The organism is Pseudomonas sp. LH1G9, from assembly GCF_002949975.1.
GTDB classification, from domain to species: Bacteria; Pseudomonadota; Gammaproteobacteria; order Pseudomonadales; family Pseudomonadaceae; genus Aquipseudomonas; species Aquipseudomonas veronii.
Genome location: NZ_CP026880.1, coordinates 6342398 through 6548975, shown reverse-complemented (window position 1 = coordinate 6548975; position 206578 = coordinate 6342398). Strand labels below are relative to the sequence as shown.

187 protein-coding genes, 1 tRNA gene and 18 pseudogenes (1 of these 206 only partly in view) are annotated in these 206578 nt (G+C 60.7%); 80 read left to right on the top strand and 126 right to left on the bottom strand.

The annotated features are described in order from the left end of the window. Positions 1 to 311 precede the first annotated feature (311 nt). Positions 312 to 848 (bottom strand): annotated as a pseudogene (locus tag C5F70_RS30440) (YaeQ family protein). A gap of 251 nt (positions 849 to 1099) precedes the next feature. On the opposite strand from C5F70_RS30440, the pseudogene C5F70_RS31340 reads away from it, so the two are divergent. The 3 pseudogenes from C5F70_RS31340 to C5F70_RS30430 all read left to right on the top strand — a co-directional run bounded on the left by C5F70_RS31340 (position 1100) and on the right by C5F70_RS30430 (position 3066). Then, positions 1100 to 1395, top strand: a pseudogene (locus C5F70_RS31340) (CoA transferase). Between the two features lie 218 nt (positions 1396 to 1613). Next, a pseudogene (locus tag C5F70_RS31330) lies at positions 1614 to 2182 on the top strand (CoA transferase). A 16-nt stretch (positions 2183 to 2198) separates the two neighbouring features. Then, positions 2199 to 3066 (top strand): annotated as a pseudogene (locus C5F70_RS30430) (TIGR02285 family protein). 120 nt (positions 3067 to 3186) lie between these two features. Here C5F70_RS30430 and C5F70_RS30425 read toward each other — a convergent pair. After that, positions 3187 to 3520 (bottom strand): annotated as a pseudogene (locus C5F70_RS30425) (DUF3509 domain-containing protein). A 306-nt stretch (positions 3521 to 3826) separates the two neighbouring features. On the opposite strand from C5F70_RS30425, the gene C5F70_RS30420 reads away from it, so the two are divergent. After that, complete coding sequence (locus C5F70_RS30420; RefSeq protein ID WP_371920057.1) at positions 3827 to 4021, top strand: hypothetical protein; 195 nt, start codon at positions 3827 to 3829, stop codon at positions 4019 to 4021. A gap of 122 nt (positions 4022 to 4143) precedes the next feature. On the opposite strand, the pseudogene thrC reads toward C5F70_RS30420, so the two are convergent. From thrC to ffh, 10 genes and pseudogenes are all read right to left on the bottom strand, one after another. Next, a pseudogene (gene thrC, locus C5F70_RS30415) lies at positions 4144 to 5550 on the bottom strand (threonine synthase). Between the two features lie 11 nt (positions 5551 to 5561). Next, positions 5562 to 6918 (bottom strand): annotated as a pseudogene (locus C5F70_RS30410) (homoserine dehydrogenase). Between the two features lie 129 nt (positions 6919 to 7047). Further along, the gene (locus C5F70_RS30405; protein ID WP_003175893.1) at positions 7048 to 7779 is read right to left on the bottom strand and encodes a thioredoxin fold domain-containing protein; all 732 of its coding nucleotides are present in this window, start codon (positions 7777 to 7779) and stop codon (positions 7048 to 7050) included. Between the two features lie 154 nt (positions 7780 to 7933). Then, positions 7934 to 8829, bottom strand: a pseudogene (gene xerD / locus C5F70_RS30400) (site-specific tyrosine recombinase XerD). A gap of 219 nt (positions 8830 to 9048) precedes the next feature. Further along, positions 9049 to 9399: a 50S ribosomal protein L19 gene (gene rplS / locus C5F70_RS30395; protein ID WP_003175895.1), complete on the bottom strand. Its 351-nt coding sequence runs from the start codon at positions 9397 to 9399 to the stop codon at positions 9049 to 9051. A 45-nt stretch (positions 9400 to 9444) separates the two neighbouring features. Continuing rightward, positions 9445 to 9819, bottom strand: a pseudogene (locus C5F70_RS31685) (hypothetical protein). 82 nt (positions 9820 to 9901) lie between these two features. After that, the gene (locus C5F70_RS31680; RefSeq protein ID WP_371920056.1) at positions 9902 to 10189 is read right to left on the bottom strand and encodes a hypothetical protein; all 288 of its coding nucleotides are present in this window, start codon (positions 10187 to 10189) and stop codon (positions 9902 to 9904) included. Between the two features lie 28 nt (positions 10190 to 10217). After that, positions 10218 to 10726, bottom strand: a pseudogene (gene rimM / locus C5F70_RS30385) (ribosome maturation factor RimM). Next, a pseudogene (rpsP, locus tag C5F70_RS30380) lies at positions 10701 to 10981 on the bottom strand (30S ribosomal protein S16). Before rpsP ends, rimM begins: the two co-directional pseudogenes overlap by 26 nt. A gap of 250 nt (positions 10982 to 11231) precedes the next feature. After that, a pseudogene (ffh, locus tag C5F70_RS30375) lies at positions 11232 to 12605 on the bottom strand (signal recognition particle protein). Between the two features lie 218 nt (positions 12606 to 12823). Here ffh and C5F70_RS30370 point away from each other — a divergent pair. From C5F70_RS30370 to C5F70_RS30360, 3 genes and pseudogenes are all read left to right on the top strand, one after another. Further along, positions 12824 to 13636, top strand: a complete 813-nt coding sequence (locus tag C5F70_RS30370) for an inner membrane protein YpjD (protein WP_026139922.1) — start codon at positions 12824 to 12826, stop codon at positions 13634 to 13636. A 12-nt stretch (positions 13637 to 13648) separates the two neighbouring features. Beyond that, positions 13649 to 14887: a transporter associated domain-containing protein gene (locus C5F70_RS30365; protein ID WP_104902545.1), complete on the top strand. Its 1239-nt coding sequence runs from the start codon at positions 13649 to 13651 to the stop codon at positions 14885 to 14887. 299 nt (positions 14888 to 15186) lie between these two features. Then, positions 15187 to 16495: pseudogene (locus C5F70_RS30360) on the top strand (MFS transporter). 106 nt (positions 16496 to 16601) lie between these two features. On the opposite strand, the gene purT reads toward C5F70_RS30360, so the two are convergent. The 5 genes from purT to C5F70_RS30335 form a co-directional block, all read right to left on the bottom strand. Then, on the bottom strand, positions 16602 to 17783 hold the full coding sequence (gene purT / locus C5F70_RS30355) for a formate-dependent phosphoribosylglycinamide formyltransferase (protein ID WP_026139924.1): 1182 nt from the start codon (positions 17781 to 17783) through the stop codon (positions 16602 to 16604). Positions 17784 to 17852: 69 nt separating this feature from the next. Further along, positions 17853 to 18320, bottom strand: a complete 468-nt coding sequence (locus C5F70_RS30350) for a VUT family protein (protein WP_017846141.1) — start codon at positions 18318 to 18320, stop codon at positions 17853 to 17855. Positions 18321 to 18481: 161 nt separating this feature from the next. Further along, complete coding sequence (locus tag C5F70_RS30345) at positions 18482 to 18697, bottom strand: DUF1289 domain-containing protein (protein ID WP_046382197.1); 216 nt, start codon at positions 18695 to 18697, stop codon at positions 18482 to 18484. Then, complete coding sequence (locus C5F70_RS30340; protein ID WP_017846143.1) at positions 18694 to 19218, bottom strand: gamma carbonic anhydrase family protein; 525 nt, start codon at positions 19216 to 19218, stop codon at positions 18694 to 18696. Before C5F70_RS30340 ends, C5F70_RS30345 begins: the two co-directional genes overlap by 4 nt. Positions 19219 to 19253: 35 nt before the next feature. Next, positions 19254 to 19856: a CoA pyrophosphatase gene (locus tag C5F70_RS30335; RefSeq protein WP_017846144.1), complete on the bottom strand. Its 603-nt coding sequence runs from the start codon at positions 19854 to 19856 to the stop codon at positions 19254 to 19256. Positions 19857 to 20002: 146 nt separating this feature from the next. On the opposite strand from C5F70_RS30335, the gene C5F70_RS30330 reads away from it, so the two are divergent. The 7 genes from C5F70_RS30330 to nagE all read left to right on the top strand — a co-directional run bounded on the left by C5F70_RS30330 (position 20003) and on the right by nagE (position 28497). After that, entirely contained in the window at positions 20003 to 20551 is a 549-nt protein-coding gene (locus C5F70_RS30330; RefSeq protein WP_017846145.1) for an NUDIX hydrolase, read from the top strand. Between the two features lie 37 nt (positions 20552 to 20588). Continuing rightward, positions 20589 to 21092: a murein L,D-transpeptidase family protein gene (locus C5F70_RS30325; RefSeq protein WP_017846146.1), complete on the top strand. Its 504-nt coding sequence runs from the start codon at positions 20589 to 20591 to the stop codon at positions 21090 to 21092. 262 nt (positions 21093 to 21354) lie between these two features. After that, entirely contained in the window at positions 21355 to 22086 is a 732-nt protein-coding gene (locus C5F70_RS30320) for a GntR family transcriptional regulator (RefSeq protein ID WP_017846147.1), read from the top strand. 36 nt (positions 22087 to 22122) lie between these two features. Next, positions 22123 to 23229: an N-acetylglucosamine-6-phosphate deacetylase gene (nagA, locus tag C5F70_RS30315; RefSeq protein ID WP_104904516.1), complete on the top strand. Its 1107-nt coding sequence runs from the start codon at positions 22123 to 22125 to the stop codon at positions 23227 to 23229. Then, a complete protein-coding gene (locus C5F70_RS30310) occupies positions 23222 to 24232 on the top strand; it encodes an SIS domain-containing protein (protein ID WP_371920084.1) in 1011 nt (336 codons plus the stop codon). Before nagA ends, C5F70_RS30310 begins: the two co-directional genes overlap by 8 nt. Before the next feature lie 36 nt (positions 24233 to 24268). After that, on the top strand, positions 24269 to 26779 hold the full coding sequence (ptsP, locus tag C5F70_RS30305) for a phosphoenolpyruvate--protein phosphotransferase (protein ID WP_104904514.1): 2511 nt from the start codon (positions 24269 to 24271) through the stop codon (positions 26777 to 26779). Positions 26780 to 26805: 26 nt separating this feature from the next. Next, positions 26806 to 28497 (top strand): N-acetylglucosamine-specific PTS transporter subunit IIBC, encoded by a 1692-nt coding sequence (nagE, locus tag C5F70_RS30300; RefSeq protein WP_104904513.1) that lies wholly within the window; start codon positions 26806 to 26808, stop codon positions 28495 to 28497. 181 nt (positions 28498 to 28678) lie between these two features. On the opposite strand, the gene C5F70_RS30295 is transcribed toward nagE, so the two are convergent. Together C5F70_RS30295 and purL are read right to left on the bottom strand one after the other, a co-directional pair. Beyond that, entirely contained in the window at positions 28679 to 28990 is a 312-nt protein-coding gene (locus C5F70_RS30295; RefSeq protein ID WP_017846152.1) for an NIF3 1, read from the bottom strand. A 4-nt stretch (positions 28991 to 28994) separates the two neighbouring features. Next, entirely contained in the window at positions 28995 to 32891 is a 3897-nt protein-coding gene (gene purL, locus C5F70_RS30290) for a phosphoribosylformylglycinamidine synthase (RefSeq protein ID WP_104904512.1), read from the bottom strand. A gap of 286 nt (positions 32892 to 33177) precedes the next feature. On the opposite strand from purL, the gene mltF reads away from it, so the two are divergent. After that, positions 33178 to 34638, top strand: coding sequence for a membrane-bound lytic murein transglycosylase MltF (gene mltF / locus C5F70_RS30285; protein WP_104904511.1), 1461 nt, complete (start codon positions 33178 to 33180; stop codon positions 34636 to 34638). A gap of 127 nt (positions 34639 to 34765) precedes the next feature. Here mltF and C5F70_RS30280 read toward each other — a convergent pair whose 3' ends face one another. The 5 genes from C5F70_RS30280 to treP form a co-directional block, all read right to left on the bottom strand. Next, a complete protein-coding gene (locus C5F70_RS30280; protein WP_046382190.1) occupies positions 34766 to 35062 on the bottom strand; it encodes a PTS transporter subunit EIIB in 297 nt (98 codons plus the stop codon). A gap of 2 nt (positions 35063 to 35064) precedes the next feature. Continuing rightward, on the bottom strand, positions 35065 to 37596 hold the full coding sequence (gene ptsP, locus C5F70_RS30275; protein WP_104904510.1) for a phosphoenolpyruvate--protein phosphotransferase: 2532 nt from the start codon (positions 37594 to 37596) through the stop codon (positions 35065 to 35067). Between the two features lie 122 nt (positions 37597 to 37718). Then, positions 37719 to 38939: a carbohydrate porin gene (locus C5F70_RS30270; protein WP_046489808.1), complete on the bottom strand. Its 1221-nt coding sequence runs from the start codon at positions 38937 to 38939 to the stop codon at positions 37719 to 37721. Positions 38940 to 39050: 111 nt separating this feature from the next. Continuing rightward, entirely contained in the window at positions 39051 to 40697 is a 1647-nt protein-coding gene (treC, locus tag C5F70_RS30265; RefSeq protein WP_046489809.1) for an alpha,alpha-phosphotrehalase, read from the bottom strand. 118 nt (positions 40698 to 40815) lie between these two features. Continuing rightward, complete coding sequence (gene treP, locus C5F70_RS30260) at positions 40816 to 42258, bottom strand: PTS system trehalose-specific EIIBC component (RefSeq protein WP_017846159.1); 1443 nt, start codon at positions 42256 to 42258, stop codon at positions 40816 to 40818. Between the two features lie 238 nt (positions 42259 to 42496). Here treP and treR point away from each other — a divergent pair, with 238 nt between their 5' ends. Then, complete coding sequence (gene treR / locus C5F70_RS30255) at positions 42497 to 43201, top strand: trehalose operon repressor (RefSeq protein WP_017846160.1); 705 nt, start codon at positions 42497 to 42499, stop codon at positions 43199 to 43201. Between the two features lie 156 nt (positions 43202 to 43357). On the opposite strand, the gene guaA is transcribed toward treR, so the two are convergent. The 4 genes from guaA to C5F70_RS30230 form a co-directional block, all read right to left on the bottom strand. Then, entirely contained in the window at positions 43358 to 44935 is a 1578-nt protein-coding gene (gene guaA / locus C5F70_RS30250; protein ID WP_046382186.1) for a glutamine-hydrolyzing GMP synthase, read from the bottom strand. An 82-nt stretch (positions 44936 to 45017) separates the two neighbouring features. After that, on the bottom strand, positions 45018 to 46487 hold the full coding sequence (gene guaB, locus C5F70_RS30245) for an IMP dehydrogenase (RefSeq protein ID WP_017846162.1): 1470 nt from the start codon (positions 46485 to 46487) through the stop codon (positions 45018 to 45020). 240 nt (positions 46488 to 46727) lie between these two features. Next, positions 46728 to 47276, bottom strand: coding sequence for a hypothetical protein (locus C5F70_RS30235; RefSeq protein ID WP_017846163.1), 549 nt, complete (start codon positions 47274 to 47276; stop codon positions 46728 to 46730). 136 nt (positions 47277 to 47412) lie between these two features. After that, on the bottom strand, positions 47413 to 48180 hold the full coding sequence (locus C5F70_RS30230; protein WP_104904508.1) for a sulfite exporter TauE/SafE family protein: 768 nt from the start codon (positions 48178 to 48180) through the stop codon (positions 47413 to 47415). A gap of 99 nt (positions 48181 to 48279) precedes the next feature. Between C5F70_RS30230 and C5F70_RS30225 the strand changes: the two genes are divergently transcribed. From C5F70_RS30225 to leuA, 4 genes are all read left to right on the top strand, one after another. Next, positions 48280 to 49170, top strand: coding sequence for a LysR family transcriptional regulator (locus tag C5F70_RS30225; protein WP_104904507.1), 891 nt, complete (start codon positions 48280 to 48282; stop codon positions 49168 to 49170). 30 nt (positions 49171 to 49200) lie between these two features. Continuing rightward, positions 49201 to 50580, top strand: a complete 1380-nt coding sequence (xseA, locus tag C5F70_RS30220; protein ID WP_104904506.1) for an exodeoxyribonuclease VII large subunit — start codon at positions 49201 to 49203, stop codon at positions 50578 to 50580. A gap of 3 nt (positions 50581 to 50583) precedes the next feature. Further along, positions 50584 to 51405: a M23 family metallopeptidase gene (locus C5F70_RS30215; protein ID WP_017846167.1), complete on the top strand. Its 822-nt coding sequence runs from the start codon at positions 50584 to 50586 to the stop codon at positions 51403 to 51405. A 323-nt stretch (positions 51406 to 51728) separates the two neighbouring features. After that, positions 51729 to 53408, top strand: coding sequence for a 2-isopropylmalate synthase (leuA, locus tag C5F70_RS30205; RefSeq protein ID WP_017846168.1), 1680 nt, complete (start codon positions 51729 to 51731; stop codon positions 53406 to 53408). A 167-nt stretch (positions 53409 to 53575) separates the two neighbouring features. Here leuA and C5F70_RS30200 read toward each other — a convergent pair whose 3' ends face one another. From C5F70_RS30200 to trmJ, 21 genes are all read right to left on the bottom strand, one after another. Continuing rightward, on the bottom strand, positions 53576 to 54367 hold the full coding sequence (locus C5F70_RS30200) for an amidohydrolase (RefSeq protein WP_104904505.1): 792 nt from the start codon (positions 54365 to 54367) through the stop codon (positions 53576 to 53578). Beyond that, complete coding sequence (locus C5F70_RS30195) at positions 54355 to 55503, bottom strand: pyridoxal phosphate-dependent aminotransferase (protein WP_046382181.1); 1149 nt, start codon at positions 55501 to 55503, stop codon at positions 54355 to 54357. Before C5F70_RS30195 ends, C5F70_RS30200 begins: the two co-directional genes overlap by 13 nt. 114 nt (positions 55504 to 55617) lie before the next feature. After that, positions 55618 to 57087: a ribosome biogenesis GTPase Der gene (der, locus tag C5F70_RS30190; protein WP_017846171.1), complete on the bottom strand. Its 1470-nt coding sequence runs from the start codon at positions 57085 to 57087 to the stop codon at positions 55618 to 55620. A 259-nt stretch (positions 57088 to 57346) separates the two neighbouring features. After that, entirely contained in the window at positions 57347 to 58498 is a 1152-nt protein-coding gene (gene bamB, locus C5F70_RS30185; protein ID WP_104904504.1) for an outer membrane protein assembly factor BamB, read from the bottom strand. Continuing rightward, entirely contained in the window at positions 58491 to 59132 is a 642-nt protein-coding gene (locus C5F70_RS30180) for a YfgM family protein (RefSeq protein WP_046382180.1), read from the bottom strand. Before C5F70_RS30180 ends, bamB begins: the two co-directional genes overlap by 8 nt. Before the next feature lie 41 nt (positions 59133 to 59173). Then, positions 59174 to 60463, bottom strand: coding sequence for a histidine--tRNA ligase (hisS, locus tag C5F70_RS30175; RefSeq protein ID WP_017846174.1), 1290 nt, complete (start codon positions 60461 to 60463; stop codon positions 59174 to 59176). Between the two features lie 23 nt (positions 60464 to 60486). Then, entirely contained in the window at positions 60487 to 61596 is a 1110-nt protein-coding gene (gene ispG / locus C5F70_RS30170; RefSeq protein WP_017846175.1) for a flavodoxin-dependent (E)-4-hydroxy-3-methylbut-2-enyl-diphosphate synthase, read from the bottom strand. A 2-nt stretch (positions 61597 to 61598) separates the two neighbouring features. Beyond that, positions 61599 to 62624: a RodZ family helix-turn-helix domain-containing protein gene (locus tag C5F70_RS30165; RefSeq protein ID WP_104904503.1), complete on the bottom strand. Its 1026-nt coding sequence runs from the start codon at positions 62622 to 62624 to the stop codon at positions 61599 to 61601. Beyond that, positions 62624 to 63382 (bottom strand): type IV pilus biogenesis/stability protein PilW, encoded by a 759-nt coding sequence (pilW, locus tag C5F70_RS30160; RefSeq protein WP_046382178.1) that lies wholly within the window; start codon positions 63380 to 63382, stop codon positions 62624 to 62626. Before pilW ends, C5F70_RS30165 begins: the two co-directional genes overlap by 1 nt. Before the next feature lie 12 nt (positions 63383 to 63394). Beyond that, the gene (gene rlmN, locus C5F70_RS30155; RefSeq protein WP_017846178.1) at positions 63395 to 64543 is read right to left on the bottom strand and encodes a 23S rRNA (adenine(2503)-C(2))-methyltransferase RlmN; all 1149 of its coding nucleotides are present in this window, start codon (positions 64541 to 64543) and stop codon (positions 63395 to 63397) included. A gap of 28 nt (positions 64544 to 64571) precedes the next feature. Next, positions 64572 to 64997: a nucleoside-diphosphate kinase gene (ndk, locus tag C5F70_RS30150; protein WP_017846179.1), complete on the bottom strand. Its 426-nt coding sequence runs from the start codon at positions 64995 to 64997 to the stop codon at positions 64572 to 64574. Between the two features lie 91 nt (positions 64998 to 65088). Beyond that, positions 65089 to 65289, bottom strand: coding sequence for a Fe-S cluster assembly protein IscX (gene iscX, locus C5F70_RS30145; RefSeq protein WP_017846180.1), 201 nt, complete (start codon positions 65287 to 65289; stop codon positions 65089 to 65091). A 14-nt stretch (positions 65290 to 65303) separates the two neighbouring features. Then, positions 65304 to 65645 carry an ISC system 2Fe-2S type ferredoxin gene (gene fdx / locus C5F70_RS30140; RefSeq protein WP_104904502.1) on the bottom strand — a complete coding sequence of 114 codons (342 nt, stop codon included), beginning with the start codon at positions 65643 to 65645 and terminating at the stop codon, positions 65304 to 65306. 3 nt (positions 65646 to 65648) lie between these two features. Then, complete coding sequence (gene hscA / locus C5F70_RS30135) at positions 65649 to 67511, bottom strand: Fe-S protein assembly chaperone HscA (RefSeq protein WP_104904501.1); 1863 nt, start codon at positions 67509 to 67511, stop codon at positions 65649 to 65651. Between the two features lie 51 nt (positions 67512 to 67562). Beyond that, complete coding sequence (gene hscB / locus C5F70_RS30130; RefSeq protein WP_046382174.1) at positions 67563 to 68084, bottom strand: co-chaperone HscB; 522 nt, start codon at positions 68082 to 68084, stop codon at positions 67563 to 67565. Between the two features lie 8 nt (positions 68085 to 68092). Further along, the gene (gene iscA / locus C5F70_RS30125) at positions 68093 to 68416 is read right to left on the bottom strand and encodes an iron-sulfur cluster assembly protein IscA (RefSeq protein WP_010565230.1); all 324 of its coding nucleotides are present in this window, start codon (positions 68414 to 68416) and stop codon (positions 68093 to 68095) included. Between the two features lie 29 nt (positions 68417 to 68445). Beyond that, positions 68446 to 68832 carry a Fe-S cluster assembly scaffold IscU gene (gene iscU, locus C5F70_RS30120; protein ID WP_003443374.1) on the bottom strand — a complete coding sequence of 129 codons (387 nt, stop codon included), beginning with the start codon at positions 68830 to 68832 and terminating at the stop codon, positions 68446 to 68448. A 99-nt stretch (positions 68833 to 68931) separates the two neighbouring features. Next, positions 68932 to 70146 (bottom strand): IscS subfamily cysteine desulfurase, encoded by a 1215-nt coding sequence (locus tag C5F70_RS30115; protein ID WP_017846184.1) that lies wholly within the window; start codon positions 70144 to 70146, stop codon positions 68932 to 68934. 50 nt (positions 70147 to 70196) lie between these two features. Then, positions 70197 to 70688 (bottom strand): Fe-S cluster assembly transcriptional regulator IscR, encoded by a 492-nt coding sequence (gene iscR, locus C5F70_RS30110; protein WP_003194020.1) that lies wholly within the window; start codon positions 70686 to 70688, stop codon positions 70197 to 70199. Between the two features lie 303 nt (positions 70689 to 70991). Then, on the bottom strand, positions 70992 to 71774 hold the full coding sequence (gene cysE, locus C5F70_RS30105) for a serine O-acetyltransferase (protein ID WP_104904500.1): 783 nt from the start codon (positions 71772 to 71774) through the stop codon (positions 70992 to 70994). Positions 71775 to 71776: 2 nt separating this feature from the next. Beyond that, a complete protein-coding gene (trmJ, locus tag C5F70_RS30100; protein WP_104904499.1) occupies positions 71777 to 72547 on the bottom strand; it encodes a tRNA (cytosine(32)/uridine(32)-2'-O)-methyltransferase TrmJ in 771 nt (256 codons plus the stop codon). A 145-nt stretch (positions 72548 to 72692) separates the two neighbouring features. On the opposite strand from trmJ, the gene suhB reads away from it, so the two are divergent. Continuing rightward, on the top strand, positions 72693 to 73508 hold the full coding sequence (gene suhB, locus C5F70_RS30095) for an inositol-phosphate phosphatase (RefSeq protein WP_017846186.1): 816 nt from the start codon (positions 72693 to 72695) through the stop codon (positions 73506 to 73508). A 204-nt stretch (positions 73509 to 73712) separates the two neighbouring features. On the opposite strand, the gene C5F70_RS30090 is transcribed toward suhB, so the two are convergent. The 6 genes from C5F70_RS30090 to queA all read right to left on the bottom strand — a co-directional run bounded on the left by C5F70_RS30090 (position 73713) and on the right by queA (position 79787). Then, positions 73713 to 74255 carry a glycine zipper 2TM domain-containing protein gene (locus tag C5F70_RS30090; RefSeq protein ID WP_053257883.1) on the bottom strand — a complete coding sequence of 181 codons (543 nt, stop codon included), beginning with the start codon at positions 74253 to 74255 and terminating at the stop codon, positions 73713 to 73715. Between the two features lie 124 nt (positions 74256 to 74379). After that, a complete protein-coding gene (gene secF / locus C5F70_RS30085) occupies positions 74380 to 75294 on the bottom strand; it encodes a protein translocase subunit SecF (RefSeq protein WP_017846188.1) in 915 nt (304 codons plus the stop codon). Between the two features lie 9 nt (positions 75295 to 75303). Then, the gene (gene secD / locus C5F70_RS30080) at positions 75304 to 77172 is read right to left on the bottom strand and encodes a protein translocase subunit SecD (RefSeq protein ID WP_057004584.1); all 1869 of its coding nucleotides are present in this window, start codon (positions 77170 to 77172) and stop codon (positions 75304 to 75306) included. Positions 77173 to 77234: 62 nt separating this feature from the next. Beyond that, on the bottom strand, positions 77235 to 77573 hold the full coding sequence (gene yajC / locus C5F70_RS30075) for a preprotein translocase subunit YajC (protein WP_003175975.1): 339 nt from the start codon (positions 77571 to 77573) through the stop codon (positions 77235 to 77237). Positions 77574 to 77616: 43 nt separating this feature from the next. Continuing rightward, the gene (gene tgt, locus C5F70_RS30070; protein ID WP_010565220.1) at positions 77617 to 78732 is read right to left on the bottom strand and encodes a tRNA guanosine(34) transglycosylase Tgt; all 1116 of its coding nucleotides are present in this window, start codon (positions 78730 to 78732) and stop codon (positions 77617 to 77619) included. Between the two features lie 5 nt (positions 78733 to 78737). After that, complete coding sequence (gene queA / locus C5F70_RS30065; RefSeq protein ID WP_017846191.1) at positions 78738 to 79787, bottom strand: tRNA preQ1(34) S-adenosylmethionine ribosyltransferase-isomerase QueA; 1050 nt, start codon at positions 79785 to 79787, stop codon at positions 78738 to 78740. Between the two features lie 108 nt (positions 79788 to 79895). Here queA and C5F70_RS30060 point away from each other — a divergent pair. Then, positions 79896 to 79980: transfer RNA gene (locus C5F70_RS30060), tRNA-Leu, on the top strand. Positions 79981 to 80143: 163 nt separating this feature from the next. Here the strand turns inward: C5F70_RS30060 and C5F70_RS30055 are convergent. From C5F70_RS30055 to C5F70_RS30050, 3 genes are all read right to left on the bottom strand, one after another. Continuing rightward, positions 80144 to 80452, bottom strand: a complete 309-nt coding sequence (locus C5F70_RS30055) for a DUF3077 domain-containing protein (protein WP_102617299.1) — start codon at positions 80450 to 80452, stop codon at positions 80144 to 80146. An 858-nt stretch (positions 80453 to 81310) separates the two neighbouring features. Next, positions 81311 to 81598: a hypothetical protein gene (locus tag C5F70_RS30745; RefSeq protein ID WP_158683904.1), complete on the bottom strand. Its 288-nt coding sequence runs from the start codon at positions 81596 to 81598 to the stop codon at positions 81311 to 81313. 72 nt (positions 81599 to 81670) lie between these two features. Further along, positions 81671 to 82066: a hypothetical protein gene (locus tag C5F70_RS30050; protein ID WP_331481542.1), complete on the bottom strand. Its 396-nt coding sequence runs from the start codon at positions 82064 to 82066 to the stop codon at positions 81671 to 81673. Positions 82067 to 82616: 550 nt separating this feature from the next. Between C5F70_RS30050 and C5F70_RS30035 the strand changes: the two genes are divergently transcribed. Beyond that, positions 82617 to 83504: a serine hydrolase gene (locus C5F70_RS30035; RefSeq protein WP_104904496.1), complete on the top strand. Its 888-nt coding sequence runs from the start codon at positions 82617 to 82619 to the stop codon at positions 83502 to 83504. A gap of 144 nt (positions 83505 to 83648) precedes the next feature. Next, a complete protein-coding gene (locus C5F70_RS30030) occupies positions 83649 to 84095 on the top strand; it encodes a GNAT family N-acetyltransferase (RefSeq protein WP_104904495.1) in 447 nt (148 codons plus the stop codon). Between the two features lie 27 nt (positions 84096 to 84122). Here C5F70_RS30030 and C5F70_RS30025 read toward each other — a convergent pair whose 3' ends face one another. Then, a complete protein-coding gene (locus C5F70_RS30025) occupies positions 84123 to 84899 on the bottom strand; it encodes a nucleotidyltransferase domain-containing protein (protein ID WP_104904494.1) in 777 nt (258 codons plus the stop codon). 294 nt (positions 84900 to 85193) lie between these two features. Between C5F70_RS30025 and C5F70_RS30020 the strand changes: the two genes are divergently transcribed. From C5F70_RS30020 to C5F70_RS30015, 3 genes and pseudogenes are all read left to right on the top strand, one after another. Next, positions 85194 to 86027 carry a suppressor of fused domain protein gene (locus C5F70_RS30020; RefSeq protein WP_104904493.1) on the top strand — a complete coding sequence of 278 codons (834 nt, stop codon included), beginning with the start codon at positions 85194 to 85196 and terminating at the stop codon, positions 86025 to 86027. Positions 86028 to 86224: 197 nt separating this feature from the next. Beyond that, on the top strand, positions 86225 to 86638 hold the full coding sequence (locus C5F70_RS30740) for a hypothetical protein (RefSeq protein WP_158683902.1): 414 nt from the start codon (positions 86225 to 86227) through the stop codon (positions 86636 to 86638). Positions 86639 to 86760: 122 nt separating this feature from the next. Next, positions 86761 to 87888 (top strand): annotated as a pseudogene (locus C5F70_RS30015) (IS1182 family transposase); the annotation flags it as partial. Between the two features lie 414 nt (positions 87889 to 88302). Here the strand turns inward: C5F70_RS30015 and C5F70_RS30010 are convergent. Together C5F70_RS30010 and C5F70_RS30005 are read right to left on the bottom strand one after the other, a co-directional pair. After that, positions 88303 to 88839, bottom strand: coding sequence for a dihydrofolate reductase family protein (locus tag C5F70_RS30010; protein ID WP_104904492.1), 537 nt, complete (start codon positions 88837 to 88839; stop codon positions 88303 to 88305). A gap of 191 nt (positions 88840 to 89030) precedes the next feature. Continuing rightward, a complete protein-coding gene (locus tag C5F70_RS30005; protein WP_017846748.1) occupies positions 89031 to 89396 on the bottom strand; it encodes an SMI1/KNR4 family protein in 366 nt (121 codons plus the stop codon). Positions 89397 to 89776: 380 nt separating this feature from the next. Between C5F70_RS30005 and C5F70_RS30000 the strand changes: the two genes are divergently transcribed. Next, a complete protein-coding gene (locus C5F70_RS30000) occupies positions 89777 to 90139 on the top strand; it encodes a DUF167 family protein (RefSeq protein WP_197089044.1) in 363 nt (120 codons plus the stop codon). Between the two features lie 229 nt (positions 90140 to 90368). Here C5F70_RS30000 and C5F70_RS29995 read toward each other — a convergent pair whose 3' ends face one another. Continuing rightward, complete coding sequence (locus C5F70_RS29995) at positions 90369 to 91019, bottom strand: LysE/ArgO family amino acid transporter (RefSeq protein WP_017846746.1); 651 nt, start codon at positions 91017 to 91019, stop codon at positions 90369 to 90371. A 24-nt stretch (positions 91020 to 91043) separates the two neighbouring features. After that, positions 91044 to 91850: a 2OG-Fe(II) oxygenase gene (locus C5F70_RS29990; protein WP_104904491.1), complete on the bottom strand. Its 807-nt coding sequence runs from the start codon at positions 91848 to 91850 to the stop codon at positions 91044 to 91046. A 271-nt stretch (positions 91851 to 92121) separates the two neighbouring features. Between C5F70_RS29990 and C5F70_RS29985 the strand changes: the two genes are divergently transcribed. Both C5F70_RS29985 and C5F70_RS29980 read left to right on the top strand, forming a co-directional pair. After that, a complete protein-coding gene (locus C5F70_RS29985; protein WP_017846744.1) occupies positions 92122 to 92775 on the top strand; it encodes an NBR1-Ig-like domain-containing protein in 654 nt (217 codons plus the stop codon). A gap of 310 nt (positions 92776 to 93085) precedes the next feature. Next, complete coding sequence (locus C5F70_RS29980; RefSeq protein ID WP_104904490.1) at positions 93086 to 94291, top strand: ISL3 family transposase; 1206 nt, start codon at positions 93086 to 93088, stop codon at positions 94289 to 94291. 249 nt (positions 94292 to 94540) lie between these two features. Here C5F70_RS29980 and C5F70_RS29975 read toward each other — a convergent pair whose 3' ends face one another. Then, on the bottom strand, positions 94541 to 95428 hold the full coding sequence (locus tag C5F70_RS29975; protein WP_017846743.1) for a LysR substrate-binding domain-containing protein: 888 nt from the start codon (positions 95426 to 95428) through the stop codon (positions 94541 to 94543). Positions 95429 to 95554: 126 nt separating this feature from the next. On the opposite strand from C5F70_RS29975, the gene C5F70_RS29970 reads away from it, so the two are divergent. Together C5F70_RS29970 and C5F70_RS29965 are read left to right on the top strand one after the other, a co-directional pair. Continuing rightward, complete coding sequence (locus C5F70_RS29970; protein ID WP_026139993.1) at positions 95555 to 96064, top strand: hypothetical protein; 510 nt, start codon at positions 95555 to 95557, stop codon at positions 96062 to 96064. A gap of 368 nt (positions 96065 to 96432) precedes the next feature. After that, on the top strand, positions 96433 to 96762 hold the full coding sequence (locus C5F70_RS29965; RefSeq protein ID WP_017846741.1) for a hypothetical protein: 330 nt from the start codon (positions 96433 to 96435) through the stop codon (positions 96760 to 96762). Positions 96763 to 96806: 44 nt separating this feature from the next. Here C5F70_RS29965 and C5F70_RS29960 read toward each other — a convergent pair whose 3' ends face one another. Then, positions 96807 to 97442, bottom strand: coding sequence for a LysE family translocator (locus C5F70_RS29960; protein ID WP_046382117.1), 636 nt, complete (start codon positions 97440 to 97442; stop codon positions 96807 to 96809). Between the two features lie 166 nt (positions 97443 to 97608). On the opposite strand from C5F70_RS29960, the gene C5F70_RS29955 reads away from it, so the two are divergent. Beyond that, positions 97609 to 97980: a PH domain-containing protein gene (locus C5F70_RS29955; protein ID WP_017846739.1), complete on the top strand. Its 372-nt coding sequence runs from the start codon at positions 97609 to 97611 to the stop codon at positions 97978 to 97980. Between the two features lie 200 nt (positions 97981 to 98180). After that, positions 98181 to 98693 carry a type VI secretion system amidase effector protein Tae4 gene (locus tag C5F70_RS29950; protein ID WP_104904489.1) on the top strand — a complete coding sequence of 171 codons (513 nt, stop codon included), beginning with the start codon at positions 98181 to 98183 and terminating at the stop codon, positions 98691 to 98693. Positions 98694 to 99104: 411 nt separating this feature from the next. On the opposite strand, the gene C5F70_RS29940 is transcribed toward C5F70_RS29950, so the two are convergent. Next, entirely contained in the window at positions 99105 to 99482 is a 378-nt protein-coding gene (locus tag C5F70_RS29940) for a cytochrome c family protein (protein WP_104904488.1), read from the bottom strand. Positions 99483 to 99524: 42 nt separating this feature from the next. Continuing rightward, a pseudogene (locus tag C5F70_RS31675) lies at positions 99525 to 99964 on the bottom strand (demethoxyubiquinone hydroxylase family protein). A 79-nt stretch (positions 99965 to 100043) separates the two neighbouring features. On the opposite strand from C5F70_RS31675, the gene C5F70_RS29930 reads away from it, so the two are divergent. The 5 genes from C5F70_RS29930 to C5F70_RS29910 all read left to right on the top strand — a co-directional run bounded on the left by C5F70_RS29930 (position 100044) and on the right by C5F70_RS29910 (position 105371). Continuing rightward, positions 100044 to 100424, top strand: a complete 381-nt coding sequence (locus tag C5F70_RS29930) for a response regulator (protein WP_017846735.1) — start codon at positions 100044 to 100046, stop codon at positions 100422 to 100424. 203 nt (positions 100425 to 100627) lie between these two features. Beyond that, entirely contained in the window at positions 100628 to 100822 is a 195-nt protein-coding gene (locus C5F70_RS29925) for a hypothetical protein (protein ID WP_104904487.1), read from the top strand. Between the two features lie 123 nt (positions 100823 to 100945). Then, on the top strand, positions 100946 to 102841 hold the full coding sequence (locus C5F70_RS29920; protein WP_104904486.1) for an alkaline phosphatase D family protein: 1896 nt from the start codon (positions 100946 to 100948) through the stop codon (positions 102839 to 102841). Between the two features lie 134 nt (positions 102842 to 102975). Then, a complete protein-coding gene (locus C5F70_RS29915; RefSeq protein WP_104904485.1) occupies positions 102976 to 103977 on the top strand; it encodes a diguanylate cyclase domain-containing protein in 1002 nt (333 codons plus the stop codon). A gap of 143 nt (positions 103978 to 104120) precedes the next feature. Next, positions 104121 to 105371, top strand: coding sequence for an aspartate aminotransferase family protein (locus C5F70_RS29910; protein ID WP_104904484.1), 1251 nt, complete (start codon positions 104121 to 104123; stop codon positions 105369 to 105371). On the opposite strand, the gene C5F70_RS29905 is transcribed toward C5F70_RS29910, so the two are convergent. Continuing rightward, positions 105368 to 107392 (bottom strand): c-type cytochrome, encoded by a 2025-nt coding sequence (locus C5F70_RS29905; RefSeq protein WP_104904483.1) that lies wholly within the window; start codon positions 107390 to 107392, stop codon positions 105368 to 105370. The two genes, C5F70_RS29910 and C5F70_RS29905, sit on opposite strands and share 4 nt — an antisense overlap. Positions 107393 to 107621: 229 nt before the next feature. Here C5F70_RS29905 and C5F70_RS29900 point away from each other — a divergent pair, with 229 nt between their 5' ends. The 3 genes from C5F70_RS29900 (at position 107622) to C5F70_RS29890 (ending at position 108908) form a co-directional block, all read left to right on the top strand. Then, a complete protein-coding gene (locus C5F70_RS29900; protein WP_256588314.1) occupies positions 107622 to 107855 on the top strand; it encodes a type II toxin-antitoxin system Phd/YefM family antitoxin in 234 nt (77 codons plus the stop codon). Beyond that, positions 107822 to 107899, top strand: coding sequence for a type II toxin-antitoxin system YoeB family toxin (locus C5F70_RS31315; protein WP_256588433.1), 78 nt, complete (start codon positions 107822 to 107824; stop codon positions 107897 to 107899). The genes C5F70_RS29900 and C5F70_RS31315 overlap by 34 nt, the downstream gene beginning before the upstream one ends. 292 nt (positions 107900 to 108191) lie before the next feature. Next, the gene (locus C5F70_RS29890; RefSeq protein WP_017846728.1) at positions 108192 to 108908 is read left to right on the top strand and encodes a hypothetical protein; all 717 of its coding nucleotides are present in this window, start codon (positions 108192 to 108194) and stop codon (positions 108906 to 108908) included. 59 nt (positions 108909 to 108967) lie between these two features. On the opposite strand, the gene C5F70_RS29885 is transcribed toward C5F70_RS29890, so the two are convergent. The 6 genes from C5F70_RS29885 to cyoA form a co-directional block, all read right to left on the bottom strand. Beyond that, positions 108968 to 110062: a pyridoxal phosphate-dependent aminotransferase gene (locus C5F70_RS29885; protein ID WP_104904482.1), complete on the bottom strand. Its 1095-nt coding sequence runs from the start codon at positions 110060 to 110062 to the stop codon at positions 108968 to 108970. Between the two features lie 148 nt (positions 110063 to 110210). Continuing rightward, entirely contained in the window at positions 110211 to 111098 is an 888-nt protein-coding gene (cyoE, locus tag C5F70_RS29880) for a heme o synthase (RefSeq protein ID WP_017846726.1), read from the bottom strand. Between the two features lie 11 nt (positions 111099 to 111109). Then, on the bottom strand, positions 111110 to 111445 hold the full coding sequence (gene cyoD, locus C5F70_RS29875; RefSeq protein WP_017846725.1) for a cytochrome o ubiquinol oxidase subunit IV: 336 nt from the start codon (positions 111443 to 111445) through the stop codon (positions 111110 to 111112). Further along, complete coding sequence (locus C5F70_RS29870; protein WP_017846724.1) at positions 111445 to 112071, bottom strand: cytochrome o ubiquinol oxidase subunit III; 627 nt, start codon at positions 112069 to 112071, stop codon at positions 111445 to 111447. Before C5F70_RS29870 ends, cyoD begins: the two co-directional genes overlap by 1 nt. Before the next feature lie 3 nt (positions 112072 to 112074). Next, complete coding sequence (gene cyoB / locus C5F70_RS29865; protein ID WP_104904481.1) at positions 112075 to 114093, bottom strand: cytochrome o ubiquinol oxidase subunit I; 2019 nt, start codon at positions 114091 to 114093, stop codon at positions 112075 to 112077. Between the two features lie 3 nt (positions 114094 to 114096). Then, positions 114097 to 115038 carry a ubiquinol oxidase subunit II gene (gene cyoA / locus C5F70_RS29860; RefSeq protein WP_026139992.1) on the bottom strand — a complete coding sequence of 314 codons (942 nt, stop codon included), beginning with the start codon at positions 115036 to 115038 and terminating at the stop codon, positions 114097 to 114099. A 27-nt stretch (positions 115039 to 115065) separates the two neighbouring features. Between cyoA and C5F70_RS31670 the strand changes: the two are divergent. Continuing rightward, a pseudogene (locus C5F70_RS31670) lies at positions 115066 to 115355 on the top strand (hypothetical protein). Between the two features lie 473 nt (positions 115356 to 115828). Here the strand turns inward: C5F70_RS31670 and C5F70_RS29850 are convergent. Together C5F70_RS29850 and hmpA are read right to left on the bottom strand one after the other, a co-directional pair. Continuing rightward, positions 115829 to 116335, bottom strand: a complete 507-nt coding sequence (locus C5F70_RS29850) for a disulfide bond formation protein B (protein ID WP_017846721.1) — start codon at positions 116333 to 116335, stop codon at positions 115829 to 115831. Between the two features lie 673 nt (positions 116336 to 117008). Next, positions 117009 to 118190 (bottom strand): NO-inducible flavohemoprotein, encoded by a 1182-nt coding sequence (gene hmpA, locus C5F70_RS29840; RefSeq protein WP_017846720.1) that lies wholly within the window; start codon positions 118188 to 118190, stop codon positions 117009 to 117011. A 146-nt stretch (positions 118191 to 118336) separates the two neighbouring features. Between hmpA and norR the strand changes: the two genes are divergently transcribed. After that, on the top strand, positions 118337 to 119881 hold the full coding sequence (gene norR, locus C5F70_RS29835) for a nitric oxide reductase transcriptional regulator NorR (RefSeq protein ID WP_017846719.1): 1545 nt from the start codon (positions 118337 to 118339) through the stop codon (positions 119879 to 119881). A gap of 227 nt (positions 119882 to 120108) precedes the next feature. Here norR and C5F70_RS29830 read toward each other — a convergent pair whose 3' ends face one another. Continuing rightward, entirely contained in the window at positions 120109 to 121020 is a 912-nt protein-coding gene (locus C5F70_RS29830; protein WP_104904479.1) for a DMT family transporter, read from the bottom strand. 138 nt (positions 121021 to 121158) lie between these two features. On the opposite strand from C5F70_RS29830, the gene C5F70_RS29825 reads away from it, so the two are divergent. Continuing rightward, positions 121159 to 122034 (top strand): helix-turn-helix domain-containing protein, encoded by an 876-nt coding sequence (locus C5F70_RS29825; protein WP_017849547.1) that lies wholly within the window; start codon positions 121159 to 121161, stop codon positions 122032 to 122034. On the opposite strand, the gene C5F70_RS29820 is transcribed toward C5F70_RS29825, so the two are convergent. The 8 genes from C5F70_RS29820 to C5F70_RS29785 form a co-directional block, all read right to left on the bottom strand. Beyond that, a complete protein-coding gene (locus C5F70_RS29820) occupies positions 122031 to 124538 on the bottom strand; it encodes a LuxR C-terminal-related transcriptional regulator (protein WP_104904478.1) in 2508 nt (835 codons plus the stop codon). The two genes, C5F70_RS29825 and C5F70_RS29820, sit on opposite strands and share 4 nt — an antisense overlap. A gap of 246 nt (positions 124539 to 124784) precedes the next feature. Beyond that, entirely contained in the window at positions 124785 to 126143 is a 1359-nt protein-coding gene (locus tag C5F70_RS29815; RefSeq protein ID WP_104904477.1) for a DUF1329 domain-containing protein, read from the bottom strand. A gap of 26 nt (positions 126144 to 126169) precedes the next feature. Then, positions 126170 to 127960, bottom strand: a complete 1791-nt coding sequence (locus C5F70_RS29810; RefSeq protein WP_026140131.1) for a DUF1302 domain-containing protein — start codon at positions 127958 to 127960, stop codon at positions 126170 to 126172. A 482-nt stretch (positions 127961 to 128442) separates the two neighbouring features. Next, positions 128443 to 129354, bottom strand: a complete 912-nt coding sequence (locus tag C5F70_RS29805; RefSeq protein WP_017847774.1) for an SDR family oxidoreductase — start codon at positions 129352 to 129354, stop codon at positions 128443 to 128445. Positions 129355 to 129472: 118 nt separating this feature from the next. After that, positions 129473 to 130375, bottom strand: a complete 903-nt coding sequence (locus C5F70_RS29800; RefSeq protein ID WP_104904476.1) for an alpha/beta fold hydrolase — start codon at positions 130373 to 130375, stop codon at positions 129473 to 129475. Beyond that, positions 130375 to 131157, bottom strand: coding sequence for a class II aldolase/adducin family protein (locus tag C5F70_RS29795; protein WP_057005283.1), 783 nt, complete (start codon positions 131155 to 131157; stop codon positions 130375 to 130377). The genes C5F70_RS29800 and C5F70_RS29795 overlap by 1 nt, the downstream gene beginning before the upstream one ends. Before the next feature lie 149 nt (positions 131158 to 131306). Further along, complete coding sequence (locus tag C5F70_RS29790; RefSeq protein ID WP_017847771.1) at positions 131307 to 131993, bottom strand: LrgB family protein; 687 nt, start codon at positions 131991 to 131993, stop codon at positions 131307 to 131309. Continuing rightward, entirely contained in the window at positions 131983 to 132369 is a 387-nt protein-coding gene (locus C5F70_RS29785) for a CidA/LrgA family protein (protein ID WP_046385176.1), read from the bottom strand. Before C5F70_RS29785 ends, C5F70_RS29790 begins: the two co-directional genes overlap by 11 nt. 98 nt (positions 132370 to 132467) lie before the next feature. Between C5F70_RS29785 and C5F70_RS29780 the strand changes: the two genes are divergently transcribed. After that, entirely contained in the window at positions 132468 to 133364 is an 897-nt protein-coding gene (locus C5F70_RS29780) for a LysR family transcriptional regulator (RefSeq protein ID WP_017847769.1), read from the top strand. On the opposite strand, the gene C5F70_RS29775 is transcribed toward C5F70_RS29780, so the two are convergent. Then, the gene (locus C5F70_RS29775) at positions 133345 to 133800 is read right to left on the bottom strand and encodes a flavodoxin (RefSeq protein WP_017847768.1); all 456 of its coding nucleotides are present in this window, start codon (positions 133798 to 133800) and stop codon (positions 133345 to 133347) included. The two genes, C5F70_RS29780 and C5F70_RS29775, sit on opposite strands and share 20 nt — an antisense overlap. Before the next feature lie 129 nt (positions 133801 to 133929). Between C5F70_RS29775 and C5F70_RS29770 the strand changes: the two genes are divergently transcribed. Together C5F70_RS29770 and C5F70_RS29765 are read left to right on the top strand one after the other, a co-directional pair. Next, positions 133930 to 134397 (top strand): PAS domain S-box protein, encoded by a 468-nt coding sequence (locus tag C5F70_RS29770; RefSeq protein WP_017847767.1) that lies wholly within the window; start codon positions 133930 to 133932, stop codon positions 134395 to 134397. Positions 134398 to 134457: 60 nt separating this feature from the next. Then, positions 134458 to 135063 (top strand): hypothetical protein, encoded by a 606-nt coding sequence (locus tag C5F70_RS29765; RefSeq protein ID WP_046488172.1) that lies wholly within the window; start codon positions 134458 to 134460, stop codon positions 135061 to 135063. A 3-nt stretch (positions 135064 to 135066) separates the two neighbouring features. Here C5F70_RS29765 and C5F70_RS29760 read toward each other — a convergent pair whose 3' ends face one another. Beyond that, positions 135067 to 136026 carry a MerR family transcriptional regulator gene (locus tag C5F70_RS29760; RefSeq protein ID WP_017847765.1) on the bottom strand — a complete coding sequence of 320 codons (960 nt, stop codon included), beginning with the start codon at positions 136024 to 136026 and terminating at the stop codon, positions 135067 to 135069. Positions 136027 to 136242: 216 nt separating this feature from the next. Here C5F70_RS29760 and C5F70_RS29755 point away from each other — a divergent pair, with 216 nt between their 5' ends. From C5F70_RS29755 to C5F70_RS29730, 6 genes are read left to right on the top strand one after another with little or no spacing between them, the layout of a single operon-like run. After that, positions 136243 to 136803, top strand: a complete 561-nt coding sequence (locus C5F70_RS29755; RefSeq protein WP_017847764.1) for an antibiotic biosynthesis monooxygenase — start codon at positions 136243 to 136245, stop codon at positions 136801 to 136803. Between the two features lie 56 nt (positions 136804 to 136859). Beyond that, positions 136860 to 137570, top strand: coding sequence for a dihydromonapterin reductase (gene folM / locus C5F70_RS29750; RefSeq protein ID WP_017847763.1), 711 nt, complete (start codon positions 136860 to 136862; stop codon positions 137568 to 137570). A 20-nt stretch (positions 137571 to 137590) separates the two neighbouring features. After that, positions 137591 to 138151 (top strand): GTP cyclohydrolase I FolE, encoded by a 561-nt coding sequence (folE, locus tag C5F70_RS29745; protein ID WP_017847762.1) that lies wholly within the window; start codon positions 137591 to 137593, stop codon positions 138149 to 138151. 2 nt (positions 138152 to 138153) lie between these two features. Beyond that, entirely contained in the window at positions 138154 to 138525 is a 372-nt protein-coding gene (folX, locus tag C5F70_RS29740; RefSeq protein ID WP_026140129.1) for a dihydroneopterin triphosphate 2'-epimerase, read from the top strand. 22 nt (positions 138526 to 138547) lie between these two features. Then, positions 138548 to 138844 (top strand): DUF1244 domain-containing protein, encoded by a 297-nt coding sequence (locus C5F70_RS29735; protein ID WP_017847760.1) that lies wholly within the window; start codon positions 138548 to 138550, stop codon positions 138842 to 138844. After that, on the top strand, positions 138837 to 139175 hold the full coding sequence (locus C5F70_RS29730) for a HopJ type III effector protein (RefSeq protein ID WP_017847759.1): 339 nt from the start codon (positions 138837 to 138839) through the stop codon (positions 139173 to 139175). Before C5F70_RS29735 ends, C5F70_RS29730 begins: the two co-directional genes overlap by 8 nt. A gap of 207 nt (positions 139176 to 139382) precedes the next feature. On the opposite strand, the gene trxB is transcribed toward C5F70_RS29730, so the two are convergent. Next, on the bottom strand, positions 139383 to 140339 hold the full coding sequence (trxB, locus tag C5F70_RS29725; RefSeq protein ID WP_017847758.1) for a thioredoxin-disulfide reductase: 957 nt from the start codon (positions 140337 to 140339) through the stop codon (positions 139383 to 139385). A 292-nt stretch (positions 140340 to 140631) separates the two neighbouring features. On the opposite strand from trxB, the gene cysZ reads away from it, so the two are divergent. The 4 genes from cysZ to C5F70_RS29705 all read left to right on the top strand — a co-directional run bounded on the left by cysZ (position 140632) and on the right by C5F70_RS29705 (position 144453). Further along, complete coding sequence (gene cysZ, locus C5F70_RS29720; protein WP_104904475.1) at positions 140632 to 141387, top strand: sulfate transporter CysZ; 756 nt, start codon at positions 140632 to 140634, stop codon at positions 141385 to 141387. A gap of 680 nt (positions 141388 to 142067) precedes the next feature. After that, on the top strand, positions 142068 to 143246 hold the full coding sequence (locus C5F70_RS29715; protein WP_017847755.1) for a glycosyltransferase family 1 protein: 1179 nt from the start codon (positions 142068 to 142070) through the stop codon (positions 143244 to 143246). Between the two features lie 264 nt (positions 143247 to 143510). Next, complete coding sequence (locus tag C5F70_RS29710; protein WP_104904474.1) at positions 143511 to 144032, top strand: hypothetical protein; 522 nt, start codon at positions 143511 to 143513, stop codon at positions 144030 to 144032. A gap of 241 nt (positions 144033 to 144273) precedes the next feature. Continuing rightward, positions 144274 to 144453, top strand: coding sequence for a hypothetical protein (locus tag C5F70_RS29705; protein ID WP_104904473.1), 180 nt, complete (start codon positions 144274 to 144276; stop codon positions 144451 to 144453). A 49-nt stretch (positions 144454 to 144502) separates the two neighbouring features. Here the strand turns inward: C5F70_RS29705 and C5F70_RS29700 are convergent, their stop codons facing one another. From C5F70_RS29700 to rplU, 7 genes are all read right to left on the bottom strand, one after another. Further along, positions 144503 to 145606 (bottom strand): NADH:flavin oxidoreductase, encoded by a 1104-nt coding sequence (locus tag C5F70_RS29700; protein ID WP_017847753.1) that lies wholly within the window; start codon positions 145604 to 145606, stop codon positions 144503 to 144505. 219 nt (positions 145607 to 145825) lie between these two features. Beyond that, on the bottom strand, positions 145826 to 146308 hold the full coding sequence (locus tag C5F70_RS29695) for a glutathione peroxidase (protein ID WP_017847752.1): 483 nt from the start codon (positions 146306 to 146308) through the stop codon (positions 145826 to 145828). A 101-nt stretch (positions 146309 to 146409) separates the two neighbouring features. Further along, positions 146410 to 146874 (bottom strand): CreA family protein, encoded by a 465-nt coding sequence (locus C5F70_RS29690; RefSeq protein WP_017847751.1) that lies wholly within the window; start codon positions 146872 to 146874, stop codon positions 146410 to 146412. Between the two features lie 16 nt (positions 146875 to 146890). After that, positions 146891 to 148009 carry a glutamate 5-kinase gene (gene proB / locus C5F70_RS29685; RefSeq protein ID WP_017847750.1) on the bottom strand — a complete coding sequence of 373 codons (1119 nt, stop codon included), beginning with the start codon at positions 148007 to 148009 and terminating at the stop codon, positions 146891 to 146893. A gap of 139 nt (positions 148010 to 148148) precedes the next feature. Next, the gene (gene cgtA, locus C5F70_RS29680) at positions 148149 to 149372 is read right to left on the bottom strand and encodes an Obg family GTPase CgtA (RefSeq protein WP_017847749.1); all 1224 of its coding nucleotides are present in this window, start codon (positions 149370 to 149372) and stop codon (positions 148149 to 148151) included. Between the two features lie 193 nt (positions 149373 to 149565). Beyond that, positions 149566 to 149841 carry a 50S ribosomal protein L27 gene (rpmA, locus tag C5F70_RS29675; RefSeq protein WP_007901871.1) on the bottom strand — a complete coding sequence of 92 codons (276 nt, stop codon included), beginning with the start codon at positions 149839 to 149841 and terminating at the stop codon, positions 149566 to 149568. A 34-nt stretch (positions 149842 to 149875) separates the two neighbouring features. Beyond that, positions 149876 to 150190 carry a 50S ribosomal protein L21 gene (rplU, locus tag C5F70_RS29670; RefSeq protein ID WP_017847748.1) on the bottom strand — a complete coding sequence of 105 codons (315 nt, stop codon included), beginning with the start codon at positions 150188 to 150190 and terminating at the stop codon, positions 149876 to 149878. A 239-nt stretch (positions 150191 to 150429) separates the two neighbouring features. Here rplU and C5F70_RS29665 point away from each other — a divergent pair, with 239 nt between their 5' ends. From C5F70_RS29665 to C5F70_RS29655, 3 genes are all read left to right on the top strand, one after another. Continuing rightward, complete coding sequence (locus C5F70_RS29665; RefSeq protein ID WP_017847747.1) at positions 150430 to 151398, top strand: polyprenyl synthetase family protein; 969 nt, start codon at positions 150430 to 150432, stop codon at positions 151396 to 151398. Between the two features lie 196 nt (positions 151399 to 151594). Then, positions 151595 to 151936: a zinc ribbon domain-containing protein YjdM gene (locus C5F70_RS29660; RefSeq protein ID WP_017847746.1), complete on the top strand. Its 342-nt coding sequence runs from the start codon at positions 151595 to 151597 to the stop codon at positions 151934 to 151936. Positions 151937 to 152094: 158 nt separating this feature from the next. Then, entirely contained in the window at positions 152095 to 152352 is a 258-nt protein-coding gene (locus tag C5F70_RS29655; protein WP_003194088.1) for a hypothetical protein, read from the top strand. A gap of 135 nt (positions 152353 to 152487) precedes the next feature. On the opposite strand, the gene C5F70_RS29650 is transcribed toward C5F70_RS29655, so the two are convergent. Beyond that, positions 152488 to 153105 carry an FKBP-type peptidyl-prolyl cis-trans isomerase gene (locus C5F70_RS29650; protein ID WP_017847745.1) on the bottom strand — a complete coding sequence of 206 codons (618 nt, stop codon included), beginning with the start codon at positions 153103 to 153105 and terminating at the stop codon, positions 152488 to 152490. An 84-nt stretch (positions 153106 to 153189) separates the two neighbouring features. Here C5F70_RS29650 and C5F70_RS31665 point away from each other — a divergent pair. Together C5F70_RS31665 and C5F70_RS31660 are read left to right on the top strand one after the other, a co-directional pair. After that, positions 153190 to 154401 (top strand): annotated as a pseudogene (locus tag C5F70_RS31665) (methyl-accepting chemotaxis protein); the annotation flags it as partial. Between the two features lie 39 nt (positions 154402 to 154440). Next, positions 154441 to 155304: a methyl-accepting chemotaxis protein gene (locus C5F70_RS31660; RefSeq protein WP_371920083.1), complete on the top strand. Its 864-nt coding sequence runs from the start codon at positions 154441 to 154443 to the stop codon at positions 155302 to 155304. 640 nt (positions 155305 to 155944) lie between these two features. On the opposite strand, the gene C5F70_RS29640 is transcribed toward C5F70_RS31660, so the two are convergent. From C5F70_RS29640 to C5F70_RS29625, 4 genes are read right to left on the bottom strand one after another with little or no spacing between them, the layout of a single operon-like run. Further along, complete coding sequence (locus C5F70_RS29640; RefSeq protein ID WP_017847743.1) at positions 155945 to 156313, bottom strand: glyoxalase superfamily protein; 369 nt, start codon at positions 156311 to 156313, stop codon at positions 155945 to 155947. 29 nt (positions 156314 to 156342) lie between these two features. Then, entirely contained in the window at positions 156343 to 157806 is a 1464-nt protein-coding gene (locus C5F70_RS29635) for an amidohydrolase family protein (protein ID WP_104904471.1), read from the bottom strand. Between the two features lies 1 nt (position 157807). Further along, positions 157808 to 158668 carry a MurR/RpiR family transcriptional regulator gene (locus tag C5F70_RS29630; RefSeq protein ID WP_046488199.1) on the bottom strand — a complete coding sequence of 287 codons (861 nt, stop codon included), beginning with the start codon at positions 158666 to 158668 and terminating at the stop codon, positions 157808 to 157810. 12 nt (positions 158669 to 158680) lie between these two features. Further along, complete coding sequence (locus tag C5F70_RS29625; RefSeq protein WP_177410570.1) at positions 158681 to 160030, bottom strand: gluconate:H+ symporter; 1350 nt, start codon at positions 160028 to 160030, stop codon at positions 158681 to 158683. Between the two features lie 248 nt (positions 160031 to 160278). On the opposite strand from C5F70_RS29625, the gene C5F70_RS29620 reads away from it, so the two are divergent. Further along, the gene (locus C5F70_RS29620) at positions 160279 to 160659 is read left to right on the top strand and encodes a lysozyme inhibitor LprI family protein (RefSeq protein WP_017847739.1); all 381 of its coding nucleotides are present in this window, start codon (positions 160279 to 160281) and stop codon (positions 160657 to 160659) included. 132 nt (positions 160660 to 160791) lie between these two features. On the opposite strand, the gene C5F70_RS29615 is transcribed toward C5F70_RS29620, so the two are convergent. The 5 genes from C5F70_RS29615 to C5F70_RS29595 form a co-directional block, all read right to left on the bottom strand. Then, the gene (locus tag C5F70_RS29615) at positions 160792 to 162237 is read right to left on the bottom strand and encodes a SulP family inorganic anion transporter (RefSeq protein ID WP_046382084.1); all 1446 of its coding nucleotides are present in this window, start codon (positions 162235 to 162237) and stop codon (positions 160792 to 160794) included. A 215-nt stretch (positions 162238 to 162452) separates the two neighbouring features. Beyond that, positions 162453 to 163346: an NAD-dependent epimerase/dehydratase family protein gene (locus tag C5F70_RS29610; protein WP_104904470.1), complete on the bottom strand. Its 894-nt coding sequence runs from the start codon at positions 163344 to 163346 to the stop codon at positions 162453 to 162455. Positions 163347 to 163449: 103 nt separating this feature from the next. After that, positions 163450 to 164346, bottom strand: coding sequence for a LysR family transcriptional regulator (locus C5F70_RS29605; RefSeq protein ID WP_104904469.1), 897 nt, complete (start codon positions 164344 to 164346; stop codon positions 163450 to 163452). A gap of 30 nt (positions 164347 to 164376) precedes the next feature. Further along, a complete protein-coding gene (locus C5F70_RS29600; protein WP_017847735.1) occupies positions 164377 to 164967 on the bottom strand; it encodes an NAD(P)H-dependent oxidoreductase in 591 nt (196 codons plus the stop codon). 124 nt (positions 164968 to 165091) lie between these two features. Further along, positions 165092 to 165856 carry a sulfite exporter TauE/SafE family protein gene (locus C5F70_RS29595; RefSeq protein WP_104904468.1) on the bottom strand — a complete coding sequence of 255 codons (765 nt, stop codon included), beginning with the start codon at positions 165854 to 165856 and terminating at the stop codon, positions 165092 to 165094. Positions 165857 to 166040: 184 nt separating this feature from the next. Here C5F70_RS29595 and C5F70_RS29590 point away from each other — a divergent pair, with 184 nt between their 5' ends. Then, complete coding sequence (locus C5F70_RS29590) at positions 166041 to 166937, top strand: LysR substrate-binding domain-containing protein (RefSeq protein WP_046488209.1); 897 nt, start codon at positions 166041 to 166043, stop codon at positions 166935 to 166937. Here C5F70_RS29590 and C5F70_RS29585 read toward each other — a convergent pair. Both C5F70_RS29585 and kynU read right to left on the bottom strand, forming a co-directional pair. Continuing rightward, positions 166883 to 168289, bottom strand: a complete 1407-nt coding sequence (locus C5F70_RS29585) for an amino acid permease (RefSeq protein ID WP_017847732.1) — start codon at positions 168287 to 168289, stop codon at positions 166883 to 166885. The genes C5F70_RS29590 and C5F70_RS29585 overlap by 55 nt on opposite strands. A gap of 1538 nt (positions 168290 to 169827) precedes the next feature. Further along, positions 169828 to 171078 (bottom strand): kynureninase, encoded by a 1251-nt coding sequence (gene kynU / locus C5F70_RS29580; RefSeq protein WP_046488213.1) that lies wholly within the window; start codon positions 171076 to 171078, stop codon positions 169828 to 169830. A gap of 144 nt (positions 171079 to 171222) precedes the next feature. Here kynU and C5F70_RS29575 point away from each other — a divergent pair, with 144 nt between their 5' ends. Beyond that, positions 171223 to 171696: an Lrp/AsnC family transcriptional regulator gene (locus tag C5F70_RS29575; RefSeq protein WP_017849466.1), complete on the top strand. Its 474-nt coding sequence runs from the start codon at positions 171223 to 171225 to the stop codon at positions 171694 to 171696. 127 nt (positions 171697 to 171823) lie between these two features. On the opposite strand, the gene catA is transcribed toward C5F70_RS29575, so the two are convergent. From catA to C5F70_RS29560, 3 genes are read right to left on the bottom strand one after another with little or no spacing between them, the layout of a single operon-like run. Beyond that, entirely contained in the window at positions 171824 to 172753 is a 930-nt protein-coding gene (gene catA / locus C5F70_RS29570) for a catechol 1,2-dioxygenase (protein WP_104904467.1), read from the bottom strand. Between the two features lie 41 nt (positions 172754 to 172794). Continuing rightward, entirely contained in the window at positions 172795 to 173085 is a 291-nt protein-coding gene (gene catC, locus C5F70_RS29565) for a muconolactone Delta-isomerase (RefSeq protein ID WP_017849468.1), read from the bottom strand. 12 nt (positions 173086 to 173097) lie between these two features. Further along, on the bottom strand, positions 173098 to 174225 hold the full coding sequence (locus tag C5F70_RS29560) for a muconate cycloisomerase family protein (RefSeq protein ID WP_104904466.1): 1128 nt from the start codon (positions 174223 to 174225) through the stop codon (positions 173098 to 173100). A 114-nt stretch (positions 174226 to 174339) separates the two neighbouring features. On the opposite strand from C5F70_RS29560, the gene C5F70_RS29555 reads away from it, so the two are divergent. Beyond that, positions 174340 to 175215, top strand: a complete 876-nt coding sequence (locus tag C5F70_RS29555; RefSeq protein WP_046488219.1) for a LysR family transcriptional regulator — start codon at positions 174340 to 174342, stop codon at positions 175213 to 175215. 133 nt (positions 175216 to 175348) lie between these two features. Here the strand turns inward: C5F70_RS29555 and C5F70_RS29550 are convergent, their stop codons facing one another. Next, the gene (locus C5F70_RS29550; protein ID WP_104904465.1) at positions 175349 to 176341 is read right to left on the bottom strand and encodes a helix-turn-helix domain-containing protein; all 993 of its coding nucleotides are present in this window, start codon (positions 176339 to 176341) and stop codon (positions 175349 to 175351) included. A gap of 312 nt (positions 176342 to 176653) precedes the next feature. Between C5F70_RS29550 and antA the strand changes: the two genes are divergently transcribed. The 4 genes from antA to C5F70_RS29530 all read left to right on the top strand — a co-directional run bounded on the left by antA (position 176654) and on the right by C5F70_RS29530 (position 181169). Continuing rightward, the gene (antA, locus tag C5F70_RS29545; RefSeq protein ID WP_046488221.1) at positions 176654 to 178045 is read left to right on the top strand and encodes an anthranilate 1,2-dioxygenase large subunit; all 1392 of its coding nucleotides are present in this window, start codon (positions 176654 to 176656) and stop codon (positions 178043 to 178045) included. Then, positions 178045 to 178536 carry an anthranilate 1,2-dioxygenase small subunit gene (gene antB / locus C5F70_RS29540; protein ID WP_104904464.1) on the top strand — a complete coding sequence of 164 codons (492 nt, stop codon included), beginning with the start codon at positions 178045 to 178047 and terminating at the stop codon, positions 178534 to 178536. Before antA ends, antB begins: the two co-directional genes overlap by 1 nt. A 151-nt stretch (positions 178537 to 178687) precedes the next feature. Continuing rightward, positions 178688 to 179695: an anthranilate 1,2-dioxygenase electron transfer component AntC gene (antC, locus tag C5F70_RS29535; RefSeq protein ID WP_104904463.1), complete on the top strand. Its 1008-nt coding sequence runs from the start codon at positions 178688 to 178690 to the stop codon at positions 179693 to 179695. 73 nt (positions 179696 to 179768) lie between these two features. Then, positions 179769 to 181169: an amino acid permease gene (locus tag C5F70_RS29530; protein WP_046488225.1), complete on the top strand. Its 1401-nt coding sequence runs from the start codon at positions 179769 to 179771 to the stop codon at positions 181167 to 181169. A gap of 144 nt (positions 181170 to 181313) precedes the next feature. Here C5F70_RS29530 and kynA read toward each other — a convergent pair whose 3' ends face one another. After that, positions 181314 to 182171 (bottom strand): tryptophan 2,3-dioxygenase, encoded by an 858-nt coding sequence (gene kynA, locus C5F70_RS29525; protein WP_046488227.1) that lies wholly within the window; start codon positions 182169 to 182171, stop codon positions 181314 to 181316. Next, positions 182168 to 182818, bottom strand: coding sequence for an arylformamidase (kynB, locus tag C5F70_RS29520; protein ID WP_104904462.1), 651 nt, complete (start codon positions 182816 to 182818; stop codon positions 182168 to 182170). Before kynB ends, kynA begins: the two co-directional genes overlap by 4 nt. Before the next feature lie 384 nt (positions 182819 to 183202). On the opposite strand from kynB, the gene C5F70_RS29515 reads away from it, so the two are divergent. After that, on the top strand, positions 183203 to 183547 hold the full coding sequence (locus tag C5F70_RS29515; RefSeq protein WP_010566207.1) for a cupin domain-containing protein: 345 nt from the start codon (positions 183203 to 183205) through the stop codon (positions 183545 to 183547). Positions 183548 to 183597: 50 nt separating this feature from the next. Here C5F70_RS29515 and mmsB read toward each other — a convergent pair whose 3' ends face one another. Both mmsB and C5F70_RS29505 read right to left on the bottom strand, forming a co-directional pair. Next, complete coding sequence (mmsB, locus tag C5F70_RS29510; protein ID WP_104904461.1) at positions 183598 to 184485, bottom strand: 3-hydroxyisobutyrate dehydrogenase; 888 nt, start codon at positions 184483 to 184485, stop codon at positions 183598 to 183600. Positions 184486 to 184500: 15 nt separating this feature from the next. After that, positions 184501 to 186018: a CoA-acylating methylmalonate-semialdehyde dehydrogenase gene (locus tag C5F70_RS29505; protein WP_057005303.1), complete on the bottom strand. Its 1518-nt coding sequence runs from the start codon at positions 186016 to 186018 to the stop codon at positions 184501 to 184503. Positions 186019 to 186149: 131 nt separating this feature from the next. On the opposite strand from C5F70_RS29505, the gene C5F70_RS29500 reads away from it, so the two are divergent. Next, positions 186150 to 187097 carry a LysR family transcriptional regulator gene (locus C5F70_RS29500; protein ID WP_104904460.1) on the top strand — a complete coding sequence of 316 codons (948 nt, stop codon included), beginning with the start codon at positions 186150 to 186152 and terminating at the stop codon, positions 187095 to 187097. A gap of 221 nt (positions 187098 to 187318) precedes the next feature. Here the strand turns inward: C5F70_RS29500 and C5F70_RS29495 are convergent, their stop codons facing one another. Next, positions 187319 to 187852 (bottom strand): hypothetical protein, encoded by a 534-nt coding sequence (locus C5F70_RS29495; RefSeq protein ID WP_104904459.1) that lies wholly within the window; start codon positions 187850 to 187852, stop codon positions 187319 to 187321. A 75-nt stretch (positions 187853 to 187927) separates the two neighbouring features. After that, complete coding sequence (locus tag C5F70_RS31655; RefSeq protein ID WP_371920082.1) at positions 187928 to 188059, bottom strand: hypothetical protein; 132 nt, start codon at positions 188057 to 188059, stop codon at positions 187928 to 187930. Between the two features lie 73 nt (positions 188060 to 188132). Here C5F70_RS31655 and C5F70_RS29490 point away from each other — a divergent pair, with 73 nt between their 5' ends. The 5 genes from C5F70_RS29490 to C5F70_RS29470 all read left to right on the top strand — a co-directional run bounded on the left by C5F70_RS29490 (position 188133) and on the right by C5F70_RS29470 (position 192904). Then, positions 188133 to 188684, top strand: coding sequence for a hypothetical protein (locus tag C5F70_RS29490; RefSeq protein WP_104904458.1), 552 nt, complete (start codon positions 188133 to 188135; stop codon positions 188682 to 188684). 689 nt (positions 188685 to 189373) lie between these two features. Continuing rightward, positions 189374 to 190447, top strand: a complete 1074-nt coding sequence (locus C5F70_RS30730; RefSeq protein ID WP_158683899.1) for a hypothetical protein — start codon at positions 189374 to 189376, stop codon at positions 190445 to 190447. 271 nt (positions 190448 to 190718) lie between these two features. Continuing rightward, a complete protein-coding gene (gene tnpB / locus C5F70_RS29480; protein ID WP_046489445.1) occupies positions 190719 to 191078 on the top strand; it encodes an IS66 family insertion sequence element accessory protein TnpB in 360 nt (119 codons plus the stop codon). Positions 191079 to 191096: 18 nt separating this feature from the next. After that, complete coding sequence (locus C5F70_RS29475) at positions 191097 to 192599, top strand: IS66 family transposase (protein WP_102619022.1); 1503 nt, start codon at positions 191097 to 191099, stop codon at positions 192597 to 192599. Next, positions 192596 to 192904 (top strand): hypothetical protein, encoded by a 309-nt coding sequence (locus C5F70_RS29470; RefSeq protein WP_104903687.1) that lies wholly within the window; start codon positions 192596 to 192598, stop codon positions 192902 to 192904. Before C5F70_RS29475 ends, C5F70_RS29470 begins: the two co-directional genes overlap by 4 nt. Positions 192905 to 193040: 136 nt before the next feature. On the opposite strand, the gene C5F70_RS29465 is transcribed toward C5F70_RS29470, so the two are convergent. The 3 genes from C5F70_RS29465 to C5F70_RS29455 form a co-directional block, all read right to left on the bottom strand. After that, complete coding sequence (locus C5F70_RS29465) at positions 193041 to 193802, bottom strand: KilA-N domain-containing protein (RefSeq protein WP_104904456.1); 762 nt, start codon at positions 193800 to 193802, stop codon at positions 193041 to 193043. Between the two features lie 811 nt (positions 193803 to 194613). Continuing rightward, positions 194614 to 195036 carry a hypothetical protein gene (locus C5F70_RS29460; RefSeq protein WP_104904455.1) on the bottom strand — a complete coding sequence of 141 codons (423 nt, stop codon included), beginning with the start codon at positions 195034 to 195036 and terminating at the stop codon, positions 194614 to 194616. Positions 195037 to 195088: 52 nt separating this feature from the next. Next, entirely contained in the window at positions 195089 to 196612 is a 1524-nt protein-coding gene (locus C5F70_RS29455) for a tyrosine-type recombinase/integrase (RefSeq protein WP_256588313.1), read from the bottom strand. Between the two features lie 47 nt (positions 196613 to 196659). Here C5F70_RS29455 and C5F70_RS29450 point away from each other — a divergent pair. Further along, a pseudogene (locus C5F70_RS29450) lies at positions 196660 to 196794 on the top strand (LysR family transcriptional regulator); the annotation flags it as partial. Between the two features lie 314 nt (positions 196795 to 197108). Continuing rightward, positions 197109 to 197399, top strand: coding sequence for a DUF3077 domain-containing protein (locus C5F70_RS29445; RefSeq protein ID WP_104904454.1), 291 nt, complete (start codon positions 197109 to 197111; stop codon positions 197397 to 197399). A 143-nt stretch (positions 197400 to 197542) separates the two neighbouring features. On the opposite strand, the gene C5F70_RS29440 is transcribed toward C5F70_RS29445, so the two are convergent. The 6 genes from C5F70_RS29440 to recC all read right to left on the bottom strand — a co-directional run. Continuing rightward, positions 197543 to 198034: an OmpA family protein gene (locus C5F70_RS29440; protein ID WP_079444696.1), complete on the bottom strand. Its 492-nt coding sequence runs from the start codon at positions 198032 to 198034 to the stop codon at positions 197543 to 197545. 4 nt (positions 198035 to 198038) lie between these two features. Beyond that, complete coding sequence (locus C5F70_RS29435) at positions 198039 to 199301, bottom strand: diguanylate cyclase domain-containing protein (RefSeq protein WP_046382064.1); 1263 nt, start codon at positions 199299 to 199301, stop codon at positions 198039 to 198041. Further along, complete coding sequence (locus C5F70_RS29430) at positions 199298 to 199873, bottom strand: YfiR family protein (RefSeq protein WP_026140348.1); 576 nt, start codon at positions 199871 to 199873, stop codon at positions 199298 to 199300. The genes C5F70_RS29435 and C5F70_RS29430 overlap by 4 nt, the downstream gene beginning before the upstream one ends. A 143-nt stretch (positions 199874 to 200016) precedes the next feature. Next, positions 200017 to 202086, bottom strand: a complete 2070-nt coding sequence (gene recD, locus C5F70_RS29425; RefSeq protein ID WP_104904453.1) for an exodeoxyribonuclease V subunit alpha — start codon at positions 202084 to 202086, stop codon at positions 200017 to 200019. Continuing rightward, entirely contained in the window at positions 202083 to 205757 is a 3675-nt protein-coding gene (gene recB / locus C5F70_RS29420; RefSeq protein WP_104904452.1) for an exodeoxyribonuclease V subunit beta, read from the bottom strand. The genes recD and recB overlap by 4 nt, the downstream gene beginning before the upstream one ends. Next, a protein-coding gene (gene recC, locus C5F70_RS29415) for an exodeoxyribonuclease V subunit gamma (protein ID WP_104904451.1) crosses the window boundary here: on the bottom strand, positions 205754 to 206578 show its end. 2628 nt of this gene lie beyond the right edge of the window; the window shows 825 of its 3453 coding nt (coding positions 2629-3453); the start codon falls outside the window, past its right edge — the gene reads right to left on this strand; the stop codon is at positions 205754 to 205756. The genes recB and recC overlap by 4 nt, the downstream gene beginning before the upstream one ends.

Genomic DNA, 206578 nt, shown 5'->3' with positions numbered 1-206578 from the left:
CCCACCGTACTGGCAGTGGCGCCATCGGCGTCGAAGTCGCCGACGATCAGGATGCGCTGGCGTTGCTCCAAGGCCGTCACAGCAGGTCTACCGCGGTCGATGCCCTTGAGCTGCTGATAAGGGATCAACCGCGCCAGGCTCTTGTCCAGCTCAGCCTCCGAGCGCACCCGCGCGCGGCGTAGAGGCGGGTCAACAGCGGTGGCAAGTCACCGAGAACGGCAGGACAGCAGGCAAAGGGCGGGGATCGATACGCATGGGACGCTGGGGAATTCTCTGTAGGGAAATATTAGCGGCAAGCTACAAGCGCTAGCTCAACCGCGCTCGCCGATCAGCCATTGCAGTTGCACTTCATGCTGGCCACGATCATCGGTGACGAAGATCGTGCCTTCGCTGATCATCACGTCCACTTGATCACGCGGGGCATGTCCTTGGCCAGGGTCTCGAGGACTTCCTGCGGCACGGCGGCGATGTGGACGTTCTTCAGGGTTTTCGCCACCGGAATCACCTTGCCTTCCCATACGCGCAGGCTGCGTAAGCCAGCAGACTGGTACGCTCGGCGCGACGCGAGCACCAGGTCAGGCGGTCGGCATCGGGCTGGCCGACTTCGATCCAGTGCAAAACCCGATCATCCAGACTTTTTTCCCACAGGGCTGGCTCGTCTACATCTGACAGTCCACGGCCAAACGACAGCTGCTCGCTGTACCAAAGGGCGTAGGCCAGCAGACGCACGGTCATGCGCTCTTCGGTTTCCGAAGGGTGCGGGCAATGGTCTGTTTGACGCTCTCGTACACCGAGGTCGAGGTCGTGAGGTTGAGTTCGAACTTGTAGGTCGTGGACGGCTGGGCCATGAACGGGCTTCTAGAGACAGGGAAAGGCGGCAGTCTAACCGATGGTAGGGCTATTCAACGAATCCTGCGCTGCATCATCCTTATCCCTGCGCGACTCGCCTATGTTAAAAGGCATTACACCACTGTGCTGCGTATGAAAGGTTCCTCATGTCGTTTAACGCCAAACCGCTTGCCGGCCTGAAAGTCATCGAACTCGGCACCTGATCGCCGGCCCGTTCGCTTCACGCATCTGCGCCGAATTCGGCGCCGAAGTGATCAAGGAATCCCCGGACGGCGGCGACCCGCTGCGCAAATGGCGCAAGCTGTACGAAGGCACCTCGCTGTGGTGGTTCGTACAGGCACGCAACAAAAAATCACTGACGCTGAACTCAAGCACCCCGACGGCCTGGCCATCCTCAAGCAGTTGCTGACGGACGCCGACATCCTGATCGAAAACTTCCGCCCCGGCGTCCTGGAAAAGCTCGGCCTGAGCTGGGACACCCTGCACGCGCTGAACCCCAAGCTGGTGATGGTGCGCCTCTCGGGCTTTGGCCAGACCGGCCGATGAAAGACCAGCCGGGGTTTGGCGCGGTCGGCGAATCGATGGGCGGGCTGCGTTACATCACCGGCTTTGAAGACCGCCGCCGGTACGCACCGGGATTTCCATCGGCGACTCCATTGCCGCCCTGTGGGCGGTGATCGCGCGCTGATGGCGTTGCGTCACCGCGAGGTCACGGTGGGCTAGGTCAGGTGGTGGATGTGGCACTGTATGAGGCCATCTTCGCCATGATGGAAAGCATGATCCCGGAGTTCGATGTGTTCGGGTTCATCCGCGAACGCACCGGCAACATCATGCCCGGCATCACACCGTCCTCGATCCACACCAGCGCGGACGGCAAGCATGTGCAGATCGGCGCCAACGCGATGCGATCTTCAAGCGCTTCATGTCCGCCATCGGCCGTGAGGATCTGGCCAACGACCGCAATTGGCCAGCAATGACGGGCGTGACGAGCGCCGCGACGCTGTATGGCGTGATTGATCGCTGGGTCAATTCGCTGCCGCTGGAACAGGTGGTCGAGCAGCTCAACAAGGCCGAGGTGCCGGCCAGCCGCATCTATAGCGCCGAAGACATGCTCGGGGACCCGCAATTCCTGGCGCGGGAAATGTTCCTCAAGGCGCAACTGCCCGACGGCAAGGACTTCAAGATGCCAGGCATCGTGCCCAAGCTCTCCGACACCCCTGGCAGTTGCGAGTGGGTGGGGCCGCAACTGGGCGAACACAACAGCGTGGTACTCGGTGAGCTGGGCTATGACGCGGCGGCCATCATCCGCTTACGTGAGCAAGGGGCGATCTGATGGCGCGTTCAAGATAATGACTCGCCGCTGGCTATTGCACCTGTGCGCGCCCTTGCTGGCGCTATTGCCGCTACCGACCCAGGCGGCGCAGACCTTGATCTGGCTGGTTCGCGACCTGCCGCCGCTGACGATCTTCGAAGGCCCGCAAAAAGGCCAGGGCGCCATCGACGAATTGTTGCCGATGCTGATGGAGCACCTGCCGGAGTATCAGCACCAGATCCAGCACGTCAACCGTGCGCGGGGCATGCAGATGCTCCAGGCGCCCTCCCTCACCTGCGACCCTACCCTGCTGTGGACGCCGGAGCGGACCCAATGGATTGTGTATTCCGACCAGGCGTTTCCCGTGGTGAGCAATGGCGTGGTCGTCCGCCAGCAAAACCGTGAAGTCCTGGCGCCCTTTATCGTGCAAGGCAAGGTCGACCTGGACGCGATGCTACGGGACAAGAGCACACGCCTGGGCATCATCGCCGAGCGCAGCTACGGGCCATTCATCGACGTATATTGCAGCAAGGCGACACGCACAATCGGGTGATGCACTACGGCACCGACGCCTTGGGCAGCCTGCTGCAAATGCAGCGCCTGGGACGCCTGGAAGGCGTACTGGGTTACTGGACCGAAATTCGCTATCACGCATTGCGGCAAGGTATCGATCCCGAAGGGCTGGCGTTCTATCCGATTGCCGGCACCGCGCCTATCAGCACATCCATATCGGCTGTTCGGATACGCCCGAGGGGCGCGAGGTCATGGCGCGTATCAACCAGTTGCTGGGCGACCTGCCGCAGGCGCAGTTGCTGCGTTCCTACGCGTCATGGCTCGACCCGGCCCTGCGCGAGCAATACCTGCTGGACCATTCGCGATTCTATGAAGAAGTGCCCACCCCGTGATAAATCGCGGGCAAAAAGAAACCCCGAAGAGTGGGGAGACACTTCGGGGTTAAACGTGGCCTACAAAGACCAGTACAGCAAGTCACAAACACCGGAGCACAATGTCTGCTCTTGCTGTTACTAAATCTGACCGGCCACGCCGTAGGAAGTTTCCGCGGATAAACAATTCTTCATGCGAGGCGCTGCTGCGGTCTGGGCCGCATTGCGCAAGGCAGCGATGACCGAGGGCTCCAGGCGCCCTTCGCGATTTTCAGATCGCGCAGCAGCAAGCAATCCACGACATCCACCAGGACGCGCTTGTCGGTCAGTTGCGCTCGGTCGACTTCACGCTCGACCACGATGGCACCAGCAGGATTCTTTACGGTTACCAGGCACTCGCCCTGCACACCAGCGGTGGTCAGCGTAACCTGATAAGGCTCAGCGCTTCTTCGAGCAATAGGCTGATACTTTCCATTTCGATCACCACTCAATAGTTCGGGAACAATCGTTTCAATGGGGTTTCTCTCCTAAGTGACTGTTTGTAACGTAGGAAAGTTCGCTTTTTCGTGTTTATGGAGCCGTCAGGGAGTGACTTGATCCAGCATGCGCTTGCAACATGACAACGAAAAAACGGCCGCACATAACTGCTTACGCAATGGGCGGCCGTTTCAGGGTTCGCCCTGCAGCGCGGCGGAGGGTGAACCCTATATTCGGTAAGCGCTGATCACGCTGTCACGCAGCTAGAAGTGCATGTCAAAGGCCCTTATTGCTAAGGATGAACATGATGGTGGAACACAACGAACAACAAGCGTCGATGGAGAAGATGCATGCTGACGTATCTCGCATCTATGCCGAGATTTCACGCATGCATGCCGAGCGAGGCAAGCTCAACGCGGAGTCCTTGAAGATAACCTGTGAGACTTTCTGGTACCCGTGGGTATCGCCACGGGTTTCTACGCCGCTGTCGGCACCGTGATTGTCGTGGCAGAAACTACTCTCATAACGCTCAGCAACCCGGGCCTGCCTGAAACGAAAAACGCCGCTGACCCACGGAAGGGAAAGCGGCGTTTTTGTCTGCGCCAGGGCCGGCCGTTTGCCTTACAGCGGCTTACCGCGATTGCCATGCTGGCTGACAAACGCCTGCATCGCCTTCAGGTCATTCGGCAGCACGGTGCAACGCTCTTCACGCTCGAACAGGTCGGACAGATGCTCCGGCAACTCCAGCGCTTTGCCAACGCCGGCCTTCTCCACCGCTTCCGGGAATTTGACCGGGTGCGCGGTGCCGAGGATCACCATCGGGATATCCAGGCTGCGACGGCATTCGCGCGCAGCCCTCACGCCGATAGCGGTGTGCGGGTCGAGCAGTTCGCCGGTCTGGGCATAGACTTCTGCGATGGTTTCGCAGGTCTGTGCATCGTCCACGCCAGGGAGTCGAACAGCTTGCGGGTTTCGGTCCAGCGCTCTTCATCGACACTGAAACCGCCACCGCTTTGAAGGTGTCCATCAAGCCGGCAATCGCCGCACCGTTGCGGCCGTGCATGTCGAACAGCAGGCGTTCGAAGTTCGACGACACCATGATGTCCATCGACGGCGACAAGGTGGCGTGCAGGTTTCCTTGACGTACTGGTTGCCGCTCATGAAGCGGTGCAGGATGTCGTTGCGGTTGGTGGCGACGATCAACTGGTTGATCGGCAGGCCCATGTTGCGCGCCAGGTAGCCGGCGAAGATGTCGCCGAAGTTGCCGGTCGGCACCGAGAACGACACCGAACGCGCCGGCCCGCCCAGCTGCAGCGCGGCGTGGAAGTAGTAGACGATCTGGGCCATGATCCGCGCCCAGTTGATCGAGTTCACCGCAACCAGGCGCGTGCCCTTGAGGAAGCTCTGGTCAGCGAAGCTGTTCTTGACCATTTCCTGGCAGTCGTCGAAGTTGCCTTCGATGGCGATGTTGTGGATGTTCTCACCGAAGATGGTGGTCATCTGCCGACGCTGTACTTCCGACACGCGCTTGTGCGGGTGCAGGATGAAGATGTCGACGTTTTCGCAGTGCTTGCAGCCTTCGATGGCCGCCGAGCCGGTATCACCGGAAGTGGCGCCGATGATCACCACGCGCTCGCCGCGCTTCTCCAGCACGTAATCGAGCAGGCGCCCCAGCAGTTGCAGAGCGAAGTCCTTGAACGCCAGGGTCGGGCCATGGAACAGCTCCAAAACCCACTCATTGCCATTCAGCTGGCGCAGAGGCGCGATGGCGTTGTGGGAAAACACGCCGTAGGTCTCTTCCAGGATCTTTTTGAAATCCGCATCCGGAATGCTGCCGGTGACGAACGGGCGCATCACCCGGAACGCCAGTTCGTGATACGGCAGGCCGGCCCAGGAAGCGATTTCTTCCTGGGTGAAGCGTGGCAGGTTTTCCGGCACGTACAGGCCGCCGTCGGTGGCAAGGCCTGCCAACAGGACGTCTTCGAAATTCAGGGCCGGTGCCTGGCCGCGGGTGCTGATGTAACGCATGACTGGCTCCTCTAAAACATTCTCGAACAGGGGCCGCCGATCACACGGGGCCCCTGGAACAAATCGGTTAGTTCAGGTGTTCGACGAATCCGTACCACCGGCCCACTACGCCTTGCAAGGCTTCCAGGGCTTTGATGGCATCGTTGATGTGCTGCTCGAGCACGCGGTGAGTCAGCAGGATCATCGGCACCTGGCCGTTCTGCTCCTCGACTTCCTTCTGCATGATCGACTCGATGTTGATGCCACGTTCCGACAGGATGCTGGCAACCTGGGCCAGTACGCCCGGATGATCCTTGGCCTGGATGCGCAGGTAGTAGGCGCTTTCGCACGCCTCGATCGGCAGGATCGGGTGGGCCGACAGCGAATCCGGCTGGAAGGCCAGGTGCGGCACGCGGTTTTCCGGGTCGCTGGTCATGGCGCGAACCACGTCCACCAGGTCGGCGATCACCGACGAAGCGGTCGGCTCCATACCGGCGCCGGCACCGTAGAACAGGGTCGAACCGGCGGCGTCACCGTTGACCATCACGGCGTTCATCACGCCATTGACGTTGGCGATCAGGCGGTCGGCCGGGATCAGCGTTGGGTGTACGCGCAACTCGATACCGGCCGCGGTGCAGCGCGCCACGCCCAGGTGCTTGATGCGATAGCCCAGGGCTTCGGCGTAATTCACGTCGGCGGTGGTCAGCTGGGTGATGCCTTCGGTGTAGGCCTTGTCGAACTGCAGCGGGATGCCAAAGGCAATGGACGCAAGGATGGTCAGTTTGTGCGCCGCGTCGATGCCTTCAACGTCGAAGGTCGGGTCGGCTTCGGCGTAACCCAGGGCCTGGGCTTCGGCCAGCACGTCTTCGAAGGTGCGGCCTTCTCGCGCATTTCGGTGAGGATGAAGTTACCGGTGCCATTGATGATGCCGGCCACCCAGTTGATGCGGTTGGCGGACAGGCCTTCACGGATCGCCTTGATCACCGGGATACCACCGGCCACCGCGGCTTCGAACGCGACGATCACGCCCTTCTCACGCGCCTTGGCGAAGATCTCGTTGCCGTGGACGGCGATCAGCGCCTTGTTGGCGGTGACCACGTGCTTGCCGTTTTCGATCGCCTTGAGCACCAGCTCGCGGGCAATGGTATAGCCGCCCACCAGCTCGATGACGATATCGATTTCTGGGTTGGTCGCCACGGCGAAGACATCGTTGGTAATCGCAATACCGGTCGTTTCGAACTGAGGCTTTGGCGAACGCGTGGCAATTTGCGCCACTTCAATCCCGCGCCCTGCACGGCGGGAAATTTCTTCAGCATTACGCTGAAGTACGTTGAAGGTGCCGCCACCGACGGTCCCTAACCCACAGATGCCTACTTTGACCGGTTTCACTGAAGAACTCCCCATGAAACGGCCGACGCAAGGTCGGCCGTGGAAAACAGCCGCACAACCGCGGCTTTCAATTAATGGCCCATCGACTTATCGAAGGGCCATGATCGTCAAAGGTTCGACGATGCTGGTTTATTTGGCACTCAGCGCCAGTTTGGCAACTTGCGGTGCCGGCTGATAGCCCGGAATCACCTGGCCGTCAGCCAAAACGATGGCCGGTGTACCGTTCACACCAATGGACTGGCCCAGGGCGAACTGCTTGGAAACCGGATTGGCGCACTTGGCCGCTTTGATTTCCTTGCCGTCGACCATCTTGTCCATCGCCGCTTTCTTGTCGGCCGAGCACCAGACCGCCTGCAACTGCTCGTCGCCCGGCGAACCGAGGCCCTGGCGCGGGAACGCGACATAGCGCACTTCCACACCGAGCTTGTTCAGCGCCGGCACTTCGGCGTGCAGCTTGTGGCAGTACGGGCAGGTGGTGTCGGTGAACACGGTGATGTGCGTCTTGGTCTCGCCGATGGCCGGGTAGACCACGGTTTCTGCAACCGGAATGCCGTTGATCAGCTTGGACACGCCCAGGCGCTCGGCTTTCTCGGTCAGATTGACCGGCTTACCGTCCTTCAACTGGAACAGGTAGCCCTGGACAATGTACTGGCCGTCGGCACTGGCATACAACACGCGGCTGCCCTTGAGCTTGACTTCGTACAGGCCGGCCATCGGGCTGGCACTGATGCTTTCGATCGGTGTGTCGAGTTGCAGGTTGGCCAGGCTCTTGCGAATAGTCTGCTCGGCAGCGTCATCGGCGACGGCAAAGGTGGAAACCAACGCAATGGCTGCGGCGGCAATAATCTGGGTCAAGCGCATGGAACTCCTGAAGGCAGATGCAGGGACGGGTGTGTCGAACACCGATCTGGAAACACGGCACTGTAATCACAAGTCACGCCGTCCCCTTTGCTAACCGGCAAAGCCTACCACAGTTGGGCCGCAGGGCAGCCCGTGGCGGATAATTTGGCGGTTTTCAGCCTCGCGGATGGTGCTTGGCGTGCATATCCTGCAAGCGCGCCCGTGCCACATGGGTGTAGATCTGGGTTGTGGATAAGTCGCTGTGGCCAAGGAGCATTTGCACCACGCGCAAATCCGCGCCGTGGTTGAGCAAATGCGTGGCAAATGCATGGCGCAGGGTATGCGGCGACAGGCTCTTACCGATCCCCGCCACCTTGGCCTGGTGCTTGATGCGATGCCAGAAAGTCTGGCGGGTCATCTGCTCACCGCGCTGGCTGGGGAACAGCACATCGCTGGGGCGCCCACCGAGCAGTTCGCCGCGCGCATCGCGCATGTAGCGCTCGACCCACACAATCGCTTCTTCGCCCATCGGCACCAGCCGCTCCTTGCTGCCCTTGCCCATCACCCGCAGCACGCCCTGGCGCAGGTTGACTTGCTCGAGGGTCAGGCTGATCAGCTCGGTCACCCGCAGGCCGCAGGCGTACAGCACTTCGAGCATGGCACGTCGCGCTGGCCGATGGCTTCGCTCAAGTCCGGGGCGGCGAGCAAGGCGTCAACATCGGCTTCCGACAAGGACTTGGGCAATGGCCGACCCAATTGCGGCATGTCGACCTGTAACGTCGGGTCGAGGGCAATGAGCTTTTCCCGCAGCAGGTAGCGATAAAAGCCACGCACACCGGAAAGGAAGCGTGCCGTGGAGCGCGGCTTGTAGTTCTGCTCCAGGCGCCAGGCCAGGTGATCGAGGATCAACTCACGGCCAGCATTGATCAGCTCGAGGTTTTTTTCCTGCAGCCAGCCGTTGAACAGCGCCAGGTCGCTGCGGTAGGCCTGGCGGGTGTTGTCCGACAGGCCTTTTTCCAGCCAAAGGGCGTCGAGGAAGCGGTCAATCAGAGGATGGTCGATGGCGGGCATGGGGGCTCAGGCAGATGACGGTGGTGTCTGGTAGATCCTATCGCAAGCAAGTCGGCTCCCACATTGGATTTGTGTCGTGCATCGATTTTATGACCACTAATGATCAAGTGTGCAAGCTGGCCCGCCTGCGATAGCCGCGCCGACCCGGACCCGTCAATAAATCCCAGGCACAAAAAAGCAGCCCGCAGGCTGCTTTTTTTCTGCATCGGGAAGCTGGACTTAAGCCAGTTTTTCCTTGATGCGAGCTGCTTTACCGGACAGGTCACGCAGGTAGTACAGCTTGGCTTTACGCACGTCACCGCGACGCTTAACAGCCATGCTGTCGATTTGCGGGCTGTAGGTCTGGAAAGTACGCTCTACGCCAACACCGTTGGAGATTTTACGAACAGTGAAAGCACTGTTCACACCACGGTTACGCTTGGCGATTACCACGCCTTCGAACGCTTGCAGACGCGAACGGTCGCCTTCCTTCACTTTCACCTGAACGACAATGGTGTCGCCCGGGGCAAAGGTAGGGATCTCTTTGGTCATCTGCTCTGCTTCGAGTGCAAGGATGATTTTGTTAGTCATGCTGTGCTCCTAAGGTAAGTCAATGGACCTACCATCGATACGTTGTTAACTATCGTCCCGCGCGAGGATGTATTCCTCGAGCAGCTTCTTCTCTTCTCCAGAAAGCGAGCGGCTTTCCAGAAGATCGGCGCGTCGTTCATAGGTCCGACCAAGGGACTGCTGTAAACGCCAACGCCGGATGTGTGCGTGATTGCCACTTAGCAATACGTCGGGAACACGCTGATCCGCATACACCTCCGGTCGGGTGTAGTGCGGGCAATCCAGCAAACCATCCGGAAGGAATCTTCCTCCGCGAGTCCGCATGCCCTAAAGCTCCAGGCAGCAGTCGTGTAACCGCATCTATCAGGACCATCGCCGGCACTCACCGCCAGACAGGACATAGTCCCCAATCGACCACTCTTCATCGACATGAGCTTCAATGAAACGCTCGTCAATGCCTTCATAGCGACCGGCAATCAGGATCAGTGCTTCTCATTCGCCAGTTCGCGTACCGCCGCCTGTTTCAGCTGACGGCCTTGAGGGACAGGTAAATTACCTTCGCCTTCTCCCCGCGGCACCTTGCCTGAGCCAACGCGTCTTCCAGGGGCTTGATCTTCATCACCATGCCCGGGCCACCGCCAAATGGGCGATCGTCCACAGTGTGATGTCGATCCGTCGTGTAGTCTCGCGGGTTCCAACAGGTGAGCTGCAAGAGCCCCTGTTTCCACGCCCGACTGGTGATGCCGTACTCGCTGATGGCGGAGAACATCTCGGGAAACAAACTGATCACTTCAATGCGCAAATTAGCCACGCTTAGAAGTCCGCGTCCCATTCCACCTTCATCTCGCCCGCGGCCAGGTCGACGGCCAACACGCATTGCTCGTATAGGGCAACAGGCGTTCGCGATCATCCAGGCTGCCAGCGCAAGGCTTGACCACCATTACATCATTGGCGCCGGTTTCCAGAAGATGATCGATTTTCCCGAGCAATTGCCCGAGTTGATCAATAACCTTCAGACCTTCCAGCTGGTACCAGTAGTACTCGCCGTCGGTCAATTCAGGGAACAGGTTGCGCGGCACGCAGATCTCATAACCGGCCAGAAGACGAGCTTCTTCACGATCATCAAGACCCTTGAGCTTTGCGACCAGGAACTTATCGTTCCCGCGTCCACTGACCAGCTCGACCTGTTCACATTCCCCTCGCGCTTGAGCGTCCAGGTTTTGTACTGCAACAGGTTTTCAGTCGGATCAGTAAAGGAATACACCTTCACTTCGCCGCGAACGCCATGAACAGAGTAAATCTTGCCGATAACGATCAAATCATCAGCAACAGCTGGCGTCGCGTTCATATTGCTCAGGCTGCGGCTTAGCCGAGTCCTTCAACAACTTGGCAACACGCTCGGAAGGCTGTGCACCAACGCTCAGCCAGTAGGCTACGCGCTCTTGGTTCACGGACAGACGAACTTCTTGACCACGAGCAACAGGGTTGAAGAAACCAACCTGTTCCTTGTGCGAACCGTCACGCGGGTTGCGGCTGTCGGTTACGGTCAAGTGGTAAACGGGCGCTTTTTGGAGCCGCCAAGGGCAAGACGGATTGTTAGCATGTGAACATCGTTCCTGTAGTCGGTGCTGCAAATCTAAATGCACAGCGGGCATAGGTGCCCGAAAGGCCGCATATTCTAAGGAATATCCGGACTTTTGCAAATGTCTTTTCTGGCGCCTATCAGCGTGCCATTCAGATCTGCTATAGAGCCGTCGGTTAAAACGGCAAGTCAGCTCCCGCCAGACGGCGGGTTTGCTGGAGATCCCACATCCCTGTGGGGCGGAGCAGGAGCACGCTCCCGCTCGAATACTTTACATTTTCGGCATGCCGCCGCCGGGCAACATACCGCCCATGCCGCGCATCATCTTGGCCATTCCGCCCTTGGCGGAGAATTTCTTCATCATCTTCTGCATCTGCTTGTGCTGCTTGATCAAGCGACCGATGTCCTGCACCTGGGTGCCGGAACCCATGGCGATCCGACGCTTGCGCGAACCGCTGATCAGCTCAGGGTCGCGGCGCTCGGCCGGGGTCATGGAGTTGATGATGGCTTCCATCTGCTTGAACTGCTTCTCTGCCGCGCCCTGGGCATTGCCATTTGCGCCAGGTTCACACCGCCGATGTTCGGCAGCTTGTCCATCAGGCCGCCGAGGCCGCCCATGTCTTCATTTGTTGCAACTGATCGCGGAAGTCTTCGAGGTCGAAGCCCTTGCCCTTCTTCAGTTTCTTGGCCAGTTTATCGGCCTTGTCCTTGTCGAGCGTCGCTTCGGCCTGCTCGATCAGGCTGAGCACGTCGCCCATGCCGAGGATACGCGAAGCGATACGTTCAGGGTGGAACGGCTCGAGCGCGTCGCTCTTCTCGCCCATACCGATGAATTTGATCGCTTGCCGGTGATGGCGCGCACCGACAGCGCGGCACCGCCACGGGCGTCGCCGTCGACCTTGGTCAGGATCACGCCGGTCAGCGGCAGTGCGTCACCAAAGGCCTTGGCGGTGTTGGCCGCATCCTGGCCGGTCATGGCGTCGACCACGAACAGCGTCTCGACCGGGTTGATCGCGGCATGCAGCGCCTTGATCTCGCCCATCATCTCTTCGTCGATGTGCAGGCGACCGGCGGTATCGACGATGACCACGTCGATGAACTTCAGCCTGGCTTCTTTGATCGCCGCATTGGCGATGTCGACCGGCTTCTGGCTCAGGTCGGACGGGAAGAAGGTCACGCCCACTTCGCCCGCGAGCATTTCCAGCTGCTTGATGGCCGCCGGACGGTATACGTCGGCCGACACCACCATCACGGTTTTTTTCTTGCGCTCTTTAAGGAAGCGCGCCAGCTTGCCGGCGGTGGTGGTCTTACCCGCACCTTGCAGACCGGCCATCAGCACGACGGCCGGCGGCACGGCGCTGAGGTTCAGGTCTTCGTTGGCCGCGCCCATCAGGCTTTCGAGCTCGGCCTGGACGATCTTCACAAAAGCCTGGCCCGGCGTCAGGCTGCGGGACACTTCGGTGCCGACCGCGCGCTCCTTGACCGAGTTGACGAAGTCCTTGACCACAGGCAAGGCCACGTCGGCTTCCAGCAACGCCATGCGTACTTCACGCAGGGTGTCTTTGATATTGTCCTCGGTCAGCTTGGCCTTGCCGGTTACATGGCGCAGCGTCTGCGAGAGACGGTCAGTCAAGTTTTCAAACATGCGCGATCCTTTCAGGCCCTATGGTAGACCGAGGTAATGGCGGCCCAGGCTGTGATAAATCGCTATTAAAACAGCGCTCGGCGAGCCTGCGGCGTGGGCAGGTCGCGGATTATAGCGAAGACTGCGCCCATGCACACCCGCTGTCTGGCCCTGAAGTCTTTCGTGGAACGCAGGTGTATGCCAAACTCAGCGCCTTTCGGGCTTGCCTAACAGGATTTATGCTCCCTTTGTCACCCAGTTTGCTACCCAGTCTCGCCGCCGCCTTTTTATATGCCGCTGCGACCCTCTACCAGGGCACTCGCCTGGCGCAAGGCGCCAAGGCCGACACTCGCCTGCTGGCAGGCCTTGGCGTCCTCGCCCTGCTGGCCCATGCCGCGAGCCTGTTCACCCACTTGATGACGCCGGTCGGCCTGGGCCTGGATTTTTTCAGCGCCGCCAGCCTGATCGCCGCCGCGGTGATCGCCCTCACGCTGATCGCCTGCGCACGCATCCCGGTGGAAAACCTGCTGGTGCTGCTATTCCCCCTGGGCATGCTGACGGTGCTGCTGGCGCAATTCGCCCCCACCGGCACGGTGCAGGTGATCGACGAAGAGCCGGGCATCCTTGCGCATATCCTGCTGTCGATCCTGGCCTACGGCATGTTCACCATCGCGGTGTTCCAGGCGTTGCTCCTGCTCGTGCAGGACCATCAGCTCAAGCACAAGCATCCGTCGGGCCTGATCAAGAACTTCCCGCCGCTGCAAACCATGGAAAGCCTGCTGTTCAGCTTCCTGTGGGCCGGCTGGACGCTGCTGTCGCTGTCGCTGATCTCTGGCTGGCTGTTCGTCGAGAACCTGTTCGCCCAGCACCTGGTGCATAAAACCCTGCTGGCGTGCCTGGCGTGGGTGGTGTTCAGTGTGCTGTTGTGGGGCCGCAACCGCCTTGGCTGGCGCGGGCACAAGGCGATCCGCTGGACCCTGGCCGGTTTCTGCCTGCTGATGCTGGCCTATTTCGGCAGCAAGCTGGTTCGCGAATACATCCTGCATATCTGACGGGCAGCGATCATGGACAACTTGCCCTTAGGGCCGATGCTCGCGGTAATCGCCTTGCTGATTTTGTGGGCGGCGCTGTTTACCGCCATCGAAGCCGCACAACAACACCTGCTGGCCCTGCGCCCCGGTACCCGCCAGGGCGACAAAGCCGCTGCCCGCCTGCACTTCCCACGCCCCAGCATGATCCTCTGCAACACCCTGTGCCGTGCTGGCGTGGTAATCCTTTGCACCCTGCTGGCGATCTACGCCTGGGCGCAAAACGGCGCGTGGCTGGGCTGGCTGGTCTCCTGCTCGATCCTGCTGGTGCTGGCCGATTACCTGCCGCGCGCCCTGGCCACCCGCCATCCGCAAGCGGTGCTGGGCTTCGGCAATGCCCTGCTGGGCGTGCCGCTGAAAATTATCTACCCCCTCGCCTGGCTGCTCAATGGCATCAGCCTGCTGTTGCTGCGCCCCTTTGCCCGCCCGCCGGGCATGGTGAAAAAAAGCGACGACCCGCAGCCCGACCATGATGACGAACCCGAGCCAGAGGGAGATGAACGTCGCACGCCCGGCATGCCCGGCATCCACGCGCTGGACAACATCACCGTCAACGACATCCTGGTGCCGCGCAGTGAAGTGGACGGCATCAACCTGGACGACTCGCTCGACGCGATCCTCGAGCAACTGCGCAACTCCCAGCGCACCCGCCTGCCGGTGTTCCACAGCGACATCAACCAAGTCGAAGCCGTGCTCAACACCCGGCTGATCCAGCACCTGCTACCGGATGCCAGCCTGACCAAGGAGACCTTGCTCGAGGCCTGCTACGAACCCTACTTCGTCCCGGAAAGCACGCCCCTGCAACTGCAACTGCTGAACTTCCACAAGCAACAGCGGCGCCTGGGCATGGTGGTGGACGAGTATGGCGAAGTGCTGGGCATCGTCACCCTGGAAGATATTCTCGAAGAAATCGTCGGCGAATTCGAAAGCGAACAAAGTGCCGACAACCCGCATATCGAAGCGCAACCGGACGGCCGCTACATCGTCGACGGCACCGCCTCGATCCGCGAATTGAACAAGAGCCTGGCCTGGCACCTGCCCAGCGACGGGCCCAAGACCCTCAACGGCCTGGTGACCGAAGCGCTGGAAACCATTCCCGATTGCGCGGTGTGCCTGAAGATCGGCCGCTACCGCCTGGAAATCCTCGAGACCGAAGACAACCGCGTGAGCAAGGTGCTGATCTGGCACACCAGCCGCGTGCCGGTCGCCACGTAGCCTCGCTGACGGAACACACTTCGAATCGTCGCACCGCCCCTCCCACACTGATCCACTGTGTGCAGACGATCAGATTTTCCCCTTGTTGGATGCGCAAACCCCTTCCTATAATCGGGTCGGCTTACCCAAGCCGCGCCCGACCGCGTGCTATCCGCACGGACCGCGTCCAGGCACTGCCTTGCCCTGTACGACCGGTGTCCGCTCTCATCCCGAGCCGCTCCGCCCACAACCCTGATCCATGGGTGTTCGACCAATAATAATCCGCGTCCAAACGCGCACTGCCCCTCAGGGATACCGCCATGAGCACCACCTATAACGAGGCTGCGACCGCCGCCCCGACCAACTCGACCGCCCGCGTCGCCACTGCCAGCATCGTCGGCACGGCCATCGAGTTCTACGACTTCTATATCTATGCCACTGCGGCCGCGCTGGTGATCGGCCCGGTGTTCTTCCCACAGACCTCCGGCACGGCGCAGATGCTCGCGTCGTTCCTGACCTTCGGCATCGCGTTCATCGCCCGCCCGCTGGGTTCGGCGCTGTTCGGCCACTTTGGCGACCGTATCGGCCGCAAATCGACGCTGGTGGCTTCGCTGCTGCTGATGGGGGTGTGTACCACGCTGATCGGCTTGCTGCCGGGGTATGACAGCATCGGCGCCTGGGCACCGATTCTGTTGTGCGTGCTGCGTTTCGGCCAGGGCCTGGGACTGGGCGGGGAATGGGGCGGTGCGGCGCTGCTCGCCACCGAGAACGCGCCGAAGGGCAAACGCGCGTGGTTCGGCATGTTCCCGCAACTCGGTCCTTCGATTGGCTTCCTGGCGGCCAACGGCCTGTTCCTGATCCTGGCCATGAACCTCAACGACGAGCAGTTCCGCAGTTGGGGCTGGCGCATCCCGTTCATCCTCAGCGCGGCGCTGGTTATGGTCGGCCTGTATGCGCGGCTGAAGCTGCATGAAACCCCGGTATTCGCCAGTGCGGTAGCGAAGGAAGCGCCGGTAAAAGTGCCGTTGGTGGAACTGTTCAGCCAGCATTGGCTGCCGGTGCTGCTGGGTGCCGCGTCGATGGTGGTGTTATGCGCTGTTCTATATCACCACGGCGTTTTCCCTGAGCTACGGCGTTTCGACCCTGGGCTACAGCCGCGAGACATTCCTCGGCTTGCTGTGTTTTGCCGTGTTGTTCATGGGCCTGGCGACGCCGCTGGCAGCCTTGGCCAGCGATCGATTCGGGCGCAAGCCGGTGCTGATTGTCGGTGCGCTGCTGGCGATTCTGTCGGGCTTCACCATGGAGCCGTTGCTGACCCACGGTTCGACCTGGGCCGTGGCGCTGTTCCTGGCCCTGGAGCTGTTCCTGATGGGTGTGACCTTCGCCCCAATGGGCGCGTTGCTGCCGGAACTGTTCCCAACCCGCGTGCGTTATACCGGCGCTTCGGCGGCGTATAACCTGGGTGGGATCGTCGGCGCGTCGGCGGCACCGTTCTTCGCGACCAAGCTGGTGGCGATGGGCGGGCTGAGTTATGTCGGCGGGTATGTGTCGGCGGCAGCGTTGCTGAGTTTGATTGCGGTGCTGTGCCTGAAAGAGACGCGGGATAACGATTTGAACAAGGTTGCCTGATAGATCGCTATCGGGGGCAAGCCCCTCCCACATGTTGACCGCATTCCTACAGATTAAACGCGGTTAAGTGTGGGAGGGGGCTTGCCCCCGATAGGCACGACGCGGTTTAGAGCTCTACAACAACCGCCTGAGCCGCACGGGTCGCCTTGGCGCGAGCCGCTTCAATCGACTCATCCCGCGCCAACGCCACGCCCATGCGGCGCTGGCCGTTGACTTCCGGCTTACCGAACAGACGCAACGCCGTGTCCGGCTCGCTCAGGGCCGCGCCGAGGTTGGCGAAGGCGGTCTGGGTCGATTGCCCTTCCACCAGGATCACCGCCGATGCCGAAGGCCCGAACTGACGGATCAATGGGATCGGCAGGCCCAGGATGGCGCGCGCGTGCAGGGCGAACTGCGACAGGTCCTGGGAAATCAAGGTGACCAGGCCGGTGTCATGCGGGCGTGGCGACACTTCGCTGAACCACACCTGATCGCCCTTGATGAACAACTCCACGCCAAACAGGCCGCGGCCGCCCAGGGATTCCGTGACGGCCTTGGCCACCCGCTCGGATTCCGCCAGGGCAATCGGGCTCATGGCCTGAGGCTGCCAGGATTCCTGGTAATCGCCCTTCTCCTGACGGTGGCCGACCGGCGCACAGAAGGTCGTGCCGCCGATGTGGCGCACGGTCAGCAGGGTGATTTCGTAGTCGAAGTCGATAAAGCCTTCGATGATCACCCGGCCCTTGCCGGCACGCCCGCCTTCCTGAGCGTAATCCCAGGCTTTCTGCACGTCGTCGGCACTGCGCAGCAGGCTCTGGCCCTTGCCCGACGAACTCATCACCGGCTTGACCACACACGGGAAGCCCAGGTCTTGCACGGCCTTGCTGTAGTCTTCGAAGGTATCGGCGAAGTGGTACGGCGAGGTCGGCAGGTCCAGCTCTTCGGCGGCCAGGCGCCGGATGCCTTCGCGGTTCATGGTCAGCGACGCGGCGCGCGCGGTCGGGATCACGGTGAAGCCTTCGGCCTCCAGCTCCACCAGGGTGGCGGTGGCGATGGCTTCGATTTCCGGCACGATGAAGTGCGGTTTTTCCGCCTCGATCACCGCACGCAGGGCCGCGCCGTCGAGCATGTTGATCACATGGCTGCGATGAGCCACCTGCATCGCCGGCGCGTTGGCGTAGCGATCCACGGCAATCACTTCAACGCCCAGGCGTTGCAGTTCGATTACCACTTCCTTGCCCAGCTCACCGCAGCCACACAGCAAAACGCGGGTCGCGGTTGGCGACAATGGAGTTCCGATTCGGGTCATCTCAGGTCCTCAGGGGAGCGGATCATGGGGAGAAAGGCCGGCATTTTACATGAACTGCACAGATTGGCTTCAGTTGGCGACGGCACGTTTGCGGATACGCCAGGCCATGATCAGCCAGACCGCCGTGACCCCGGCGAATTTCGACGCCAGCGCGGTGCCCACCACGGCAGGCGTAAGCGCGCCGATCAAGCCGAAAAAGATAAAGGTATCGAGGGGAATGCTCAGCGCCGAACTTATCCACAGGCGATCGTGGAGCGGGCGCTTGGTGATGCTGAACACCAGCCAGTCAATGCACTCGGACACCGCAAACGCGGTGGCGCTGGCCAGCGCGATGGACGGGTCGGAGGTGATATACGACAGCGCCAGCGCCGCCAGCATGGCAAGGATCGCGCCGTGGCCGAAGCGGGTTTGCACCATGTCGCGCAGGATAAACACCAGGCCGCCCCAGGCGGACCAGATCACATCCAGGTGCGGCGCGGTGGAGAAGGCGAAGTTGATCAGCACGACGCTGCTGATGTAGGCGATCAGGAAGAGCATGGGGGGATGGACCTGTGGGTAATGCCGCACAGGGTACACAATTACAGGGATGTCGTCTGGGATGGCGCCATCGGGGGCGAGCCCCCTCCCACATTCGACCGCGTTTAATCTGTAGGAACGCGGTCGAATGTGGGAGGGGGCTTGCCCCCGATAGCGATGATTCAGCCAACGGATTTACCGGACGCCATAAACACCAACCCACCCGCCAGCGCCCGCTCATGACACAACCCCAGCACCACCCGACGCTCGGCGTTGTCCATGCGGCTCCAACGCGTGATTTCTTCCACGGTACGCTGGCAGCCGGTGCAAATGTCGTCGTCATCCAGCGCGCAAATGCTCACGCACGGCGAGGCGACGGGGCGCTCTGGCGGCTTCATTCTTCCTGCTCGACCAGATCCCGCGCATAACGCTGGGCGTTATGCACATAGTGCGCAGCGCTGGCCTCGAGCATCTTCTTCTGCGCGTCAGTCAATTCGCGCACGACTTTGCCCGGCGAGCCCATGACCAGCGAGCCATCGGGAATCTCCTTGCCTTCGCCGATCAGCGAATTGGCGCCGATGATGCAGTGCTTGCCGATCTTCGCGCCGTTGAGGATCACCGCGTTGATGCCGATCAGGCTGTAGTCGCCGACGGTGCAGCCATGCAGCATGGCGTTATGGCCGATGGTCACGCCGGTGCCCAGGGTCAGCGGGTAACCCATGTCGGTGTGCATCACGCTGCCGTCCTGCACATTGCTGTTCTTGCCGATCAGGATCAGTTCGTTGTCGCCACGCAACACCGCGTTGAACCAGACATTGGCGCCCTCCTCCAGCTTGACCTTGCCCACCAGCGTGGCATTCGGCGCCACCCAGCTGTGTGGGTGCGTCTCGACGCGGGCGTCGCCCAGGCGGTATTTCATGATATGTCCTCACGACTGGCCATTTAAACGATGGCTTATAGATGGATGAAGCTCTTGGGCGGCTGGTGCAGGCTGATGTTGGCATCGTCATAGAGCAAATTGATCAGCTCGACGATCATGATTGCCGTCAGCCCCCAGATCTTGTATTCGCCGAACCGATAGCTCGGCACGTACCAACTGCGGCCCTGGTAATCGATGCGGTGCGTATGTTCGCGCGGGTCCTGGCGGAAAAACTCCAGGGGCACGCTGAAGACGGCGGCGATTTCGGCGTCGTTGGCCAGGTAGTCGACGTAGTCCGGGATGACGCCAACGTAGGGCGTGACCCGAATGCCATGCAGGGAAATCAGCGGGCTCAACGGGCCGATCACCTCGACCAGGCCAGGCGGCAGGCCGATTTCTTCTTCGGCTTCGCGCAGGGCGGTGAAGATCAGGTCCGGGTCTTCGGGGTCGCGACGCCCGCCGGGAAAGGCCACTTCGCCACCATGGGTCGACAGGCCGCTGGCGCGCAGGGTCAGGATCAGCTCAGGTTCGTCACTGCGGGTAATCGGCACCAGCACGGCGGCCTCGGGGAAACGCCCGTCGGTCTCAAGCCGTTGCGGTGTGTGATTGCTTACCCGGCGAAGTAGCTCGTCCAGCATGAGTCATCTCGGTCTGTTGGCTACTTTGCATCATGCACCAAAGCGCGCGGGCGCCCAACCCCAAAACCGAAGGGCTGTCGCGAAACGACAACTTGCAGGGCCCTGCCGCCCACGCCAAGATAGGCAGACTTTCCAGGAACCCCAGCATGAATTTCTGCAGCCAGTGCGGTAAACCGGTCACCCAACGCATTCCCGAAGGCGACGCACGCCTGCGTTTTGTATGCGATCACTGTCATACCATTCACTACCAGAACCCCAATATCGTCGCCGGCACCGTGCCGGTGTGGGGCGATCAAGTGTTGTTGTGTCGCCGCGCCATCGAGCCACGCCTGGGTTACTGGACCCTGCCCGCCGGTTTCATGGAGAACGGCGAGACCGTGGAACAGGCCGCCATGCGCGAGACCATGGAAGAAGCCTGCGCCCATGTACGCAACCTGAGCCTCTACACCCTGATCGACGTGCCGCATATCAGCCAAGTGCATGTGTTCTACCGCGCCGAGCTGATTGACCTGAACTTCGCCGCTGGCCCCGAAAGCCTGGAAGTGCGACTGTTCGACGAAGCCGATATCCCTTGGTCCGAGCTGGCTTTCCGCACAGTCGGGCGTACCTTAGAATACTTCTTCGCCGACCGTCGCCTACGGTCGTTCCCGGTGCGCAACGAAGCTGTGCCGCCGCTGTCCCAGCCCGCCCAATAACAAACCGGCAGATCGTCGTCCAAGGGAAATCGTTTTAATGCGTTGGTTGCTTGCTTTGCTCTGCCTGTCGTTCGCCACGTTGTCCTCAGCCACCACCCTGGAAACCCTGGGCGGCAAAACGGTCGAGAAAATTCTGGTCCTCAAGTCCGCCCATCAGTTGCAACTGATCAACGACGGCAAACCCCTCAAGACCTACCGTATCTCCCTGGGCAAAAACCCCAAGGGCACCAAGCTGATCGAGGGCGACCGTCGCACGCCGGAAGGCTTGTATTGGATCGACTGGCGCAAAACCAGCGACCGCTACAACCTGTCCATGCACATCTCCTACCCCAATATCAGCGATTCGGCCCGTGCCCGCCGCCAAGGCGTGAACCCCGGCAGCATGATCATGATCCACGGCACGCCCGACACCGCGGAGTACCCGGAGCAGTGGTTTCACACCCTGGACTGGACCGACGGCTGCATCGGCATGCGTAACGTCGACATGCGCGAAGTCTGGAACCTGGTCAAGGACGGCACCCTGGTCGAGATCCGCCCGTAACCTTCGCCCCTCGGTCAATTAACTAAAAAAAGTTTCCTGCCCTCGACAGCGCCTGCCGGTGAATACCAATTCACCCCGCAGGCTGCGCAGCTCTGCGCGCCTTAAAGACCTCTCTAATACCACTTGATACCAGACACCACTAAGGCGCCCTTAAACCAGGAGCCAAAGCGTTTTGGCAGCATTGACATGGTATTTAAGTGGTATTAGTTTCCGGCCAATACCGGGCGACAACACACTAATAACCGCATCGGAAACCTGACAGATGAACCCCATCCTGACGCTGCGTCCCGACGACAAGCAATCCACGCCGCTGTACCTGCAACTGGCCCGCAACCTGGAAGCGGCGATCCACGCCGGCCAATGGAAATCTGAACAGGCCCTGCCGTCGGAACGCGCCCTCAGCGAGCAGTTGAGCATCTCGCGCGTTACCGCCCGCAAGGCGCTGGAAGTCTTGTTTGCCCAAGGCCTGATCCGTCGCAGCCAAGGCTCCGGCACCTTTATCACGCCACGCCTGGAACAACCGCTGTCGCGCCTGTCGGGCTTCAGCGAGATGCTGCGACTCAAGGGGTTTGTGCCCAGCTCCCAGTGGCTGGAACGCGACATCAGCGCGCCGACCCACGAAGAGCTGATCCGCCTGGGCCTGTCGCCGACCGACAAAGTGGCGCGGCTCAAGCGCCTGCGCAAGGCGGACGACACGGTGATGGCCATCGAAATGACCACCATGCCCGCCGCGGTGCTGCCGCACCCGCAAGCCATCGGCCAGTCCCTCTACGAGTACCTCGAAGGCATCGGCAAACCCATCGTGCGCGCCCTGCAGCATATCCAGGCGATCAACGCCTCGGACGAGTTCGCCGCGCTGGTCGGCATCGCCCCCGGCACCGCCATGCTGTTGATGACCCGTGTCGGCTACACCGCCGACAACACCCCGATCGAAATCACCGACACCTACTGCCGCAACGACTACTACGACTTTGTCGCCGAGCTGCGTCGATAGGCCTTTGCCGCGCACTGCGGCCTTAGAGAACTGCCCATGTCCGAAGACAATATCCTCACACCCCATGGCTGGATTCGCGGCCGCCTGGTGCATGAACACGGCAAGGTGATCGCCATTGAAGGCGCACCTTGCGACCCGGCCGACAACGACTTGCCCTACCTGCTGCCGGGTTTTATCGACCTGCACGTCCACGGCGGTGGCGGCAAAGACATCATGGAAGGTGCCGACGCCTTCGAAACCATCACCCGCACCCACGTGCGCTTTGGCACCACGTCGTTGCTGGCCACCACCATGACCGCGCCGGCGGATGAAATCTCCAGCGTGCTCGGCCAGCTCGGCAGCTTCTGCGCGCAGCGCCCGAGCGGCAGCGCCCGGGTCCTCGGCGTACACCTGGAAGGGCCCTACATCAATCCGGGCAAACTCGGCGCGCAACCCAACTTCGCCCACACCGCATTGATGGAAGAAGTGGAAGCCTACCTGCGCCTGGCGCCGATCCGGGTGATCACCATCGCTCCGGAAATCGCCGGGCATGACCGCCTGATCCGCGCCCTCAGTACACGCGGCGTGCGTATGCAGATCGGCCACACCCTGGGCAGCTATGAAGAAGGCGTCGCGGCCCTCGCCGCCGGCGCCACCAGCTTCACGCATTTGTATAACGCCATGAGCCCGCTGCATCACCGTGAGCCCGGCATCGTCGGCGCGGCGCTGGCCCACGCGCAGTACGCGGAATTGATCCCGGATTTGCTCCACGTACACCCCGGCGCCATGCGCGTGGCCCTGCGCGCGATCCCGTGCCTGTACTGCGTCACCGATTCCACCGCCGCCGCCGGCATGCCCGACGGCGAATACAAGCTGGGCAGCCACACCGTGACCAAATGCCTGGGCGGCGTGCGCCTGGCCGACGGCACCCTGGCTGGCAGCACCCTGACCATGGATCAGGCGCTGCGCAACCTGGTGAAGATCGGCCTGCCCATCAGCGAAGCCTCACAACGCCTGTCGCAATTTCCGGCGGACTACCTGGGCCTGGAACAACGCGGCCGCCTGCAACCCGGCAGCTTTGCCGACTGCGTGCGCCTGGACCGCTCCCTGCACCTCACCGACGTCATGGTCGAAGGAGAAACCATTGTCTTCAAAAATGCTTGAAGAGGCCCTCGCCTCCAGCGACGCGGTCGCGGCGCAGTTGCAACGCCTGGCCCCGCGCCTGCAAGACATCGCCGAGCGCCTGCGCCGTCAGCCGCCGCACGTGGCGATGACTGTCGCTCGTGGCAGTTCCGACCACGCCGCGAGCTACTTCGCCTACCTGGCCATGCAGCACGTGGGCGTTCCGGTGGCGTCGTTGCCGATGTCGGTGGTGACCCTGCTGCACGCGCCGTTGAAGGTCAGCGGCCAGGTCGCGTTCGGCTTCTCTCAGTCGGGCCAGAGCCCGGACTTGGTCGACAGCCTGCGCCTGCTGCGCCAACGCGGCGCCTTGAGCATCTCGCTGGTGAATGCCGAAGACTCGCCCCTGGAAGCCGCCTGCGAATTCCATGTGCCGCTGTGCGCCGGGCCGGAACTCAGCGTGGCCGCGACCAAGAGCTTTATCGCGACCCTCAGCGCCAGCGCGCTGTTGATCGGCCACTGGAACCAGGAAACCGACCTGCTGCACGCCTGCCGTGCGTTGCCCGATGGCCTGCGCGAGGCGGCCAAACAGGATTGGACAAACGCCATCGACGCCCTGCGCGACTGCCAGCAGTTGATGGTCATCGGCCGTGGCGCCGGTTTTGCCATCGCCCAGGAAGCCGCGCTCAAGCTCAAGGAAACCTCGGCGATCCAGGCCGAAGCCTTCAGCAGCGCCGAGGTGCGTCATGGGCCGATGGCCTTGATCGACGACAACTACCCGCTGCTGATATTCGCCCCACGCGGTGCCGAGCAAGCCGGCCTGTTGAGCCTGGCCGCCGATATGCGCCAACGCGGCGCCCGCGTGTTGCTGGCGGCGCCGGACGATATCGCCGAACGCGACCTGCCGCTGAGCCGCGCCGAACACCCGAGCCTGGACCCGATCCTGGCCATCCAGAGTTTCTATGTCATGGCCGCCGGCCTGGCGCTCGCCCGTGGCATGAACCCGGACCAGCCGCGCCACCTGAGCAAAGTGACCCGCACCCACTGAGTGGCGTGCCGCGATTTCCTGATGAGTACCGTGCCCATGTCCAACAACAATAATGCATTGACCCTCGGCGCCCCCCTCAGCGGGCCGGTGCTGGCCCTGGGCAACGTCCCCGACGAAGTATTCGCCAGCGGCGCCATGGGTGACGGCCTGGCCATCGATCCGCTGAACGATAGCCTGTACGCACCGTGCGACGGCGAGATCATCCATGTCGCGCGCACCGGGCATGCGCTGACGCTTCGCGCGCAGAACGGCGCCGAGCTGTTGATGCATGTGGGCATCGACACCGTGGAGTTGAACGGCGAAGGGTTCGCCCTGCTGGTGAAGAACGGTGCGCAGGTGAGCAAGGGCCAGGTGCTGATACAGTTCGATCTGGACCGGATTGCGCGCCAGTGCAAAAGCCTGGTCAGCCTGATCATTCTCACCAACAGCGAGCGCTTCGAACTGACACCGCTGCCGCTGCGCTCAGTCAAACACGGTGAACCGCTGGCGCGCGTGGCGCTGCGTTCCGGCGCCGCGCTGCAAACCGCTGTGGATAACTCCGTCGCGCAAGCCAGCGCCAACGTGCGGATCACCCATCGCGGCGGCTTGCATGCGCGTCCGGCGGCATTGATCCGCAAGACCGCACAAGCGTTCAGCAGCCAGACGCAGTTGCACTTCGCCGGCAAGTCGGCCGCGTGCGACAGCTTGATCGGCCTGATGGGGCTGGGCATCGGTGAGGGCGATGAGGTGTGCGTCACCTGTCGCGGCAAGGACTGCGCTGCGGCATTGCAGGCGCTGGTCGCCGCGCTGTCTGTCGCCATCGGCGAAGAACCTCACACGCCGATGGCGGCCGCTCCACGCCGCGCGAATACCGAGGTCGGTGTGTTGCAAGGTGTCTGTGCGGCACCGGGCCTGGTGTGCGGGCCGCTGTTCCGCCTGAGCACGATCGAGTTGCCGGCCGATACCGGCAACCACTGCGCCGACGAACAGTTGCAACGGCTGGACGCGGCCCTTGAGCAAGTGCGCGGCGAAATCCGCACCACCCTGGACCTCGCCCGCCAACGCCGAAATGCCGAAGAAGAAGACATCTTCGCCGCCCACCTCGCCTTGCTGGAAGACCCCGCCCTGCTGGACACCGCCACCCGCGCCATCGAGCACGGCAGCGCCGCGCCCCACGCCTGGCGCGATGCGATCCAGGCGCAATGCGCGGTGTTGCTGGGCCTGGGCAAGCCGTTGCTGGCCGAGCGTTCCAACGACCTGCGCGACCTGCAACAACGGGTGCTGCGCGTGCTGCTCGGCGAAGCGTGGCACGTCGAGTTGCCTGCCGGGGCGATTGTCAGCGCCCACGAGCTGACGCCGTCGGACCTGCTGCAACTGAGCGCGCAACACGCCGCCGGCCTTTGCATGGCCGAGGGCGGCGCCACCTCCCATGTCGCGATCCTGGCCCGCGGGAAAGGCTTGCCGTGCGTGGTGGCATTGGGCGCCGAAGTGCTCGATGTGCCCCAAGGCCAACGCGTGGTGCTCGACGCGGCCAATGGTCGCCTGGAGCTGACACCCAGCGCGGCGCGCCACGCCGAAGTCGAGCGGATTCGCGAAACACAGAACCTGCGTCGCCAGGAACAACAGACCCAGGCCCGACTGCCAGCGAACACCCGCGATGGCATGACCATCGAAGTCGCCGCCAATGTCGCCTCCAGCGCCGAGGCCCAGCTGGCGTTTGAAAACGGCGCCGACGGCATCGGCCTGCTGCGCACCGAGTTCCTCTTCGTCGACCGCCGCACCGCGCCGGATGAACAGGAACAACGCCAGGCCTATCAAGCCGTGCTGGATGCGATGGGCGACAAGTCGGTGATCATCCGCACCATCGACGTGGGCGGCGACAAACAGCTCGACTACCTGCCGCTGCCGGTCGAGGCCAACCCGGTGCTGGGCCTGCGCGGCATTCGCCTGGCCCAGGTGCGCCCCGACGTGCTCGACCAGCAACTGCGCGCACTGCTGCAAGTCAGCCCGCTGGCGCGCTGCCGCATCCTGCTGCCGATGGTCAGCGAAGTCGACGAACTGCTGCAGATCCGCCAACGCCTGGATGAACTGTGCGTCGAGCTGCAACTGACCCAACGCCCGGAACTGGGGGTGATGATCGAAGTGCCCGCCGCCGCGCTGATGGCCGAACAACTGGCCAGGCATGCGGACTTCCTGTCCATCGGCACTAATGACCTGTCCCAGTACACCCTGGCCATGGACCGCGACCACGCCGGCCTCGCCGCGCGGGTCGATGCGCTGCACCCGGCGCTGCTGCGGCTGATCGCCCAGACCTGCGCGGGCGCGGCCAAACACGGGCGTTGGGTCGGCGTGTGCGGCGCCTTGGCATCCGACCCGCTGGCGACGCCGGTGTTGGTCGGGCTGGGGGTCAGCGAGCTGTCGGTCAGCCCGCCGCAGATCGGCGAAATCAAGGACCGCGTCCGCCACCTGGACGCGGCGCAATGCCGGCAACTGAGCCTGGGCCTGCTCGACCTGAGCAGCGCCAAGGCGGTACGCCAAGCCTGTCAACACCACTGGCCGCTGAGCTGACAACAACAAGAAAAGGGAGACACGCCATGTACCAACACCTTATCGAAGGCCTGCAACGCCTGGGCCGTGCGCTGATGCTGCCGATCGCGATCCTGCCGATCGCCGGCCTGCTGCTGCGCCTGGGCGACACCGACCTGCTCAACATCGCGGTGATGCACGACGCCGGGCAGGCGATCTTCGCCAACCTTGCGCTGATCTTCGCCATCGGCATCGCCGTGGGCTTTGCCCGCGACAATAACGGCACGGCCGGTTTGGCCGGGGCCATCGGTTACCTGGTGATGATCTCGACGCTCAAGGTGATGGACTCGACCATCAACATGGGCATGCTCGCCGGGATCGCCAGCGGCCTGATGGCGGGCGGGCTGTATAACCGCTTCAAGGACATCAAGCTGCCGGAGTACCTGGCGTTCTTCGGCGGGCGGCGATTCGTGCCGATTGTCACCGGGTTCAGCGCGGTCGGCCTGGGCGTGATCTTTGGCCTGATCTGGCCGCCGATCCAGCACGGCATCAACAGCTTCGGCGTGTTGCTGATGGAAAGCGGCAGCCTGGGGGCCTTCGTGTTTGGCGTGTTCAACCGCCTACTGATCGTCACCGGCCTGCACCATATCCTCAACAACATGGCGTGGTTCGTGTTCGGCAGCTTTACCGACCCGGTGACCGGCGCGGTGGTGACCGGCGACCTGACCCGCTACTTCGCCGGTGACCCGAAAGGTGGCCAGTTCATGACCGGCATGTTCCCGGTGATGCTGTTCGGCCTGCCCGCCGCATGCCTGGCGATGTACCGCAACGCCCTGCCGGAACGACGCAAAGTGATGGGCGGGATTTTCCTGTCGATGGCGCTGACCTCGTTCCTGACCGGCGTGACCGAACCGATCGAATTCGCCTTCATGTTCCTCGCGCCGTTCCTGTACCTGCTGCATGCGCTGCTGACCGGGCTGTCGATGGCGGTCACCAACCTGCTGGATATCCACCTCGGGTTTACTTTCTCCGGCGGCTTTATCGACATGGTGCTGGGCTGGGGCAAGTCCACCAACGGTTGGCTGGTCGTACCGGTCGGCCTGGCTTATGCGGCGATTTACTACAGCGTGTTCAGCTACTGCATCCGCCGCTTCAACCTGAAGACACCGGGCCGCGAAGATATCCCGGTGGCGCAGGCCGAAGCGATGAGCGATAACCAGCGCGCCACGGCTTACATCCACGCGCTGGGAGGTGCGGACAACCTGCTCAGCGTCGGGGCTTGCACCACGCGCCTGCGCCTGGACATGGTCGACCGCAACAAAGCGGTGGATGCACAGTTGAAAGCCCTCGGCGCGATGGCCGTGGTGCGGCCGGGCAACGGCGGCAGTTTGCAGGTGGTGGTCGGGCCGATGGCCGACAGCATTGCCGATGAGATTCGCCTGGCGATGCCAGCGTTTGTGGCGGGCGCGCCGGTGGATAAACCGGTCGCGGTCAATGTGCAGGAAGCCGAGCAATGGTTGAGTGCATTGGGCGGCCGGGGGAATGTGCGCCAGCTGGAAGCGGTGGCGATGACCCGGTTGCGGGTGGAGCTGGGGGATGATTCGGTGGTGTCCGAGGCTCAACTGACGGCACTTGGTTGCCAAGGCGTCAGCCAACTTGATAGCGGTGTTTGGCACCTGCTGATTGGTGACAAGGCCTCGGGCTTGAGTGAGGTATTGGAGCGACTGGTCAGCGTCCATGAGGTCGGCGCCAGGGTTTAAGAGAGGTAGTGGTTGTTCTGGCCTCATCGCGGGCAAGCCCCCTCCCACATTTGACCGAGTTCCAACGCTGGAATGCGGGTAAATGTGGGAGGGGGCTTGCCCGCGATGAGGCCCTTACAGCCAACAAAAAACCCACTGACCAAACTGGCCCAGCGGGTTTCTCGTTCACGCAATCAACGAATCAGAAATCCGCCAACCGCCACACCTCATACGCCGGTGTCTCATAGGGATGGCTCAGCTTCAACGCAGCCACAACAGCCACGATCAGCTCATCCGCCACCACCAGCTCAACCTTCCACTCTTCAACCACTTCAACCTGGCCGACTTGCCCGAGAAACGGCTGGCTGCCGTCCAACGCGCGGAATTGGCCCTGGCCCAGCACTTGCCAGGCGCAGCTGTCGTAGTCGCCGATGCGCCCGCCGCCGGCTGCGAAGACGGCGGCTTTCACCGCCTCCACATGGCTGCCGGGCACGAAGAAGCTGAGCTTGTACACCGCCTTAGTTCACCCACGCGCGCGCGTTGCGGAACATCCGCATCCACGCGCCGTCTTCGTTCCACTCTTCCGGGCGCCACGAGTTCTGCACGGCGCGGAATACACGCTCCGGGTGCGGCATCATGATGGTGACGCGACCGTCGCGGCTGGTGAGGCCGGTGATCCCGCGCGGCGAGCCGTTCGGGTTGGCCGGGTAGCTTTCGGTGACCTTGCCGTGGTTGTCGACGAAACGCATGGCGACGCAACCGGATACATCAGCTTCGAGCAAGGCTTCTTCGCTGGCGAACTCGGCATGGCCTTCACCGTGGGCGATGGCGATGGGCATACGCGAACCGGCCATGCCTTGCAGGAAGATCGAGTTGGACTCCTGCACCTGCACCATGGCGACACGGGCTTCGAACTGCTCGGAACGGTTACGCACGAAGTGCGGCCAGAACTCGCTGCCCGGGATCAGTTCGTGGAGGTTGGACATCATCTGGCAACCGTTGCACACACCCAGGGTGAAGCTGTCGTTGCGCTCGAAGAAGCCCTGGAACGCGTCGCGGGCACGGCTGTTGAACAGGGCCGACTTGGCCCAGCCTTCACCGGCACCCAGCACGTCGCCGTAGGAGAAACCGCCGCAGGCCACCAGGCCTTTGAACTCATTGAGGTCGACGCGACCGGCGAGGATGTCGCTCATGTGTACGTCGATCGCATTGAAGCCGGCGCGGTCGAACGCGGCCGCCATTTCCACCTGACCGTTGACGCCCTGCTCGCGCAGTACGGCAACCTGTGGGCGAATGCCTTTCTTGATGTACGGCGCGGCGATGTCCTGGTTGACGTCGAAGCTGAGCTTGGTGCTCAGACCCGGGTTGTCTTCTTCCAGGATCACGTCGAATTCCTGCTCGGCGCAGTCGGCGTTATCGCGCAGGCGCTGGATCTGGTAGCTGGTCTCGGCCCACTGGCGCTGCAGCAGACGGCGCTGGCCTTCGAACACGGTGTCGCCGTTGAAGACGATGTCGATCTGACCGTTGTTGATCGGCTGGCCGATCACGGCCACGCAATCGCCCAGGCCGGCGGCGCTGAACTGTGCCAATACGTTTGGCGTCGCGTCCTGGCGCACCTGGATCACCGCACCCAGCTCTTCGTTGAACAGGATGCCGTTGAGTTCAGAGGCGTCCTCGGCAACGCTGTCGAGCACCAGGTTCAAGCCGCAGTGACCGGCGAAGGCCATCTCGACCACGCTGGTCAACAGACCACCGTCGGAACGGTCGTGGTAGGCCAGCAGGTGGCCGTCGGCGTTGAGGCCCTGGATCACGGCGAAGAAGGCTTTCAGGTCTTCGGCGTCATCGACGTCCGGCGCGTGTTTGCCGAGCTTGCCATGGGTTTGCGCGAGGATCGAAGCGCCCATGCGGTTCTGGCCACGGCCCAGGTCGATCAGGATCAGATCGGTGGTGCCCTTGTCCATGCGCAGTTGCGGGGTCAGGGTCTGGCGGATGTCGGTGACCGGCGCGAAACCGGTGACGATCAACGACAGCGGCGAGGTGACGCTCTTGTCCACGCCTTCGTCGTTCCAGCGGGTGGCCATGGACATGGAGTCCTTGCCCACCGGAATGGTGATCCCCAGTTCCGGGCACAGCTCCATGCCGACAGCCTTGACGGTGTCGTACAGGCGCGCGTCTTCGCCGGGGTGGCCGGCAGCAGACATCCAGTTGGCCGACAACTTGATGTCGGACAGCTTGCCGATACGGGACGCGGCGATGTTGGTGAGGGTTTCACCAATGGCCATGCGGCCCGACGCCGGAGCGTCCAACAGGGCCAGCGGCGTGCGTTCGCCCATGGCCATGGCTTCACCGGTGTAGACGTCGAAGCTGGTGGCGGTGACGGCAACGTCGGCCACCGGCACTTGCCATGGGCCGACCATTTGGTCACGGGCCACCAGGCCGGTGATGGTGCGGTCGCCGATGGTGATCAGGAAACTTTTGCTCGCGACCGCCGGGTGGTGCAGCACGCGTTCGATGCTGTCGGCCAATTCCAGTGTGCTTGGGTCGAAGTCATCGCCCAGCTCGGTTTCACGTACCGCCGAGCGGTGCATGCGCGGGGCTTTGCCCAGCAGCACTTCGAGCGGCATGTCCACCGGGCTGTTGCCGAAGTGGCTGTCGGTGACCGTCAGTTGCGGCTCGGCAGTGGCTTCGCCGACCACGGCAAACGGGCAACGCTCGCGTTCGCAGATGGCCTGGAAGCGCGCGAAGTCTTCAGGGCCGACGGCCAGGACGTAGCGTTCCTGGGACTCGTTGCTCCAGATTTCGTGCGGGGCCATGCCCGGCTCGTCGTTTGGAATGTTGCGCAGTTCGAAACGGCCGCCACGCTCGCCATCGTTGACCAGTTCCGGGAAGGCGTTGGACAAACCGCCAGCGCCGACGTCGTGGATGAAGCTGATCGGGTTCTTGTCACCCAACTGCCAGCAACGGTCGATGACTTCCTGGCAGCGGCGCTCCATCTCTGGGTTTTCGCGCTGTACCGAAGCGAAGTCCAGGTCCGCCGAGCTGGTGCCGGTGGCCATGGAGGAAGCCGCGCCGCCGCCCAGGCCGATCAGCATCGCCGGGCCGCCGAGCACGATCAGCTTGGAGCCGACCAGGATCTCGCCTTTCTTGACGTGTTCTTCACGGATGTTGCCCATGCCGCCGGCCAACATGATCGGCTTGTGGTAACCGCGCACTTCGTCGCCACGCGGGGTGGTGATGGACTGTTCGAAGGTACGGAAATAACCGGTCAGCGCCGGACGGCCGAATTCGTTGTTGAACGCGGCGCCGCCCAGCGGGCCTTCGATCATGATGTCCAGCGCGGTGACGATGCGCTCCGGCTTGCCGTAGGGCACTTCCCACGGCTGTTCGAAGCCCGGGATCTGCAGGTTGGACACAGTGAAACCGGTCAGCCCGGCCTTGGGCTTGGCGCCACGGCCGGTGGCACCTTCGTCGCGGATCTCGCCGCCGGAACCGGTGGCTGCGCCCGGGAACGGGGCAATCGCGGTCGGGTGGTTGTGGGTCTCGACTTTCATCAGGATGTGTACCGGTTCCTGCACCGCGCCGTACTGGCGGGTTTCAGGGTCCGGGAAGAAACGGCCGGCGACGCTGCCGACGATGACCGAAGCGTTGTCCTTATAAGCCGACAGAACGCCTTCGCTGTGCATCACGTAGGTGTTCTTGATCATGCCGAACAGGCTTTTTTCCTGGCTTTCGCCGTCGATGTCCCAACTGGCGTTGAAGATCTTGTGACGGCAGTGCTCGGAGTTGGCCTGGGCGAACATCATCAGTTCGATGTCGTGCGGGTTGCGCTTCAAGCCGTTGAAGGCGTTGACCAGATAATCGATCTCGTCTTCGGCCAGGGCCAGGCCCAGCTCGGTGTTGGCCTTCGCGAGGGCGGCGCGGCCACCGCCGAGCACGTCAATCGCGGTCAGCGGCTTGGGCTCGGCGTGGCTGAACAGAGCACCGGCCTGTTCCAGCTGGCTGACGATGATCTGGGTCATGCGGTCGTGCAGGCTGCCGGCGATCAGCTCGGCTTCGGCCTCGCTGAACTGGCCCGCGACATAGAAGGCAATACCGCGTTCCAGGCGCTGGATTTTTTCCAGGCCGCAGTTGCGGGCGATATCGCTGGCCTTGCTCGACCAGGGCGAGATGGTGCCGAACCGCGGCAGAACCAGGAACAAGCGGCCGGTCGGCTCTTGAACGGGAACGCTTGGGCCGTACTTCAGAAGGCGTGCCAGCACTTGCTGTTCGTCGGCGGTCAAGACGCCGGTCACGTCGGCGAAATGAGCAAATTCAGCATACAGGCCTGTAACAGCTGGAACCTTCTGGCTCAGTTGCTCAAGGAGTTTGCTGTGGCGAAAGGCAGAAAGGGCAGGAGCGCCGCGCAGGATCAACATCTTCGGGACAGCCTCGGGAAGGGGTGTGCTTTGAGGCCGTGCATTCTAACGTAAACCGTCGTCAACGGCACCCGAAACACTAACGCTGGCCGCTGCCGAACGTCAGTTGGCTGGGTTTGTAAGGTGTCGGGGCGTTATCCGGGGCGGCGGGCACAGTTATTTTAACCGTCACAATCGCTCGCCAAGCCACGTTTCTGCGGGCTGCAGCACAGTTTCAAGGCGGCTAGCAGACAAGTCCCCCGCTGTCGAGATATGGCGCCGTGGGCCGTTTGCGTATACTGCGCAGATGTTCTCCCCAACTGCTTTGCGCCCGCGATGCGCCAAATGGCTCATCGCCACCGGACTCTTCCTGATGCTCAGCGCCTGTGTTGATAAGCCCAGCACGCTCGAGCGAATCAAGGAGGATGGCGTATTGCGGGTGATTACCCGGAACAGCCCGGCCACGTATTTCCAGGACCGCAACGGTGAAACCGGTTTCGAATACGAACTGGTCAAGCGCTTTGCCGACGACCTGGGGGTGAAGCTGGAAATCGAGACCGCCGACAACCTCGACGACCTGTTCGGCCAGTTGGGCAAACCCAACGGCCCGGTCCTCGCCGCCGCCGGCTTGGTCAGCAGCGAGCGACGCAAGCAGCAGGTACGCTTTTCCCACCCGTACCTGGAAGTCACCCCGCAGATCATCTACCGCAATGGCCAGTCGCGCCCCACCAACGCGGCAGACCTGGCGGGCAAGAAGATCATGGTGCTCAAGGGCAGTACCCACGCCGAACAACTGGCCGAGCTTAAAAAGCAGAACCCTGCGATCGAATACGAAGAATCCGACGCCGTTGAAGTGGTCGACCTGCTGCGCATGGTCGACGAGGGCCAGATCGACCTGACCCTGGTGGACTCCAACGAAGTGGCGATGAACCAGGTGTACTTTCCCAACGTGCGCGTGGCGTTCGACCTCGGCGATGCCAGCAACCAAAGCTGGGCCGTGGCCGCCGGCGAAGACAACAGCCTGCTCAACGAGGTCAACAGCTACCTGGACAAGGTCGGCAAGAACGGCACCTTGCAGCGCCTGAAAGATCGCTATTACGGGCACGTCGATGTGCTCGGCTACATGGGCGCCTACACCTTCGCCCAGCACTTGCAGCAGCGCCTGCCCAAGTACGAGAAACACTTCAAGACCTTCGCCAAGGAAGAAAAGGTCGACTGGCGCCTGTTGGCCGCCATCGGCTATCAGGAATCACTCTGGCAACCGGCGGTCACCTCCAAGACCGGCGTGCGCGGCCTGATGATGCTGACCCAGAACACCGCCCAGGCGATGGGCGTGTCCAACCGCCTGGACGCCAAGCAAAGCATCATGGGCGGCGCCAAGTACCTGGCCAAGATCAAGGACGAGCTGGACGAAGATATCGCCGAGCCGGACCGCACCTGGTTTGCCCTGGCCGCCTACAACGTGGGCACCGGGCATCTGGACGACGCGCGCAAGCTGGCGCAGAAGGACGGCCTGAACCCGAACAAGTGGCTGGACGTGAAGAAAATGCTGCCGCGCCTGTCGCAGAAGCAGTGGTACAGCAAGACCCGCTACGGCTATGCACGGGGCGGCGAGCCGGTGCATTTCGTGGCGAACATCCGGCGCTACTACGACATCCTCACCTGGGTGACCCAGCCACAGCTGGAAGGCAACCAGGTAGTCGAAGGCAACCTGCATGTGCCAGGGGTCAACAAGACCAAGCCGCCGGAAGAGAACCCGCAGCTGTAAACCCGAAGCCCCCAAACACCACCGCCCAATGTGGGAGGGGGCTTGCCCCCGATAGCGGTGTGACAGTCAGCTTGTTTATAACTGATCCACCGCCATCGGGGGCAAGCCCCCTCCCACATTTGAATCGCTACTGGCCTTGAAGACCAGTGATCAGATGCACGATCCCACCCGCCAGCACCATCACTCCCGACACTCCCGCTGCCTTTAACGCCGCCGCATCCACCCGCGCCGCATCCCGCAGTTGCACACGCACCCGCGTCAGCGCCACGCGTTGTTGCGACTGGAGGTTATCCGCGCCACCGAGGGCATTCAGCACATCGGCGGACAACAGGTTCTCCGCCGCCGGCACAGGCGCCGCGACGGTCTCGGCGATCAAGTCCGGGGTCAGGGCTTTCCAGAATGCCCGCTGCAATTTCTCGAACATGCTCAGTGCTCCACGACAGGTGAGGTTTCAACGGTGGCCGCGTGGTACAGGCGCAAGGCCTCACGCACCTGCGCGGCTTCTTCAAGGCCGAGCACCTGATGGGCGATGATCTGGCAGTCCGCCAGGTCCAGCTCGCGCACGGTGGCCTTGATGGTCGGGATCAGCGGTACGCTGACCGACAGCTCGTCCACCCCCAGCCCGATCAACACCGGCACCGCCAACGCTTCAGACGCCAGCGCCCCGCACACGCCAACCCACTTGCCGTGGGCATGGGCGGCCTTGACGGTGGTGGCGATCAGACGCAGCACCGCCGGGTGAAAGCTGTCGGCCTGGCTGGCCAGGCGCGGGTGATCGCGGTCCATCGCCAGGGTGTATTGGGTCAGGTCGTTGGTGCCGATGGAGAAAAAGTCCACATGGGGCGCGAACACGTCCGCCATCAAGGCCGCGGACGGCACTTCGATCATGATGCCCAGCTTCGGCAGCTCGGTGAGCCCCAGTGCCAACGCTTCCTCTTCAAGCATCGTGCGCGCCAGGCGCAGCTCCGAGAGCAGGCTGACCATCGGCAGCATGATGTGCAGCCGCGTCAACCCGGCACTCGCGAGGATCGCGCGGAACTGTTCGCGCAACAACTCGGGGCGCTCCAGGCACAAACGAATACCGCGCAAGCCCAGGAACGGGTTGGTCTCGGCATCCATCGGCACATAGGCCAACGGCTTATCGCCGCCGACATCCAACGTGCGTACCACCAGGTTGCGCTCCGGGCCCAGGGCGCGGGCGATGGCGTTGTAGGTGCCGGCTTGCTCCTCGGGGCTCGGTGCGCGATGGCGGTCCAGGTACAGAAACTCTGATCGCAGCAGCCCCACGCCTTCGCCGCCCAGGCTCAGGGATTGCTCGACCTCCTGAAGCGACGCGACGTTGGCCGTGACTTCGACGTGATGACCATCGCGGGTGATGGCCGCCAGGCGTGCCTGCGCGACGTCGCGTTGGCGCCGCACTATTTGCTCCCGGTGGGTGGCCTGCAATTGCTCGATCTCGGCCAGGTCCGGGTCCAGGTGCAACTCGCCCTTGTCGGCGTCCAGCAACACTTGCCGACCGTCAGCCAACGCCAGCACCTGCGGCGGCGCCCCGCAAATCGCCGGCAGCCCCAGCGCCTGGGCGAGGATCGCGACGTGGCTGGTCGCCCCGCCGCCGACGGTGACGAACCCGAGCACCTTGTGCGTGTCGAGGCTGGCGGTCTGCGACGGCGTCAGTTGCTCGGCGATCAGGATCGCGCGCTCAGGCAGTTCCCAGGCGCGGTCGTGAATGCCGAGGATCAGTTTCAGCACGCGCTGGCCGACGTCGGCCAGGTCCGCCGCACGTTCGGCGAGCAGGGCATTGCCCAGGCCCTGGAACAGTTGGGCGGTGGCGAGCGTGGCGCTGTTCCAGGCAAAGGCGGCGCTTTTGCCGACGGCCAGCAGGTCGTGGGCTTGCTCCAGCAGGGTCGGGTCTTCGAGCAGTTCCTGATGGGCGCGGAAGATCTGCGCCTGGGCACTGCCGACCGCCTTGGCCTGCAAGCTCTGCAAGGCCTCGGTAGCGGCGTGCAGGCCACGGTCCAACGCCGCGCGTTCGAGTGCTTCGCCGCCGCCCGTTTCGGGAATGCTCAGCGCCGGCTCTGCCACCTGGACCACCTGGCCAAACGCCGAGCCCGTCGACGCACACACGCCCCGCAGCACGTTCGCGGACGCCAGCGACACACGCGGTTCGACGTCCTCGACCGGCGCCGCGACGCTCTCGCCGCACCCCTCGGCCAACAGCGCCACCAACGCCTTGATCGCCGCGGCGGCATCCTCTCCCGCCGCGCTCACCTGCAAGGTGTCGCCCTGCACGGTTTGCAGTGCCATGATCGCCACCAGCGACTTGGCGTTGGCGCTCTGGGTTTGCTTGTGCAGGTAAATACTGGCGTCGAACCCCTTCGCCGCCTGGGCAAACACCGCCGCCGGGCGCGCGTGCAAACCGTTGGCATTGGGCAACGTCAACGGTTTGGAGAACAGTGCGTCGCCCTCCTCTTCGTCCTCGGTTTCAGCCGTCTCGCCTGGCGACAGGCGCACCAGCGGCTGGCCCAGCGTGACCGGGCCGCTGTCCGACGCCAGCAGCGCAAACGGCTCGCCGCTGACCACCAGCATCAAGGTCAACAGGCTCCGGGCATTGAGCGCTACGTAGTCGGCGTCGAACTCGATCAACGGCTGCCCGGCCTCCACCCGCTGGCCTTCCCCGACCAAACGGCTGAACCCCTTGCCCGCCAGGTTCACGGTGTCCAGGCCGATATGCAGCAGCACCTGGACGCCATTGTCAGCCGTGATGCTCACCGCATGGCCAGTGTCCTGGATATTGCTGATCACCCCGGCCAACGGTGCGCAGAGGGTCTGCGAGGTCGGGTCGATGCACAGGCCGTCGCCGATCAGGCGGCTGGAGAACACCGGGTCGGGGACCTTGTCCAGTGCCAGCAGCACGCCCGACAAGGGCGCAAGCAATTCCAGGGGTTGAGTTGCGGTCATGACTTCACCTGCTGTTTTGTTCTGTAAAAATCATTGGGTGGATACACATCCCGAGGTGACAAAGATCAAATGTGGGAAGGGCTTGCCCCCTCCCACATTTAAGCCTGTCCAGATCCGAAGATTCACTTCCACCAGTACTCGACTTGCACACCGACGTTCGAGCCATGCCGCGCGGTGCCGTAGGCGCCGGTGTCAGACAACGCCGACCCAGCCGCGAGCTCATTCGCCGCGCGTTTGGCCGCTGCGTTCCAGCTCGCATAGGTGTAGTACAGACGCACTTCCGGGCGCGCCCAGAAATCCGGGCCCTTGGGCGACCAGGTCGGGGCGAAGGTGAATTTGCTCAGTTTGCGCGTACCGCCGGTGGCGTCGACCTGATCATGACCAAGCTCGGTGACCAGTTTGAACTGTTCACTGATGGCATAGGCCGGGCGCACACCGATGGACATCCAGGTCTGGTCCTGGCTGCCGGGGCGAATGTCTTTCTGGTACACGGCCTCGATCTGCCCACCGAAACGCGGGGTGAGCTGCCAGTCGAAAAACTCCACGGCGCGGTAGCTTTTGCTGCTGTTATCCAGGGCCGTATTGCCGGTGTAGCCAAGGCCGGTGCCGGGACCTTCGCCATACTGCAGGGCGAACTTGTTCTTGCCACCGAGGAAAGGTTTTTGCACATGTTGCGCGGTCAGCGCCCAACCGCTGTTGGCATCACGCCCACCGGCTTTTTCGATGTAGCTCAAGCCCAGTTCCAGCTCGCCGCCGGGGTTGGTCTTGAAGCCGGCCACGTTGAAGTCGTGACGCGTGGCGTATTCCTTCTGGTACAGGTTGTCCTTGCGCGAAAGCGCGTAGCTGTATTTCAGGTCGCCAATCAGCACATCCTCGATGCCGCCGCCCGTGGCGCTCTGGTTCCAGTAGTAGAAATCGGAGATATGGATGTCGTTACGCTTGTAGTAACGCCGCCCCGCCCACAGCGAGCCGCCGTTGAGGCTGGGCAGGTTGGACCACTGTGCATACATCTGCGGCATGCGCGCCGAGCCGTTGTCTTCGCCCTGGAATTTAAGCGCGCGGTCGTACTTGTTGTAGAGCGAAGCCATGGCGTCGACGCTGAGTACGGAGCCGTCGTCGAGGGTCAGCAGGTCCTGGCGCAGTTCCAGTTCGGCGTACTGTTCGCATTCGTTGCCCAACCGGTATTTGGATTGCGCGCCCGGCAGTTGGAAGCATTGCTGCTTGCCACTGCCGGTCGACGTCCCCGCGCCGCTACGCAAGTAACCGGCAAACTCCAGGGCCTGAGCGCCGAACGGCAAGCTCAGACACGATGCAACGAGGCCCAGCTTTATTGTTGTTTTCATGAAGTACTCCGATATTTTTATTATGTTTGTGTGAAGCGCCCGGTGCTCCCACACCGGGAATTGACCTTCTGCTTCGCGTCGCGCGGGGCAGTTGCAACGACGTTCCAGCCGTCAGTCCTTGAGGTGCAGCGCAAAGGATTCGTAAGGCCGCAACACCATCGGGCCCGTGCTGACCTGGCAATCGGGGTAGTTGCTGATCAGCAGGCGTTGTCGGGTAGCGGCGTTGAGGACGTGATCGGGCAGCTGGATTTCGCAGGGTTTGCCGTAGAAGTTGTTCAGCACCAGCAGGCGCTCGCCATGGCCTTCGCGCAGGTAGGCCCAGACCTGGAGGTGGCCCAGCAACAGTTCGCGGTAAACGCCGTCTTGAATCAGCGGCTCCTGGCGACGCAAGGCGATCAGGCTGCGGTAGTGATGCAGCACCGAATCCGGGTCATCCCGTTGGCTGTCGACGTTGATCTGCGCCGCGTTGGCCGGGATGCCGATCCACGGTTCGCCGCTGCTGAAACCGGCATGCTGGCGGGCATTCCACTGCATCGGCGTGCGCCCGTTGTCCCGCGACTTCTGCATAATCGCCGCCATGCTCGACGCCTCGGACTCACCGGCATCGCGCTTGAGGCGGTAGATGTTGAGAGTTTCGACATCGCGGTACTGCTCGATCGTGTCGAAACCCGGATTGGTCATGCCCAACTCCTCGCCCTGGTACACATACGGCGTGCCCTGCAGGAAGTGCAGCGCCGTGGCGAGCATCTTGGCCGAGACCACACGATGCTCACCGTCATCCCCAAAGCGCGAGACCACCCGTGGCTGGTCGTGGTTACACCAGAACAGCGCGTTCCAACCGCCGCCGGCCTGCATGCCCAGTTGCCAGTCGGAAAAGATCTGCTTGAGCTGCAGGAAATCGAAGTCGGCCTTCACCCACTTCTGCAGGTTCGGGTAGTCGACTTTCAGGTGGTGGAAGTTGAAGGTCATCGACAGTTCTTTGGACTCCGGCCGCGAGTAGCGGATGCAGTGTTCCAGGCTGGTGGATGACATCTCGCCGACGTTGATCAGGTCATGGCCTGCGAAGACTTCGCGGTGCATTTCCTGCAGGTACGCGTGTACGTTCGGACCGTCGGTGTAGAAACGCCGACCGTCGCTGGCGTCCTCCGGGAAGTCGGCGGGCTTGGAGATCAGGTTGATCACATCCAGGCGGAAACCGCCGACGCCTTTGTCGCGCCAGAAACGCATCAGCTTGAACACCTCGGCGCGCACCTTGGGGTTGTCCCAATTCAGGTCGGCCTGGGTGTGATCGAACAGGTGCAGGAAGTACTGGCCGGTTTGCGCTTCGTATTCCCAGGCCGAGCCGCCGAATTTGGATTCCCAGTTGTTCGGCTGGTCGCGCCAGATGTAAAAGTCGCGGTACGGGTTGTCGAGGCTGCTGCGCGCCTGCTGGAACCACTCGTGCTCGATGGAGGTGTGGTTGACCACGATGTCGAGCATCAACTTGATGCCGCGCTTGGCCGCTTCGCTGATCAGTTGGTCGCAATCGGCCATGGTCCCGTAGCTCGGGTCGATGGCGTAGTAGTCGCTGATGTCGTAGCCGTTGTCGCGCTGCGGCGAGCGCAGGAACGGGGTGATCCACAGGCAGTCGACGCCCAGCCATTGCAGGTAGTCGAGTTTATCCACGATACCCAGCAGGTCACCGGTGGCGTTACCCGCGTGGCTGTGAAAGCTTTTGGGGTAGATCTGGTAGATCACCGAGTGTTGCCAGTTTTGCATGGTGGGTTCCTTCAGTAAAATTGTGTACCCGCCGCTCGGGCCTCATCGGGAGCAAGCCCCCTCCCACAGGGGGAACGCATTCAACTGTGGGAGCGGGTTTGCTCGCGAACGCGGTAATTCAGGCAACGCGATACCCAGGCCGCACGATCTTCATGCTCAATGCACAGGTCAGAACAAACGGCACGACCATCGCGATGACCATCCCGATCACAAACATCGGGATGGCATGCGGCACGATCGAGATAAACCCGGGCAAGCCGCCGACCCCGATGGCCGAGGCCTGCACCTTGTTCAGCGACAGGAAAATGCTGCCCAGTGCCGAGCCCAGCAGCGCGGCATAAAACGGGAACTTGAAGCGCAGGTTCACGCCGAACATCGCCGGTTCAGTGATGCCGAAATACGCGGAGACGGCGGAAGTCGAGGCCATGCTTTTGTCCCGCGCATTGCGCGCCATGTAGAACACCGCCAGCGCGGCGCTGCCCTGGGCCAGGTTGGACATGACGATCATCGGCCAGATAAACGTGCCGCCCTGGGTGGAGATCAGTTGCAGGTCCACCGCCAGGAACATGTGGTGCATACCGGTGATCACCAGCGGCGCATACAACAGACCGAAAATCGCCCCGCCGAGCATCGGCGCCAGGTCAAACAGGGTGACCACGCCCTGGGTGATCAGGATGCCGAGGTGACGGGTCACCGGGCCGATGATCGCCAGCGCGAGCACGCCGGTGACGACGATGGTGGTGATCGGCACGACCAACAGTTGGATGGCATTCGGCACTCGCGCGCGCAGCCATTTCTCGATGACGCTCATCACATACGCCGCCATCAGGATCGGCAGGATCTGCCCCTGGTAGCCGACTTTCTCGATCTTGAACCATCCGAAAATATCGAAGTACGGCAGGCTCTGGCCATCGAGGCCGGCCACCGCCTTGCCGTAGTTCCAGGCGTTGAGCAGGTCCGGGTGGACCAGCATCAGGCCAAGCACGATGCCGAGGATTTCACTGCCGCCAAAACGCTTGGCCGCCGACCAGCCCACCAGCGCCGGCAGGAACACGAACGAGGTGTTGGCCATCAGGTTGATCAGGCTCCACAGGCCATCCAGGTTCGGGTAGGCCTCCAGCAGCGTCTTGCCCTCGATGAACATGCCCTTGGCGCCCATCAGGTTGTTCACGCCCATCAACAGGCCGGCGATGATCAACGCGGGCAGGATCGGCATGAACACATCGGAGAACACCCGCACCAGACGCTGCATGGCGTTGGTCTTGTCGGCGCCCTTCTTCTTGACGTCGGCGATGGTGGCGGCGGCGAGGCCGGTCTGTTCGCGCAGGGCGGCATAGACCTTTTCCACTTCGCCGGGGCCGATCACCACCTGGAACAGCCCACCGGTAAAGAACGAGCCCTTGACCAGGTCGACTTGGTTCAACGCGCTGCCGTTGACCAGGCTCGGGTCCTTGAGCGCCAGGCGCAGGCGGGTCACGCAATGGGCGGCTTGCTCAAGATTATCGCGGCCCCCGAGGTGCTCGAGAATTTCGCGGGCGATGTTCGAATAGTCGTGGCTCATGCTTGGTTTCCACTTTGATTTTTTTATTTGGGGGGCAGTCATTGGCAGCACGCCGAAGGCAAAAGTACTCGTACAGACGAGTTAAAGCAACAACTCGTCTGTACGAGTTACATATTGTCTATTTTTTCTGGATCAGGCCCCGCCACAGCCCACAGATTTCCGTGGGCCCAATGGACAAACCCCAGCCGTGCCACTAAGGTTCCTGCCTTGAACGCAAACGCGGCACAGAGCCATCCCCATGAGCAAATACAACCAGATCTATACCGATCTGCTTGCCAACATCACCACCGAACGCCTGCAACGCGGCACCCGTCTTCCCTCTGAAACCGAACTGATGGATGCCTACCAGGCCAGTCGTGGCACCGTGCGGCGGGCCATCGAGCAGCTGCAGGAGCGTGGGTTTGCGCAGAAAATCCATGGCAAAGGCACGTTTGTGTTATCGCCCAACCCCATCGAGTTCCAACTGGGCGGCATCGTCAGCTTCCACGAAACCCACGCCGACCTGGGCGATGACGTCCACACCGACGTCGTCGAATTCACCCAGTTCCCGCTGGAAGGTTCGCTGCTGCAGCATATCGAGGCCGAACCCGGCACCCTGATCACCCGCATCAAACGGGTGCGGCGCATCGGCGGCAAACGGGTGATCCTCGACATCAACCACTTCGTCGCCGACCTGATCCCCGGCCTGGACCGCACCATCGCCGAGCAGTCGATCTACGCCTTCATCGAACAGACGTTGCAACTGCACATCAGCTACGCCCAACGCACCATCGAAGCCCTGCCCCGCGGCAAAGACGACCAGGCACACCTCGATCTCGAGGGGCAAAGCCATGTGATCGTGGTAAGCAACCAGACGTTTCTGCAGGACGGGCGGCAGTTTGAGTACACCGAGTCGCGGCATACGTTGGATAAGTTCTACTTTTCGGATATTGCGCGGCGCTAAGGCCGAGCGAAGCTCAAACGTAGCCGCGGGCCGCTATCGCGAGCAAGCCCGCTCCCACACTTTTGCTGCGGCGTTTGATTTATCGTGTTTCAGAAGCACAGAACCCCGGCACATGGCCGGGGTTCTGTTATTCAGCATCCACCTGCTAGGGCAGGATCACTCCCACTCAATCGTCGCCGGCGGCTTGCTCGACACGTCATACGTCACGCGTGAGATGCCTTCGATTTCATTGATGATACGGCCGCTGACGGTTTCCAGCAGTTCGTAAGGCAGGTGTGCCCAACGGGCGGTCATGAAGTCGATGGTTTCCACCGCACGCAGGGCCACGACCCAGGCGTAACGACGGCCGTCACCGACCACGCCCACCGATTTCACCGGCTGGAACACTACGAACGCCTGGCTGACTTTGTGATACCAGTCGGCCTTGCGCAGTTCTTCGATGAAGATGTGGTCGGCGCGACGCAGCAGGTCGGCGTATTCCTTCTTCACTTCACCGAGGATCCGCACACCCAGGCCCGGGCCCGGGAATGGGTGGCGGTAGACCATGTCGTAGGGCAGGCCCAGTTCCAGGCCGAGACGGCGGACTTCGTCCTTGAACAGCTCACGCAGCGGTTCGACCAGCTTGAGGTTCATTTCCTCGGGCAGGCCACCCACGTTGTGGTGGGACTTGATCACGTGGGCCTTACCGCTCTTGGCGCCAGCCGACTCGATCACGTCGGGGTAGATGGTGCCTTGGGCGAGGTACTTGATGTTGTCCAGTTTGTTGGACTGGGCATCGAATACGTCGATGAAGGTGCGGCCGATGATCTTGCGCTTCTTCTCCGGGTCGGACTCGCCGGCCAGGTTGTTCAGGAACTGATCTTCAGCGTTGGCGCGGATCACCTTGACGCCCATGTTCTCGGCGAACATGGCCATCACTTGCTCGCCTTCGTGCAGGCGCAGCAGGCCGTTGTCGACGAATACGCAGGTCAGTTGATCACCGATGGCCTTGTGCAGCAGCGCGGCAACCACGGAGGAGTCAACGCCGCCGGACAGGCCGAGCAGGACGTTGTCGGTGCCGACCTGGGCACGCACGTTGGCGATGGCGTCTTCAGCGATTTTCGACGGGGTCCACAGGGCTTCACACTCGCAAATGTCGAGGATGAAGCGCGACAGGATGCGCCCGCCTTGCTTGGTGTGGGTTACTTCCGGGTGGAATTGCACGCCGTAGTAACCACGCTCGTCGTTGAACATGCCGGCGATCGGGCAGCTCGGGGTGCTGGCCAGGATGTGGAAGTCTTGCGGCATCTTGGTGACTTTGTCACCGTGGCTCATCCACACGTCGAGGCCGAACAGGCCATCGGCGTCGACATGGTCTTCGATGCCGTCCAACAGGCGGCTCTTGCCGACCACGTCGACACGGGCATAACCGAATTCACGCAGCTCGGAACCTTCAACCTTGCCGCCCAACTGCTCGGCCATGGTCTGCATGCCATAGCAGATACCGAACACGGGCACGCCCAGGTCGAATACGGCTTGCGGGCAGCGCGGGCTGTTGGCTTCGTGTACCGACTCGGGGCCGCCGGCGAGGATGACGCCTTTCGGTGCGAATTCGCGGATCGCTGCGTCGTCCATGTCGAACGGATGCAGTTCGCAGTACACGCCGATTTCACGCACGCGACGGGCGATCAGTTGGGTGTACTGGGAACCGAAATCGAGGATCAGGATACGGTGGGCGTGAATGTCGAGGGCCATGAGATCAGTCTCGTCTAATGAATCAGAAACAACTCGGGGCTGAATAAGACAGCCCCGGTTACTTAACTTTATGCTGGAAGCCTCAACCTACGCGGTAGTTTGGCGCTTCCTTGGTGATCTGCACGTCATGGACGTGGGATTCGGCCATACCGGCGCCGGTGATCCGCACGAACTCTGGCTTGGTACGCATTTCGTCGATGTTGGCGCTACCGGTGTAGCCCATCGAGGAACGCAGGCCGCCCATCAGTTGATGGATGATCGCGCTCAGGGTGCCTTTGTACGGCACACGGCCTTCGATGCCTTCCGGAACGAGTTTCTCGGCGCCTGCCGAAGAGTCCTGGAAGTAACGGTCGGAAGAACCTTGCGCCTGGGACATGGCGCCCAGCGAACCCATGCCGCGGTAAGCCTTGTACGAACGACCCTGGAACAGTTCGATCTCGCCCGGGGCTTCTTCAGTACCGGCGAACATCGAGCCCATCATCACGCAGGAAGCACCGGCGACGATGGCCTTGGACAGGTCACCGGAGAACCGGATACCGCCGTCGGCGATCAACGGAACGCCCGTGCCTTCGAGGGCCTCGGCGACGTTGGCGATGGCGCTGATTTGCGGCACGCCCACACCGGCGACGATACGCGTGGTGCAGATCGAGCCAGGGCCGATACCGACCTTGACCGCATCCGCGCCCGCTTCGGCCAGGGCCTTGGCGGCAGCGCCGGTGGCGATGTTGCCGCCGATCACCTGGACTTCAGGGAAATTCTGTTTAACCCAGCGAACGCGGTCGATCACGCCCTTGGAGTGACCGTGGGCGGTGTCGACCACCACCACGTCCACACCGGCAGCAACCAGGGCCGCTACGCGATCACCAGTGTCTTTACCGGTGCCGACTGCCGCGCCGACACGCAGACGACCTTGGTCATCCTTGCTGGCCAGCGGGTAAGCCTTGGCTTTTTCGATGTCGTTGACGGTCATCATGCCCTTGAGGGCGAATTTGTCGTCGACGATCAGCACGCGCTCGATGCGGTGCTTGTGCAGCAATTCGCGCACGTCGTTCTTGTTGGCGCCTTCCTTGACCGTGACCAGACGCTCTTTAGGCGTCATCACTTCGCGGACGGTGACTTCAAGACGGTTCTCGAAACGCACGTCACGGGAGGTGACGATGCCGACGAGGTCGCCATTGTGCAGCACCGGCACGCCGGATATGTTGTGCAGACGGGTCAGTTCGAACAGGTCGCGCACGGTGGCGTCAGCGTCGATGGTGATCGGATCTTTCACCACACCGGCTTCATAACGCTTGACCTTGCGCACTTCGGCAGCTTGCTGCTCGACGGTCATGTTCTTGTGGATGATGCCGATACCGCCTTCCTGAGCCATGGCGATGGCCAGACGGGCTTCGGTGACGGTATCCATGGCAGCGGAAACCAGGGGAATATTCAGCTCGATGCCACGGGTTAGGCGGGTCTTGAGACTGACTTCGTTAGGAAGCACCTCGGAATAACCGGGCACTAGGAGAATGTCGTCGAATGTCAGAGCTTCTTGGCTGATACGCAGCATCGCGGGGGCTCCCGAGCGGGAAAATGGAAGCGCGCCATTATACTCAGACACCCCTCAGGTCTCAACGTAAAACTCTGACAAACTTGGTAATACTGATAGATGGAGAAAAGATGCTGCTTTTCTGTAGGAGCGAGCTTGCTCGCGAAGAACACCAAGACACCGCGTTTAACCAGACTACCCGGATTATCGTTGACGATTTTCGCGAGCCAGCTCGCTCCTACAAAGGGTTGAGCTTGCAGCCTACAACTCGACTTTGACCCAACTGATCTTCTGGTCCAACCAATCGGCAAATTCGTCGATAAAGCTCTGCTTGAACCCCGCCTCCGCCCAGTTGTTGAAGATGAATCCGAGGTTGGAAAACCCACATTCCTGCAGGAACAGAAAACCGTTGATGTCATCCTCATGCCCACACAGCGGGCAGGTGAAGTTGTCGGTGTGGCCGGGCATCCACTCTTCCAGGCTGTCGAACAGCGCCTCGCCGATTTCCTTGAGGCATTCCGGGCAGCCGGCTTCTTCGAGAAAGCCCTTGGCCGGTGTATAGATGCAACGCTTGTAGATGATTTCCAGGCCATTGACGGGTTCGTTGAACGGCAGCGCATCCGGGTGCAGCACCACGGCGCGGGCGCCGTCGGCCAGGGCGTAGGCCATGCGGTTGCCGGTGCGCCCGCAGGTGGTCAGCTCTTCCTTGATGATGTTCTTGCGCACCAGCCAGCGCACGATCGCCCGGGCACGGGGTTCGTGGACGGGCAAGGTGGAGATTTTCGGGACAAGGATGCTTTGGGAATTCATGGGAGCCCTGCGGTATGACGTCTGGCGCCGTCGCGGGCAAGCCCGGCTCCCACCTTGCAATGCGATCGACTGTGGGAGCGGGCTTGCTCGCGAAGAAGCCCTGAAGGCAGGCAGCTTAATCCCTGCCCGACACAGGTCAAGTACTCAGGTACCGCCCAATCAAGGCAATGCCACTGCCCAGCACCAGCCACGTGACCAATCGCACAAACGCCTCACGGGACATGCGCAACGTCAGCCGCCGCCCACACCACAACCCCAGGGCCATCGCCGGCAGCAGGCAAACCGCCAGCAGCAACAGCGGCATGTCGGCATACACCCCGGCAATCAGGAACAGGCTCAGGCGCACCACGGTGCTGCAACTGATCAACGCGCTTTGCGTGGCGCGCGCGGCGTCCTTGGGCAAACGACTGCTCAAGTAGATCGCATATAGAAAGCCGCCACTGCCGAACAACGCACCGAACAAACCGCCGACGGTGCCCATGGGAACCGCCCAGCCCGCCGCCAGTTGCGCCGGCCGGGCCTTCACCGCCAAGGTGTAAATCGCGTAGGCGCTGATAAACAGCCCCATCAACAACAGCAACAGATCCGAATGCAGGTTGAGCAAAAACACCACGCCCAGGGTGCAACCGATCGCCATGCACGGCAGCAGTCGCAACAGCTCCGGCTTGTTCACATCCCGTCGCGATTGCAGCAGGTTGCCGAAGGCCGCGATGAAATCCAGCAACACCAGCAGCGGGATGACCTTCGACAGCGGCATGAACATAAGCAGGATCGGCCCCGCCACCAGCGCCGTACCGAACCCGGCGATGCCAAACACGATATAGGCCACGGCAACGCCCAGTCCGATCACCAGCCAATCTGTACCGCCAAACGACCACTGACTCATCAGCTCAACCGGGCTCATGGGCAATTCCTTGAAAGAGAGGTGCATCACTTTAGCCATCGGTGAGAGTTGCGACTAATATCTTCAAAGCCCTCCACACATCTCGAAAAGGCATGACGCGTGATTTCCACCCGCCAACTGCGCTACTTCGTCGAAATCGCCGACAGCGGCAGCTTCAGCGCCGCCGCCGAGCGCCTGTTTGTCGCGCAATCGGCCCTGAGCCGGCAGATCAAAGAACTGGAAAACCAACTGCACACCCCGTTGTTCGAACGCACCGCGCGCCTGCCTCGGCTGACCGCCGCTGGTGAAGCCTTCTACCCGCGGGCGCGCAACCTGCTGAGTGAACTGCACAAGGCCAGCGAGATGGCGACGCAAGTGGGTAACGGCCAGGTCGGCACCCTGCGCTTGAGCCATTCGAGCACCGTGCCGATGAGCGGCGCGCTGCTGTGCGGCATCAGCACCTGGCTGGAGCGCTGCCCCGGCGTATCGATGGATATCGCCAAACTGTCCTCCGAAGCCCAACTCGAAGAAATTGCCGACGGTCGCCTGGACGTCGGCCTACTGCGCCTGCCGGTGCTACGCCAGCGCGAAGGCGTGCGTGTGGTGCCTTTATACAGTGAGCAGTTACTGCTGGCCGTACCGCCGAACCACGCGCTAGCCCGCTGCCAGGCACCGGTCGAATTGGCCCAACTCAAGGACGAAGCGTTTATCTCGGTCCCCCACCCCCAGCGCGGCGGGCTGAGCTATCTGTCGGCCGAGTTGTGCATGCGTGCCGGATTTTTCCCCAAGGCTGCACGGGTCATGTCGCGCAAGACCACGCAGTTGCAGTTGATCCAGGCCGGCTTCGGTATTGCCTTGTTACCAAAATCGATGCAGGACATCGCCCCGGCCGCCGTGCATTTTTTACCCCTGGCCGACCCGGACTGCCTGAGTACCGTGGCCCTGGCCTGCCCGCACACACCGAGCGCGTTGGTGGAGCAATTCTGCCAAACCTTGCGCGAATGCCTATAAACTGCCGCCCATGATTAAAGATCCCTCTCCATGATTAAAGATCCGTTCGCCCGCCTGGGCCTGGACCGCGAGGTCCTGACTGTCAGCCAACTCAACGGCCGTGCGCGGGTGTTGCTGGAAGACGTGTTCACCAATATCTGGGTCGAAGGCGAGATCTCCAACCTCGCCCGCCCGGCGTCCGGCCATGTGTACTTCACCCTCAAGGACAGCGGCGCCCAAGTGCGTTGCGCGCTGTTCCGGCAGAACGCCGCGCGGGTGCGCCAGGCCTTGAAGGACGGCCTGGCGGTGAAAGTGCGCGGCAAGGTCTCGCTGTTCGAGGGCCGTGGCGACTATCAACTGATCCTCGACACTGTCGAGCCCGCCGGCGATGGCGCGCTGCGCCTGGCCTTCGATGCGCTGAAGGAAAAACTCAGCGCCGAAGGCCTGTTCAGCGCCGACCGCAAGGTGGCGTTGCCGGCCCATCCGCAGCGCATCGGCATTATCAGCTCGCCGACCGGCGCGGTGATCCGCGACATCATCAGCGTGTTCCGCCGCCGCGCGCCGCAGGTGCAACTCACCTTGATCCCCACGGCCGTACAGGGCCGCGAAGCGGTGGCGCAGATCGTGCGCGCGCTGAAGCTGGCCGACGCGCGTGGCTTCGACGCATTGATCCTGGCCCGTGGCGGCGGCTCGCTGGAAGACCTCTGGTGCTTCAACGAAGAAGCCGTGGCCCGGGCGGTGGATGCTTGCGTGACGCCGATCGTCAGCGCCATCGGCCATGAGACCGATGTGTCGATCAGCGACTTTGTCGCCGACGTGCGCGCGCCGACACCGTCTGCCGCCGCAGAACTGCTCGCTCCGGACGCCAGCAACCTGGTGCGCCAGGTCGACAGCCTGCACCGCCGCCTGGTGATGCTGATGCGCAACCGGCTGAGCCACAACCGCCTGCGCCTCGAAGGCATGGCCCGCCGCCTGCGCCACCCCGGCGAACGTCTGCGCCAACAGGCCCAGCGCCTGGACGACCTGGACATGCGTCTGCGCCGCGCCTTCGAACGCAGCCTCAATACCCGCCGCGAACGCTTGATCCGCCTGGAAACCCGCCTCGCCGGCCAACACCCCGGGCGCCAACTGGCCTTGCTGCGCCAACGCCTGGACAGCCTCGCCGAACGCCTGCCCCGCGCCATGCGCGAAGGCCTCAAGGCGCGCCGCCTGCAACTGCAAAGCCAGGTGCAGACGCTGCAAGTGGTCAGCCCGCTGGCGACTCTCGGCCGCGGCTACAGCATCCTGCTCGACGAGCGCGGCCAGGCGATTCGCAATGCTGCGCAGACCCACACCGGCCAGCGCCTGACTGCGCGCCTCGGTGAAGGCCAATTGCAAGTGCGGGTGGAAGACAACCACCTGACACCCGTCACCCTTTCGTTATTGGATTGATCGATGCCACGTTTTTTCAGCCTGTTGATGCTGCTGTGCCTGACCGTCAACGCCCACGCCGACAGCTTCATCATCCGGGCCTTGAACAAGCCGGTGCCCGGCGGTGTGGCCGTCGTCGACCTGGGCCCCGCGGCGGCCGCGCCGAAAGCCACCTACCAGGGCAAGCCGGTCCTGGTGGTCAAGGAGCAGGCCAACTGGCTGGCGATTGTCGGCATTCCGTTGACGGTCAAACCGGGCAACGAACGCATCAGCAGCGGCGGGCGCAACCTGCCGTTTATCGTCGGCTACAAGCAGTACCCGGAACAGCGCATCACCCTGAAGAACAAAAGCCAGGTCAACCCCGCCCCGGCGCAACTCAAGCGCATCGAAGCCGAGCTGGCGGTGCAGATCAAGGCTTACCGCCGTTTCAGCCCTAACCTGCCAAGCAACCTGCTGCTGGACAAACCGGTCAACGGGCCGCTGTCGAGCAAGTTCGGCGTGCGTCGCTTCTTCAACGGCGAAGAACGCAATCCGCATTCAGGCCTGGATTTCGCCGTCCCCGCCGGCACACCGATCAAGACCCCGGCGGCGGGCAAGGTGATCCTGACCGGCAACTACTTCTTCAACGGCAACACCGTGTTCGTCGACCACGGCCAGGGCTTTATCAGCATGTTCTGCCATATGTCGAAGATTGATGTCAGTGCGGGCCAGCAACTGGCACGCGGCGCGGTGGTGGGCAAGGTCGGCGCGACGGGTCGCGCGACCGGGCCGCATATGCACTGGAATGTCAGCCTGAACGATGCACGGGTGGATCCCGCGATCTTTATCGGCGCATTTCAACCTTGACCGACTCGATTGCGCAGCCGATAGAGGCTGCGCAATTAAAACCAGCCTCAGACTATTTACCAAGCATAAAATCTCGTTTCCTACGCCCACAGAAGAACTTATCTCAATTTTTCTGGACTACTTGCCATCTTTCACCTCGGCGGTTAGGGTTGAACTTATGAAAACCTCTCACACACTCATTTTGCTCCGCCAGCACCGCAGTCTGTGCCTTGTCAGCGCACGACTGCCAGGCTGAATCGATCTGCCTCGTCCCTTGTTTTATACCCCATAACAGTTTTCCGGCAGGCCGCCCTTTTTCGGCCCCTCCACCAAAGGATTTCCCGATGAGCATGCTCAAAGACCCGTCTTCGAAGTACCGCGCGTTTCCGACCATCGATATTCCGGACCGCACCTGGCCGTCGAAAACCATCACCACCGCGCCGATCTGGTGCAGCTCCGACCTGCGTGATGGCAACCAGTCGCTGATCGAACCGATGGATGCAGTGAAAAAACTGCGCTTCTGGAAGACCCTGGTCGCCGTCGGCGTGAAGGAAATCGAAGCCTCGTTCCCGGCCGCTTCGCAAACCGACTTCGACTTCGTCCGCACCCTGATCGAAGGCAACCACATCCCCGAGGACACCACCATCCAGGTGCTGACCCAGGGCCGTGAAGACTTGATCGAGCGCACCTTCGAATCCCTGCGCGGCGCGAAAAAAGCCATCGTCCACCTGTACAACGCCACCTCGCCGTCCTTCCGTCGCATCGTGTTCAACCAAGACAAGGACGGGATCAAGGCCATCGCGGTCAACGCGGCCAAGCTGTTCGTCAAATACGCCGCCCAGCAGCCGGAAACCCAGTGGACGTTCGAATACTCGCCAGAGACCTTCAGCGCCACCGAGCTGGAATTCGCCAAGGAAGTGTGTGACGCAGTGATCGAGGTGTGGAACCCGACGCCCGAGCACAAGATGATCCTCAACCTGCCGGCCACCGTTGAATGCGCCACGCCGAACATCTATGCCGACCAGATCGAGTGGTTCGGTCGTCATGTCAACCGTCGTGACAGCGTGATCATCAGCCTGCACACCCACAACGACCGTGGCACCGGCGTAGCCGCCACCGAATTGGGCCTGATGGCCGGCGCCGACCGTGTCGAAGGCTGCCTGTTCGGCAACGGCGAGCGTACCGGTAACGTCGACCTGGTCAACGTGGCGTTGAACCTCTACACCCAGGGCGTGAACCCTGAACTGGACTTCTCCGACATCGACGGCGTGCGCAAAGTGGTCGAGGAATGCAACCAGATCCAGGTGCATCCACGTCACCCGTATGTCGGCGACCTGGTACACACCGCATTCTCCGGCTCCCACCAGGACGCAATCCGCAAGGGCTTCGCCCAGCAGAAACCCGACGCCCTGTGGGAAGTGCCGTACTTGCCGATCGACCCGGCCGACATCGGCCGCAGCTACGAGGCGGTGATCCGGGTGAACAGCCAGTCGGGCAAAGGCGGCATCGCCTACCTGCTGGAGCAGGAATACGGCATCAGCTTGCCGCGTCGCATGCAGATCGAGTTCAGCCAAGTGGTTCAGGCCGAAACCGACCGCGTGGGCCTGGAGATGAGCGCTTCGCAGATTCACGCGCTGTTGCAGCGTGAATACCTGCAAGCCAACACGCCCTACGCGCTGGTCAGCCATCGCCTGCAGGAAGAAAACGGTAACAGCACCGTGGAAGTGGAAGTCTCGGGCAAAGGCCAGGGCGAAACCAACCTGCACTGGCACGGCAAGGGCAACGGTGCGCTCGAAGCCCTGGTCGCCAGCCTGCCGATTGGCGTGGAAATCATGGACTACAACGAACACGCGATCGGTGCCGGCACCAACGCCAAGGCTGCGGCCTACATCGAGCTGCGAGTGAACGGTGAGCGTCCGGTGCATGGCGTGGGCATTGATGAAAACTTCACCACGGCCAGCTTCAAGGCGGTATTCAGCGCCCTGAACCGCTCGTTGAGCCATTTGGAAGCGAAAGCGGCGTAAACGAGCGCTGACATGCAAAAGGCCCCTGGGTGAGAACTCAGGGGCCTTTTTTGTTGGGCTTTGGATGTGTGTGGTCTGTTGGGGCCTCATCGTGGGCAAGCCCACTCCCACATTTTGACCGTGTTCGGCTCGAATGTGGGAGTGGGCTTGCCCGCGATAGCGGTCTGTCAGACAAACTGAAAAGTATCGGCATCCAGGTTCGCCGGAAATTTGCTGCGGTAAGCCGCCAATTCATCCGCTTTGAGGCACACCGTAAACACCCCGTCCGCCTCCCCCGCACTCAACAGGCTCTCACCCTGGAAGTCCAGCACCTGGCTATCCCCGGTATAAGCGAAGCCTTTGCCGTCGGTACCCACCCGATTGACCGCCGCCACATAACACAGGTTCTCGATCGCCCGCGCTGGCAGCAACCGGTTCCAATGCTGGCGTCGCGCCCCCGGCCAATTGGCCGTATACAGCAGCAGGTCGGTGTCCTGGGCGTCACGACTCCACACCGGAAAGCGCAGGTCGTAGCAAATCAATGGGCGAATACGCCAGCCCTTTATCTCGAACAGCACCTGGCGCTCGCCGGGCGTGTAGTGATTGTGCTCGCCGGCCATGCGAAACAGGTGGCGCTTATCGTAATGCAGCACCTCGCCATCCGGCCGCGCCCATAACAGACGGTTGCGGTGGCTGCCGTCGGCGGCCTGGATGATCACACTGCCGGTGATCACCGCGTTGTACTTCGCCGCCTGGCTCTGGAGCCAGCGATGGGTCGGGCCATTTTCCGGTTCGGCCTGGGTGGCCGAGTCCATGGAGAAACCGGTGGTGAACATCTCCGGCAGGATGATCAGGTCGGCGCCACGGGCCTGTTCCAGCAACAGTTCGAAGTGATCGAAGTTGGCCTGGCGGTTGTGCCAGGCCAGGCTGGTCTGGACCAGGGCGATGTTCAGGTCGGGTAGTGCATTCAGATCACGCATAGTTTCTCAGCTGCTTGTTGCAGCGTCTCCTCGCGTTTGGCAAAGCACAGGCGCACCAGGCGCTGGCCTTGGGGTGGATGCTGATAGAACACCGAAACCGGGATCGTCGCTACGCCATGCTCGCGGGTCATCCACAACGACATGGCGACGTCATCCAGGTCTGGGCGAATCGCTGAATAATCCACCAGTTGGAAGTAAGTACCGGTGACCCGGGTAAAGCTGAAACGCGACGGCGTCAACAGGTCGCAGAACAGGTCGCGCTTGGCCTGGTAAAAGGCCGGCAGTTCTTCGACGTGTTCCGGGTGTTCGGCCATGAAGTCTGCCAACGCGTACTGCAGCGGGGTCACGCCGCAAAAGTTGACATATTGATGCACCTTGCGCAATTCGATGGTCAGTGCCGGTGGCGCGACCACGTAGCCGGTTTTCCAGCCGGTGACGTGATAGGTCTTGCCGAAGGAACTGACCACGAACGCACGTTGATACAGTTCTTCGTGGGCCAGCACGCTGACATGAGGCACACCGTCAAACACCAGATGTTCGTAGACCTCATCGCTGACCAGGTAAATATCGCGGTCGCGGATCAAGGCCGCCAACAGGTCCAGCTCGGCGCGGCTGATCAGTGCGCCGGTGGGGTTATGCGGCGTGTTCAGGATGATCATGCGCGTGCGCGCAGACAACGCCGCCTGGATCTTTTCAAAGTCGAGGCTGAAGTTTTCCAGGTTCAGTTGCACATGCACGCAGCGACCGCCGGCCAACTCGACCGAAGGCTCATAGCTGTCGTAGCACGGGTCGAACACGATGACCTCATCGCCGCTGCGGATCACCGCCTGGATCGCGCAGAAGATCGCCGCCGTGGCTCCGGGCGTGATCGTCACTTCGCTGTCGGGGCTGACCGTGGCGCCATAGCTGCGCGCGATCTTGGCCGCCACTTGCTGGCGCAGGGCTGGCAGGCCGGTCATCGGCGCGTATTGGTTATGGCCGCTGGCGACATGCTTGCCCACGGCATCGAGCAAACCCTGCGGGCCATTGAAGTCAGGGAAGCCCTGGGACAGGTTGAGCGCGCCGGTTTCGGCAGCGAGTTGCGACATGGTGGTGAAAATGGTCGTGCCGACATTTGGCAGCTTGCTGTTGATCATCGGAGGCCCCTGCAGGTGAACCGCAAGTTTTAAGCTGCCAACTGCATCGGGTCAAGGCGCAAACCACCGCGCACAAAAAAGGGCCCGTAAAGAGCCCTTTTTGCGAGGTCGGAATCAGCGCTTGTCGCGGCGCTTCTTGTCGGCCTTCTTGTGGTGAGTCATCAAACGACGCTTCTTGTTCACCTGACGGTCAGTCAGTGTGTTCTTGTTGCCTTCGTATGGGTTCTCGCCACCCTTGAACTCGATACGGATCGGCGTACCGACCAGCTTCAAGACACGGCGGTAGGTGTTTTCCAGGTAACGCACGTAGGATTTAGGCACCTTCTCGATCTGGTTACCGTGGATCACGATAATCGGCGGGTTGGCACCACCCAAGTGGGCGTAACGCAGTTTGATCCGGCGGTTGTTGACCATCGGCGGTGCGTGCTCGCCGACCGCGTCTTCGAGGATCTGGGTCAGACGGTTGGTCGGCCAGCGGGTGACCGCGGACTTGAACGAGTTCTGTACGGACGCGTAGAGGTTGCCCACGCCGGTACCGTGCAGTGCCGAGATGAAGTGGATATCGGCGAACTCGACGAAGAACAGACGACGCTGCAGTTCGATCTTGACGAAATCGCGCTCGCTCGGCGTCATGCCGTCCCACTTGTTGATCGCGATCACCAGCGCCCGACCAGCCTCAAGGGCGAAGCCCAGCAGGTTGAGGTCGTGGTCCACCACGCCTTCGCGGGCGTCCATCACGAAGATCACCACGTTGGCGTCTTTGATCGCCTGCAGGGTTTTCACCACGGAGAACTTTTCAACTTCCTCATGGATCTTGCCGCGCTTGCGCACACCGGCGGTGTCGATCAGCGTGTACTTCTCGTCGTTACGCTCGAACGGGATGTAGATACTGTCGCGAGTAGTGCCGGGCTGGTCATACACGATGACCCGGTCTTCACCGAGCATACGGTTGACCAGGGTCGACTTGCCGACGTTGGGACGGCCGATGATGGCGATCTTGATACCGTCTTTTTCGCTCGGGCCCGGAATGCGCTTGGCTTCCTCACCTTCGGCGACGACCTCTTCTTCGCCCTCTTCTTCCTCGGCGTCATCCTTAGGGAAGTCACGCAGGGCGATTTCCAACATCTGGGTGATGCCGCGACCGTGGGCACCGGCGATCGGGATCGCGTCGCCCAGGCCCATCGGGCTGAATTCGGCACGGGCCATTTCAGGATCGATGTTGTCGATCTTGTTGGCGACCACGTAGGAACGCTTGTTGCGCTTGCGCAGGTGCTCGCCGATCATCTGGTCGGCAGCGGTGTAGCCCGCGCGGGCGTCCACCAGGAACAACACGACATCGGCTTCTTCAATGGCCAGCAGCGACTGCTCGGCCATCTTTTCGTCCATGCCATGCTCGTCACCGGAGATACCACCGGTGTCGACAATAATGTAGGAGCGCCCTTGCCACTTTGCCTCACCGTATTGGCGATCACGGGTCAGACCGGACAAGTCGCCGACAATGGCGTCGCGAGTCCTGGTCAGGCGGTTGAACAAGGTGGACTTGCCGACGTTAGGTCGGCCCACCAGGGCGATTACGGGAACCATGCGGCTCTCCACTTCGTTATTTCAGAAAATACAAAAGCCGCTGCAAGGCAGCGGCTGGTGCTCGGGGCGGCATTTGAAATGCCACATACCCTGCCCGACACTGGTTCCTGTAGGAGCGAGCTTGCTCGCGAAAAACCTGAGGACGCCGCGTTTATCCAGAAACCCGCGTGAGCGTTGACGTCCTTCGCGAGCAAGCTCGCTCCTACATTAAGCAATGAAGCAGGGCCGCCTGGGGGTAACCCCAAGCATAGTCAAACCTTTACTTGATGGTCAGGGCTTCCAGCTTGCCGCTGTTGCCAAACACATAAAGCATGTTACCCACGACCAGCGGACGCGCACGCAGGCCGTCGCTGTCGATGCGCTCGCGACCCACAAAGCGACCGTCTACCTGGCTCAGCAGGTGCAGGTAGCCTTCGAAGTCGCCTACCACTACGTAGCTGGAGAACACTTCCGGTGCCGACAGTTGACGGCGGGCCAGAGAGTCGTTGCTCCACAGCGCAGTGGTGGAACGTTCGTCGACACTTTCAACGGTGCCGGACGACAGGCTTACGTAGACGCTGCCAAACCCTTGGGCGACACCGGCGTAGCTGGAAGCATCACGCTGCCAGTTGACGCGGCCGCTTTGCAGGTCCAGTGCCGCGACACGGCCCTGGTAGGTAGCGACGTAGAGGGTTTCGCCGGACAGCAGCAAGCCACCGTCGATGTCGACGACACGATCCAGTTCCGAACGACCTTGCGGGATCGCCACACGCGTTTCCCAGATCGGCACGCCGTTCTGGGTATTCAGGGCGACCACTTTACCGGTCGACAGGCCCGCAACGGCCAGATTATTGGTCACAACCGGACCACTGGTACCGCGCAGGGTCAGCACCGCAGGGGTGCTGTCGTACAACCAGCGCTGGGCGCCAGTGCTGGCGTCGAGGCCGATTACACGGTCGTCCTGGGTTTGCACCACGACGATGTCGCCGTTGGTGGCAGGCGGTGCGAGGACTTCACTGGTCACGCGAGCGCGCCATTTCTCTTCACCGGTGCTGGAGTCCAGCGCCACGACTTCGCCCTTGAGCGTGCCGAGCATGACCATGCCGTAACCCACGCCGACGGCGCCGGATACAGGCAGTTCGAGGTCTTTCTTCCACTTCACGTCGCCGTTCATGCGATCCATGGAGATCACCACGCCGGTCACGTCAGCGGCCACAATGTTGTCACCGTCGATTGCCGGTACCAACATGTTGTAGGTTTCGCCCTGACCGTCACCGATGGAGCGGCTCCACTGCTTCTGCAGGACCACTTCTTCCTTGAAGCTGGTCAGCTCGGCCGGAGGCAGTTCTTTTTTACTGTTGCTGCTGCAACCCGCGGCCAGAACGGCCAGAGCCAGCAATGCTGCATGTTTCCAACGGATCACGTCACGCATCCCCTTTGGCCAAGTCGTCGAGCTTGATTTGTAAGCCACCGACCGCCGCTTCATCAGACAGCGCCGCCTTGGCTTTTTTGTACGCAGCATTGGCTTCGTCGGTACGACCCAATTGGACCAACAGGTCACCCTTGAGCTCTTCGCGAGTGGCTACAAATGCCTTGTCAGCGTCGCCGTCGAGCAGTTTGAGTGCTTCGTCGGCCTTGTTCTGTGCCGCCAATACCTGAGCCAGGCGCTGACGTGCGATTTCACCCAGGGTCGGGTTGGTCGGCTTGTCGGCGATGGCCTTCAGTTCGGCGACGGCGTCATCCAGCTTGCCGGTGTCGACCGCGACTTTCGCGACGAACAGGCTGCCGTATTGGGCGTAGGTGCTACCGCCAAATTCGCTCTTGAGCTTGCCGGCCAGGTCTGCCACTTGCGCAGGATCGGGCTTGCCGCTCGGCGTCAGCGTGCTTTCCAGCAATTGCTGATAGAGGATCGAGGCGCCTTGGGACTGGTTGGCCTGATACTTGTGCCAGGCTTGCCAGCCGAACACCACCACTAAAGCCAGCAGGCCGCCGGTAACCAGGGGCTTGCCGTTACGCTGCCACCAGTCCTTGAACTCGGCCAGCTGCTCATCATCAGTACTCGACACCCCAACACTCCTTAATCGCTAAATTCGGCTGTTCGACAGCTTCAACCCTGCACGACGCAGGTGGCCAAGTGCGCGGCGAGCGCATCAAAGGCAATGTTCTGTTGCTCGCCCTGGCCACGCAGGGGTTTGAAACCTATCACTTGCTGGGCCAATTCGTCATCGCCGAGGATCAGTGCGTACAGCGCACCGCTCTTGTCGGCCTTCTTGAACTGGCTCTTGAAGCTGCCGGCGCCGGCATTGATCTGCAGGCGCAGGTTCGGCAACTGGTCGCGCACTTTTTCGCTCAGGGCCAGGGCAGCCAGTTCGGCGGCCTCGCCAAAGGCGCACAGGTACACATCCACCTGACGGGAGATTTCTTCCGGAACCTGTTCCAGGGTTTCCAGCAGCAGGATCAGGCGCTCGATACCCATGGCAAAACCCACGCCGGGGGTCGGCTTGCCGCCCATCTGCTCGACCAGGCCATCATAACGGCCACCGGCACACACGGTGCCCTGGGCGCCGAGCTTGTCGGTGACCCACTCGAACACGGTCTTGCTGTAGTAGTCGAGGCCGCGCACCAGTTTCGGGTTGATCACGTAAGGAATCCCGGCGGCTTCCAGGCGCGCCTTGAGCCCCTCGAAGTGGGTGCGGGATTCGTCGTCCAGGTAATCGGCCATCTTCGGCGCATTGACCAGCACGGCCTGCGTGTCGGCGTTCTTGGTATCGAGGACGCGCAACGGGTTGGTTTTCAGACGGCGCTGGCTGTCTTCGTCCAACTTGTCCAGGTGGGCAGACAGGTATTCGACCAGGGCGACGCGATAGCGGCCCCGGGACTCACTGGTGCCCAGGCTGTTGAGTTCAAGCTTGACCGCATCGCGGATGCCCAGCAGGCCCCACAGGCGCCAGGTCAGCACGATCAGTTCGGCGTCGATGTCCGGACCGTCGAGGTTGAACACTTCCAGGCCGATCTGGTGGAACTGGCGATAACGGCCTTTCTGCGGGCGCTCGTGGCGGAACATCGGCCCGATGTACCACAGCTTCTGCGGCTGGCCACCGCCGGTGAGGCCATGCTCGAGCACGGCGCGCACGCACGCGGCGGTGCCTTCCGGACGCAAGGTCAGGGAATCACCGTTGCGGTCTTCGAAGGTGTACATCTCTTTTTCGACGATGTCGGTCACTTCACCGATGGAGCGCTTGAACAGCTCGGTGAACTCGACGATCGGCATACGGATCTGTTTGTAACCGTAGTTATCCAGCAGACGCGCAACGGTGTTCTCGAAGTAGCGCCACAGCGGCGTCTGCTCCGGAAGGATGTCGTTCATGCCACGAATGGCTTGCAGAGACTTGCTCACATCTATTCCTTAAATTCGCTGGATCAGCCGCGCGCGATAACTGCAGCGTCAGCCTCGACCTTTTCGGCCGCTTTCTGGCGGATCAGTCTTTCGAGCTCATCCACCAGATTGTCATTCGTCAGTTTCTGCGACGGCTTGCCGTCGATGTAAATCAGGTTCGGCGTGCCGCCGGTCAAGCCGATATGGGCTTCCTTGGCTTCACCCGGCCCGTTGACCACACAACCGATCACCGCGACATCCAGCGGCACCAGCAGGTCTTCGAGGCGCCCTTCCAGTTCGTTCATGGTTTTCACCACGTCGAAGTTCTGCCGCGAGCAGCTCGGGCAGGCAATGAAGTTGATGCCACGGGAACGCAAATGCAGGGATTTGAGAATGTCGTAACCGACCTTCACTTCCTCTACCGGGTCTGCCGCCAGGGAGATGCGGATAGTATCGCCAATCCCTTCGGCGAGCAGCATACCGAGACCCACCGCAGATTTCACTGTGCCTGAGCGCAAACCGCCCGCTTCAGTGATACCCAGGTGCAGCGGCTGCACGATTTCCTTGGCCAGCAGGCGGTAGGCTTCTACCGCCATGAACACGTCGGAGGCCTTTACGCTGACCTTGAAGTCCTGGAAGTTCAGACGCTCAAGGTGTTCAACGTGGCGCAGCGCCGATTCAACCAGCGCGGCCGGGGTCGGCTCGCCGTATTTTTTTTGCAGGTCTTTTTCCAGGGAACCGGCGTTGACGCCGATGCGGATCGGAATCCCGCGATCACGGGCAGCATCCACCACCGCGCGTACACGGTCTTCGCGACCGATGTTGCCCGGGTTGATGCGCAGGCAATCGACGCCCAGTTCGGCCACGCGCAAAGCGATCCGGTAGTCGAAGTGGATGTCGGCAACCAGCGGCACCTTGACCAGTTGCTTGATGCGGCCGAAGGCTTCGGCGGCATCCATATCCGGTACGGAAACCCGCACGATGTCGACGCCGGCGGCTTCCAGACGGTTGATCTGGGCGACGGTGGCAGCGACATCGTTGGTGTCGCTGTTGGTCATGCTCTGTACCGCGATGGGGGCGTCGCCACCCACCGGCACCGAGCCGACCCAGATCTTGCGCGATACGCGACGTTTGATTGGAGATTCGCCGTGCATGACTATTGTCCCAACTTCAGGCGAGCAGTTTCGCCACTGGTGAACGGCGCTACGTCGACAGGCTGGCCGTTGTAGGCCACTTGCGCGCCACGGGCAAAGCCCAGACGCAGCGTCAAAGGAGGCTTGCCGCCCTGGTCGAGCGTATCTCCCTTACGCTTCAGACCGCTAAACAGCACTTTGCCGTTGCCATCGCTGAGTTGCGTCCAGCAGTCAGCAATGAAGGTAATTTGTACGTGCCCGTCACCGGCGATCAACGCGGGGGTGGTCGGCGGCGAAATCGCGGGGGCCGCCGGGGCGGCGGCAGGCGCTGGCGCCTGCACGGGAGCGACCGGGGCGGTGGCTTGCGCCACAGGCGCCGCCGGAGTGTGCGCCGGTGCAGCCGGTACGACCGGGGCGTGCGCCGGTACGGCTGGAGCCGGCACCGCAGCAGTGGTGGTCGCCGGGGCCGATTCCGCCGCGGGTTGCTCGGCCGTCACTGGCGCTTCGGGCGCAGCCTGGCCTTCGGCGACAGCCTGGTCTTCCGGCTCGTCCAACGGGTGAATCTGCGTGGTGCCGTCGGCGCTTTCGACTTCGACGTGCTCCATGGCGTTGCTGGTCAGGTCCTTGGTGCGCTGGGATGCCTGGTCCTGCCACCAGACGAAACCGCCACCAATCACGGCGATCAGCAGCAACAGGCTGACGATGCGCAGGATCGTGTGGGACACCCGCACCGGCTCTTCGATGCGCCCCAGACCATGGACGTTGCTGCCCTGGGAGTCGGTGCCGGTGACCTGGTCGAATTGCTGGACCAAGATGGCCTGGTCGATACCCAACAATTTGGCGTAGGCGCGAATATAGCCGCGGGCGAAGGTATGCCCAGGCAGCTTATCGAACGCGCCGGCTTCCAGGTTGCCCAGTGACGTGGTGGTCAAATTGAGCTTGAGGGCCACTTCCGCCAGCGACCAACCATTGCTTTCGCGGGCCTGACGCAAGGTGTCGCCTGGGTTTACGCGATTAGCTGCTACAACTTCCGGGTGCGCCGCTTTCATCATTGCTCCGACAGGTATTGCTGATATTCCGGCGTACCGGGATAGAGTCGTTCGAGTTGCTGGCCATAACGTGCGGCCGTGTCGCGTTCTTCATGAACCGTCGCCAGGCGCACACCGAGCAATAGACTACGTGCATTTTGCCCGCTGAGCAGGCTAAAACGTTCGTAATAGTCACGTGCCGGCACATAATGCCTGTCTTCGTAAGACAACTCAGCCATTTCGAGCAAGGCGCGAGGCTGGCGACTGTTCAGGTGCAGGGCTTTTTCCAGGTGTTGGCGCGCGATGTCACGCTGGCCGAGACGCTTGGAGGCCACCCCAAGGTTCTCGAACACGCGCGACCGCTCTGGGTAGAGGGTATCGGCGCTGGCTTGCTGGAAATAACGGGAAGCCTGGTCATAGCGTTTCTGCTCGAACAGGAAGCTGCCGTAGTTATTCAGCAGCCGGGGATCGGCAGGACGGGAAGCCAGGGCCTTGCTGAAATACTGCTCGGCCAACTCAGGCTCGGCCTGGGCCTGGAACACCAGGGCGAGTGCGCCATTGGCCTCGGCATCGTCGCCGTCCAGTTCAAGGGCCTTTTTCAACGGCACCTTGGCCTGCTCGCTCATGCCCTGACGCAGGTAACCCAAGCCCAGTTGCACATAAGCCACTCGCGCCTCTTCGCGGCCCTTGCCGGTTTGCAAAGGGCTGTCATAGCCCGATGAAACACAACCGGTCGCAAGACCGGTAACAAGCAAAAGCAGCGCAAGGCGCAAGGGCATAGAGATCCTCTCTCAGGTTCGAGTCGCAGCGCTTTGCGGCACATCGTCGGCGGCGCTCAGTTCGCGCACGGCGATATAACGTTCGCTGCGACGGGTGCGATCCAGCACCTGTCCTACCAATTGGCCACAGGCGGCGTCGATGTCTTCACCACGGGTGGTACGCACGGTGACGTTGAAGCCGGCCTGGTGCAGTTGATCCTGGAAACGGCGGATGGCGTTGTTGCTCGGCCGCTCATAGCCAGAATGGGGAAACGGGTTGAACGGAATCAGGTTGATCTTGCACGGGATGTTCTTGAGCAACTCGATCATCTCGATCGCGTGTTCGACCTTGTCGTTGATGTCCTTGAGCAAGGTGTACTCGATGGTCAGCACGCGCTTTTCGCCCAGGGACGACATGTAGCGCTGGCAAGATTCAAGCAGCATCTTAAGCGGATACTTCTTGTTGATCGGCACCAATTGGTTACGCAATGCGTCATTGGGTGCGTGCAGCGACAATGCCAGGGAGACGTCGATGTGCTTGGACAGCTCATCGATCATCGGCACCACGCCGGAGGTCGACAGGGTCACACGGCGCTTGGAGATGCCGTAACCCAGGTCGTCCATCATCAGGTGCATGGCCGCGATCACGTTGTCGAAGTTCAGCAGCGGCTCACCCATGCCCATCATCACCACGTTGGTGATGGCTCGGTCGACGGTCGCCGGGACGCTGCCAAAGGATTTGTTGGCAATCCACACCTGGCCGATGACTTCGGCGGCGGTGAGGTTGCTATTGAAGCCTTGCTTGCCGGTGGAGCAGAAACTGCAGTCCAGGGCACAGCCTGCCTGGGACGAAACGCACAAGGTGCCACGTTTGCCCTGGGGAATGTAGACGGTCTCGACGCAGCTGCCGGACGCCACGCGCACCACCCACTTACGGGTGCCGTCGCTGGAGATGTCCTCGCTGACAACTTCGGGACCACGGACCTCGGCAATAGCCTTGAGCTTGTCGCGCAGGGCCTTGCTGACGTTCGTCATGGCGTCGAAATCATCGACGCCAAAGTGGTGAATCCATTTCATTACCTGACCGGCACGGAAACGCTTCTCCCCGATCGAGTCGAAGAATTTTTCCATTTCCTGTTGAGTCAGACCCAGCAGGTTGGTTTTTACAGTCGATGTAGTCATGGATTCACCTTCACTCTTAAGCCAATGCTTAGCGAGTGGTTACTTCAGTAGCTGCGAAGAAGTACGAGATTTCGCGGGCAGCAGCGGCTTCGGAGTCCGAACCGTGTACAGCGTTGGCGTCGATGGAATCAGCGAAATCAGCACGGATGGTGCCGGCAGCTGCTTCTTTAGGGTTGGTAGCGCCCATCAGCTCACGGTTCAGAGCGATAGCGTTTTCGCCTTCCAGAACCTGAACGACAACAGGACCGGAGATCATGAAGGCAACCAGGTCGCCGAAGAAGCCACGAGCGCTGTGCTCAGCGTAGAAGCCTTCAGCTTCAGCCTTGGACAGTTGCTTGAGTTTCGAGGCTACAACCTTCAGGCCGGCCTTTTCGAAACGAGTGGTGATCTCGCCGATGACGTTTTTTGCAACAGCGTCAGGCTTGATGATGGAGAAAGTACGTTGAACAGCCATGGTGTAACTCCAGAAACGGTAATTTGCGAAAAATTAAACCCGCGAATTATACGCGGGTTCTTGGGTATTGCCTAACTGCGTAAAGGAGGCGTCAGTCCTGTTCTTCTTTCCAGGCAGTCTGGATCGCTTCCAGGACCTTTTCACCGCCGCGGTCGCGCTCATCGTCAAACCCAGGCAAAGCCATGACCATGTCACGCAAAGCGACAAAGTTCAGCGAGTAGGGATCCATATCCGGATTGCCATCGGCCAACAGGATAGCGATCTCTTGCACATCAACCCATTTAAGACTCATGACACTTCCTTGAATCAATGCGGCGCTTCGGCCGCATGGTTGAGCGAATATTTCGGAATTTCGACGGTGATGTCTTCGGTCCCGACCTTGGCCTGACAGCTTAGGCGAGAAGTCGGCTCCAGGCCCCAGGCACGGTCAAGAAAGTCTTCTTCCAACTCGTCAGCTTCTTCCAGAGAGTCGAAACCCTCGCGAATGATGCAGTGACAAGTGGTGCAAGCGCAGACACCGCCGCAGGCACTTTCGATCTCGATGTGGTTGTCATGGGCAACTTCGAGGATGGACTTGCCGGTCTCAGCCTCCACGACCATACCGTCCGGGCAATGCTCGGCGTGTGGCAGAAAAATGACCTGCGGCATCAATTATTCCTCAATTTCATTCAGGTTGCGGCCCGCCAGGGCGGCTTTTACCGTCTGGTTCATGCGGCGGGCAGCGAAGGCATCGGTCACTTGCGACAGGCGCTTGGTCTGCTGCTCGATGGCATAGCCATCGGAGCCTTTCATCAATTCGGCCAGTTCCTGCATCTGCAGGTCGATGACCATGCGTTCTTCGGCATCCAACAGGCGTTCGCCGTCGACATCCAGAGCGCCCTGCACCGCTTCGAGCAGGCGCTGGGCATCGACTTGCTGCTCGCGCAGCACGCGGGCGACCTTGTCGTCACTGGCATACTGGAACGAATCCTTGAGCATCTTGGCGATTTCGCCGTCGGTCAGGCCGTAGGACGGCTTGACCTGGATGCTGGCTTCAACGCCCGAGCCCAATTCACGCGCAGCCACGCTGAGCAGGCCATCGGCGTCGACCTGGAAGGTCACGCGAATCTTCGCCGCGCCCGCGACCATCGCCGGGATACCGCGCAATTCAAAGCGCGCCAGGGAGCGGCAGTCGCTGATCAGCTCGCGCTCGCCTTGCAGCACATGAATCATCATGGCCGTCTGGCCGTCTTTGTAGGTGGTGAAGTCCTGGGCGCGGGCGACAGGGATGGTGGTGTTGCGCGGAATCACCTTCTCCATCAGGCCGCCCATGGTTTCCAGGCCCAGGGACAGCGGAATCACGTCGAGCAGCAACAGTTCGCCACCGTCGCGCTTGTTGCCCGCCAGGGTATCGGCCTGGATCGCAGCACCGATGGCCACCACTTGATCCGGGTCGATTTCTGTCAGCGGCTGACGACCGAACGCTTCGGCAACGGCTTCGCGCACGCGCGGCACGCGGGTCGAACCACCGACCATGACCACGGCAGCCACGTCTTCAAGCTCTACGCCAGAGTCACGCACGGCGCGGCGACAGGCTTTGAGGCTGCGGGCGACCATCGGCTCGATCAGCGCATCGAAGGCTTCGCGGGTCAGTTTGGCCGACCAATTGCCGTAGGAAACGTCAACAGAGGCCGCGTCAGTCAGGGCTTCTTTGGCGGCGCAGGCGGTTTGCAGCAGATGGCGCTGCTCGCCCGGGTCCAGGTCATCGGACAAACCGGCACCGCTGATGATCCAGCGCGCGATCGCATGGTCGAAGTCATCGCCGCCCAGGGCGGTATCGCCGCCGGTGGCCAACACTTCGAAGACCCCGCCGGTCAGGCGCAGGATCGAAATATCAAAGGTCCCGCCGCCCAGGTCGTAAATGGCGACCAGGCCTTCGGCCTGCTGGTCGAGGCCATACGCCACGGCGGCCGCGGTCGGCTCATTGAGCAGGCGTAGCACGTTCAGGCCGGCGAGTTTCGCCGCGTCCTTGGTCGCCTGGCGCTGGGCGTCGTCGAAATACGCCGGCACGGTGATCACCGCCCCCACCAGTTCGCCGCCCAGGGTGGTCTCTGCGCGCTGGCGCAGCACCTTGAGGATATCGGCCGACACTTCCACCGGGCTTTTCGGGCCCTGGACGGTGTCGATGAACGGCATGTGCGACTCGCCGCCGACAAAGCGGTACGGCAGTTGATCGCCCAATTGCTTGACGTCGGACAACCCACGACCCATCAAGCGCTTGACCGACAGCACGGTGTTCAACGGGTCGGTGGACGCCGCCAGCTTGGCCGACTCACCGACTTCAGTGCGATCGGCGTGATAGCGCACCGCCGACGGCAGGATCACCTGGCCATCAGCATCGGGCAACGGCTCGGACAGGCCGCTGCGCAAGGCGGCGACCAGGGAATTGGTGGTGCCCAAGTCAATCCCGACCGCCAGGCGACGCTGGTGCGGTTGAGGACTTTGGCCGGGTTCGGCGATCTGCAGTAGGGCCATGGTAATCAGGTCTTATCTGTCTTTCAGGCGTGCAACAGGGGCAGCGCTGGGTTAATCGTCGAGGCGCTCTTCTAACTGGCGCACTTCGTAGGAGAGCTTGTCGAGGAACTGCATGCGCCGCATCAGGCGTTCGGCCTGCTCACGTTGCGCTGCATCGTCCCAACAGGCTGCGAAGCTTTCGTTGAGCTCATCCTGGGCCACTTTCAGACGCCGCTTGAAGACCGCGACACCCGCCAGATCGGCTTCGTCCTGCAAGTCTTCGAGTTCCTCGCGCCACTGCATCTGCTGCATCAGAAAATCCGGATCATGCACCGTGACTTCCAGCGGCAACTCACCACCGTTCATCGCGAGCAGGTAACGCGCGCGCTTGGGGGGGCTTTTGAGGGTCTGATAGGCTTCGTTGAGGCTGGCCGACTGCTCCAGCGCCAGGCGCTGTTCACGCTCGGAAGCGTCGGCAAAGCGGTCCGGATGCACGCCACGCGCCAATTCACGGTAGCGCGTGGCAAGCTGCTCGAGGTCCAGCCGAAAGCTCGGTTGCAACTCGAATAAAGCGAAATGACAAGGAGTGCCCACAAGTAGCCTCAGATGTTGAAGCTTTCGCCGCAGCCACATTCACCGCGCACGTTGGGGTTGTTGAACTTGAAGCCTTCGTTCAACCCTTCCTTGACGAAATCGAGTTCGGTGCCGTCCAGGTAGGTCAGGCTTTTCGGGTCGATGATCACTTTCTCGCCGTGACTTTCGAACACCTGATCTTCCGCCACTACCTCGTCGACGAACTCCAGCACATAGGCAAGGCCGGAACAGCCCGTGGTGCGAACACCCAGACGAATCCCCTCACCTTTACCGCGCCCATCCAGGGAGCGTCGCACGTGCCGCGCAGCCGCTTCTGTCATGCTGATAGCCATCGTTGACTCCTTACTCGTCGCCAAATGCTTTAGATCAAGCCTTTCTTCTGCTTGTAGTCGCGAACGGCCGCCTTGATGGCGTCTTCTGCGAGTACGGAGCAGTGAATCTTCACTGGCGGCAAGGCCAGTTCTTCGGCCAGTTGAGTGTTCTTGATGGTCTCTGCTTCATCCAGAGTCTTGCCTTTCATCCACTCGGTCGCCAGGGAGCTGGAGGCGATGGCCGAACCGCAGCCGTAAGTCTTGAACTTGGCGTCTTCGATGATGCCTTGTTCGTTGACCTTGATCTGCAGGCGCATCACATCGCCGCACGCCGGAGCGCCGACCATGCCGGTGCCGACATCAGGGTCTTCCGCGTCCATCTTGCCGACGTTGCGCGGGTTTTCGTAGTGGTCGATGACCTTTTCGCTGTAAGCCATGGTACTGAATCCTCACTCATCAGGGCCGCTCTGGAACCCTGTAAAAACGTCTGCGTTTTCCGCCACGTTCCTACAGAGCTGGGGTGGCGGCTTCTATAGTTAGTGTGCCGCCCACTCGATCTTGGAAATGTCGATGCCGTCTTTGTACATGTCCCACAGCGGCGACAAGGTGCGCAGCTTGGTGACGGCCTCGCAGACTTTCTGCGCGGCGTAGTCGACTTCTTCTTCGGTGGTGAAACGGCCAAACGTAAAGCGGATCGAGCTGTGCGCCAGTTCGTCGTTGCGGCCCAGGGCGCGCAGCACGTAGGACGGCTCAAGGGAGGCCGAGGTGCAGGCCGAACCGGACGAAACCGCCAGGTCCTTGAGCGCCATGATCAGCGACTCGCCTTCGACGTAGTTGAAGCTCAAATTCAGGTTGTGCGGTACACGGGCAGTCATGCTGCCGTTGATGTACAGCTCTTCAAGGTTTTCGACCTGCTTGTAGAAGCGATCGCTCAGGCCCTTGATACGCACGTTTTCGGCAGCCATTTCTTCCTTGGCGATACGGAACGCTTCGCCCATGCCGACGATCTGGTGAGTCGCCAGGGTGCCCGAACGCATGCCGCGCTCGTGACCGCCGCCATGCATGATGGCTTCGATGCGAACGCGAGGCTTGCGGCTCACGTACAGGGCGCCGATGCCTTTGGGGCCGTAGGTTTTGTGCGCCGAGAACGACATCAGGTCGACTTTCAGCTTCGACAGGTCGATGTCGACCTTGCCGGTGGACTGAGCCGCGTCGACGTGCAGCAACACACCTTTGGAGCGGGTCAGCTCGCCGATGGCCGCGATGTCGTTGATGGTGCCGATTTCGTTGTTCACGTGGATCACGGAAACCAGGATGGTGTCTTCACGCATGGCCGCTTCGATCATCGCCGGCGTCACAATACCGTCGGTGGTCGGCTCGATGTAGGTGACTTCGAACCCTTCACGCTCCAGTTGGCGCATGGTGTCGAGGACCGCCTTGTGCTCGATCTTGGTGGTGATCAGGTGCTTGCCTTTGGTCGCGTAGAAATGCGCGGCGCCCTTGATTGCCAGGTTGTCGGATTCGGTGGCGCCGGAGGTCCAGACGATTTCGCGTGGATCTGCACCCACCAGGTCGGCGACTTGGCGACGAGCGTTTTCAACCGCTTCTTCGGCTTTCCAGCCGAATACGTGGGAACGCGACGCCGGGTTGCCGAAGTTTCCGTCAACCAGCAGGCATTCGCTCATCTTTTGCGCGACACGCGGATCAACCGGGGTGGTCGCTGAGTAATCAAGGTAAATCGGCAATTTCATGGACTTTCTCCTAAATCAGGCTGGCTGGCGTGCCGTTAGCTCTTCGGCTGTCACTCGACGGCGGACGCTTCAATCTTGTCCAGACGCGGCGCCTTGGTGTTGCAACGGCGCTGGTCCTGACGCTGGGCTACTTCTTGCACCTCACGGCGAGTCACAAGATCAGCCAAGCTGATACCACTCAAAAACTCATGGATCTGCAGGCTCAAGTCACACCACAAGTGGTGGGTCAGGCAGGTGTCGCCGGCATGGCAATCACCCAAACCCTGGCATTTGGTGGCATCGACGGATTCGTTGACCGCGTCGATCACCTGGGCCACCTGAATGCCCTGCATGTCGCGGGACAGTTGATAGCCACCACCCGGCCCACGCACACTGGAGACCAGATTGCTGCGGCGCAATTTGGCGAACAGTTGCTCGAGGTAGGACAGGGAAATGCCTTGGCGCTCGGAGATATCGGCCAGGGACACCGGCCCAGTTTGCGCGTGCAAAGCCAAGTCAAGCATGGCGGTCACCGCGTATCGGCCTTTTGTAGTCAGTCTCATGGACAAGTACCAAGGTGTTTCAGAATGGGAGCAAGTATGCTATTCCCGAGTATTTAAGTCAACTATAAGACCTAGTACTTTAGTCAGGATTACCCGTAAAAAGGGCGCGCAAATAATAGCAGGATGGGGTGGGGACGAACAGAAGGAACAGCGGTCAAGCAGGAATTCCAAGACCAATGGAGAACAACCTGTGGGAGGGGGCTTGCTCCCGTTCGCGAAGGACCAGTCAATGTATGGGTGACCGCCCCACCGCTATCGGGAGCAAGCCCCTTCCCACAGGGGACTTTTGGTGATCGTGAGGCTTCAGCCGGTCTTGGTGGCGGCTTCGTCTTTGATCTCGGCGAAGTCCTCTTCGCGCAGCGAAGGCAGGTCTTTCGCACAATAGTTACTGCCCAGTTCCTTCAGCGCGCCGCACATGCCGTCCAGCTTGCCATCTACCGCCTGCAGGTGGTCGAGCAACTGGCCGATGGCACGGGCCACCGGGTCGGGCATGTCTTCGCTGACGCCGTAGGCATCGAAGCCGATCTTCTCAGCCATGGCCTTGCGCTTGGCTTCCTGCTCATCGCCGACTTCCGGCTTGACGATGATGCGCCCCGGAATGCCGACCACGGTTGCGCCCGGCGGCACCGCCTTGGTCACCACCGCATTGGAGCCGACCTTGGCCCCTGCCCCCACGGTGAACGGACCCAGCACCTTGGCGCCCGCCCCGACCACTACACCGTTTTCCAGGGTCGGGTGACGCTTGCCCTTGTTCCAGCTGGTGCCGCCCAGGGTTACGCCCTGGTACAGGGTCACGTCGTCACCGATTTCGGCGGTCTCGCCAATCACGATGCCCATGCCGTGGTCGATAAAGAAGCGGCGGCCGACCTTGGCGCCCGGGTGAATCTCGATGCCGGTCAACCAGCGCCCAAAGTTGGACACCACCCGCGCCAGCCATTTCCAGCCCATGCCCCACAAGGCACCGGACAGGCGATGAATCCAGATCGCATGCATGCCCGGGTAGCAGGTCAGTACTTCAAAGGCGTTGCGCGCCGCCGGGTCACGGTGGAAAACACTCTGGATATCTTCTCGCAAACGCTCGAACATTTTTAATCCTTCCGCTTAAGAAGCTCGCCACGGGCCGCTTTCTGGGTTTCCGTGAGGATGCCACGCAATATATTCATTTCCGCCCGGCTGACCGAGCTGCGTCCGTACAGACGACGCAGGCGCGCCATCAAGTGCCGCGGTTTTTCCGGATCGAGGAATTCGATGGCCACCAGGGTTTGCTCCAGGTGTTCATAGAACCGCTCCAGCTCGTCCATGGTGGCCAACTCGCCACTCTTGGTCGACGCCACTTCATCCTTCTCAACCTTGCTCGGCTGCCCTTCAGCGGCCAGCCAGGCCATGCGTACTTCGTAACTCAACACCTGCACCGCCGCCCCGAGGTTCAGCGAGCTGAACTCCGGGTCTGATGGAATATGCACATGATAATGACATCGCTGCAGCTCTTCGTTGGTCAGGCCGGAGTCTTCACGACCGAACACCAGGGCGATTTCAGCGCCGCCGGCGGCCTCTTCCACCACTTTGGTCCCGCATTCACGCGGATCGAGCAATGGCCAGGGGATGCGCCGGTCGCGGGCGCTGGTGCCGAGCACCAGGTTGCAGCCGACCAATGCGTCTTCCAAAGTGGCGACGACCTGGGCTGTTTCAAGGATGTCATTGGCGCCGGATGCGCGGGCATCGGCCTCGTGGTGCGGGAACACGCGCGGCTCGACCAGCACCAGGCGCGTCAGCCCCATGTTTTTCATGGCTCGCGCCACCCCGCCGATATTGCCGGGATGACTGGTATTGACCAAGACGACACGAATGTTTTGCAGCAAGGGAGGCGCTCTCGGACACGGGAAAGGGGAGCAAATCTTACAGAACAGCCTAAGGTTATGCCACGAAAGCTCACGCCGTCCTTCACCTGAAGAAAGTTTCTGCTAGAATGCTCGGCTTTCTTTAACAACCTTAGGTGACACATCCATGCAGCCCATGCTGAATATCGCGCTGCGCGCCGCCCGCAGCGCCAGTGAATTGATCTTCCGCTCCATCGAGCGCCTGGATACCATCAAGGTCGACGAAAAAGACGCCAAGGATTATGTATCCGAGGTGGATCGCGCCGCCGAACAGAAAATCATCGACGCCCTGCGCAAGGCCTACCCGACCCACGGCATTCTCGGCGAAGAAACCGGCCTGCACAAAGGCAGCGGCGAAGGCGAAGACTACCTGTGGATCATCGATCCACTGGATGGCACCACCAACTTCCTGCGCGGTATCCCGCACTTTGCCGTGAGCATTGCCTGCAAATACCGTGGCCGCCTGGAACACGCCGTTGTGCTGGACCCGGTTCGCCAGGAAGAATTCACCGCAAGCCGTGGCCGTGGCGCCCAGTTGAACGGTCGTCGCCTGCGCGTCAGCGGCCGCACCAGCCTGGACGGCGCCCTGCTGGGCACCGGCTTCCCATTCCGTGACGACCAGATGGACAACCTGGACAACTACCTGGGTATGTTCCGCGCCCTGGTTGGCCAGACCGCCGGCATCCGCCGCGCTGGCGCAGCCAGCCTGGACCTGGCCTACGTCGCCGCCGGTCGTTTCGATGCCTTCTGGGAATCGGGCCTGTCCGAGTGGGACATGGCAGCGGGCGCCCTGCTGATCCAAGAGGCCGGCGGCCTGGTGAGCGACTTCACCGGCGGTCATGACTTCCTGGAGAAAGGCCACGTGGTAGCCGGCAACACCAAATGCTTCAAGGCAGTGCTGACGGCGATCCAGCCGCACCTGCCGGCTTCGCTGAAGCGCTAAGCGAGCGAGCACAAAAAAGCACCCTTCGGTGCTTTTTTTATGCACTGGAATTTGGTGTGAGCTTAAATACCAGCAACACCACAAGCCAACTGTGGGAGGGGGGCTTGCCCCCGATAGCGGAGTTTCAGCTACAGATAGGCTGACTGACACACCGCCATCGGGGGCAAGCCCCCTCCCACATTGTGAACTGTGCCAGGCCCGGGGTTATTGCTGGTTCTGGCCCAGGATCAGACGCCCCTCTTTATCGACCGGGATCTGGCCGCCTGGGTCACGATCCATACGCACCGAACCTTCCTTGCCATCCAAGGTGTAACGCACGTCATAACCGACGACCTTGTCGCTGATGTCGTTGACGGTGTTACAACGGGTTTGCGTGGTGGTGTAAGTATCGCGGTTCTGCATACCCTCCTGCACCTTGTTACCGGCATAACCGCCACCGACCGCACCGGCCACGGTGGCCAGTTTCTTACCGTTACCGCCACCGACCTGGTTGCCCAACAGGCCACCGGCCAGCGCACCGACCACCGTACCGACGATCTGGTGTTGATCCTGCACCGGCTTCTGCCGGGTCACGGCGACGTCCTTGCAGACCTCGCGCGGGGTTTTAATCTGGGTTTTCACCGGCTGCACCGCCAGCACTTGCGCATACTCAGGGCCGCTTTTTACCAGGCTGTAGGTGGCAACAGCACCCCCGGCAGTCACACCGACAGCACCCAATACCGCACCAACCAGTAACGACTTGTTCACGTTGAACCTCCTGACCATCACAAACGGACCGAAAGATCCGCGCTATACCCAGCCTTGGAGCAAAAAAAAAGGCGCGAGTTCAATACTCGCGCCTTCTTTGTAACAGCAGATCAACAACCACCCATCAAGGGCGGTCGTCGACCTCCTTGCCAGTCGCGGCCGGAGGGATCAGGTCTTCGCTGTTGAGGTTCAGCCAGATCAGCACCACGTTGGCGATGTAGATCGACGAGTAGGTGCCCGCCAGAACGCCGATAAACAGCGCCAGGGAGAAGCCCCACAGGTTGTCGCCACCGAAGATCATCAGTGCTGCGATCGCCAGCAAGGTGGAGATCGACGTCGCCATGGTGCGCAACAGGGTCTGGGTGGTGGAGATGTTGATGTTCTCGATCAACGTCGCCTTGCGCAGTACGCGGAAGTTCTCGCGAACCCGGTCGAATACCACGATGGTGTCGTTGAGCGAGTAACCAATGATCGCCAGCACCGCGGCCAGCACGGTCAGGTCGAAGGTGATCTGGAAGTACGCCAGGATGCCCACGGTCACGACCACGTCGTGGATCAGCGAGACAATGGCGCCGACACCGAACTTCCACTGAAAGCGGAACGCCAGGTAGATCATGATGCCGACCAGCGCCATCAGCATGCCGAGGCCGCCCTGGTCGCGCAGCTCTTCACCCACTTGCGGACCGACGAACTCGACGCGCTTGACCGCCGCCGGGTTATCACCGCCGACCTTCTGCAAGGCCTCGGCAACCTGGTGACCCAACTGCGGGTCTTCGCCCGGCATACGCACCAGCAGATCGGTGGTCGCACCAAAGCTCTGCACGATAGCTTCGTGATAGCCGGCCTTGACCAGCTCTTCGCGCACCTGAGTCACGTCGGCCGGCTTCTCGTAGGTCAGCTCGATGAGCGTACCGCCGGTGAAGTCCAGACCGTAGTTCAGGCCCTTATGGAACCAGCTGAACAACGCCAGAACGGTAAGGAGCACGGTGACGCCGAACGCAATATTGCGAACGCCCATGAAGTTGATTGTACGTAACATGGCAGCCCCTTAAATCCACAACTTCTTGAAGTCACGCCCGCCAAAGATCAGGTTGACCATTGCGCGGGTCACCATGATGGCCGTGAACATCGAGGTAAAGATACCGAGGGACATGGTCACCGCAAAACCTTTGACCGGGCCGGTGCCCATGGCAAAGAGAATCCCGCCGACCAGCAATGTGGTCAGGTTGGAGTCGAGAATCGCGGTAAATGCCCGGCCGAAGCCTTCGTTGATTGCTCGCTGCACGGTCATGCCCGCGGCGATCTCTTCACGAATCCGCGAGAAGATCAGCACGTTGGCGTCCACCGCCATCCCCATGGTGAGGACGATACCGGCGATGCCTGGCAGGGTCAGCGTAGCGCCCAGCAACGACATCAAGGCCAGCAGCATCACCATGTTGCCCGCCAGGGCCACGGTGGCGATGATGCCGAAGAAGCGGTAGATGGCGATGATGAACAGCGACACGAACAGCATGCCCCACAAGGCCGCATCGATACCCTTGGTGATGTTGTCGGCACCCAGGCTCGGGCCGATGGTGCGTTCTTCAGCGAAGTACATCGGCGCAGCCAGGCCACCGGCACGCAGCAGCAGGGCCAGTTCCGAGGATTCGCCCTGGCCGTTCAGGCCGGTGATGCGGAACTGAGCACCCAGCGGCGACTGGATGGTCGCCAGGCTGATGATCTTCTTCTCTTCCTTGAAGGTCTGCACCGGCACGTCTTTCTCGACGCCGTTGACCATTTGCTTGGTGTAGGTGGTGATCGGGCGTTGCTCGATGAAGATCACCGCCATGCTGCGCCCGACGTTGCTGCGCGTGGCGCGGCTCATCAGTTCGCCACCATGGCCATCCAGGCGGATGTTCACTTCAGGCGTACCGTGCTCGCCGAAACCGGCCTTGGCGTCAGTCACCTGGTCGCCGGTGATGATCAAGCCACGCTCGATCTGCGCCGCAGGGCGGTTGCCTTCACGGAACTCGAAGGTCTCGGAAGTGGCTTTGGAAGCACCCGGCTCGGCGGCCAGACGGAATTCCAGGTTGGCGGTCTTGCCGAGGATACGCTTGGCTTCAGCGGTATCCTGCACGCCCGGCAGCTCAACCACGATGCGGTTGGCGCCCTGGCGCTGAACGATCGGCTCGGCCACACCCAGCTCGTTGACGCGGTTACGCACCGTGGTCAAGTTCTGCTTGATGGAGTATTCGCGGATTTCCGCCAGCTTGGCCGGGGTCATCGCCAGACGCAGTACAGGTTGACCGTTGAGGTCGGCCGGTACGATGTCGAAATCGTTGAAGTTCTTGCGGATCAGCGCACGGGCCTGCTCGCGGGAAGCTTCGTCAGAGAAGCCCAGCTGGATGGCACCGTTGAGCTGCGGCAGGCTGCGATAACGCAACTTCTCTTTACGCAGCAGGCTCTTCACGTCGCCTTCGTAGACTTTCAGGCGCGCGTCGAGGGCTTTGTCCATGTCGACTTCCAGCAGGAAGTGCACACCACCGGACAAGTCCAGACCCAGCTTCATCGGGTGCGCGCCAATGCTGCGCAGCCATTTTGGCGTGGTCTGTGCCAGGTTGAGCGCGACAACGTAGTCGTCACCCATGGCCTTGCGCACGACGTCTTTGGCCGGCAATTGGTCTTCTTGCTTGGTCAGGCGCAACAAGCCGCCCTTCGCATCAGCTGCCAACGTTGCCGCTTTGACCTGGATGCCCGCATCGGTGAGCGCTTTGCTCGCGCGTTCCAGGTCAGCCTGATTGACCTTCAGCGAAGTGCTGGCGCCAGAGATCTGGATCGCAGGGTCATCAGGATAGAGATTGGGAGCGGAATAAATAAAACCGATCGCCAGCACCGCCAGGATCAGTAGGTATTTCCACAGAGGGTATTTGTTCAGCATCACGCCGCCCGCTTATAACGCGGGGCGCCTTGCGCGCCCCGTCGATTGGTAAAAGTTGTTACTTAGATCGCTTTGAGCGTGCCTTTAGGCAGCGTGGCGGCGATGGCGCCCTTCTGGAACTTCATTTCGACGGTGTCGGAGACTTCCAGAACCACGAAAGCATCGGAAACCTTGGTGATCTTGCCCGCGATACCGCCGGTGGTCACGACTTCGTCACCTTTCTGCAGGCTGCCGAGCAGGTTTTTCTGCTCTTTGGCGCGCTTGGCCTGTGGACGCCAGATCATCAGGTAGAAGATGACCAGGAAGCCGACCAGGAAAATCCACTCGAAACCACCGCCCATAGGGCCGGCAGCAGCAGGCGCAGCGGCATCAGCCATGGCGTTAGAGATAAAAAAGCTCATTTAGCACTCCAGTTGCAAATAGTGAATCTTAGGGTCGGAAAACTCAGTCCAAGGGCGGCACAGGGAGCCCGCGCTTGGCATAGAAGGCATCGACGAAGGCGGCCAATGTACCCTGTTGAATAGCCTCGCGCAAACCAGCCATCAGGACTTGGTAATGACGCAAATTGTGGATGGTATTCAACATGCTACCCAGCATTTCCCCACACTTGTCCAGATGGTGCAGATAAGCACGGGAGAAGTTCTGGCAGGTATAGCAGTCACAGGTGGGATCCAGCGGCGAATCATCATGGCGATGGAACGCGTTACGGATCTTCAGCACGCCTGTATCGATGAACAGATGCCCATTGCGGGCATTACGGGTTGGCATCACGCAATCGAACATGTCCACACCGCGGCGCACACCCTCTACGAGATCCTCCGGTTTGCCAACGCCCATAAGGTAACGAGGTTTGTCAGCGGGCATCAGGCCCGGCAGGTAATCCAGCACCTTGATCATCTCGTGCTTGGGTTCACCCACCGACAGACCGCCGATGGCCAGGCCGTCGAAGCCGATCTTATCCAGGCCTTCCAGCGAGCGCTTGCGCAGGCTTTCATGCATGCCGCCCTGGACGATACCGAACAGCGCCGCAGTGTTGTCGCCGTGGGCGTTCTTCGAGCGCTGGGCCCAACGCAGCGACAACTCCATGGAAACCCGCGCGACGTCTTCGTCGGCCGGGTACGGCGTGCATTCGTCGAAAATCATCACGATGTCGGAGCCCAGGTCGCGCTGGACCTGCATCGACTCTTCCGGCCCCATGAACACTTTGGAACCGTCGACCGGCGAGGCGAAGGTCACGCCCTCCTCCTTGATCTTGCGCATGGCGCCCAGGCTGAACACCTGGAAACCACCCGAGTCAGTGAGGATCGGGCCTTGCCACTTCATGAAGTCATGCAGGTCGCCGTGCTTCTTGATCACTTCCGTGCCCGGGCGCAGCCACAGGTGGAAGGTGTTGCCGAGGATGATCTCGGCGCCGGTGGCGACGATATCGCGCGGCAGCATGCCTTTGACGGTGCCGTAGGTGCCGACCGGCATGAACGCCGGGGTCTCTACCGTACCGCGCGGAAAGGTCAGACGACCGCGACGGGCTTTGCCGTCAGTGGCCAGCAATTCAAACGACATACGACTCATAGTTGTTCCTCTGGGCCGCGTGGCGCCGGATTACGGGTGATAAACATCGCATCACCGTAGCTGAAAAAACGGTATCCATTGTCGATGGCAGCCTGATAAGCAGCCATGGTTTCCGGATAACCGGCAAATGCCGACACCAGCATCAACAGCGTGGATTCCGGCAAATGGAAGTTGGTCACCAGCGCATCGACCACATGGAACGGCCGGCCTGGGTAAATAAAGATATCGGTGTCGCCGCTGAACGGCTTGAGCACGCCATCACGCGCCGCGCTTTCCAGCGAACGCACGCTGGTGGTGCCCACGGCAATCACCCGCCCGCCGCGCGCCTTGCACGCGTTGACCGCGTCCACGACGTCCTGGCTGACTTCCAGCCATTCGCTGTGCATATGGTGGTCTTCGATGTTATCCACACGCACCGGCTGAAACGTGCCGGCCCCCACGTGCAGGGTCACATACGCGCTCTCGACGCCCTTGGCGGCGATCGCATCCAGCAGCGGCTGGTCGAAATGCAGCCCGGCCGTCGGCGCCGCGACGGCACCGAGGCGCTGGGAATACACCGTCTGATAGCGCTCGCGGTCCGCATCTTCGTCGGGGCGGTCTATATAAGGAGGCAACGGCATATGGCCGACGCGCTCCAGCAGCGGCAACACTTCCTCGGCAAACTTGAGCTCGAACAACGCATCATGACGCGCCACCATCTCGGCCTCGCCACCGCCATCGATCAGCAGGGTCGAACCCGGTTTCGGCGACTTGCTGGAGCGCACATGGGCCAGCACGCGATGGCTGTCCAGCACCCGCTCCACCAGAATTTCCAGCTTGCCGCCGGAAGCTTTCTGGCCAAACAGCCGCGCCGGAATCACCCGGGTATTGTTGAACACCATCAAATCGCCCGGGCGCAAATGCTCAAGCAAATCAGTGAATTGACGGTGTGCGAGGGCACCGCTGAGCCCGTCCAGGGTCAGCAGTCGACTGGCGCGACGCTCGGCCAAAGGGTGGCGGGCGATCAGCGAATCAGGGAGCTCAAAAGTAAAGTCAGCAACGCGCATGATGGGGTTCGTCTAGCAGGGCCGGGAAGTCTAGCGGAAATAGTCAAAATTGACCATGAAACGTGATTGACCAACGGTAATCTCATCTCTATACTTCGCCGCCATTGAGCCCTGATGGCGGAATTGGTAGACGCGGCGGATTCAAAATCCGTTTTCGAAAGGAGTGGGAGTTCGAGTCTCCCTCGGGGCACCATCTTAAAAAAAGACCTTGAAATTCAAGGTCTTTTTTTTCGCCTGTCGAAAAGTGGGCAACCAGCAAAACCCCTGACCAGCGCAACATCAACTTGAAACACAGCCCCTTGTGGGAGCTGGCTTGCCTGCGATAGCGTCAGCCGCAACACCCTCAAACCACCAGACTAACTACCCGCCACTTCACCCTCCTCCGTCACCCCATTGGCCAACATCCCATTCGCCAAATCATCCACCACCGCCTTCGCCATCTCCCCCAAATAATGCGCCGCCCAGGCATAACGATCCGCGCCCGTGTCCATGGCGGCATCCAACGCCAGCAGTTTTGAACAGTGGAGAAGTTCGGAGGCGTGCTCCAGCGCATCGCGGATGGGCACGCCGGAGTTCACGCGGAATAGTCGGTGAAGGTTGGGCTGCTTGCCACAGGTGGAAAAGGTGATGACGCCGAGGGTTTTGTTGAGGGGTGGGTTGATCATTGAGCACCTCCTGGATGGGCGGAGGTGCGGGTGGTGGGGTTGTGAGGGTATGGCCTGTCAGAAATGCTCATGGTTTTAGCTCCTAATGTAGAGAGCTGCCACGTTCGTTATCAGGCGAAAGGGTGGCAGCTGTGCGCAGGCTGATAAACCGGGACAATAGGAACCCGGCAGGCCCGAAGGCCTCCCGCGCACAGCCGCCATAACACGGATGTGCGGACGCAAAAAAAGCGTCGGCATGGTGCTGGAGACGCTAGAGCGCCTATTGTTCCACGGGTTATCAGGCCCGGTCACTGAATTTGCAGCGACGACGGAAAGGTAGCGCGGATGGAGGCGGGACTAAAAGGTGGTATCTGTGGCGAAAGGTTTCCGGGATCTGTAAGGGTTAGGCGAGTGTCGACGGAAACAACCGGGGTCTGCCCCCCGATTACCTCCGGGAAAACGTATTGGTTTAATGGGCATCAGAGATGACCGTGTGCGCCGACGCGATGGCTGATATTTTTCCAGCGCGCCCAATCGCGTCCAATCAACGCCGGTCCCATCAAGGAAGATAAAAACAATGAAAGTATTGCTTATCGCTTCGCTAGGAATGTTGTCGCTGACTCAAACATCACTACAAGGGCAATTTTTTCGCAGACCACTGAATCTTGCGTTTTGAACGATGCTTCAACAATTAAAGATTGCTTGAGTCGCCCTATTTCTGTAGAGGCCTACAAGCTTCAAGGGCTGCTGTTCTGCGCATCTGCCCGCTTTCGGCCGGTTCCGGTCTTTCGCGACCGGCTACAACCCACCCATTGCAGACGTTCCCGAACGTCCAGGCATGCATTCCCAGTAAACGGAGCGAATGACTTGAGTCGCCTGTCAGGAGCTGAGCTGGTCGAATAGCTTTTGCAGAAAAACATCGCCCGCCACTGAGTCGGATAGCAAATAATGCCCAGACCAATTGTCCCAGCCAGCTGCGAGGCTGAACTCAGCACATTGGAAATTCTGGTGAATTTTTTCATCAACGCCTATGACAGGTGAACCCAATCGTTTGAACCCTCGGCGTTTGATCAGGTTTTCAGCTAGCGATAGCCAACAAGCGTCTGACAACTCGTTGAAACTGAGTATCAGATGTCCATTGGCTGCCGTGTCGAGAGTTGGGTTCATCTATTGCCGTCTAAGGTTTGACGCGAAGGGAATGCACAAACGTGGCTGCGGGGGCGTTGTTTAGGTGCCTGATCAAGTTTGAGAGCGTTTTATTGCGTTGGCGAGCTGTTCGGCGTTGTTCCGCAATTCAATGAATTTTTCGTTTAGCTCGACATGACCTGGATTCCAAGAAAGGACTCCATCGACATAGCTTTGACCAAGAATGAGATCATTTAATGAGCCCATTCCGCCATAGGCTGACAGTAGATACTCAATCCCAGAGTAATCAGAATCCAGCAATAGTGCCCTTGCCTTACGCATCCAAAAGCTCCAGTGGGTGTCTCCATAGCTTTCGAGCACGATTGCAAGCTGATCAAGAATGCAGATCAACTCTTCAGTTTTCGGTCCCATTTCTCGACATCGTCCAAAGTGAAACGCGGCATGGGCGGGATGATCCGCTGTTGAGTATTTCTCGCCCGCTAGCAACATAAGCTACTGTTTCGCCATTAGGGTGTCCACGGGCTGCTTTTGGCCGATTCTGTTGAAAAAGTCGACCACGGTTTCCGCAGCAGAAAAGCATGCGTCCGAGAATGAAATCTTTACTTCCGACAGAGGTTGCCGGACTCAGATTTCACGTGAAAGCGTCCTAAAAAAGCGTTTTCTCGATCGCTCTCCTGGCTGTTTCAGAAAACCGAATTTTTCAACACAATCGGCCGTTTTCAGCCAGTCACGACAAGCAGGAAACGGCCGATTGTGTTGAAAAAGTCGGCTTCGGTTTCCACGGCAGAAAAGTGCGCGTCTGAGATTGAAATCTGTGTTTAGCGCAGAAGGTTCAGGACTCAGATTTGACGTAGCGGCGTACAAAAAAGGCGCTTTCACCGCTCAATGCATGGGTCACCAGGCCGGGTCGACTTTTTCAACACAATCGGCCAAGAGCAGTCGTTCAGAACAGTGCAACGGCTGACCTTTGCCTCCGCGAAGAGGAATGATTGAGGTATCTTGTCAAGCTGCCGATCCGCTGAAGACTCCAAGGAAGCCAATGCTCAGTTCACTCGTTTCAAATGGTCAGCTGCAAGCGGCTGATCGCTCAGAATCGATGGTCCCTTGGTGGAGTTTCACGAAAACAGTCTTGGCTGCTACGGCCCTATCGTTGGTGCGTGACGGGCTGGTCGGATTGGACGACCCCGTTCTTGATCAGTCTTTTACGCTACGCCAGTTACTGCGGCATGAGGCCGGTCTGGCTGACTACGGAGAACTTGCGGAGTATCACTCCGCCGTTAAAAACAGTGAACCAGCCTGGCCGGCCGATGAAATGATGCAACGCCTTGACGGTGCTCGACTCCGATACAGTCCCGGAAACGGTTGGCGTTACTCGAATGTCGGCTACCTGCTTGTCGGCAGGCTAATTGAACGGCTGACTGATCTGAAGCTTGATGACGCGGTAATTCAACGGACACTTTCTCCCCTGGGATTATCGAGCGTTCGCTTTGCAAAAATGCGAGGAGACTTACAAACGACCCACCTTGGAATTGCCTCAAATTATGATCCCGCCTGGGTTTACCACGGCTTGTTGATCGGCGACATTTCGCAAGCAGCGTTATTTCTGGATCGACTCTTTTGTGCAGACCTACTCACGACGGACTTGCTTCAGGAAATGCAGAGAGCACGAACATTGGGCGGCCCGATTCCCGGTCGCCCTTGGATCACGCCGGGCTATGGCCTTGGCGTCATGCAAGGGTCGATTGACGGCGGGTATTCGCTATGCGGGCACACCGGCTGCGGACCGAGCAGTGTCATTGCTGTCTACCGTCTCTGCGACGGCGACGCATCGGCTTGTTGTGCTGCTTTTGAGGTGGGGCCCAGTGAAGGCTTCGTCGAAGCCATCGTCGTTGAGCAGCTCATGCAAGTTCTGCGTCAGAGGAGCTGACTGCATTCAGCTCCTTTTGGCGTAGGTCAAAAGATTCGCCGAATGATCGCCTTGGGTCGGTAGCAGCCACTTGCATCGCTCATAGCATGCGTCCGATGCATCCTCGATCAGCCAAAAGGATTCACACTGAATCAGGGACAATGAATGAAACTAATCCAGATTCAACAGATTACGCACCTGCCGGCGGAAGTTCTTACCTTGGAGAAAGCGGCAGTTGCAGAAGGTTTCAGGTTTCTTACGCGCCTGATTTCGGAGTGGCACTCTGGAACTAATCGCTTCAATGCGCCCGGTGAATGTCTCATGGCAGCGTATTCGAACCAGCAAGTCATAGGAATCGGAGGACTATCAGTTGACCCCTATAATAACCCCGATACCGCAAGGCTACGGCGAGTGTACGTGGCACCTGCAGCGAGGAATCAACACGTCGGTCAGGCGCTGGTAAACGCGTTGGTTGCACAGGCTGCTCTTCACTTTCAGAAGGTGCGTCTTTCCACCGATACTTCTGGAGGCGACGCGTTTTACCTGCGCTGCGGTTTCATGCGAATAGAAGATGTCCATGCCACTCACATCATGGAGCTGGTCAACGCCTGATCAGGCAGATTTCGGCCAAAAGCAGACCTAACCGGTTTCTGAAGCCATCCAGGTCAAAAAATCATGGACCTGAGTCGTAAACTCTTTTGGCTTCGCGTATGGGGTCCTTGCCTGGGACAAGAAAAAAGAGATCTGCATTCTCATGCGCGGGTAATGCTGAACAAATAGCTCGACATGCTCCTCCAGTGTTTGCGGCCACATCAGGTCCTGTTCAGAGCGAAGTACTTGAGTTGACCGGATGAGTTTGCGCGAGGCTTCGCGTTGCAGGCGTAGGGATTGCGTCGGTGTGGTCGCCTGATCGATAAGATCGGCATACCGGGTCAGTACGGATTCAAAATCACCATTCACGGCAATGGCGATATCACGCGACGGCTTGAACCGGTCGAAGCGCTTGGCCAGATCATTCCCCCATAAGCAACGACAGTGATGCTTGAGCCAATAACCCCAGCTCAATCGATTGTTGGCCGCCAATACTTCAGAACGACTACCGATGTCAAAATCGATCTTGGTGACTTCGGTATGCCGACTTTCCAGCGTGCGCTTTTTCGACTCGAGCATTTCCAGATCCTGCGATGCAGGAGAGCTGTGCAGAACAAGGGTTAGGTCTAGGTCGGAAACTCCCGGTACGGCGTCGCCTCTAGCGACGCTGCCATAAAGATAAATCCCATCCAGCAGAGGTTCCGACTGGGCGAGCGTCATGCAAACGTCCGCCAGCAAAGCCTGAAACTGTGGCTGCACCTCGACGTTGGACACGGTGAGGATATAACCGTCTGCATCAATGCCACGAGGATGGAATCGTTCCATGAAGCCGTCCGAGAGTTGTGTTCAGGGAGGTACTTTAACAGAGACGATAGTGGCTGCTTTTGGCCGTTTTTTGCCGGTCAAGGCCATCCAGCGTGTTGGTCAAATCCGATGCAAACGACTGGTCAAGTCGAATGCAAATGGGTGGTCAAGTCCATGCAACTACGCAGTAGGAGCGAAATATGTTTTTGCGTTTTCATATCGAAGCCGATACGCCAGAATGCGTTCAACGCCTACCACCAGATCAGCAAGTGCTGACATTTGTGGGGCTGAGCCGAGACCCAGCAAGGAACGCGCATGAATTTCTTCAAGAAACTTCTTACTTTATTGAAAAGCCCTTTGACCCAAGATGCCCAGCCCACACCGCAACCCCTTGAATTCCGCGAGCCTGTTACTCCCAGCAATTCGTCTGAGGCTGAAGCGGCAAATCAGGCAGCCCGACAAGCCAGCGAAGCGTGCCTGGATCTTCATTGGGGCTCTATCGGCACAGTCGAGCGGGATGTTCTTTCCTACATCATTAGTCCGAGCTTTTCGGGTGGCCCTTACTGGCCTTCGACCCGTCAGGCCTACCGAGTAGTTCGCCGTGGCGACACAGTAATCATTGCAACCGAAGGCCTGTCAGACCCATTCGATGACGCGGAAGGGATGGGCAATGGTTTTGAGATGGAGTTGTTCATAGAAACAGCAGATATACCCGAGCACGCCCGTGGTCCCTTGGGTGAGGTCGATCCTTTCAAGCGCAGCTGGGCATTCGAGCTGGTGGAACACGTTGCCAAAACGGTGGCAGACGCTGGGGGAATCATCCACCAACTCGAACAACACGGAGCGCTATCACTTGAAATTCCGGGGTTCAGCCGGTCGCACCATATGAGTGATCAACTACCCAAACTCTTCATTACCGACGACGACTCTACCGGCGTCTTGCTGGGAGCCCCTGAACCGGATTTCCCTACCCGACTGGATGACATGCCTTTATCCCCGGTCAGATTGGTTCCAGTGGTATTAATCACAGCGTCGGAGCTTGAATACGTTCGTGATGGTGGGCGAGGAGCACGCGAGGATCTGGTAAGCCGTTTGAAGACTGCGGGCATCGGGCATATGAGCAGCCTGCATCGTGCTAGCGTTGTTTGACACCGCGCAGCTCTCGGAAGCTGGCGAAGCGAACGACAGTTTTGTAAGTCTCATGGCAGCTTTGGGTCCAGGCTGTGTGAAAACACGTTTTTAGAACGATTCGGCCATGGGGGCATTCGACCAGGTTTTGAGGCACCATATGATCTCTAAGAATCCAGCAGCTCGACGCAGCTCGCAAACCAAATCAGGAAGAATGAATGCCTTCCCGTCGCCGCCTCAGTAGTGTCTGTCAAAGTATTGCGCATCACGCTGCGAGCAGTCTGTCGTACGTACACCCACATCTGTTGCAAGCCCTCAAAGCGACCGGGGAATCGATCACGACGGTGGATCTACTGAGTGCGACCCCATACCCGAAGGAGCTTCTCAGTCATCCCCACCTTCCCACCGCCCTCTCTTCACTACGTGATCGTTTTGAACAGATTTTGAAATCTGAAGGATTTTTAATAACCGACCTCAACGAGGCCAAGCTATTTTTCAAACCTGATGGCCAATACCGTGACGAGTATTGTTGCGAATGCCACGCAAGGTTGTCTCATTCAAGCGGCCGTAAATACTTTGCGGCAGTCAATTGCATGGGTAAATCCATTGTTCCCCAGCTTGCCAATATCTGACCAATCCCCTCCGGTAACGTCTTCAATCCAGATGAAAGGCGAGCTTTGCTTTAAGGCCAAAAGTCGGAATACGCCGAGGATGATCTAAGCTTTTGTTCGTCTAGATCGTATCGGGGGCGATCATGAAACGATTCATTGAGGGTGAGACTCGGACGCAGGTGACGCTGCTGCCGGAGTGCTTGGACGATTATGTAGCCGAAGAAAATCCAGTGCGAGTGGTCGACGTTTTCGTCGATGAACTCGACCTCGGCGCACTTGGTTTTGAGGGCGTCGATCCTGCCGCAACTGGTCGTCCGGCCTATCACCCAGCAGTGTTGCTGAAGATCTATATCTACGGCTATCTCAATCGGATTCAGTCCAGCCGCCGACTTGAGCGTGAGGCCGAGCGCAACGTCGAGTTGATGTGGCTAACGGGGCGTTTGGCTCCGGACTTCAAAACCATTGCCGACTTTCGCAAAGACAACGGCAAAGCCATTCGCAGCGTATGCCGCCAGTTCGTAGTTCTTTGCCGCAACCTCAATCTCTTCTCCCAGTCGATCATCGCCATCGACGGCAGCAAATTCAAAGCCGTCAATAATCGCGACCGCAACTTCACTCAGGGCAAGGTGAAGGCCCGTATGCAGCAGATTGAGCAGAGCATTGATCGCTATCTGGCGGCGATGGATTCGGCGGATCGGGCAACGCCCGTAGTGGCCGAGGCCAAAGCAGAGCGGCTTAAGGAAAAGATAGAAACACTGAAAAAGCAGATGCAGAAACTCAAGGACATCGAGGCGCAGCTTCACGAAAGTCCAGACCAGCAGATCTCCCTCACAGACCCAGATGCACGCTCAATGGCCACGAGCGGCCGAGGCACCGGAACGGTTGGCTACAACGTACAAACAGCTGTCGACGACAAACACCATCTGATCGTTGCCCATGAGGTGACCAACGTTGGTAATGATCGTGGGCAACTGAGCAATATGGCGAACCAAGCGCGTGAAGAAATCGAGGCTGAATTGCTAACGGTGGTGGCCGACCGAGGCTATTACAAAGGTCTGGAAATCCTTGCTTGCGAGCAAGCCGGCATCACTACCTTCGTACCGAAACCCCTCACATCTGGCAGCAAAGCCGAAGGCAGATTCGGCAAGCAGGATTTCATTTATCTTATTGCGTCGGACGAGTATCGATGCCCTGCGGGGCAGTTACTAACCAGGCGGCATTCGTCGATGGAAGACGGCATGTTATTGCATTGTTACTACTTCTCGGGCTGTTCGCGACTCTCAGTTTTCGAGGTGTTTAGCGCGTTTTCACACAGCCTGGGTCGAAAGCAGCCTTTTATGACTGGCAGCTTTTGGCCGATTCTGTTGAAAAAGTCGGTTATCCAAAACTGCCTGGCCATTGCCTAGTGAGAACGCCATTTTTGCACGCTGCTGCGTGAAATCTGCTTCTGGAAACCTCTGCCAAAAGTAAAGATTTCAATCTCGGACGCGTACTTTTCTGCCGTGGAAACCATGATCGACTTTTTCAACACAATCGGCCGATTTCTGCCTGTCATATCCGGCAGAAGTCGACCACTAACTGACTGCCAGCCAGAAGAAAAGGCAACGTTCACGAGAATCGGCCTCGGCAAATAAATCCCCCCCCTTTCCCCTCATTGCTCTAGATCGAACATCCTCGCGAACCGGTCATACCGTCAACCGATAGGTAGACTGCACCAACCCCGAAGGAAAGCTGCAGCTGGATACCAGTTCCAAGTCAATGTCCTGCTGAAGGGCCCCAAACAATCGCCTTCCCGATCCGATCAGTACGGGAACAGTGGTAATCACCATATCGGCGACTAACCCATCGCGCAGGAAGGATTGCACCAACTGCCCGCCATCGACATAGACACGATGCACGCCTTGCCTATCCAGTTCGGCCATCAGGTCCCCTGGTGCGAGGTTTGAGAAGCGCAGCTTGCCCTTCAACGCCTCGGGCACCGGCGTAGCGGCCAGTTGTTCAGACAGCACCACGACGGGCCGGTCGTAGAACCATGTGTCGAAGGTCAGCACCTTCTCATAGCTGCCTCGCCCCATCACGATCACATCCTTGTCGGCAATGAAGGCGCAGTAGCCATGATCTTCAGCCGGATCATCACGCTGCAAAAGCCAATCAATGTCGCCATCTGGCCGGGCGATGAAGCCGTCCAGGCTGACGGCGATGAAAACATGTGCAGTAGCCATCAGGACCTCCTAATTGAAACGACGTTTATTCATCCTTGATCATAAGCAGAATAAAAGATTCGCCTTCACTGACTGCCGTTCAAAATTTCAGATTTAACGTAGATGCGCCCACTTCAATTTTGGCGAAGCGTTTTTACACACTCTGAGCCAGCAGCGGACACCTGGTATGGATCGCAGATATCGTACATACACTACTCAAGGGCTATACAGACCTGTTCGAACCAGGCGGCAAAGGTTGGCCAACTTTCGTCTGTACTTCCGTTGTGGGACCAGTATCGAACAACACCAGCCTGCGATATGCAGAAGTAGTCGCTGTTGTCCTCAATGAAAGGCAACCAATCCCGAGGCACTCCCTGGGCCCAGGCGGCTTCGGTAATTTCAAAGATATCCAGATGGCTGCATCCTCCCAAAATCACCGCGGGTTCAAATGCGGCGTTTGCGACATCGCTGCCACCTTTCAGGAAGCGGATATATTCATCGGGAAAGCGAAAATTGAGCCTGCTCTCTGCGTCAGCAATTTCAGCATCTGTTGGAATACGAAAAGGATTGTCTGTCATTCGTTCAAGTCCGAGTGTTGATCAGTATCGTGCGGTGGACGATAGCTTATTCAATCAGAGAGTGTAGAAGCCCGCTTGGGTCGACTTCTGCCGGTCGCAATAGGCCGGGACGGGCAAGAAGCAGTCGTTCGTCTTTTCCCCAAGCGCCGGTGCTACGGCTGCTGCCCTCTTGTCTTTCCTCCAAGCCCCGCGCTACCCTCGACACTGTTAAATACCGTTCGCAAAAGGAATTACTGCAATGGTGTCTAACCGTTTTTACTTCCGCCCTCCTCGTAAATACTGCACTCCGGAGCGGCAGCGCACGTCCGCCCAAAAATGTTATGCACCCGTTGATGTCTATTTATAGTTAGGCATTTTTATCCGACCTACGCAGGATCCATGTGAAGAAAGCAAAAGCGATTACCAAAAAGAAATCATCCGGCCGTGGCTTTGAGATGTCCTCGTTTTGTGGGTGGGATGGAGAGACTTTAGTTCTGAACATACTTGGAACTCCGAGCGCCAAAAAGGATGCCATCGGCAAGGCGAAAGGAAGTCAACTCAAGATCAGCGTCACCGCCGCACCCGTAGCAGGCAGGGCGACTGACCATATGGTTAAGTTTCTCGCCCGAGAGTTTGACGTCTCGGTTTCTGACATCACGGTTGTGTTCGGTCGTTTTAATTTGAACAAGCAAATGCGTATAAGGGCGCCCGGAAGCTTACCTGCCGTAGTGGCCAAGGCCCTGTCAGAAGCAGAAAACACCTGACCATTCGCTACGGGCGCGATGCAGCCTAATGAGCCGTCCTGCTGTCATGGACTGTTCCAGTGTCTGCTTGCAATAAAAGGGGGGACAGATTTATTTTCTGCACTCTAAGCGTCCGCTTCTGGCCGACTTCGGCCTATCGCAACCGGCAGATTACTCTTTCTCCAGCGCGATACGCCCAAGCCGACTTGGTGAAAGACGACATTGAGGCGTTCGCAGCCCTTTGGACTCTTCAGAGTCTGACCCCGATTACCTGCTGAAAGACACTCACTGAATCAGTGATCAACATCCCGGCCAGGTACACCATCAACACCGCCACACCCGCATCCAACCAGCGCCACACCACTGGCGCCTGGAACAGCCGCGTCAAACGCTGACATCCCAGCGCCAGTATCACAAACCACACCAACGACGCCGTCATCGCGCCGCTCGCGAACAGCGCTTGTTGGCCGGTGGGTTTGGCTGCGCCGATCGAGCCGATCAGCACGACGGTATCAAGCCAGGCGTAGGGATTGGCAAACCCGAGCACCAGTGCTGTGCGCAGCAAGCCTCGTTGCGAGTGACCGCCTTGCGTGTTGGGCATGGACTGGTTACGTAGGCACGCCAGCAAGCGTTGACCGCCAAACCAAAGCAAATACGCCGCACCGGACAGCAGCAACAGCGCCACCACACCCGGCCGACTTCCCAGCAATGAACCCAACCCTGCGACGCCAACAGCGATCAGTAGGACATCGGCGAGTACGCAGATAGCAACCACGGCCCAGATCGGACCCCGGCCCACACCTTGGCGGATGACCAAGGTGTCTTTCGGACCAGGCGCGGCGAACAGCCCCATGCCCAAAAGCAAGCCTTCGAGGTAAAGAGCGTTGAAGTTTAGAAACATGGGATGTTCGAACCCGCTAGAATATTAGAGAAGTTGAATAGGCTGGTTACCGAACCCGGTGTGGCGGGTGTTTACGGCACTATTCAAATCGATGGGTTGCCGGCGGAAAAAACTTGTCAGCGCCTGCTCCGGGTTCGGATTGGCAAAGTAGATCAGGGAGCTTCTGGCTACCGGCCTTAGAGGCGCAAGAACTGCGTGGTACGCAGCAGGAATTGCATGATCGGAGAGTTCTGTTAGCAAAGACCCCGACAATACTGCAATTTCACATTCCAGGAGACGCACGGGTTCCAGTGAACCGCCCCTCACCAAAACCAGCCCGTCACGATTAGGTTTGATGAATGAGAGCATATGACCATCTTCGTGTGGGTCTTGGGCAAACTGACGATGGTTACCAGTAGCCTGAGCGCCATAGACGCATAGTTGCACGTAGGATGCCGAGCGAAATGGGGCTAGTGGCGCGACTCCAAACTCTTCACAGACGTCATCCATGAGTTCCTGAGCCAACTCGTTGACCTGTCGCTCAAAAGTAGCCACCGCGGCAAAAAAATCACTCTGGGTAAACTCGCAGGGCATTCGCTTAGACACATGCACGGGCCAATAACAGAAACGCTCACATAAGTCGGGATGGTCCTCAATACTTGAGTATTCGGCTCCAAACGGAAAAAACCCGTCAGTGTCTTGAACAAAGGAAAATGAATCTTTAGTGGCCTGAGAGATTGCTGAATATCCATCAACAATTTTTTTGTAGTCCTGCAGCATGGCATCAGACATTTGCAGGATGCCGAAGCCTGATCGAACAATGGATTCACAGCACGTTTTTATTTGAGTCATCGCTATATCCAAAGATGATTGTAAAGGAATGCAACACACACAAGGTTCGCAAGCATGCGAGAAACCACGACACTGGATGTAGCCAACCCAAAAGGGACCTATCCATGTCCTTCACCACGTCGCTAGCAGGTCGCAAGTGTGCATCGCTCGATATACGTAGCGGCGAGCAGGTTGTCCTTTTTGGCGAACAACGTGACGACTATCACCAAGGACCGGAGATCAACACTCGAATATGAACATCAGAACACGCGATACGCTTCGAGCCTTGGTTATGCGACGCAGCCGAGAACTGGGAAAGCCCCTGACAGCCCTGGCCAAAGAAGCCGGCATTTCCCGAACCTACCTCTACGGATTGACCGGCGGAGCCTCACAAGATCCCTCAGTACGCACCCTGATCAAACTGGCCAAGGCGTTGCAGGTTTCGCCGCTGCTGTTATTCCGCTACTTCGCCGACCTGGCTGGCGCACCGGGCGATGCCTGTTCAATGGCAACCACTAATCGCGCCACCGGCCTGCGTGACCCCAGCGATATAGCTGTCTTCAACGCGGATGTCACCACCCCAGACCAGACCGTGGTGCTGCCCGGTGAGACGTTTCAGAAAACCTGGGAGATCCAGAACCTTGGCGCCCGCCCGTGGCGCGGTCGGAAATTGGTACGGGTCGACGGCGAATACGTAATCGCTCGCCGCAGCGCGTCCGGCGTTCCCCTGGAAGTGGTGATGGACACCCACCTGCGCAGCCTGAACAACGAAATCCCCATCGCCGAAACCCTGCCCGGCCAGCCGGTACGTATCAGCGTGGAGTTCGGCGCCCCAAGAGAGACCTGCACACTCACATCCATCTGGCGTATCGAAGATGAACAGGGCCAGCCCTGTTATGGACCCGCCTTCATCCTGCATGTAATCGTCAACGTCATGGCACGTTAAGGCCCGACGGGAGCCCCACAAATCTGTCCCAAACTCTGTGCCTGATGACGGGCGTCTATCAATGTAGACCGCAACGGCATTTACACCCCCATAAAAATAAAACCTCGACTACTGTATTAAACCAACTAACCCTCTCTTCCTTATTACCAAAAAATCAAAAAAACACATTGCACGCCCCTTCAACTCATCCAAAAGTCTTACCCCCCTATTAATAGGTTCTTCACGGAATCCCGGGAAACACAGAAACAAGAACGCCGATTTGATGGATGATGTTCGTGCGAGCAAACACATCTAAAAAACCGGCGTTCTTATGCGCAATATTAATACTTTCCTTCCTTTTTGGGAGGGCTTTTCTGTCGTTGCGATCAAACCTGACGGCGATGCCCTTCAAATCGATCTGATCCCCCAGGCCACGCGATTTCCCACCTGTGGTGGCTGCCAAAAGCTCTGTTCAACAACTCATGAGTACTGCGATCGAGTCGTGCGTGACTTGCCGATTCTCGGTCGTGCAGTCCGCCTCAACGTGCAGCTCAGGCGTGTTAGTTGCCGTGATTGTGGCAAGCGCATGGAGGTCGTCAGTTGGCTGGATCGCTATGCCCGCATGACGCGCCGGCTGGCAGAGGCCGTTATTCAAGCCTGCGAACGCCTTCCTACACTGCATGTTGCGCAAATGTTCGGGCTGCACTGGGACACCGTTCGGTTGCTGGAGCGGCGCGCTCTGCAAGCGGCGTTGAGTGCCTTACCCAAGGCCCAACCACGGCGCTTGATAATGGACGAGTTCGCGTTATTCAAAGGTCATCGCTACGCCAGCGTGGTGTTGGACGCTGATACTCGGCGAGTGCTTTGGATCGGCGAAGGCCGTAGCCGAGCGGCAGTCAGACCGTTTTTCGAAGAACTGGGGCCAGAAGGGTGCGCCCGAATTGAAGCGGTAGCGATGGACATGAACACGGCTTATGACCTGGAGGTTCGCCAACACTGCCCAAAAGCACGGGTGATTTATGACCTTTTCCATGTGGTCGCCAAATATGGCCGAGAAGTGATTGATCGTGTTCGCGTTGACGAGGCGAACCGACTGCGCCATGACAAGCCCGCTCGAAAGGTCATAAAGCAAGCGCGATGGTTGCTATTGCGTAACCCGGAGAACCTGAAAAAGCCGGAACAGCAGGTTCATTTACAGGATCTGCTGGCCGCTAACCAATCGTTAATGACGGTCTACTTGATGAAGGCCGAGCTCAAAATGCTCTGGGCGCCGAGCGATGCCTGGGACTGGAGATCAGCCTGGAAGCAGTGGCTGCGTCACGCTCAAGAAAGCGAAATACCCGCACTGATCCAGTTCGCAAAGCGACTAAAGGGCTACTGGCGGGGCATCGTGAGCCGGGTACGCTGGCCAATGCACACTGGTCAGTTGGAAGGAATAAACAATCGAATAAAGGTCATCAAACGAATGGCTTACGGTTACCGGGACAGCGAATTCTTTTTCATGAAGATCAAGAGCGTCTTTCCCGGCAATCCGTGAAGAACCTATTAATAGGTCGTGGTTTTGCAAACAGACGTTGACGCATTTATCCCGCCAGGAATAAGGAACCCCACAGGGGCTGGCGGTTTATCTCAATGGCGCGCGGATCAATGAAGCGTTCGGCGATACCGTGAATTTCGACCTGATGCCCAGCGTGGCCATCGACCACGCTGATGCATGCCGGTTTCAATGTGAAGTTCTGAGTCGCTCAGCGTCTGAACCAATCCGGTACAGGCCCCACCGCATCCCCTACTTAACCTGCGCTTCCTCCAACAGCCAACGCGCAAATACCTGGATGGGCGCGCGGCTCAGTTCAAGCGGTTCGGGTAGCACGAGGCAAAAGGCCTTGGCGACATTCTTCTCTTGTGGCCATGGCGCGACCAGCCGGCCTTGCGCCAGTTCGGCTTCCACGTACAGGCGCGGTACGAGTGCCACGCCGAGCCCCGCCAGCGCGGCTTCGATCAGCATCGCATGCAAATCGTAGCGCGCGCCCATCGCGGCGTTGCTCAGGACAATCCCGGTTTGCTGGGCGTAACGCTGCCAGGCATCCGGGTTCTGTCGTCGGTGTAATCGCGGCAATGAATCCAGAGCCGTTGCCTGCTTGCCCGGCTTCAGCAGGCCAGGGTGACAAACCGGAATTAACACTTCGTTCAACAGGCGGTGCGTCTGCATGCCTGTCCACGCCGGGTGCTCAAAATGGATGGCGGCATCAAAACCGCTGCCGGCGAGCACGAACGGTTCCATACGTTCCGAGAGGTGTACGCAGATATTCGGGTGTTGCTGGCCAAAGCCGGCCAACCGCGGAATTAGCCAGCGCAGGGCAAAGGTTGGGCTGACGGCGATATCCAGGCTGGCGCCGTCGCTGGGCTGGCCCATCAAATACTGGCTGTCCCTGTCGAGCCGGTCGAGTAGCTCGCGCACTTGGGCCGCGTAGCGCTCACCGTTGGGCAAGAGCCGCACACGGTTGCCAACACGCTCGAATAACGTGACCCCCAGAAACGCCTCCAGACGGCCTATCTGCCGGCTGATGGCGCCTTCAGTCAGGGCCAACTCGTCTGCGGCACGGGCGAAACTGCCATGCCGGGCTGCGGCTTCAAAGGCCATCAGGGCAGCGTTACTCGGGAGCTTTCGACGCATGGGCATTCCTGGTTCAAGTCAAGGCCTCCACCTTGATGTTTAATCACTGAAGAGTGCCGAAAAGTCGTTTTATGGATCATTACCGTGTCACTAGCATGATTAAACATCAACCAACGAAGTGACATGATGATTTATACAGTCGAATGCAACTACGCTGACCCCGCGAGCGAAGCTGAGTGGAATGCGTTTTACAGCCTGGAAAAACTGCCAGCGCTGATCTCGGTGAGCGGATTCAGCTCCTCGCAGCGTTTCAAAGCCTTGAGCGGCGATTGCCCGGCCTACCTGGCCCTGCATTCAGTCGACACGCTTGCCGTATTGCAGAGCGACGAGTACCGCCAAAAAGGGGGAGGCAATTTTGCCCGTTGGCAGTCGCACATCACTGATTGGAAGCGCAACCTCTATGCCGGGCTGGACCGGGCAGTTGGCGTGGGCGCGGACGAATTCCTGTTGGTCAGTGAACAAGGCCCTCAAGTACTGATTGGATTAGGCCTTACACCTGTAGCGCTGCACGCGGTTGCGTTGGACAAGAACCCTGCACACCGTTGGCTGGCCAAACTGGGTTGCACTCAGGCAAGGGCCAGCGATCTGCAGGGGCTGAAGGTATATAGCGCAATGACCATGCAGTTACTGTCATGAGCCACGCGGACATAAATCACTGGAGGCTTGCCGGCCGGCACAGGATTGGAATCCATATTTAAGCGCCGAAGCATAATCGTTCTAACAGTGGTCTGAATCGCCCCTGATTTACTGGTCGAATCTGACGGACTGCTTTTAGCCGATTTCTCCCGGTTTGGGGAACCATAGAAATGTGTCCGTTCTGCACAATCGAAAGCAGCCCCTCTCGGGCGGCCACTTCGGGTCGGTATCCCACCTATCGCTTGATCTAGGTTTTGCACGCAACCGCCGCGTGGAGCTGATCCTGGAGCGCTGACGCGTGGGTCTTTTTTTTCCGACGCAGAACAGTGATCATCGCCCTCCCCACCAAAACCCGAGGAAGCGAGACCATGGAATTGACGCTGGAAGCGGTTGCGCTCTTCGCACTGAAACTGGTGTACGAGACCGACGGCGGCAGCCCGGTCTTGCGTGACGATCTGGTGATGGACGGGTACGAGCGGGAAGTGTTTGGGTTACTGGTACGGCAGCGGGATTTGGCTGCGATTCAACGCAAGATCGAGGAATGCGTGGTGCAGGCGCTGGAGGCATTGGGCGGCGCCCACACGGTGCTGGGGCGGGAGTTGCGGCGGTTGGCGACTGACGTGCAAAACGTCCATCAACTCGACGCACTGCCCACGCCGCTAACCACCCTCAAGGACTATTTGAAAGACATCCTGTGAATCGCTGATCAGCGTGCCCGCCGCGGCCAAAAGCGCATGCCCGGTTAGCGCCGCCCTTCAACCGCCATCCGCACGGCCAAGCCCATCAGCACCGAGCCCATCAGCCAGCGCTGCACCACCTGCCAACCGGGCCGGGTGACGAAAAACACCGCGATGGAGCCCGCCATCATGGCAATCATTGCGTTGACGCTCACGCTGATGAAAATCTGCGTGAAGCCCAGCACCAGGGATTGCGTCAGCACACTGCCGTGGCCGTTCGGGTCGATGAACTGAGGCAGCAACGACAGGTACATCACCGCGACTTTAGGATTCAGCAGGTTGGTCACAAAGCCCATCATGAACAGCTTGCGCGGGCTATCCAGGGGCAGGTCCCGCACCTGAAAAGGCGAACGACCACCCGGCTTGACCGCCTGCCAGGCCAGGTAGACCAGGTACAACGCACCGCCGAGCCGCAGCGCGTCATACGCCAAGGGAACCGCCATCACCAATGCGGTGATACCCAATGCTGCGCACAGCATGTAAACGATAAACCCCAACGCCACCCCGCCCAGGGAGATCATCCCGGCCATGCGTCCCTGGCAAATCGAGCGGGAAATGAGGTAAATCATGTTCGGCCCGGGCGTCAGCACCATGCCGAGTGAGATCAGCGCGTAGGCAAGCAAGCTGGACATATCGGGCATTGTTTAGCTCCTGGATTTTTATTCTGCCGGCGTGAAATCCTTCGCCGACGTTGCAGTGTCAGGCGCCATGGTAGGGCGTTGAAAAGCAGGGCGTTAGATACAGATCCACGAGCAAAACGTCATACACCGGCTGACGATTACCGACTCACTCACCCAGGACAGGCACATGATCGACTTCAACAACAAAGGCTTCTTCAAACTCAAACAAAACAACGAATACGCCGAACGCGTCGCCGCCCTGCTGCTGGACGGCGAAGAAGTGATCGATGCCTACAAAGCCATGCGCGACGGCGTGGTCTTCACCACCAAGCGCATCATCGCGGTGAACGTGCAGGGGATTACCGGCAGCAAGAAGGACTTCACCTCGCTGCCGTACAAAAACATCGTGGCGTATTCGGTGGAAACCTCCGGGACGTTCGATCTGGATTCAGAGTTGGAGATTTACTTTTCGTCACTGGGGAAAGTGAAATTCGAGTTCACGGGGAAGACTTCGATTGTTGAAATCTCGCGGATCATTTCCAAGCACCTGCTGGCGTGATCAGCGGGCAGAAAAAGACCTTGGCGTTCCAAGGTCTCTTATTACTGCATGCGCGGCTGATTCAATGGATACGGGCCATGTGAGTTATACCCTGCAATCAAAACTGACAGGCAAGTAGGACCGTTCTGATTTTATCTGATCCCCCTCTTAAGCAGCAGAGCGTTTGCTATGGTCGCGAAAAAACGCAACGGAAATGCTGAATGCTGACGTTCTATACGCTATGGAAAAACCATCCGGAAATCTTCGGAGACGCCGCCCCGTGCCGAACCAACGGCGCGAAAAATTTCAGCGATCAATGCGCGATCAATCTAGGCGTGGCATTGCGCAGATCTGGTGCCGACCTAAGCAGATTAAGGGGGGCGCGCTATTGTTGGCAGCACCCCAAAAGTGAAGGTCACGTACTGGCCGCAGAGGAAATGGCCAAGGCATTAAGCAGCGCCAATATCCCTGGTATACAGCCCGTAAAGAAGGTAAAGCCTGAAGACTTTGAGGATATGTTGGTCGGGCAGCAAGGCATCATCTTCTTCAAAGATTTTTGGCGCAGGAGGAATGAGACGTTTGGCAATCGCAGTGGTGACCACATTGATTTATGGAATGGACGGCGATTAACGGATTGGCTGAGCTACCCGCGAATTCAGTTGGGGTTCTCGATCGAAGGGACGTTCTCGGATTATCACGACTCCAGGGAAATATGGTTTTGGAGGGTTATATGAAGGTATGCAAGGCTGTCGTGTTCGTGTTTTTGGTGGTTGCCGTCGCTGTTGGGGTGTTTAACGGTGTGGTGATGGCGGTGGCGGCGTACTTTGGGCCGTTTTATGAAGGGGATGCGGAGCAGACTCGGAATTTTGGGATTTGGTTGGTGGGGAACGGGGTCACTGTTGTGGGGGCGGTTGTGGGTGGGGTGGTTTGGTATTGCAGGTATTTGGGGCGGGGCTGATGCACCGCGCCCACATTTGAGGGGATGTCCTTATCGGTGTAAGGGCTTCAGAACGACGCAGGTTTTATGTGGGAGTTGTCGAGCCCCAGCGAGGCTGCGATGCAGGCGCTGCGGTCTGGCAGGTGTCACGCGGTGATCCCATCGCAGCCTCGCCGGGGCTCGACAACTCCCACATGGGGTCAGGCGATCACTCAGGTTGAAACGTCGCCAGGTAGGCCAGGATGTTGTCGATCTTTTCCTGATCGCTGATACCCCAGAAGATCATGCGCGTGCCGCTCACCACCTTCTTCGGCGCCTCGATATAGGCCGCGAGTTTTTCCCGGGTCCAGACCACCCCGGAGTTTTTCATCGCATCTGAATACTGATAGTCGGGAGAGGTGCCGGCTGGCCTGCCGATGATGCCGTTGAGTTCGGGGCCAAAGCCGCCGCGCGCGCCCTCGCCGATGCTATGGCAGCCGCCGCAGGTTTTGGCGAAGAGCTTGCCACCCGCTTCGGCATCGCCGGCGGCGCAGGCTGCGCCGGTGTTGAGGATCAGGACGAAGGTCAGTAACGCGCGGTATTTCATAAGGGCTCCACATCAGGTGATACGGGTAATTATGCCGGTTTGTCAGGAACGCATGCCCATCCAGATCACCGCTTCGGTCCACGCTGTCACCACCGGCGCCAGCGTCCTGAACCACGGGTCATCCCGCTCGATCTGCGCGGCCGAGTGATCATGGTGGTGCTGTTCCTCCTCGACGATCGAGGCAATCGCGGCAACGGCCAGCGGGTCGATGTCACGCAATGTGTGGAGTTGATGGGCCAGGTGCGGACCACACTCTCGACCGCAACCGTGGTGGCAACAATCGCTTTGCGGCCGCATAGGCCGGTGATCAGCCCCAGTACCAGGCCGCCGAGACCGCATAGCCAGTAACTGCGGCAGCGGCGGTAACCCCGTCGTCGCAATTCGGCCTCAAGCAAGCGGACCGGAGGTTGGTGGAAAAGCGCCGGTATCGTGCAGCAGCACCCGGCAAAGGCGCAACCTAGACGCGCAAAACGACCATCCATCGCTCAGCGCATATCGGATCGAACCTAATCCGCTCCGCCCCACTCCACCCTACTGAACCCTGATGGTGGAGTAAGGATCATGGCTCAGCCATCGATTTTAGTGCTGGAAGACGACGAAATCATTCGCGCGTTAATGGTGGATGTACTGGAGGACTTCGGCGCACATGTCACCTCGTTTCCTTCGGCGGATGAAGGCATGATCTACCTGGAGCGGGCCGATGACCCGGTGGACCTGATTGTGAGTGATATCCAGATGCCTGGTTTACTCAACGGCTATGACCTGAGTCGAGTGGTGGCCCATCGCTGGCCGTCGGTGCCGGTGCTGCTGACGTCAGGTAACACCGGGCTGGCGGCGCAGCTGGGGGGATCGGTACGCTTCCTGCCCAAGCCGTGGAGCACCGAACATCTGCTCGAATGCGTACAAACCGCACTGACCCGGCAGGGCGCGTCGATGCATTGATAGCGTCGCGATTCACTTTGCTCAACGTCACGACAGGCTGGCAGTGGGCTCCGATTTACGGTGCCCACGGTGAATGACGATTCCCACTCCTGGGTAGTCTCGTTTTGACTCAATAGGTTTATAGCGACTGCCTTCTTACCCGCTGTAAGTTCGGTTCGCGTCGACAGTGTTCGCCGCAAACCGAACTTACAGAGGAAACCGTGATGAATATTTTCTACAGCCATCTGAACTTCGAAAATTCGTTTCTGCCGACCTACTTGAACACACAGGTAGACCACCACTCCCCCTCAAAAACGCCCCCTCAGGGAGCGGCCATTGACGTCAATGGCGAGCAGTCGCCTAAAAAAGACCGCCCCGTGAGCGGGCTGGACAGCCTGGGTCGGGGAAACATCATCTGAGGCGCCCAACCAGAGGCTGCCGACCTGCAGTCTCTTCCTTCTTTCGATCCGCCCGGCCTTAACACAATACTGACATCCGCCGGGTTAACCTTCGCTACCCCCTTGCACAGAGCTTTCAACCCTATGCCTCACGCCGGCACCTTGCCCGACGTCCTCGCCGGCCCGCTGCTGCGGCGCCTTGAACCGCAGCGCCTGGTAATGTGGCTGGTGGGGACGCGGCAACTGCCTTTGACCCTCAGGCTGCACGTCGCCGAACAGAGCCGCGACATCGTGCTGGACCAAGGCCAGTGCCAAATCGTGCCGGTGGGGCGCCAGGCCTTTATCCACTTGATCGACATCCCGTTGGACGAGGCCCTGCCCCAGGACGCGTTGATCGGTTATGACCTGCTGATCGACGGGCGCGGCATCGCCCACTGGGCAGCGCACCTGCTCTATTGCGACGCGCAATCGCCGAGTTTCGTGCTGCATAGCCGTATTCATCAACTGGTCCACGGCTCCTGCCGCAAGCCCCATCACCCGGCGGACGAAGGCTTGCTGTGCGTCGATCGCCTGCTGGCCGACGCCCAGACCGCGGCCCAACGCCCGGCATTGTTGATGATGAGCGGCGACCAGGTGTACGCCGACGATGTCGCCGGGCCGATGCTGCGGGCGATTCATGGGCTGATCGCGCGCCTGGGGCTGTTCGACGAATACCTGGATGGCGCCGTGGTGGACGACAGCGCCAGCCTCTACGGGCATCACGCCAGTTATTACCAGCGGGCCGAACTGCTCCCCGCGCTGGACAGCAACGAGACCTTGCGCGAGCGCTTTTTCGGCGGCGTGAAGAAGCCGATTTTCACCAGCAGCACCGCCGACAATCACCTGGTGACCTTTGCCGAAGTGATGGCCATGTATTTGTTGGTCTGGTCCCCCACTCCCTGGACGCTGATCGCGCCACAGCCGCCGCAACTGAGCGCCGACGCGCAACAGCGTTATGCCCGCGAACAGGTGCAGATCGATCGCTTCCGCAACGGCCTGCCCGGCGTCGCGCGGGTGTTTGCCCATCTGCCCACGCTGATGATCTTCGACGATCACGACATCACCGACGACTGGAACCTCAGCGCGCAGTGGGAAGAAACCGCCTACGGCCATCCGTTCTCCAAACGCATCATCGGTAACGCGCTGCTGGCTTACCTGCTGTGCCAAGGCTGGGGCAACCAGCCGCAGGTATTTGGCCCGCTGATCAACCAGACCCAGGCGCTTGTCGCCCAGGCACAGCACAACCACCTGAACGCGAGTGCGCAGGATCAACTGATCGACACGCTGCTGGCCTTCCAACAGTGGCATTACGTGCTGCCGACCACCCCCGCGCTGGTGGTGCTCGACACCCGCACCCGCCGCTGGCGCAGCGAATTCAACCTCAAGCAACCGTCCGGCCTGCTGGACTGGGAAGCCTTGAGCGAACTGCAACAAGCGCTGCTGGACCACCCGTCGGCAATCATCGTCTCCCCCGCGCCGATCTTTGGCGTCAAGCTGATCGAGACCGTGCAAAAAGTGTTCAGTTGGTGCGGCTACCCGCTGCTGGTCGACGCCGAGAACTGGATGGCGCATCGCGGCGCCGCCCAGGTGATCCTGAATATCTTCCGCCACTCCCGCACACCGGGTAACTACGTCATCCTCTCGGGCGACGTGCATTACTCGTTCGTCTACGAAGTGCTGATCCGCCATCGCAACGCCGGCCCCAAGCTCTGGCAGATCACCAGCAGCGGCATCAAGAACGAATTCCCACCGCGCCTGCTGGAATGGTTCGACCGCCTCAACCGCTGGCTCTACTCGCCGCGCTCCCCACTCAACTCGTTCACCCGCCGCCGCACCATGCAGGTGGTGCCGCATATCCCGGAACACGCCGAAGCCGGTGAACGCTTGTGGAACTCGGCGGGGATCGGCCAGGTATTTTTCAACGAGCAAGGCCAGCCCGAGGCCATTTACCAGCACAACGCCAATGGGAAGGCACCGACGAGGATGCTGGCGCCGAAATAATGGCCTATCGCCACACTTCGGCAGCGGCACAGCCGTTCTATTCAAAGCGTGCAAGCCCCGTTGTACAGTAGCGCCAGCCACGGAGTATCGGCGTCAATTTGACCGGCCTTGGGGCCCACGCAGGAAGCGCGCACATGGACGATACATCCGGCAACAAACCGTCAACTGACCTCAATGCGGACATGTTGCATGCCGTCATTGAACTGGTCAGCGACGGGGTCTGGGACTGGAACGCGAATACGGGGTTCGTTTATCGCAACCCGGGCTGGTACGAAATGCTCGGTTACCCCCGCCACTCCCTGGAGAACAGCGTGTTCACCTGGGAGAACATCATCCACCCCGACGACTACCCCCGCGTGATGACGGTGTTCGATGACTACATCAACCGTCGCTCGCCCTATTACCAAACCGAATACCGTTGCCGCAAAAAAGACGGCAGCTACCTGTGGATCGAAGACCGCGGCTATGTGGTTGCGCGTAACCTCGACGGCTCGGTAGCGCGCATGGTCGGCGCCCATCGCGACATCAATACGCGCAAGTGCGCGATCGAACAGCTCGAACGGCGCAACCAATCCCTTGAAGCCTTGGTTGCCGAACGCACACGCGAGTTGTCGCGGGTCAACCAGCAACTGCAGTTGCAACTGGACGAGAACCGCTCCCTGGCCGAGCGTGACGCCCTGACCCGCGTGGCCAACCGTTATCGCCTGGAGAAAGTGCTGCTGGACGAATGCGAGCGCGCCCAACGCTTTCGCCTGCCGTTGGCCCTGGTCGCCATGGATATCGATGACTTCAAGCCGATCAATGATCGACACGGCCACGGCGTCGGCGACCAGACCCTGATGAGCGTCGTGGAGAGCCTGGAGGCCTGCGTGCGCCCCGGTGACTTGCTCGCGCGCTGGGGTGGCGATGAGTTCGTGGTGGTACTGCCCAAAAGCACCCTGGAGAGCGCAAAAAACCTGGCCGAGCGCATTCGCCAAAGCATGAGCGAAGTACCCACCGTGGGCGACTTCAAAATCACCCTGAGCCTGGGGGTGGTGGAGCGTCATGCGGGTGAAGCCCCCGCCGCCCTGATGGCGCGGGCCGATCAGGCGTTGTATCGCTCCAAGGCGGCGGGGAAGGACATCGTCTCGGAATGAATGCGCGGGTTTGTGGCCCCGAACGGCTGCTTGGCAAGCGCTCCTTCCGATTTGGAATGACCCGGCGACTTTATTTCGTTTGCGGCCCGGCCCGGCTCACGGCTTAGATAAAAAGACGCCCGCCATTGCCGAGTCCGAGATTCATGAGCCGCGAAACCATCAGCCAGTCGATTTCCATCGTCCACCCCATCAGCCTCAGCCACGGCAAGAACGCCGAAGTCTGGGACACCGCGGGCAAGCGCTACATCGACTTTGTCGGCGGCATCGGCGTGCTCAACCTCGGGCACTGCCACCCGGCGGTGGTCGAGGCGATTCGCCAGCAGGCGACCCAACTGACCCACTACGCCTTCAACGCCGCTCCGCACAGGCCTTACATCGAGCTGATGGATCGTCTGAGTGCATTTATCCCGGTGGACTACCCGGTCAGCGGGATGCTCACCAACAGCGGTGCGGAAGCCGCGGAAAACGCCCTGAAGATCGTGCGCGGCGCCACCGGCCGCACCGCGGTGATCGCCTTCGACGGCGCCTTCCACGGCCGCACCCTCGCCACCCTCAACCTGAATGGCAAGGTCGCGCCCTACAAGCAAAAAGTCGGTGTCCTGCCGGGCCCGGTGTATCACCTGCCCTACCCCAGCGCCGACAACGGCGTGACCTGCGCCGACGCGCTGAAGGCCATGGACCGCTTGTTCAGCGTGGAAATCGACGTCAACGATGTAGCCTGCTTCATCATTGAGCCGGTGCAGGGTGAAGGCGGTTTCCTCGCGCTGGATATCGCGTTCGCCCAGGCCCTTCGCCGCTTCTGCGATGAGAAAAACATCCTGCTGATCGTCGATGAAATCCAGTCCGGTTTCGGCCGCACCGGGCAACGTTTTGCCTTCTCGCGCCTGGGCATAACGCCGGACTTGATCCTGCTCGGCAAAAGCATCGCCGGCGGTGTGCCGTTGGGTGCTGTGGTGGGGCGCAAGGCGTTACTCGACAACCTGCCCAAAGGCGGGCTGGGCGGCACATATTCGGGCAATCCCATCGCCTGCGCGGCGGCGTTGGCCACCCTGGAGGTGATGACGGATGCACAGTTGCAGGCCTGGGGCACGCGACAGGAAGAGGCCATCCTGCGCCGCTACGAAACCTGGCGCGCGCAACGCCTGTCGCCTTACCTGGGCCGACTGACCGGCGTCGGCGCCATGCGTGGCATCGAGTTGGCCCACGCCGACGGCACGCCCGCGCCCCAGCAACTGAGCCAGTTGCTGAGCCTGGCGCGGGACGCCGGCTTGCTGCTGATGCCCAGCGGCCAGTCGCGGCACATCGTCCGCTTACTGGCACCGCTGACCATTGAGCCGGCGGTGTTGGAGGAAGGCCTGGACATCCTCCAGGCGTGCCTCAAGCAACTGGACTAGTAACGCGCATCCACCGGCTTGCCGCCGTTGGGCCAGTCTTTGACCTTGTCCGGGAAGTCCGGGCGAGGTTGCCCCGAGAAATACGCCGCGACGTCCACCGCTTCCTGGTCGGACAAACCGCCCTGGCCCAACGGGAACTGCTCGTGGAAGCCGATCGGCATGTTGCGTTTGACGAACGCCGCCGCCGTGTAGGTGCGTGCCATGCCGGCGCCGATATTGAACGACTGGTCGCCCCACAGCGGCGGGTACACCCGCTCGCCGTCGGCACGCGCCAGGCCCTCACCGTTGTCACCATGGCACACCGCGCATTGCTTGGCGTAGACCGCCTTGCCATTGGCCAGGTCCGGTTTGATCGCTGGGTCGACCTTGCCTACACCGCGCCCGGCCACCTTGTCTTCGGGGCGGGTGTTGTTCTTCATCCAGTCGAAGTACGCGACCATCGCCTGCATATCCGCCGATTGCGGCGGCAACGGTTTGCCGTTCATCGAGCGCCGGAAGCAGCCGTTGATGCGTTCTTCCAGGCTCACCACCTTGCCCGCGCGCGGTGCATAGCTGGGGAAGAAGGCCGACACGCCGACGAAGGGCGAACCGTCCGCCACGGTGCCGGCGTTGAGGTGGCAACTGGTGCAATTGAGCGCGTTGCCGACGTTGTCGGGCAGCAATGCCTTGGTTTGCAGGTGCAGGTGCATGCCGCGCACCACCTGGTCGGCGTTCGGCGCCGCGAGCAGGTCGGCCAGGCGCGGGGTTTCGAAAGTGGAGGAGTCGGTCGTGGCCGGGTTGAGCTGATCGCGCAATGTCTTGACCTGCGCGGCGCTGATCGACGTGCCCTGGTTGCCCCAGCGCGTGCGAACGAAACTGAGGATTTCAGCGACCTCCTGGTCCGCCAGCCGGGCAAACCCGGGCATGGTGTAGACCCGTGGGTGAGTGGCCGTTTGTGCGGTCTCCCAACCGGTGAGGGTGATGTGCAGCAGGGATGTCGGGTCGTTCGAGACGATGCTCGGGTTGCCGGCCAATGGCGGGAACAAGCCTTTCACCCCCGCGCCATCACTGCGGTGGCAGTCGCTGCAGAACTGCATATAACCCAGGCCGCCACGGCTGGTGAACAGGTCGGCGGGCGGCGCGGCCGGTGCGCGGGCCACCGACGGCATCGGCAGATCGTCCGGGCCGGGCGGCAGGGATTTCAGATAGCGGGCAATCGCGGTCAGGTCGTCGTCGCTGAAATGCTGGGTGCTGTGGTGAATCACATCGGCCATGTTGCCGGCGACGGTGGCAAAACGGTTCTGCCCGGTCTTGAGCAGTTGCACGGTGTCTTCCACGGTCCACAGGTTGCGCAGGCTCAGCGCGCGCCAATGCTCGACGGTTTCGCCGGCCAGGTAATGCTGGCCGCCGCGCCCGTCGTCGCTCATGGCCTTTTCCTGGAAGGCGATGCCCCGCGGGGTATGACAGGAGCCGCAGTGGCCCAGGCCCTGGACCAGATACGCGCCACGGTTGAGCTGCGCGTCACGGCCGGGGTCGGGCTGGAACGCTTGCTTGTCGAGAAAGGCGAAGTTCCACAAGGCCAGGCCCCAGCGCTGGTTGAACGGGAAGCCCATGTCCGCCTCGAGGTTGGTCTGCCGCACGGGTTCCACGCCTTGCATCAGGTAGGCGTACAAGGCGCGCATGTCCTCCTCGCTCATCTTGGCGTAGGACGGATACGGCATCGCCGGGTACAGGTTCATACCCGCGGGTGTGACACCTTCACGCATGACTCGGTCGAACTGTTCGAAGCTGTAGGCGCCAATACCGGTCTCGCGGTCCGGCGTGATGTTGCTCGAATAGATCGTGCCCATCGGCGTGCTCAGCTCCAGCCCGCCGGCCATCGCGTTGCCTGACTTGGCGGTGTGGCAAGCGATGCAGTCACCCAATTGCGCGACATATTTGCCGTGCTCGATCAGTGCGGTATCGGCGGAATTGGCGTGCAGGGGTAGCGTCAGACCAAGCGTCGCCCCCAGCAAGGCCAGGCGTGACAGAGAAAGCGCCATTGCATTAGTCCTTTAATGACCTCGCGTGGGGAAGCCCCCTCGGCGCAGGTCCGTTGTCGTTTTTATGGGTTCATCAGACCTTTGTGTTGTAACGGGTTTGGCGCTGCGGGGTTTTGATGTGGGTCAGGCTCAAACCGTAAGGGTGCCACCCACTGACCGTTGATAAGGAAACCCTTGAACACATGTACGTATTTCTGTACGTCTCGTACCATCAAGCGAGGACATACCCATGGAAACAATCAACTACACCAATGCCCGTGCCCATCTCTCCGAGACAATGGATCGGGTTAATGACGATCACATCCCGTTGCTGCTCACCCGGCAAAAAGGTGAGCCCGTGGTGATGATCTCGCTATCGGAATTCAATGCCCTTGAAGAGACGGCCCCGAACCACTCAAACACAACCTCAGTGGCTTCTGGTCTCGGCGAATCACCGCCGAACATCACTTGGTCTATGGCATAGAGGATGATGAGATTCAGGTCTTGATGTGTCGTTATCACTATTAACGGGGAATACCTGTTGAAGCCGACTGCCCTGGTCCGCGCCTGAAAACATCCGACGCTTTTCTGCAGGGAAGCACACTGGCACTGGCACCGTCGATACTGTCGAGCGGCGCCTGGGCGGGCGGTACGGTCATCGGCAGCCTGTTGGGCATGCGGGCTGACCGTAGGTCTGTTTTGCGGGCGCTGGCCGCCTTGCGTCGCAATAAGGGCATTGTGCTGCCTTGACCTGCCCCCCCTCCCCGCCGAAAATGCCCGACGCTTTTTTGTCCCTGTTTACTGAAGTAGTGAAATTTCAATGCCCGATTCCTACACCGCTGAATCCGCCGAAGAATCCGTAGTCGCCTTGCAATCCAAAGCTGAATACGAAAACGCCATCAATCTTTCACAGCATGTGCCAGCGGCCAAGATCATCAGCGAGATGGTGCTGGACGCGTTCCACACCTCCAAGGAAAGCGACCAGATCCGCGAGTTGCGCGTGGCCATCCGCCAGGCCCACGATGCCTTCGACGACGACAAGGCCTACGACCTGATGGGCCAACTCAAGCAGCTCAAGGACGCCGAAGCCGCCGACAACATCGCCCTGGAAGACCTGAGCAGCAAGTTCTCGATCAGCCGCATCCTGTCCAGCTTCAAGGACGACCCGGCGTTTCAGGAGCTGGTCTACGGCCTGGCCCTCAAGGTGCTGAACCAGTCCCACCAGGCCATCAGCAACCCGAGCGCCGGCAAGGGCAAGGCCTCGCGGCCGAAGAAAGAAGCCGAAGTGTTTGTGATCAGCAAGGATGGCATCAGCGTCACCCTGCCGCTGCGCACGCCGCGCTCGAAGCTCAATGTCGACCGTGAAGCGTTCGAGTTCCTGGGTTTCAGCTTCGTGGGTGAAGGCGATGACGCCGAGCTGGAAGTCGAGAGTTTTGTGGATAACGCCGGCGCCGAACAGCCGTTGAGCCGCAAGAGCGTGATCACGGCGTTGCAGCAGCAGACCGCGTTCGATGGGTACAGCATCGCGCAGCAGTAGTACCGCTGAACCCAATGTGGGAGGGGGATTGCTCCCTCCCACATTGGTTTTGTATTGGGTTAAACGCTGCGCTGGACCTGCGCCGCAAACACCTCGCGAAACCGCTCCATCTCGTGCTTGTTCCCCACCGTCACCCGCACCCACTGCGGCCAACTCTTCCATACGCGGCCGATCATCACACCTTGCGCGGCCAGTTTCTCGATCACCTGCTCCGCCGGTTGCTTCACGTCGATCATGAAGCAGTTGCTCTGCGACACTGTGCAGGTGAACCCACGGGCCTTGAGCCAGGCGACGGTCTCCTCGCGCAGTTGCGCGTTCAGGGCCTTGCGTTGCGGCAACAGCTTGACGTCTTCGAGGCTGGCCTGCGCACCGAGCAAGCCGCTGCCGGCTGGGACGTTGTCGCCCCCGAACACCGCGAGGCGCGCCAGCAACGCCGGGGCGCCGATCGCCAGGCCCACGCGCGCGCCGGCCATGCCGTAGATTTTCGAGAAGGTGCGCAACACCAGCAGGTCGTCGTGTTCCTTGACCCAACTGACACAGCTGGGGGCGTCGGCGAAGTCGATGTACGCCTCGTCCACCACCAGCACGCTGCCTTGGGGTTTGTTCGCCAGCGCGTGGCGGATGGCCTCGGTGGACGTCAGGGTACCGGTGGGGTTATTCGGGTTGCACAGGTAGAGCATGCCCGCCTGGGGATCGGCGGCGAGCATCGCGGGGATGTCGTGGGCGTGCTCGGCCGTGAGGCTCACTTCATGCACCGGCGCCCCGCTCGCCTCGGCCGCTTGGCGCGGCACCTCGTAGGACGGCGTGGCCATCACCAGCCCGCGGCTTTCGCCGGTAAACGCCAACACCGCGTAGCGCAGCGCCGCCATGGAGCCGGAAAACACCGCAACCTGTGCTTCGGCAATCCCCTGCTGCCGGGCAAACAACGCGGTCAAGGCGTACATGTGGCCGTAGGGATAACGCCCGGCCGTGGCAATCGCGCCCTGCATCGCCTCGCGGGCGGCGCCCGAGGGGCCGTAGGGGCTTTCGTTATAGTTGAGCCGCACCTTCTCAGCCTTTGCCGGCGGTGGGCTGGCGACTGCCCAGTCCAGGCGCCCGAGCAAGGGCAAGGCCGCGCCCAAGGCGAGAAGGGACCGACGACTAACGCTGACCATGGTGACAACTCCTTGTACGCGGGTAATGGATTCGCACAGCTCGTACAGTGAGGTATGACGAGAAAGGCGCCGGCCGATTTAATCCCGCGCCCAAGAAAAAGCCCCGCACTTCTCACGAAGGCGGGGCTTGTTCACTGCTTGGAACCACTCAGGGCGCGTAGGTCAGCAACAGCTCTCTCGGCACCTGGAAATCCAGGGACATCATCACGCTGAGCGCGGTGATGGTGAAGATCGAGAACACGAACAGCTTGCGTGCCCACACGGTGTCGTCCACCGCCTTGTAACCGGTCCAGGCCATGTACAACCAGTACATGCCCATGGCGGCGGCGACGGCAAGGTAGCTCATGCCGGCGTAGCCACTGAAGGTCAACATCAAGGTCGCCACGAGGAAGGCCAGGATGTACAGCAGGATGTGTTTCTTCGCCACCTGGATGCCGCGCTTGACCGGCAGAACCGGAATCGACGCAGCCAGGTAGTCGTTGAAACGGAAGATCGCGATGGCATAGGAATGCGGCATCTGCCACAGGCTGAACATCACCAGCAGCACCAGCGCGGCCATGTCGAAGCTATTGGTCACAGCCACATAACCAATCACCGGCGGCATCGCCCCCGACAGACTGCCCACCAGCGTGCCGTGAACCGACTTGCGCTTGAGGTACAGGCTGTAGAGGCCGACATAAATGACAAAGCCGATCACGGCAAACAGTGCCGCCAACGGGTTGGCCACCTTGTACAACAACACCACGCCGGCAACACCCAGGACGGTCGCGAACAGCAGTGCCAGTTTCAGGGAGATAAGGCCCTGGACCAGCACGCGATTCTTGGTGCGTTCCATCTTGATATCGATGTCGCGGTCGATGCAGTTGTTGAACACACAACCGGAAGCTACCACCAGGGACGTGCCGATCATGGCGGCCAGGAAGATGGCCAGATCGACATGTCCCTTGGAGGCCAGGAAGAAGCCGCCTGCCACAGAAAGCACGTTACCGAAAATGATCCCCGGTTTGGTGATTTGGATAAAGTGCTTAAGCGACATCGGGTCTTACCTCACTTCGCCATCATGTAGGTGTGGATGCTGAACATGATCCACAGCGACAGACCAACCAGCAGAACGATCACCAGGCCTGCGAACACGAACGCAATCACGTTCTCGCGCTGGGCCTCGGAGCGGTCCAGGTGCAGGAAGTACACCAGGTGAACCAGGACCTGAATCACCGCGAACGCCAGGACGATCATCAAGGTGATCGACTTCGGCAAGGTTGGGTACATCACGAGGCCGAACGGGATCAGGGTCAGGATGACCGACAGGATGAAGCCGATAGCGTAAGTCTTTACGCTGCCGTGACTCGCATCATGGCTGTCATGGGAGTGTGCATTAGCCATTACAGGGTCCCCATCAAGTAGACGACGGTGAATACGCAGATCCAGACCACATCCAGGAAGTGCCAGAACAGGCTCAGGCAGTTCAGGCGAGTCTTGTTGGTGTTGGTCAGGCCGTGTTTATTGACCTGATACATCATCATCGCCATCCAGATCAGGCCAGATGTCACGTGCAGACCGTGGGTCCCCACCAGCGTGAAGAACGCCGACAGGAAGCCGCTGCGGCTAGGGCCGTAGCCTTCGGAGATCAGCAGGTGGAACTCGTTGATCTCCATGCCGATGAAGCCCAGGCCGAACAGGAAGGTCAGGCCCAACCAGGTCAGTACGCCCTGCTTGTTGCCCTTGTAGAAGGACAACATGGCGAAGCCGTAGGTGATCGAACTGAACAACAGCAAGGCGGTTTCGCCGAGCACGTAAGGCAGTTCGAAGATGTCGTGGCCCGCCGGGCCACCCGCTACGTTGTTTACCAGTACCGCGTACACCGCGAAGATCGACGCAAACAAGATGCAGTCGGTCATCAGGTAGAGCCAGAAACCGTAGACGGTTACCGGGCCCGAGTCGTGGTGATGGTCATCGTGCCCATGGTCATCGACATGGGCGTGTCCAGCATTGGTCACTAAGTTCGACATGGTTTAAGCCTGTTCCAACGAGGTTTCTACACGGTTGGCCGGGATCTTCTTCTCGGCCACCAGGCGAGCGTGCTGCTCGGCTTCGATGCGCTCGATCGTTTCGACCGGCACCATGTAGCCTTGATCATCACGTGCAGCGTGGACAATGAAGTAGCCGATGGTGCCCACCAGGCTCACGATTGCCAGCCACCAGATGTGCCAGATCATCGAGAAACCGAACACGGTCAACAGCGCACCCATCACCACGCCAGTGGCGGTGTTGTTTGGCATGTGGATCGGTTCGTAGTGCTTAGGCCGCTGGTACGCAGTACCGTTTTCCTTGGCTTCGGTGAACGCATCGATGGTGTTCGCGGTAGGAATCACGGCGAAGTTGTAGAACGGAGGTGGCGACGAAGTCGACCATTCCAGGGTGTGGCCGTTCCATGGGTCGCCCGACTCGCACATGTTCTGCTTGCGGTCACGCACGCTGACATACAGCTGGATCAGCTGGCAGGCGATACCCACCGCGATCAGCACCGCACCGACCATGGCGACGTACAGGTACGGCACCCACTCAGGGTTGGTGGTGGCGTTCAGACGACGGGTCATGCCCATGAAGCCCAGTGCATAGAGCGGCATGAACGCGACGAAGAAGCCCGAGATCCAGAACCAGAATGCAGCCTTGCCCCAACCGTCGTGCAGCTTGAAGCCGAACGCTTTCGGGAAGAAGAAGCTGAAACCAGCGATGTAACCGAATACCGCACCGCCGATGATCACGTTGTGGAAGTGAGCGATCACGAACAAGCTGTTGTGCAGCACGAAGTCAGCACCCGGGATGGCCAGCAGTACGCCGGTCATACCGCCGATGGCGAAGGTCACCATGAAGCCCAGTGTCCACACGACCTGGCTGGTCATACGCAGACGGCCGTGGTAGATGGTGAACAGCCAGTTGAATAGCTTCACCCCCGTCGGGATCGAAATCAGCATCGTCGCCAGGCCGAAGAAGGCGTTGACGCTGGCCCCCGAACCCATGGTGAAGAAGTGGTGCAGCCACACCATGAAGCCCAGTACCGAGATCGCACCGGAGGCGTAGACCATCGAGTGGTGACCGAACAGGCGCTTGCCGGTAAAGGTCGAGATCACTTCGGAGAAGATACCGAACGCTGGCAGGATCAGGATGTACACCTCAGGGTGACCCCATGCCCAGAACAGGTTCACGTACATCATTGGATTGCCACCAAGTTCGTTGGTGAAAATGTGGAAATCCAGGTAACGGTCAAGCGACAGCAGTGCCAGCGTAGCGGTGAGGATCGGGAACGAAGCCACGATCAGCACGTTGGCCCAGGTGCAGGTCCAGGTGAAGATCGGCATGTCCATCATCTTCATGCCAGGGGCGCGCATTTTCAGCACGGTGGCCAGGAAGTTGACCCCCGTCAGCGTCGTCCCGAGCCCTGATAACTGTAGCGCCCAGATGTAGTAGTCCACACCCACGCCCGGACTGTATTTCAGGCCCGACAATGGCGGATACGCAACCCAACCGGTCTTGGCGAATTCGCCGACGCCCAGGGACACGTTGATCAGCACCACGCCAGACACCAGCAGCCAGAAGCTCAGGGAGTTCAGGAACGGGTAGGCAACGTCGCGGGCACCGATCTGCAGCGGCACTGCAAGGTTCATCAGGCCGGTGAAGAAAGGCATCGCCATGAAGATGATCATGATCACACCGTGAGCGGTGAAGATCTGGTCATAGTGTTCAGGCGGCAGGTAGCCTGGCGCGCCCTCAGTGGCCATGGCCAACTGGGTACGCATCATGATGGCGTCGGCAAAACCACGCAGCAGCATGACCATGGCAACGACGATGTACATCACACCGATTTTCTTGTGGTCGACCGAAGTCAGCCACTCAGTCCACAAGTAGGTCCACTTCTTGAAGTAAGTGATACCCCCAACCAGTGCCAGACCACCCAGCGCGATCATGGCGATGGTAATCATCACAATCGGCTCGTGGAACGGGACCGCATCCCAACTTAATTTACCAAACATCGTTTACTCCTCTGCCCCAGCAGTTGAATGCGAGCCCGTGTCAGAACCTTCAACCGCAGCCACTTCTTTCTTCTCGTGCTTGACCGGCTTGCCTGGTTTCATGCCTTCGTACTTGTCGACGACTTTCTGAAACAGGTCAGGCGTGTAAGTGGAGTACAGCGCGACTGGGTTGTTCTGGCTTGGTTTGGCAAGGGCTTCGTATTCAGCTTGATCAAGCTGTTTAGGTGCGGCCTTGACTTCGGCTACCCAGGCGTCGAATTCTTCCTGGCTCGTCGAGATCGCTTTGAATTTCATGCCGGTGAAACCTGCGCCGCTATAGTTGGCGGAGATGCCGTCCATTTCAGCTTTCTGGTTGGCAATCAGGTGCAGCTTGGTCTGCATGCCGGCCATCGCGTAGATCTGGCCACCCAGGCCTGGGATGAAGAACGAGTTCATCACAGTGTCGGAGGTGATCTTGAAGTTAACCGGGGTATGTTCCGGGAACACGATCTTGTTGACGGTGGCGATACCCAGGTCCGGGTAGATGAACAGCCACTTCCAGTCCAGCGCGACCACTTCGATATTGATCGGCTTGACCTCGGAGTCCAGCGGACGGTACGGGTCCAGCGCGTGGGTGGACTTGTAGGTCACATAACCCAGGGCAATGATGATGAGGATCGGAACCAGCCACACCGCGATTTCAATCTTGGTGGAGTGCGACCACTTCGGCGCGTAAGTCGCCTTGGTGTTCGACGCGCGGTATTTCCAAGCGAAGGCGAAGGTCATGATGATCACAGGGACCACGACCAGCAACATCAGCAGGGTGGCAGTGATGATCAGGTTGCGTTCATCCAGACCGACCTGTCCTTTTGGGTCGAGCAAGGACCACTTGCAGCCTCCCAGCATTAACATCATGCCAAGCAGCGGCAAAAAGCCTAGTAATCGGGGGTACCTGTTTTTACTCATCTCACGACCTCTAAAGCAGCTTGCGCAATGCAGTTGGGTTTTGATCGCCAACACTTCACCCTGCCAAGGGTTGGCATTTCTCTTCGATTGAATAAGAGCCTGCCCGTGCGCCCTGATTGGACGGTTCGCGGACCTGCGGTGAGTTCTTATTCGATTTCGTGGTTAAAGGCCTTGTTACAGACCAATTCCATTTGGTGCGGATAGTTGAAAGGCTGCCGGAACCTGGGGTCGCACAGAGCCATCCATCTGCCCCTCGACCGCTCCAATGCTCAAATATTGAACAGCACCGGACATTCAGTGCGGGCGATTGTAGTTAGCTAGCGATGTATAAACCATGACTTATAAAGAAATAATTTTTATCGATTCCAGCAATAATCCTTCACCTATTTTGCAAAGGTTCGCGATCTTATCGCGTTGGATTCTCAACAAAAACCACAAAAAATGCCGTGTTATAGGGCAAACTGCCACACCCCTTACCCGCCGTAAGGGCCTGAAAAAGCGCTCCAAGCCCCCATAAAACAGGGCACTCGCTGACCACCGAAAGCCGCGAACGGCGCGCTATTCGCGGTGTTGCTCAAACGATGAACTGACAGCACACATTAACGGCCATGGGTAAATTCAAGCGGTGTTGTGACGGCTCGGAAACGCCCAGCGACAGCGCCTGTGTGACAACATGTCGCACACTGCGCGTCGTCAAAATTGTCCCGCGTCACTGTCCCTTCAAAAATCCCTACAAACAAAAACGCCCCGGCTTTCCCTTGAGAAAGGCCGGGGCGTTTCAATGAATGGCTCAGGCTTTGCGTTGGCGATTGCGGTAGATGCCCAGGGGCACCAGGATCACCGTCAGCACGAACGCCACCAGCGCCCACTGCGCCAGCGACAGACCGAGCACCGGCGGGTACGGCGTGCTGCAGAAGCCGTCGACCTGGAAGACCAGCGGAAACACCTTGGCCAGGGGCAGGCCGTCAACGATCGGTTGCAGCACATCCACGCCGCAACTGACCTCGGGGAAGAACTGGGTGTACACATGGTGACCGGCAGCCGCCACACCGCCCAAGGCACTGAGCACCACCAACCCTTCAAACAGCGTGATCGCCCCTTTGTTGCGCATAGCCGCACCAATAAACGCAAAAACGGCAATCAACAGCAAGGCATAGCGCTGCAGGATACACAGCGGGCACGGCGCTTCGCCCAACACCACCTGCATGTACAGCGCACCGCCGATCAGCGCCAGGCAGATGATGCCCAGCAACACCAGAAAGCGCCGCTCCCTGCCTAAACGCAATTCGTCACTCATCTCCGTATCCCTTTGTTTGGTTGTGCCTGTGGCGGCAAGTTTACACACAGAGAGTGGTTTAAACAGAAGGGGGTTAACGGCGGATTAATACGCCACTTGTAGGAGCGAGCTTGCTCGCGAAGAACGTCAACGATAACGCGTGCATCCTGGATGAACGTGGCGTCTTTGAGTTTTTCGCGAGCAAGCTCGCTCCTACAGGTGTATGGGTGTGTGTGGGGGGGGGTTATTCGAGGGCGGCGGCTGGGCCGAAGAATTCGTAGCGGCTTTGTTTTTCGGGTACGCCCAAGGCCTTGAGGTGGCGCTTGAGACGCCACTTGTAGGAGCGAGCTTGCTCGCGAAGAACGTCAACGATAACGCGTGCATCCTGGATGAACGCGGCGTCTTTGAGTTTTTCGCGAGCAAGCTCGCTCCTACAGGTGTATGTGTGTGTGTGTATGTGTGTGGGGGGGTTATTCGAGGGCGGCGGCTGGGCCGAAGAATTCGTAGCGGCTTTGTTTTTCGGGGACGCCCAAGGCCTTGAGGTGGCGCTTGATACGCCACTTGTAGGAGCGAGCTTGCTCGCGAAGAACGTCAACGATAACGCGTGCATCCTGGATGAACGCGGCGTCTTTGAGTTTTTCGCGAGCAAGCTCGCTCCTACAGGTGTATGTGTGTGTGTATGTGTGTGGGGGGGTTATTCGAGGGCGGCGGCCGGGCCGAAGAATTCGTAGCGGCTTTGTTTTTCGGGTACGCCCAAGGCCTTGAGGTGGCGCTTGACTGCGGCCATGAAGCCTTTAGGGCCGAGGAAGTACGCATCCAGGTCGCGCTGTTCAGGCAACCACGCCGCCAGTTGTTCCTGGCTCAGCAGGCCCACGGTGTCGCCTGCCGGGCTCACGCCATCGTCCTCGTCATAGCAGTAGAAGCGCTTGAGCTGCGGATGCTTGGCCGCCAGGGCGTCGACCCATTCCCGAAACGCATGCACCCCGCCGTTACGCGCGCAGTGGATAAAATGCACCGGACGCTGGGTGGCCAGGGCCGCTTCGAGCATCGGCAGTGTTGGCGTGATGCCCACCCCGCCGCTGATCAGCACCAGCGGTTTATCGCTGGCAGCCAGGGTGAACTCGCCCGCTGGCGGGAACAGGTCGATCGTCGCGCCGACCTGCAATTGATCATGCAGGTAGTTGGACACCCGCCCACCGGCTTCACGCTTGACGCTGATGCGGTATTGGCCGGCATCGCTGAGGGCCGACAAGGAATAGTTGCGGCGCACTTCTTCGCCATCGAGCAGCAGCGTCATACCAATGTACTGACCGGGCTCGGCGGCGAGGATCGGGCCGTTGTCCAGCGGGGCGAAATAGAAGGACGTGATTTCGGCACTTTCCTCCACGCGCTTGACCAGCTTGAACGGCCGCGCACCCCGCCAGCCGCCCGGCGCCTGGGCTTTCTCGTCATAGATCGCAGCTTCGGCGCCGATCAGGATGTCCGCCAACTGACCGTAGGCCGCGCCCCAGGCGCTCATCACCTCGGGAGTGGCAATCTCGCTGCCCAACACTTCGGAAATCGCACGCAGCAGGCAGGCCCCCACGATCGGGTAATGTTCCGGCAGGATCTGCAAGGCCACGTGTTTGTTGATGATCTTCGCCACCAGATCACCCAGTTGATCCAACTGGTCGATATGTCGTGCATACATCAACACACCATTGGCCAGGGCACGGGGCTGGTCGCCGCTGACCTGGTGCGCCTGGTTGAACAGCGGGCGCACCTCCGGGTACTCGGAGAGCATCATGCGGTAGAAATGGGTGATCAGCGCTTCGCCGCCGCTTTCCAGCAGGGGCACGGTGGATTTGATGATGGCACGGTCTTGGGCACTAAGCATGGAGCCTCCTGGGCTTCTTTACTGATTGCCTTGGAGTACTCAGTATTCATGCCAACTAATAAATCGTTTAATTTCAATCAGTTAAATTACCTGTAGTCAGTATGACCTCCTACGCCTTATAGTCATAAGGACTACAAGGAGTCATTATGACTGCGCAATCGCTGCTCACCACCCTGCTCCCTCTGGTCGCCGACCTGTCCCGCGAACTGCCCGAAGGCGAGCGTTACCGCCGCCTGTTGCAAGCCATGCGCGCCCTGCTGCCGTGCGACGCCGCCGCGCTGTTGCGCCTGGACGGTGAGTCGCTGGTGCCGCTGGCAGTGGACGGCTTGAGCGCCGATACCCTGGGCCGACGCTTCAAGGTCAGCGAACACCCGCGTTTCGCCGTGCTGCTCGGCAGCCCCGGCCCGACGCGTTTCGACAGCGACAGTGAATTGCCCGACCCCTACGACGGCCTGGTGGACGGCCTGCACGGGCACCTCGAAATTCACGACTGCATGGGCTGCCCGCTGTATGTCGATGACAAACCGTGGGGCCTGCTGACCCTGGACGCCCTCGACACCGAGCGCTTCGAACGGGTCGAGCTGGATGCCCTGCAAGCCTTCGCCAGCCTCGCCGCCGCCACGGTCAACGTCGCCGAACGCATCGAACACCTGGCATTGCGCGCCGAAGACGAACGCCAGCGTGCCGAGATCTACCGCCAGGCCAGCGGCCAGCAGCACAAAGAGATGATCGGCCAGAGCAAGCCCCACAAGCGCCTGGTCGAAGAGATCAACCTGGTGGGCGGCAGCGACCTCACCGTGTTGATCACCGGCGAAACCGGGGTCGGCAAGGAACTGGTGGCCCAGGCGATCCATGCCGCATCGTCCCGTGCGGACAAGCCGCTGATCAGCCTCAACTGCGCCGCCCTGCCGGAAACCCTGGTGGAAAGCGAGCTGTTCGGCCACGTGCGCGGCGCCTTCACCGGCGCGCTGAACGAGCGCCGGGGCAAATTCGAACTGGCCAACGGCGGCACCTTGTTCCTGGATGAAGTCGGCGAGCTGTCGTTGACGGTGCAGGCCAAGCTGCTGCGCGTCCTGCAAAGCGGCCAACTGCAGCGCCTGGGCTCGGACAAGGAACATCAAGTGGACGTGCGCCTGATCGCCGCCACCAACCGCGACCTGGCCGAAGAAGTGCGCAACGGCCGCTACCGTGCCGACTTCTACCACCGCCTCAGCGTCTACCCGCTGCAAGTGCCGGCGCTGCGCGAGCGCGGGCGCGATGTATTGCTGCTGGCCGGGTTCTTTCTCGAACAGAACCGTTCACGCATGGGCCTGGGCAGTCTGCGCCTGAGCAGCGACGCCCAAGCCGCGTTGCTGGCCTACAACTGGCCGGGCAATGTGCGCGAGCTGGAACATTTGATCGGACGCAGCGCACTGAAAGCCCTGGGAAACTGTCGCGAACGTCCGAAGATTCTCAGCCTGAGCGCCCAAGACCTGGACCTGCCCGACGTCAGCGCAGCGCCGATCGCCCCCCCACCCGAAGTCACCGCCATCGCCGGCGGCGACCTGCGCCAGGCCACCGAACACTACCAGCGCCAAGTCATCAACGCCTGCCTGGAACGCCACCAACACAACTGGGCCAGCACCGCCCGCGAACTAGGCCTGGACCGCGCCAACCTAGGCCGCATGGCCAAACGCCTAGGCCTCAAATAACCCAGATCCCCCAACCAAACCCAATAAATACTGAAATACTGAAATACTGAAATGCTGAAATGCTGAAATGCTGAAATGCTGAAAATGTGGGAGGGGGCTTGCCCCCGATAGCGGTGGGTCAGTCACTTATTTGTAGCTGACCCACTGCTATCGGGGGCAAGCCCCCTCCCACCTAAAGCAATCCCCTCCCACCTTAACCCCCCTTCCCACCTTCCCCCCCTCCCACCTCAGACCTGCTTCGCCCTAAAACCCGGATTCACCGGCAAAGCCACCCTACCCCTACGAAACACCAACACATTCCCCACCATCACCAACACCAACCCCATCAACGCCGGCGCAGTCCACTGATACCCCTCAGCAAACGCCGACACATTCAGCGCCACCACCGGAAACAACACCGTGCAATACGCCGCCCGCTCAGGCCCCATCCGCCCCACCAACGTCAGATACGCCGTAAACCCAATCACCGACCCCGGAATCACCAAATACCCCAACGCCCCGACATACCGCGCACTCCAATCCATCTCGAACGGAATACCGCGCACCACACAATAGGTCGCCAACATCACCGCACCATATGCCATGCCCCAGGCATTGGTAGTCAACGGCCGCAACCCCGCCTTCTGCTGCAGGCTCGAAAGCATATTGCCAGCCGAAAAACACATCGTCCCCAACAGCGCCAAACCCAGCCCGAGCAAGGTCTGCGGGCTCGCGGTGTGCCCCGCCAGCTCCGGCCAGAACAACAGGCCCAGGCCCAGCAAGCCAAGGCCGCCGCCCATCAACACATTGCGCGCGACCCGCTGGCCAAAAAACACCCGCGCATTCAGGGCATTCCACAGCGTCGCCGTAGAAAACACCACCGCCACCAGCCCGCTGGGAATCCACTGGCTGGCCGTGAGAAAACACAAGAAGTTCACACAGAACAGGCACAACCCCTGGGCCAGGCAGATCAGATGCCCGCGCCGGTTCATCACCTGCAACTTGCGGCTGAGCAGCAACAGCACAAACAACACCAACGCCGCCAGGGCGAAGCGATAGACGATCGACACGGGAATCGCCACCACGCCCAGTTGCCACTTGAGGGCGATCCAGGTGGTGCCCCAGATCAGCACGGTGAGTAAATACAGGAAAAGGTTCATAACAGGCTCCGCTGGTTGAGCCACAGTGTCGCCTTCAAGCCCTGGCCGGCGCTTGCAGATTCTTGCGCTTTTGTCGCACGGCGGGCTCACAGCGCCAGTGGCTCGGAGTAGGATGCAAGGCGTCGGAGAGTACACACCATGTCAACGCTGGAATCCCTGCAAGTCTTTCAAGCCCTCAACCGCTCGCCCCACGCTCGCCTCGAAGCCTGCGCCGAGCTCGGTGACGGCTTGTCTGCGGCGTTGTGGAGCAACCACCACGATTCCCAGGACTACCAGGCGCCCGGCCATCACACCTTGTCCTGCTACATCGGCGGCGGCACCGGCACGTTTCGTCGCGACCAGCCGGGCACCAAGGGCGGGCCCGACAAGTTGTGCATCCTGCCGGCCGAGCATCAGTCGGCCTGGGTGATCAACGGCGACATCCGCCTGGCCCATGTGTATTTCAGCCAGGCGCAATTCGCCCTGGGCTGCATCACCCTGCTCGACCGCGAACCGCGCGCGCTGCAACTGCAGGAAAGCACCTTCCTCGAAGACCCCAGCCAGGCGCGACGCTTTCACCAGTTGATCGCCCTCAACTGGCACGAGCCCGCCGAACGCCTGCTGACCAGCAGCCTGGCCCATGAAATGCTCAGCCACACCTTGCTCAGCCAAGTCGGCGCGCGCGACGGGCTGCGTTTGAAAGGCGGGCTGGCGGCGCATCAGCGGCGGTTGTTGGTGGACTACATCGACCAGCACCTGGATGACCCCATCAGCCTCGGGCAATTGGCCGGGATGTGTGCGCTGTCGGAATATCATTTTGCGCGGATGTTCCGCCAAAGCTTCGGCCTGCCGCCCCATCAATACCTGCTGGCCCGGCGCCTGGCCCGCGCGCAGAACCTGCTGCGCAGCGGCAGCCTGCCCGTGGGTGACATCGCGTTGATGTGCGGCTTCTCCAGCGCCAGCCACTTCACCCATCGCTTTCGCCAGGCCATGGGCGCGACGCCCGGCGAATACCGTCAGGCGTTCTGCGCTTAAACCATCAAGCCCAACGTCTTGGCCTTGGCCACCGCCTGGGTGCGTCGCTCCACGCCGAGCTTGCTGTGGATGCGTCGCGCGTGGGTCTTGACGGTGTGCAGCGAGATAAACAAGCGGTCGGCGATTTCCAGGTTGGAGTTGCCCAGGGCGATCAGTTGCAGCACTTCCAGCTCGCGTTGGCTCAGCGGGTTGTCCGCCGTGCCGGTCGGCGAGGCCTGCGGTTCCAGGCCCAGCTCACTCAACAGCCCGGGCGAGCGTAAACGCAGCTCGCGGATCGCCTGCTGCACCTGGCAACGCCCTGCCAGTTCCAGGCCGTGTTGCAGTGAGCGACGCGCCATCGCCGGTTCGCCCAGTTGCCAGGCCACTTCCCCCAGCACCAAGTGCAATTCGGCCTCCAGGCACAGCATGCCGCGTTGGCGGGAAGCGTCCAGCAGTGCGTTGAGCCGCACCAGCGGTTGATCGGCGACGCCCAGTTTGACCTCGGCCAACACCAGCAGGTATTCAAGACGCGGGATCAATTCCAGCGTGGCCGGCGGCGCCTGCTTGGCGTCGGGCCCTCGGAAATGGCGGAGCACCCGGCGCAGCGCTGCCACCGTCAATTCGGCGCGACCCTGTTGCAACCAGAAGTGCCCGCTGACCAGCAGCAACACCGCGCGGTACACCGTGTCCGGCACCTGGCGCTGCTGCATCAGGCGCTCGGCCTCGCGCAACTGGATAAAGGCCTGGGCGTAATCACCGTGATTGGCCGCCAACAACGCAAGGCCCAGGTAGCCATACAACACGCGCTTGTCCTGGCTGTGCAGGCACATGTTCAAACCCGTCTCGAAGCACTCGGCAGCCAACGCGTCCTGCCCCTGGCGCAGGGCCAGATGCCCACGCCGCAAGGCGATACGTCCGACCAGCGGCCCAGCCTTCAGCCGCTGCTTGAGCAACATCGCCTGCACCTGTTCCAACAGGTTTTGCGCGCGGTACGGCGCGCCGCGCTGTTCGAGCAATTGCGCGTGATCCAGCTCCAGCAGGGCTTCGAGCAACAGCGAACCATGGGCCCGCGCCAGGCACAGCGCTTCGCGGTTCAGGGTCTGGGCCGCCTCCAGCTCACCGCGCAGCAAGGCTTGCTGGGTCAACCCCGACAGGCACATCAGACGTGATGTCCACGCACTGTCGGGCAACGCCTGCAAGGCCTCGAGGAAATGCTCGCGAGAACGTTGCGCATCACCCGCCAGATGCAGCAACCACCCCCACTGCGCCTGCCAGCGCGCCAACAACAGGCGTTGCTGCGGCGCCGACGGTTGCGGGGCGAAACGCGCCAGTTGGCCGATGCACAATGCGGCCTGCTCGAAGCGCCCGGCGAACAGCAACGCGGCCGTGACCAGCCCCACCAACTGCGCGGAACACAGCATCAGCTCGTCACCGTGTTGTTCATGCAGGCGCAACAACAGCACGGCATTCTGCTGGCGGAACAGGTCTTCGAAGCTGAAGTGCTGCAACAGGCTGACGGCCACTTCGTATTCTTCGGCCAGCAGCGCCTGCTCGAACGCGGCTTGCCAGTCGCCCTCGGCGCTGAACCATTGGCAGGCCCGTCGGTGCCAGGAGCGTTTGGCCGGCCAGGGCTCCTCCCGTATCAACTGCGCAAGCGGCGCGAAGACTTGCAGCCAGTCGGCGGCATCGTCCCAGGGCTGGATAAATGCGCCGAGCGCCTGCAAGTCCCGCAGGTACTGAGCGCCATCGCCAAAGCCGAACAGGTGCTCGCACAAGCCCGCGTTGAAACGCGGCAAATGCGCCAGCACCCGCCAGGCTTCCTCCAGTTCCGCCGGCAAGGTGCTGAACAGCTCGTGTTGCAGGTAGTCGAGCAAGGTCTTGTCGGGATGGCCATCGCCGAGCAAGGCGATGCGAACCCCGGCGCACCAACCGGCGCTGAACCGCATCACGCGCTCGACGCTGTGACCCGGCGCCTCGCCGAGCAGGGCCTGGACTTCCTCGGAGCTGAAGATCAACTCGGCCGCGCTGCATTCCAGCAGCTCATCGTCGAGCAGCAGCCGCGGCCAGTTGCACGCAGGGCGCCGCCGCGCACCCAGCCACCAGGTCAGCGCCGGGTGACTGGCGCTGAGCAGGCGGTCGAGCAAGGCGTCCAGTTCGGGCGCGGGCAGCCGGCTGAAATCATCGAGAAACAGCCACGCCGACGTCTGCCAGCGGCTGAGATCCTGCAGCAGCGTGGCTTCATCGGTAAACGCCAGGCCCAGGTTGTGCGCCAGGCGCCGGCACAAATCCAGCGGGCTTAGCGGCACGCCATTGAGCGGTAGCCAGTACACCTGACAACCCGCCGGCGCCTGCAAGGCGCACTCGGCGAGCAACGCGCTCTTGCCACTGCCGCCCGGGGCACAGAGCAACTTGACCCGCGCCTGCGCCGCCAACAACGGCTCGGCCAGGCGCGGGCGCAACAGATGATGGGCGGACAGCCGTGGCATGAATCCAGGACGGTCCAGGCAGCGTGTCATGGCAGTCATTGCTGCATCCTGCGTTTTTATTGTTATGCAACCTGACACCTACCCTAGCCCCGTGCTCGGCGAATATTGAAGAAGTATTCAGCAGGGTGATTAATGACCATGCACAAAACCCAATGTGGGAGGGGGCTTGCCCCCGATGGCGGTGGATCAGTCAGCTCTCTGTAGCTGATCCACCGCCATCGGGGGCAAGCCCCCTCCCACATTGGGATTGCATTTCAAACAGGCATCAGCGCACGTCCGAAGGCATCAACGCACGCCCGAAGCCCTCAACGCCGCCGGCGTGTAGTCCGCCGCCTTGGCCGCAAACCCGAACACGAAGCTGCTCTTCTCCTCATTCTTCATACCCAAGGCGATGTAGCGTCCGGCGATGAGGTCGTACAGGGTTTCCACGGTGTAGGCCGGCACCTGATGGTCGTAGTAGAACTGCGCATGACCTTCGGCGACACGCCACAGTTGGCCGCGGCCGTCATAGTGATCCACCAGCGCGACCTGCCAGCTGTCTTCGTCGATGTACATGTGGCGCTTGGCATAGATGTGCCGTTCGCTCGGCTTGACGGTGCCGACCACTTCCCACACGCGGTGCAGCTCATAGCGGGTCAGGTCCTGGTTGATATGCCCGGCCTTGATGATGTCGTCGTACTTGAGGTTCGGCGAATCGAGCTTGTAGCTGTTGTAGGGGATGTACATCTCTTTCTTGCCCACCAGCTTCCAGTCATAGCGATCGGGGGCGCCGGAGAACATGTCGAAGTTATCCGTGGTACGCAGGCCGTCGGACGCGGTGCCCGGGCCGTCGTAGGACACTTGCGGCGCCCGGCGCACACGGCGCTGGCCAGCGTTGTAGATCCAGGCCAGGCGCGGTTCCTTGACCTGGTCGAGGGTCTCGTGGACCAGCAGCACGTTGCCCGCCAGCCGCGCCGGGGCCGTTACCGATTGCTTGAAGAAACTCAGCACGTTGGCGGCCTTGGCCGGGTCAATATCCGGAATCGCCTGCGGCACCGCGACTTCTTCTTCAAAGCGGATCGGCGTGTAGCTGCCGTTCGTCTGCGGGGTGGCCTGGGTGATGATGCGCCGCAGGTTGCCGCCGTGGTAACGGGTGATGTGGTTCCACAGCACCTCCACGCCATTCTTGGGGATCGGGAACGCGTAGTAGCGGTTGCCGGTGAAGTTCTCCAGGCCGTTGCCGTCGTTGATCGCATGCACGTTGAGGGCGCTGCGCTTGATCGACTCGTAGATATCCGGCGGCAGGTTGACCGTGCGGTGGCTCGGGTACACCGGGATCTTGTAGGTCTCCGGGTAACGCTTGAACATCGCCACCTGGCCGTCGGAGAGTTTGTCCTTGTATTTGTCGACGGTCGCGGCGGTGATCACGAACAGCGGTTTTTCATTGGCGAACGGGTCGGCGAGGAAGCCCTTGCTGTCCACCGCACCGGCATTTTTCGGAATGCCGCCGGTCCAGGTCGGGATCGAGCCGTCGGCGTTACCGGCCTTTTCGGCGCCGACCGGGGTCAGGCTGGTGCCGAGCTTGGCGGCTTCTTCGGGCGACACGGCCGCCATGACGTTGGCGGCCAACACACTCAGGGCCATCACAGCAATTAACTTACGCATAGAGTCTTGTCCTTCTTTAAGCCAAATCAGAAGTTCACGCCGAAGCTGAGGGCGAGGAAGTCGCGGTCGGTCAGGGTGTTGTAGTCGCCACCAAAAAAGTCGGTGTAACTCAGGCTGGCGGTGTAGGTGTTGCGGTAGTCCGCATCGACGCCGACGCTGATCGCCTTGGCGCCCTGGTTGAACAGGCCGTTGGGGCCGTAGCCGTTGACGTCGTGGGACCAGGACAGGTTGGGCTTGAGGTTCACCCCGGCAAACACGTTGTTGTAGTCGAGGATGGCGCGGGCACGATACCCCCAGGAATTGGCCGTGACGAAACCGTCGGTGTCGCCACCGTAACCATAGGCGCCGTATACCGAGTCGCGGCCGTAGCGCAGTTTGCTTTTCGCTTCCAGCCCGCCGACGTGGACGAAGGCGGCCTCTCCCACCAGGGTCAGGCGTTCGGCCCCCAGTACCTGGTCGAAGAACTGAGTCATGGTGCTCTGGATCTGGGTGATTTCCTTGCGCCGGTAACCGGCGTTGTCGGCACCGAACGAGCTGTGGATCGGCGAGGCGGTGTTGCCGGCAATCGGGTTGACCAGGGCCAGGGTCAGGTCGGTGGTGTTGAGTTGCACCGGCGCATTCGGGCGGTAGCTGATTTCCCCGGTCCAGGCCGTGCCGGTGGGCAGGGTGGTGGAGAAGCTGGCACCGTACAGGCGAATGTCTTCCGGGTAATCGAGATAGTACTGGCCACGGCCGAGCATGGTGCTCTGGGCCAGGGCCGAGCCGGTGCCTGGCGCAATGGCGTTGGCAGCGTTGACGATGCGCCCGATGGTGGTCAGGTTGGTGTTGGCGGTGAGGGTGCCGACGGTCGGCGTGCGGCTGTGGTAGTTCATGAAGTACAGGCCGTACTCGGTGTCGTCGCCCAGCCAGCGCAAGGCCGCGCCGAATTGGCCGCCATCGCGGGCATCACGGTCCTTGGCGCGCTGCACCACGACGCCTTCACGCGTGACCTCAAAGCCCTGGCCGAACGCTGCGGCCACCGGTTGCAACGGCGCAATCGCCGGGCTGCCGACCGTGTAGTTACCGTTGCAACCGTGGGCCGCCACGTCGCCACCAAAGAACGTGCCGCAGTTATCCAGCACGGTGTTTTCCCAGTTCAACTGGTAGAAGCCTTCTACCGTCAGTTGGTTGGTCAGGCTCTGGGAGGCGAACAGCATATTGACCGGTATCAGCCCTTCTTTGATCTCGGCGCCGGGGCGGCGGAAGGCCGATACGTCGATGGGGTTGATGCTGTTGATGGAGTTACCGATAAACGTACTCTCGCCCCAACTCACCACCTGCTTGCCGACGCGCACGTTGCCCGGCAGGTCGGCGATGGAATAGTTGTGATAGACGAACGCATCGAGCAGCTCGTAGCCGGAGGAGCGCGCACCTTCGTCGCGATGGTGATTGCTGATCTGCTTGAACTCGCGGTCTTCGTCCTGCAGCTCGAAGTCGTACCAGTACTTGCCGCGCACGAACACGCCGCTGTCGCCGTACTTGAGTTCCAGGTCGTGGATGCCTTTGAAGATCTTGGAGAAGGTCTCGCCCTTCTTGAAGTTCAGTCGCCCGTCATCCCCGGTGGAAGCCTGCCCCGTGCCGCCATTGGACACGCCCACCAGTTTCTTGTCGGCATCGCGCATGCCCCAGCTGGCGCCGACCGACAGCGAGGAATCGAATTGCCCTTCGATCTCGCCGATGTTGAACGAAACAGCCTGTGCCTGGGCACAGCATCCCAACGCAACCGCGGCGGCCAGCGCCTGCGGCGTGAAGATGGCGCGCATTGTTGTTTTTGTCATGCGTCTTCCCCGGTGAGTGACAGAAGGCCCCACCCTACTGCCGCCCTTCGGGAGCGATAAGCGCACCAAGGAGGTATTCGTGTTGTCGCCCGAAAGGATTAACGCCGCTCTGGCGCGGCTCTGCGCGGGGGCATGCGCCCCATGGATGGCGGGTTATCAGGCCGGTGGATGGCGCCAGGGGGTGACTGTTGTCATATCCGTAACAGTCCTTGTCCTGAAGCGCTATTACTCATTTTGTTACAACCCTCTATTCTTGCCTGGCTTTCAGGGCAAACGGCCCGCTCCCACCTTCGGGAGAACAGCTGAAATTCGACGGATTGGCTACTGTATTCAATCTGTTACCGGTGTTCACTGACGTTGAGTCTGTCGCTCCTTGATCCAACGTCTTACTTTGGCCGCTGCTTTGCAGCGGCCTTTTTTATGCCTGAAAAAAACGGGGCGCCGTCAGCGCCCCGCAGTATTGCTGGTGTATCCGGCAATGATCAGAGGCTGAACTTCTGCAAATTCGCCATCATCTCCTTCAAAGCCTCGATTGTGTCCTTGGGATGCACCGCGCCTTCGAAGTCACAGATCTGTTGCCAGTGCGCGGCCACGTCGTCCGGCGAGAACCCGGCTTCCGGGTCGAAGCCCACACCCAGGCTGCGTTCCCAGCGGGTCTTGCCGATCCAGCCGCCGCCCACTTCGAACAAGCCTGAGGTTTCCTGGCACGCCTCGCTGCCCAGGTACACCACCAGCGGGCTGACCAGTTCCGGCTTGAGGCGCTCGAACACCTGCGGCGGGATCAGGCCTTCGGTCATGCGCGTGCCGCCGGTGGGGGCGATGGCGTTGACCAGGATGTTGTTCTTGCGCCCTTCCAGCGCCAGGGTGCGGGTCAAGCCATACAGGCCGAGCTTGGCCATGCCGTAGTTGGACTGCCCGAAGTTGCCGTAGATGCCCGACGTGGACGCAGTAAAAATCACCCGCCCATAGCTTTGTTCGCGCAGATGAGGCCAGGCGGCGCGGGTGACTTTGTAGGCACCTTCGACATGCACCCGGTAAACCAGGTCCCAGTCGCTGTCGTCCATTTTGTGGAAGGTCTTGTCGCGCAGGATACCGGCGTTGTTCACCACCACGTCGATACGGCCGAACGCATCCAGGGCGTTCTGTACGATTTTCTCGCCGTCGGTGACGGAATCATGGTTGGCTTCGGCGATACCGCCGGCTTCGCGGATTTGTGCGACCACACGGTCGGCCGCCGACGCATTGGCGCCCTCACCCTGGGTGGAACCGCCGAGATCGTTGACCAGCACTTTGGCCCCGTGCCTGGCGAACAGCAGCGCATGGGCCCGGCCCAACCCGCCGCCGGCACCGGTGACGATCACGACCTTATCCTGGAACTGCACTGACTCACTCATACCGAACTCCAATGGCGACGATGGGAATGGCTCGAGTGTCAGGCACGGCGCCTGCGGTCACAATAAATACGGCCACGGCTGAATGGTGCGCGATAAGGCAGCAGGATGATCGCCTGTTTCAGGAATAGGCCATGCGCGGCGGCGCGTGCGCGATCTGCTGTCGAAACTCCAGGTAATGCTTGAGCACCTGCACCGGCGCTTCGATCTGCGGGTAGTGGCCGATATTGGCCAGCAATACCGTGTCGGCGTGGGGCACCAACTGGCGGTAACGCTCGACCATGTGCGCGCCGGAAATCGGGTCGAACTCGCCGTCGATCACCCGCAGCGGCACGTCGCCACGTTGCAGGGCGCCCACCCAACGCTCACGCAGGCGACGGCGCTGGGGAATGTAGTTGATCAGTTTATGCAGGATGCGCGGCCCGTCATTACAGTCGATCAAGCTCCAGAAATCATCGAGGGCGCTCTCACTGGGGCGGGTCTGTGCGCCGAAGATCTGGCTGAAGCTGTCGGACAAGGCATTGCGCCCAAACGCGCGACCGATCATCCAGCCCAAGGGGCTGAGCAGCAGTTTCTGCACCAGGGCCAGGCGATGGGTTTCGGGGAACAGCCCGCCATTGAGGAACACGCAACTGGCCATCTGGAAGCGGCCTTCGTGATGCCGCGCCAATAACTCCTGGGCGACGCTGTCCCCGTAATCATGGGCCAGCACATGCACCGGTTGTCGCACATGCAGGTGGTCGAGCAGCGCCTGTTGCAGATCCGCCTGTTCCAACAGGCAATAGTCGTGATCCAGCGGCTTGGCCGAGTCGCCAAACCCGAGCATGTCGCAGGCGATCACCAGGTTGCGCTGGGCCAGGGGCTGCCACAGGTAATGCCAGTCCCAACTGGCGGTCGGGAAGCCATGGATCAGCAGCAGCGGCTCACCCTGCCCGGCCACCCAATAGCGAATGGTGTGGCCACGAAAAACAAAACTCTGGCCGCACTTGCGCCAGGCTCTGAGCGGAATTTCGGCGAGAGGCATCAACTTTTATACCCTGGATCTTGCAGGTCCAATTTACGCAGCAGCGCCGGCCAGGCCAGCGCGCCCCCCATACCTTGGGCGCTCTTTGTGACAGCCGCCACCATCGCCCTGGCCCCGGCGAGAATCTGCGGGTCGATGGCGATCAATTCAGCCCCGCCGTTGCGCGCAAGCACTTGGATATCACAGGCGCGCTGAAAGGTGAACATCATCAAGAAAGTGTCGGCGATGGTCGCGCCGCAGGTCAGCAGGCCATGGTTGTGCAGCATCAGGAAATTGTTGTCGCCGAGGTCGGCCTGCAAACGGGCTTTTTCCTCGTGGTTCAGCGCCACGCCTTCGTATGCGTGATAGGCCAGGCTGGACAACACAAACAAGGACTGCTGGCTGATCGGCAGTACGCCCTGCTTCTGCGCAGACACCGCAACCCCCGCCGCCGTATGGGTATGCAACACGCACTCCACGTCGTGGCGCACTTCGTGGATCGCGCTGTGGATGGTGTAGCCGGCCGGGTTGATGTCGTAGGGGCTGTCCATCCGTTTGTTGCCGGCCTGGTCGACCTTGATGAGGCTCGACGCCGTGATCTCGTGAAACATCATCCCATAGGGGTTGATCAGGAAATCATCGGTGCCCGGCACCTTGGCCGAGATATGCGTGAAAATCAGATCATCCCAGCCGTGCAGGGCGACCAGGCGATAGCACGCAGCCAGATCGACGCGCGTCTGCCATTCGGCGGCGCTGACCTGATCTTTGACACTCTGTGGCGATACAACGGGGGCTAGGCTCACGGCAACGACCTCCTTGACGCACTTTCTTATTATTTTTTAAGTGAAGGGTCAGTGTAGTCAGACGTCGTGGCGCAGGTAGTTGCCTTCGCAGCCAGCTTGATGGCCGCACGAGTCAGCCATGAGAATAGTTTAAATCTGTCCAAGTCGCGTCAGAGAAGTGCCGCCAACAAAGGCGCGGCAAACAGGTTGAGCAGCCCCGTCAACACCATCATCAGGCCTGCGACAGAGCCCTCTTCGCCCCCCACTTCATGGGCCCGGCTCACGCCCGCGCCGTGAGCGCCCACCCCAAACAATGCCCCGCGTGCCAAAGGCGTGCGCAGCGGCAGCCACTTGAGCAGCACACCCCCGAGCATGGCGCCGAACACGCCGGTGAACATCACGAACACCGCCGTCAGTTCCGGCACGCCGCCGAGGTCGGAAGACATCGGCATGGCAAACGGTGTGGTGATCGAACGCGGCACCAGCGACATCGTCACCGCACTGTCCAGCGCCAGCGCCTTGGCCAGGCCGAACGAGGTGCCGATGGACGCCGCGCTGCCGGCCAGCATCCCCAGCAGCAAGGCCGACCAATACCGCGCCAGCAAACGTCGCTGCTGCCAGATCGGCACCGCGAACGCCACCGTCACCGGGCCCAGCACCAGCATCAGCCAATGGGTGTCGCTGGCGTATTCGGCATAGGCAGTGTGCATCGGCACGGCCACCGCGAGCAGCAGCGCGGGCACCAGGATCAGCGGCGACAACAGGTAGCGCCCGGTCCGACGGTAGATCCAGCGACTGAAGAAATACGCGCCCAGGGTCAGGGCAAGCCAGAACACCGGCATCAGTTCAAGCTTCATGGCGCAGCTTCCAGCGACACACCATTTCCACGGTGAAGGCCGTCACCAGCATGACCGCCAGGGTGCTGAAGCCGATCACCAGCAGAATCCGCCAACCGTCATTGCGCACCAGGCCGCCGTAGTCCAGCAGGCTCATCAAGGCAGGAATAAAGAACAACAACATTTCCGCCATCAACACGCCCGCCCCCAGTTGCAGGGCCGCCGGCTTGACCAGGCCGGTGGCGAAAGCCGCCAGCAACAGGCCCAGGCCCATCACCCCACCGGGGATGGGCCACGCCAACCAGGCCACCAGTTGCGTACCGAGCAGGTAGATGGCCAGCAGCACGACCAATTCAGTCAGCAGACGGCCGACGTGTTTGAAGCTTAAACGTTTCATGGGCTTTGGGTCCTCGTAGGCCTCCATTTTAGAGAGACCGCTTCCATCCCCACAGCGAATTGTTAGACTGCCAACTATTCCAAACTGGAATCTTACCCATGGAATTCAAACAGCTGCGCAGTTTTGTCGAAGTCATCCACCGCGGCGGTTTTACCCAGGCCGGAAAAACCCTGCACATCAGCCAGTCCGCCGTGAGCAAACAGGTCGCACAGCTGGAACACAGCCTGGGCACGCCGTTGCTCGACCGCATCGGCTCGCAGATCCGCCTGACTGCCGCCGGCCAGGTTGTGCTGCAACGCGCCGAAGCCATGCTGCGCCTGCAGAATGAGTTGCTCAGCGAGCTGGACGACATGCAGCACCTGACCCGTGGCGAGTTGCGCCTGGGCTTGCCGCAGTTGGGCGGCGATACGCTGTTTGCCGACCTGTTCGCCGAGTACCGCCGGCGCTATCCGAACGTCACCATCCAGTTGCTGGAGGGCGGCAGTCGCAGTATCGAGCAGGCGATTTTGAGCGGCGAGCTGGAAGTGGGCGGCAGCTTGAAACCCAGCGACCCGGCATTCGCCTGGCAAGACTTCTGCGATGAACCACTGGATGCCTTGCTGCCGATGAACCACCCCTTGGCACAGAACGCCCAGGTGCGCCTGGAAGAATTGGCAGACACACCGTTCCTGATGTATCAGCGCAGCTTTGTCTTGAACGACCGCTTGACGCAGGCGTGTCAGCGGGTGGGCTTTACGCCGAAGGAAGGAGGCCGCAGCGGCCAGGCGGATTTTCTCGCCGCCCTGGTTGCGGCCGGTCAAGGCGTGGTGCTGTTGCCCAGCGTGGTCGCTCGCGGGCTGGTGCGGCCCGGGGTGGTGCGCCTCACGCTGAAGGCGCCCGACTTCCTGCGCTGGGACATCGCGTTTATCTGGCGTGAGGGCGCCTATCTGTCGAAAGCCGCCCAGGCCTGGCTGGCGTTGTTGCGGGAGTTTCCGGTCAGCCGCGCAGGGCAGTGATCAACTCCGCCAACCAAGGCTCGGCGTCGGTTTCCGGGGTGACGCTTTCGCTGGCGTCCAGGCGCAGCATTGGCTGCACTTCGCGCACGCCCAACTCGCTGAACAGCTCGCGCATGTGCTCGCCGCCGGCGCAGAAGGTATCGCCATAGCTGGCGTCGCCCAGGCCGATGACCGCGCCCGGCAAACCGCGCCAGGCCGCGGGCAACTGGTCGCGGATGCTCGAATACAGCGGTTGCAGGTTGTCCGGCAGTTCACCCATGCCGGTGGTGGACGTCACCGCCAGCAACGCCTGCGGGGCGAAGGCCAACACGTCCGCCAGGGTCGCGCGCGGGTTGTGCCAGGCCTCGAAGCCGGCCGATGTAAGGATGCCGGCAGCGTGGCGGGCGACTTCTTCAGCCGTGCCGTACACCGAGCCGGAAAGAATGGCGACTCTCATCAATACTGATCCTGTCATTGAGCGAAAGCCTGGGATATTACCAGCTGGGGCAAATATTTCGGCGCGTGTCGTGCAACATTCAAGACTTGCCATAAACTGGCAGTTCAAGCACACGCCAGGGACCGCGCAATGATTAACGCCAAGCTGCTGCAAATGGTCGTCAACGCTTCCAACGACGGGATTGTCGTGGCCGAGCGGGAAGGCCGGGACAAACCGCTGATCTACGTCAACCCGGCATTCGAGCGCCTGACCGGTTACACCCTGGACGACGTCCTGTATCAGGACTGCCGCTTCCTGCAGTCCGGCGACCGTGATCAACCGGCGCTGATGGCCATTCGCGAAGCACTGGACAGCGGCGGCGCCTGCCGGGAAATTCTGCGCAACTATCGCAAGGACGGCAGCCACTTCTGGAACGAACTGTCGCTTTCAACGGTGTACAACCATGCCGACAAGCAGACCTATTTCGTCGGCGTGCAAAAGGACGTGACCTTGCAGGTCAAGGCCCAGCAGCGCGTCGCGCAATTGGAGGCGGAGTTGGCGCAGGTCAAGGCCGAGCTGGCAGCGATCAAGGCGACGAGCGGGTCTAACAAAACTTAGAAAATGCTGTCATTAGAGCGGATAATGGCGTTTTAACACTCTCCCCCTTGAGCAAGATCAATGCAACGCGACGCGCTTCTGACTCAGGACGAGTTGGATTTCATTCAGGACATGCAGCACAACCCCCAACTCAACCTGCGGGATGCATCGTCGAGCCTGACCGTCAACGGCGCTGCGCAGCTTCGCGATTTGCTCACTCGGCTGGCCGCCCACGATCACGTCACCCTCCAGGCGCAATTCGATAACCAGCAACTCACCTTCCCGCTGCAGTTGGTGGAAGACGAGTTTCATGCCGTGCATTTACGCCTGGGCGTGCCGAGCATTTTTGAAGACGGGCCCATGATTCGTCCGTGGCGCCTGGCTCTTGAAACGCCGGTGGCGCTGGAAAATGTCAGGGGCAACCCGAGTGCGCTGTGGGTGCATGAGGTTTCGTTCAAGGGTGTGCTGGTGGAGATCCGTGGCCGGATCAAGACGCCGAAGACCTTTGCCCTGTGGTTCAGCCCTTCCGGCTATGAACGCATTGCGCTACGCGGCACGCTGGAGCGGGAAACCGCACGGGGACTGTTTGCCTATCGCCTGGGCCAGAGCAACCCGGATGAGACCGAGCGCCTGCGCCAATTCATCCTGCACCAGCACCGCCTGGTACATCCGCAGATGCACGCCTGACCTTCAGGTATCCAGGTTACCGCTGAGAAATTGCTGCAAGCGCCGTTGCATCAAGCGTCCTTCATTGCCCAGGCAGCCAACGGCGGAGCCCGTCAGATCGGCCTGGGCCAGGTCTGACGCGGCACCGGCAAGAAACAGCGGGCAATCGAGGGTCAACGCCAGGCGGTTCAAACGCCCGGCCAACGCTTGGGTGTGTGAGTAATTGGAGAAGAGGACCAGCGCCTCGGGTTGCGTCTTTTCACACACCAGCGTCAATTCATCGAAAGGCTGACCCATCCCCAGCACCTTCACGGCCAGATCGTCTCGACCGATCAACAGCCCCGCCACCAGCAATTCCAATTTACGGCACTCGCCGGGAATGGCCGCGAGCAATACCCGTGGCGCCGCCGACGCACACACCAGTTGCAAACGCTGCAACACCCGCACCCGCAGGAAGTTGTCGAAGAACAGCCATTCACTGGCTTGGCCGAAGCGCCCCTGATGACGCAACAGGTCGTTCCAAAGAGGCATCAGGATGTCCTGGAACGCGACGTTGAGCGGGTAGGTGGCGATCACCTGGTTGTACAGTTGCTCCAGTTGACGATCATCGAACGCGCCCACGGCCAGCACCAGGCGCGCCTGCCATTGCGGCCATTCGCCTTGCTCGACCGTGTCGTGCTCGACACGCACGGCGGCGGCCTGCTGATCGTCACGCGCAAGGATCTTGCCCACTTTGCTCACGGCCACGCCACGTTCGATCCAATCGACAATGCGATGAACCGTTTGAATATCGGCCCTGGAGTACAGACGATGCCCGCTTTCGGTGCGCGTGGGTTGAATCAGGCCGTAACGCCGCTCCCAGGCGCGCAGGGTGACCGGGTTGATGCCCGTCAATCTCGACACGTCACGAATCGGAAACAACTCATCGGAATCGGCAGGGCTGGGGGCGGTAGATTCGCGAACAGGAGCAGTGATTTCGGGCATCAGAGGTCATGAACGTCCGTTTGAAAGTGAGTCCCATTTAACGCCTTTACCGCGATGTATATCAAGGTGTGTGCCTATCGGACCGATGTCGCTGGCGTATTTCTGCAAAACAGGAATAATCCTTGCTTACCGATAAAGCGTCGCTGCAACACCCCCGCAGCGTCGTCTGTGCGCCACCTACCCGGTTCAGCGCACCCGTCTATTTGGAGATACACAATGTCTACCTCACCCGTCACCCTGATGGTTGCGCGCCGCGTGGCCAAGGGCCGCTATGAAGAGCTGATGGCCTGGCTGCGCGAAGGCGAGCGACTGGCCACTGACTTCCCGGGCTACCTGGGCTCCGGCGTCCTCGCCCCCCCGCCCCTTGATGATGAATTTCAGATTATTTTCCGCTTTGCCGACGAAAAAACCCTGCATGCCTGGGAATTTTCCGCGTCACGCAGCGCGTGGCTGAGCCGGGGCAGCGAGCTGTTTGCCGACCCGTCCGAGCATCGCGTGCGCGGCATCGATGGCTGGTTCGGTGCAGTAGGTACACGGCCGCCGCGCTGGAAACAGGCGGTGGCGATCTGGCTGGCGTTTTTCCCGGTGTCGTTGCTGTTCAACTTCGGCCTGGGGCCATTGCTCGGCGGGCTGGACCTGTTCAGCCGCGTGCTGGTCAGCACCTTGGCGCTCACTCCGCTGATGGTCTACTTGTTCATTCCACTCTCGACCCACCTGCTGGCCAACTGGTTGCACCCTTCGCCGCCACGCGCCAAGGCCAGCGAAGCCGCGGCGTGAGTACAGGGGGGCTCGTCACTGGTATGATTTGACCCTGCCAGCGACTCGAGCCTCCCATGACTGCAACGAACGCCCCGATCCTGATCACCGGCGCCGGCCAGCGCGTCGGCCTGCATTGTGCCGAACGCCTGCTCGACGAGGGCCACTCGGTGCTTTTCAGCTACCGCAGCGAACGCCCCGGCGTGCAGGCGCTACGCGAGCGTGGCGCGATCGGCGTGTTTGCCGACTTCTCCAGCGAAGCCGGGATTCTTGCGTTTATCGCCGAGTTGAAGCGTCATACCCAAAGCCTGCGCGCGATCATCCACAACGCTTCGGCCTGGATCGCGGAAACCCCGGGCGACGAAAGCCGTGCCTTTACCGACATGTTCAGCGTACACATGCTTGCGCCGTACCTGATCAACCTGCATTGTTCACCCTTGCTGCATCGCTCTTCACCCGCCGACATCGTGCATATCAGCGATGATGTGGTGCGCAAGGGCAGCCGCCAGCACATCGCCTACTGCGCCACCAAGGCCGGGCTCGACAGCCTCACGCTGTCGTTTGCCGCGCAGTTTGCGCCGCTGATCAAAGTCAACGGCATCGCCCCGGCGATGGTGATGTTCAACGAAGGCGACGACGCGGCCTACCGTGCCCAGGTACTGGCCAAGTCGGCACTGGGCATCGAGCCCGGGCCCGAGGTGATTTACCAGAGCGTGCGTTACCTGCTGGACAACCCCTACGTCACCGGTACCACCCTGACCGTCAACGGTGGGCGGCATATCAAGTAAGCCGTTTGTGAGGATGTTGTATGACCTTATCCCTGCCCCACCACTATCGCGAGATCCTTAAAGGCCTGGGTGAAGACCCGGAACGCGAAGGCCTGCTCGACACCCCCAAGCGTGCCGCCAAAGCCATGCAATACCTGTGTCATGGCTACGAGCAAAACCTCGAAGAGATCGTCAACGGTGCGCTGTTCGCCTCCGACAATGACGAGATGGTGATCCTCAAGGACATCGAACTGTACTCGCTGTGCGAGCACCACCTGCTGCCCTTTATCGGCAAGGCTCATGTGGCCTATATTCCGACCGGCAGGGTGCTGGGCCTGTCGAAGCTGGCGCGCATCGTCGACATGTTCGCGCGGCGCCTGCAGATCCAGGAAAACCTCACGCGGCAAATCGCCGACGCCATCCAGGACGTGACCCAGGCCTCCGGCGTGGCGGTGGTGATCGAAGCCAAGCACATGTGCATGATGATGCGCGGCGTGGAAAAACAGAATTCAACCATGAACACCTCGGTGATGCTCGGCGCGTTCCGCGAGTCGAACACCACGCGCATGGAGTTCCTGCAACTGATTGGACGGAGCAAGTAGCAATGCCACAACTTCAACCAGGCATGGCGCGCATCCGGGTCAAGGACCTGTGCCTGCGCACCTATATCGGCATCAACGAGGATGAAATCCTCAACAAGCAGGATGTGCTGATCAACCTGACCATCCTGTATGCCGCCCAGGACGCCGTGCGCGACAACGATATCGACCACGCGTTGAATTACCGCACCATCACCAAGGCGATCATCGCCCACGTCGAAGGCAACCGCTTCGCCCTGCTGGAGCGCCTGACCCAGGAACTGCTGGACCTGGTGATGAGCAACGAGTCGGTGCTGTACGCCGAAGTCGAAGTGGACAAGCCCCACGCGCTGCGCTTTGCCGAATCGGTTTCGATTACCCTGGCGGCCAGCCGCTAACCCCTGGATTTACGTGAACCCTATGACCGATCAACAACGCCTCGAACTCGAAGCCGCCGCCTTTCGGCGGCTGGTCGCACACCTGGACAGCCGCAAGGATGTGCAGAATATCGACCTGATGAACCTCGCCGGCTTCTGCCGCAACTGCCTGTCCAAGTGGTACAAGGCCGAGGCCGACGAGCGCCAGATCGCGCTGAGCCTCGATGACGCGCGCGAAGTGGTGTACGGCATGCCGTATGCCGAGTGGAAAGCCCAATACCAGCAAGAAGCCAGCGCCGAACAACAGGCGGCGTTCGCCAAAGGAAAACCCCATGACTGACCTGAACACCCTGCGCGCCAGCCTCGACAGCGGCGAACATCTCTTCGCCGACACCTTGGCCTTCGTTGCCGCCGGTTACGACTACCAGCCGCAAGCCTTCACCAACGGCACCGTGGAAAACGCCGCCGGGCAGAACGAAGGTTCGTGCAAGACCCTGGGCCTGGCCTTGCTGGAAGGGTTGAGCGACCAGCACGCCTTGTTGGCGTTTGGCGAGCATTACCGTTCGGTGGTCGCCACGCCTGAGGGCAGTGACCATGGCAATATTCGGGCGTTGATCGCGCATGGGTTGGCGGGTGTGAAGTTTGACCAGCAACCTCTGACTCGCCGCTGATCCAACGTGCAAAGCCGATTTAATGTGGGAACTGGCTTGCCTGCGATGGCGGCGGTAAATCCTGCATAGACGTTGGCTGACACACCGCTATCGCAGGCAAGCCAGCTCCCACAGTGGTTGGATTACCAAATTGAGATAGCGATGGATCATCAAATCCCGCGCATAAAACCGGCTTTCGCCGGTTTTTTCATTTCAGCGGGTTCAGACCTAAGCGTTCTGCAAACCGTCGAGGTAACGCTCGGCATCCAGGGCCGCCATGCAACCGGCGCCGGCCGAGGTGATGGCCTGGCGGTACACGTGGTCAGCCACGTCACCGGCGGCGAAGATGCCTTCGATGTTGGTCGCCGTGGCATTGCCTTCGCGACCGCCCTGCACCACCAGGTAACCGTCTTTGGCGTCCAGCACGCCTTCGAACAGCGAGGTGTTCGGGGTGTGGCCGATGGCGATGAACACGCCGTCGACTGTCAGCTCGTCGAAGCTGCCGTCGTTGTTTTTCAGGCGCGCACCGGTCACGCCCATGTTGTCGCCGAGGACTTCATCCAGGGTGGCGTTGAGCTTGAGAATGATCTTGCCTTCAGCGACACGCGCGTGCAGCTTGTCGATCAGGATCTTCTCGGCGCGGAAGGTTTCGCGACGGTGAATCAGGGTCACGGTGCTGGCGATGTTGGCCAGGTACAGCGCCTCTTCCACGGCCGTGTTGCCACCGCCGACCACGGCGACCGGCTTGTTGCGGTAGAAGAAACCGTCGCACGTCGCGCAGGCGGACACGCCCTTGCCCATGAACGCTTCTTCCGACGGCAGGCCCAGGTAACGGGCGCTGGCGCCGGTCGCGATGATCAGCGCGTCACAGGTGTAGACGCCGCTGTCGCCGGTCAGGCTGTAAGGCTTTTTCGAGAAGTCGACCTGGTTGATGTGGTCAAACACGATCTCGGTTTCGAAGCGCTCGGCGTGCTCTTTCATACGCTCCATCAGCACCGGGCCGGTCAGACCGTGGACGTCGCCCGGCCAGTTGTCGACTTCAGTGGTGGTGGTCAACTGACCGCCCGCCTGCATGCCGGTGATCAGCAGTGGCTTGAGGTTGGCTCGGGCAGCGTAGACAGCAGCGCTGTAACCGGCAGGGCCGGAACCGAGAATAATCACTCGCGAATGACGGGTATCAGACATGACTCACTCCTGTCGACCGCCCGGACAACAAGGCGGCTGGAATAAAAAAGGACCGCGAAGCACTTGGGGAAGGCTTGAACTCGCAGATCCTGAAAATAATGGGTGCAGCGTATAGAGGGAGGCAAGATTAAGGAAATACGGAATAACAATCCAGCTCATAGGCAGTATCTATGCAGCAGGCCCAGCTGATCGACGCGTTTGTTTCTGCTGATGTCCTGGCATTGCGCGTGCTTTCGTCCTGAAGGCAAAGCCGGTAAGGTCGGCGCGTTCGTCATTCTGCTCGGAGTTCTCCATGCCCGCCCCTGTTCTTTCCGGTCCGCAATACCTGCGTGAAGGCCTCAAACTGGTGTTGAGCCCCGGCCTGCGCCTGTTTGTGCTGCTGCCGCTGGCGATCAACCTGGTGCTGTTCGTCGGCCTGATCTATTTCGCCGGCCATCAGTTCAGCCTGTGGGTCGACGCGTTGATGCCGACGCTGCCCGGCTGGCTGAGTTTCCTCAGCTATATCCTGTGGCCGCTGTTCGTGGTGCTGGTGGTGTTGATGGTGTTTTTCACCTTCACCATGCTCGCCAATGTCATCGCTGCGCCGTTCAACGGTTTTCTCGCGGAGAAAGTTGAAGTGGTGGTGCGTGGCACCGACGATTTCCCGCCGTTCAGTTGGGCCGAGCTGGTGGCGATGGTCCCGCGCACCCTGGCGCGGGAGATGCGCAAGCTGGGCTACTTCCTGCCGCGGGCCATCGGCCTGTTTATCCTGTCGTTCATTCCGGTGGTCAACCTGATCGCCGCGCCGTTGTGGCTGCTGTTCGGCGTGTGGATGATGGCGATCCAATACATCGACTACCCGGCCGACAACCACAAGCTGGGTTGGAACGAAATGCTCGCCTGGCTGCGCCAGAAACGCTGGCAGAGCATGAGCTTCGGCGGCAGCGTCTACCTGGTGCTGCTGGTGCCGGTGGTCAACCTGTTGATGATGCCGGCGGCGGTGGCCGGGGCGACGTTGTTCTTGGTGCGCGAGCAAGGTGCCGAGACGGCGTTGAACACACCGCGATAACGGTACGCTGGCCGGTCGACCGGTGCCGGAACTGATTGTTTTTTGAGGCCACACAACCTGAGCCGACCTTGGGGCAACCGAGGTCGGCAACCAAACCCGTGACAACAGGAACCTCACAATGATCAGCACGCTTGCCAACCTGCCAACAAACACAGGACTCAGGATCGACCCGCCTCCCATCGGGCCATCCCCCACCCCGCCAACAAACCCAGCACCCTGGCCCGGCCAGCGTCACAAATGGCAGCCATCCCGCACCCCGCCAAAAAACCGAGCACCCAGGCCCGACGCGCCTCCCAGCGGGCCACCCCGCACCCCACCCAGCGTCCCGCCATCAAAACCAGGACCCTGGTCCGGGCCACTGCTTCCCGACTTTCCATCCAGGGACCAGAATACAAAACCAACAGACAGTAGCTCGATCAGCGTGCCCCCAAACGCGAACGGGACTCTGAACCCTGGCGACCGTGAATTCGGCCCGCAAAATAAAGTGCTCGGTGTGCAAGATACGAGCTACGTCACGCCGTCTAAAATCACCTTCTGAGCCCCCCGGCCAGCGATCTGCACAGAGCCGAAGGGCTCTGTGCTTAAAGGATTGGCGCATTGCCGCCCGCCGCCAATGCCCGTCATAAATCCATCATCTGTATGACACATCGGCGACACAGCCCACAGCGACACTGTGGGTCATGACGACAGCTTCGCTTCACATCACTCTGATTACCGAAACCTTCCCGCCAGAGATCAACGGGGTGGCCAATACATTGGGTCGCCTGTGCGAGGGTTTGCGCGCGCGCGGCCATCAGGTCGAACTGGTGCGCCCGCGCCAAGGCATTGACCAAAGCCGCCCCAGCGACAACGAATTGCTGCTGTGCCGCGGTTGGCCGCTGCCCGGCTATCCAGGCCTGCAATGGGGCCAGTCGTCGATGCACAAGCTGCTGCGCCGTTGGACACGCCAACGCCCGGATGTGCTGTACATCGCCACAGAAGGACCGCTCGGGTTGTCAGCGCTACGTGCAGCGCGTCGCTTGGGGATCAGCGTGGTCAGCGGTTTTCACACCAATTTCCAGCAGTACTCGAACCAGTACGGCCTGAGCATGTTGAGCCGCGTGGTCACGCACTACCTGCGCTGGTTTCATAACCGCTCGACCTTGACCCTGGTACCCAGCGCCAGCCAACGCCTGGAGCTGGAGCGCCGCCACTTCGAACGCCTGGGGATGTTGTCGCGCGGGGTCGACAGCCAGTTGTTCCACCCGGCCAAGCGCGATAACGCCTTGCGCGAAAGCTGGGGCCTGGGCAATGACGATATTGCAGTGCTGCACGTCGGGCGCCTGGCGCAGGAAAAGAACCTGGGCATGCTCAAGCGCTGCTTCGATGCCTTGCGCAGTACTTATCCACAGCGTCGCCTGCAACTGATCGTGGTCGGCGACGGACCGCAACGCGCGCTGCTCGAGCACGACCTGCCGCACGCCATATTCTGCGGCACCCAGCGCGGCGAAGAACTGGCGCGACACTACGCCTCGGGAGACCTGTTCCTGTTTCCCAGCCTGACCGAAACCTTCGGCAACGTGGTGTTGGAAGCCATGGCCTCCGGGCTCGCGGTGGTGGCATATGACCAGGCGGCCGCGACCCAGCATATCCGCCACGGTTACAACGGCGTGCTGGCGATGCCCGGCGATGAGGAAGCGTTCTGCGACGCGGCCAATTGGCTGCTGGAAGATCGCGAGCATTTGCGCAGGGCCCGCCTCAATGCGCGCCATCATGCCAGTCACCAGGGCTGGCCGGCGATCATCGAGCAGTTCGAGAACCAGTTACGCGATGTGTGCGCAGAACCGTTGGCCGCTCCAACGCAGCCTTATGTTCGTTGAACGATCTGCGAATAACGTCAGTTAGTTCGCCGTCCCTCCAGCCTTCCCCCTGAATAACGGCTTCAACATTAGGATTTTTTACCTGAAGCCATCGGAGTCGGCACGCCACAACAGGATATTTCCGGAACGTCGCGCGATTTATCGCCACCTACATGACACCTGCCAGGGAAGAGGTGTCTGTCTCTGGACGCACTCAAAAAAGGCAGGTCATTCATGATGAAACATTAATTAGAGAGCACTATGTCGACACTGATAAATGGATCAATGGCGCTGCGATTCCAACCGTTCAACACGCCCACTCAAGGGCCGACAGACACCTGCCCATCCAACAGCGCCCAGTACGATCACGGACGACCGTCACACCCACAGCCCTATAACGCGAACCACGGCTGGAACCGCCCGCAGCCGGCACGTCCGGGCAACCAATGGCAACGCCCGCAACCGTCGCGCCCTGGAAACGATTGGCAGCCGCCACAGAACGACTGGCAGCGCCCGCCACAGAACGGCGGCTATCGCCCGCAACCCACGCGCCCTGGAAACAACTGGCAGCCGCCGCAGAACGACTGGCAACGCCCGCCACAGAACGGCGGCTATCGCCCGCAACCCACACGCCCGGAAAACAACTGGCAGCCGCCGCAGAATCAATGGGAACGTCCGCACAACGGCGGCGGCTATCGCCCACAGTTCACTGACCGCCCGTCAACGCATGACGGTCAAGCATCCTACGCCACCACGCAATATGCCGCGGTCCATTCCGAACGGGCGGAAGATGCCTACTACGGTTAATTCGGATAGGCCAACAACAAGACAATAGGCCTTGAAAAACCCAACGCGCTGAAAACCGGCGGGAGGCCGGGCGCTGTCTACCCGGCCTCCCGCCCGAGCTAGCGGACCGTGTTGCACACCGATTGCCATAGGTTGCGCAAGGTTTACTCGATATTTCCCCCTGGAACGGTGAACGGTGGATGACCAATCATTGATACCTGCTGCTAACGCAGGTCCCTTAGATCAATGGAGACCCTGAGATATGGCAATTTACGGAATGGGAGTGCGCAATGGCATCAACATGCCAACCGCAGAGTGGATGCGTCAGCAACAATGGCTGGATCAGTCTCGAGCAGCACCGCCCACCTATGACCAGGCTGCGCGCCAAGACGGGCACAAGACCGATCACCGCCAGGAGCTGCGCAAGTCAGTAGAGTATTGACCGCTCCAACTGAACAGCTCCCGGTGGCAACCACCGGGAGCCCGGCCCGTTACACCAGGGTCGTCAACGCCTCACGACTGAACGGCAGGATGTCGCCCTCGCGGTGTTCGCGGACCTTCACCGCCCAATCCGGGTCCACCAGCAGGGCACGGCCGACGGCGACCAGATCAAACTCATCGTTGTTCAAACGCTCCAGCAGCTTCTCCAGGCTGGCCGGTTGCGCAACCTTGTCAGTGTTGACCATAAACTGCAGGAACTCGCCATCCAGGCCGACGCTGCCGACAGTGATGGTCGGCTTGCCGGTGAGCTGGCGGGTCCAGCCGGCCAGGTTGAGGTTGGAACCTTCGAACTCCGGCTCCCAGAAGCGCCGGGTGGAGCAGTGGAAAATATCCACGCCGGCGTCGGACAGCGGCTTGAGAAACTCGCCCAAAGCCTCGGGGGTTTGCACCAGGCGCGCGGTGTAGTCCTGCTGCTTCCACTGGGAAAAACGCAGGATGATCGGAAAATCCGGGCCGACGGCGGCACGAATGGCCTGGATCAGTTCGATGGCAAAACGCGAACGGTTGGCCAGGCTGCCGCCGTATTCGTCGCTGCGTTGGTTGCTGCCTTCCCAGAAGAACTGGTCCACCAGGTAACCATGGGCGCCATGGATCTCCACGCCGTCCATGCCGATGCGCTGGGCGTCCCTGGCCGCCTGGGCGAAGGCGGCAATCACGTCCTTGATGTCCTGATGGGTCATGCCGTGGACAACCACGTTGCCATCCTTGAGTTTTTCCATCGGTCCGTAGGCCGGTACGCTGGCATCCGGCTCGGTACCGATGCGGCGCACGCTGCCCACATGCCACAACTGCGGGACGATCTTGCCGCCTTCGGCATGCACGGCATCGACCACTTTCTTCCAGCCCGCCAACGCCGCTTCACCATAGAAGTGCGGGACATTGGGATAGCCGTTGGACGCCGGGTGATCGACCACGGTGCCTTCGGTGATGATCAGGCCCACACCCGCCGCGGCGCGGCGGCGGTAGTACTCGATGACTTTGGAATTGGGGACACCGCCCGGGGAAAACGAACGGGTCATCGGCGCCATTACCACACGACTCGACAGTTGCAGCGTTCCGAGGTGGAACGGTTTGAACAAGGCTTGGACAGGCATGGCAACACTCCACGAAAGACGGTTTTTATGATGCCGATAATATGGCGCGTGCAGCGTGCTGAGTAGCACTATTGATCAGGGTGATTAAGGCTTAGAAATGCCGGACACCTGTAGGAGCGAGCTGGCTCGCGAAAATCGTCAACGATAACGCGTTCATACTGGATCAACGCGGTGCGCCTGGATTTTTTGCGAGCACGCTCACGCCTACAGGTCAGGGGATCAGCTCAGGGCTTTTTCGATGGCCTGGACGACGGCCGGATCATCCGGTGCCGTTCGCGGCGAGAAACGCGCAAGCACCCGCCCGTCTTTGCCCAGCAGGAATTTCTCGAAGTTCCAGGTGATGTCCCCAGGAAACTCGGCGCCCTCGCCCGCCAACAAGCGGTACAACTGGTGACGCTCAGGGCCGTTCACATCGAGTTTGCTGCCCAGCGGAAAGCTCACCCCGTAATTGAGGCTGCAGAATTCCTGGATGTCTTTCTCGGTCCCCGGTTCCTGGCCCGCAAACTGGTTACAGGGCAGGCCGAGTACGGTAAACCCCTGGTCCTTGTACTGCTGATAGAGGTTTTCCAACGCCGCGTATTGCGGGGTCAAGCCACATTTGGAGGCCACGTTGACCACCAGCACAACTTTGCCCTTGAAGGGCGCCAGTGGCAGCTCTTGTCCGTCCAACGCTTTGAGTTTCAGGTCGTGGAAAGCACTCATGACGAACTCCAGATATCCCATGTTCTTTGCATTGCGGCTCTTCGAGATTACAACCCGCAAGCCTGCAATCATAGACGCCGATTACAAAACTCGCCTGCGGATCACTGCGCGGTCGGCCACGGCAAAATCGGAATCGCGGTAACGGCGTTCTGCGGGCTGCCTTCGATCAGGCGGTCGCTGTAGACCAGGTACACCAGGGTATTGCGCTTCTTGTCGAGGAAGCGCACCACCTGCATGGTCTTGAACACCAGCGACGTGCGTTCCTTGAACACTTCGTCGCCATCCTTGAGTTCTCCCTTGAAGCGGATCGGCCCGACCTGGCGACAGGCAATCGACGCCTCGGAGCGGTCTTCGGCCAGACCCAAGCCGCCTTTGACGCCGCCGGTCTTGGCGCGGGACAGGTAGCAGGTCACGCCATCGACCTTGGGGTCATCGAAGGCTTCGACCACGATCCGGTCGTTGGGGCCGACAAACTTGAACACCGTCGACACCTGGCCGATCTCTTCGGCCGACGCCAGCAACGGCATGGCCAACAGCAGGCCGAGCAATCCCTTCATCACACGCATCGTGTATTCCTTTCGTTTAAACCAGAATCAGGTTGTCGCGGTGGACCAGTTCCGGTTCCGCCATGTAACCCAACAGACCGACAATCGCCTCAGACGACTGCCCGATGATTTTCTGCGCTTCCAGCGCGCTATAGTTGGCCAGGCCGCGGGCGATCTCACGACCGTCCGGCGCCACGCACACCACCATCTCGCCACGGCGGAAGCTGCCCTGCACCAACTTGACGCCCACCGGCAGCAGGCTCTTGTGACCCAGGGACAACGCCGTCACGGCGCCATCGTCGAGTACCAGGGTGCCGCGGGTCTGCAAATGCCCGGCCAGCCACTGCTTGCGCGCGGCCAGCATGCCGCGTTCCGGCGACAGCAGCGTACCGATGCGCTCACCGGCCTTGAGGCGGTCGAGCACGCGCTCCAGGCGCCCGCCGACGATGATCGTGTGGGCACCCGAACGCGCCGCCAGGCGCGCCGCACGCAGCTTGGTCTGCATGCCGCCACGGCCCAGCGCGCCGCCGACGCTGCCGGCCACGGCGTCCAGCGCCGGGTCATCGGCGCGGGCTTCGTAGATCAATTTGGCGTCGGGGTTGGTGCGCGGGTCGGCGTCGAACATGCCGTCGCGGTCGGTGAGGATCACCAACAGATCGGCTTCCACCAGGTTGGCCACCAGGGCGGCCAGGGTGTCGTTGTCGCCGAAACGGATTTCGTCGGTGACCACCGTGTCGTTTTCGTTGATCACCGGGATCGCCTTGAGCTCCACCAGCGCGCGCAACGTACTGCGGGCGTTGAGGTAGCGCTTGCGGTCGGACAGGTCGTCGTGGGTCAGCAGGATCTGCGCGGTGTGAAGGCCGTGCTCGGCGAAGCTGGATTCCCAGGCTTGCACCAGGCCCATCTGACCGATGGCGGCAGCGGCTTGCAGTTCGTGCATCGCGCTGGGTCGCGCGGTCCAGCCGAGGCGGCTCATCCCGGCGGCAACCGCTCCGGACGAGACCAGCACCAACTCGACGCCGGCCTCATGCAAGGCCACCATCTGCTCGACCCACACGCTCATGGCTGCGCGATCCAGCCCTTTGCCATCCGCCGTCAGCAACGCACTTCCGATCTTTACGACCCAGCGCTGCGCACCTGTCACTTTGCTCCGCATCATCTTCAACCTTAGTTAGAGGGCGGGACGCGACCCAGCGCCGCCCATAACGTTATTCGTGACTACATTCGTGACTGCAGGTATCCCCAGATACCAAAACGCCGCTCGAGTGAGCGGCGCTTAAGTTTACTGCAACGAATCAGTCGCGCACGTAAATGATTTCCGGACCGTCTTCATCATCCACGTCTTCTTCGTCCCAATCATCGTCGCCGATGTCATGGACCGACTTCACGCCGCTGCGGCGCAAGGCACGCTGGTCGTCCAGGGCTTGCAGCTGGGCGCGGGCTTCGTCTTCGATGCGCTGGTCGAGCTCGGCGAGTTCGGCCTTGAACACCGGGTCGGCCGCCAGGCGGTCGGCGCGGTCTTCCAGGTAACGCATGATGTCGCGGGTCAGGCGCTCGGTGCCTTCTTTGGCGATAGCCGAGATCACGTAGACCGGACCGGTCCACTCCAGGCGATCGACGATTTCCTTGACGCGCTCCTCGTGCTCTTCCTCGAGGATCTGGTCGCACTTGTTCAGCACCAGCCAGCGATCACGCTCAGCCAGGGACGGGCTGAACTTGGTCAGTTCGTTGACGATCACTTCGGCGGCGTCCGGTGCGCTGGTGTCATCCAGCGGCGCCATGTCGACGAGGTGCAGCAGCAAACGGGTACGCGACAAGTGCTTGAGGAAACGGATACCCAGGCCGGCGCCTTCGGAAGCCCCTTCGATCAGGCCGGGAATGTCGGCGATCACGAAGCTTTTCCAACGGTCGACGCTGACCACGCCCAGGTTTGGCACCAGGGTGGTGAACGGGTAGTCGGCGACTTTTGGCTTGGCGGCCGAGACCGAGCGGATGAAGGTACTTTTGCCGGCGTTCGGCAGGCCCAACAGGCCCACGTCGGCCAGTACTTTCATTTCCAGCTTGAGGTCACGCTGCTCGCCCGGCTTGCCTGGCGTGGTCTGGCGTGGCGCACGGTTGGTACTGGACTTGAAACGGGTGTTACCCAGACCGTGCCAGCCGCCCTGCACAACCATCAGCTTCTGGCCGGCCTTGGTCAGGTCGCCGATCACTTCCTGGGTCGCGGAGTCGATGATCGTGGTGCCGACCGGTACGCGCAGCACCATGTCTTCACCTTTTTTACCGGTGCAATCGGTGCTGCCGCCGTTGGAACCACGCTCGGCATCGAAGTGCCGGGTGTAACGGTAGTCCACCAGGGTGTTGAGGTTTTCGTCGGCCATCATGTAGATGGAACCGCCGTCACCGCCGTCACCGCCGTTAGGGCCACCGTTTTCGATGAATTTTTCGCGACGGAAACTCATGCAACCGTTACCGCCGTCGCCTGCTTTTACTCGGATGGAAACTTCATCAACGAACTTCATAACAAAACGCCTCTCGCCGCACGGACGAGCTTAAGAAACCAAGACATAAGACTCTTGCAAAAATGAGCGCAGCGACCTCAATCAACGACCGCAAATCCAGCGCTTGAGCTCATTACAAACAGCTTTGCAAGAGACTCACTCCACAAACGAAAAAGCCCCGTCGCAAGACAGGGCTTTTCCAGCAACTACGTAATTATGCCGCGACGACGTCAGTCTTCGGGACGATGCTCACGTAACGGCGACCGAAGGCGCCTTTTACTTCGAACTTGATCACGCCGTCGATTTTAGCGAACAGAGTGTGATCTTTACCCATGCCAACACCGTAACCGGCGTGGAATTGGGTGCCGCGCTGACGCACGATGATGTTGCCCGGAATGATAACCTGGCCGCCATACATCTTCACGCCAAGGCGTTTGGCTTCTGAGTCGCGACCGTTACGGGTACTACCACCAGCTTTTTTGTGTGCCATGAGTCAATTCTCCTAGTGAGGAATTAGGCTGAAATTAAGCCTGAATACCGGTGATTTTGATCTCGGTGTACCACTGGCGGTGGCCCATACGCTTCATGTGGTGCTTACGACGACGGAACTTGATGATGCGGACTTTATCGTGACGACCTTGGGAGATCACTTCAGCCACAACGGTAGCGCCAGCAACAACTGGAGCGCCAATGTTCACGTCATCGCCATTGGCGACCAACAGAACGCGATCAAAAGTCACGGAGTCGCCGGTAGCGAGTTCCAGTTTTTCGATCTTCAGGTATTCACCTGGGGCGACCTTGTATTGCTTGCCACCAGTAACAATTACTGCGTACGACATGGTATTTCTCCGATAATCCTGCTCACCCAGCGCTTTATAAGAAGAGGTATTGGCTGGCATGGCTGCATGGGATGGACGTCCCGAATGCAATTGCGTAAGGCAGGTGCTGCCCAGGAAGTTCAGGGTGCGCGATTGTACGCAAGGCGCGGATACGTTGCAAGAGGCCGTCTATCGCGCCTTGACACTGCGGGGTCAGGGTCCTAGCATGCCGCGCAACCCTTCTGGAGCGACTGTCGCTGATGCAACCCCAAGCTTTCTACCGCGCGGTCGCGGACGATTTTAGCGCCGTCGACGGCATCATCAAGCAGCAGCTGACGTCTAAAGTGCCGCTGGTCTCCAAAATTGGCGACTACATTACGTCGGCGGGCGGTAAGCGCCTGCGTCCTTTATTAGTGTTGCTGTGCGGCAAGGCCCTGGGCCGCGAAGGCGATGACCTGCGCCTGCTGGCCGCCACCATCGAGTTCCTGCACACCGCGACCCTGCTGCATGACGACGTGGTCGACATGTCCGGCATGCGCCGTGGTCGCGAGACCGCCAACGCGATGTGGGGCAACGCCCCGAGCGTGCTGGTCGGCGACTTCCTGTACTCGCGCTCGTTCGAAATGATGGTCGAACTGGGCTCGATGCCAGTGATGAAGATTCTTTCACAGGCCACGCGCATCATCGCCGAAGGCGAAGTGTTGCAGTTGTCGAAGGTGCGTGACGCCAGCACCACCGAAGAAACCTACATGGAAGTGATTCGCGGCAAAACCGCGATGCTCTTCGAAGCCTCGACCCACAGCGCCGCCGCCCTGTGCCAAGCCACGGCCGAGCAGGCCGAAGCCCTGCGCACCTTCGGCGACCACCTGGGCGTGGCGTTCCAACTGGTGGACGACCTGCTCGACTACCGTGGCGACGCCGAGACCCTGGGCAAGAACGTCGGCGACGACCTGGCCGAGGGCAAGCCGACCTTGCCGCTGATCTACACCATGCGCGAAGGCACGCCGGAACAGGCGGCCCTGGTACGCAAGGCGATCCAGAAAGGCGGGATCGAAGACCTGGAAAGCATCCGCGCCGCCGTGGAAGCCTCCGGCGCCCTGGACTACACCGCCCACCTGGCGCGTGACTACGTGGCCCGTGCGATCAAGTGCCTGGACGCCCTCCCCGCCAGCGAATACCGGGACGCCCTGGTCGAGCTGAGCGAGTTCGCGGTCGCGCGCACGCACTAGAAATACCAAATGTGGGAGGGGGCTTGCCCCCGATAGCGGTGGATCAGTCAACTTATGCTTAGACTGAAATACCGCCATCGGGGGCAAGCCCCCTCCCACATTTAGTTTGTATTACCAATCCAAGACCGCGCCCTGTCTCCCTACAATTCCCTATATAATGTGCGACTTTAGCCATCCTGACCTTTAAGGAGCTTTAGTGAGCACGTTGCCACCCTGCCCGAAATGCAATTCCGAATTCACCTACGAAGACGGCGCCCAACTGATCTGCCCGGAATGCGCCCATGAGTGGTCCGCCACTGGCGAGGCCGAAGTGGCCAGCGATGAAACCGTGAAGAAAGACTCTGTAGGCAACGTCCTGCAGGACGGCGACACCATCACCGTGATCAAAGACCTCAAGGTCAAGGGCACCTCCCTGGTGGTCAAGGTCGGCACCAAGGTCAAGAACATCCGCCTGTGCGACGGCGACCACGATATCGACTGCAAGATCGACGGTATCGGCCCGATGAAACTCAAGTCCGAGTTCGTCCGCAAGGTCTGATCCTGCTGCTTCCATCCCGCGCCCGCCGCGGGATGGCGTTTCGCCCTGGCTGTTGATCCCTCGCACGACCCACGCAGAAAAATCCGCAAACCGCCAATAGGCACTTGCTATTCTACGAATAAGAATTATTCTCATTGAAACCCATCAAGGAGAACGACATGACTTATTTGATAGATGCCTGGCTGGACCGCCCACACCCTTACCTGCGCATCCTCCATCGGGAAACCGGGGAAGTCTGTGCGGTGCTGGAGGAAGAAGCGCTGAACGAACTGCAGGACCAGGGCGACCTGGACGTGAATGGCCTGAGTTCCAGTGAACCCGGTGTACTGAAGGAAGTGGTGCGCAACCTGTTTCTGTTCTGCTATGCCCGAGCATTGCGCCCGGCGACGGAACTCAATGGCAAGTTTCACCCATGAGCGACCGCGCAAACCCCTGTAGGAGCGAGCTTGCTCGCGAAGAACGCACAAGCAACGCGTTCATCCAGGATGCTCGCGCCATCGTTGACGTTTGTCGCGAGCAAACTCGTTCCTACAGGTAATCAAAAGCAGGTCTTACAGAACGTCGAGCAGCTCGACGTCGAATACCAGAACGCTGTGCGGCGGAATGCTGCCAACGCCTTGAGCGCCGTAAGCCAGTTCGCTCGGCACGAACAGGCGCCATTTGCTGCCGGCATTCATCAGTTGCAGGGCTTCGGTCCAGCCGGCGATCACGCCGCCAACCGGGAATTCTGCAGGCTGGCCGCGCTCGTAGGAGCTGTCGAACACCGTGCCGTCGATCAGGGTGCCGTGGTAGTGAGTACGCACTTGGTCTTCACGGGTCGGCTTGGCGCCTTCACCGGCAGTCAGCACTTCGAATTGCAGGCCGGAAGCCAGAGTGGTGATGCCGTCACGCTTGGCGTTTTCCGCCAGGAACGCCAGGCCCTCGCCTGCAGCCGCTTCCGCCTTGGCAGCCGCTTCGGCTTGCATGATTTCGCGGATGACCTTGAAGCTCGCGGCCATTTGCTCTTGATCAACACGGCTTGGCTTGCCGGCGAACGCGTCGGTCAGGCCGGCCAGGATTGCGTCCAGGCTCACGCCCGGTGGCGGGTTGTCGCGCAGTTGGTCGCCCAACTGACGGCCGATACCGTAGCTGACGCGGGTTTCGTCGGTGGACAGATTAACTTCGGACATGAAGAGGCTCCGCTGTAGGGCAGCGCTGAAAACACGGTTTTCCCGCACCGCCCAGAACTAAAAGGGCCAGCAGACTAGCACAGAATGTGCGTGCGGGATGAGCGCCGCCCACGTCATGCCTGCCTGGCGCCGGTAGTCGGTGATGCAGGGCTCCGTGCATCGCGCAGGCTAATTAATCGTTTCAGTTTCCCCTGTGCCCGCCGATATGGCCTAAACACCTTGGCTGGCTCAAACAACAACACCGTCCAGCAGACAAACATCATTTTTGCGGAGCACTCGATGAACAGCTGGTTCGGTAACATCAGCGTCAACCTCAAACTGGGCCTGGGCTTCGGCCTGGTGCTTGTCCTCACCTCGATCCTGGCGCTGACCGGCTGGACCAGCCTCGGCGGCCTGATCGACCGTAGCAACTGGATGAGCGACATCACCCAGCTCAACGCCTCCCTGACCAAGCTGCGCATCGTGCGCCTGCAATACATGCTGGCCAACGGCGATGAAAGCGTGGCGCAGAACGTACAAACCAGCCTGGATGCCTTCGTCGCCCAGCAACAAAAACTCCTGGACAGCTTCAAGAGCCCGGACAACGTCAAACTGCTCAACGAGCAGAAAGCCGTCATCACGGCGTATCAGCAATCGCTGAACAAAATGCGTGAGGCCTACCGTGCCGGCAATGCTGCGCGCCAGGTCATGGGCGATAAGGCCGACATCGCCAACGCCCAGATCGACGCACTGGACAGCAGTGTGCAGCAGACGCCCGACAACCCCGAGCGCTTCACCCAGTACCAGGCCGTGACTCATGCCAAACAAGAGTTCCAGTTGGCCCGCTACGAAGTGCGCGGCTACACCGGCAACGTCAACGCCGACACCGAAGCCCGCGCCGCCGCCCAGATCGAAAAAGCCATCAACGGCTTGAAAGGCCTCGGCGCGGCGTTCGGCGGCAGCCAACAGGTCGCGCTCAGCGCCCTGGAAAGCGCGCTCGGCGCCTATCGCAGTGCGGTGCAGAACTACAAGGCGGCTAACGCCAATATCGTCGCCGCGCGCGCCGAAATGACCACCCAAGGGGCGGATATCGTCACCATCAGCGATAAGCTCTACGACATCCAGCTCGCCCGCCGCGACGCCGAAAGCGCCCAAGCCCGCAGCCTGCAATTGATCAGCACCCTGCTCGCGTTACTGGTCGGCATCGTCGCGGCACTGGTGATCACCCGCCAGATCACACGCCCGATCCAGGAAACCCTGGCCGTGGTCGAACGTATTGCCTCCGGCGACCTGAGCCACAATATCCAGGTCACCCGCCGCGATGAGCTGGGCGTACTGCAACAAGGCATCCAGCGCATGGGCACGACCCTGCGCGAGTTGATCAGCGGCATTCGCGACGGCGTAACCCAGATCGCCAGCGCCGCCGAAGAGTTGTCGGCCGTGACCGAGCAGACCAGCGCCGGTGTGAACAGCCAGAAGATCGAGACCGATCAAGTCGCCACCGCCATGCACGAAATGACCGCCACCGTGCAGGAAGTCGCACGCAACGCCGAGCAAGCCTCCCAGGCCGCTGCCGATGCCGATGGCCAAGCCCGTGCAGGCGACAAGGTAGTGGCCGAAGCCATCGCCCAGATCGAACGCCTGGCCGCCGAAGTGGCGCGCTCCACCGACGCCATGAGCCATCTGCAACAAGAGAGCAACAAAATCGGCAGCGTGATGGACGTGATCAAGGCCGTGGCCGAGCAGACCAACCTGCTCGCGCTCAACGCCGCGATTGAAGCGGCGCGTGCCGGTGAAGCCGGTCGCGGCTTTGCCGTCGTCGCCGACGAAGTGCGTGGCCTGGCCCAGCGCACGCAGAAATCCACCGAAGAAATCGAAGGCCTGGTGGCCGGCTTGCAGAACGGCACCCAGCAGGTGGCCGCGGTGATGAACAACAGCCGCAGCCTCACCGACAGCAGTGTCGAGCTGACGCGCAAGGCCGGCGTATCCCTGGAAAACATCACCCGCACGGTGTCGAACATCCAGTCGATGAACCAGCAGATCGCAGCGGCAGCCGAAGAGCAAAGCGCCGTGGCCGAAGAAATCAGCCGCAGCATCATCAACGTGCGTGACGTGTCGGAACAGACCGCCACCGCGAGTGACGAGACGGCCAAATCGAGTGTGGAACTGGCGCGCTTGGGCAGCCAGTTGCAGCAGATGGTCAGCCACTTCCGGGTGTAAAAACCAAAAAGCCGCCTCGGTCTGCACCGGGGCGGCTCCACTTCTCAGACCTTAGCGGTCATCGAAGCTGTCTCGCAGGAATGTCCATACGTGATAAACACGCAGGGCATTCACGACGAGGTTCCACGCACGTCGTGCAAACTTAGACATACTCGGCCCTCCATGAGTTGGGCCTTACCTCCAGCGCACTTACCGGAACATGTGAGCCTTTGGATGCGGGTCAACGCTTCCTGTGAGGCGGCTGGGTTTTGGTTCCTCCCGCATGAATCCGGCACGGATTACTAGCCCGTGGCGTTCGGTCCATAATTCCGCGCGCATACCCAACCACCTCAAAACGACATACATGGAACGGAGGTGATACTAACCAACATCTCGATCAAAGGTGTGACAAGTGACGATAAAACCTGATGTGATGATCAGCTAATTTATTGCCAATTTTTGCAGCTAGTGTTGAGTAAACTCAAAGTGCAAGCGTTGAAAAAAACCGACAATCGTCAAGCCTTGCGTGATGCGATAACCGGCATTAATATCTGTTGGGTGGGTCAACGCTTCCTGTTAGAACGCAACCCCAGCCACTCACTGGGTTTGCACAAAAAAACCGCCCTACTAAGGCGGTTTTTTATTGCCTGCAATTTACCCCTCAGCCCTCGCCTTCCTCGACAAACACCAGCCGATTGCCAAACGGATCGTGGATGCTCATCTCCCGCGACCCCCAGGGCATTTCTTCGACGCCTGGCTTGGCAAAACGATAGTCCTTGCCCTGCAATTGCTGCTGATAGGCGTCTACACCCTGCGCCTGAATCCGCACCGCCGCACCCGGCGATGCATCGCCATGGTGCTCGGACAAATGCAGTACGCACTCACCCAACGACACCTGCAGGTACAACGGAAAATTCGCCTCGAAGCGATGCTGCCAATCGACCTTGAACCCAAGGAAGTCGACATAAAACTCCAACGCCTTGGCCTCGTCGAAAATCCGCAGGATGGGGGTGACTTTTCCTAAGTGCATGGCAGCCGCTCCGTGTGTAAGAGCGCCCACTATAGAGTCGAAAACCCAGCCCGCAAATCCCCACTGCGCGCCAGGAACCGCCCCGGCCGCTGACCATTCGGCTGCCCGTCGCTGTAGCTCAACACGCCGTTGACCCACACGCCATCAATCCCTTCCGCCGCCTGCTGCGGCGCCTTGAAATCCGCCACATCGCGCACGCGCAACGGATCGAACAGCACCAAGTCGGCCCAGTGCCCTACACGGATTTCGCCCCGCTCCGACAAGCCGAACCGTGCCGCCGACAAGCCGGTCATCTTATGCACCGCCGTGTGCAGCGGGAACAGCCCGACGTCCCGACTGAAGTGGCCCAACACCCGTGGAAACGCACCCCACAAGCGCGGATGCGGGAACGGATCTTCGGGCAACCCATCCGACCCGACCATCGACAGCGGATGCGCGAGGATACGGCGCACATCCGCTTCGTCCATGCCGTAATACACCGCCCCCGCCGGTTGCAGGCGACGGGCCGCGTCCATCAGCGAAACATCCCACTCGGCGGCGATCGCCTGCAAGTCGCGCCCGCCCATTTCCGGGTGCGCTGTCGACCAGGTGATGGTGATGCGAAACGCATCGGTGACTTGCTTGAGATCCAGAGTCGAAGAACTCGCCGCATAGGGATAACAATCACACCCCACCGGATGAGTTTTCGCCGCCTGCTCCAGCGCCGCCAACAGCTGCGGACTACGCCCCCAGTTACCCGCGCCGGCACATTTGAGGTGGGAAATGATCACCGGCACCTGAGCATGCCGACCGATCAGAAACGCCTCGTCCATGGCCGCCAGCACCGGCTCGAACTCACTGCGCAGATGGGTGGTGTACACCGCGCCGAACGCCGTCAGTTCTTCGCTCAGTTGCAGCACTTCATCGGTCTCGGCATTGAACGCGCTGGCGTAGGCCAGGCCGGTGGATAAGCCAAGAGCGCCATCCTCCAGGCTTTCGCGCAACTGCACGCGCATCGCGGCGATTTCATCGAAAGTGGCACTGCGATGCAGGTCGTCCATATGGTTGCTGCGCAGCGCCGTGTGGCCGATCAGCGCCGCGACGTTGACCGCCGGCTGGGCGCGTTCCACGGCGGCGCGGTAATCGGCAAAACGCGGATAGGTGAACGCTTCACGCGGGCCCAGCAGGTTCATCGGGTCCGGCGGCTCAGCGCGCAAACTCACCGGCGAGGCGCTGATACCGCAGTTGCCGACAATCACCGTGGTCACCCCCTGGCTGAGCTTGGGCAGCATCTGCGGCTGACGGATCACCACCGTGTCATCGTGGGTGTGTACATCGATAAACCCCGGCGCCAACACCCGGCCGCGGGCGTCGATCACCTGCGTGGCCAGCGCGGCCGACAAGTCGCCGATCGCCTCGATACGCCCGTCGCGCAGCCCCACATCGGCGACATACCCAGGCGTGTTGCGGCCATCCATGATCAGCGCCTGGCGGATCAGCGTGTCGTACTGCATATCAGTCTCCCAGCGGCAGGCTGTCGGGCCCGCCGCGATAGTCGTCGAGGGCCAGCTTGATGCGGCGCAGGCGTTCCTGGTTGTCGTCCGGCATGGCCAGCGCCAGCTCGGTGGCGAGCAGGTCGATGGCCAGCAGCATGCCGTAGCGCGCCGCCGTGGGTTTGTAGATGAAGCTGGTTTCGGCCGGTTGCAGCGCCAGTACCACATCCGCCAGCCCGGCCAGGGGTGAAGCGGCCAGGGTGATGGCGACGATGGGCGTGTCGTAGTTGCGCGCCAGGGCCACCACGTCCAGCAACTCCGGGGTGAGGCCGCTGAGCGAACAAACGATCAGCGCCTGCTCGGGCCCCAGCGTCGCCGCTGTGACGCGCATCATCACCGGGTCATGGCAGGCGGCAATCGGATAGCCCAGGCGCACCAGACGCACTTGCAACTCCTCGCTGCACAGGCTCGACGGGCCGCCCATGCCGAACGCGTGGATCATGCGCGCCTTGCCCAGCAGGCTGACCGCATCGACGAAGCCGGCCTGATCGAACCCCGACAGGTGCTGGCGCAACGTCGCTTCGATATCGCCGAGAATCTGCCGATGAAACCCCGACTGCTCAGGCTTGCCCGCCGGGTCGAGGAAGCGGCTGCCCACGCCACTGGCCTGGGCCAGTTGCAGGCGCAAGTCGCGCAAATCCCGGCACCCGACGCTGCGCGCAAACCGCGACAACGTCGCGGTGCTGACCTCGGCGCGTTGGGACAACGCCTCCAGGCTGGCCGACGCGGCAAAGCCCACGTCATCGAGCATCAGCTTGGCGATACGCCCTTCGCCAGCACTGAAAGACGCCTGGCGGGCGCGGATCTGGTAGAGGATGTCCATAGAGGCTCCGGGTTACAGGACGCAGGACAGACCATACGTCAGACCGAAGGCGACCAGCGAAATCAGGGTCTCCAACACGGTCCAGGTCTTGAAGGTCTGGATCACAGTCATATTGAAGTATTCCTTGATCAGCCAGAAGCCGCCGTCGTTGACGTGGGAAAAGATCACCGAACCCGCCCCGGTCGCCAGCACCAGCAATTCAGGGTGTGGATAACCCAGGCCCAGCGCAACCGGCGCAACCACCCCGGAAGCGGTGGTCATGGCCACGGTGGCCGAGCCGGTGGCGATACGCATCAACGCGGCGAACAGCCAGCCCATCACCAGCGGCGACAGGTTGAACGCATGGGCCAGGCCGAGGATTTCGTTGGTCACGCCGGCGTCCACCAGAATCCGGTTCAAACCGCCGCCCGCGCCCACCAGCAAGGTGATACTCGCGGTCGGCGCCAGGCATTCGTTGGTGAACCTGAGGATCGACTCGCGGTTGAAACCCTGCGCCAGGCCGAGGGTCCAGAAACTCACCAGGGTCGCCACCAGCAGCGCGATCACCGAGTTGCCGATAAACAACAGGAACTGGTTGAAACCGCTGCCGGGCGTGGAAATCAGATTGGCCCAGCCGCCGATCATCATCAGCACCACCGGCAACAGAATGGTGCCCATGGTCAGGGCGAAACTCGGCAAACGGCTGCGTGGCTCGCGCTCGATGAACTGGCGCTCCAGCGGGTTTTCCGCTGGCAGGTGAATGCGCGGCACGATGAACTTGGCGTACAGCGGGCCGGCGATGATCGCCGTGGGAATGCCGATCAAAATCGCATAGAGCACGGTCTGCCCGACCGAGGCGTTATACGCCAGCACCGCCATCATCGCCGCCGGGTGCGGCGGCACCAGCGCATGTACCACCGACAGGCCGGCGACCATCGGCAAGCCGACCATCAGGATCGACACCCCCACACGCCGCGCCACGGTAAAGGCGATCGGCACCAGCAACACAAAACCGACCTCGAAAAACAGCGGCAGCCCCACCAGAAAGGCAATGCACACCATCGCCCAATGGGCATTGCGCTCGCCGAACCGGTTGATCAGCGTGCGCGCCACCTGCTCGGCGCCGCCGGATTCAGCCATCATCTTGCCGAGCATGGTGCCCAGCGCAACCACCAGAGCGATATGCCCCAGGGTTTTGCCGACGCCCGCTTCGTAGGAGCCCATGATGGTGTCCGCCGGCATCCCGGCCATCAGCGCCAGGCCGATGGACACCAGGGTGATGACGATAAACGGGTTGAGTCGGTAACGTGCAATCAGCACGATCAAAGCAATGATGGCGATGGCGGCGTATGCCAATAGCCCGAAGCCCGGTGATGCGGCCATGCGGTACTCCTCGGAAAGGGTCACGTCGAATTGGTTGTGAAACTCATAAATCATTACCGAGGAGCATTTTCAATTTTTATGAAAGTAATTTTCGCCCACAGATAAGCGCTGTCGCGTTGGGACATGCCCAACGGCCGTGCATGAAAATTCGGGGGGTGTTCTTACATCAAATTCAGAAAAGACCGGAAACTCAACGCGCAGGCTTGAGTCTTAAAATGCGCCCCCACGAACATCCAGGACACTCGATCATGACCCGCACCTCTCTCACCGCCTGCGCCCTGCTACTCGCCCTGTGCGGCAGCGCGTCGGCCGCCGACAACGCCGCACTGAAGAAATGCATGGACAGCGCCAACACGACCGTGGACATGGTCAAGTGCAACACCCAACAGGCCAAGGTGCAGGACAAACGCCTGAACACCGCCTACCAGACCGCCCTCGCCGCCCAGGAAGGCGCGCGCAAGCAGCAATTGCAGGACGTGCAGCGCCTGTGGATCAAATACCGCGATGCCAATTGCGCCTTTGCCGGCAGTGCCACCGGCGGCAGCATCGATCAGGTCAACGGCTCCGCCTGTGTGCTGGACATGACCCAGACCCGCGCCCAGGAACTGGAAGACCTGGTCGGGCCGTAATGAATGAAAACCCTCGCCCTCCCGTAGGAGCGAGCTTGCTCGCGAAAATCGTCAACGATGACGCGTGTTGTCTGGATAGACGTGGCGCTCTCGGGTTTTTCGCGAGCAAGCTCGTTCCTACAGGGGTTGCGGTCAGTCGTGATGGACCTTGGCGCGCTTGAGCAGCTTCTTGCAGCGCTCGGACAAATGCAGCACGCGCAGATGCTTGCCGGCCTTGCTGTAACGCTCGCGCAAGGTCATCAGCGCGGCAATCGCGGAGTAGTCGACAACGCTCAGGTGGCGGCAATCCAGCGTCACCGCGGCCGGGTCGTTGGCCGGGTCGAATTGATTCAAAAACGGCGTGGTCGAGGCAAAGAACAACGTGCCATGCACGCGGTAGAGTTTGCTGCCGTCCGCTTCCAGATATTCATCGGCGTACAGTTCACGCGCCTGTTGCCAGGCGAAGTTCAGCGCCGCGATTACGATCCCGCAGAGCACCGCCGTGGCCAGGTCGGTGAACACAGTGATCACGGTCACCGCGATGATCACCAGCACGTCATTGAGCGGCACCTTGTTGATCACCCGCAGCGACGCCCAGGCGAAGGTCTGCTGCGACACCACGAACATCACCCCGACCAGCGCCGCCAGCGGGATGCGCTCGATCAGCGGTGACAGAAACAGAATGAACAACAGGATCATCACCCCAGCCAAGACCCCGGACAAACGTCCGCGTCCGCCGGAGCTGAGGTTGATCACGGTTTGCCCGATCATCGCGCAACCGCCCATGCCGCCGAACAGGCCCGAGACCATATTCGCCGCGCCCAGGGCCATGCTTTCGCGGTCGGGGTAGCCGCGGCTCTCGGTGATTTCGTCGGTGAGGTTGAGGGTCAACAGGGTTTCCAGCAGGCCGACCATCGCCATCAGAAACGCGTAGGGCGCGATGATGCCGAGGGTATCCAGGCTCCAGGGGATCTGCGGCAGTGCGAAGCTCGGCAGGCCACCGGCGATGTGGGCCATGTCGCCCAGCGTGCGCGTCGGCAAGCCCAGCAGGTACACCGCCAGGCCCACGCCGAGGATCGCCACCAGAGCGGGCGGCACAGCACGGGTCAGGCGCGGCAACAGGTAGACAATGGCCATGGTCACCAGCACCAGGCCGCTCATCACATACAGCGGCGTGCCGCTGAGCCAGGTATCACCGCTCTTGAAATGCTCCAACTGCGCCAGGGCAATGATGATCGCCAGGCCGTTGACGAACCCCAGCATCACCGGGTGCGGCACCATCCGCACCAGCTTGCCCAGGCGCAGCAGGCCGAAGACCAGCATGATCAGCCCGCCCAGCAGCACCGTCGCGAGCAAATACTCCACGCCGTGTTGCACCACCAGCGCGACGATCACCACCGCCATCGACCCTGCGGCGCCAGAGACCATTCCCGGCCGCCCGCCGAACAATGCCGTGAGGGTGCAGATGATGAACGCGCCGTAGAGCCCCATCAGCGGGTTGAGGTGTGCCACCAGGGCAAAGGCGATGCACTCGGGCAGCAAGGCAAAAGACGTGGTGAGGCCGGCCAGGGCGTCGGCGCGAAGACGGGTGAGGTTCATGAGGTACCGGGCATTGCGGGGAATAAGGCGGGGAATGGTACGGAAATGCGGTCGGTGGTGCCAGTGAAGCGTCAGGGCAGATTGACCGGGATGCCCCGTTCGCGGGCAAGCCCACTCCCATGGTTTGATCGGTGCCCCCATTATCGAGGTGTGAACACCGTCAAATGTGGGAGTGGGCTTGCCCGCGAAGGGTACACCACGGTCTCACGCCGACATCAGACCATTTCGCGGCGAATCCACTCCACCACCGATGTGCGCTTGGGCGCCCACCCCAACAATTCACGGGCATGCTTGCCGCGCACCCGGCTGTTGGAGCCCAGGCCGTAATTGGCCATTTCATAGCCCCATTCGGCTTCTGCGGCGGCCAACGGCCAGTCCTGCGGCTTGCCCAGGTTCAGGGCTTCGGCGATGGCGGTGGTCATGTCGATGAACGCCGCTTCACCGCTTTCCACGAAGTAGAACGTGCCCGGCACATTCTTCTCCAGCGCCAGCCGATAGAGCGCGACCACGTCCTCGATATGCACATTGGACCAGATGTTCTGCCCCGTACCGACATGGCGCACCACCCCGCTCTTGCGCGCCTGCTTGAGCAAGCGCGGCAGTTGCACGCTGTCGCGCTTCACGCCCAGGCTGTGGCCGTAGATCAGGGTGTTGCAGATCACCGCCGAGTTCACCCCGTCTTGGGCGGCTGCCAGGATCAGGTTGTCGATGGCGACACGTGCGGCCTTGTCGACGGTCGGTTCCGGCAGGTGGTCTTCGAAGTAGATGATATCGCTGGCCTTGCCGCCCGATGCATCGCCGACGATGCTCGAACCGCTGGTGTGCAGGAACGGTTTGTTCGAACCTTTCAAGGCGGCCAACAGCGTTTCCACCGCCGCGCGATGGTCGCTGCTGGCGGCGTTGATCACCGCGTCGGCCTGCCGGGCCTGTTCGGTCAACACCGCACGGTCATCCAGGGTGCCGATGACCGGGATGATGCCCAGGGCCGTCATCTCGGCGGCTTGCTCGGCGCTGCGCACCAGCCCCGTCACATGGTGGCCGGCCTTGACCAGGCCGGTGGCGATGGAGCCGCCGATAAATCCGGCGGCGCCGGTAACGAATACGTTCATGGAGGTCTCTCCTGACTGAGTAAGTGATGGGCCCAGTATCAAGCCCCCATCCCTGGCGAATAAGACCGTGTTGCCCAATTCAATCTTGCGCGCAGGTCACGAATCAGCAGGCGTACCGCGCCAGCTTGGCCTGGATGAAGTCCAGGAAGCATTGGATGCGCAAAGCCAGTTGCGAGTTGCGGTAAAACACCGCGTGGATCGGCTGGCGATAACCGCTGTTGAAGGCTTCCAGCAGCGGCACCAGGCGCCCGGCATTGATGTCGTCGCTGGTCATGAAGTTCGACAGGCAGCCAATGCCCTGCCCTTCGAGCGCCAGCTGGCGCACGGTTTCACCGCTGGACGCAGCAATGCCGGGCTCGATCAGCCAGCGGTCACCCGCCACGTGGCGCAACGGCCAGTGGTTGAGCGTCTCGGTCTGGGTGAAGCCGAGCAAGGTGTGCTCGGCCAACTCGGCGACCGTCGTCGGCGTACCGTACTGCTTGAGGTAAGCGGGGCTGGCGAGGATATGCAGCGGGGTGCAGCCCAGGGACCGCGCATGCAGAGTGGAATCGGCCAGCGCGCCGATGCGAATCGCAATGTCGGTGCTCTGCTCCAACAGGTCGATGATCAAGTCATCACTGTTCAGTTCCAGTTGGATCTCAGGGTACAGCCCGCGAAACTCGGCGATGTACGGCACGATCCCATGCAGCATGAACGGCACGGCGGCGTTGATGCGCAAGCGCCCCGCCGGTTTTTTCTGGCGCGACGACAAGCGTTCCTCCAGATCATCCATCTGCGCCAGGATCACCTTGGCCTGTTCGAAGAAGTACTTGCCCTCCTCGGTCAGGTCCATGCGCCGCGTGGTGCGGTTGATCAGCGTGGTGTCGAGCTTGGCTTCCAGGCGCGACAAGGTGCGGCTGACCGCCGATGGTGTCTGCCCGACCTGCTCCGCCGCTGCCGAAATCGAGCCGCACTCAATCACGTTGACGAAGATCTGTAGCTCATCGGATCGGGCTTTCACAGGCTGTCCTCTTTCTCGGTTCAGCGCAGCTTACACCGAGAGGTCGAACACCTGCGCCAGATGCTGCTCGTAGCGCGCCACATCGGCGTCGATGGCCGGGCGCTTCATGACGTCCACGCAGAGGAACGTCGGCAAGGCCGTCATGCCGAGGAACTCATTGGCCTTGTGAAACGCGAAGTACACCGCGTCCACGCCTTTGCCCTCAAAGAAATCGCTCGGGTCGTCGAAGGCTTGCTGCGGGGCGTTCCAGGTCAGCGACAACATGTATTGCTTGCCGTGGATCAGGCCGCCGCTGCCGTATTTCTGCGAGGCGTCGGAACGGGTACGGCCATCGCTGGCGTAGAGGCTGCCGTGGCCTTCGGTGAAGACTTCGTCGATGTACTTCTTCACGATCCATGGCGCGCCCATCCACCAGCCGGGCATCTGGTAGATGATCACGTCGGCCCAGAGGAATTTGGCGACTTCTTCGGCCACATCGTAGCCTTCATCAATATGCGTGACCTTGACGTCGATACCGCCACGGTCGAGCACAGCCACGGCAGCGTCATGCAGGGTGGTGTTGTAGCGACCGTCGGAGTGGGCGAATTTTTTACCGCCGTTGAGCAGCAGGACTTTTTTCATGGGGGGAGCGCCTTGAGATTAAAAATGTCTGAAGGCAGGGTATCGATGTGCCTTGCGCGGAATAAGCCTTGGCGCGGCAAAATACATTTGACTAAAAATCACGAATCAAACTCTATTATTGCCTTTATCCACTGATCAACAGATGCGCGCCCAACAGCGCCATGCCGATAAAAAACACCCGTTTGAACAACACGGCACTGATCCGTTGGCGCAACGCCTGCCCCAGCCACATGCCCAACAAGGCCGGCGCCAGCGCCAACAACGAGGCATTGATCTCGCCGCCGCCGAGGCTGCCGCGCCAGGCCAACCCGGCCGCCAGCGCCAGTGTCGACACGCTGAACGACAGCCCCAACGCCTGCACCAACTGATCGCGATTCAACCCCAGCGCTTGCAGATACGGCACCGCCGGAATCACGAAGACGCCGGTGGCCGAGGTGATCAGGCCGGTGACCAGCCCACACACCGGCGCCAACCAACGCTCGGTCGCGGGCTTCACCTTGAATGCGGGCAGGAACAGCCCACTCAACGCATACACCAGCAAGGCCGCGCCCAATGCGCGCACCACCCCGGCGCCACTGCCCACTCCCAGCCACAGCGTGCCCAACCCGGTGCCGAGGACAATCAACAGCAACAGCGGCCACAAGCGCTTGAGCAACACGCTCAAGTGGCCGCCGAAGGCCAGTTGCCAAAGGTTGGTCACCGTCGAAGGGATGATCAGCAACGCCGCAGCCTGCGTCGGCAACATAGCCAGGCCGAGCAAGCCCATGGCGACGGTGGGCAGGCCCAGGCCGATCACACCTTTGACGGTGCCGGCCAGCAGGAAGGTGCCGATCACCAGCAGGGTCAGGGCGGGGCCGAGGTTTTGGTAGAACGCGAGGAAGGTTGTCATCGGCCGAGTGTGGGGCTTTTCGCTGGGCGCGAAAATTCACCATATACTGAGGCAGCCTCTTGTTTTGCATGAGGCTGATGCCGCCATCGCGGGCAAGCCCCCTCCCACTGTTGAAATGCATTCCAAGTGTGGGAGCGGGCTTGCTCGCGATAGCGCCAGTCCAGCGAAAGGAAATCTTCCAGCCATGCACTTTGACCTGATCGACCTGCGCCTCTACCTGCACGTCCTCGATGCCGGCAACATCACCGCCGGCGCCAGCCGCAGCCACTTGTCCCTGGCCGCCGCCAGCGCGCGCATCCGCGCGATGGAAGCTGCGCTCGGGGTTGAATGCCTTGAACGCGGCCGTCGTGGCGTCACGCCGACGGCCGCAGGCCAGGCCTTGGCGCGTCATGCCCGGCTGTTGCTGCAACAGGCCGAGCACCTGCAACAGGACCTGGCGGAATACGCCAACGGCGTCAAAGGCCAGGTGCGCCTGCTGTGCAACACCACCGCCCTCAGCGAATACCTGCCGGAACTGCTCGCGGATTTTCTGCGCGACCATCCCAATCTGGACATCGACCTGCAGGAACTGCCCAGCCTGCGCATCACCCAGGCCTTGCGCCAGGGCACCGCAGACCTCGGGATCATCTCCGACGCGGTGGACACCCACGGCTTGCAGACCCTGGCGTTTCGCGACGATCCGCTGGTGCTGGTCATGCCGCTGGAGCATCCGTTGGCGGCAAGTACGGTGAGTTTTATCGACAGCCTGCATTACGACTATGTGGGCCTGGCCGCCCACAGCGCGCTGGCGGTGTACCTGGAAGAACAGGCGTTGCACGCGGGGTTTCGCTTGCACACGCGGATCCGCGCCGAGGGTTTTGACGGCGTGCTGCGCATGGTCGCACGCGGTGCGGGCCTGGGGATCGTGCCCCAGGCGGCGCTGGCGCGCTGGCCGTGGGCGCAGCGCGTCAAGGCCCAGCCGTTGCGAGAAGCTTGGGCCTGTCGAACGCTGCTGTTATGCGCGCGCTCGTTCGAACACCTGCCGGGTTATGCCAGGGCCTTGCTCGACGCCTTGGCCCTGCCCTTGCGGAAAAATCCGTAATACACCGCCGACAGAATCAGCAGGAACGGCACGCCGAACACCAAGGTCATTTTGAACGCGTCGGTGAAATACGTGGTGATCATCACCGCGCCCATCAGCACCAGGCCCAGCAGCGTGCTGTAGGGAAACAGGCGCAGCTGGAACGACAACTTCGCCCCGCCATGACGCTTGCGATAACGGCGGAAGAACAGGTGCGTCAGGAAGATCATGAACCAGGTGAAGATCGCGCCGAACATCGAGATCGCCATCATCAGCGTGAACGAGCTTTCCGGGTAGACCACGTTAAGCAAGGTCGCCAGGCCGATGCCCGAACTGGACAGCAACAAGGCGTTCAGCGGGATGCCGCTCTTGCTCAACGCACCCATGGACTTGGGCGCAAAGCCGGCGCGGGACAGGCTGAACATCATGCGCGTGGTGATGTAGAGCTGGCTGTTCATCGCTGACAGCGCCGCGATCAGGATCACGAAATTCATCACCCCGGTGGCGCCGGGAATGCCGAGGGTCTGCATCACCGTGACGAACGGGCTCTGCGTCTGCCCGGCCTGGTTCCACGGCACGATGGCCAGCATCAGTGCCAGGGTCAGCAGGTAAAACACCACCAGGCGCACGATGGTCGCGCGAAAGGCTTTCTTCACCGCCTGCTCCGGGTCGGCCGCTTCACCGGCGGCGACGGCGATCATCTCTACGCTCAAGTAGCTGAAGATCGAGACGATCACTGCGATCCACATACCGCTCAAGCCATGCGGGAAAAAGCCGTCGTGGGCCGTGTAGTTCTGCACCCCGTACTGCGGGTTGCCGGAGCCGAACACCACGTACACCGCGAGGAGGATGAAACCGACGATGGCGCTGATCTTGATCGTCGAAAACCAGTATTCGAAGTTGCCGAAGGTTTTCACGCTGATGGCATTGAGCAGGATCAGCACGCTGGAGAACGACACGATCCACACCCACTCCGGCACGTTGGCGAACCAGTACTTCATGTACATCGCCACCGCCGTGACCTCGGCGCCCACCGCCAGCACAATCGCCGCCCAATAGGCGTAGCGCACCAGGAACCCGGCCAGCGGGCTGATGTAGAACTCGGCGTAGGCCCCGAAGGAGCCGGAGGTGGAATGGGCCACCGTCATCTCCGCCAGGCAGCCCATCAGCAGCAAGGTGATCAACGCTCCAATGGCGTAACTCAGCAGCACGCTGGGCCCGGCATAGCCGATGGCATAGGCGCTGCCCATGAACAGCCCGGTGCCGATGGCGCCACCGATGGCGATCATGCTCATCTGGCCGGAAGTGAGCTGGCGCCTCAGGCCCAGTTCGCGGTGGGTGATTTCTGCAAAGCCGTCGTTTGGCGTGGTCACGTGGTGTGCCCCTTATTGTTGTGATTGCACGATTTGTCTGTTGCCGCAGATCCCTGTGGGAGGGGGCTTGCTGGTGATAGCAGTCGTTCAGTTGATACCTAGGTGACTGACCCGCCGCCATCGGGGGCAAGCCCCCTCCCACACTGAGCCTGCGTCAGACACTCAATGGATGAACACCGCAGCCCCCATATAGCAGTCTTTCGGTCGATACCTAGGTGACTGATCCGCCGCCATCGGGGGCAAGCCCCCTCCCACATTGAGCCTGCGTCAGGCACTCAATGGATGTACACCGCAGCCCCATATAGCAGTCTTTCAGTTGATACCTAGGTGACTGATCCGCCGCCATCGGGGGCAAGCCCCCTCCCACATTGAGCCTGCGTCAGGAACTCAATGGATGAACACCGCAGCCCCCATATAGCAGTCTTTCAGCCGATACCTAGGTGACTGATCCGCCGCCATCGGGGGCAAGCCCCCTCCCACACTGAGCCTGCGTCAGACACTCAATGGATGAACACCGCAGACCCCATATAGCAGTCTTTCAGTTGATACCTAGGTGACTGATCCGCCGCCATCGGGGGCAAGCCCCCTCCCACATTGAGCCTGCGTCAGGCACTCAATGGATGAACACCGCAGACCCCATATAGCAGTCTTTCAGTTGATACCTAGGTGACTGACCCGCCGCCATCGGGGGCAAGCCCCCTCCCACATTGAGCCTGCGTCAGGCACTCAATAGATGAACACCGCAGCCCCCATATAGCAGTCTTTCAGTCGAGACCTAGGTGACTGACCCGCCGCCATCGGGGGCAAGCCCCCTCCCACATTGAGCCTGCGTCAGGCACTCAGTGGATGAACACCGCAGACCCCATATAGCAGTCTTTCAGTTGATACCTAGGTGACTGATCCGCCGCCATCGGGGGCAAGCCCCCTCCCACATTGAGCCTGCGTCAGGCACTCAATGGATGAATACCGCAGACCCCATATAGCAGTCTTTCAGTTGATACCTAGGCGACTGATCCGCCGCCATCGGGGGCAAGCCCCCTCCCACACTGAGCCTGCGTCAGACACTCAATGGATGAACACCGCAGCCCCCATATAGCAGTCTTTCAGTCGAGACCTAGGTGACTGATCCGCCGCCATCGGGGGCAAGCCCCCTCCCACATTGAGCCTGCGTCAGGCACTCAATGGATGAATACCGCAGCCCCCATATAGCAGTCTTTCAGTTGATACCTAGGTGACTGATCCGCCGCCATCGGGGGCAAGCCCCCTCCCACATTGAGCGTGCGTCAGGCACTCAATGGATGAACACCGCAGACCCCATATAGCAGTCTTTCAGTCGATACCTAGGTGACTGACCCGCCGCCATCGGGGGCAAGCCCCCTCCCACATTGAGCCTGCGTCAGACACTCAATGGATGAACACCGCAGACCCCCTGTGGGAGGGGGCTTGCCCCCGATGGCGGTGTGTCGGTCGCCGGATTCGCACGCTGATACAGCGCTATCGGGAGCAAGCTCCCTCCCCCCATTGTTGTCTGTGTTTATTCAAGTGACGCTGTTACGGACCTTGAATTGCGCCTGGTCCCAGGTGCGGTTGTCGAGGATCTCACCGAGGATTTCCACGGCGTCCCACACTTCGGTAAAGCAGGTGTACAGCGGCGTAAAACCAAAACGCATGATGCGCGGCTCGCGGTAGTCGCCAATCACTCCACGGGCAATCAGTGCCTGGATCACCGCATAACCTTCAGGGTGTTCAAAACTCACATGGCTGCCGCGTCTGGCGTGTTCACGCGGGGTGATCAACACCAGGCCATGGGCGGCGCAACGGGCCTCGACCAGTGCGATAAACAGGTCGGTCAAGGCCAGGGATTTACCGCGCAGGCTGGCCATGTCGGTCTGTTCGAAAATCTCCAGGCCGCACTCCACCATGGCCAGCGAGGTGATCGGCTGGGTGCCGCACAGGTAACGGGCGATGCCGGCACTCGGTGCATAACGCGTCTCCATGGCGAACTGCCGGGTATGCCCGAACCAGCCCGACAACGGCTGGCGCACCACGTCCACCAGCGCCGGGTTAACCCACACGAACGCCTGGGAGCCAGGGCCGCCATTGAGGTATTTGTAGGTGCAACCGATCGCATAATCGGCGCCGGCCCGATGCAGGTCGATGGGCACCGCACCTGCCGAATGCGCCAGGTCCCAGAGGCTCAGCGCGCCGCACTCGTGGCTCAACGTGGTGAGCGCGTGCATGTCGTACATGTAGCCGGTCTTGTAGTTGACGTGGGTGAGCATTACCACCGCCACGTCCGGGTCGATGGCCTGGGGCAGTTCGTCCGGGCTGTTGACCAGGCGCAGCGAATAGCCCTGTTGCAGCAGTTCGGCGAGGCCTTCGGCGATGTACAGGTCGGTGGGGAAGTTGCTCGCTTCGCTGACGATCACCTTGCGCTGCGGCGCGCGTTGGCGCTGCACGCTCAAGGCGGCGCTGAGCACCTTGAACAGGTTGATGGAAGTGGTATCGGTGATCACCACTTCGCCCTCCCCCGCGCCGATCAACGGCGCCAGGCGATTGCCCAGGCGCTGGGACAAGTCCGCCCAACCCGCGCTGTTCCAGCTGCGAATCAAGCCATTGCCCCACTCCTCGGCGATCACCTGCTGCGCCCGCGCAAGCGCGGCCACCGGACGTGCGCCGAGGGAGTTGCCGTCAAGGTAGATCACCCCCTGCGGCAAGGCGAACTGGTGGCGCAGCGGCGCCAACCGGTCCTGGTCGTCAAGGGCTTGGCAATGGCTTCGAGTGATCATGGGCTGTCCTGGTTTTTATAAGTGAAGATGCCGTAAATAATGAGCGAAGTTTTAGAGAATTTTCGTGCAAAGTTGTGGGCAACAGGCTAATTAAGCTGTAGGAAATTCGAAGTTCAACCGAAAACACGCGGATTTATTCTAAGCATGATTCTCGACGCCACCGACCTGCGCCTCCTGCATTTCCTGCAACAGGACGGCCGTATCAGCAACCAGGAACTCGCGGAAAAAGTCGCGCTGTCGCCCTCCGCCTGCCTGCGCCGTCTGCGCCTGTTGGAAAGCGAAGGCATCATCAGCGGCTATCGGGCGGTGTTGAATGCCGAGCGGTTGGGGATCGAACTCGAGGCCATCGTCCACCTGTCGGTGCGCCAGGACGTGGAGGACTGGCACGAGACGTTTATCCAGAAGGTGCAAGGCTGGCCGGAAGTGGCCAGCGCCTACGTGATCACCGGCGCCAGCAACTACGTGCTGCGGGTGCAGGCGCGCAACCTCAAGCACTTTTCGGACTTTATCGTGAACCACCTGAACCGCACGGCGGGGGTGATGGATATCCGTTCGGAGATCGTGTTGCAGAAGATCAAGGATCGCGATGAAGTGTTGGACCTGGTGCTGCGCAAATAGTCAGCCACACCACCAAACAATGTGGGAGGGTGGCTTGCCCCCGATAGCAGTGTGTCAGTCACTTAAATGTTTACTGATCCGCCGCTATCGGGAGCAAGCTCCCTCCCACATTTTTTGACCGCGTTGATCAATCTTCCAATGCACGCACGCGCTGCATGCGCTTTTGCTCCAGCGGCGCATCGGCAAGCTGCACCTCAAAGTCAAAATCGATCTGCGCAAAGCGCCCTTCCACACCCAGCTCCCGCGCCAGCTGCTGATCGTCGCTGAAACGAATTTCGGCAATCAATTCATCTCGTGTCGCGTAGGCAAAATCATCGTGCAGGTACGGGTCGTCCGACAGGTTGATCTGCGTGGTCAGGTGCCGATGCCCCGGCGCCGAGATGAAGAAGTGAATATGCGCCGGCCGCTGCCCGTGGCGTCCCAGTTGATCGAGCAACTGCTGGGTCGGCCCGGTCGGCGGGCAGCCATAACCCGACGGCACGATGCTGCGAAAACGGAAGTTGCCCTGGGCATCGGTCTCGATGCGGCGGCGCAGGTTGAATTCCGACTGCGCGGTGTCGAACCAGGAGTAAGTGCCGCCGGTATTGGCCTGCCACACATCGACAATCGCCCCGGCCAACGGCTTGCCCTGCGTGTCCCGTACCTGGCCGCGCATGAACAGCGGCACGCCCGGGTCCTGGCCGTCGTCCAGGCGCGCTTCGTATTTCGACAGCGGCGCCCCCGCCACATACAGCGGGCCTTCGATGGTGCGCGGGGTGCCGCCGGTTTTGCCGGCCTCTTCGTCGGCGGCGTCCATCAACAGGTCCAGGTAATGCTCCAGGCCGAGCCCGGCGGCGAGCAAACCGGCTTCCTGGTGTTGGCCCAATTCGTTGAGGTAGTTGACCGCCGCCCAGAACTCTTCGGGGGTGACTTCCAGGTCTTCGATGATGTTCACCGTGTCCCGCAGGATCCGGTAAATCAGCGTCTTGGTGCGCGGGTTGCCGCTTTCGCTGCGGTGGCCGCTGGCTTCATCGAGAAACTGTTGGGCATGGGCAGTCTGGGACAGTCGGATGGACATGGTGCAATCCTCATCTTGTAATTATTGGGGATAAAACAGGCTCAGCGGTCGTCCGCGTGGATCGACGACGGGTGCCGGCACAGCGCATTCACTTCGATGGCCATGTAGGGATAAAGCGGCAGTTGCATCAGCAGGTCGTGCAGTTCCTGCACGCTGTCGACATCGAACACGCTGTAGTTGGCGTAGAGCCCGGCGATGCGCCACAGATGGCGCCATTTGCCCTCTTGCTGCAGGCGCTGCGCCAGGGCTTTTTCGTCGGCCTTGAGGCTGGCGGCACGTTCGGGGTTCATGTCGACGGGCAGGTGTACGCTCATTTTTACGTGGAACAACATGGCAGGCGCCTCTTAGTGGTTGTCACGACGGAAGAACGCCAGGCGCTCTTCATCGATGGCCAGGCCCAGGCCCGGTGCGGTGCTGACATGCAGCTGGAAATCGCGGTACACCAGCGGCTCGGTGAGGATGTCTTCGGTGAGCAGCAGCGGGCCGAACAGCTCGGTGCCCCACGCCAGTGTGTCCAGGGTGAGAAACGCATGAGCCGAGGCCAGGGTGCCGAGGCCGCCTTCGAGCATGGTGCCGCCGTACAGGCCGATCCCGGCCGCTTCGGCAATCGCGGCCGTGCGCAACACCGCGCGCGGGCCGCCGTTCTTGGCGATCTTGAGGGCGAACACCGAAGCCGCGCCTTCGCGGGCCAGGTTGAAGGCGTCCTCGACACATTCGATGGATTCGTCGGCCATGATCGGCACCGGGCTCGACAGCTGAAGCCGGGCCATGCCGCCGCGGTTGTTGCGCGAGATCGGCTGTTCGATCAGGTCGATAGCGTTGTCGCCGAGCACCTTGCAGGCGCGCAGGGCAACGGCTTCATCCCAGGCCTGGTTGACATCGACGCGCACACTGGCGCGCTCGCCCAGGGCTTTTTTGATCGCGATCACATGGGCCAGGTCGGCACTGACCTCACCGGCGCCGATCTTCAATTTGAAGACACGGTGACGGCGCAGGTCGAGCATCTTCTCGGCTTCGGCAATGTCCTGCTCGGTGTTGCCGCTGGCCAGGGTCCAGGCCACCGGCAACGCATCGCGCACGCGGCCGCCGAGCAGTTCGCTGACCGGCAGGTGCAGGCGTTTGCCCAGCGCATCGAGCAAGGCGCTTTCGACGGCGGACTTGGCGAAGGTGTTGCCGCGAATGCTGCGCGCCAGGCGCAACATGGCGGCATTGATGTTGTTCGCGTCCTGGCCGATCAGCAGCGGGGCGAAGTGGCGGTCGATGTTGATCTTGATGCTGTCGGGGCTTTCGTTGCCGTAGCTCAGGCCGCCGATGGTGGTGGCTTCGCCGAGGCCTTCGACGCCGTCGGCGCAACGCAGGCGGACGATCACCAGGGTCTGGTTCTGCATCGTGTGCATCGCCAGCTTGTGCGGGCGGATAGTGGGGAGGTCGACGATGATGGTTTCGATCGACTCGATGGCACAAATCGGCATGGCTATACCCGTTGGGTTCTTTATAGATTTGAGCCGATTCTGTGCCGCATTTTTCCTGGCTTCCAATATAGAATTGGTCTCGCACAATACCTTCAAGGTATCAAAGGAGCTGTCATGGAACTGCGACATCTGCGCTATTTCCAGGTGCTGGGCGAGACCCTCAACTTCACCCGCGCCGCCGAACGCCTGCACATCGCCCAGCCGCCGTTGAGTCGGCAGATCCAGCAATTGGAGGATGAATTGGGCGTAATACTGCTCGAGCGCGGCCGACCGCTGCGGCTGACCGAGGCCGGGCGTTTTTTCTATGAACACGCCACTGTGCTGCTGGAGCAGTTGGGCAAGGTCTGCGACACCACCCGGCGTATCGGCCAGGGCGAGAAGACCTGGCTGGGCATCGGCTTTGCGCCGTCGACCTTGTATGGCGTGCTGCCCGAGCTGATTCGGCGGCTGCGCAACCACGACGCGCTGGAACTGGAACTGGGGCTGTCGGAAATGACCACCTTGCAGCAGGTCGAAGCGCTCAAGGCCGGGCGGATCGACGTGGGCTTCGGGCGGATTCGCATCGATGACCCGGCCATCGTCCAGCGGGTGCTGGTCGAGGACCGCCTGGTTGCGGTGTTGCCCGCCGGCCACGCCTTGCTGGGCGCGCCCGCCACCCTCGCCCAATTGGCCGCCGAGCCGTTTGTGCTGTACCCCGGCAACCCGCGGCCCAGTTATGCCGACCATGTGATCGCGCTGTTCGACGCCCACGGTTTGAGCCTCAAGGTGGCGCAGTGGACCAACGAGTTGCAGACCGCCATCGGCCTGGTCGGCGCGGGCATGGGCGTGACGCTGGTGCCGGCGTCGGTGCAGGTGCTGCATCGCGCGGACATCGCCTACACGCCGGTGGTGGAAGCCACCGCGACCTCGCCGATTATTCTCAGCCGGCGGGTGAATGATCAGTCGCCGGGGCTGAATCATTGTTTGCAGTTGGTTGAAGAACTGATCTGAAATCTCCCAGGCACTGCAAATCTAATGTGGGAGGGGGCTTGCCCCCGATGGCGGTGTGTCAGTCAGTATATGTGTTGGCTGTCACACCGCTATCGGGGGCAAGCCCCCTCCTACATTTGATCTGCGGTGTTTTTTAGACAGTGCGCAGGCGCTTGCGCTGCAGGGTTTGGCTCGGCGACTCATCGAACAGCTTTCTGTACTCCGCCGAGAACCGCCCCAGGTGGGTGAAGCCCCAGCCCAGGGCAATCTCGGAGATGGTGCGGGTGGAGCCGTGTTCGAGGATCTCCTGGCGCACCGCCCCCAGCCGATACTTTTTCAGGTAAGCCATCGGCGACAGCGCGAAGTATTTGCGAAACGCATCGAACAGCTTGAACCGCGAGACCCCGGCGGCGGCTTCCAGGTCTTCCAGATGCACCGCTTCGCGGGCGTTGTCGTGAATGTGCTGGCGGGCGCGGATCAAGTAGTGCGGCAGCTTCACGCCAAGTACGTCGCGCAGTTCCTCTGAGTAATTATTCGGCTGGGCAAGGATCAGGCCCTTGATCAACGAGCTTTCCAGGTCGCGGGTAAACGCCGCCTGCTCGTACAACTCGCTGCTGCGCGCAAGCTCTGCGATGAAGTAACGCGCCATGCGCCACCACGAGGCCGGGGCGCCGTCCACCGCGTCCATCACCGGTTCGAAACGCAGCGGCGCCTCGATCGGCCGTTGCAGCAACCCTTCCAGCGACTCGCTCATCGCCGCCCGCGTAATCACCACCTGCAACTTGCGGCAATCGCCGGAAATCGCCAGCACCTGGTGCTCGTTGGGCGAGATGATCACGCCTTGATCGCGGTTGGAACTCAGGCGCTCGCCGTTCTTGCTCAACTCCTGCTCGCCTACCAGAGGCAGGCTCAGGCTGTAGCTGCTGAAGTGTTCGGCGTCCTCGATGTCGATGGTCACGTCGGTGCCGTATTCGATCACGCCCAGGGTGGTGGCGCGGGACTTGAACACGTTGGCGCTGTGATGGAAACGCAGGCGCTCGGGCGTGGCCGTCGCCAGGCGGTGCGGCCCGCAGATGCCGGACATCCAGCTGCGGGCGCCCTCCAGGTCGAAGCGTTGGATACGGATATCGCGTGTATGGCTACTCATCAGGCTGCACCCACGGCGGTTAGGCGGTTGCGCGCTCTGGCGGCGCGTCGTGACAGATCGACAGCAAGTTCTGCGCCACGGCGGCAGTCTCGCTGCTGGGTGGATAACAACGCTCGACTATGTGGATAAACCACCGACTTCTGCGCGCACCGCCCTGCATGACAGTAGCGCATTGCGTCACCGCCCTGCACCGGCGTGGGTATTTCATGCCCAACTATCCGGCCCGCCTTCGCCCATTAAGCGGATAGCCCGCCGTCTCGGCGCAGTCGCTTAATGGCTGACCCGTTCAGCCATTATCAAAAGGTGCGTCCCATGAGTGGTGCAAGAAGCGTCGAGCAATGGAAAAGCTTCATCGACAGCTGCGTGGATTTCCGCCCCGCCGATGAAGTGTTCCGCATCGCCCGCGACATGTTCACCGAGCCGCAACTGTTCGACCTGGAGATGGAACTGATCTTCGAGAAGAACTGGATCTACGCCTGCCACGAAAGCGAACTGGCGAATAACCACGATTTCGTGACGATGCGCGCCGGGCGCCAGCCGATGATCATCACCCGCGACGGCGACGGCCAGCTCAACGCGCTGGTCAACGCCTGCCAACATCGCGGCACCACCCTCACCCGCGTCGGCAAGGGCAACCAGTCGACCTTCACCTGCCCGTTCCACGCCTGGTGCTACAAGAGCGACGGCCGGCTGGTGAAGGTCAAGGCCCCGGGGGAATACCCGGAAGGTTTCGACAAGGCCACGCGCGGCCTGAAAAAGGCGCGCATCGACAGCTACAAAGGCTTTGTGTTCATCAGCCTGGACGTGAACGGCACCGACAGCCTGGAAGACTTCCTCGGCGACGCCAAAGTGTTTTTCGACATGATGGTCGCCCAGTCCGCCACCGGTGAGCTGGAGGTGCTGCCGGGCAAGTCCGCCTACACCTACGACGGCAACTGGAAGCTGCAGAACGAAAACGGCCTGGACGGTTATCACGTCAGCACCGTCCACTACAACTACGTGGCCACGGTGCAGCACCGCCAGCAGGTCAATACCGCGAACGGCACCGCGGCCGGCACGACGCTGGACTACAGCAAACTCGGCGCCGGCGACGCGAATACCGACGACGGCTGGTTCGCCTTCAACAATGGCCACAGCCTGTTGTTCAGCGACATGCCCAACCCCACGGTACGCTCCGGCTACGCCACCATCATGCCGCGCCTGGTGGCAGAACACGGCCAGCCAAAAGCCGAGTGGATGATGCATCGCCTGCGCAACCTGAACATCTACCCGAGCCTGTTCTTCCTCGACCAGATCAGCTCGCAGTTGCGCATCATCCGCCCGTTGGCGTGGAACAAGACCGAGATCATCAGCCAGTGCCTGGGGGTGAAGCACGAGTCCGACGCCGACCGGGAAAACCGCATCCGCCAATTCGAGGACTTCTTCAACGTCTCGGGCATGGGTACGCCGGACGATCTGGTGGAGTTTCGCGAGGCCCAGCGCGGTTTCCAGGGCCGCCTGGAGCGTTGGAGCGATATATCACGCGGCAGCCACCGCTGGGCCACCGGGCCGACGCCGAACAGCGAAGCCCTCGGCATCCAGCCCGCCATGACCGGCACCGAATTTACCCACGAAGGCTTGTACGTCAACCAGCACCGCAACTGGCAGCAGTTCCTGCTCAACGGCCTCGACCAACGCGCGCTGAAGCTGCGGGAGGTGGAATGATGAATGCGCTATTGCAGTACCGGATCGAGCAATTTTTCTATCGCAAATCCGAGCTGTGCGACGCCCAGGACTGGGACGCCTACGTGCAGCTGTTCGACCCGCAGAGCGAATTCCACCTGCCGCAATGGGACTCCGAACACGTCTACACCCGCGACCCCAAGCGCGAAATGTCGCTGATCTATTACGCCAACCGCTCGGGCCTGGAAGACCGCGTGTTCCGCCTGCGCACTGGCAAGGCGGCGTCGGCCACGCCGATGCCGCGCACCTTGCACCTGATCCACAACGTGCGTATCGCCGAGCAGGCGGACGGCACACTGGAGGTGCGCTTGAACTGGCACACGCTGTTCTATCGCCTGGCCACGTCGGAGCAGTTCTACGGCCACGCGACCTATCGCCTCAAGCCGCATGGCGACAGCTGGCTGATCACCCGCAAGCACGCGTTGTTGCTCAACGACACCATCAACTCGGTGCTGGATTTCTATCACCTGTAACGCTGGCGAACGCCCCCTTGTAGGAGCGAGCTTGCTCGCGAAGGACGTCAACGATGATGCGGGCATCCTGAATGTACGCGGCGTCCTTGAGTTTTTCGCGAGCACGCTCGCTCCTACAAGGGTTCACACATGAACCCACGGAGTACTGGGGATGAATCACAAAGTGGCCTTCAGTTTTGCCGACGGCAAGACGCTGTTTTTCCCGGTGGGCGCGCATGAAATCCTGCTGGATGCAGCCCTGCGCAATGGCATCAAGATTCCGCTGGATTGCCGCGAAGGCGTGTGCGGCACCTGCCAGGGCCGCTGCGAGAGCGGCGAATACAGCCAGGACTATGTGGACGAGGACGCCCTCTCCAGCCGCGACCTGCAACAGCGCAAGATGCTCAGTTGCCAGACCCGGGTGAAGTCGGATGCGACGTTCTACTTCGACTTCGATTCCAGCCTGTGCAACGCGCCGGGGCCGGTGCAGGTGCGCGGCACGGTGAGCGAGGTGCGGCAGGTCTCGACCGGTACGGCGATCCTGCAAGTGCAACTGGAGCAGGCGCTGGACTTTCTGCCGGGCCAATACGCCCGCCTGGCGGTTCCGGGCACCGACAGCTGGCGCGCATATTCCTTCGCCAACCGGCCGGGCAATCAGCTGCGGTTTCTGATCCGCCTGCTGCCCGACGGGGTGATGAGCAACTACCTGCGCGAACGTTGCCAGGTCGGCGATCCGCTGCTGATGGAGGCGCCGCTGGGTGCGTTCTACCTGCGCCATGTCAGCCGACCGCTGGTGCTGGTCGCCGGCGGCACCGGGTTGTCGGCGTTGCTGGGCATGCTCGATGAACTGGCGGCCAACGCCTGCGAACGGCCGGTCCACCTGTACTACGGCGTGCGCGGCGCCGAGGACCTGTGCGAAGCGGCGCGCATCGAGGGTTACGCGTCCACCCTCGCGGATTTTCGCTACACCGAAGTACTGAGCGACCCGCCGCCCGCATGGCCCGGCAAGCGTGGCTACCTCACCGAGCATTTCGACCTGGCCGAATGGCGGGACAGTTCGACCGATATGTACGTGTGCGGGCCCCCTCCGATGGTCGAATCCATCCAACAATGGCTGGTGGATCAGGCACTTGATGGCGTTCAGTTGTATTACGAAAAGTTCACGCAGAGTAATATCTGACCCCTCAGCACTTCTGAGGGGTTGGGCGCGGCGTGCAATCAACCCCAAGAAAAACAAGTAGAAGGGAATGTTAATGGCGGATGACATGGTTAACCCGGTAGGCCTTAAGCGTGGCCTGAAGAACCGGCATATTCAGCTGATTGCCTTGGGCGGCGCGATCGGTACGGGGCTGTTCCTCGGCTCGGCCGGCGTGCTCAAGTCGGCGGGGCCGTCGATGATCCTCGGCTACGCGATTGCCGGTTTTATCGCGTTCCTGATCATGCGCCAGCTCGGCGAGATGATCGTCGAAGAGCCGGTAGCCGGTTCGTTCAGCCACTTTGCCCACAAATACTGGGGCGGTTACGCGGGCTTCCTGGCGGGCTGGAACTACTGGGTACTCTACGTGCTGGTGGGCATGGCCGAACTGACGGCCGTGGGCAAGTACATCCAGTTCTGGTGGCCGGAGATTCCGACCTGGGTCAGCGCGCTGGTGTTCTTTGTCGCGGTGAACCTGATCAACACCCTGAACGTGAAGTTCTTCGGTGAGACCGAGTTCTGGTTCGCGATCATCAAGGTGGTGGCGATTGTCGGCATGATCGTGCTCGGCTGCTACCTGTTGTTCAGCGGCACCGGCGGCCCGCAAGCATCGATCAGCAACCTGTGGAGCCACGGCGGTTTCTTCCCCAACGGCGGCATGGGGTTGTTAATGTCCATGGCGTTCATCATGTTCTCGTTCGGTGGCCTGGAGCTGGTGGGCATCACCGCCGCCGAGGCCAGCGAGCCGCGTAAAGTGATCCCGAAAGCGATCAACCAGGTGGTGTACCGCATCCTGATTTTCTACGTCGGCGCGCTGACCGTGCTGCTCTCGCTGTACCCGTGGGATCAACTGCTGCAAACCCTCGGCGCGTCGGGCGATGCCTACAGCGGCAGCCCGTTTGTGCAGATCTTCTCGCTGATCGGTAACGACACCGCCGCGCACATCCTCAACTTCGTGGTGCTGACCGCGGCGCTGTCGGTGTACAACAGCGGCGTGTACTGTAACAGCCGCATGCTGTTCGGCCTGGCCGAGCAAGGTGACGCGCCGAAAGCGCTGATGAAACTCAACAAACAAGGCGTGCCGCTGCGGGCCCTGGCGATTTCGGCGCTGGTGACGCTGCTGTGCGTGGTGGTCAACTACGTCGCGCCGCACAGCGCGCTGGAGTTACTGTTCGCGCTGGTGGTCGCCTCGCTGATGATCAACTGGGCGCTGATCAGCCTGACCCACATCAAGTTCCGCAAGGCCATGGCCGAGCAAGGCGTGGTGCCGTCGTTCAAGACCTTCTGGTTCCCGTTCAGCAACTACCTGTGCCTGGCGTTCATGCTGATGATCATCAGCGTGATGCTGGCGATTCCGGGCGTTCGCGATTCGGTGTATGCGATGCCGGTTTGGGTGGGGGTGATCTACATTGCCTACCGCTTGCGGATCAAAAACGCGAAAGTGGCAGTGACGCAATAACCTAGGTGGGAGGGAGCTTGCTCCCGATGGCGGTGTGTCAGTCAGTGGATGTGTTGGCTGTCACACCGCTATCGGGGGCAAGCCCCCTCCCACATTTTTGGTTGCATTCCAAATGAAAAGCCCCGGTGATCCGGGGCTTTTTGTTTAGAGCGTGGAACGTACTCGCCACAGCTCGGGGAACAGCACCGTGTCGAGCATCTTGCGCAGGTAACCCACGCCCTCGGTGCCGCCGGTGCCGGGCTGGAAGCCGATGATCCGTTCCACCGTGGTCACATGGCGAAAGCGCCATTGGCGGAAGGAGTCTTCCAGGTCGATAAACTTTTCGGCCAACTGGTACAGGTCCCAATAACGGCTCGGGTCGCGGTAGACCTCGCGCCACGCCGCTTCCACGGAGGCATCGTGAACCGTCGCCGCCGTCGGGTCGCGTTCGGCGCGTTGCGGGTCGATCGTCAGGCCGGCCTTGACCATCAGGTTGATCGCCTCGTCGTACAGCGACGGCGTGGCGATCGCCACTTGCAGTTCTTGCAACAATTGCGGGCGATGGGCGTGAGGCCGCAACAGCGCCGGGCTTTTGTTGCCGAGGATGAATTCGATCTCACGGTACTGGAACGACTGGAACCCGGACGATTGGCCGAGGAACGGACGAATCGCCTTGTACTCCGACGGGGTCATGGTCGCCAGCACCGCCCAGGCGTGTACCAGTTGATCGAAGATCCGCGAGACCCGCGCCAGCATCTTGAACGCCGGCGGCAACTCGCCCAGGCGCAGGTGTTCGCGGGCGGCCTTGAGTTCGTGGAGCATCAGTTTCATCCACAGCTCGGAGGTCTGGTGCTGGATGATAAAGAGCATCTCGTTGTGGTCCGGCGACAGCGGGTGCTGGGCGCTGAGGACTTTGCCCAGGTCCAGGTAGTCGCCGTAGCTCATGGACTCGGAAAAATTCAGCTCGGCGTTATGCCATTCTTCCGGCGGCTGGTAATCCTCTGAGAAGGGACATTGGCTCATCGTGCGGGCTCCACAAGCGGGCGCAGGATTGCGCGGACAGGGCTGGCGTCGAGGTGGGCAAACCGCAGCGGCAGCGCGATCAGTTCATAGTCGCCCTCCGGCACGTCATCGAGCACGATGCCTTCGAGTATCGCCATGCCATGGCGGGCCACGGCGTTGTGAGAATCCATGGTCTTGGACTGTTGCGGGTCCAGGGACGGCGTGTCGATACCGACCAGGCGCACGCCCAGGCTGGCGAGCAGCTCGATGGTCTGCGGGGCGATGGCGGTGAAGTTCGCATCCCATTCGGTCAGCGGCGCCTGTGGATAAGTGCGCAGCAACACACGTTCCGGCAAGTTATCCACACGCCCTTGCAACTGCTGCGGCTGCACCAGCGCGCCGCTGTCCAGGCAATGCAACACGCGGCACGGGCCCATGTACACGTCCAGCGACACCTCGCCGATCGGCGCGCCGTCCGCGCTGTAATGCAGCGGCGCATCGACATGGGCGCCGGTGTGCGGCGACAAGGTAACGCGCCCGACATTCACCGGGCACTCCGGGCCGAACTGCCACACGCGCTCTTCCTGGAACGGCGTATCCCCCGGCCAGGTCGGGGTCGCCGTACTCAAGGGCGGGCTGATGTCCCACCACGTTTTTATTGGGTTCATATCAAGGCTCTCGGTCGTGACTGAAGTGAATGATACGAGGGCCAGCCGTGAATTTTCTTGCGAATTCCTGCGACAAGCGGGAAATCTTTCGCACTTAATGCGAGAAAACGGCTTATCTACGCTCGAAAGTGTCGCCGAGCCACAGTGACGCTGCCACCGAGGGTCAATGTGGGAGGGGGCTTGCCCCCGATAGCAGTGTGTCAGTTGACACATGTGCTAGCTGATCCGCAGCCATCGGGGGCAAGCCCCCTCCCACATGAACTTCGCGGTTCCCGGACAATCGCAGTCCCTGCGCTTCTGGGCATCCCGATGTCGAGTTCAGACCATTGACCCTGCCTGCGACGCTATAGGGTTCGACTCTCGTTCACTTGCCTCGGAGTCATCATGTCCAAGCCCATCACCGTACTGCGCGACACCCACCCCTTGCCGGTCCTGGATGCCTGCAAATGGGAAAAGCTCGAAGGCGACCCGCACACCGTCAACCTCAACGCCTACACCAGCGAAGACGGCAGCAAGATCATGGGCACCTGGATCTGCACACCGGGCAAGTGGTACGTGGAATACGTGAAGTGGGAATACTGCCATTTCCAGGAAGGCTACTGCGTGATCACCCCAGAAGGCCTGGAGCCGATCCATTTGCGCGCGGGGGATATTTTTGTGGTGGAGCCGGGGATGAAGGGGACGTGGGAAGTGGTCGAGACGGTGCGTAAGTATTTTGTGTTTGCCTGAACCGCAATAAATAGTGGCGAGGGAGCAAGCGCCCTCGCCACAGGCGGTATCTATTTGGGCTTGCGGTAGCTGTTGATGATCGCCGAGAAGTCCTTGCCCCCTTCCCCGCGCTGGCTCATCGATTGATACAACTGCTGGGCCACAGCACCGAGGATCACCGGCTGGTGCGCCTGGCGCGCAGCTTCGGTGGCCAGCCCCAGGTCCTTGAGCATCAGGTCGGCACCGAAACCACCGGTATAACCCCGCGATGACGGCGCGGTTTCGATCACGCCCGGCCACGGGTTGTACGTGTCGGAACTCCAGCAGCGCCCGGTGGAGCTGTTGATGATGCCAGCCAGCACCTGGGTGTCGATGCCCAGCGCATCGCCCAGGGCCATCGCTTCGCTGACGCCGACCATGCTGATGCCCAGCAGCAGGTTGTTGCAGATCTTGGCGATCTGGCCGGTGCCGACGTCGCCGCAACGCACAATGTTGCGGCCCATCTGCGCCAGCACCGGTTGCAGGGTGGCGAACAAGTCCGCGCTGGCGCCGACCATGAAGGTCAGCGTCCCGGCTTGCGCGCCGCCAGTGCCGCCGGAGACCGGTGCATCGGCGACGGCCACCCCTTGCTTGGCTGCCGCCGCCGCGACATCGCGGATGGTCTGCGGGTCGATGGTGCTGCAATCCACCGCCGGCACGCCTTGGCCGATGCCGGCCAAAACGCCGTCTTCACCCAGCCAGACACTGCGCACATGGACAGCGGCCGGCAGCATGGTAATCACCAACTCGGCACCGGTGGCCGCATCGCGCGGTGAACCGCTGATGCTGCCGCCCAGTTCGGCCAGTTCCTTGAGTACCGCCTGGTTCAGGTCGAACAGGTTCAGCGCGTGGCCGGCCTTGATCAGGTTGCGGGCCATGGGCGCGCCCATGTTGCCCAAGCCGATAAATGCAATCTTCATGCTCGTCTCCCGGAATCAGCGCAGGTTGATGGTGGTGTTGACGCCATCGTTGACCGTGTCGTCATCGAACCAGCGGCTGGTGACGGTTTTGGTCTGAGTGTAGAACTGCACCACTTGCTTGCCATACGGGCCGAGGTCGCCGAGCTTGGAACCGCGCGAACCGGTGAAGCTGAAGAACGGCACCGGCACCGGGATCGGGATGTTGATGCCGACCTGGCCGACGTCGATTTCGCTCTGGAACTTACGCGCCGCCGCCCCGCTCTGGGTGAACAGGCCGGTGCCGTTGCCGAATGGGTTGGCGTTGACCAGCGCGATGGCTTCATCGAGGGTGTCGACTTCCAGCACCACCAACACCGGGCCGAAGATTTCCTGGGTGTAGATCTGCATGTCGGTGGTCACGCCCGAGAACAGCGTCGGGCCGACGAAGTTGCCTTGCTCGAAGCCCGGCACCTGGATGTCACGCCCGTCCAGCTCCAGCTTGGCGCCTTCTTTCACGCCGCTTTCGATCAGTTCCAGGATGCGCGCCTTGGCACGCTTGGAAATCACCGGGCCGACATCCGTGCCCGCTTCGCTGCCGGCATTGACCTTGAGCTTCTGCGCCAGCGCCTTCAGATCGGGCAGCCATTGCTTGGAAGCGCCCACCAGCACCACCACCGAAGTGGCCATGCAACGCTGGCCCGCCGCGCCGAAACCGGCACCGACCAGGGCGTTGAGGGTGTGTTCGCGGTTGGCATCCGGCAACACCACCGCATGGTTCTTGGCGCCCATCATCGATTGCACGCGCTTGCCGTGTTTGCCGGCCAGGTCGTACACATGGGTGCCCACGGCGGTCGAACCGACGAACGACACGGCCTTGATGTCTTTATGCGTGCAGAGCGCATCCACCACGTCCTTGCCGCCGTGTACCACGTTGAGCACGCCGGCCGGCACACCGGCTTCCAGCGCCAGCTCCACCAGCAGCATCGTGGACAGCGGGTCTTGCTCGGAAGGCTTGAGGACGAAGGTGTTACCGCAGGCAATCGCCATCGGGAACATCCACAGCGGAATCATCGCCGGGAAGTTGAACGGAGTAATCCCGGCGCACACGCCGATGGGTTGGCGCAGGGTGTAGGTATCGACACCACCGGCGACGTTTTCAGCGAACTCGCCCATTTGCAGGGTGCCGATGGAGCAGGCGTGCTCCACCACTTCCAGGCCACGGAAGATATCGCCCTCGGCATCGGCAATGGTCTTGCCCTGCTCGGCGCTGAGGACCACGGCGATGCGCTTGGAGTGCTCGCGGATCAAGGCTTGCAGCTTGAGCATGATACGCATGCGTGCGCCGATCGGAGTCAGCTTCCAGGTCTGGAAGGCGCGATGGGCGGCGTCGATGGCAGCGTTGACTTCTTCAGCGGTGGCAAACGGGACTTTGGCCAGCACTTGCTGGGTCGCCGGGTTGACGATGTCTTGCCAGTGGGTGGTCTTGGACTCGACCCATTCACCGTTGATCAACAACTTGACCTGTTGCACGGAAATATCGGCAGATGCGTTCATGTGGTCTCCAATTTGTATTTATAGGCAGAGAACCAAGGCGTTGAATCGCCTTGAGGATGAGGCGTTCGGACTGTTTTTGGAGTATAGATGTGCAAACTTCTAATAAGAACGCACATAAAAGCCGGTCCAATATGCAAAAAAACATCACATCACTGGGTTCCCTGAACTGGGACGACCTGAAGTTTTTCCTCGAAGTGGCCCGCACCCGCAAGGCCAGCGTCGCCGCCAAGCGCCTGGCGGTGGACTACACCACCGTGTCGCGGCGCATCAGTTCACTGGAAGTATCACTCGGCACCCTGCTGTTCGAAAAATCCCGGACCAGCGGTTTCGTCCTCACCAACGAAGGCCAGCGCTTGCTCGGCTACGCCGAATCCATCGAAAGCACCTTGCACATGGCCTGCGAACAAGTCTCCGGCTCCGGCGTGGCGCTGTCCGGGCATGTCCGCATGGGCTGCACCGAAGGCTTCGGCAGCTTCTTCGTCACCCCGCAGTTGAGCCACTTCGTCGACACCTACCCGGCGATCTCGGTCGACATCCTGCCCCTGCCCCACTTCATCAGCCTGTCCAAGCGCGAAGCCGACATCGTCATCGCCCTGGAACGCCCGGAACACGGGCCGTATGTGTGCTGCAAACTGTGCGACTACAAGTTGCAGCTGTACGCGACCCAGGACTACCTCGACCAACACCCCCCCATCCACCGCCCGACGGATCTGGCCGAGCATCCGTTCATCAGCTACGTCGACGACCTGGCCTTCAGCTCGGAGCTGTTGTACCTGGCCAACGTAGTCCCCGGCGCCAGCGCCAGCCTGCGCAGCACCAGCGTGATCGCGCAGTACGTGGCAGCGCAGCAAGGACGGTCGATGGCGATTCTGCCGTGCTTTTTGGCGGCGCAGGATCCACGGTTACTGCCGGTGCTCGGGGAGCAGATTGCGGTTACGCGGCAGTTTTGGATGTACTGCCGCGAAGACCTGCGCAAGCTCAAGCGGATCACCCTGTTGTGGGATTACATTAGGGAGGTGACGGAGCTAAACCGCCCGTTATTACTGGGCGAAACGCGAGACCTTCGGTTTACAGACTGAGCGTCTACAAGGAGTAAGGGAGACCTATCGTAGCGAGGTCAGACATGCCATTGCAACGACTTGTGACAGGACTTGTGACAATGCGCAGTGACCCGGACGGTTGGCTGAAAGCCCTCATCCAGAGGCGCGCATGCGCACGCGATAAGGACCTACGCAGGCGCGATAAGGCTCAGGTGAGGGCACCCACGGGGGGATGCGCGAGTGCGCTTGTAGTGAGGTGGTCATTCAGACTTTTCTGCCAGATTCTCAAGAAATTTTCGAACTTCGGGACCAGCCGGGATTGCTTCAGAAAGCACAGAGGACTTCGACTCATAATCAGCAATTGCGGCGTTTACGCTGCTCTCGACCGAACGAATCAGTTCTTCAATTTGGTCCAGCTTATGGAGTAAAGCCTCGTAGTCGAACCCCTTGAAGATGATCGCATGACCACTATCACCACGTAGGCTGAACACTATCGGGTTGTAATAGGACAAATCGGTGTGGGCGAATTGCTGCATTCTGACCCGCACGAGTTCAAGGTGAAGTGCCTTCATTTCCTTCGGTACGTGTCTCTTGACACTCAGCACATGGGTGCCGTGTTGCCTACCCCTGTTTGTTGAGAAAGGCCGCACATACGCCACGGTCAGGTCGCGTAGAAGGGCATAACGGACATCCGACCGTTTGTAGCGACGCAGAACTTTAATAGCTTGTTTGGCGGTGTCGAGGTCAATCGAGTACATGCGTAGAAAGTAATATGCTTCGTCGCCTATTCTCATCCGTCTGTTATCCCTCAGAGCTTCGCTTCGAGTTTATCAGAGCTGCCGTTTGCGCATCCCACAACGTGCATGAGATCACTCAGCACAGCCACCAAGTAGAACGAAGATGACATTCCCAAAGGCTTCGCCCAGAGGAGCACCTTGGCTAACTACAAAAGCGACAAGGAGTAGACCAAGAAATCGGTAGGTGACACGGTGGGTAGCCAGAGTGCGGATTACAGCTACACAGGTCTTCCACCGATTTGAGCCATACTCAGCCTTTCCTCAACAGGTACGACTTATGAGTTGGGAAGATGCCTTGAAGATATTCGCCACTGGGATCGTATCAATTGGAGGCGGGAGCGTCGTCGTGTTGGGACTGTCCACTTGGTTTGGAAAACTGTGGGCCGACAAGATTCTGGCTAAGCAGACCAGTAAACTTGCCGCTCAGCTTGAGTCAACCAAACGGGAACTTGATGTGGTCATGCAGACGACTCTTCGGTTTCAGAATGACAAGATGGTGATCTATCGAGCGGTTATCGACTCGGTCGCTCGGCTACTCGCTTCACTTGACTCACACGAAAGCGGGAGATTAGTAGCCAATGAGGCTGGGGCCCGTTTCGATGAGTTCAATGAACAACGAATGCGGGTTTATGGTTATCTCGCGATGCTTGCGCCTCAATCGGTGATGGACGCTCAAGACGAATTGATCGATCACCTTCTGGAAATCTCTCACGGCGAGGCAACATATGAGTGGGCTACCGTCCGGGAAAAAGCTCTCGGCCTCCTCAATGCTGTTCGCGACGACATTGGAATTGATAAAAGCCCTATAACGTATAATGGTCGGCTTTAAAATCCTTCCCACTGTCCTTGTTTTGGTGCACTCAGCACCAGCAAAATACTACGGAAGCCCTCAAAAACTCCTATCCCTGAATCTCAAAGGCCTCAGTCCAGAACTGCACAGAGATCACCACCGCATGAAGGCGGCCGCCGGGCCATTATTTTGGCCTTGATGCGCGCTCGTCGCCTCGACCTTCCCAGCGATGCCATCCTCATGCCACCATCGAAATATATTAGCTGGGCTAACTCGCCAATGTGACGAAGGGATTCTATGTCAACAGCACCCTACAAATTCATCACCCAATTATCAGGGTTTCAGAACAATGGTGTTCAGTGCCCTCCTTCTGGGGCCACTCCAAAAGATCTGACGGCATGGAGGTGGGTCGCTAACCCACTTTCAAATCAGTGTTTCGAGCCACCAGCCGTCCGGAACCCAAACAGGCTGCTTAAAGATCCCCAAAAGGCATGTTCATCGTGGGCACTCTCGATGTACACGAGCCAGTCACAGAGTATTAAAGCCTTCCAAGCTTTAGAGAAAAATATTAAGAATGCTCGTAAGGTGTTAGGCGATCACGTGGCTACTGTCATGATCACGCAAACTGATGGAGTGTGCACGCCGCCCGATTGGTCTGGCCACTTTGATCTACATCTATACTCTACCAGTACCGTTCACAGAACGATTTTAGTAATGAGTCCAATTCCATGAGCCTTCCTATAATCAAAGGAGAAAAGATAGAGCCTAAGTTTTTTTCGAAGCACTCGTGGAATGCCGACCTGATAGATTTCGATGGACCGTTACTGAGCTTGTACAAAGGGGAGTACGATGAAGATCTTCTGTACATCTGGCTGGACTGTAACGCCACGAAAAATCGTTGGGGAGTAGTCCCTATTTCACGAAACAACCTTCGTGCATATCTGGATTGTTCAGTCACATTAAGAAGCGTATTCGAGGAGTCTTCATGGGTAGCAATGTTTCATACGGGCTCCGCACCTAATCGTAGAAACTCGCCAATATGCACTACCTGGCAAGAAGCGATAGAGTATTTACCCGATGAAAACTCATATTTAGTCCCTGAAATTTCCACAGAGGCTGCACGACAACTCGCAACGGAAGCTTGTGAGGAGTACCCGCTGGGTCTTGATGGAGACATGTACATTGACGATATAGCTGCGATCCCTAAGATTTATCAGCAGCTTTACTCTTTCCATTATGGACTCGAGCATCTCTACAGACCAGCTGTAAGGGCTACTTTAGATCGCCTCGCCAATAACTGGACAGGAGGATTCAGCGCAGTACATCTCTTCACTGGCCTAAATCATGTAACACCGTCGATTCATAGAGCGCAGGTTACTGAAATGCGCTACAACTCTCCGGGCCATATAAAACTTGACTTGCTTCCGAAGCTTGCGAACAGAATCGAGATCTCGGCTAAACAAGTTAAAGATGACACTTCCTTCCATGCCTTGGAGGAGTTCTATTCGAGTACATATAGATACTTCAAGGAAAACAACATCTCTGGATTTGATGATGAGAGTGATGGAGGGTCAATCAATCTTGCGCCTGAAGTTGTTGATCGCCTAAATGAACTCGTCACGTTCTTTTTCAGGCTGATGCTTTGGGGGGATTACCGCGAACCGTTTAGCATCCTACAAGTTGGCCCTCTGCATCAGCTTAGAGCCTTGCTTGCTTATTACCGACGACTGAGAAAGCTGCGCCCATATTTGGTGACAGAGCGTCTATCATTAGGTCGGTCGAAGTTACTCATTCAAACTTAATTTGACTGGGGTTTATGGGCGGGCCTTTAACGAGAAGGCCCCTTCTATTTTCCATTCGTTGCTATTTTCTTATTGCGCTGGTTAACCACCATCGTAACGAGCGGGCATTTTATCGATATCGGTTATCGGATCGGGCTCATCCTTTCGTATCTCTGCGCTGCCCGATAGAGACGCTTTAATTCCTTTGTAAGCGATCCATCACCTACACATTCAAAGCCGCCCATTGAAGCCTGATGCTGTGCTCCCGATCTCTTTACGGAGCCAGCACCTCATGATGCGTCCCGACGCCAAAGTCGAAAAAGTCTACCTCTACCCCAAGCCCGTGGATTTTCGAAAATCCATCGACGGCCTCGCCGCCCTGGTCGAGCTGGATATCAAGGTGGCGGTATTCGACCCGGTACTTTTTGTTTTTCTAAATCGCCCCCGTAACCGGGTGAAAATCCTTTACTGGGAGCGCAATGGCTTTTGCCTTTGGCTCAAGCGCCTGGAGTCCGAGCGTTTCAAAACCTCGCCCGACGCGACTGACGAAGCCATCGTATTGAGCGTCCAGGAACTGAACTGGCTGCTTGACGGTTTTGACCTGTGGCGCAACCGTCCGCATCAGGTTTTGACGCCGCGATTTGTTGCTTGATTGGGTATAATCCGGGCCATGACTTCGATGCCCGACAACCATCCCGATGACCCGGCTGCGCTCAAGCAATTACTTGCTCAGATGCAGTCGAAAGTCGCTCTTCTTGAAGAGGAAAATGCACTGCTTCGTCAGCGCCTGTTCGGACGAAAATCTGAGCAAACCGTTGATCCGATGACACCACAGCTGCCGTTGTTCAATGAAGCTGAAAGTATCGCCACGCCAGTGCCCGTTGATGCTGAGGAAGAAGTTGTCGCCCCGACCAAACGCCGTGGCAAACGCAAGCCTCTACCCGCTAACTTGCCACGAATCGAAGTCATCCACGAACTCCCCGAACACGAACTGACCTGCATTTGCGGCTGCCGCAAACATACCATCGGCGAAGAAACCAGCGAACAGCTGGAGATCGTGCCGATGCAGATCCGGGTGATCAAACACATCCGCAAGGTCTATGGCTGCCGTGGTTGTGAAACTGCACCGGTCACCGCCGACAAACCCGCGCAACTGATCGAAAAAAGCATGGCCAGCCCCAGCGTGTTGGCCATGTTGCTGACCGCCAAGTATGTCGATGGCCTGCCGCTGCACCGTTTCGAAAAAGTCCTCGCTCGCCACGGTGTCGATATCCCGCGTCAAACCCTGGCGCGCTGGGTGATCCAGTGCTGCGAACACTTCCAACCGCTGTTGAATCTGATGCGTGATCGGTTACTGGAAAGTCCGATTGTTCACTGCGATGAAACGCGAGTGCAGGTGCTCAAAGAGCCAGGTCGAGACCCGACCAGCCAATCCTGGATGTGGGTACAAGCCAGCGGCCCACCGGCGCGACCAATCCTTCTTTTTGACTACACCACCAGTCGAGCGCAGGAGGTGCCGTTGCGGCTGCTCGGCGACTATCGTGGCTATTTGATGACTGACGATTACGCCGGCTATAACGCCTTGGCCGCGCAGCCGAGTGTCGAGCGTTTGGCTTGTATGGCCCATGTACGGCGCAAGTTTGTCGATGCGCAGAAAGTGCAGCCCAAGGGTAAAACCGGTCGGGCCGATGTTGCGCTGACGATGATCAACAAGTTGTACGGTATCGAACGTGATTTGAAAGAAATGACGGATGAGCAGCGCTTTGCCGGTCGCCAGGAAAAGAGCTTGCCGGTGCTCGCGCAGTTGAAAAGCTGGCTGGAGAAAACTCAGCCGCAAGTCGCATCGCAAAGTGCTCTCGGCAAGGCGCTCAGTTATCTGGGTAGCAACTGGAGCCGGCTGGAACGTTACGTGGAGGCCGGTTTTTTACCGATCGACAACAATGCCGCCGAAAGAGCGATAAAGCCGTTTGTCATAGGGCGCAAGGCATGGTTATTCAGCGATACGCCCAAGGGCGCCACCGCCAGTGCGCAGATCTACAGTCTGGTCGAAACGGCTAAAGCCAACGGCCAGGAGCCCTATACGTGGCTGCGCCACGTACTGGAGCGATTACCGCAGGCTGAATCAGTTGAAGATGTTGAGGCGTTACTACCCTGGAATTGGAGGGCATCATGAGTATCAACATTGATCATCTGAGCGTCGATGAGTTAGTGACATTGAATCATCACATTATCGAACGGCTGAAGATGTTGGAGTCATTGGAGGCTCATAAATCGATGATGCAGTTCCATCCGGGAGCACGGGTAAGCTTCGATTCACCCAATGGTGAGCGCCTGTCCGGTACCGTCATGAAGTTCAACCGCAAAACCGTAACAGTGGTAACCGACACCGGCCAGCGCTGGAATATTTCGCCGCACTTACTGTCACCGATCAAAAACGTACAGGCGGGGATGGTGGTGGATATCAGGCCGAAAAAATGAAGTAACTGTGCCGAGAATCGTCTCCGCGCCAGCATGATTTGATTCCTCCCCACCTCAGGCGCCGTCTGTTTGGATAGGTGGGGTTTATGGATCAGTTACATTCCTTTTTCTTGCGCGTTGAGTTGATCGGCAAATGTCATGAGCTCACGTCCTTGACCGCACGGCCCCAGCGATCCACACGTGAGGCTTGAGCCGCTTTCTTGCCTTTAACCTGAGCGGTCTTGGCTTCAGCTACGCCGACGTTGATGAACTCAGTTTTCCCACGCAGCCAATCAAGGCCACTTGGCTTGACCCGCCAGCCTTCACGGTTACCGAAGTTCGATGAAACCTTCACGAAGGCTCCCTTCGCGAAACCTTGCTGCTTTGGTTGAATCTGACCAGTACGGCCACCGAAGTCATCACAGACATGGACGAACATCGGCCCCTTAGCGAGAAATTCAAGAGCACGTCGAGGCTGCTGAATGCCAGCGACCCGGCATGCCTCGGTCCATGTCAGACCCGCACCACGGGCTTTCATATCGAGGGTCGAGGCCTTGGGCATGTTGGCGTCCAAGAGAGCATCTTTCTGGCGCAATTCACGGACGGCACTGTTACGCATGGCAAGGAAAGCGTTGACTACCATAAGATAAAAGGCTGGCGAGACCCACATTGCGTAGGCGATGGACCCAGCTTCTGTAGCCCACGTACCCGGTTTGGCGCCACCATAAGCAAGATGGAAATTTCCACCTTGGTCGAGCGCAGTTCGAATCTCGTTGTTCCATTGGCCCGGACGTTTTGCCTCAGGAAGACCCAAGGTTTGATGGATCTCATTGAGGCTCCACATCCCCTCCGTGTTTGCGATGAAGGTTTGACCCTCGATAACAATGGGTAGCAGGTCGGTTTGGTTGTTGGTAAACATAGTTGTCGCATCCTTTTTGTTTGCTCTCTGAGTTCGCTCCCACGGGCAGCCGAAAGTCCCCGACAAGGGTCTACCGGTGGCACAGAGAGCAAACAGAAAGTCTTTCGTAATGATTGACCCAGCGACGGGCGCAGTAATGCAAGGACAGGAACATGCGCCATTCCTGTGTAGGTGAGGGTTTTAAAATCTCCTTGACGAGCCGTAGAGAACCCCTTTAGGGAGCCATGAAGTCCGTGTCGGATGTTGGAGACCCAGCTAAAGAGATCCTTATAGTTACCTTTTAAGTATTATTTCTTATTAGTTTAATCTATAAAGAATAATAACTTTAAGTCCTCTTTAAGCTCTTAGAGATCTTAAAGTTAAAAGGCCCCTGTACTGTGCGATCAGAGATAGGAGGCCCAAACCTATCAAGGGTCTATTCACACGAAGTGAACAGACAGAATCGCTACAGTGGACCTGATGCTGGCCCCGCAGATCCCGTTAGGGCTGTGCTTGGTGGTCGTGGCGTCTTGGATATTGGGCTACCTGAAAGAGGTAACGTTGATCACTGGACGTACACGCGTTGCCCGCAGAGGGCCACCTTTGAGGCGACCTTGCGGCATCTTGGGGGGAAAGCCACAATGGTGTGGTCTCTCCCTGTTTGGGTGAGGGTTTTTAAATCCCTGTCACCATAGTGAGGGTTTTTGAAAGCTAAGACATCACAGCTGCGCCCTCAAGGGGCATCGACCAGAAAGTTACAACATCAATGTTCGCTCACTCCTAATGAAGCCAAGCACAACAGCCTGCTCAATCGTGGCATTTCACTAAAAGCTTACAAGCTCTTACCGTCTGCCTGTTTAATGCTTTCCTCGGCAACTTCACAAATAAACTGGGCGATAGACGAGGCGACACTTCCGCTATCAAATAAGAAATCATTCTCGTGTTGATATTCACCACTAACATCCAAGCTTACCAGCTTACCCATTTTACTCTTGCAGTCACCAGCAGTGACATACCACTTACGCAAATCTATAGTTGATGGCTTTATGTTAACCACCCTCCCCGTCAATACCGCAATAGGGATGCCACTCCTATTTTTCTTAAACTCAAACGAACCTGGCTTGGCCTCCCATTTTGTACCGTCGTCTAACACTGCAAGACTGATCCATTTCTTTTCAGCAAACGCGGAGAAACTTGCGAGCAAAAACAAAACACTTACCATAGGGACCACGAACCTATTGAACGCCCTCAACATTTCACTCACTCCATTGGTCAAGACCACATGAACCTATTATAGATTTTTATATTCAACAAACCAAACTTATAGCCTCGAAGCCAGAGGTGCCGTTGAGCAATCCACGGAGCATCTCCGCGAGCACCTCAACAGGAACGCCAGAGCCGTATGTATCAAACGTGATGGTTCCTGAGGCGTGTCCCATGACAGCCTGAGCGTGAGTTGTAGGAACCCCCTTGGCATGCATAAGGGAAGCCAACGAGTGACGTAATGAGTGGAACGTCAGTCCCTTCGCAAACGTATCTCCCAGAGCTTCTGGAATGGCCTGTTGATTCGCCCACTCACCGGCTGTCTTATAGCCAATCTGGGCTAACGCTTCTGACCCCGATAGCTTGCAAGTCTCGACGTATCGCAGAAACGCCGCAAGGTCAAAGCCATACGCGCCGGCAGTTAGTGGCACCAGTCGCTCACTGCGCTTGTTCTTGATGGACTTTCCTTCACCGGCTTCATTGATATGAATGACAGTGCCCCCATTATCAAGGGTCTGAATGTCGCTAACCAGCAACTGGGAAATCTCATTGAGTCGCCCACCAGTGATGACCCCAAGGCTGAGTAACCAGCGCTTCCACGAGGTCTCTGGCAGCTTATTCGCGTAATCCATCAACTGACCCACTTGCGCCTGTGTGAACGCCTTGCGGGTGGACTCAAGGCCCTTGGTGAGCTTGAGCTTCTTGTCATAGGTATTGACCAAGTGACCGTTGTCCTTCGCCCAGGTCAATACAGCCGATAGTTTCACCAGCAGCTTGTTGACCGTGGATGGCATACGACCATCGGACAGACGATCACGAAGGGCCACAAGGTCCTCCCTTGAGTGGCTCCGCAGGTCCAGCCCACCCAGCGACGTGGTGAGCGTTCCATGGCACACCTTGGTTTCCTTCAGGGTAGAAGCCTTCTGGTCCTGCGCACGGTCAGCCAAGTAGAGAGCAGACAGGGCCTCAAAGGTAAGTTCAGGGGCACTTACAGATTGGGAGAGGGAGAGAGGCTCGTTTGCGGAGAGCTTCAAGCTGGGGTCAGTACGGCCCTCAAGATCCCTGATGATCCTAACCAGTGGCACGGAGTCACCCTGCAAGCGCATCTGGGCGGCGCTCATTACCTCACGGGCCTTGGCAACATGTTCATGCTGGTCAACGCTGAGAGGCATCGTAGCGGCGATCTCCGTTAGGTTTGTTCTAACGTCCTCATACAGGTCACCCCAGTCACGTAGTGAGTGAACATCGTGCGCACAGGCCAGAAGACCTTCAGCGACCCAAACCAGATGCTCACGTAATTCATTCCAAGAGGCGTCAGGGTGGTCCAGATGGAAAGACTTAATGGTATCTGCAAGTCGGCGTGAAGCGTCCATAGCGGCCTTACGGTCAGTGGTCTTGAGGGAGACGGAAACAGTTTCAGCAGTGCTCCCTGTCCGGCGAAGGCGCAGATAGTAAACGCCGTTGCGTCGGTAGTGATAGAGCTTGGCGAGTCGTATACGTGGGATCAGCAAAGCCAGCGTATTTGTGACAGCACTTGTAACAGGGTAAAGCTTATCGTTGACCTTCATGGCGTTAGGGTCCCGTATTCATTGGGTGGAACCCTTACGTCCTGTAGTTCTGGATGTATTGCCGGGAGGACTTGAGGAAGTTGAAACGGATTACGTTGTTGTGGGACTACATCAGGGAAGTGACGGAGCAGAATCGGGGGTTGTTGATGGGGGAGACGCGGGAGATGCGGTTTGCGGATTAAAGGGCCAGCAACGACGATTCGCTTTAAATTGCAGGACGATTCCTAGAGAATCTCCAGCCTATTGCGCCTTAGGGTTCGAGTCACTAGCCTCCGTACTTCGCTGAAATCAGCGAACGGGTTTAGCGACCCGAACCCGGACACAGCCCCCAACGGCAGGAGCTTTGTGCTCTTCGTTCTCGTGTTATGGCGGCTGTGCGTGGGAGATCTTCGGGTCTACCGGGTCCTGGGTCCGGTTCGCTAACCTGCGTACAGCTGCCACCCTTTCATGTTTAGCGACATGAATGGGTGGTTCCTAAAACTCCCAGGTATAGATCATGACCAAAATCGTCCCCGATCCACCGCTTTCTGCCTTCACCACCCTCGGCGTCGTCACCTTCGGCGACTACGGCGAAAACGAAAAACCACTGTTCCGCGTCAACGCGGGCATGCCAGTCGGCGAGGCGCTGGAACACGCCTCTACCCTGCTTTACTACGCCAAGAAACTCGCGATGGAAGCCGCCATGGATGTGCGCGGCGAGCAATACGCCTGGGCGGCGCATTATCTGTGTGAGATGGGCAAGGCGGTGGTGGATGACTTGACGCAGGCGCTGACGCCGAGCAGTTAAGCGAACACGGTATAAATGTGGGAGGGGGCTTGCCCCCGATAGCGGTCGGTCAGACAGATGCATGCTGACTGACACACCGCTATCGGGGGCAAGCCCCCTCCCACATTTGATTGCATTTCATACATTGGAACGGGCGAAGTCGCTTAGTCGGTACTTACCACAATCGACACTCGCCGATTCTCGGTGCGCCCTGCGGCGGTGTCGTTGGCGGCCACCGGCTGGCTGCTGCCCAGGCCGCGCAGTTGGATATTTTCCTCCTTCATCCCCACGCGGGTCAGCACCGTGGCCACGCTTTTGGCGCGGCGCAGGGACAGTTGCTGGTTATAGCTCTCTTTACCCGAGGCGTCGGTGTGGCCGTCTACCCGCACGCGGTCGATGCCCACGCCCAGCAACGCCTTGCCGATGCGCTCGACAATGACCGTGCTGGGGGCGTTGAGGCTTTCGACGTCGCTGCCGAACAGCACTTTGCCCGACAGGCCGAACGCCCAGCCGTCGTCGGTCAGTTCGAAGCCTTGTTGCTTGAGGACGGCGACTTGCGCCGGACTCAGGCCTTTGGGAGGGGGTGTCTGGCAGCCGCTCAGGGCCAGCAGGGCCACGAATAAGGTGATAAACACAACGCGTGCAGTCGAGAACAAGGGATCAACTCCTGTGGTGAACGTTGACGACGGGGAGCTCCGCCTCCGCCGTTTGCTGGCCGCCCAGTGACAACCGTTTGGCCTGGTACATCGCCGCATCGGCGGCGTTGAGCAGGGCGCCGGGGGTGACGCCATGATCGGGGTAGATGGCGATGCCGATACTCAGGGAGGTCAACACGTGGGTGTCGCCCGGCACCGGGATCGGTATGTCCATGCTGGCAATGATCTTGTCGGCGATGCGCTGGGCATCTTCTAGTTTGTGCAGCGGCGAGAGCAGGATGGCGAACTCGTCGCCGCCCAGGCGTGCCACCAGGTCGTCTTCGCGCAATTGCGCGCGCACGCGCGTGGCAACCGCCACCAGCACCGCATCGCCGGCGGCGTGACCGAAGTTGTCGTTGATGTCTTTGAAGCGGTCACTGTCGAGAAACAGCACCGCCACCCGCTCGTTGGCCTTGGCGGCGCTGCGCAGGGCACGGATCAGGCGGCCTTCGAAGAACGCGCGGTTGGGCAGGCCGGTCAGGCTGTCGTGATTGGCCTGGTGGGCAAGGCTTTCGTTTTCGCTTTGCAGGTGGTTTTGCCAGGCTTGCATTTCTTCCAGCAGGGCATTGAAGTCGTTGCCCAGGCTGTCGAGTTCGGCGATTTGTGCCCGTGGCACGCGGCGGTCGAAGTCGCGCTCGATGCGCGCGGCGTGGGCCACCGCCGCGAGGCTGTGCAACGGCCCGGTAATCCCCTGCAACAGGCGCCGCGCCAAATGCACGGCGACCCAGGCGCTGAGGACGGTGCAGATCAGAATCCCGGCCAGGCCGCTGAGCAAAAAGCGCAACAGGCTGGCGCCGTGACCGGTCAGGTGAATGCTGCCGATGGTGCGCCCCTGGTGAACGATCGGCTGGCTGATCGGCTGTTCGAGCAGAGAATGGGCCAGTTGCAGCTCGACCCGGGACAACATCCCGGTGTCCGGCCGTAGCCACTGCGCCAGCAGCCGGCCGTTGGCGTCGAAGACTTGGGCCTGGGCCACTTCTTCGGTGGAGGCGATCAGGCTGAGGGCTTCGGTGGCCGCCGCACGGTCGTTGAACACCACCGCCGCTTCCACGGTGTAATTGATGGAGCGTGCGATCAGGTGCAGGTTGTGCTCGGCATACACGCGCAGCGCCAGCACCCCGAGCAAGGTCAGGGACACACTGGCCAGCGTCACCGCCACCAACGCCAGGATCAAGTGCCCGCGGCCGATGACCGAGCGCAGGGTCGGTTGCGCTTTCGTCCATCTCATGACGCAGGCGCTCGACGGCGCGACAGCTGCAACACGCTGGGGTGAATACGCACGCCGCTGCGGGCCACGGAGTCGAGGTTGACCTCGAACGACACCTGCTCATCGCCCACCCGCAGGCAGAACAGACTGCCGACGGTGCATTGGTCGCCGCCTTCGCTGATGCTCAGCACCGGGTGGCCCATCAACGACGCAAACAAGCGGCTGCGCTCATCGGCATTGAGTTCGCCGATGTACACAGCGTCGCAGGCATTGACGATATCGGGGTTGTCGGCCAGCAGGCGCTGCACCACCACCGGGCGACCGGTGGCTTGGGTGGTGCCTTTGACCAGGTCGTCGGTGTATTGGGTCGGCCCGACGACGCACAGGCGCAGTTGCGCCGGTTCCACCGGCCAGCGCGCATAACTGAGGATACCCAGCACCACCTGGGTCACCGCCTGGGCACGGGAGTCGGCCATGCCCACGGGGCTGGCCGTCTGGGCAAAAGCACGCGGCGCGAGCAGGCACAGCACGGCCACCAGTAACATGCGTCTCCAGCTCAAGCGATGCTCTGTGGACGAGACAGCCACGTTCATGCAGCGATTCTCTCAGGTGTCAACGAGGGGTGATGCCGCAACGATAGCACAGCGGCGGAAAGCCCCGCGAGGCTACGCCTCGAAGGGTCCCGCTATTTTTTCAGAAAAATATGACACTCAAATCCGAAATACCAAATGACCGATCAGTCAGGTTTCCCGGGCTCATGCCCCAACTCCAGCATCAACCCGCTCAAGCGCTTGACCTTGCGCCGCACGGCTTCTTCGAACACCCCGCCGCGTGGCTCGATCAGGCTGAACCAGCGCTTGGCGCGGGTGATGCCGGTGTAGATCAGTTCTTTGGTGAGCACCGGGTTCAGCGCGTCCGGCAGGATCAACGCGGTGTGGGTGAACTCGGAGCCCTGGGATTTGTGCACGGTCATGGCGTACACGGTTTCCACATCGTTGAGCCGGCTGGGCAGCACAAAGCGCACGCCGCCCTGGCCGTCGTTACGCGGGAAGGCCACGCGCAACACGTGGGGGCCGCCGGCGCTTTCGGGCAATTTCAGGGCGATGCCGATGTCGCCGTTCATCAGGCCCAGGCCGTAATCGTTGCGGGTCATCAGCACCGGGCGGCCTTCGTACCACTGCTCGTCGCCGTCGATCAGCCGCGCTTTGCGCAAGGCGGCGGTGATGCGCAGGTTCAGCCCTTCCACGCCCCAAGGGCCCTTGCGCACGGCGCAGAGCAGTTGGAAGGCGTCGAAGGCGTGCAGCAGTTGTTGCGCCCAATGGGTCCAGGCGGGGTCGTCACGCGGGGTGTCGAGAGACGGGCGCGCGGCGTGCAGCAGGTTCAGGTAGGCACGGTAGCCCTCGGCACCATCGCCCGGCCCGTCCAGCACCAGGCGTTCCAATGCGTGGTCGTGTTCGCCCTTGAGGCTGACGCAGAACAGGTCACGGTGGCTGCCCGCGGCCAGTAACCGTCGGGCTTCTTCGGCGTTCTGCTGGTTGACCCAACGCGCCAGTTGGCCGATGCCGCTGCCTTCGCCGAAGCGCCGCGAGTAGCGCAGCATCACCACTTGCTGGGCGAGCGGATGGCTGCCATCGAGGTCTTCCTGCAGGCCGCTGTTGCCCAGGTCTTCACCGCTGACCGCTTGCAGCCATCGGCGGGTGTCGGCGCTGTACCAGCCGGCCTCGGCGTCGCGGCACAGGTCGCCGAGTACGGCGCCGGCCTCGACCGAGGCGAGTTGGTCCTTGTCGCCCAGCAGCACCAAGCGTGCGTGGGGCGGCAAGGCATCAAGCAGGTTGGCCATCATTTCCAGGTCGATCATCGAGGCTTCATCCACCACCAGCACATCCAGCGGCAATGGATTGCCCAGGTGATGACGGAAGTGGCGGGTGCCCGGGCGGCTGCCGAGCAGGCGGTGGACGGTGGTGACCTGGGTCGGGATTTTTTCCCGCACGTTGTCAGGCACATTCAGCGACAGCACTTGCTGGCTGATGGACTCGGTAAGCCGTGCGGCGGCTTTACCGGTGGGCGCCGCCAGACGAATGCGCAACGGGCTGCCGGCTTCTACGGCCGGCGCCTGCAACAGCGCGAGCAAGCGCACCACGGTGGTGGTCTTGCCGGTGCCGGGGCCGCCGGTGACGATACTGAACGCCCCGCGAGTGGCCAGGGCGCAGGCGAGTTTCTGCCAGTCGATCACTCCATCGGGCGGCGCTTGGTCGAACAGACCGTTCAGGCGCTGGGGCAGATCGGCGGCGAGGCTTTCTGCTGTGGCCAGGCGCAGGCGCAAGGCCGTGTCGATGCGCCGTTCGTAGGTCCAATAGCGGCGCAGGTACAAGCGTTTGCCAGACAGCACCAACGGGCGACTTTGCGCGGCCTCGCTGCCGTCGACGGCCAACGCGACCAAGGGGCTGGCGGCCAGGGCGTGGCACCAATGCGCGCCGTCCAGGCCCGCGAGCAGTTGCGACGGCAGCAGCATGGCGCCGGTTTGCAGGTCGCCTTCCGGCGGCAGGGACAGGGCGAAATCCGGCGCCTTGAGGGTCTCGAACAGGTCCAGGCACACATGGCCGTGGCCCAGTTGATGGCTGGTCAGGGCCGCGGCCAGCAACACCAAGGGGTCGGCCTGCGGGTCGAGTTCGTGCAGAAAGCCGACGAACGCCTTATCCAGCGCGCGCAGCCAGCCACGCTCGACCCAACGTTCGAACAGTTGCACCAGATCGGCGGCGCGGCTGAGGGGCATCAGTGCCTCCAGCGGTAACGGCGACAGGCTCATAGCAACACTCCTTGTTCCCAGGCGGGCTCAGCCTTGGGCGGTAACGATTGGCCTTGGAACATCAGGTCCAGGCTCTCGATCAGCGCCCGTGGCGGCCGCGTGAAGTACGCCCCCTGGCTGGCGGCCCGAGTGCCGCGCAGGAACAGATAGAGCGCGCCGCCGACATGGCGGTCGTAGTCGTAATCCGGCAGGCGCGCCTTGAGTTGGCGATGCAGGGCCAGCAGGTAAAGCACGTATTGCAGGTCGTACCGATGCTCAAGGATCGACTGTTCCATGGCGTCCTGGGTGTAGGCCGAATCATCGGGGCCGAGCCAGTTGGATTTGTAGTCGGCCACGTAGTAACGGCCGTCGTGCTCGAAGGTCAGGTCGATGAAGCCTTTGAACATGCCGTTGAGCAACACCGGTTCCGCTGCGACGCGGGAGACGCCGTTGTGGGTGTACTGGCACACCAGCTTGTCGAGGGCGAGCACGTCGACTTTATGGCTGGCGAACCAGAACTCCATTTCGATCTGGTAGTGCTGCAGGCCGCTGAGCGTGACCTGATCGTTATCCAGCGGCAGCGGTGTTTGCAGCAGATGGCCGAGCCAACCGCTGAGGGTGATGATCCAGCCTTCCCAGTTGCGGCGGTTGCAGCGCGCGCCCACGGCGTTTTCGATAGCCTGCGGGGTCACGTCGAAGCCGTCTTCGCCCGCCCACTCCAGCAGACCATGGAGGAAGGTGCCGGGGTTAGGGCCGCGTGGGAAACGGTGAATATCGCTGCCGGACGCCGCCGCTTCACGCGGTGCGTCAGGGTCGAGGCGTTCGTCGTCGAACAGCTTCTGGGCTTGCGGGCTTTCCGGCGCTTCAAGGTTGGCGGCGCTCATGCTGTCGCCGATGCGCAAGGCGCTGTAGGACGCGATCCACCAGTTTTCCGCGGCCTTGCGTTTGGGCAGCAAGGGCGCGAGCAGCGTGGCTTCGTTACGCGGCGGGTGGAAGACGCTGGCGTGGGCTTCGGGCATCGGCGCGTAATGCACGGCGGCACAGCCTGCCTGCAGGTCCAGCAACCAGCGCGCCAGGCCGGCGGACTCCGCCAACGCGGCGCCGGCACCGAGCAAATAGCCCAGCGCCGACAGGTGCAGCACCGAGCTGCTGTTGTTGCCGCGCTTGAGGTCGGCAATGCCCAGCCAGCACGCATGTTTGGCGCGGGTCAGGGCGACGTAGAACAGACGCAGATCTTCCGCCAGGCGCTCGTCATCGGCCTGGGCGATCAACTCGGTGGTCGGGCGCAAGCTCACCTGCGACTTGCCGTTGGCATCGTGGTAATGCAGCGGCAAGCGGCTGCCATCCACCGGTTTGGCCGAGCAGATGAAGGGCAGGAACACCAGGTCGTATTCCAGGCCCTTGGATTTGTGGATGGTCACCACCTTGACCAGTTGCTCGTCGCTTTCCAGGCGCAGGATCTGTTCTTCACCGGCCTGCCCCGACAGCGCGAGGTGTTCGGCCAGGTGGCGGATCAAGGCCTGTTCGCCGTCCAGTTCGGAGGCCGCCTGTTGCAGCAGTTCGCTGAGGTGCAACAGGTTGGTCAGCACGCGCTCGCCATCGCTGCGGGCGATCAGGGTTTGCGGCAGTTTGAAGTCGTGAAGCAGGCGACGCAGCATCGGCAGCACGCCTTGGCTGCGCCAGATCGCGCGGTAGCCACGGAACTGCATCACGCGGCTTTCCCACGCCAGTTCGTCCTGGTTCAGACGCTCAAGTTCCGGCAGTGACAGGTTCAAGGTGACGCAAGCCAGCGCGGCGCGCAGCGGGCGTTCGACGTCCGGTTCGGCACAGGCCTTGAGCCAGGCCAGCAGGTCGTGCGCCTCTTGGGCGGCGAACACCGAGTCCTTGTCCGACAGGTACACGCTGCGCACGCCACGGGCGGCCAACTCACCGCGCACGGCTTGGGCTTCCTTACCGTCGCGCACGAGGATGGCGATGTCCGACGGCAACACGCCATCGAAGCTGCCGTCGGCGTGTAGGAAACCAGCGCGGCCTTGCTGCCCGCCGTTGAGCAATTCGACAATCTGTGTGGCGCAGGCCGCCGCCAGTTGCTGACGATAAACCGCGTTGGAAATCGGCTGATCGGTGGGCAGGTGCCAGAGGTTCAGCGCGGGCAGCGTCTGACCATCGACCTGCAGTTGCTCCTTGCGGCCTTGGGACAGCACCGGCTGGAACGGCACCGGGTTTTCGCCACTCGGCTTACGGAACAGAAACGCGCCACGCCCGGTTTCCGCACGCTGGAACACATGGTTGACCGCCTCGACCATCGCGTGGCTGGAGCGGAAGTTGGTGCCCAGGGTGTGATGCCGGCCGGTGGTGGATTGGCGCGCGCGCAGGTAGGTGTAGATGTCGGCGCCACGGAAGGCGTAGATCGCCTGCTTGGGGTCGCCGATCAGGAACAGGCCGCTGTCGAGGTGGTTTTCTTCGATGCGGTAGATGCTGTCGAAGATGCTGTATTGCACCGGGTCGGTGTCTTGGAACTCGTCGATCAGGGCGACCGGGAACTGTTCGCGGATCACGCTGGCCAGACGCTCGCCGCCGTCGCTTTGCAGGGCGGCGTTGAGGCGGATCAGCATGTCGTCGAAGCCCATTTCGGCGCGCCGGCGTTTTTCATCTTCGAAGCGTTTGCCGACCCACGCGGCGGCGTGTTGCAACACGGCGGCGTCGGGGGTGGGCAGCGCATCCAGGCTGGCCTTGAGGCTGGCCATGGCGTCGATGCCCGGATGATGCGGCGGCTCGCCCTTCCAGGCTTCGGCCATGCCGTCCGGGGTCAGGCGGGTGAAGCCGGTGCCGATGTCCAGCTGTTCGAGGGATTCGTCCGCGGCCCAGGCGCTGATCTTTTCGAACCAGGGTTCGAAGTAACGCGCTTGCATCTTGCGCCCATCGACGGCTTTGGCGGCGACGGCTTGCAGGCAGATCTCGCGCAACTCGTCGGCCCATTGCGGCCACGGCGCCTTGAGGGCGACCAAGGCGGCGCGGCGTTCTTGCAGGCACGCAGTGATCAACTCGGCCGGCTCGCGGCTTTCGCCGCTGGGCCGTTCGCTGCCGAACAGCGCGCGCACCCGTGGCATCAGCGCGGCCGGCCCCCCCCAGTTGTTGCGCACCCAGTTGAGCGCATCGTCGTGCATCGGGTAGCAAAACAGCCGCCAGTAGTCGCGCAGCACTTCGCCGAGCAGGTCGCTGTGGTCGGTTTCCAGGGTCTGGGTGAACAGGCTGCCGCTGTCAAAGGCGTGTTCGCGCAGCATGCGCTGGCACCAACTGTGGATGGTCGAAACGGCGGCTTCATCCATCCATTGCGCGGCGATGTCCAGACGGTTGGCGCAGGCCGGCCATTGCGCAGGCGGGTATTGATCGCGCAGTTCGGCGATCAGGGCGTCGGGCTGTTGGATCTCATCGCGAAAGAACCGCGCGGCTTCGGCCAGGCGGATGCGGATGCGTTCGCGCAGTTCCTTGGTGGCGGCGTCGGTGAAGGTCACCACGAGGATCTGCGGCGGCAGCAGTTCGCGGCCGAAGCCGGCGTCATCGCCACCGTGGCCGAGCACCAGGCGCAGGTACAGGGCGGAAATGGTGAAGGTTTTGCCGGTGCCGGCGCTGGCTTCAATCAGCTGGCTGCCTTTGAGCGGGAAGGCCAGGGCCAAGGGTTTGCTGCTCATGCGCCGGCCTCCTCGCCAGTGAGTGATCGCCAGGCGGCGTTGATCAGGGGCAGGTACAAGGTTTCGCACCAGCCTTCGAATGCTTCGCTGGCCACCAGGGCCGCATAGTCGGGGAATTGCCGGGTCAGCGCGGGGGTTTCGCGGCGCTCGCCATCAGTGTTGATGCCATCACCTTCGTAGGCTTTGCTCGCGGCCGCCGCAGCTTTGGCCGGGTCGGTCTGACCGAGCCAGGCGAACGCAGTTTTAACCGCGACGGGCAGCGGTTTGGCCATGCCGACGTGCCAGGCCAGCAGCAGGTCGCCGAGGATGTCCTGGGCGCTGGAGGGTTCCAACGGGGCCAACAACAAGGTGTCGTCGCTGGCCACCAGCGCGGTACTCAACGGCAGGCCGCAGGCGCAGGCCACCAAGTGGTTGACCCACGGGCGAATCAGCCGATGCCACTTGCGGGTCTTGATCGAGCCGATGCTGTTGGGGATGGTGGTGGCGCTCAACAATCCGCCATCACTGCGCCGATGCAGGCCGCTGATCCAGCCTTCGAGCTGAATGCCTTGATGCTCGAAACTGATCGGTTCCGCGCCGGTGTGCGGAGTGGGCCAGAGGGCCAGCAGTTGTTGATAGCGTTGCAGCAGGCCGGGCAAGGGCTCGATCAGTTCGTTGCGCAGACACTCGCCGAAACCGACCATGGGCAGCAGGCCGCTGCCTTGCAGGCGACGGGCCTGGGCGGCGAGCGCCTGGTCGACATGATCGGGCTGGCTCAGCGCGGCGTTCAGCAGGCTGTCGCTCAGGCTGTAGCGTTGCAGGGCGTCGAGGACAAAGGGTTC

Excerpts from the sequence above, each read along its gene's own strand:
- C5F70_RS30420 (WP_371920057.1), top strand. The coding sequence starts at position 3,827 with ATGATGGTGGAACACAACGAACAACAAGCGTCGATGGAGAAGATGCAT.
- C5F70_RS30405 (WP_003175893.1), bottom strand. The coding sequence starts at position 7,779 with ATGCGCTTGACCCAGATTATTGCCGCCGCAGCCATTGCGTTGGTTTCC.
- rplS (WP_003175895.1), bottom strand. The coding sequence starts at position 9,399 with ATGACTAACAAAATCATCCTTGCACTCGAAGCAGAGCAGATGACCAAA.
- C5F70_RS30370 (WP_026139922.1), top strand. The coding sequence starts at position 12,824 with ATGCTCCCTTTGTCACCCAGTTTGCTACCCAGTCTCGCCGCCGCCTTT.
- C5F70_RS30365 (WP_104902545.1), top strand. The coding sequence starts at position 13,649 with ATGGACAACTTGCCCTTAGGGCCGATGCTCGCGGTAATCGCCTTGCTG.
- purT (WP_026139924.1), bottom strand. The coding sequence starts at position 17,783 with ATGACCCGAATCGGAACTCCATTGTCGCCAACCGCGACCCGCGTTTTG.
- C5F70_RS30350 (WP_017846141.1), bottom strand. The coding sequence starts at position 18,320 with ATGCTCTTCCTGATCGCCTACATCAGCAGCGTCGTGCTGATCAACTTC.
- C5F70_RS30345 (WP_046382197.1), bottom strand. The coding sequence starts at position 18,697 with ATGAAGCCGCCAGAGCGCCCCGTCGCCTCGCCGTGCGTGAGCATTTGC.
- C5F70_RS30340 (WP_017846143.1), bottom strand. The coding sequence starts at position 19,218 with ATGAAATACCGCCTGGGCGACGCCCGCGTCGAGACGCACCCACACAGC.
- C5F70_RS30335 (WP_017846144.1), bottom strand. The coding sequence starts at position 19,856 with ATGCTGGACGAGCTACTTCGCCGGGTAAGCAATCACACACCGCAACGG.
- C5F70_RS30330 (WP_017846145.1), top strand. The coding sequence starts at position 20,003 with ATGAATTTCTGCAGCCAGTGCGGTAAACCGGTCACCCAACGCATTCCC.
- C5F70_RS30325 (WP_017846146.1), top strand. The coding sequence starts at position 20,589 with ATGCGTTGGTTGCTTGCTTTGCTCTGCCTGTCGTTCGCCACGTTGTCC.
- C5F70_RS30320 (WP_017846147.1), top strand. The coding sequence starts at position 21,355 with ATGAACCCCATCCTGACGCTGCGTCCCGACGACAAGCAATCCACGCCG.
- nagA (WP_104904516.1), top strand. The coding sequence starts at position 22,123 with ATGTCCGAAGACAATATCCTCACACCCCATGGCTGGATTCGCGGCCGC.
- C5F70_RS30310 (WP_371920084.1), top strand. The coding sequence starts at position 23,222 with ATGCTTGAAGAGGCCCTCGCCTCCAGCGACGCGGTCGCGGCGCAGTTG.
- ptsP (WP_104904514.1), top strand. The coding sequence starts at position 24,269 with ATGTCCAACAACAATAATGCATTGACCCTCGGCGCCCCCCTCAGCGGG.
- nagE (WP_104904513.1), top strand. The coding sequence starts at position 26,806 with ATGTACCAACACCTTATCGAAGGCCTGCAACGCCTGGGCCGTGCGCTG.
- purL (WP_104904512.1), bottom strand. The coding sequence starts at position 32,891 with ATGTTGATCCTGCGCGGCGCTCCTGCCCTTTCTGCCTTTCGCCACAGC.
- mltF (WP_104904511.1), top strand. The coding sequence starts at position 33,178 with ATGTTCTCCCCAACTGCTTTGCGCCCGCGATGCGCCAAATGGCTCATC.
- C5F70_RS30280 (WP_046382190.1), bottom strand. The coding sequence starts at position 35,062 with ATGTTCGAGAAATTGCAGCGGGCATTCTGGAAAGCCCTGACCCCGGAC.
- ptsP (WP_104904510.1), bottom strand. The coding sequence starts at position 37,596 with ATGACCGCAACTCAACCCCTGGAATTGCTTGCGCCCTTGTCGGGCGTG.
- C5F70_RS30270 (WP_046489808.1), bottom strand. The coding sequence starts at position 38,939 with ATGAAAACAACAATAAAGCTGGGCCTCGTTGCATCGTGTCTGAGCTTG.
- treC (WP_046489809.1), bottom strand. The coding sequence starts at position 40,697 with ATGCAAAACTGGCAACACTCGGTGATCTACCAGATCTACCCCAAAAGC.
- treP (WP_017846159.1), bottom strand. The coding sequence starts at position 42,258 with ATGAGCCACGACTATTCGAACATCGCCCGCGAAATTCTCGAGCACCTC.
- treR (WP_017846160.1), top strand. The coding sequence starts at position 42,497 with ATGAGCAAATACAACCAGATCTATACCGATCTGCTTGCCAACATCACC.
- guaA (WP_046382186.1), bottom strand. The coding sequence starts at position 44,935 with ATGGCCCTCGACATTCACGCCCACCGTATCCTGATCCTCGATTTCGGT.
- guaB (WP_017846162.1), bottom strand. The coding sequence starts at position 46,487 with ATGCTGCGTATCAGCCAAGAAGCTCTGACATTCGACGACATTCTCCTA.
- C5F70_RS30235 (WP_017846163.1), bottom strand. The coding sequence starts at position 47,276 with ATGAATTCCCAAAGCATCCTTGTCCCGAAAATCTCCACCTTGCCCGTC.
- C5F70_RS30230 (WP_104904508.1), bottom strand. The coding sequence starts at position 48,180 with ATGAGCCCGGTTGAGCTGATGAGTCAGTGGTCGTTTGGCGGTACAGAT.
- xseA (WP_104904506.1), top strand. The coding sequence starts at position 49,201 with ATGATTAAAGATCCGTTCGCCCGCCTGGGCCTGGACCGCGAGGTCCTG.
- C5F70_RS30215 (WP_017846167.1), top strand. The coding sequence starts at position 50,584 with ATGCCACGTTTTTTCAGCCTGTTGATGCTGCTGTGCCTGACCGTCAAC.
- leuA (WP_017846168.1), top strand. The coding sequence starts at position 51,729 with ATGAGCATGCTCAAAGACCCGTCTTCGAAGTACCGCGCGTTTCCGACC.
- C5F70_RS30200 (WP_104904505.1), bottom strand. The coding sequence starts at position 54,367 with ATGCGTGATCTGAATGCACTACCCGACCTGAACATCGCCCTGGTCCAG.
- C5F70_RS30195 (WP_046382181.1), bottom strand. The coding sequence starts at position 55,503 with ATGATCAACAGCAAGCTGCCAAATGTCGGCACGACCATTTTCACCACC.
- der (WP_017846171.1), bottom strand. The coding sequence starts at position 57,087 with ATGGTTCCCGTAATCGCCCTGGTGGGCCGACCTAACGTCGGCAAGTCC.
- bamB (WP_104904504.1), bottom strand. The coding sequence starts at position 58,498 with ATGCGTGACGTGATCCGTTGGAAACATGCAGCATTGCTGGCTCTGGCC.
- ispG (WP_017846175.1), bottom strand. The coding sequence starts at position 61,596 with ATGCACGGCGAATCTCCAATCAAACGTCGCGTATCGCGCAAGATCTGG.
- C5F70_RS30165 (WP_104904503.1), bottom strand. The coding sequence starts at position 62,624 with ATGAAAGCGGCGCACCCGGAAGTTGTAGCAGCTAATCGCGTAAACCCA.
- pilW (WP_046382178.1), bottom strand. The coding sequence starts at position 63,382 with ATGCCCTTGCGCCTTGCGCTGCTTTTGCTTGTTACCGGTCTTGCGACC.
- rlmN (WP_017846178.1), bottom strand. The coding sequence starts at position 64,543 with ATGACTACATCGACTGTAAAAACCAACCTGCTGGGTCTGACTCAACAG.
- ndk (WP_017846179.1), bottom strand. The coding sequence starts at position 64,997 with ATGGCTGTTCAACGTACTTTCTCCATCATCAAGCCTGACGCTGTTGCA.
- iscX (WP_017846180.1), bottom strand. The coding sequence starts at position 65,289 with ATGAGTCTTAAATGGGTTGATGTGCAAGAGATCGCTATCCTGTTGGCC.
- fdx (WP_104904502.1), bottom strand. The coding sequence starts at position 65,645 with ATGCCGCAGGTCATTTTTCTGCCACACGCCGAGCATTGCCCGGACGGT.
- hscA (WP_104904501.1), bottom strand. The coding sequence starts at position 67,511 with ATGGCCCTACTGCAGATCGCCGAACCCGGCCAAAGTCCTCAACCGCAC.
- iscA (WP_010565230.1), bottom strand. The coding sequence starts at position 68,416 with ATGGCTATCAGCATGACAGAAGCGGCTGCGCGGCACGTGCGACGCTCC.
- iscU (WP_003443374.1), bottom strand. The coding sequence starts at position 68,832 with ATGGCTTACAGCGAAAAGGTCATCGACCACTACGAAAACCCGCGCAAC.
- C5F70_RS30115 (WP_017846184.1), bottom strand. The coding sequence starts at position 70,146 with ATGAAATTGCCGATTTACCTTGATTACTCAGCGACCACCCCGGTTGAT.
- iscR (WP_003194020.1), bottom strand. The coding sequence starts at position 70,688 with ATGAGACTGACTACAAAAGGCCGATACGCGGTGACCGCCATGCTTGAC.
- cysE (WP_104904500.1), bottom strand. The coding sequence starts at position 71,774 with ATGTTCGAGCGTTTGCGAGAAGATATCCAGAGTGTTTTCCACCGTGAC.
- suhB (WP_017846186.1), top strand. The coding sequence starts at position 72,693 with ATGCAGCCCATGCTGAATATCGCGCTGCGCGCCGCCCGCAGCGCCAGT.
- secF (WP_017846188.1), bottom strand. The coding sequence starts at position 75,294 with ATGTTACGTACAATCAACTTCATGGGCGTTCGCAATATTGCGTTCGGC.
- secD (WP_057004584.1), bottom strand. The coding sequence starts at position 77,172 with ATGCTGAACAAATACCCTCTGTGGAAATACCTACTGATCCTGGCGGTG.
- yajC (WP_003175975.1), bottom strand. The coding sequence starts at position 77,573 with ATGAGCTTTTTTATCTCTAACGCCATGGCTGATGCCGCTGCGCCTGCT.
- tgt (WP_010565220.1), bottom strand. The coding sequence starts at position 78,732 with ATGTCGTTTGAATTGCTGGCCACTGACGGCAAAGCCCGTCGCGGTCGT.
- queA (WP_017846191.1), bottom strand. The coding sequence starts at position 79,787 with ATGCGCGTTGCTGACTTTACTTTTGAGCTCCCTGATTCGCTGATCGCC.
- C5F70_RS30055 (WP_102617299.1), bottom strand. The coding sequence starts at position 80,452 with ATGATCAACCCACCCCTCAACAAAACCCTCGGCGTCATCACCTTTTCC.
- C5F70_RS30745 (WP_158683904.1), bottom strand. The coding sequence starts at position 81,598 with ATGAACCCAACTCTCGACACGGCAGCCAATGGACATCTGATACTCAGT.
- C5F70_RS30050 (WP_331481542.1), bottom strand. The coding sequence starts at position 82,066 with ATGTTGCTAGCGGGCGAGAAATACTCAACAGCGGATCATCCCGCCCAT.
- C5F70_RS30035 (WP_104904496.1), top strand. The coding sequence starts at position 82,617 with ATGCTCAGTTCACTCGTTTCAAATGGTCAGCTGCAAGCGGCTGATCGC.
- C5F70_RS30030 (WP_104904495.1), top strand. The coding sequence starts at position 83,649 with ATGAAACTAATCCAGATTCAACAGATTACGCACCTGCCGGCGGAAGTT.
- C5F70_RS30025 (WP_104904494.1), bottom strand. The coding sequence starts at position 84,899 with ATGGAACGATTCCATCCTCGTGGCATTGATGCAGACGGTTATATCCTC.
- C5F70_RS30020 (WP_104904493.1), top strand. The coding sequence starts at position 85,194 with ATGAATTTCTTCAAGAAACTTCTTACTTTATTGAAAAGCCCTTTGACC.
- C5F70_RS30740 (WP_158683902.1), top strand. The coding sequence starts at position 86,225 with ATGCCTTCCCGTCGCCGCCTCAGTAGTGTCTGTCAAAGTATTGCGCAT.
- C5F70_RS30010 (WP_104904492.1), bottom strand. The coding sequence starts at position 88,839 with ATGGCTACTGCACATGTTTTCATCGCCGTCAGCCTGGACGGCTTCATC.
- C5F70_RS30005 (WP_017846748.1), bottom strand. The coding sequence starts at position 89,396 with ATGACAGACAATCCTTTTCGTATTCCAACAGATGCTGAAATTGCTGAC.
- C5F70_RS29995 (WP_017846746.1), bottom strand. The coding sequence starts at position 91,019 with ATGTTTCTAAACTTCAACGCTCTTTACCTCGAAGGCTTGCTTTTGGGC.
- C5F70_RS29990 (WP_104904491.1), bottom strand. The coding sequence starts at position 91,850 with ATGACTCAAATAAAAACGTGCTGTGAATCCATTGTTCGATCAGGCTTC.
- C5F70_RS29985 (WP_017846744.1), top strand. The coding sequence starts at position 92,122 with ATGCGACGCAGCCGAGAACTGGGAAAGCCCCTGACAGCCCTGGCCAAA.
- C5F70_RS29980 (WP_104904490.1), top strand. The coding sequence starts at position 93,086 with ATGCGCAATATTAATACTTTCCTTCCTTTTTGGGAGGGCTTTTCTGTC.
- C5F70_RS29975 (WP_017846743.1), bottom strand. The coding sequence starts at position 95,428 with ATGCGTCGAAAGCTCCCGAGTAACGCTGCCCTGATGGCCTTTGAAGCC.
- C5F70_RS29970 (WP_026139993.1), top strand. The coding sequence starts at position 95,555 with ATGATTTATACAGTCGAATGCAACTACGCTGACCCCGCGAGCGAAGCT.
- C5F70_RS29965 (WP_017846741.1), top strand. The coding sequence starts at position 96,433 with ATGGAATTGACGCTGGAAGCGGTTGCGCTCTTCGCACTGAAACTGGTG.
- C5F70_RS29960 (WP_046382117.1), bottom strand. The coding sequence starts at position 97,442 with ATGCCCGATATGTCCAGCTTGCTTGCCTACGCGCTGATCTCACTCGGC.
- C5F70_RS29955 (WP_017846739.1), top strand. The coding sequence starts at position 97,609 with ATGATCGACTTCAACAACAAAGGCTTCTTCAAACTCAAACAAAACAAC.
- C5F70_RS29950 (WP_104904489.1), top strand. The coding sequence starts at position 98,181 with ATGCTGACGTTCTATACGCTATGGAAAAACCATCCGGAAATCTTCGGA.
- C5F70_RS29940 (WP_104904488.1), bottom strand. The coding sequence starts at position 99,482 with ATGAAATACCGCGCGTTACTGACCTTCGTCCTGATCCTCAACACCGGC.
- C5F70_RS29930 (WP_017846735.1), top strand. The coding sequence starts at position 100,044 with ATGGCTCAGCCATCGATTTTAGTGCTGGAAGACGACGAAATCATTCGC.
- C5F70_RS29925 (WP_104904487.1), top strand. The coding sequence starts at position 100,628 with ATGAATATTTTCTACAGCCATCTGAACTTCGAAAATTCGTTTCTGCCG.
- C5F70_RS29920 (WP_104904486.1), top strand. The coding sequence starts at position 100,946 with ATGCCTCACGCCGGCACCTTGCCCGACGTCCTCGCCGGCCCGCTGCTG.
- C5F70_RS29915 (WP_104904485.1), top strand. The coding sequence starts at position 102,976 with ATGGACGATACATCCGGCAACAAACCGTCAACTGACCTCAATGCGGAC.
- C5F70_RS29910 (WP_104904484.1), top strand. The coding sequence starts at position 104,121 with ATGAGCCGCGAAACCATCAGCCAGTCGATTTCCATCGTCCACCCCATC.
- C5F70_RS29905 (WP_104904483.1), bottom strand. The coding sequence starts at position 107,392 with ATGGCGCTTTCTCTGTCACGCCTGGCCTTGCTGGGGGCGACGCTTGGT.
- C5F70_RS29900 (WP_256588314.1), top strand. The coding sequence starts at position 107,622 with ATGGAAACAATCAACTACACCAATGCCCGTGCCCATCTCTCCGAGACA.
- C5F70_RS29890 (WP_017846728.1), top strand. The coding sequence starts at position 108,192 with ATGCCCGATTCCTACACCGCTGAATCCGCCGAAGAATCCGTAGTCGCC.
- C5F70_RS29885 (WP_104904482.1), bottom strand. The coding sequence starts at position 110,062 with ATGGTCAGCGTTAGTCGTCGGTCCCTTCTCGCCTTGGGCGCGGCCTTG.
- cyoE (WP_017846726.1), bottom strand. The coding sequence starts at position 111,098 with ATGTCGCTTAAGCACTTTATCCAAATCACCAAACCGGGGATCATTTTC.
- cyoD (WP_017846725.1), bottom strand. The coding sequence starts at position 111,445 with ATGGCTAATGCACACTCCCATGACAGCCATGATGCGAGTCACGGCAGC.
- C5F70_RS29870 (WP_017846724.1), bottom strand. The coding sequence starts at position 112,071 with ATGTCGAACTTAGTGACCAATGCTGGACACGCCCATGTCGATGACCAT.
- cyoB (WP_104904481.1), bottom strand. The coding sequence starts at position 114,093 with ATGTTTGGTAAATTAAGTTGGGATGCGGTCCCGTTCCACGAGCCGATT.
- cyoA (WP_026139992.1), bottom strand. The coding sequence starts at position 115,038 with ATGAGTAAAAACAGGTACCCCCGATTACTAGGCTTTTTGCCGCTGCTT.
- C5F70_RS29850 (WP_017846721.1), bottom strand. The coding sequence starts at position 116,335 with ATGAGTGACGAATTGCGTTTAGGCAGGGAGCGGCGCTTTCTGGTGTTG.
- hmpA (WP_017846720.1), bottom strand. The coding sequence starts at position 118,190 with ATGCTTAGTGCCCAAGACCGTGCCATCATCAAATCCACCGTGCCCCTG.
- norR (WP_017846719.1), top strand. The coding sequence starts at position 118,337 with ATGACTGCGCAATCGCTGCTCACCACCCTGCTCCCTCTGGTCGCCGAC.
- C5F70_RS29830 (WP_104904479.1), bottom strand. The coding sequence starts at position 121,020 with ATGAACCTTTTCCTGTATTTACTCACCGTGCTGATCTGGGGCACCACC.
- C5F70_RS29825 (WP_017849547.1), top strand. The coding sequence starts at position 121,159 with ATGTCAACGCTGGAATCCCTGCAAGTCTTTCAAGCCCTCAACCGCTCG.
- C5F70_RS29820 (WP_104904478.1), bottom strand. The coding sequence starts at position 124,538 with ATGACTGCCATGACACGCTGCCTGGACCGTCCTGGATTCATGCCACGG.
- C5F70_RS29815 (WP_104904477.1), bottom strand. The coding sequence starts at position 126,143 with ATGCGTAAGTTAATTGCTGTGATGGCCCTGAGTGTGTTGGCCGCCAAC.
- C5F70_RS29810 (WP_026140131.1), bottom strand. The coding sequence starts at position 127,960 with ATGACAAAAACAACAATGCGCGCCATCTTCACGCCGCAGGCGCTGGCC.
- C5F70_RS29805 (WP_017847774.1), bottom strand. The coding sequence starts at position 129,354 with ATGAGTGAGTCAGTGCAGTTCCAGGATAAGGTCGTGATCGTCACCGGT.
- C5F70_RS29800 (WP_104904476.1), bottom strand. The coding sequence starts at position 130,375 with ATGCCTCTCGCCGAAATTCCGCTCAGAGCCTGGCGCAAGTGCGGCCAG.
- C5F70_RS29790 (WP_017847771.1), bottom strand. The coding sequence starts at position 131,993 with ATGAAGCTTGAACTGATGCCGGTGTTCTGGCTTGCCCTGACCCTGGGC.
- C5F70_RS29785 (WP_046385176.1), bottom strand. The coding sequence starts at position 132,369 with ATGAAACGTTTAAGCTTCAAACACGTCGGCCGTCTGCTGACTGAATTG.
- C5F70_RS29780 (WP_017847769.1), top strand. The coding sequence starts at position 132,468 with ATGGAATTCAAACAGCTGCGCAGTTTTGTCGAAGTCATCCACCGCGGC.
- C5F70_RS29775 (WP_017847768.1), bottom strand. The coding sequence starts at position 133,800 with ATGAGAGTCGCCATTCTTTCCGGCTCGGTGTACGGCACGGCTGAAGAA.
- C5F70_RS29770 (WP_017847767.1), top strand. The coding sequence starts at position 133,930 with ATGATTAACGCCAAGCTGCTGCAAATGGTCGTCAACGCTTCCAACGAC.
- C5F70_RS29765 (WP_046488172.1), top strand. The coding sequence starts at position 134,458 with ATGCAACGCGACGCGCTTCTGACTCAGGACGAGTTGGATTTCATTCAG.
- C5F70_RS29760 (WP_017847765.1), bottom strand. The coding sequence starts at position 136,026 with ATGCCCGAAATCACTGCTCCTGTTCGCGAATCTACCGCCCCCAGCCCT.
- C5F70_RS29755 (WP_017847764.1), top strand. The coding sequence starts at position 136,243 with ATGTCTACCTCACCCGTCACCCTGATGGTTGCGCGCCGCGTGGCCAAG.
- folM (WP_017847763.1), top strand. The coding sequence starts at position 136,860 with ATGACTGCAACGAACGCCCCGATCCTGATCACCGGCGCCGGCCAGCGC.
- folE (WP_017847762.1), top strand. The coding sequence starts at position 137,591 with ATGACCTTATCCCTGCCCCACCACTATCGCGAGATCCTTAAAGGCCTG.
- folX (WP_026140129.1), top strand. The coding sequence starts at position 138,154 with ATGCCACAACTTCAACCAGGCATGGCGCGCATCCGGGTCAAGGACCTG.
- C5F70_RS29735 (WP_017847760.1), top strand. The coding sequence starts at position 138,548 with ATGACCGATCAACAACGCCTCGAACTCGAAGCCGCCGCCTTTCGGCGG.
- C5F70_RS29730 (WP_017847759.1), top strand. The coding sequence starts at position 138,837 with ATGACTGACCTGAACACCCTGCGCGCCAGCCTCGACAGCGGCGAACAT.
- trxB (WP_017847758.1), bottom strand. The coding sequence starts at position 140,339 with ATGTCTGATACCCGTCATTCGCGAGTGATTATTCTCGGTTCCGGCCCT.
- cysZ (WP_104904475.1), top strand. The coding sequence starts at position 140,632 with ATGCCCGCCCCTGTTCTTTCCGGTCCGCAATACCTGCGTGAAGGCCTC.
- C5F70_RS29715 (WP_017847755.1), top strand. The coding sequence starts at position 142,068 with ATGACGACAGCTTCGCTTCACATCACTCTGATTACCGAAACCTTCCCG.
- C5F70_RS29710 (WP_104904474.1), top strand. The coding sequence starts at position 143,511 with ATGGCGCTGCGATTCCAACCGTTCAACACGCCCACTCAAGGGCCGACA.
- C5F70_RS29705 (WP_104904473.1), top strand. The coding sequence starts at position 144,274 with ATGGCAATTTACGGAATGGGAGTGCGCAATGGCATCAACATGCCAACC.
- C5F70_RS29700 (WP_017847753.1), bottom strand. The coding sequence starts at position 145,606 with ATGCCTGTCCAAGCCTTGTTCAAACCGTTCCACCTCGGAACGCTGCAA.
- C5F70_RS29695 (WP_017847752.1), bottom strand. The coding sequence starts at position 146,308 with ATGAGTGCTTTCCACGACCTGAAACTCAAAGCGTTGGACGGACAAGAG.
- C5F70_RS29690 (WP_017847751.1), bottom strand. The coding sequence starts at position 146,874 with ATGCGTGTGATGAAGGGATTGCTCGGCCTGCTGTTGGCCATGCCGTTG.
- proB (WP_017847750.1), bottom strand. The coding sequence starts at position 148,009 with ATGCGGAGCAAAGTGACAGGTGCGCAGCGCTGGGTCGTAAAGATCGGA.
- cgtA (WP_017847749.1), bottom strand. The coding sequence starts at position 149,372 with ATGAAGTTCGTTGATGAAGTTTCCATCCGAGTAAAAGCAGGCGACGGC.
- rpmA (WP_007901871.1), bottom strand. The coding sequence starts at position 149,841 with ATGGCACACAAAAAAGCTGGTGGTAGTACCCGTAACGGTCGCGACTCA.
- rplU (WP_017847748.1), bottom strand. The coding sequence starts at position 150,190 with ATGTCGTACGCAGTAATTGTTACTGGTGGCAAGCAATACAAGGTCGCC.
- C5F70_RS29665 (WP_017847747.1), top strand. The coding sequence starts at position 150,430 with ATGCAACCCCAAGCTTTCTACCGCGCGGTCGCGGACGATTTTAGCGCC.
- C5F70_RS29655 (WP_003194088.1), top strand. The coding sequence starts at position 152,095 with ATGACTTATTTGATAGATGCCTGGCTGGACCGCCCACACCCTTACCTG.
- C5F70_RS29650 (WP_017847745.1), bottom strand. The coding sequence starts at position 153,105 with ATGTCCGAAGTTAATCTGTCCACCGACGAAACCCGCGTCAGCTACGGT.
- C5F70_RS31660 (WP_371920083.1), top strand. The coding sequence starts at position 154,441 with ATGGGCACGACCCTGCGCGAGTTGATCAGCGGCATTCGCGACGGCGTA.
- C5F70_RS29640 (WP_017847743.1), bottom strand. The coding sequence starts at position 156,313 with ATGCACTTAGGAAAAGTCACCCCCATCCTGCGGATTTTCGACGAGGCC.
- C5F70_RS29635 (WP_104904471.1), bottom strand. The coding sequence starts at position 157,806 with ATGCAGTACGACACGCTGATCCGCCAGGCGCTGATCATGGATGGCCGC.
- C5F70_RS29630 (WP_046488199.1), bottom strand. The coding sequence starts at position 158,668 with ATGGACATCCTCTACCAGATCCGCGCCCGCCAGGCGTCTTTCAGTGCT.
- C5F70_RS29625 (WP_177410570.1), bottom strand. The coding sequence starts at position 160,030 with ATGGCCGCATCACCGGGCTTCGGGCTATTGGCATACGCCGCCATCGCC.
- C5F70_RS29620 (WP_017847739.1), top strand. The coding sequence starts at position 160,279 with ATGACCCGCACCTCTCTCACCGCCTGCGCCCTGCTACTCGCCCTGTGC.
- C5F70_RS29615 (WP_046382084.1), bottom strand. The coding sequence starts at position 162,237 with ATGAACCTCACCCGTCTTCGCGCCGACGCCCTGGCCGGCCTCACCACG.
- C5F70_RS29610 (WP_104904470.1), bottom strand. The coding sequence starts at position 163,346 with ATGAACGTATTCGTTACCGGCGCCGCCGGATTTATCGGCGGCTCCATC.
- C5F70_RS29600 (WP_017847735.1), bottom strand. The coding sequence starts at position 164,967 with ATGAAAAAAGTCCTGCTGCTCAACGGCGGTAAAAAATTCGCCCACTCC.
- C5F70_RS29595 (WP_104904468.1), bottom strand. The coding sequence starts at position 165,856 with ATGACAACCTTCCTCGCGTTCTACCAAAACCTCGGCCCCGCCCTGACC.
- C5F70_RS29590 (WP_046488209.1), top strand. The coding sequence starts at position 166,041 with ATGCACTTTGACCTGATCGACCTGCGCCTCTACCTGCACGTCCTCGAT.
- kynU (WP_046488213.1), bottom strand. The coding sequence starts at position 171,078 with ATGATCACTCGAAGCCATTGCCAAGCCCTTGACGACCAGGACCGGTTG.
- C5F70_RS29575 (WP_017849466.1), top strand. The coding sequence starts at position 171,223 with ATGATTCTCGACGCCACCGACCTGCGCCTCCTGCATTTCCTGCAACAG.
- catA (WP_104904467.1), bottom strand. The coding sequence starts at position 172,753 with ATGTCCATCCGACTGTCCCAGACTGCCCATGCCCAACAGTTTCTCGAT.
- catC (WP_017849468.1), bottom strand. The coding sequence starts at position 173,085 with ATGTTGTTCCACGTAAAAATGAGCGTACACCTGCCCGTCGACATGAAC.
- C5F70_RS29560 (WP_104904466.1), bottom strand. The coding sequence starts at position 174,225 with ATGCCGATTTGTGCCATCGAGTCGATCGAAACCATCATCGTCGACCTC.
- C5F70_RS29555 (WP_046488219.1), top strand. The coding sequence starts at position 174,340 with ATGGAACTGCGACATCTGCGCTATTTCCAGGTGCTGGGCGAGACCCTC.
- C5F70_RS29550 (WP_104904465.1), bottom strand. The coding sequence starts at position 176,341 with ATGAGTAGCCATACACGCGATATCCGTATCCAACGCTTCGACCTGGAG.
- antA (WP_046488221.1), top strand. The coding sequence starts at position 176,654 with ATGAGTGGTGCAAGAAGCGTCGAGCAATGGAAAAGCTTCATCGACAGC.
- antB (WP_104904464.1), top strand. The coding sequence starts at position 178,045 with ATGAATGCGCTATTGCAGTACCGGATCGAGCAATTTTTCTATCGCAAA.
- antC (WP_104904463.1), top strand. The coding sequence starts at position 178,688 with ATGAATCACAAAGTGGCCTTCAGTTTTGCCGACGGCAAGACGCTGTTT.
- C5F70_RS29530 (WP_046488225.1), top strand. The coding sequence starts at position 179,769 with ATGGCGGATGACATGGTTAACCCGGTAGGCCTTAAGCGTGGCCTGAAG.
- kynA (WP_046488227.1), bottom strand. The coding sequence starts at position 182,171 with ATGAGCCAATGTCCCTTCTCAGAGGATTACCAGCCGCCGGAAGAATGG.
- kynB (WP_104904462.1), bottom strand. The coding sequence starts at position 182,818 with ATGAACCCAATAAAAACGTGGTGGGACATCAGCCCGCCCTTGAGTACG.
- C5F70_RS29515 (WP_010566207.1), top strand. The coding sequence starts at position 183,203 with ATGTCCAAGCCCATCACCGTACTGCGCGACACCCACCCCTTGCCGGTC.
- mmsB (WP_104904461.1), bottom strand. The coding sequence starts at position 184,485 with ATGAAGATTGCATTTATCGGCTTGGGCAACATGGGCGCGCCCATGGCC.
- C5F70_RS29505 (WP_057005303.1), bottom strand. The coding sequence starts at position 186,018 with ATGAACGCATCTGCCGATATTTCCGTGCAACAGGTCAAGTTGTTGATC.
- C5F70_RS29500 (WP_104904460.1), top strand. The coding sequence starts at position 186,150 with ATGCAAAAAAACATCACATCACTGGGTTCCCTGAACTGGGACGACCTG.
- C5F70_RS29495 (WP_104904459.1), bottom strand. The coding sequence starts at position 187,852 with ATGAGAATAGGCGACGAAGCATATTACTTTCTACGCATGTACTCGATT.
- C5F70_RS29490 (WP_104904458.1), top strand. The coding sequence starts at position 188,133 with ATGAGTTGGGAAGATGCCTTGAAGATATTCGCCACTGGGATCGTATCA.
- C5F70_RS30730 (WP_158683899.1), top strand. The coding sequence starts at position 189,374 with ATGAGCCTTCCTATAATCAAAGGAGAAAAGATAGAGCCTAAGTTTTTT.
- tnpB (WP_046489445.1), top strand. The coding sequence starts at position 190,719 with ATGATGCGTCCCGACGCCAAAGTCGAAAAAGTCTACCTCTACCCCAAG.
- C5F70_RS29475 (WP_102619022.1), top strand. The coding sequence starts at position 191,097 with ATGACTTCGATGCCCGACAACCATCCCGATGACCCGGCTGCGCTCAAG.
- C5F70_RS29470 (WP_104903687.1), top strand. The coding sequence starts at position 192,596 with ATGAGTATCAACATTGATCATCTGAGCGTCGATGAGTTAGTGACATTG.
- C5F70_RS29465 (WP_104904456.1), bottom strand. The coding sequence starts at position 193,802 with ATGTTTACCAACAACCAAACCGACCTGCTACCCATTGTTATCGAGGGT.
- C5F70_RS29460 (WP_104904455.1), bottom strand. The coding sequence starts at position 195,036 with ATGTTGAGGGCGTTCAATAGGTTCGTGGTCCCTATGGTAAGTGTTTTG.
- C5F70_RS29455 (WP_256588313.1), bottom strand. The coding sequence starts at position 196,612 with ATGAAGGTCAACGATAAGCTTTACCCTGTTACAAGTGCTGTCACAAAT.
- C5F70_RS29445 (WP_104904454.1), top strand. The coding sequence starts at position 197,109 with ATGACCAAAATCGTCCCCGATCCACCGCTTTCTGCCTTCACCACCCTC.
- C5F70_RS29435 (WP_046382064.1), bottom strand. The coding sequence starts at position 199,301 with ATGAGATGGACGAAAGCGCAACCGACCCTGCGCTCGGTCATCGGCCGC.
- C5F70_RS29430 (WP_026140348.1), bottom strand. The coding sequence starts at position 199,873 with ATGAACGTGGCTGTCTCGTCCACAGAGCATCGCTTGAGCTGGAGACGC.
- recD (WP_104904453.1), bottom strand. The coding sequence starts at position 202,086 with ATGAGCCTGTCGCCGTTACCGCTGGAGGCACTGATGCCCCTCAGCCGC.
- recB (WP_104904452.1), bottom strand. The coding sequence starts at position 205,757 with ATGAGCAGCAAACCCTTGGCCCTGGCCTTCCCGCTCAAAGGCAGCCAG.